176 protein-coding genes, 3 tRNA genes, 3 rRNA genes and 3 pseudogenes (1 of these 185 cut by a window edge) are annotated in these 184,813 nt (G+C 67.6%); 71 read left to right on the top strand and 114 right to left on the bottom strand.

Translation table 11 applies throughout. The features are described from left to right. Positions 1-147 precede the first annotated feature (147 nt). Positions 148-957, top strand: a pseudogene (locus J0J01_RS04970) (IS256 family transposase); the annotation flags it as partial. 3 nt (positions 958-960) lie between these two features. Next, positions 961-1,554, top strand: a complete 594-nt coding sequence (locus J0J01_RS04965; protein WP_365735977.1) for an alpha/beta hydrolase — start codon at positions 961-963, stop codon at positions 1,552-1,554. 105 nt (positions 1,555-1,659) lie between these two features. On the opposite strand, the gene J0J01_RS04960 is transcribed toward J0J01_RS04965, so the two are convergent. The 6 genes from J0J01_RS04960 to J0J01_RS04935 form a co-directional block, all read right to left on the bottom strand. Continuing rightward, a tRNA-Met gene (locus J0J01_RS04960) sits at positions 1,660-1,736 on the bottom strand. A 57-nt stretch (positions 1,737-1,793) separates the two neighbouring features. Continuing rightward, positions 1,794-1,908, bottom strand: a 5S ribosomal RNA gene (rrf, locus tag J0J01_RS04955). Between the two features lie 85 nt (positions 1,909-1,993). After that, positions 1,994-4,723: ribosomal RNA gene (locus J0J01_RS04950) — 23S ribosomal RNA — on the bottom strand. Between the two features lie 230 nt (positions 4,724-4,953). Further along, positions 4,954-5,029 (bottom strand) — tRNA-Ala (locus J0J01_RS04945). A 120-nt stretch (positions 5,030-5,149) separates the two neighbouring features. Then, positions 5,150-5,226 (bottom strand) — tRNA-Ile (locus tag J0J01_RS04940). Between the two features lie 126 nt (positions 5,227-5,352). Then, positions 5,353-6,841: ribosomal RNA gene (locus J0J01_RS04935) — 16S ribosomal RNA — on the bottom strand. Together the 16S, 23S and 5S rRNA genes with 3 tRNA genes alongside form the textbook arrangement of a ribosomal RNA operon. Positions 6,842-7,523: 682 nt before the next feature. On the opposite strand from J0J01_RS04935, the gene J0J01_RS04930 reads away from it, so the two are divergent. Continuing rightward, entirely contained in the window at positions 7,524-9,017 is a 1,494-nt protein-coding gene (locus J0J01_RS04930) for a peptidoglycan DD-metalloendopeptidase family protein (protein ID WP_296379098.1), read from the top strand. A 101-nt stretch (positions 9,018-9,118) separates the two neighbouring features. Here the strand turns inward: J0J01_RS04930 and J0J01_RS04925 are convergent, their stop codons facing one another. The 3 genes from J0J01_RS04925 to clpB all read right to left on the bottom strand — a co-directional run bounded on the left by J0J01_RS04925 (position 9,119) and on the right by clpB (position 13,836). Beyond that, on the bottom strand, positions 9,119-10,588 hold the full coding sequence (locus J0J01_RS04925) for a S8 family serine peptidase (RefSeq protein ID WP_296379097.1): 1,470 nt from the start codon (positions 10,586-10,588) through the stop codon (positions 9,119-9,121). Positions 10,589-10,868: 280 nt separating this feature from the next. Continuing rightward, positions 10,869-11,135 (bottom strand): hypothetical protein, encoded by a 267-nt coding sequence (locus J0J01_RS04920; RefSeq protein ID WP_296379096.1) that lies wholly within the window; start codon positions 11,133-11,135, stop codon positions 10,869-10,871. Positions 11,136-11,229: 94 nt separating this feature from the next. Next, on the bottom strand, positions 11,230-13,836 hold the full coding sequence (gene clpB, locus J0J01_RS04915) for an ATP-dependent chaperone ClpB (RefSeq protein ID WP_296379095.1): 2,607 nt from the start codon (positions 13,834-13,836) through the stop codon (positions 11,230-11,232). Positions 13,837-14,015: 179 nt separating this feature from the next. Between clpB and J0J01_RS04910 the strand changes: the two genes are divergently transcribed. Beyond that, on the top strand, positions 14,016-14,576 hold the full coding sequence (locus J0J01_RS04910; RefSeq protein WP_296379094.1) for a DUF4337 domain-containing protein: 561 nt from the start codon (positions 14,016-14,018) through the stop codon (positions 14,574-14,576). A gap of 120 nt (positions 14,577-14,696) precedes the next feature. Here J0J01_RS04910 and J0J01_RS04905 read toward each other — a convergent pair whose 3' ends face one another. The 8 genes from J0J01_RS04905 to J0J01_RS04870 form a co-directional block, all read right to left on the bottom strand. Further along, a complete protein-coding gene (locus J0J01_RS04905) occupies positions 14,697-15,380 on the bottom strand; it encodes a DUF4167 domain-containing protein (protein WP_296379093.1) in 684 nt (227 codons plus the stop codon). A 190-nt stretch (positions 15,381-15,570) separates the two neighbouring features. Next, positions 15,571-16,410 (bottom strand): peptide chain release factor N(5)-glutamine methyltransferase, encoded by an 840-nt coding sequence (prmC, locus tag J0J01_RS04900; RefSeq protein ID WP_296379102.1) that lies wholly within the window; start codon positions 16,408-16,410, stop codon positions 15,571-15,573. A 17-nt stretch (positions 16,411-16,427) separates the two neighbouring features. Further along, complete coding sequence (gene prfA, locus J0J01_RS04895) at positions 16,428-17,492, bottom strand: peptide chain release factor 1 (RefSeq protein ID WP_296379092.1); 1,065 nt, start codon at positions 17,490-17,492, stop codon at positions 16,428-16,430. Between the two features lie 4 nt (positions 17,493-17,496). After that, positions 17,497-18,729, bottom strand: coding sequence for a histidine--tRNA ligase (gene hisS / locus J0J01_RS04890; protein WP_296379101.1), 1,233 nt, complete (start codon positions 18,727-18,729; stop codon positions 17,497-17,499). Positions 18,730-18,784: 55 nt separating this feature from the next. Beyond that, entirely contained in the window at positions 18,785-19,903 is a 1,119-nt protein-coding gene (ispG, locus tag J0J01_RS04885; RefSeq protein WP_296379091.1) for a flavodoxin-dependent (E)-4-hydroxy-3-methylbut-2-enyl-diphosphate synthase, read from the bottom strand. Between the two features lie 52 nt (positions 19,904-19,955). Beyond that, complete coding sequence (locus tag J0J01_RS04880) at positions 19,956-20,897, bottom strand: helix-turn-helix domain-containing protein (RefSeq protein ID WP_296379090.1); 942 nt, start codon at positions 20,895-20,897, stop codon at positions 19,956-19,958. 144 nt (positions 20,898-21,041) lie between these two features. After that, complete coding sequence (ptsP, locus tag J0J01_RS04875) at positions 21,042-23,246, bottom strand: phosphoenolpyruvate--protein phosphotransferase (protein WP_296379089.1); 2,205 nt, start codon at positions 23,244-23,246, stop codon at positions 21,042-21,044. A gap of 278 nt (positions 23,247-23,524) precedes the next feature. Continuing rightward, positions 23,525-24,772, bottom strand: coding sequence for an aspartate kinase (locus tag J0J01_RS04870; RefSeq protein WP_296379088.1), 1,248 nt, complete (start codon positions 24,770-24,772; stop codon positions 23,525-23,527). A 58-nt stretch (positions 24,773-24,830) separates the two neighbouring features. On the opposite strand from J0J01_RS04870, the gene ubiG reads away from it, so the two are divergent. Together ubiG and J0J01_RS04860 are read left to right on the top strand one after the other, a co-directional pair. Continuing rightward, the gene (gene ubiG / locus J0J01_RS04865; RefSeq protein WP_296379087.1) at positions 24,831-25,595 is read left to right on the top strand and encodes a bifunctional 2-polyprenyl-6-hydroxyphenol methylase/3-demethylubiquinol 3-O-methyltransferase UbiG; all 765 of its coding nucleotides are present in this window, start codon (positions 24,831-24,833) and stop codon (positions 25,593-25,595) included. 40 nt (positions 25,596-25,635) lie between these two features. Further along, a complete protein-coding gene (locus J0J01_RS04860) occupies positions 25,636-26,454 on the top strand; it encodes a DMT family transporter (RefSeq protein WP_296379086.1) in 819 nt (272 codons plus the stop codon). 43 nt (positions 26,455-26,497) lie between these two features. Here J0J01_RS04860 and J0J01_RS04855 read toward each other — a convergent pair whose 3' ends face one another. Continuing rightward, entirely contained in the window at positions 26,498-26,974 is a 477-nt protein-coding gene (locus J0J01_RS04855; RefSeq protein ID WP_296379085.1) for a DUF1178 family protein, read from the bottom strand. A 139-nt stretch (positions 26,975-27,113) separates the two neighbouring features. On the opposite strand from J0J01_RS04855, the gene J0J01_RS04850 reads away from it, so the two are divergent. Continuing rightward, complete coding sequence (locus tag J0J01_RS04850; protein WP_296379084.1) at positions 27,114-27,554, top strand: class I SAM-dependent methyltransferase; 441 nt, start codon at positions 27,114-27,116, stop codon at positions 27,552-27,554. Positions 27,555-27,569: 15 nt separating this feature from the next. Here J0J01_RS04850 and J0J01_RS04845 read toward each other — a convergent pair whose 3' ends face one another. Genes J0J01_RS04845 through J0J01_RS04835 form a run of 3 tightly spaced genes read right to left on the bottom strand, consistent with a single transcriptional unit; the run spans position 27,570 to position 29,461 of the window. Beyond that, the gene (locus J0J01_RS04845; RefSeq protein ID WP_296379083.1) at positions 27,570-28,433 is read right to left on the bottom strand and encodes a carbon-nitrogen hydrolase family protein; all 864 of its coding nucleotides are present in this window, start codon (positions 28,431-28,433) and stop codon (positions 27,570-27,572) included. A gap of 14 nt (positions 28,434-28,447) precedes the next feature. Beyond that, on the bottom strand, positions 28,448-28,708 hold the full coding sequence (gene grxC, locus J0J01_RS04840; protein ID WP_296379081.1) for a glutaredoxin 3: 261 nt from the start codon (positions 28,706-28,708) through the stop codon (positions 28,448-28,450). A 24-nt stretch (positions 28,709-28,732) separates the two neighbouring features. Then, complete coding sequence (locus J0J01_RS04835; RefSeq protein ID WP_296379080.1) at positions 28,733-29,461, bottom strand: ComF family protein; 729 nt, start codon at positions 29,459-29,461, stop codon at positions 28,733-28,735. 82 nt (positions 29,462-29,543) lie between these two features. Between J0J01_RS04835 and J0J01_RS04830 the strand changes: the two genes are divergently transcribed. Then, on the top strand, positions 29,544-30,452 hold the full coding sequence (locus J0J01_RS04830; RefSeq protein ID WP_296379079.1) for a methyltransferase domain-containing protein: 909 nt from the start codon (positions 29,544-29,546) through the stop codon (positions 30,450-30,452). Next, a complete protein-coding gene (locus J0J01_RS04825) occupies positions 30,452-31,243 on the top strand; it encodes a hypothetical protein (RefSeq protein ID WP_296379078.1) in 792 nt (263 codons plus the stop codon). Before J0J01_RS04830 ends, J0J01_RS04825 begins: the two co-directional genes overlap by 1 nt. Positions 31,244-31,285: 42 nt before the next feature. Here the strand turns inward: J0J01_RS04825 and mutT are convergent, their stop codons facing one another. The 3 genes from mutT to J0J01_RS04810 all read right to left on the bottom strand — a co-directional run bounded on the left by mutT (position 31,286) and on the right by J0J01_RS04810 (position 34,046). Then, complete coding sequence (gene mutT / locus J0J01_RS04820; RefSeq protein WP_296379100.1) at positions 31,286-31,678, bottom strand: 8-oxo-dGTP diphosphatase MutT; 393 nt, start codon at positions 31,676-31,678, stop codon at positions 31,286-31,288. Positions 31,679-31,728: 50 nt separating this feature from the next. Next, entirely contained in the window at positions 31,729-32,970 is a 1,242-nt protein-coding gene (gene argJ / locus J0J01_RS04815) for a bifunctional glutamate N-acetyltransferase/amino-acid acetyltransferase ArgJ (RefSeq protein WP_296379077.1), read from the bottom strand. 83 nt (positions 32,971-33,053) lie between these two features. After that, complete coding sequence (locus tag J0J01_RS04810) at positions 33,054-34,046, bottom strand: peptidylprolyl isomerase (RefSeq protein ID WP_296379076.1); 993 nt, start codon at positions 34,044-34,046, stop codon at positions 33,054-33,056. Between the two features lie 254 nt (positions 34,047-34,300). Between J0J01_RS04810 and secA the strand changes: the two genes are divergently transcribed. The 6 genes from secA to J0J01_RS04780 all read left to right on the top strand — a co-directional run bounded on the left by secA (position 34,301) and on the right by J0J01_RS04780 (position 42,947). Continuing rightward, positions 34,301-37,060, top strand: coding sequence for a preprotein translocase subunit SecA (gene secA / locus J0J01_RS04805; protein ID WP_296379075.1), 2,760 nt, complete (start codon positions 34,301-34,303; stop codon positions 37,058-37,060). A 128-nt stretch (positions 37,061-37,188) separates the two neighbouring features. Continuing rightward, the gene (locus J0J01_RS04800) at positions 37,189-38,268 is read left to right on the top strand and encodes a PLP-dependent cysteine synthase family protein (RefSeq protein ID WP_296379074.1); all 1,080 of its coding nucleotides are present in this window, start codon (positions 37,189-37,191) and stop codon (positions 38,266-38,268) included. 111 nt (positions 38,269-38,379) lie between these two features. Further along, positions 38,380-40,512 (top strand): TonB-dependent receptor, encoded by a 2,133-nt coding sequence (locus J0J01_RS04795; RefSeq protein ID WP_296379073.1) that lies wholly within the window; start codon positions 38,380-38,382, stop codon positions 40,510-40,512. A gap of 26 nt (positions 40,513-40,538) precedes the next feature. Further along, positions 40,539-41,291, top strand: coding sequence for a tyrosine-protein phosphatase (locus tag J0J01_RS04790; RefSeq protein ID WP_296379072.1), 753 nt, complete (start codon positions 40,539-40,541; stop codon positions 41,289-41,291). 49 nt (positions 41,292-41,340) lie between these two features. Further along, positions 41,341-42,579: an epoxide hydrolase family protein gene (locus J0J01_RS04785; protein WP_296379071.1), complete on the top strand. Its 1,239-nt coding sequence runs from the start codon at positions 41,341-41,343 to the stop codon at positions 42,577-42,579. 128 nt (positions 42,580-42,707) lie between these two features. Next, positions 42,708-42,947, top strand: a complete 240-nt coding sequence (locus J0J01_RS04780; protein WP_296379070.1) for a hypothetical protein — start codon at positions 42,708-42,710, stop codon at positions 42,945-42,947. 53 nt (positions 42,948-43,000) lie between these two features. Here J0J01_RS04780 and J0J01_RS04775 read toward each other — a convergent pair. Then, positions 43,001-43,439: pseudogene (locus J0J01_RS04775) on the bottom strand (hypothetical protein); the annotation flags it as partial. Positions 43,440-43,490: 51 nt separating this feature from the next. Further along, a complete protein-coding gene (locus J0J01_RS04770) occupies positions 43,491-44,351 on the bottom strand; it encodes a MaoC family dehydratase N-terminal domain-containing protein (protein ID WP_296379069.1) in 861 nt (286 codons plus the stop codon). Positions 44,352-44,393: 42 nt separating this feature from the next. Between J0J01_RS04770 and J0J01_RS04765 the strand changes: the two genes are divergently transcribed. Continuing rightward, complete coding sequence (locus tag J0J01_RS04765) at positions 44,394-44,891, top strand: GNAT family N-acetyltransferase (RefSeq protein WP_296379068.1); 498 nt, start codon at positions 44,394-44,396, stop codon at positions 44,889-44,891. Here the strand turns inward: J0J01_RS04765 and J0J01_RS04760 are convergent. The 4 genes from J0J01_RS04760 to J0J01_RS04745 all read right to left on the bottom strand — a co-directional run bounded on the left by J0J01_RS04760 (position 44,809) and on the right by J0J01_RS04745 (position 49,420). Next, positions 44,809-45,192: an MmcQ/YjbR family DNA-binding protein gene (locus J0J01_RS04760; protein ID WP_296379067.1), complete on the bottom strand. Its 384-nt coding sequence runs from the start codon at positions 45,190-45,192 to the stop codon at positions 44,809-44,811. The genes J0J01_RS04765 and J0J01_RS04760 overlap by 83 nt on opposite strands. A 194-nt stretch (positions 45,193-45,386) precedes the next feature. Then, positions 45,387-46,277: a FecR domain-containing protein gene (locus J0J01_RS04755; protein ID WP_296379066.1), complete on the bottom strand. Its 891-nt coding sequence runs from the start codon at positions 46,275-46,277 to the stop codon at positions 45,387-45,389. A 10-nt stretch (positions 46,278-46,287) separates the two neighbouring features. Next, positions 46,288-47,601 carry a tetratricopeptide repeat protein gene (locus J0J01_RS04750; RefSeq protein WP_296379064.1) on the bottom strand — a complete coding sequence of 438 codons (1,314 nt, stop codon included), beginning with the start codon at positions 47,599-47,601 and terminating at the stop codon, positions 46,288-46,290. Beyond that, complete coding sequence (locus J0J01_RS04745) at positions 47,594-49,420, bottom strand: glycosyltransferase (protein ID WP_296379063.1); 1,827 nt, start codon at positions 49,418-49,420, stop codon at positions 47,594-47,596. The genes J0J01_RS04750 and J0J01_RS04745 overlap by 8 nt, the downstream gene beginning before the upstream one ends. Here J0J01_RS04745 and J0J01_RS04740 point away from each other — a divergent pair. Further along, positions 49,419-50,642 (top strand): nucleotide disphospho-sugar-binding domain-containing protein, encoded by a 1,224-nt coding sequence (locus tag J0J01_RS04740; RefSeq protein WP_296379062.1) that lies wholly within the window; start codon positions 49,419-49,421, stop codon positions 50,640-50,642. The two genes, J0J01_RS04745 and J0J01_RS04740, sit on opposite strands and share 2 nt — an antisense overlap. A 233-nt stretch (positions 50,643-50,875) precedes the next feature. Here J0J01_RS04740 and J0J01_RS04735 read toward each other — a convergent pair whose 3' ends face one another. Further along, positions 50,876-51,775: a TauD/TfdA family dioxygenase gene (locus tag J0J01_RS04735; RefSeq protein WP_296379061.1), complete on the bottom strand. Its 900-nt coding sequence runs from the start codon at positions 51,773-51,775 to the stop codon at positions 50,876-50,878. Positions 51,776-51,843: 68 nt separating this feature from the next. Between J0J01_RS04735 and J0J01_RS04730 the strand changes: the two genes are divergently transcribed. From J0J01_RS04730 to J0J01_RS04720, 3 genes are read left to right on the top strand one after another with little or no spacing between them, the layout of a single operon-like run. After that, positions 51,844-53,586, top strand: coding sequence for a DUF255 domain-containing protein (locus J0J01_RS04730; RefSeq protein WP_296379060.1), 1,743 nt, complete (start codon positions 51,844-51,846; stop codon positions 53,584-53,586). Between the two features lie 7 nt (positions 53,587-53,593). Next, entirely contained in the window at positions 53,594-54,238 is a 645-nt protein-coding gene (locus tag J0J01_RS04725) for a TIGR02466 family protein (protein ID WP_296379059.1), read from the top strand. Beyond that, positions 54,238-55,518: a tetratricopeptide repeat protein gene (locus tag J0J01_RS04720; RefSeq protein WP_296379058.1), complete on the top strand. Its 1,281-nt coding sequence runs from the start codon at positions 54,238-54,240 to the stop codon at positions 55,516-55,518. The genes J0J01_RS04725 and J0J01_RS04720 overlap by 1 nt, the downstream gene beginning before the upstream one ends. Here the strand turns inward: J0J01_RS04720 and J0J01_RS04715 are convergent. Genes J0J01_RS04715 through J0J01_RS04700 form a run of 4 tightly spaced genes read right to left on the bottom strand, consistent with a single transcriptional unit; the run spans position 55,515 to position 59,937 of the window. After that, entirely contained in the window at positions 55,515-56,519 is a 1,005-nt protein-coding gene (locus tag J0J01_RS04715; protein ID WP_296379057.1) for an LLM class flavin-dependent oxidoreductase, read from the bottom strand. The genes J0J01_RS04720 and J0J01_RS04715 overlap by 4 nt on opposite strands. Before the next feature lie 14 nt (positions 56,520-56,533). Then, positions 56,534-57,487 (bottom strand): acetyl-CoA carboxylase carboxyltransferase subunit alpha, encoded by a 954-nt coding sequence (locus tag J0J01_RS04710; RefSeq protein ID WP_296379056.1) that lies wholly within the window; start codon positions 57,485-57,487, stop codon positions 56,534-56,536. A 6-nt stretch (positions 57,488-57,493) separates the two neighbouring features. After that, positions 57,494-58,468, bottom strand: coding sequence for a site-specific tyrosine recombinase XerD (locus J0J01_RS04705; protein WP_296379055.1), 975 nt, complete (start codon positions 58,466-58,468; stop codon positions 57,494-57,496). Further along, positions 58,465-59,937 carry a hypothetical protein gene (locus tag J0J01_RS04700; RefSeq protein WP_296379054.1) on the bottom strand — a complete coding sequence of 491 codons (1,473 nt, stop codon included), beginning with the start codon at positions 59,935-59,937 and terminating at the stop codon, positions 58,465-58,467. Before J0J01_RS04700 ends, J0J01_RS04705 begins: the two co-directional genes overlap by 4 nt. A gap of 283 nt (positions 59,938-60,220) precedes the next feature. On the opposite strand from J0J01_RS04700, the gene J0J01_RS04695 reads away from it, so the two are divergent. Genes J0J01_RS04695 through J0J01_RS04680 form a run of 4 tightly spaced genes read left to right on the top strand, consistent with a single transcriptional unit; the run spans position 60,221 to position 63,909 of the window. Then, entirely contained in the window at positions 60,221-60,787 is a 567-nt protein-coding gene (locus tag J0J01_RS04695; protein WP_296379053.1) for a shikimate kinase, read from the top strand. Continuing rightward, on the top strand, positions 60,784-61,902 hold the full coding sequence (gene aroB, locus J0J01_RS04690) for a 3-dehydroquinate synthase (RefSeq protein ID WP_296379052.1): 1,119 nt from the start codon (positions 60,784-60,786) through the stop codon (positions 61,900-61,902). The genes J0J01_RS04695 and aroB overlap by 4 nt, the downstream gene beginning before the upstream one ends. 5 nt (positions 61,903-61,907) lie before the next feature. Further along, positions 61,908-63,212 carry an HlyC/CorC family transporter gene (locus J0J01_RS04685; RefSeq protein ID WP_296379051.1) on the top strand — a complete coding sequence of 435 codons (1,305 nt, stop codon included), beginning with the start codon at positions 61,908-61,910 and terminating at the stop codon, positions 63,210-63,212. A gap of 49 nt (positions 63,213-63,261) precedes the next feature. Next, positions 63,262-63,909, top strand: a complete 648-nt coding sequence (locus tag J0J01_RS04680) for a DUF2889 domain-containing protein (RefSeq protein WP_296379050.1) — start codon at positions 63,262-63,264, stop codon at positions 63,907-63,909. Between the two features lie 115 nt (positions 63,910-64,024). On the opposite strand, the gene J0J01_RS04675 is transcribed toward J0J01_RS04680, so the two are convergent. Further along, positions 64,025-64,300 (bottom strand): BolA family protein, encoded by a 276-nt coding sequence (locus J0J01_RS04675; protein ID WP_296379049.1) that lies wholly within the window; start codon positions 64,298-64,300, stop codon positions 64,025-64,027. 47 nt (positions 64,301-64,347) lie between these two features. Between J0J01_RS04675 and J0J01_RS04670 the strand changes: the two genes are divergently transcribed. The 4 genes from J0J01_RS04670 to J0J01_RS04655 all read left to right on the top strand — a co-directional run bounded on the left by J0J01_RS04670 (position 64,348) and on the right by J0J01_RS04655 (position 69,059). Next, complete coding sequence (locus J0J01_RS04670) at positions 64,348-64,920, top strand: J domain-containing protein (RefSeq protein WP_296379047.1); 573 nt, start codon at positions 64,348-64,350, stop codon at positions 64,918-64,920. 123 nt (positions 64,921-65,043) lie between these two features. After that, on the top strand, positions 65,044-66,048 hold the full coding sequence (gene cobS / locus J0J01_RS04665) for a cobaltochelatase subunit CobS (RefSeq protein WP_296379046.1): 1,005 nt from the start codon (positions 65,044-65,046) through the stop codon (positions 66,046-66,048). 10 nt (positions 66,049-66,058) lie between these two features. After that, complete coding sequence (cobT, locus tag J0J01_RS04660; protein ID WP_296379045.1) at positions 66,059-67,987, top strand: cobaltochelatase subunit CobT; 1,929 nt, start codon at positions 66,059-66,061, stop codon at positions 67,985-67,987. Positions 67,988-68,054: 67 nt separating this feature from the next. Continuing rightward, the gene (locus J0J01_RS04655; RefSeq protein WP_296379044.1) at positions 68,055-69,059 is read left to right on the top strand and encodes an esterase-like activity of phytase family protein; all 1,005 of its coding nucleotides are present in this window, start codon (positions 68,055-68,057) and stop codon (positions 69,057-69,059) included. A gap of 18 nt (positions 69,060-69,077) precedes the next feature. Here the strand turns inward: J0J01_RS04655 and rpmB are convergent, their stop codons facing one another. From rpmB to J0J01_RS04625, 6 genes are all read right to left on the bottom strand, one after another. Beyond that, the gene (gene rpmB, locus J0J01_RS04650; protein WP_296379043.1) at positions 69,078-69,383 is read right to left on the bottom strand and encodes a 50S ribosomal protein L28; all 306 of its coding nucleotides are present in this window, start codon (positions 69,381-69,383) and stop codon (positions 69,078-69,080) included. A 90-nt stretch (positions 69,384-69,473) separates the two neighbouring features. Next, positions 69,474-69,956, bottom strand: coding sequence for a YcgN family cysteine cluster protein (locus tag J0J01_RS04645; protein ID WP_296379042.1), 483 nt, complete (start codon positions 69,954-69,956; stop codon positions 69,474-69,476). Beyond that, positions 69,946-70,926, bottom strand: coding sequence for a methylmalonyl Co-A mutase-associated GTPase MeaB (meaB, locus tag J0J01_RS04640; RefSeq protein WP_296379041.1), 981 nt, complete (start codon positions 70,924-70,926; stop codon positions 69,946-69,948). Before meaB ends, J0J01_RS04645 begins: the two co-directional genes overlap by 11 nt. Positions 70,927-70,939: 13 nt before the next feature. Next, on the bottom strand, positions 70,940-72,100 hold the full coding sequence (locus J0J01_RS04635) for an MFS transporter (protein WP_296379040.1): 1,161 nt from the start codon (positions 72,098-72,100) through the stop codon (positions 70,940-70,942). Beyond that, positions 72,079-73,188: an MFS transporter gene (locus J0J01_RS04630; protein ID WP_296379039.1), complete on the bottom strand. Its 1,110-nt coding sequence runs from the start codon at positions 73,186-73,188 to the stop codon at positions 72,079-72,081. The genes J0J01_RS04635 and J0J01_RS04630 overlap by 22 nt, the downstream gene beginning before the upstream one ends. Before the next feature lie 37 nt (positions 73,189-73,225). Beyond that, positions 73,226-74,998: an ABC transporter ATP-binding protein/permease gene (locus J0J01_RS04625; protein ID WP_296379038.1), complete on the bottom strand. Its 1,773-nt coding sequence runs from the start codon at positions 74,996-74,998 to the stop codon at positions 73,226-73,228. 202 nt (positions 74,999-75,200) lie between these two features. Between J0J01_RS04625 and J0J01_RS04620 the strand changes: the two genes are divergently transcribed. Beyond that, complete coding sequence (locus J0J01_RS04620; RefSeq protein ID WP_296379037.1) at positions 75,201-75,995, top strand: DUF3108 domain-containing protein; 795 nt, start codon at positions 75,201-75,203, stop codon at positions 75,993-75,995. Positions 75,996-76,355: 360 nt separating this feature from the next. On the opposite strand, the gene J0J01_RS04615 is transcribed toward J0J01_RS04620, so the two are convergent. The 4 genes from J0J01_RS04615 to phaZ all read right to left on the bottom strand — a co-directional run bounded on the left by J0J01_RS04615 (position 76,356) and on the right by phaZ (position 82,384). After that, positions 76,356-78,068: an adenylate/guanylate cyclase domain-containing protein gene (locus J0J01_RS04615; protein ID WP_296379036.1), complete on the bottom strand. Its 1,713-nt coding sequence runs from the start codon at positions 78,066-78,068 to the stop codon at positions 76,356-76,358. Between the two features lie 7 nt (positions 78,069-78,075). Then, the gene (scpA, locus tag J0J01_RS04610) at positions 78,076-80,232 is read right to left on the bottom strand and encodes a methylmalonyl-CoA mutase (protein WP_296379035.1); all 2,157 of its coding nucleotides are present in this window, start codon (positions 80,230-80,232) and stop codon (positions 78,076-78,078) included. A 208-nt stretch (positions 80,233-80,440) separates the two neighbouring features. Further along, on the bottom strand, positions 80,441-81,169 hold the full coding sequence (locus J0J01_RS04605) for a tetratricopeptide repeat protein (protein WP_296379034.1): 729 nt from the start codon (positions 81,167-81,169) through the stop codon (positions 80,441-80,443). 6 nt (positions 81,170-81,175) lie between these two features. Next, entirely contained in the window at positions 81,176-82,384 is a 1,209-nt protein-coding gene (gene phaZ / locus J0J01_RS04600; protein WP_296379033.1) for a polyhydroxyalkanoate depolymerase, read from the bottom strand. Positions 82,385-82,425: 41 nt separating this feature from the next. On the opposite strand from phaZ, the gene J0J01_RS04595 reads away from it, so the two are divergent. The 6 genes from J0J01_RS04595 (at position 82,426) to J0J01_RS04570 (ending at position 87,319) form a co-directional block, all read left to right on the top strand. After that, complete coding sequence (locus tag J0J01_RS04595; protein WP_296379032.1) at positions 82,426-83,082, top strand: glutathione S-transferase family protein; 657 nt, start codon at positions 82,426-82,428, stop codon at positions 83,080-83,082. 156 nt (positions 83,083-83,238) lie between these two features. After that, complete coding sequence (locus J0J01_RS04590; RefSeq protein WP_296379031.1) at positions 83,239-83,790, top strand: chromate transporter; 552 nt, start codon at positions 83,239-83,241, stop codon at positions 83,788-83,790. Continuing rightward, the gene (locus tag J0J01_RS04585) at positions 83,787-84,314 is read left to right on the top strand and encodes a chromate transporter (RefSeq protein WP_296379030.1); all 528 of its coding nucleotides are present in this window, start codon (positions 83,787-83,789) and stop codon (positions 84,312-84,314) included. Before J0J01_RS04590 ends, J0J01_RS04585 begins: the two co-directional genes overlap by 4 nt. 31 nt (positions 84,315-84,345) lie before the next feature. Next, positions 84,346-85,329, top strand: coding sequence for a tripartite tricarboxylate transporter substrate-binding protein (locus J0J01_RS04580; RefSeq protein ID WP_296379029.1), 984 nt, complete (start codon positions 84,346-84,348; stop codon positions 85,327-85,329). A gap of 13 nt (positions 85,330-85,342) precedes the next feature. Beyond that, on the top strand, positions 85,343-86,359 hold the full coding sequence (locus J0J01_RS04575; RefSeq protein ID WP_296379028.1) for a D-cysteine desulfhydrase family protein: 1,017 nt from the start codon (positions 85,343-85,345) through the stop codon (positions 86,357-86,359). 12 nt (positions 86,360-86,371) lie between these two features. Beyond that, positions 86,372-87,319, top strand: a complete 948-nt coding sequence (locus J0J01_RS04570; RefSeq protein ID WP_296379027.1) for an alpha/beta hydrolase — start codon at positions 86,372-86,374, stop codon at positions 87,317-87,319. A 3-nt stretch (positions 87,320-87,322) separates the two neighbouring features. Here the strand turns inward: J0J01_RS04570 and J0J01_RS04565 are convergent, their stop codons facing one another. The 3 genes from J0J01_RS04565 to J0J01_RS04555 all read right to left on the bottom strand — a co-directional run bounded on the left by J0J01_RS04565 (position 87,323) and on the right by J0J01_RS04555 (position 91,633). After that, positions 87,323-89,113, bottom strand: coding sequence for an adenylate/guanylate cyclase domain-containing protein (locus J0J01_RS04565; protein ID WP_296379026.1), 1,791 nt, complete (start codon positions 89,111-89,113; stop codon positions 87,323-87,325). Between the two features lie 63 nt (positions 89,114-89,176). Next, entirely contained in the window at positions 89,177-91,015 is a 1,839-nt protein-coding gene (locus J0J01_RS04560) for an SIR2 family protein (protein ID WP_296379025.1), read from the bottom strand. A gap of 105 nt (positions 91,016-91,120) precedes the next feature. Then, positions 91,121-91,633, bottom strand: coding sequence for a superoxide dismutase family protein (locus J0J01_RS04555; RefSeq protein WP_296379024.1), 513 nt, complete (start codon positions 91,631-91,633; stop codon positions 91,121-91,123). Positions 91,634-91,715: 82 nt separating this feature from the next. Between J0J01_RS04555 and J0J01_RS04550 the strand changes: the two genes are divergently transcribed. Continuing rightward, positions 91,716-92,135, top strand: a complete 420-nt coding sequence (locus tag J0J01_RS04550; protein ID WP_296379023.1) for a RidA family protein — start codon at positions 91,716-91,718, stop codon at positions 92,133-92,135. Positions 92,136-92,207: 72 nt separating this feature from the next. Next, positions 92,208-93,902: an alpha-glucan family phosphorylase gene (gene glgP, locus J0J01_RS04545; protein ID WP_296379022.1), complete on the top strand. Its 1,695-nt coding sequence runs from the start codon at positions 92,208-92,210 to the stop codon at positions 93,900-93,902. On the opposite strand, the gene J0J01_RS04540 is transcribed toward glgP, so the two are convergent. The 14 genes and pseudogenes from J0J01_RS04540 to J0J01_RS04475 all read right to left on the bottom strand — a co-directional run bounded on the left by J0J01_RS04540 (position 93,894) and on the right by J0J01_RS04475 (position 107,439). Continuing rightward, on the bottom strand, positions 93,894-95,120 hold the full coding sequence (locus J0J01_RS04540; protein ID WP_296379021.1) for an adenylate/guanylate cyclase domain-containing protein: 1,227 nt from the start codon (positions 95,118-95,120) through the stop codon (positions 93,894-93,896). The genes glgP and J0J01_RS04540 overlap by 9 nt on opposite strands. Then, entirely contained in the window at positions 95,117-95,977 is an 861-nt protein-coding gene (locus J0J01_RS04535) for an SDR family oxidoreductase (protein ID WP_296379020.1), read from the bottom strand. Before J0J01_RS04535 ends, J0J01_RS04540 begins: the two co-directional genes overlap by 4 nt. After that, positions 95,974-96,360, bottom strand: a complete 387-nt coding sequence (locus tag J0J01_RS04530; RefSeq protein ID WP_296379019.1) for a DUF1232 domain-containing protein — start codon at positions 96,358-96,360, stop codon at positions 95,974-95,976. Before J0J01_RS04530 ends, J0J01_RS04535 begins: the two co-directional genes overlap by 4 nt. 2 nt (positions 96,361-96,362) lie before the next feature. Beyond that, positions 96,363-97,082, bottom strand: a pseudogene (locus J0J01_RS04525) (tripartite tricarboxylate transporter substrate-binding protein); the annotation flags it as partial. A 102-nt stretch (positions 97,083-97,184) separates the two neighbouring features. After that, on the bottom strand, positions 97,185-97,364 hold the full coding sequence (locus tag J0J01_RS04520; protein WP_296379018.1) for a hypothetical protein: 180 nt from the start codon (positions 97,362-97,364) through the stop codon (positions 97,185-97,187). Then, positions 97,361-97,990, bottom strand: a complete 630-nt coding sequence (locus J0J01_RS04515; RefSeq protein WP_296379017.1) for an ABC transporter permease subunit — start codon at positions 97,988-97,990, stop codon at positions 97,361-97,363. The genes J0J01_RS04520 and J0J01_RS04515 overlap by 4 nt, the downstream gene beginning before the upstream one ends. Further along, positions 97,987-99,627 carry a transporter substrate-binding domain-containing protein gene (locus J0J01_RS04510; protein ID WP_296379016.1) on the bottom strand — a complete coding sequence of 547 codons (1,641 nt, stop codon included), beginning with the start codon at positions 99,625-99,627 and terminating at the stop codon, positions 97,987-97,989. Before J0J01_RS04510 ends, J0J01_RS04515 begins: the two co-directional genes overlap by 4 nt. Continuing rightward, positions 99,624-100,319, bottom strand: coding sequence for a methyltransferase domain-containing protein (locus tag J0J01_RS04505; RefSeq protein ID WP_296379015.1), 696 nt, complete (start codon positions 100,317-100,319; stop codon positions 99,624-99,626). Before J0J01_RS04505 ends, J0J01_RS04510 begins: the two co-directional genes overlap by 4 nt. 25 nt (positions 100,320-100,344) lie before the next feature. Next, entirely contained in the window at positions 100,345-102,429 is a 2,085-nt protein-coding gene (locus J0J01_RS04500; protein WP_296379014.1) for an adenylate/guanylate cyclase domain-containing protein, read from the bottom strand. A 45-nt stretch (positions 102,430-102,474) separates the two neighbouring features. Beyond that, positions 102,475-103,875 (bottom strand): amidase, encoded by a 1,401-nt coding sequence (locus tag J0J01_RS04495; protein ID WP_296379013.1) that lies wholly within the window; start codon positions 103,873-103,875, stop codon positions 102,475-102,477. A gap of 115 nt (positions 103,876-103,990) precedes the next feature. Beyond that, positions 103,991-104,197, bottom strand: a complete 207-nt coding sequence (locus J0J01_RS04490) for a cold-shock protein (protein ID WP_296379011.1) — start codon at positions 104,195-104,197, stop codon at positions 103,991-103,993. A 191-nt stretch (positions 104,198-104,388) separates the two neighbouring features. Then, positions 104,389-105,900: an altronate dehydratase family protein gene (locus tag J0J01_RS04485; RefSeq protein WP_296379010.1), complete on the bottom strand. Its 1,512-nt coding sequence runs from the start codon at positions 105,898-105,900 to the stop codon at positions 104,389-104,391. 103 nt (positions 105,901-106,003) lie between these two features. Continuing rightward, on the bottom strand, positions 106,004-106,435 hold the full coding sequence (locus J0J01_RS04480; protein ID WP_296379009.1) for a YXWGXW repeat-containing protein: 432 nt from the start codon (positions 106,433-106,435) through the stop codon (positions 106,004-106,006). A 146-nt stretch (positions 106,436-106,581) separates the two neighbouring features. Beyond that, entirely contained in the window at positions 106,582-107,439 is an 858-nt protein-coding gene (locus J0J01_RS04475; RefSeq protein ID WP_296379008.1) for a DMT family transporter, read from the bottom strand. Positions 107,440-107,481: 42 nt separating this feature from the next. On the opposite strand from J0J01_RS04475, the gene J0J01_RS04470 reads away from it, so the two are divergent. Together J0J01_RS04470 and J0J01_RS04465 are read left to right on the top strand one after the other, a co-directional pair. Then, the gene (locus J0J01_RS04470) at positions 107,482-108,339 is read left to right on the top strand and encodes a branched-chain amino acid aminotransferase (protein ID WP_296379007.1); all 858 of its coding nucleotides are present in this window, start codon (positions 107,482-107,484) and stop codon (positions 108,337-108,339) included. A gap of 25 nt (positions 108,340-108,364) precedes the next feature. Beyond that, positions 108,365-108,688, top strand: a complete 324-nt coding sequence (locus tag J0J01_RS04465) for a hypothetical protein (RefSeq protein ID WP_365735927.1) — start codon at positions 108,365-108,367, stop codon at positions 108,686-108,688. Here J0J01_RS04465 and nadS read toward each other — a convergent pair. Then, positions 108,685-108,975, bottom strand: a complete 291-nt coding sequence (gene nadS / locus J0J01_RS04460) for a NadS family protein (protein ID WP_296379006.1) — start codon at positions 108,973-108,975, stop codon at positions 108,685-108,687. The two genes, J0J01_RS04465 and nadS, sit on opposite strands and share 4 nt — an antisense overlap. Position 108,976: 1 nt before the next feature. Further along, positions 108,977-109,288 (bottom strand): type II toxin-antitoxin system RelE/ParE family toxin, encoded by a 312-nt coding sequence (locus J0J01_RS04455; RefSeq protein ID WP_296379005.1) that lies wholly within the window; start codon positions 109,286-109,288, stop codon positions 108,977-108,979. 71 nt (positions 109,289-109,359) lie between these two features. Here J0J01_RS04455 and J0J01_RS04450 point away from each other — a divergent pair, with 71 nt between their 5' ends. Both J0J01_RS04450 and J0J01_RS04445 read left to right on the top strand, forming a co-directional pair. Next, positions 109,360-109,950: an NAD(P)H-dependent oxidoreductase gene (locus tag J0J01_RS04450; RefSeq protein ID WP_296379004.1), complete on the top strand. Its 591-nt coding sequence runs from the start codon at positions 109,360-109,362 to the stop codon at positions 109,948-109,950. Between the two features lie 110 nt (positions 109,951-110,060). Beyond that, entirely contained in the window at positions 110,061-110,270 is a 210-nt protein-coding gene (locus J0J01_RS04445) for a YMGG-like glycine zipper-containing protein (protein WP_296379003.1), read from the top strand. A gap of 291 nt (positions 110,271-110,561) precedes the next feature. On the opposite strand, the gene J0J01_RS04440 is transcribed toward J0J01_RS04445, so the two are convergent. Together J0J01_RS04440 and J0J01_RS04435 are read right to left on the bottom strand one after the other, a co-directional pair. After that, positions 110,562-111,287, bottom strand: a complete 726-nt coding sequence (locus J0J01_RS04440; RefSeq protein WP_296379002.1) for an SDR family oxidoreductase — start codon at positions 111,285-111,287, stop codon at positions 110,562-110,564. A gap of 55 nt (positions 111,288-111,342) precedes the next feature. Further along, complete coding sequence (locus J0J01_RS04435) at positions 111,343-112,233, bottom strand: sterol desaturase family protein (RefSeq protein WP_296379001.1); 891 nt, start codon at positions 112,231-112,233, stop codon at positions 111,343-111,345. A 153-nt stretch (positions 112,234-112,386) separates the two neighbouring features. Here J0J01_RS04435 and J0J01_RS04430 point away from each other — a divergent pair, with 153 nt between their 5' ends. Further along, positions 112,387-112,929 carry a TetR/AcrR family transcriptional regulator gene (locus J0J01_RS04430; RefSeq protein WP_296379000.1) on the top strand — a complete coding sequence of 181 codons (543 nt, stop codon included), beginning with the start codon at positions 112,387-112,389 and terminating at the stop codon, positions 112,927-112,929. A 61-nt stretch (positions 112,930-112,990) separates the two neighbouring features. After that, positions 112,991-114,595 (top strand): ABC transporter substrate-binding protein, encoded by a 1,605-nt coding sequence (locus J0J01_RS04425; protein WP_296378999.1) that lies wholly within the window; start codon positions 112,991-112,993, stop codon positions 114,593-114,595. Positions 114,596-114,665: 70 nt separating this feature from the next. Here J0J01_RS04425 and J0J01_RS04420 read toward each other — a convergent pair whose 3' ends face one another. The 13 genes from J0J01_RS04420 to J0J01_RS04360 form a co-directional block, all read right to left on the bottom strand. Next, positions 114,666-115,100 carry an OB-fold domain-containing protein gene (locus tag J0J01_RS04420; RefSeq protein ID WP_296378998.1) on the bottom strand — a complete coding sequence of 145 codons (435 nt, stop codon included), beginning with the start codon at positions 115,098-115,100 and terminating at the stop codon, positions 114,666-114,668. After that, a complete protein-coding gene (locus J0J01_RS04415; protein ID WP_296378997.1) occupies positions 115,097-116,278 on the bottom strand; it encodes an acetyl-CoA acetyltransferase in 1,182 nt (393 codons plus the stop codon). Before J0J01_RS04415 ends, J0J01_RS04420 begins: the two co-directional genes overlap by 4 nt. Further along, positions 116,275-117,471: an amidohydrolase family protein gene (locus J0J01_RS04410; RefSeq protein ID WP_296378996.1), complete on the bottom strand. Its 1,197-nt coding sequence runs from the start codon at positions 117,469-117,471 to the stop codon at positions 116,275-116,277. The genes J0J01_RS04415 and J0J01_RS04410 overlap by 4 nt, the downstream gene beginning before the upstream one ends. After that, the gene (locus tag J0J01_RS04405) at positions 117,468-117,950 is read right to left on the bottom strand and encodes a MarR family transcriptional regulator (RefSeq protein ID WP_296378995.1); all 483 of its coding nucleotides are present in this window, start codon (positions 117,948-117,950) and stop codon (positions 117,468-117,470) included. Before J0J01_RS04405 ends, J0J01_RS04410 begins: the two co-directional genes overlap by 4 nt. Positions 117,951-118,539: 589 nt before the next feature. Continuing rightward, the gene (locus J0J01_RS04400) at positions 118,540-119,724 is read right to left on the bottom strand and encodes an ABC transporter substrate-binding protein (RefSeq protein WP_296378994.1); all 1,185 of its coding nucleotides are present in this window, start codon (positions 119,722-119,724) and stop codon (positions 118,540-118,542) included. A gap of 11 nt (positions 119,725-119,735) precedes the next feature. Continuing rightward, positions 119,736-120,245, bottom strand: a complete 510-nt coding sequence (hpaR, locus tag J0J01_RS04395; protein WP_296378993.1) for a homoprotocatechuate degradation operon regulator HpaR — start codon at positions 120,243-120,245, stop codon at positions 119,736-119,738. Positions 120,246-120,254: 9 nt separating this feature from the next. Next, a complete protein-coding gene (locus J0J01_RS04390; RefSeq protein WP_296378992.1) occupies positions 120,255-121,439 on the bottom strand; it encodes a Rieske 2Fe-2S domain-containing protein in 1,185 nt (394 codons plus the stop codon). 9 nt (positions 121,440-121,448) lie between these two features. Further along, positions 121,449-122,639, bottom strand: coding sequence for an aromatic ring-hydroxylating dioxygenase subunit alpha (locus tag J0J01_RS04385; RefSeq protein ID WP_296378991.1), 1,191 nt, complete (start codon positions 122,637-122,639; stop codon positions 121,449-121,451). An 84-nt stretch (positions 122,640-122,723) separates the two neighbouring features. Further along, positions 122,724-124,958, bottom strand: coding sequence for a xanthine dehydrogenase family protein molybdopterin-binding subunit (locus J0J01_RS04380; RefSeq protein ID WP_296378990.1), 2,235 nt, complete (start codon positions 124,956-124,958; stop codon positions 122,724-122,726). Next, positions 124,955-125,545, bottom strand: coding sequence for an ureidoglycolate lyase (locus J0J01_RS04375; protein WP_296378989.1), 591 nt, complete (start codon positions 125,543-125,545; stop codon positions 124,955-124,957). Before J0J01_RS04375 ends, J0J01_RS04380 begins: the two co-directional genes overlap by 4 nt. Then, positions 125,542-126,168: an rRNA adenine N-6-methyltransferase family protein gene (locus J0J01_RS04370; protein WP_296378988.1), complete on the bottom strand. Its 627-nt coding sequence runs from the start codon at positions 126,166-126,168 to the stop codon at positions 125,542-125,544. Before J0J01_RS04370 ends, J0J01_RS04375 begins: the two co-directional genes overlap by 4 nt. Before the next feature lie 40 nt (positions 126,169-126,208). Next, positions 126,209-126,916 (bottom strand): hypothetical protein, encoded by a 708-nt coding sequence (locus J0J01_RS04365; protein ID WP_296378987.1) that lies wholly within the window; start codon positions 126,914-126,916, stop codon positions 126,209-126,211. Positions 126,917-126,950: 34 nt separating this feature from the next. After that, positions 126,951-128,552 (bottom strand): lysine--tRNA ligase, encoded by a 1,602-nt coding sequence (locus J0J01_RS04360; protein WP_296378986.1) that lies wholly within the window; start codon positions 128,550-128,552, stop codon positions 126,951-126,953. 106 nt (positions 128,553-128,658) lie between these two features. On the opposite strand from J0J01_RS04360, the gene J0J01_RS04355 reads away from it, so the two are divergent. After that, positions 128,659-129,735 carry a YbfB/YjiJ family MFS transporter gene (locus J0J01_RS04355; RefSeq protein ID WP_296378985.1) on the top strand — a complete coding sequence of 359 codons (1,077 nt, stop codon included), beginning with the start codon at positions 128,659-128,661 and terminating at the stop codon, positions 129,733-129,735. Here J0J01_RS04355 and J0J01_RS04350 read toward each other — a convergent pair. After that, positions 129,712-130,818 (bottom strand): FAD-dependent oxidoreductase, encoded by a 1,107-nt coding sequence (locus tag J0J01_RS04350; protein WP_296378984.1) that lies wholly within the window; start codon positions 130,816-130,818, stop codon positions 129,712-129,714. The two genes, J0J01_RS04355 and J0J01_RS04350, sit on opposite strands and share 24 nt — an antisense overlap. 154 nt (positions 130,819-130,972) lie before the next feature. Between J0J01_RS04350 and J0J01_RS04345 the strand changes: the two genes are divergently transcribed. The 4 genes from J0J01_RS04345 to J0J01_RS04330 all read left to right on the top strand — a co-directional run bounded on the left by J0J01_RS04345 (position 130,973) and on the right by J0J01_RS04330 (position 138,567). Then, on the top strand, positions 130,973-133,798 hold the full coding sequence (locus J0J01_RS04345; RefSeq protein ID WP_296378983.1) for an ATP-dependent DNA helicase: 2,826 nt from the start codon (positions 130,973-130,975) through the stop codon (positions 133,796-133,798). Between the two features lie 195 nt (positions 133,799-133,993). After that, entirely contained in the window at positions 133,994-135,292 is a 1,299-nt protein-coding gene (locus J0J01_RS04340; RefSeq protein WP_296378982.1) for a VWD domain-containing protein, read from the top strand. A 25-nt stretch (positions 135,293-135,317) separates the two neighbouring features. Then, complete coding sequence (locus J0J01_RS04335) at positions 135,318-138,392, top strand: DddA-like double-stranded DNA deaminase toxin (RefSeq protein ID WP_296378981.1); 3,075 nt, start codon at positions 135,318-135,320, stop codon at positions 138,390-138,392. A 1-nt stretch (position 138,393) separates the two neighbouring features. Then, a complete protein-coding gene (locus J0J01_RS04330; RefSeq protein ID WP_296378980.1) occupies positions 138,394-138,567 on the top strand; it encodes a hypothetical protein in 174 nt (57 codons plus the stop codon). Positions 138,568-138,648: 81 nt separating this feature from the next. On the opposite strand, the gene J0J01_RS04325 is transcribed toward J0J01_RS04330, so the two are convergent. Together J0J01_RS04325 and J0J01_RS04320 are read right to left on the bottom strand one after the other, a co-directional pair. Continuing rightward, on the bottom strand, positions 138,649-138,843 hold the full coding sequence (locus tag J0J01_RS04325) for a hypothetical protein (protein ID WP_296378979.1): 195 nt from the start codon (positions 138,841-138,843) through the stop codon (positions 138,649-138,651). Positions 138,844-139,231: 388 nt separating this feature from the next. Continuing rightward, the gene (locus J0J01_RS04320; RefSeq protein WP_296378978.1) at positions 139,232-140,281 is read right to left on the bottom strand and encodes an LLM class flavin-dependent oxidoreductase; all 1,050 of its coding nucleotides are present in this window, start codon (positions 140,279-140,281) and stop codon (positions 139,232-139,234) included. A 131-nt stretch (positions 140,282-140,412) separates the two neighbouring features. Between J0J01_RS04320 and J0J01_RS04315 the strand changes: the two genes are divergently transcribed. The 3 genes from J0J01_RS04315 (at position 140,413) to J0J01_RS04305 (ending at position 142,943) form a co-directional block, all read left to right on the top strand. Then, the gene (locus J0J01_RS04315) at positions 140,413-140,766 is read left to right on the top strand and encodes a hypothetical protein (RefSeq protein WP_296378977.1); all 354 of its coding nucleotides are present in this window, start codon (positions 140,413-140,415) and stop codon (positions 140,764-140,766) included. Between the two features lie 162 nt (positions 140,767-140,928). Then, positions 140,929-141,855 (top strand): tripartite tricarboxylate transporter substrate binding protein, encoded by a 927-nt coding sequence (locus J0J01_RS04310; protein WP_296378976.1) that lies wholly within the window; start codon positions 140,929-140,931, stop codon positions 141,853-141,855. Next, positions 141,852-142,943 (top strand): NAD-dependent epimerase/dehydratase family protein, encoded by a 1,092-nt coding sequence (locus J0J01_RS04305; RefSeq protein ID WP_296378975.1) that lies wholly within the window; start codon positions 141,852-141,854, stop codon positions 142,941-142,943. Before J0J01_RS04310 ends, J0J01_RS04305 begins: the two co-directional genes overlap by 4 nt. Before the next feature lie 361 nt (positions 142,944-143,304). On the opposite strand, the gene J0J01_RS04300 is transcribed toward J0J01_RS04305, so the two are convergent. Beyond that, entirely contained in the window at positions 143,305-143,529 is a 225-nt protein-coding gene (locus J0J01_RS04300; RefSeq protein WP_296378973.1) for a hypothetical protein, read from the bottom strand. Between the two features lie 123 nt (positions 143,530-143,652). Beyond that, positions 143,653-144,492 carry a LysR family transcriptional regulator gene (locus tag J0J01_RS04295; protein WP_296378972.1) on the bottom strand — a complete coding sequence of 280 codons (840 nt, stop codon included), beginning with the start codon at positions 144,490-144,492 and terminating at the stop codon, positions 143,653-143,655. Positions 144,493-144,562: 70 nt separating this feature from the next. Here J0J01_RS04295 and dapA point away from each other — a divergent pair, with 70 nt between their 5' ends. Further along, positions 144,563-145,435 carry a 4-hydroxy-tetrahydrodipicolinate synthase gene (gene dapA, locus J0J01_RS04290; protein WP_296378971.1) on the top strand — a complete coding sequence of 291 codons (873 nt, stop codon included), beginning with the start codon at positions 144,563-144,565 and terminating at the stop codon, positions 145,433-145,435. A 175-nt stretch (positions 145,436-145,610) separates the two neighbouring features. Here the strand turns inward: dapA and mscL are convergent, their stop codons facing one another. Together mscL and J0J01_RS04280 are read right to left on the bottom strand one after the other, a co-directional pair. Beyond that, entirely contained in the window at positions 145,611-146,033 is a 423-nt protein-coding gene (gene mscL / locus J0J01_RS04285; RefSeq protein WP_296378970.1) for a large conductance mechanosensitive channel protein MscL, read from the bottom strand. Between the two features lie 15 nt (positions 146,034-146,048). Further along, on the bottom strand, positions 146,049-146,987 hold the full coding sequence (locus J0J01_RS04280) for an AEC family transporter (RefSeq protein WP_296378969.1): 939 nt from the start codon (positions 146,985-146,987) through the stop codon (positions 146,049-146,051). Positions 146,988-147,124: 137 nt separating this feature from the next. Between J0J01_RS04280 and J0J01_RS04275 the strand changes: the two genes are divergently transcribed. From J0J01_RS04275 to J0J01_RS04260, 4 genes are all read left to right on the top strand, one after another. Next, a complete protein-coding gene (locus J0J01_RS04275; RefSeq protein ID WP_296378968.1) occupies positions 147,125-147,496 on the top strand; it encodes a hypothetical protein in 372 nt (123 codons plus the stop codon). 119 nt (positions 147,497-147,615) lie between these two features. After that, complete coding sequence (locus J0J01_RS04270; protein WP_296378967.1) at positions 147,616-148,479, top strand: sulfurtransferase; 864 nt, start codon at positions 147,616-147,618, stop codon at positions 148,477-148,479. Between the two features lie 25 nt (positions 148,480-148,504). Then, the gene (locus J0J01_RS04265) at positions 148,505-148,798 is read left to right on the top strand and encodes a DUF1330 domain-containing protein (RefSeq protein ID WP_296378966.1); all 294 of its coding nucleotides are present in this window, start codon (positions 148,505-148,507) and stop codon (positions 148,796-148,798) included. Continuing rightward, positions 148,782-149,837: a hypothetical protein gene (locus tag J0J01_RS04260; RefSeq protein WP_296378964.1), complete on the top strand. Its 1,056-nt coding sequence runs from the start codon at positions 148,782-148,784 to the stop codon at positions 149,835-149,837. Before J0J01_RS04265 ends, J0J01_RS04260 begins: the two co-directional genes overlap by 17 nt. Here J0J01_RS04260 and J0J01_RS04255 read toward each other — a convergent pair. The 3 genes from J0J01_RS04255 to groES form a co-directional block, all read right to left on the bottom strand. After that, a complete protein-coding gene (locus tag J0J01_RS04255) occupies positions 149,774-150,193 on the bottom strand; it encodes an NUDIX domain-containing protein (protein WP_296378963.1) in 420 nt (139 codons plus the stop codon). The two genes, J0J01_RS04260 and J0J01_RS04255, sit on opposite strands and share 64 nt — an antisense overlap. Before the next feature lie 157 nt (positions 150,194-150,350). After that, positions 150,351-151,991: a chaperonin GroEL gene (gene groL, locus J0J01_RS04250; protein WP_296378962.1), complete on the bottom strand. Its 1,641-nt coding sequence runs from the start codon at positions 151,989-151,991 to the stop codon at positions 150,351-150,353. Between the two features lie 53 nt (positions 151,992-152,044). After that, positions 152,045-152,362 carry a co-chaperone GroES gene (groES, locus tag J0J01_RS04245; protein ID WP_296378960.1) on the bottom strand — a complete coding sequence of 106 codons (318 nt, stop codon included), beginning with the start codon at positions 152,360-152,362 and terminating at the stop codon, positions 152,045-152,047. Positions 152,363-152,645: 283 nt separating this feature from the next. On the opposite strand from groES, the gene J0J01_RS04240 reads away from it, so the two are divergent. Further along, positions 152,646-152,912: an aspartate-semialdehyde dehydrogenase gene (locus J0J01_RS04240; protein ID WP_365735904.1), complete on the top strand. Its 267-nt coding sequence runs from the start codon at positions 152,646-152,648 to the stop codon at positions 152,910-152,912. Positions 152,913-153,020: 108 nt separating this feature from the next. Beyond that, positions 153,021-153,317: a hypothetical protein gene (locus J0J01_RS04235; protein ID WP_296378958.1), complete on the top strand. Its 297-nt coding sequence runs from the start codon at positions 153,021-153,023 to the stop codon at positions 153,315-153,317. Here J0J01_RS04235 and J0J01_RS04230 read toward each other — a convergent pair. From J0J01_RS04230 to J0J01_RS04215, 4 genes are all read right to left on the bottom strand, one after another. Further along, positions 153,275-153,949, bottom strand: coding sequence for a DUF1906 domain-containing protein (locus tag J0J01_RS04230; RefSeq protein WP_296378957.1), 675 nt, complete (start codon positions 153,947-153,949; stop codon positions 153,275-153,277). The genes J0J01_RS04235 and J0J01_RS04230 overlap by 43 nt on opposite strands. 101 nt (positions 153,950-154,050) lie before the next feature. Beyond that, on the bottom strand, positions 154,051-155,007 hold the full coding sequence (locus J0J01_RS04225) for a nitronate monooxygenase (protein WP_296378956.1): 957 nt from the start codon (positions 155,005-155,007) through the stop codon (positions 154,051-154,053). A 209-nt stretch (positions 155,008-155,216) separates the two neighbouring features. Beyond that, the gene (locus J0J01_RS04220) at positions 155,217-156,053 is read right to left on the bottom strand and encodes a DMT family transporter (RefSeq protein ID WP_296378955.1); all 837 of its coding nucleotides are present in this window, start codon (positions 156,051-156,053) and stop codon (positions 155,217-155,219) included. A gap of 99 nt (positions 156,054-156,152) precedes the next feature. Beyond that, positions 156,153-156,779, bottom strand: a complete 627-nt coding sequence (locus J0J01_RS04215; protein ID WP_296378954.1) for a glutathione S-transferase C-terminal domain-containing protein — start codon at positions 156,777-156,779, stop codon at positions 156,153-156,155. Between the two features lie 74 nt (positions 156,780-156,853). Here J0J01_RS04215 and J0J01_RS04210 point away from each other — a divergent pair, with 74 nt between their 5' ends. Both J0J01_RS04210 and J0J01_RS04205 read left to right on the top strand, forming a co-directional pair. Next, the gene (locus J0J01_RS04210) at positions 156,854-157,630 is read left to right on the top strand and encodes an aldolase/citrate lyase family protein (RefSeq protein WP_296378953.1); all 777 of its coding nucleotides are present in this window, start codon (positions 156,854-156,856) and stop codon (positions 157,628-157,630) included. A gap of 191 nt (positions 157,631-157,821) precedes the next feature. After that, positions 157,822-158,367, top strand: coding sequence for a VOC family protein (locus J0J01_RS04205; RefSeq protein ID WP_296378952.1), 546 nt, complete (start codon positions 157,822-157,824; stop codon positions 158,365-158,367). A gap of 36 nt (positions 158,368-158,403) precedes the next feature. On the opposite strand, the gene J0J01_RS04200 is transcribed toward J0J01_RS04205, so the two are convergent. Continuing rightward, on the bottom strand, positions 158,404-159,444 hold the full coding sequence (locus J0J01_RS04200; protein ID WP_296378951.1) for an aromatic ring-hydroxylating dioxygenase subunit alpha: 1,041 nt from the start codon (positions 159,442-159,444) through the stop codon (positions 158,404-158,406). Positions 159,445-159,569: 125 nt separating this feature from the next. After that, positions 159,570-160,445: a TauD/TfdA family dioxygenase gene (locus J0J01_RS04195; protein ID WP_296378950.1), complete on the bottom strand. Its 876-nt coding sequence runs from the start codon at positions 160,443-160,445 to the stop codon at positions 159,570-159,572. A 254-nt stretch (positions 160,446-160,699) separates the two neighbouring features. Between J0J01_RS04195 and J0J01_RS04190 the strand changes: the two genes are divergently transcribed. Then, positions 160,700-161,113 (top strand): VOC family protein, encoded by a 414-nt coding sequence (locus J0J01_RS04190; RefSeq protein ID WP_296378949.1) that lies wholly within the window; start codon positions 160,700-160,702, stop codon positions 161,111-161,113. A 411-nt stretch (positions 161,114-161,524) separates the two neighbouring features. Here the strand turns inward: J0J01_RS04190 and J0J01_RS04185 are convergent, their stop codons facing one another. The 3 genes from J0J01_RS04185 to J0J01_RS04175 form a co-directional block, all read right to left on the bottom strand. Next, the gene (locus J0J01_RS04185; RefSeq protein ID WP_296378948.1) at positions 161,525-161,716 is read right to left on the bottom strand and encodes a hypothetical protein; all 192 of its coding nucleotides are present in this window, start codon (positions 161,714-161,716) and stop codon (positions 161,525-161,527) included. Next, entirely contained in the window at positions 161,713-161,985 is a 273-nt protein-coding gene (locus tag J0J01_RS04180) for an AAA family ATPase (protein WP_296378947.1), read from the bottom strand. The genes J0J01_RS04185 and J0J01_RS04180 overlap by 4 nt, the downstream gene beginning before the upstream one ends. An 81-nt stretch (positions 161,986-162,066) precedes the next feature. Further along, positions 162,067-163,272, bottom strand: a complete 1,206-nt coding sequence (locus tag J0J01_RS04175) for a cytochrome P450 (protein ID WP_296378946.1) — start codon at positions 163,270-163,272, stop codon at positions 162,067-162,069. A gap of 135 nt (positions 163,273-163,407) precedes the next feature. Between J0J01_RS04175 and J0J01_RS04170 the strand changes: the two genes are divergently transcribed. The 3 genes from J0J01_RS04170 to J0J01_RS04160 are packed head-to-tail and all read left to right on the top strand — an operon-like array spanning position 163,408 to position 166,459. After that, on the top strand, positions 163,408-165,351 hold the full coding sequence (locus tag J0J01_RS04170) for a potassium transporter Kup (protein WP_296378945.1): 1,944 nt from the start codon (positions 163,408-163,410) through the stop codon (positions 165,349-165,351). Between the two features lie 14 nt (positions 165,352-165,365). Beyond that, complete coding sequence (locus J0J01_RS04165) at positions 165,366-166,061, top strand: alpha/beta hydrolase (protein ID WP_296378944.1); 696 nt, start codon at positions 165,366-165,368, stop codon at positions 166,059-166,061. Continuing rightward, complete coding sequence (locus tag J0J01_RS04160) at positions 166,058-166,459, top strand: GNAT family N-acetyltransferase (RefSeq protein WP_296378943.1); 402 nt, start codon at positions 166,058-166,060, stop codon at positions 166,457-166,459. The genes J0J01_RS04165 and J0J01_RS04160 overlap by 4 nt, the downstream gene beginning before the upstream one ends. A 6-nt stretch (positions 166,460-166,465) precedes the next feature. Here the strand turns inward: J0J01_RS04160 and J0J01_RS04155 are convergent, their stop codons facing one another. From J0J01_RS04155 to J0J01_RS04140, 4 genes are all read right to left on the bottom strand, one after another. Then, complete coding sequence (locus J0J01_RS04155) at positions 166,466-166,885, bottom strand: CHRD domain-containing protein (protein ID WP_296378942.1); 420 nt, start codon at positions 166,883-166,885, stop codon at positions 166,466-166,468. A gap of 84 nt (positions 166,886-166,969) precedes the next feature. Next, positions 166,970-168,508, bottom strand: a complete 1,539-nt coding sequence (locus tag J0J01_RS04150; RefSeq protein WP_296378941.1) for a hydantoinase/oxoprolinase family protein — start codon at positions 168,506-168,508, stop codon at positions 166,970-166,972. Next, a complete protein-coding gene (locus J0J01_RS04145) occupies positions 168,505-169,587 on the bottom strand; it encodes a DUF917 domain-containing protein (RefSeq protein ID WP_296378940.1) in 1,083 nt (360 codons plus the stop codon). The genes J0J01_RS04150 and J0J01_RS04145 overlap by 4 nt, the downstream gene beginning before the upstream one ends. After that, positions 169,584-170,663 carry a DUF917 domain-containing protein gene (locus J0J01_RS04140; protein WP_296378939.1) on the bottom strand — a complete coding sequence of 360 codons (1,080 nt, stop codon included), beginning with the start codon at positions 170,661-170,663 and terminating at the stop codon, positions 169,584-169,586. Before J0J01_RS04140 ends, J0J01_RS04145 begins: the two co-directional genes overlap by 4 nt. 42 nt (positions 170,664-170,705) lie before the next feature. Between J0J01_RS04140 and J0J01_RS04135 the strand changes: the two genes are divergently transcribed. After that, entirely contained in the window at positions 170,706-171,278 is a 573-nt protein-coding gene (locus J0J01_RS04135; protein ID WP_296378938.1) for an NAD(P)H-dependent oxidoreductase, read from the top strand. Then, positions 171,275-171,955: a class I SAM-dependent methyltransferase gene (locus J0J01_RS04130; protein ID WP_296378937.1), complete on the top strand. Its 681-nt coding sequence runs from the start codon at positions 171,275-171,277 to the stop codon at positions 171,953-171,955. Before J0J01_RS04135 ends, J0J01_RS04130 begins: the two co-directional genes overlap by 4 nt. Here the strand turns inward: J0J01_RS04130 and J0J01_RS04125 are convergent. Beyond that, positions 171,952-173,160: an FAD-dependent oxidoreductase gene (locus J0J01_RS04125; protein ID WP_296378936.1), complete on the bottom strand. Its 1,209-nt coding sequence runs from the start codon at positions 173,158-173,160 to the stop codon at positions 171,952-171,954. The genes J0J01_RS04130 and J0J01_RS04125 overlap by 4 nt on opposite strands. Continuing rightward, positions 173,157-173,828, bottom strand: coding sequence for an AroM family protein (locus J0J01_RS04120; protein ID WP_296378935.1), 672 nt, complete (start codon positions 173,826-173,828; stop codon positions 173,157-173,159). The genes J0J01_RS04125 and J0J01_RS04120 overlap by 4 nt, the downstream gene beginning before the upstream one ends. Before the next feature lie 35 nt (positions 173,829-173,863). On the opposite strand from J0J01_RS04120, the gene J0J01_RS04115 reads away from it, so the two are divergent. Together J0J01_RS04115 and J0J01_RS04110 are read left to right on the top strand one after the other, a co-directional pair. After that, on the top strand, positions 173,864-174,067 hold the full coding sequence (locus J0J01_RS04115) for a DUF433 domain-containing protein (protein WP_296378934.1): 204 nt from the start codon (positions 173,864-173,866) through the stop codon (positions 174,065-174,067). Continuing rightward, positions 174,067-174,303, top strand: a complete 237-nt coding sequence (locus tag J0J01_RS04110; RefSeq protein ID WP_296378933.1) for a hypothetical protein — start codon at positions 174,067-174,069, stop codon at positions 174,301-174,303. Before J0J01_RS04115 ends, J0J01_RS04110 begins: the two co-directional genes overlap by 1 nt. Here the strand turns inward: J0J01_RS04110 and J0J01_RS04105 are convergent. From J0J01_RS04105 to J0J01_RS04090, 4 genes are all read right to left on the bottom strand, one after another. Continuing rightward, positions 174,300-175,277, bottom strand: coding sequence for an ABC transporter ATP-binding protein (locus J0J01_RS04105; RefSeq protein WP_296378932.1), 978 nt, complete (start codon positions 175,275-175,277; stop codon positions 174,300-174,302). The genes J0J01_RS04110 and J0J01_RS04105 overlap by 4 nt on opposite strands. Positions 175,278-175,366: 89 nt before the next feature. Beyond that, entirely contained in the window at positions 175,367-176,410 is a 1,044-nt protein-coding gene (locus J0J01_RS04100; RefSeq protein ID WP_296378931.1) for a substrate-binding domain-containing protein, read from the bottom strand. 23 nt (positions 176,411-176,433) lie between these two features. Further along, a complete protein-coding gene (locus J0J01_RS04095) occupies positions 176,434-177,249 on the bottom strand; it encodes an ABC transporter permease (RefSeq protein ID WP_296378930.1) in 816 nt (271 codons plus the stop codon). Beyond that, entirely contained in the window at positions 177,246-178,121 is an 876-nt protein-coding gene (locus J0J01_RS04090) for an ABC transporter permease (protein ID WP_296378929.1), read from the bottom strand. Before J0J01_RS04090 ends, J0J01_RS04095 begins: the two co-directional genes overlap by 4 nt. Positions 178,122-178,146: 25 nt before the next feature. Between J0J01_RS04090 and J0J01_RS04085 the strand changes: the two genes are divergently transcribed. Beyond that, entirely contained in the window at positions 178,147-179,409 is a 1,263-nt protein-coding gene (locus J0J01_RS04085) for an MFS transporter (protein ID WP_296378928.1), read from the top strand. Between the two features lie 33 nt (positions 179,410-179,442). After that, positions 179,443-180,036, top strand: coding sequence for a hypothetical protein (locus J0J01_RS04080; protein WP_296378927.1), 594 nt, complete (start codon positions 179,443-179,445; stop codon positions 180,034-180,036). Here J0J01_RS04080 and soxB read toward each other — a convergent pair. Genes soxB through J0J01_RS04055 form a run of 5 tightly spaced genes read right to left on the bottom strand, consistent with a single transcriptional unit; the run spans position 180,033 to position 184,144 of the window. Continuing rightward, positions 180,033-181,739, bottom strand: coding sequence for a thiosulfohydrolase SoxB (gene soxB / locus J0J01_RS04075; protein WP_296378925.1), 1,707 nt, complete (start codon positions 181,737-181,739; stop codon positions 180,033-180,035). The genes J0J01_RS04080 and soxB overlap by 4 nt on opposite strands. A gap of 14 nt (positions 181,740-181,753) precedes the next feature. After that, on the bottom strand, positions 181,754-182,083 hold the full coding sequence (gene soxZ / locus J0J01_RS04070; RefSeq protein ID WP_296378924.1) for a thiosulfate oxidation carrier complex protein SoxZ: 330 nt from the start codon (positions 182,081-182,083) through the stop codon (positions 181,754-181,756). Between the two features lie 10 nt (positions 182,084-182,093). Beyond that, on the bottom strand, positions 182,094-182,546 hold the full coding sequence (gene soxY, locus J0J01_RS04065; protein ID WP_296378923.1) for a thiosulfate oxidation carrier protein SoxY: 453 nt from the start codon (positions 182,544-182,546) through the stop codon (positions 182,094-182,096). 20 nt (positions 182,547-182,566) lie between these two features. Then, complete coding sequence (soxA, locus tag J0J01_RS04060) at positions 182,567-183,763, bottom strand: sulfur oxidation c-type cytochrome SoxA (protein ID WP_296378922.1); 1,197 nt, start codon at positions 183,761-183,763, stop codon at positions 182,567-182,569. After that, positions 183,764-184,144 carry a cytochrome c family protein gene (locus J0J01_RS04055; protein WP_296378921.1) on the bottom strand — a complete coding sequence of 127 codons (381 nt, stop codon included), beginning with the start codon at positions 184,142-184,144 and terminating at the stop codon, positions 183,764-183,766. 72 nt (positions 184,145-184,216) lie between these two features. Between J0J01_RS04055 and J0J01_RS04050 the strand changes: the two genes are divergently transcribed. Continuing rightward, positions 184,217-184,813, top strand: the 5' portion of a protein-coding gene (locus J0J01_RS04050; RefSeq protein ID WP_296378920.1) for an alpha/beta fold hydrolase. Its footprint extends 276 nt past the window's final position; the window shows 597 of its 873 coding nt (coding positions 1-597); its start codon is at positions 184,217-184,219; its stop codon lies beyond the right edge, outside the window.

Genomic DNA, 184,813 nt, shown 5'->3' with positions numbered 1-184,813 from the left:
TCGATACCACCGGCACCGTGTCCCGATCCGTCTCCCGCAAGATCGATACGATCTGCTCTTCCGTGAACCTCGACTTCTTCATCCTGCCTCCTCGCGGAGGCCAGTCTCTCAACTAATCGATGGCCCGAAAACCCAGGGGCAGGTCATCAGGTAAGCCGGCTGTGTGAAGAGATTGATCAGCGGGTAAAGGCCTTCCTCGACCGACCGATCGAAGGCGACTGGCCATACCTGTGGATCGACGCGACCTACGTGAAGGTCCGCCAGGCCGGCCGCATCGTATCGGTCGCCGTGATCGTGGCGGTTGGCGTCAATGCCGATGGCCGGCGCGAGGTGCTCGGCATGGATATCGGCCCCTCCGAGGCCGAGACCTTCTGGACGACCTTCCTCAGGAAGCTCGCCCGGCGCGGCCTGCGTGGCGTGAAGCTGGTGGTCTCCGACGCCCACGAAGGCATCAAGGCGGCCGTCTCCAGGATCTTCACCGCCACCTGGCAGCGCTGCCGCGTCCACTTCATGCGTAACGCCCTGGCCCATGCCGGCAGAAGCGGCAGGCGCGTCGTCTCGGCCTTCATCGCAACAGCCTTCGCCCAGGACGATGCCGAGCAGGCCAAAGCCCAATGGCGCCGCGTCGCTGACCAGCTCAGGCCCAAGCTCCCCAAGCTCGCCGGCCTGATGGATCAGGCCGAGCCCGACGTGCTGGCCTACATGAGCTTCCCGCCCCAGCACCGCACCAAGCTGCACAGCACCAATCCGCTGGAACGATTGAATGGCGAGATCAAGCGCCGCACTGAGGTCGTTGGCATCTTCCCCAATGAGGCCGCCATAACCCGCCTCGTCGGCGCCATCCTCCTCGAACAGAACGACGAATGGGCCGTACAGCGCGCCCGCTACATCACGCTGGAAAGCATCGCCCCCGTCGGCGATGATCCCATCGTCGGCCTGCCCATCGCGGCTGGCTGATCGATCCGGCTCAAACCCCGAGATCGCCTGGTTGATCGACGATCAGCTACACCACGGTTTGGGACACGATCCTCTCAGGGGTGCGCGGTGGCGATTGCCTTTGCGGCACGCCATCCCGAAAAAGTCAGTCACCTGATCCTGCATGGCGGTTTTGCACTGGGGCCGCTCAAACGGACACCTGAAGAAACCGAGCGCACGCGGGCAATGATGCAGCTGATGAAGGCGGGTTGGGGTACAGACAATCCGGCTTTCCGTCAGATGTTTACGTCACTGTTCTTCCCGGAGGGAACGAAGGAGATCTTCGACAGCTTCAATGAGCTGCAGCGGGCCAGTATCTCATCGGAGAATGCGATCCGCTTTCGCGAAGTGGTAGGCAATATCGATGTTCGCGACTTGCTGTCGAAGCTGAAGATACCGACCCTCGTCACTCATTCGCGCGGAGATGCCATTGTGCCTTGGGAATACGGTCGCGCGATGGCCTCGGAAATTCCGGGTGCTCGCTTCGTAACCCTGCAGAGCAAGAATCACATTCTGCTCGATTCGGAGCCTGCCCACGAGCGACTGCTCGAAGAAGTACGCGAGTTCCTCAAAAGCTGAGAACCAACTCGTGCAATCGAGAGCTTCCGGTTCCGCCGCTGCAGCGCTGCGATGAGCCGCTGAGAAAACAAAAAGCCGTCCCCTTTCGAGGACGGCTTTTCAATTTGGTTGCGGGGGCAGGATTTGAACCTACGACCTTCAGGTTATGAGCCTGACGAGCTACCGGGCTGCTCCACCCCGCGTCGATTTCCTGCGCGCTGTTCGTCTGTCGTTCGTCGGAAGATCTTCGCGCTTGGAAGACCTGGCAGCGACCTACTCTCCCGTGCCTTAAGACACAGTACCATCGGCGCTGAGGGTTTTCACGGCCGAGTTCGGAATGGGATCGGGTGTACACCCCTCGCTACTGCCACCAGGTCGTCGAAGCGCAAAGATTGGAAGAGATCTGAAGTCCCGGGCACACAAAGCCGCGCCGCGGATGTCGACCGCTGCACGGAACGATGAAATCAAGCCGATCGAGCTATTAGTACCGCTAAGCTGAATGCATCGCTGCACTTGCACATGCGGCCTATCAACGTGGTGGTCTACCACGACTCTCAGCGAGACCTAGTTTCGAGGCGGGTTTCACGCTTAGATGCTTTCAGCGTTTATCCCTTCACTACATAGCTACCCGGCGCTGCGACTGGCGTCACAACCGGTACACCAGAGGTAAGTCCATCCCGGTCCTCTCGTACTAAGGACGGCTCCTCTCAAGTCTCGAACACCCACAGCAGATAGGGACCAAACTGTCTCACGACGTTTTGAACCCAACTCACGTACCACTTTAATCGGCGAACAGCCGAACCCTTGGGACCTGCTCCAGCCCCAGGATGTGATGAGTCGACATCGAGGTGCCAAACACCACCGTCGCTGTGGACGCTTGGGTGGTATCAGCCTGTTATCCCCGGCGTACCTTTTATCCGTTGAGCGATGGCCCACTCACGCGGAACCACCGGATCACTATGGCCGACTTTCGTCCCTGCTCGACTTGTCAGTCTCGCAGTCAGGCGGGCTTGTGCCATTGCACTCAGCAGCCGATTTCCGACCGGCCTGAGCCCACCATCGCGCGCCTCCGTTACTCTTTGGGAGGCGACCGCCCCAGTCAAACTACCCACCATGCAGGGTCCCGGACCGGGATAACCAGTCGCGGTTAGACATCAAAGATCAAAAGGGCGGTATTTCAAGGTTGCCTCCACTCGAGCTAGCGCCCGGGCTTCAAAGGCTCCCGCCTATCCTACACATCCAATCTCTAATGCCACTGCAAAGTTGTAGTAAAGGTGCACGGGGTCTTTCCGTCTAACTGCGGGTACCCCGCATCTTCACGGGGAATTCAATTTCGCCGAGCCCATGTTGGAGACAGCGGGGAAGTCGTTACGCCATTCGTGCAGGTCGGAACTTACCCGACAAGGAATTTCGCTACCTTAGGACCGTTATAGTTACGGCCGCCGTTTACCGGGGCTTCGATTCAAGGCGTGAACCTCTCCTCTTAACCTTCCGGCACCGGGCAGGCGTCAGACCCTATACTTCGCCTCACGGCTTAGCAGAGCCCTGTGTTTTTGTTAAACAGTCGCCACCCCCTAGTCTGTGCCCCTCTGGCGAGACCGCCAGAGGCCCCCTTATCCCGAAGTTACGGGGGTAAATTGCCTAGTTCCTTCAACATGGTTCCCTCAAGCGCCTTGGTATACTCTACCAGTCCACCTGTGTCGGTTTAGGGTACGGTCTATACGCTGGAGTTATTTCCTGGAACCCTTGGGCCGCCCGAGCATTCGCCAACGAGCTCGGGCCACATTTCGGATCCGTCACTTCCAGCAGGCCCACGAATATTGACGTGGTTCCCATCGGCTACGGCTGTCGCCCTCACCTTAGGGGCCGGCTAACCCTGCGCGGATTGACCTTGCGCAGGAACCCTTGGACTTACGGCGGAAGCGTCTCTCACGCTTCTTATCGCTACTCATGTCAGCATTCTCACTTCCGATACCTCCAGGCGCCCTCACGGGTCGCCCTTCACAGGCTTACGGAACGCTCCGCTACCACTCTTTCGAGTCCGCAGCTTCGGTGCATGGCTTTAGCCCCGATACATCTTCGGCGCAGGATTGCTTGATTAGACCAGTGAGCTATTACGCTTTCTTTAAAGGATGGCTGCTTCTAAGCCAACCTCCTGGTTGTTTTGGCCTTCCCACATCCTTTCCCACTTAGCCATGACTTGGGGACCTTAGCTGGCGGTCTGGGCTGTTTCCCTCTCGACGACGGACCTTAGCACCCGCCGTCTGTCTGCCGTGCTGTACTCATCGGTATTCGGAGTTTGGTTAGGTTTGGTAAGACTTTGGATCCCCCTAGCCCATCCAGTGCTCTACCCCCGATGGCAATCACACGACGCACTACCTAAATAGTTTTCGCGGAGAACCAGCTATTTCCGAGTTTGGTTGGCCTTTCACCCCTAATCACAGGTCATCCGATACCTTTGCAACGGTAACCGGTTCGGTCCTCCAGCGCGCGTTACCGCGCCTTCAACCTGCCCATGACTAGATCACCCGGTTTCGGGTCTACTCCGTGCAACTGGTCGCCCTATTCAGACTCGCTTTCGCTGCGCCTACACCTATCGGCTTAAGCTTGCTGCACAGAGTAAGTCGCTGACCCATTATACAAAAGGTACGCCGTCACCCTTGCGGGCTCCGACTGTTTGTAGGCGTTCGGTTTCAGGTCTTTTTCACTCCCCTTGTCGGGGTGCTTTTCACCTTTCCCTCACGGTACTTGTTCACTATCGGTCACTGAGGAGTACTTAGGCTTGGAGGGTGATCCCCCCGTGTTCAGACAGGATTTCACGTGTCCCGCCCTACTCGAGGATACGACCGCTTTCTACCCGTACGGGGCTATCACCCGCTATGGCCACTCTTTCCAGAGTGTTCCGGTTCTTACGATCGTATCACTGGCCTGGTCCGCGTTCGCTCGCCACTACTAGCGGAGTCTCTGTTGATGTCCTTTCCTCCAGGTACTGAGATGTTTCAGTTCCCTGGGTTCGCTTCGTCGACCTATGGATTCAGTCGCCGATCATCCTGATGGATGGGGTTTCCCCATTCGGATATCTCCGGATCAAAGTATGTTGGCAACTCCCCGGAGCTTTTCGCAGCCTACCACGTCCTTCATCGCCTCTCAGTGCCAAGGCATCCGCCAAACGCCCTTGTTGTGCTTGATCTCACAACTGTTTGTCAGCGAAGAATGATCTCTCGATCATGTCTTCGGCTCGTTCCGTGCAGGGGACGACCCCCACGACGAGAACGGCCTTGTGTTCTACTTACCCGTTCCTACCACTCCGCCTAGGCGACGGAGCGCGGAAATCTAGACTTCAGACCTCTCTTCCGATGAACGATGTCAAAGAACGATCCGATGCGGTTTGCATCGGGTGTCTCTGCACCTGTGTGATGGTGGTGGAGGCAGACGGGATCGAACCGACGACCTCCTGCTTGCAAAGCAGGCGCTCTCCCAACTGAGCTATGCCCCCGTTAGGCGGTGATCCGCGGTCTGCGCTTCGTCCGTTTGAACCGTTTTCACCGTTTTCGGCGAATTCACCGTTTTCGGTGCGGACCGGCCTCCCCGAAGGCAGAGCCGATCGCGCGAAAGGTGGTGGGCCAGGGAGGATTTGAACCTCCGACCTCACGCTTATCAAGCGCGCGCTCTAACCAGCTGAGCTACTAGCCCAATTCGGGCAGACGAAGCGAGAAACCATCACAGGAAAGGGATGCGTCGACGGCGGCGGTCGGGCTTGAGAAACCCGACTTCGATTTTTGTGTAAGTAAGACCCGAATTGCTTCGGACCTTCCTTAGAAAGGAGGTGATCCAGCCGCAGGTTCCCCTACGGCTACCTTGTTACGACTTCGCCCCAGTCATTGATCCTACCGTGGCTGGCTGCCTCCTTGCGGTTAGCGCACCATCTTCGGGTAGAACCAACTCCCATGGCGTGACGGGCGGTGTGTACAAGGCCCGGGAACGTATTCACCGAGGCATGCTGATCCTCGATTACTAGCGATTCCAACTTCATGCACTCGAGTTGCAGAGTGCAATCCGAACTGAGACGGCTTTTTAGGATCGGCTCCGGCTCGCGCCATCGCATCCCATTGTCACCGCCATTGTAGCACGTGTGTAGCCCAGCCCGTAAGGGCCATGAGGACTTGACGTCATCCCCACCTTCCTCCGGCTTGTCACCGGCAGTTTCTCCAAAGTGCCCAGCATAACCTGATGGCAACTGGAGACGAGGGTTGCGCTCGTTGCGGGACTTAACCCAACATCTCACGACACGAGCTGACGACAGCCATGCAGCACCTGTGTTGACTCCGGCCGAACCGAAGGGAGCGTCTCTGCTCCCGGCGAGTCACATGTCAAGGGCTGGTAAGGTTCTTCGCGTTGCGTCGAATTGAACCACATGCTCCACCGCTTGTGCGGGCCCCCGTCAATTCCTTTGAGTTTCAACCTTGCGGCCGTACTCCCCAGGCGGGGTGCTTAACGCGTTAGCTGCGACACTGACGAGCAAGCTCGCCAACGTCTAGCACCCATCGTTTACGGCGTGGACTACCAGGGTATCTAATCCTGTTTGCTCCCCACGCTTTCGCGTCTTAGCGTCAGTAACCGTCCAGATAGCCGCCTTCGCCACTGGTGTTCTTCCCAATCTCTACGTATTTCACCACTACACTGGGAATTCCACTATCCTCTCCGGTCCTCTAGTCATCCAGTATCAAGTGCATTTCTTGAGTTGAGCTCAAGGCTTTCACACCTGACTTGAATAACCGCCTACACGCGCTTTACGCCCAGTAATTCCGAACAACGCTAGCCCCCTTCGTCTTACCGCGGCTGCTGGCACGAAGTTAGCCGGGGCTTATTCTGCGGGTACCGTCATCATCGTCCCCGCCAAAAGAGCTTTACAACCCGAAGGCCTTCATCACTCACGCGGCATGGCTGGATCAGGGTTGCCCCCATTGTCCAATATTCCCCACTGCTGCCTCCCGTAGGAGTCTGGGCCGTGTCTCAGTCCCAGTGTGGCTGATCGTCCTCTCAGACCAGCTACCGATCGTCGCCTTGGTGAGCCATTACCTCACCAACTAGCTAATCGGACGCGGACTCATCTTTTGGCGATAAATCTTTATCCCGTAGGAACCATTCGGTATTAGCCCTAGTTTCCCAGGGTTATTCCGAACCAAAAGGCAGATATCCACGTGTTACTCACCCGTGCGCCACTCGTGTATTGCTACACGCGTTCGACTTGCATGTGTTAAGCCTGCCGCCAGCGTTCGTTCTGAGCCAGGATCAAACTCTCAAGTTTAACGTGCTCTCGACCTCTCCGAAGAGAAGCAAGAGCGCTTTGAGATCCCGTCACTAGATTACTATGCCCGGCCTTGCGGCCGAGCGTTCGAACTAGCGACGACGAAAACATCTGCAGCCAACCCGAAGGTCAGAGCTGACGTTCGCCGCCGCCGGCGTATCCCTTTCCTAACAGACGATGCATAGAACACACGACCGGGTGGTCGAGACCTTCAGCTTCCGGGCGTACCGTTTGGGTCGAAGAACCCCCCGTCACTCTTACGCCGTGACGTTTTCGGTACACCCCGTTCGCCGTGGGAGCCGCGCTTATATGGGTGACCCATCGGGGTGTCAAACGTAAATTTTCAAATCTCTTACGAAGTCCTAAGAGTCTGAAAAGGCACGTCAAACCTATTGTATTGTTGTCGCCGGCCAGCCTTTCCGGCATCAATATGTAGCGTCCCTGCCGTTGGGGATCGATTGTTGAGCAACGGCAGCAACCCAAGCTGAGGCCCGGCCCACCGGGCCCACATAGGTCAACGGTCATGACGGATTCCCCCCCTCCGTCGGGCCGGCCCGAAGGCGCCCAAACGGCGCTTTTCGTGCTGTTCCGGCCTGTCCTATTCGCGATTGGCGCCAGCGGCCTGGCCCTTGGCGCCCTGCTTCTGACACATCGCAACAGCCCATCGCCGCCGCCGGCGATCGTGGCCGAAACCGCCCTGCCGGACCCCGATCCGGCACCGCCGGTCAGCGCCGCCGACTTCAGGGGCGGCCTCGATCCGGCCGATTTCAAGGGCTTCCAGAGCGCCCAGCCGCCGACACAGCAGGCCCAGCCGTCGAGCGATCCCGAGCCGCCGGCCCCCGATCGCTACGAGCTCACCCTGCGCCTCGAGAAGGGCGACACGATCGACAAGATGCTGGCCGACATCGAGGTCCCCGAGACCGATCGCAAGGCCATCGTCGACGCCCTGCACGCGATCCTGAAGAAGCGCAAGATCGCGGTCGGCGAGGAAATCCAGCTCGAGATCCAGACCCTGCCGGGCCAATCCGATGCGCCGCGCGTGCTGTCGCTTTCGATCCGGCCCCAGCCGGAGCGCGAGTACATCGTCAAACGAAGCGACGACGGCAGCTACTCCGGCGAGGAGAAGACCTATCGCGTCAGCCCGCGCATCGTGCGCGTCGAAGGCGAGCGGCACGGCTCCCTCGAATCGAGCGGCATCGCCGGCGGTGCGCCCAGCCAGGCGATGGTCGAGTTCATCCGCGCGCTTTCCTACGACGTCGACTTCCAGCGCGAGCTGAAGGAAGGCCAGAAGTTCACCGTGCTGCTCGAGCAGCTCGTCACCAGCGACGGCAAGATCACGCATCCCGGCCGCCTGCTCGCGGGCGAGCTGCATCTCGGCAAGCGCTCGGTCACGGTGATCCGCTTCCGCCCGCAGAACGGCGCCGAGCAATTCTACAACCCCAAGGGCGAGAGCGTGGTGCGCTCCTTCCTGCGCACGCCGATGGATGCCTCGAAGGTGACGTCGCGCTTCGGCATGCGCGATCATCCGATCCTCGGCTACAGCGCGATGCATACCGGCGTCGATTTCGGCGCGCCGTCGGGCACGCCGATCCTCGCCGCCGGCGCCGGCAAGGTGATGATGGCGGGCTACAACGGCGGCTACGGCATCTTCGTGAAGCTCGAGCACACGCGCGATATTGGCACCGGCTATGGCCACATGTCCCGCCTCGGCCCCGGCATCAAGCCGGGCGTCGCGGTGCGCCAGGGCCAGGTGATCGGCTTCGTCGGCTCGACCGGCATGTCGACCGGCCCCCACCTGCACTACGAGTTCTATCGCGGCGGCCGGCCGGTCAATCCGCTGGCGCAGAAGTTCGCGATGCAGGCGTCGGTGGGCGGCAAGGACCTCGCGCGCTTCAAGGGACTGGCCGGCCAGTACGTGGCGCAGCTCAAGAACGCGCCGAAGGTCGCCAAGCCCGACGCGTTCGACGACAACCACGCGTCGAAGGTCGACGCGGGCAAGCGCGAGACCGCGAAGGAGGGCCGCCAGCCCAACGTCGCGGCGCGCTCCCGCATCGTACCCAAGAAGCACACCGACGCGACCATCGCGAGCGGCCCTGTGACGTCGGAGAAGCCCGCGGTGAAGCATAGGTCGAAGGTGACCGCGAGCCACACACGGCAACTCGCCAACGGCAGCTGAGTTGCCGGAGAGGCGCTACTCCAGGCGGCGCATCAGGTCTTCCGGGCTCGCTCATGAATCGTGATGCGGGCCTGGAGGCCCGCGGTCCCCGAAGAACATGATCAGGCCGGCATCGACGCGACCATCTGCTTGATATCCGGCCGAGTGCCGATGCGCTCCGTGGTGTTGCCGCGCTGCGGTGCGCCGGTGGCTCTCAGCAGGTTCCTCGCCTGGGCCGGCGTCAGCGGCGCGCGGCCCATCGCCTTGCGGATGCCCTGCACGGCAGCCAGGGCGCCGACGACCATCGGCGAGGCGCCCGAGGTACCGCCGAACGTCGCCGTGTAGCGCCTCTCCTCGGCGCCGCCCTGCAGGAAGCCATAGCCGCCGGCGACGACCTCCTCGCCCCAGCCCTGCGTGTCGACCGCGGCGCCGAAGTTGGAGAAACCCATGCGCGCGCGGTCGGGCCCGAAGGCGGTGCTGGGCGGCGCGCCGGCGCCGACGATGATCGAGCCGGAATCGCGCCGGGTGCGGTCGAATGGATTGACCCAGTCGCCGGGAAACGTGACGGGCCCCGAGCTCGGCCGGAGCGAGTAGATCGGGTCGTCGAGGTTTTCGCCGCCATTGGCACCGGCACTGACGACGATGATGCCCTGGCTCACCGCGTAGGCGACCGCGCGGTACGTGACGTCGATCCATTCGACCGGGATGTAACCCCTCTGGTCGTCGCGGAGGGTGAAGTTGAATCGCGGACCGGCCTGCTGCGTTTCCAGCAGCATGATGTCGCCGGGCCGCAGGCGCTTGGTCGCCGCGACGATCGCCTTGACCGGAGTGCTCTCGCCCGAATGCGAGATCGCCGCGACGCGCGCATTCGGTGCGATGCCGATCACGCCCATGCCGTTGTCGTCGCCCACGATCTCGCTCAGCACGGCGGTTCCGTGATCGCGCCACAGGGGATCGCTCAGCGCGGTCCCGCCGACCAGCCCGTCGACGCTGTGCTGCAGATCCTCATGATCGAAGCACCAGCCGCCCTCGATATCGATGATGCTGACGCCGTCGCCGCGGCCGCCCGGCTGGCTCCACGCCCAGCGCGCATCGACGCCGTCGGGCGATGCGTTCAGGTATCCCTGCATGGCGGAGAAATCGGGCGTCGCCGTGCCGGGCGCCGGCGGTGGGGCCGCGGGAAGCATCATGGCGTGGGCCCGGTTGCCCACGGCGGCCATCCGCGGTGGCGCCGCGGCCGGCAAGAGCGGCGGCGTGACATAGGCTGCCTCGACGAGGCGATGGGCGTTCAGCTCGGTCGCGAGATCCTCGATCTTCTCCTCCGGCGCGGTCACCAGCTGGTAGCGGCCGAGCTCGGCCGGCGGCGGCTGCGGCGTCGCGAATTCGCCGGCGACGGCGGCCAACCCCGGAGGCCGCGACGGCGGCATCAACAGCGTTTCCGTCAGCATCGGCGCGATGGTGGCGCTCGCCCTGGCGAGGATCTGCGCGATGTCACCGATGGCTTGCGCCGCGACCTCCCGGACATGCACGGCCGGCGCCATCAACCCCAGCGTGCTCGGGCTGGCCGCGGCTTCGCGCGCCGGCTCGGTCATGACGACAAGCTGCCGCTGCTGCCAAAAAGGAATATCCGTCCGCCCCCACGATGCCAGAACCGCCGGCGCCGCGAGGGGACGCTCCGGGCGGGCGGCGCGCTTCGCCGAAGCAGTCCGCTTGGTTGCGGCGGTGGGCTTCGCGGCGGACATGGGTTTCGCGGCGGACCTGGGTTTCGCCGTGGCTTTGCGCTTGGCTCCAGTGGATTTGCGCTTGGCTGCCGCTTTGCGTTTCGCCGCCATGATGCCCTCCCTCCGGGTCACGAAAGCGATAGCATATTCCCTAGGGTAAACCCATCGGCGGTTGCATGTAGGCAGCGGTGACGCCGGGCACATCCGTCAGCCTGGTCGCTACCTTCGCCGCCTCGTCGTCCGAGGCGACGGTTGCCTGGAAGTATCGCGCGAGATGGGGGTCATCGATGCCGGGCGCGACCGGTTCGAGTGTCAGGCCGAGCTCGTCGAGAGCCCGACGCAACGGCGCCGCCCCGCCAGCGTCCTTCGAAAAGCTGGCGGCTATGTCAGCGGCAAGTTGCACCATTACTTGCGCCATGATCGTCCCACGCATTGTGGCCGCAACGGCGTCCCTGCACAACGGAACGGGGCAGGCCTGACGGCCTGCCCCCTGTCCCGGTCAATCGTCCCGGTTAGTCGGCTGCCTCGCTCAGTACCTGCACGCCGCCGACGTTGAGCTCACCGTTCTCGACGGTGATCGCGACGCTGTCGCCGTCGCCGATCTTGCCCTCGAGCAGCATCGTCGCCAGCGGGTTCTGCAGGCTGCGCTGGATCACCCGCTTGAGCGGCCGTGCGCCGTAGACCGGATCGTAGCCGCGATTGGCCAGCCACTGCAGCGCCTTGCCGTCGAACTTCAGCTCGATCTTGCGATCGGCCAGCAGCTTGCGCAGGCGGCCGAGCTGGATCTCGACGATGTCGGTCATGTTCGCGCGGCTCAACCGGCTGAACAGCAGGACCTCATCGAGGCGGTTGAGGAACTCGGGCCGGAAGGCGCGGCGCACCTCTTCCATCACCTGCTCGCGCACGGTGTCGGCCGATTCGCCGTCCTTGAGCGCCGCCAGATGCGAGCTGCCGAGGTTCGAGGTCAGCACGATCAGCGTGTTCTTGAAGTCGACCGTGCGGCCCTGGCCGTCGGTCAGGCGACCGTCGTCGAGCACCTGCAACAGCACGTTGAACACGTCCGGGTGCGCCTTCTCGACCTCGTCGAACAGGATCACCTGGTAGGGACGCCGGCGCACCGCCTCGGTGAGGACGCCGCCCTCGTCGTAGCCGACATAGCCCGGAGGCGCGCCGATCAGGCGGCTGACGGCGTGCTTCTCCATGAACTCGCTCATGTCGACGCGCACCATCGCCTGGTCGTCGTCGAACAGGAATTCGGCGATCGCCTTGGTGAGCTCGGTCTTGCCGACGCCGGTCGGGCCCAGGAACAGGAACGAGCCGATCGGCCGGTTCGGGTCCTGCAACCCGGCGCGCGCGCGGCGCACCGCGTTGGCGACGGCACGGACCGCCTCGTCCTGGCCGACCACCCGCTTGCCGACCTGCTCCTCCATGCGGAGCAGCTTGGCCTTCTCGCCCTCGAGCATCTTGTCGACGGGCACGCCGGTCCAGCGCGACACGACGGCCGCGATGTCTTCCGGAGTGACCTCCTCCTTGACCCCCTTGCCGCCGGCCACCTCGTGGCTCTCGGCTTCCTTGAGCTTCTTCTCGAGGTCGGGGATCACGCCGTAGGCGAGCTCGCCGGCTTTCGCCAGCTCGCCCCTGCGCTGGGCGATGTCGAGCTCCGAGCGCGCCTTGTCGAGCTGCTCCTTGAGCTTCTGCGAATCGGCGAGCTTGTCCTTGGCCGACTTCCACGACGCGGTCAGCGCCGCCGACTTCTGCTCGAGCTCGCTCAGCTCCTTCTCGAGCCGCTCGAGGCGGTCGCGCGAGGCTTGGTCGGTCTCCTTCTTCAGCGCCTCGCGCTCGATCTTGAGCATAATGATGCGCCGGTCGAGCTCGTCCAGCTCCTCGGGCTTGCTGTCGACCTGCATGCGGATCCGGCTCGCGGCCTCGTCCATCAAGTCGATCGCCTTGTCCGGCAGGAAGCGGTCGGCGATGTAGCGGTTGGAGAGCGTCGCGGACGCCACGATCGCGGCATCGGCGATGCGCACGCCATGGTGGAGCTCGTACTTCTCCTTGAGGCCGCGCAGGATCGAGATCGTGTCCTCGACCGTCGGCTCGGCGACGAACACCGGCTGGAAGCGACGGGCGAGTGCTGCGTCCTTCTCGATGTGCTTGCGGTACTCGTCGAGCGTCGTGGCGCCCACGCAATGCAGCTCGCCGCGCGCCAGCGCGGGCTTCAGCATGTTGGAGGCATCCATCGCGCCGTCGGCCTTGCCGGCGCCGATCAGGGTGTGCAACTCGTCGATGAAGACGATGATGTCGCCCTCGGACGAGGCGATCTCGGAGAGCACTGCCTTGAGGCGCTCCTCGAACTCACCGCGGTACTTCGCGCCGGCGACCATCGCGCCGAGATCGAGCGCCATCAGCTTCTTGCCCTTCAGCGACTCCGGCACGTCGTCGTTGACGATGCGCAGCGCCAGGCCCTCGGCGATGGCAGTCTTGCCGACGCCGGGCTCGCCGATCAGCACGGGGTTGTTCTTGGTGCGGCGGCTCAGCACCTGGATGGTGCGGCGGATCTCCTCGTCGCGGCCGATCACCGGATCGAGCTTGCCGTCGCGCGCCGCCTGGGTGAGGTCGCGGGCGTACTTCTTGAGCGCCTCGTAGCTGCCCTCGGCACCTGCCGAATCGGCGGTGCGGCCCTTGCGCAGCTCGGCGATCGCCTTCTCCAGCGCCTGCGGCTTCACGCCGGCATCGCTCAGCGCCTTGGCGGCGTCGGTGCCCTTGGCGAGCAGCAGCGCCAGCAGCATGCGCTCGACGGTGACGAAGCTGTCGCCCGCCTTCTCGGCAATGGATTCGGCCTGGTCGAAGATGCGCGCCGTCTCCGGCGCCATGTAGATCTGGCCCGCGCCCTGGCCTTCGACCTTGGGCTGCTTGGCCAGCGTCGCCTCGACCGCGCGGTGGACGGCGCGGGAGTCGCCGCCTGCGGCGGAGATCAGGTTGGCCGCGAGGCCCTCCGGATCGTCCAGCAGGACCTTCAAAAGGTGGTCCGGAATGAAGCGCTGGTGCCCTTCGCGGAGCGCCAGCATTTGCGCGCTCTGAAGGAAGCCGCGCATGCGGTCCGTATATTTCTCCTGGTTCATCACTCAACCCTTTCTTCGGACGCCCCCAATCAACGGCAGGCGAAAGAGCGGACCCCTATCCGGGCATCCTGCGTTCGATATGGGGTGGGACGGCCCGGACGCAAGACCCGACGACGGGTATGGCTTTTCGATGTAACGAACGCGCGGTATGAACCGCTGCGAAACAGGGGAGTGTGGAAATGTCAGGCGGACACGGACACGTCGAAGGCGGCGACAAGAAAACCGCTTTGCTGGTCGCTATCCTGGCGGCGTTGCTTGCGATCTCGGAGCTGGGCGGCAAGAGCGCGCAGACCCATGCGCTGGCCGACCATATCGACGCCTCGAACCTGTGGTCGTTCTTCCAGGCCAAGACGATCCGGCAGACGACCATGCGGACGGCCGCCGACGCCGTCGAGGCGCAGTTCAAGGATGGCGGGCAGACGATGCCGCCCGGCCTGAAGAAGCAGGCCGAGACCTGGCGCACGACGGCGCAGCGCTACGAGACGGAGCCCGAGACCGGCGAGGGCCGCAAGGAACTGGCCGCCCGCGCCAAGGCCAAGGAGGCCGCGCGCGACAAGGCGATGTCGGCCTATCACATGTTCGAATACGGCTCGGCCGCGCTGCAGCTCGCGATCGTGCTGGCCGGCGCCGCAGCGCTCACCAGCGTCGTCTGGTTGACGATCATGTCGATCGGCCTGGGCGTGGTCGGGATGCTGTTCGGCGCGCTGGGCTTCCTCGCGCCGACGCTCATTCACCTGTAGCCCTCCTCCCCCGCCATGGGGGAGGCGTCGCCGTCATCGGCGACGGAGGGGTCATGACCCCATCGCCCGCGCAAGACGCGGGCACTTCCCCTTCGCGGACTCCGCAAAGGGGAAGAAAGCTTAGCCCCGGCGGCCCGCTCCGGCCGGCGCGAACTCGGGCACCTCGGGCTGCTCGTCGGCCGCCGGATCGGGGTTCGCCGGCGGACGGCCGCTTTGCAGGAAGGCGACCCCGCCGAGACCAGGGTCGCTGTCGCCCTGCTCCTCGCGGCCGCCACGGCCGCCACGATCTTCGCGGCCGCCACGCTCCTCACGGCCACCCCGGTCCTCGCGGCTGCCACGCTCCTCGCGGCCATCCTGGCGGATGTTCTGCTGCTGATGCTCTTCGGGAGCGTAGCCGTTGCTGCCGCCGGCCTGCTGCTCACCGTTGGGCTGGCCCTGCTGTTGCGGGTTGCCCTGCTGCGGCGGCTGGCCCTCTTCGCCATCGCCCCAACCCTGGTTGTTGCGCTGGACGAAGCCGCCCATGGTCTGGATCACGCGGTAGTAGTGATCGGCGTACTGCCAGTACGCCTCCGCCATGATGCGGTCGCCCGAGGCCGCGGCCTCGCGGGCGAGCGCCTGGTATTTGTCGAACACCTGGTGCGCATTGCCTCGCACGCGCACGTCGGGCCCGCTGCTGTCGAAGATCTGGTTGCGATTGGGCGGTCGGTTTGGATTGTGCTGGTGATGCTGCTTGTGATGCTGGTGACCACCGCCACCACCGCCATTGCGGCCGCCCCGCGACCGCTGCCGATTGTTTGGTCTCATTAACCTGGGCCAGTTACATGCCGGACGGGTTCTGTTTTGACTACCCTCTGCCCTCTCCCGGGCGCCGTCGCAGCTCAATGTTACGAGGGATATTTGGCCCGTGGCACACCGTATCCCGGGCCATGCCCCTTCCAAGGGGCCAACAAGAACGTAGTCGCATTCCTCTGGATTGCCAATAGTTTAATGCCTGTTAATTGCCGGCGGCGACGACCCTTTCGATGCCGCCCAGGTCCTTCCAGGGCGGCCGCGGCGCCAGGCCGGCAGCGGAGAAAAGTGCTGATATTTCAGAGACTTGCCCCTCCCCTCCTTCGACGACGAGAAAGCCGCCGGCTGTGACCAATTTCGGCCCCGCCGAAGCAATCTCGCGATAGGCCGCGAGCCCGTCCGCGCCGCCATCGAGCGCCAGCCGGGGCTCGAACTTCGCCACCTCCGGCATCAGCCGCTCGACCGCCGCGCTCTCGATGTAGGGCGGATTGGATACCACCAGGTCGAACGGCCCGCCGAGGGCGTCGATCCAGCCGGGCAGCCGCCAGTCGCCGGCAACCAGCGCCGTCCGGTCGTCGACGCCGAGGGCCCGCGCATTCTCCTCAGCCACCGCCATCGCCTGCGGCGAGGCCTCGAGCCCAACACCGCGCGCCTTCGGATACTCGTGCAGCAGGGTCAGCAGCAGGCAGCCCGAGCCGACGCCGAGATCGAGGATGCGCCAGGCGCGGTCGCGGTCGGGCATCAGCGATAGCACCGCCTCGATCACCGTCTCGCTGTCGGGGCGCGGCACCAGCACGGCCGGTGTGACCTTGAACGGCAGGCCCCAGAACTCGCGTTCGCCCACGATGTAGGCCATCGGCTCGCGCTGCACCCGCCGCGCCGTCAGCACGCGCACGGCCTCGACGATGGCGGCCGGCGCCGCGTCGGTGCCGCGGGCCACGAGCTGCTCGACGGTGAGCCGCGAGGCCTGCGCCAGCAGCAGCCGTGCCTCGAAACGGGCGTTGTCGATGCCGGCCGCGGTCAGCGCCACGGCCGTGTCGCGCAGCAGCGCGTCGTAGGCGATCAGGCGGCGAGCTCCGCCAGCCGCGACGCCTCGTCGTCGGCGATCAGGGCGTCGATGATCTCGTCCAGCCCGCGGCCCTCCATCACCTCGGCGAGGTTGTAGAGCGTGAGGTTGATGCGGTGGTCGGTGACCCGGCTCTGCGGGAAGTTGTAGGTGCGGATGCGCTCGCTGCGGTCGCCCGAGCCGACCTGGCCCTTGCGGTCGGCGGCGCGCGCGTCGTCGCGGCGCTGGCGCTCGGCGTCGTACAGGCGGGCGCGCAGGATCTTCATCGCCTTGGCCTTGTTCTTGTGCTGGCTCTTCTCGTCCTGCTGGCTGACCACGACGCCGGTCGGAAGATGGGTGATGCGCACCGCCGAATCGGTGGTGTTGACCGACTGGCCGCCCGGTCCCGAGGCGCGGAAGACGTCGATGCGCAGGTCCTTCTCGTCAATCTTGATGTCGAACTCCTCGGCCTCCGGCAGCACCGCCACCGTCGCCGCCGAGGTATGGATGCGGCCCGACGCCTCGGTCGCGGGCACGCGCTGCACGCGGTGCACGCCCGATTCGAACTTCAGCCGGGCGAACACGCCCTTGCCGCTCACCGTGGCGATCGCCTCCTTGTAGCCGCCGATGCCGGTGTCGGAGAGCTCCATGATCTCGAACTTCCAGCGGTGCTCGGCGGCGTAGCGCTGGTACATGCGGAACAGGTCCGATGCGAACAGCGCCGCCTCGTCGCCGCCGGTGCCGGCGCGGATTTCCAGGATGGCGTTCTTCTCGTCGGCCGCGTCCTTGGGCAGCAGCATGCGCTTCACGGCCTGCTCGAGGTCGGGCAGCCGCTTCTTGAGGTTGACGGCCTCTTCCTCCGCCATCGCGCGCATGTCGGGGTCGGCCGCCAGTGCCTCGGTGTCCTTCAGCTCCTGCTCGGCCTTGCGCCATTCGTTGACCGCGTCGACCAGCGGCCCGAGGTCGGAATACTCCTTGGACGCCGCCACGAACTTCTGGGAATCGAGGGCGCCGCCGGACAGCGCCGCCTGCAGCTCGGCGTGGCGCGCCACCACCTGGTCGAGTTTCTGAAGAAGAGACATTTTCCTAGGACTTAAGCGCTTCCGCGAGCTTGTCCAGCGCGACCTCGTGCTGCGCGCCGCTGTCGAGATCCTTCACCTGGGCCACGCCCTTGGCGAGCTCGTCGTCGCCCAGGATGATCGCGGCGCGAGCATTGAGCTTGTTGGCCCGCTGCATGCGCCGCTTCATGTTGCCGCGATAGTCCTGCTCGACCGCGATGCCGGCGCGGCGCAGCGTCCGCGCGATGCCCAGCGCCTTGGCCTCGGCCGCCGGGCCCAGCGGCGCGATCGCCACCGGCCGCGGCAGCGGCGCCGGCTCGTTGGCCAGCATGACCAGTCGCTCGATGCCGCCCGCCCAGCCGATGCCGGCGGTCGGCGGGCCGCCCAGCTCGGCGATCAGCCCGTCGTAGCGGCCGCCGCCCAGCACCGTGCCCTGGGCGCCGATGTGGGTGGTGACGAACTCGAACGCCGTGTGGGTGTAGTAGTCGAGCCCGCGCACCAAAGCCGGATCGATCTCGAACGGCACGCCGGCGGCGGCGAGGCCGTCCTGCACCTGCTTGAAGAAGTCGCGGCTCGCCTGGTTGAGGTGATCCGAAAAGGACGGCGCGTCGGCGTTGATCGCCTTGTCGCCCTCGTCCTTGCTGTCGAGGATGCGCAGCGGGTTGCGTTGCAGCCGGTCGCGCGAGTCCTCCGACAGTCTCGCGGTGTGCGCCGAATAATAGTCGACCAGCACCTTGCGGTAGGCCGTGCGGCTCTCGGGGTCGCCGAGCGAGTTGAGCTTCAGCACGCAGCGCCCGAGGATGCCCAGGCGATCGAGGATGTCGGCCGCGACCGAGATCACCTCGATGTCGGCGCCGGGCTCGGGCGCGCCCAGCACCTCGAGGTCGATCTGGTGGAATTGCCGCTGCCGGCCCTTCTGCGGCCGCTCGTAGCGGAACATCGGCCCCGCGGCGAACAGCTTCAGCGGCAGCTGTTGCGCCAGCTCGCCGTTGGAGACGAAGGCGCGGCAGATGCCGGCGGTGTATTCCGGCCGCAGCGTCAGCGATTCGCCGCCGCGATCCTGGAAGGTGTACATCTCCTTGGAGACGACGTCGGTCGTCTCGCCGATGCCGCGCGCGAACAGCTCGGTGAACTCGAAGATCGGCGTCGCCATCTCGCGATAACCGTAGAGGCGCGCGACCTCGCGGGCGGTGTCGATGACATGCGCGAAGCGCCGATACTCATCGGGGAGAAGGTCGTGCGTGCCCCGCACGGGTTGCATCTTGCTCACGGGAAATAGCCTTGAAGAGAGATCGTCAGAAGGAAGGGACCAACCGCTACTCGGCGGCGATCTTATGTCGCCCGGCCTCGATCTCCGCCGCCTTCCTCTCGATCAGCTCGACCAGGTGATCGACGATGCCAGCGTCCTTCAGCCGGTGGTGCGGCACGCCCGCGATGTAGACCTGGTGCGTGCCGTTGCCTCCGCCGGTGAAGCCGATGTCGGTCTCGCGCGCCTCGCCCGGACCGTTCACGACGCAGCCGATCACCGACACCGTCATCGGCGTGGTGATGTGGGCGACGCGCTTCTCCAGCGCCTCGACGGTCTTGATGACGTCGTACTGCTGGCGCGCGCAGGACGGGCAGGAGATGATGTTGACCCCGCGATGGCGCAGGTTGAGCGCCTTCAGCATCTCGAAGCCGACGCGCACCTCTTCCTCGGGCTCGGCCGAGAGCGAGACGCGGATGGTGTCGCCGATGCCGGCCCACAGAAGCGAGCCGATGCCGATCGAGGACTTCACCGTGCCGGTGCGCGTGCCGCCCGCCTCGGTGACGCCGACATGCAAGGGGTAGTCGCAGGCGTCGGCGAGCTGCTGGTAGGCCGCGACCGCGAGGAAGACGTCGGACGCCTTCACGCTGATCTTGAAGTCGTGGAAGTCGTGGTCCTGCAGGATGCGCGCATGATCGAGCGCGCTCTCGACCATCGCCTCCGGGCAGGGCTCGCCGTACTTCTCCAGCAGGTCCTTCTCCAGGGAGCCCGCATTGACGCCGATGCGCATCGAGACGCCATGGTCCTTGGCCGCCTTGATGACCTCGCGTACGCGGTCGGCGCTGCCGATGTTGCCGGGATTGATGCGCAGGCAAGCGGCGCCCGCGTCGGCCGCCTCGAGGGCGCGCTTATAGTGGAAATGGATATCGGCCACGATCGGCACGCGGCTCGCCTTGACGATCCTGTGCAGCGCGGCCGTCGAGTCCTCGTCGGGGCATGAGACGCGGATGATGTCGACGCCCGCCTCCTCGCAGCGCTTGATCTGCGCGATCGTGGCGTCGGCGTCGGCGGTCAGCGTGTTGGTCATGGTCTGCACGGTGATCGGCGCGCCGTCGCCGACCGGCACGGAGCCGACCATGACCCGCCGCGACTTGCGGCGCACGATATCGCGATAGGGGCGAATGCTCATGGCGCGGCAATCTACTCGCGGTGCCGCCGCTTATCCAGCTACCGAAAAATGGCTAGCGGGCGTCGATCAGACGGTAGGAGATACCCGCAGGAACGACGTAGCTTTCGCCGGCGCGGACATAGGTCTGCGTCAGGACGTCGCCGGCGGGACCGCGCAACTCGATCCAGCTGTTGGTGCGCGCAACCACCCTGGTGTCCGACGCCGCTGCCGGCGTCGCCAGCAGAACGGGCGGCGGCGCCGCGGCTTCCTGTTGCGGCGGCAGCGGCTGCACGGCCACTGCGTTCGGGGCGAGCGCCGCGCGGGGCGCCTCGACGACCGGCGCCTGCGCGGCCTGGGCCTGGCCGGGCGACGGCATCACGACCGGCGGCTGCGCCGGGGCCGAGCTGACGGCCGGCATCGGGTTGGCGGGCTTGGCCGCGGTCTCCTGTTTGGGCGCCGGCCACATCTCGTTGGCGGGCGGAACCGCCGGCGTCGGCGGCGGCGTGCGCGCGTCCTGGACCGGCGGCGCGGCAGGCTGGGCGGCGGGCGGTGTCGCGGCCTGCTCGATAGCAGGCGCGGCCGGCTGAGCGGCGGGCGGGGTCGCAGGCGCCTGGTTCGCGAGCAGGCGATCGGGCACCGGCGGCACCTTCTGGCTGACGACCGCCTCCTGGCGCGGCATGTACTGCCACACCGCGTAGCCGGCGCCGATCACCAGCAGCACCGTGAGCACGGCGAGGCCGACCGGCGCGCGCTTCTCGACGATCGGGAAATCGGCGGGCAGCGTGACCGGCCGCTCGATCGGCACCGGGCCGGAGAGCTGGTACGCGGTCATCACCTTGTCGGCATCGAGACCGAGGAAGTTGGCGTAGGCGCGCAGGAACGCCGGAATGTACGCAGCGCCCGGCAGCTGATCGAACCGGCCCTGTTCGATCGCCTCGAGATAGCGGCCGCGAATGCGAAGGCGCGCGGCGACGTCGTCGATGGAAAGATCACGCGCGGCGCGCTGATCCCTCAACAAACGACCGACTGCACGGCCCGGTGAAACGTCACGCTCCATGCTCCGCCAATCGACTTGGTCCGGCATGAGCCCCCTCTGATGCCAATAATCGTGTTTTAGCAGAGGCCTTTTGAAGGAGCAAAAGCGATTCGGTTTTAATTGCTAAATTTCGACCGCATGATCGGCTGCGAACAATCGCAGCGTCTCGCGCAAAGGCCGATCCGGCTGTGTCAAAACTGAGGCGAGGAATGCGCTCGCTTCGTTCAGATCAAGCGAACGAACCATGGCCTTCACCGGTCCGATTGCGCCTGGCACCATCGACAGCGTGCGCACGCCGACCGCCAGCAGCGCCAGCGCCTCGACCGGACGGCCCGCCATCTCGCCGCACACCGACAGGTCGACGCCGGCCGGCCGGGTCTTCTCAACCACAAAGTGTAGTAGCCGCAGCAGCGCGGGGGACAAGGAATCGTAGCGGCCGGACAAGCGCGTATTCCCGCGGTCGGCCGCGTACAAAAATTGCAACAAATCGTTGGTGCCGACCGAGATGAAGTCGACGTACGGCAGTAGACTGTCGAGCTGCCACGCCAGGGCCGGCACCTCGAACATCACGCCGACCCGCAGCCGCTCCGGCAGGGCGAGGCCGCGCCGCTTGGCGCGGTCAAGCTCGAGGTCGAGCAGCTTGCGTGCGCCCGTGAGCTCGGCGACCTCGGCGATCATCGGGAACATCACCGACAGGGGCCGGCCGTTGGCCGCCTGGATCAGCGCCCGCAACTGCCGGCGCAGCATCGCCGGCCGATCGAGGCCGATGCGGATCGCCCGCCAGCCCATCGCCGGGTTGTCGTCGCCGAAGGCGCCGACATAGGGCAGCACCTTGTCGCCGCCGACATCGAGGGTACGGAAGGTCACCGGCTTGCCGTCGGCGACATCGAGCACACGGCTGTAGAGCCAAGCCTGGGCATCGACGTCGGGAAACTCCGAACGCACCATGAACGGGATCTCGGTGCGATAGAGACCGACGCCGTCGGCGCCGGTTTCCTCGAGATGCTGCATGTCGATCAGGAGGCCCGCGTTCATCTGCAAGCCGACGCGCGCCTGGTCGCGCGTCGCCGAAGGGTACTCGCGCAGGGCGGCGTACTTGCGCTGGCGCTCGACGCGCGCCTCGATCGCGGCATCGATGGTCTGGACGATGTCCTCGGCCGGCCGCACCAGCACCTGGGCATGGTCGCCGTCGACGATGATCGGATCGCCCGGCTCGACGCGCGACAGCACGTCGGGCGCGCGGCCGACCACCGGGATGTCGAGCGCGCGCGCCACGATCGTGACATGGCTCATCGCCGAGCCTTCCTCGAGCACCAGCGCGCGCAGCCGGGTGCGGTCGTAGTCGAGCAGCTCGGCCGGGCCCATGTCGCGCGCGATCACGATCATGTCCTCGGGCAGGCTGCTGGGATCGAGCGCGGCGCGGCCGGTCAGGCGCAGCTGCACGCGGTTGGTGAGATCCTGCAGGTCGGAGAGCCGCTCGCGGATATAGGGATCGGTCGACTGGCCGAGCCGCGCGCGCACGTCGTCGAAGGCGCGCTGCACGGCGGCCTCGGCGGTGAGGCCCGAGGCGATCGCCTCGCGGACCCGCTCGATCCAGCCGCGGTCGTCGACGAACATGCGAAAGGTCTCGAGGATCTCGCGCTGCTCGCCCGACTGCATGTCGTGCGCCTCGAGCATGCGGTCGACGTCGTCGCGCACGGCGGAGAGCGCCTCGTCGAAGCGGATCTGCTCGGCGGCACTGTCCTCGGCCACCACCTTCTGGATGACGATGCGCGGCTCGTGCAGCACGGCGTGCCCGATCGCGACGCCGGGCGTGAGCTGCACGCCGTCGATGCGCAACGGCAGGAGGCCGAGGCCGTCGACCTGCTGCACCTCGTTGGGGCTGACGATGTGCTGCGCCGCGACCATCTCCGCCAGCACCATGGCGATGGTCTGCAGCGTCTCGATCTCTTCTTCGTCGTACTGGCGGCGGGTGCGGTTCTGCACGACCAGGACGCCGAGCACGCGGCCGGCGCGCACGATCGGCACGCCGGCAAGCGAGTGGTAGATCTCTTCACCCGTCTCCGGACGATAGGCGAATTGCGGATGGGCCTGTGCGTCATCGAGCGCCAGCGACCGCGCGTGGGCGGCGATGTCGCCGACCAGGCCCTCGCCGACCCGCAGCCGGGTGCGGTGCACAGCCGACGGATTCAGGCCCTGTGTCGCGAACAGCTCGAGCACCTCGCCGGCGCGCAGCAGGTAGATCGAGCACACCTCGGCCACCATCTCGTTGGCGACCAGGCGCACGACCTCGCCCAAGGTTTCCTCGGGCGTACCACCACGCGCCATCGTGTCCCGGAGCCGCTTGAGGAGCATTCGCGGTCCGGCCAGGGGAGTCCCTCTCTCCATGGTCAGACCGCGAGGTGCTTGAGTCGGATGACGACGAAGCTGCGGTCGATAATGCAGGCACAAACGCGCCAAGCCGCCGAGGGGCGGACTTTCTGGGCGGTCATATGTTGGCGCCGGCCGAGCATGGCCCGCTTATAGCAAGATGGGTGCCGAACGGGCTACCGGCTAATTCGCCACCCGCATGAGGGAACCTTATGAAAGGTAGGCTTATGCGAGGCTTACGCCGCGTCGAGTTCGTAGGCGGCGTGCAGTGCACGCACGGCAAGCTCGGTGTACTCGGCCGAGACCAGGACGCTCACCTTGATCTCCGAGGTCGAGATCACCTGGATGTTTATCCCCTTGGCGGCCAGGGTCTCGAACATCTTGAGGGCGACACCGGCATGGCTGCGCATGCCGACGCCGATCACCGAGATCTTGGCGACGTTGGTGTCGGCCTTGGCCTCGGCGAACTTCAGCTCCGTCTTGGCCTTCTCCAGCCGCTCGACCGCGCGGGCGAGATCGGCGCGCGGCACGGTGAAGGTGATGTCGGTCGAGCTGCCGTCGATCGACACGTTCTGCACGATCATGTCGACGTTGATGTTGGCCTCGGCCAGCGGGCCGAAGATCGCCGCCGCGACGCCCGGCCGGTCGGGCACGTGGGTGACCGTGATCTTGGCCTCGTCCTTGGCGAAGGCGATGCCGCTCACGACTGACTTCTCGAGCCCCTGGGCCATGATCTCTTCCTCGTCCACAACCAGCGTGCCGGGCAGATCGCTGCCCAGGGCCTCGTCGAACGACGACAGGACCTGCACGCGCACATGATGGTTCATCGCCAGCTCGACCGACCGCGTCTGCAGGACCTTGGAGCCCTGCGACGCCATCTCGAGCATCTCTTCGTAGGTGACCCGGTCGATCTTCTGCGCCTTCTCCACGATCCGGGGATCGGTCGTATAGACGCCGTCGACGTCGGTGTAGATGTCGCAGCGGTCGGCCTTGAGCGCCGCCGCCAGCGCCACCGCCGAGGTGTCCGAGCCGCCGCGGCCGAGCGTGGTGATGCGGCCGTCCGGCGCCACGCCCTGGAAACCCGGCACGATCGGCACCTCGCCTTCCTGCATGCGCCGCACCATGGCGCCGGTATCGATGTCCTGGATGCGCGCCTTGCCGAAAGCGGCGTCGGTCTTGATCGGGATCTGCCACGAGGTGTAGGAGCGCGAGTTGACGTCGAGCTGCTGCAGGGCGAGCGCCAGCAGTCCGATGGTGACCTGCTCGCCGGTCGCGACCACGACGTCGTATTCGCGCGCGTCATGCAGCGGCGCGATGTCGTTGACCCATTTGACCAGCTGGTTGGTGGCGCCCGACATGGCCGAGACAACGACGGCGACCTCGTTGCCGCGGTCAACCTCGCCTTTGACCTTGCGCGCCACGTTCTTGATGCGATCGGTGTCGCCGACCGAAGTGCCGCCGAATTTGAGAACGATGCGCGCCATGGACCTGCTCGAAAGCGGGGTATAGACACCGGGGGCGTATAGTGGGTCAAGGGCGACCATGGCTGAATCGGCGCATATCCCGACGGGTTCGACCGTCGATCTGGCGGAGATCGAGCGTTTCGCGCGCATCGCGGAGGAGTGGTGGGACCCGCGCGGCAAGTTCGCGCCATTGCATCGACTTAACCCGCTCCGCCTGGGCTTCATCCGCGACCGCGCCGCGGCGCATTGGCAGCGCGACGCCCTGTCGGGCGCGCCCCTGCAGGGCCTGTCCCTGCTCGATATCGGCTGCGGCGGCGGGCTGATCTGCGAGCCGATGGCGCGGCTGGGCGCCCGGGTGACCGGCATCGACGCCGCCGACCGCAACATCGCGACCGCCCGGCTGCACGCGGCCGGACAGGACCTCGCCATCGACTATCGCGAGGCCACGGCCGAGGCCCTGGCCGAGGCCGGGCAGCAGTTCGACGTCGTGCTGGCCCTCGAGATCGTCGAGCACGTGGCCGACGTCGATCTGTTCCTGCAGTCGGTCGGACGCCTCGCCAAGCCGGGCGGCCTGGTGTTCCTGTCGACGCTGAATCGTACCGCCAAGGCCTGGGCGCTGGCGATCGCCGGTGCCGAGTACGTGATGCGCTGGCTGCCGCGCGGCACCCACGACTGGCGCAAGTTCCTGAAGCCCTCCGAGGTCGTGCGTGGCCTGCGGCACGCCTATGTCGAGCCGCAGGAGATCGTCGGCGTGGTCTACAGCCCGCTCAGCCGCGACTGGTCGCTCAGCAAGCACGACCTCGACGTCAACTACATGCTGTACGGCAGCAAGGCCGGTGGCTGAGGCCGCCAAGTCATCGTCCATCCCGAAGGCAGCGGCATGGATGGCAGGGTGGCTCGCCTGCATCGTCGTGATGACGGTGGCGGGCCGCGAAGCGACGAGCCGCATCAGCGTCTTCCAGGTGATGGAGCTGCGCTCGCTGATGGGCATCGTGCTGCTCTATCCGCTGGTCCGCCGCGACGGCGGCTTCCGGACGATGAAGACGCCGAATCTCAAGCGCCATGTCCTGCGCAACATCGTCCATTTCGGCGCGCAATGCTGCTGGCTCCTGGCGCTCACTTTGATCCCGCTGGCCCAGGTGATCTCGATCGAGTTCACCATGCCGATCTGGACGGCGATCCTGGCGGTCGCCTTCCTCGGCGAGCGCATGGGTGTCTGGAAGAACACCGCCGTGGTGCTCGGCCTGGTCGGCGTCGTCGTCATCGTGCGGCCGTTCGGCGGCGAGGTCAGCAGCGGCCAGCTGATCGCCCTCGCGGCGGCGGTCGGCTACGCCATGTCGGTGACGCTGGTGAAGTCGCTGACCCGCACCGACCGCGTCATCGTCATCATGTTCTGGATGGTGATGATCCAGGCGGCGCTCGGCGTGATCCCGGCCATCGCCTTGTGGCAATGGCCGTCGGCCTCTGTCTGGGGCTGGCTGGTGGTGATCGGCTTCTGCGGCACCTACTCGCACTGGTGCCTGACGCAGGCGCTGCTGCATGCCGATGCGACGATCGTGGTGCCGATGGATTTCCTGCGCGTGCCGCTCGCCGCGCTGACCGGCTGGCTGGTCTATGCCGAGCGCATCGACCTGCTGACGGCCGCGGGTGCCGCGCTGATCCTCGGCGGCAACCTGCTCAACCTGAAAGGCGCGAAGCGCTAACGCTCATTCGGACCGCGGACCTGGAGGTCCGCGGTCCGAATGACTAATTGCCCCGGGGAATCCAGGGCAGGCGGCCGAACTCGATGCCTTCCTCGGCCAGCGCCTCGGCTTCCTCGTCGCTGGTCTCGCCGTAGATGCCGCGCTTGTCGCTCTCGCCGTAGTGAATCTTGCGGGCTTCCTCGGCGAACTTGTCGCCGACATGCTCGCAGTTCTTCTCGACCTCGGCCCGGACCTTCATCAGCGCCTCGCGCAGCTCCTTGGGCACCTTGCGCGCCAGTGCCGCCATCTGCTGCTGCTCCGGTGTCGGCGCAGGAGCGGGTGCCGGAGCCGGCGCCTCGACCTCCACTGCGTTGCCCTTCTTGCCGATGCGTGGCGCCATGATCGCGCGCGCCACCTTGGCGTCGCCGCACACGGCGCAGCCGACCAGGGATTTCTTCTCCTGGCGTTCGTAGGTCTTGCTGTCCTTGAACCAGCTTTCGAACTCGTGGCCCTTGGAGCAGCGCAGGCGGTATAGAATCATGAAACTACAAGCAATTCCGGCGTTGGCACTCCCGCGGAGGGAGTGCCAAGAATGATGGGGTTTCATGGCTGCTGATGCAAGAGGGGCGCCACTCCCCTGGATCGTCCAGTGGGCCGGCCTGGTCGCGCCGGAGGCAGCCGTGCTCGACCTCGCCGCAGGCCGCGGCCGTCATGCCCTGTTCTTCGCCGAGCGCGGCAACAAGGTGGTGGCCGTCGACCGCGACACCAGCCGCCTTCCCGTGCACGCCAACATCGAGCCTCTGATCGCCGACCTGGAAAATGGCAGCCCGTGGCCCCTCACTCGGCACTTTGGCGCGGCGGTCGTCACCAACTACCTGCATCGGCCGCTGATGCCGGCACTGCTCGACGCGATCGAGCCGGGCGGCGTGCTGCTCTACCAGACCTTCATGGAAGGCAACGAGCGCTTCGGGAAACCCAGCAAGCCCGATCATCTGCTGAAGGACGGCGAACTGCTCGAACTGGTGCGCGGCAAGTTCTCGGTGACGGCTTACGAAGCCCGCCTGATCAGCGACCCAATGGCGATGGTGCAACGGATCGCGGCCCGCAAATTTTCGTCGTGATCTTCTGGAGATGAGCTACTCGGCGGCCCTGGCGACCGGCTTGGCCAGCGCCGGCGGGGCGTATTTCCGGTCGTGCTGCAGCGACGGCACCATCTTGCGCGCCTCCTCGACCTTGGCGAGGTCGACATCGGCGATCACGAAGCCCGCATTCTCGCCGCCGGCGTCGGCGATCACCTCGCCCCACGGCGCAACCGCCACCGAATGGCCGTAGGTCTTGCGGCCCGAGCCCTTGTGCGTACCGACCTGGGCCGGCGCGAAGACGTAGCAGCCGGTCTCGATCGCGCGCGCCCGCATCAGCGTATGCCAGTGCGCCTTGCCGGTCGGCACCGTGAACGACGACGGGATCGACAGCATGGTCGCGCCGGCATGCGCCAGGTCGCGATAGAGATAGGGGAAGCGCAGGTCGTAGCAGATCGTCATGCCGAGCACGCCCCACGGCGTCTCGGCCAGCACCGAGCGCTCGCCCGGCTTGAAGGTCGACGATTCGCGGTAGCTCTCGCCGCCGGCGAGCTGGACGTCGAACATGTGGATCTTGTCGTAGCTCGCGACGATGCCGCCGTCGGAATCGATCAGGTAGGAGCGGTTGCGGATCTGCTCCTCGCCCGGCATGCGGACATGGATCGAGCCGAGCAGGAACCAGGCGCCGGTCTCGCGCGCCGCAGAGCGGCAGGCCGCGAGCATCGCGTGCTCTTCTTCCGTCTGTGCCTTGGCGAGCGTCTCGGCGCGGTTGGCGCCGATCAGGCCGGTGTTCTCCGGCGTCATGACGAAGTCGGCGCCGGCATCGCGCGCGCGTTTTGCCTCAGCGCGCACGAAGGCCACGTTCTCGGCCATCTCGTTGCTGACGTTGCTCTGGATCAGGCCAGCCTTGAACGCGGTCATGGGATGCCTCTTGGTCAGCCCGGCTGGGCGAGCAATGCGTCGAGCTTGCCGGCCTGCTCGAGGGCAGCGAGCTCGTCGGAGCCGCCGACATGCTGGCCGTTGATGAAGATCTGCGGCACGGTCGTGCGCCTGGAGCGCTCGCGCATCTCGCCGCGCTTACCTGCGTCTTCCATGACGTCGGTTTCCTCGTAGGCCGCGCCCTTCTTCTCCAGCAAGGCCTTGGCGCGGGCGCAGTAGCCGCACCACGGCGTGGTGTAGATCTCGATCTTGGCCATGCAGAAAACTCCTTGCCGCGATTATTACGCCGCGCGGACAGCCCGCGCCAGCGTCAGGACGTCAACGTGCCGCGCCCCGGCACGCAGCAGGACGAGCGTGCAGGCATCGACCGTGGCCCCGGTGGTCAGCACGTCATCGACCAGCAGAACGGCCTTGCCCTTGACCGATTCCCGCCAGCGCGGATGGAGCGCGAAGGCGGCGCGCACGTTGCGGCGGCGCTCCTCGGCCCGGAGCTTGCCCTGCGAGCCCGTCCAGCGGTCGCGCCGCAGCAGGTCGGGGACCAGCTCGGCCGTGCCGTGGCGCGCCACCGCCCGCGCCAGCAGGAGCGCCTGATTGTAGCGGCGGCTGAACAACCGCCGCCAATGCAAGGGCACCGGCGCGACCAGCTCGGCCTCGGCCAGCAGCTCGCTGCCGGCCCGCGCCATCCAGCGGCCGCAGGCGCGCGCCATGTCGGTCCGGTCGCCGTGCTTGAAGGGCAGCACCAGCCGCCGGCTCTCGTCGTCGTAGACCAGCGCTGCCCGCGCCTTGTGGAAGCGCGGTGGCCGCCGCAGGCAGGCGCCGCACTGCACATTGCCGTGCTCCACGGGGCCGACCGGCTCGGCGAACGGCGTGCCGCAACGGCTGCAGTGCGGCGCGGCGATGAAGGAGAAGGCCGGCCAGCAGGCCGCGCACAGCGCGCCGGGTTCGGCGACAATTTCGTTGCACCCCAGGCAGAGCGGCGGCAGGACCGCATCCAGTAGACGCAGCAGCATCGCTCGGATTGATGCAGTCAAATGCGTTGGCAAAAGGGCGATCCCCTACCCTTCACCGTCCTTTCGCCCTACATACGCAGGCGTGACGACCGACCCCCTGCTCGTCTTCGACCGCGGCACCTTGCGCCAGCGACGTGAGCGCGCCGCCCGCCGCTGGGACGACCATGCGTTCCTCAAGCGCGAGATCGCGACGCGCCTGGTCGAGCGGCTGGACGACGTGCGGCGCAGCTTCGGCACGGCGCTCGATCTCGGCTGCCACGGCGACGAGATCGCCACAGCACTCGGCGGCCGCGCGACTGTCCAGACATTGGTGCGCGCCGACCTGGGGCTCGGCTTCGCCCGCACCGCGCAAGGCCCGACCGTGGTCGCCGACGAGGAGGCGCTGCCCTTCGCGCCCCACTCGTTCGAGCTGGTGCTGAGCGCGATGGACCTGCACTGGGTCAACGACCTGCCCGGCACGCTGATCCAGATCGCACGCATCTTGAGGCCGGACGGACTCTTCCTGGCGGCGATGCTGGGTGGCGGCACCCTGTGGCAGTTGCGCCAGGCGCTGGCCGCGGCCGAGAGCGAGGTCGAAAGCGGGCTCAGCCCGCGGGTCTCGCCCTTCGCCGACCTGCGCGACGCGGCGGGCCTACTGCAGCGCGCGGGCTTCGCCCTGCCGGTGGCCGACTGCGAGACGATCGATGTCGAGTACGCGAATGCGCTCGCGCTGATGCGCGATCTGGGCGCCATGGGCGAGAGCAACCTGGTGGCCGAGCGCCGCCGCGGCTTCAGCCGGCGCGCCACGCTGCTGCGCGCCGCCGAGATCTACGGCGAGCGTTTCGCGCTGCCCTCGGGCCGGATCGCGGCGAGCTTCGAGGTCCTGTTCCTGCATGGCTGGGCGCCGCACGCCTCGCAGCCCAAGCCTCTGCGGCCCGGCAGCGCGGCACACCGGCTGGCCGAGGCGCTCGGCACGCGCGAGATCAGCACCGGCGAGAAGGCGGGACATTGATGCGGCTTTCCGTCGGCGAGATCCTGTCCGAGAGCTTCGGCTTCTTCTTTGCCCGCCTCGGGCTGTTCTTCCATCTCGTCACCATCCCGTGGATCCTGTCGCTGCTGCTGCGCATCGCCGTCTGGTCGGTGATCGAGCCCACCCTGATGTCGGGCCTGGTCGAGAAGGCGCTCGACGCCATCCCCGCCACCATGTTCGTGGTCGCCTGGATCCGCGTCGTGCTGCTCGGGCCCGAGCGCGTCGATCGTCTGCCGGGGCTCGGCTGGTCGACGCGCGAGACGGCGTTCGTCGGCCATCTCCTGCAGGTCGCCGGCATCACCTTCGTGCTGCTGGCGGCGATGTTGCTGGTGATCGGGCCGATCGACCCGATGACGCTGGGCCGCGGCGCGACCGATCCCGAGGCGGCGCGGCGCGAGGCGATGGCGACGCCGCTCGGCGCGGGCTTCATCGCCTCCTTCCTGCTGGCGCTCCGGGTGAGCTTCGGGCTCGCCGCCTCGGCGGTCGATCTGCCGTGGTCGCCGCGCCGCTCGTGGGCCTACGGCCGCGGCAACAGCTGGCCGATCATCGGTAGCCTGTTCCTGATCCTGCTGGTCAGCTCGGTGGCCAACGGCCTTGCCATCGCCATGTCTCTGGCGCTGACCCACCGGCTGGGCGCGGAGAGCGCCATCATGATCGTCACCTGGACAGTCTCGACCCTGGTCTCCTACGGCGGCACGGCGCTGCTGACGACGGCGCTGGCGGTGATCTTCCGCCGCCTCACAAAGTGGCGCGAGGGCGTGCCGCTGGCGTGAGTTCTTTCTCCTCCCCCTAGCTAGCGGGGGAGAGGAACATGATCAGAGCAAATCGCGCAGCAGGGCCACCAGAGGCACGTCGGCGGGCGGCATGGGATAGCGGCTGAGCTCGGCCGGCATCACCCACTTCAGCGCCTGGCCCTCGCGCGGCTGCGGCGTGCCGGCCCATTTGCGGCAGGCGAAGACCGGCATCAGCAAATGGAACTTCTCGTAGCCGTGGCTGGCGAAGGCGATCGGCGCCAGGCAGCTCGTCGCCGTCTCGATGCCGAGCTCCTCGTGCAGCTCGCGGACCAGCGCATGCTCGGGCGTCTCGCCGGCATCGACCTTGCCGCCGGGGAATTCCCAGAGGCCGGCCATCGACTTGCCTTCCGGCCGCTGGGCGATCAGCACGCGGCCGTCGGGATCGACCAGCGCCACCGCCGCGACCAGCACCATCGGCCGCTCGCCGAGCGGCGGCGGGCCGCCAGGACACTCGTCGGCGAAATTCAAGAACGGTAGCTGCCGTTGATGTCGATGTAGCCGTGGGTCAGGTCGCAGGTCCACACAGTGGCGCGGCCGCGGCCGATGCCGAGATCGATGTCGATCACGATGTCGCTGCCCTTGATGTGCTTGGCCACCGGCGCCTCGTCGTAGTTGGGCACGACCTGGCCGCCCTCGGTGATCTTCACGCCACCGATCGAGATCCTGAGCTTGTCGCGGTCGGCACGCTCGCCCGACTTGCCGACGGCCATGACGACGCGGCCCCAGTTGGCGTCCTCGCCGGCGATCGCCGTCTTGACCAGCGGCGAGTTGGCGACCGCCAGCCCGATCTTGCGCGCGGCACCGTTGGACGACGCGCCGCCGACATTGATGGTGACGAACTTGGTGGCGCCCTCGCCGTCGCGGGCCAGGAGCTGCGCCAGCTCGATCAGCACCTCGTCGAGCGCGCGCTTGAAATCGACCAGCACCGGATCGTCGGCCTCCTCGATCGGCGCATGGCGGGCGGCGCCGGTGGCGGCGAGCAGCAGGGTGTCGCTGGTCGAGGTGTCCCCGTCGACGGTGACGCAGTTCAGCGACTTGTCGGCGGCATCGGTGACCAGCTTCTGTAGCACGCCGCCCGGGATCTTGGCGTCGGTGAAGAGGAAGGCCAGCATCGTCGCCATGTCGGGCGCGATCATGCCCGAGCCCTTGAGGAAGCCGTTCAGGGTCACCGTGCGCTCGCCGATCTTGGCCTGCCGGGTGGCGAGCTTGGGAAAGGTGTCGGTGGTCATGATGGCGCCGGCGGCGGACGCCCAGTTGTCCTCGCGCGCGCCCTTCAAAAGCGCCGGCACCACGGCGGCGAGCTTCTCCCAGTCGAGCGGCTGGCCGATCACGCCGGTCGAGGCCATGAACACCTCGTTGCGCGGGCAGCCCATCGCCTGCGCCACCGCGCGCGTGCTCTCCTCGACCGCCTTGTCGCCCAGCTTGCCGGTGAAGGCGTTGGCGTTGCCGGCATTGACCAGGATGGCGCGCGCCTTGCCGCGCGGCAGGTTCTTCTTGCACCAGTCGACCGGCGCCGAGGAGCACTTCGACCGGGTCAGGACGCCCGCGATCGTCGCCCCGGGCGGCAGCACCGCCAGCATCACATCGTCGCGACCCTGGTAGCGCACGCCCGATGCGGCTGAGGCGAGCTTGACGCCCGCGATGCGCGGCAACGTCGGCGTCGTTTTGGGCGCAAGCGGCGATACGGCAGGCTTTACGGCGGCCATCGAGTTCCTTCCCCCCGGCCCACCGTCAATCCGATGTGGCCGAACGGCTGAGCCTACACCAGAAACCGCGCGAAAAGTGAGTGTTACTTCGGCGGGTTGGGAAGCGCCGGCGCCGGAATGCCCGAAGGCGTGGTCGGCGCCGCCGGCGCGGCCGGCTTCGCATCGACCTTGCTGCCGTCGATGTTGAACTTCTCGATCTTGGCAGTCGAGCGCAGCTGGTCGAAGAAGTGGCCGACCGCCTCGCGCCCCATCTCCTCGCGGATCTGCTCGGACAATTCCTCGAAGCTGGGCGGCGGCGCCTGGCGGCGGTCCTCGACCTTGATGACGTGGAAGCCGAACTGCGTCTTGACCGGCGTGTCGGAGAGCTCGCCCTTCTTGAGGTTGAAGGCGGCGTCGGAGAATTCCTTCACCATGTCGGTGCGCTTGAACCAGCCGAGGTCGCCGCCCTCGGCGCCCGACGCCTTGTCGGTCGACTTCTCGCGCGCCAGCTTGTCGAAGGCGGTGCCCTTCTTCAGCTCGGCCAGCAGGTCCTTCGCCTCCTGCTCGGTGGCGACCAGGATGTGGCGGGCATGCACCTCCTCCTCGGCCGGCATCGACTTCAGCTTCTCCTGGTAGCGCTCCTGCATCTTCTCAGGGGTGATGCGCTTGGAGACTTCCTTGGTAAGCCAGTAGTCCTGGATGACCTGTTCCTCGACGAAGACCATGCGCTTCTTGTAGGCGGGATCGGCGTCGGCCTTGTTCTTCTTGGCGTCGGCCACCACCAGCTTGGCGTTGATGATGCGCTCGAGCAGGGCGGGGAAGACGCTCTGCAGCGGTACGTTGCGGTACTGCGCCGGCAGCGCCTGCTGGGCGATCTCGAGCTCGGACAGATAGATCGACTGGCCGTTCACCGTGGCGACCACCGGGTCCTTGGGCTGCGGCTGGGCGGCCTGCGGCGGCTTCTGGGCCGGCGCCTGTGCCGCCGGCGGCTTGGCCGGCGGTTGGGCCGGAGACTGCTGGGCCTGGGCGAGGCCGCATACCGTGACGGCTGCGCAGACAAGGGAAACGACGCGCAGCAAACGCAGGCACGGCAACATTGGCGAACTCCGGCGACGATTCGATGACGGACGGGTTGAGTACTGGCGGCCCCACCCGGTTTACACACTTCGCCGCATCGAATGGCAACGAATTGTGCCAATTTTTCGTGAGACGACCGGTTCCGAACGCAGTTCGGAACTTTCCCGATAGCCGATTGGCGGCCGCTTGCGTTGACACTGCCGAACGCGCTCTCTATCTCTCACAGGTCGGCGGGCCGCGTGCCCGCCTAAGTTATTACAATATCGAGGTTTTCATGCTCGGCGCGCTCGCCCGCAGCTTGTTCGGGACGGCCAATGACCGGATCGTCAAAGGCTTCGACAAGCCGGTGGCGAAGATCAATGCGCTGGAGCCGGAGTTCGAGAAGCTCTCCGACGAGGCGCTGCGCGCCAAGACCACCGAGTTCCGCGAGCGGCTGGCCAAGGGCGAGACCCTGGACGACCTGCTGGTCGAGGCCTTCGCCACGGTGCGCGAGGGGGCCAAGCGGACGCTGGGCCAGCGTCATTTCGACGTCCAGCTCAAGGGCGGCATGGTGCTGCACCAGGGCAAGATCGCCGAGATGAAGACCGGCGAAGGCAAGACGCTGGTCGCCACCCTGGCGGTCTACCTCAATGCCCTGGAGGGCAAGGGCGTTCACGTCGTCACCGTGAACGACTACCTCGCCCGCCGCGACGCCGAGTGGATGGGCCGCGTCTATAGCTTCCTCGGGCTCACCGTCGGCGTGATCGTGCACGACCTCAGCGACGAGCAGCGCGCCGCCGCCTACCGCAGCGACGTCACCTACGGCACCAACAACGAGATCGGCTTCGACTATCTGCGCGACAACATGAAGTACCGCCAGGACGCCATGGTCCAGCGGCCCTTCAACTACGCGATCGTCGACGAGGTCGACTCGATCCTGATCGACGAGGCGCGGACGCCACTGATCATCTCCGGTCCGGCCGAGGATTCGTCGGAGCTGTACCGTCGTGCCGACACGGTGATCCCGCGCCTGACCAATGCCGCCTTCGAGAAGGACGAGAAGAACCGCACGGTGGTCTTCACCGAGGCCGGCATCGAGGAGGTCGAGGAGGTACTGCGCAGCGACGGCCTGCTGCCCGAGGGCCAGAGCCTCTACGCGCCGACCCAGGTGACCCTGCTGCACCACGTCACCCAGGCGCTGCGCGCCCACAAGCTGTTCCAGCGCGACGTCGACTACATCGTCAAGGACGGCCAGGTCGTCATCATCGACGAGTTCACCGGCCGCATGATGGCCGGCCGCCGCTATTCGGAAGGCCTGCACCAGGCGCTCGAGGCCAAGGAGAAGGTCGAGATCCAGCGCGAGAACCAGACGCTGGCCTCGATCACCTTCCAGAACCTGTTCCGCATGTACCCCAAGCTCGCGGGCATGACCGGCACGGCGATGACCGAGGCGGCCGAGTTCGCCGAGATCTACCGGCTCGAGGTGGTCGAGATCCCGACCAACGTCGCGGTCGCCCGCAACGACGCCGACGACGAGATCTACCGCACGCTCTCGGACAAGACGCGCGCCATCGTCAAGCTGATCAAGGAGTGCCAGGCGAAGAACCAGCCGATGCTGGTCGGCACCGTGTCGATCGAGAAGTCGGAGGCTTTGTCGGACGCGCTCAAGCAGGCTGGCATCCGGCACAGCGTTCTGAATGCCCGCTTCCACGAGCAGGAAGCCGAGATCGTCGCCCAGGCCGGCCGGCCGGGCACCATCACCATCGCCACCAACATGGCCGGCCGCGGCACCGACATCCAGCTCGGCGGCAACGTCGAGATGCTGGTGCGCCAGAGCGAGCCGGAGATCGCCGCGAAGTTCGCCGACGACGCCGAGCGCAAGGCCGAGATCGCGCGGGTCGAGGCCGAGATCCGCGCCGGCGTCGAGCGCGACCGCGAGGTCGTGCGCAAGGCGGGCGGCCTCTACGTGGTCGGCACCGAGCGACACGAGAGCCGGCGCATCGACAACCAGCTGCGCGGCCGCTCGGGCCGCCAGGGCGACCCGGGCGCGTCGAAGTTCTTCCTGTCGCTGGAAGACGACCTGATGCGCATCTTCGGCAACAACAAGGTGCTGGACTGGGTGCAGAAGAAGGGCATGGCCGACGACGAGGCGCTGACCCATCGCTGGCTCAACAAGGCGCTCGAGACGGCGCAGGGCAAGGTCGAGGCGCGCAACTTCGAGATCCGCAAGAACCTGCTGCGCTTCGACGACGTCATGAACAGCCAGCGCAAGGAGATCTACAAGGAGCGCATCGAGCTGATGGCGACCGAGGACGTCTCCGACGTCGTCGCCGGCATGCGCCGCGACGTGATCGACGGCATGGTGTCCCGCGCCATCCCCGAGAACGTCTACGCCGAGCAATGGAAGACCGTCGAGCTTCGCGACGACGTCCGCCGCGTGTTCGGCCTCGACCTGCCGGTCGAGGACTGGGCCAAGGAAGAGGGCATCGCCGAGGAAGGCATCAAGCAGCGCCTGAACGATGCCGCCGACCGGCTGTTCGCCCAGAAGGTCGCGCAGTACGGCCCCGACGTCTGGCGCCAGGTCGAGAAGCAGATCCTGATGCAGCTGTTCGACCAGGCCTGGAAGGACCACCTGCTGCATCTCGACCATCTGCGCCAGGGCATCGGCCTGCGCGCCTACGGCCAGAAGGATCCGCTGAACGAATACAAGCGCGAGGCCTTCAACCTGTTCAGCGACCTGTTGACCGGCCTGCGCGAGCAGACCGTCAACGTGCTGGCCAACGTGCAGTTGCAGATGCAGCCGCCGCCGATGGAGCCGCCGCCGCTGCAGATGCGCGAGATCCACGAGGATCCGGCGATGGCCGCGCTGCAGGCCGACGATCCGAACTTCGACCCGGCCGACCCGTCGGGCGGCGGCGTGGCGACGCTGCCGCGGCCGCGGACCAATCCCAAGGTCGATCCCAACGATCCCAACACCTGGGGCAAGGTCTCGCGCAACGCGCCCTGCCCCTGCGGCTCGGGCAAGAAGTTCAAGCACTGCCACGGCCGGGTCTGAAGCTCGCAGAAAATTACTCTGCCCGCGTCGTCGAAAGGGAAAAATCGGCGCCGCGGCGGTATGAACCGGCTCTAGGTTTCGCGACCGTCCTTGGCTAGCCTTCGGAACTCACCCGAAGGAGACGTGCCATGGCAGCCCCCAAGCTCAGGACCACCAACGGCCGCGGCCGTCTGTTCGACTCGGTGCTCGACACGATCGGCGACACGCCCTGCATCCGGGTCAACAATCTCGCGCCGAAGGGCGTGACGATCTACGTCAAGGCCGAGGCGTTCAATCCCGCCTCGTCGGTCAAGGATCGGCTGGCGGTCAACATCATCGAGGCGGCCGAGCGCGACGGCACGCTCAAGCCCGGCCAGACCGTGGTCGAGGCGACCAGCGGCAACACCGGCATCGGCCTCGCCATGGTGTGCGCCCAGAAGGGCTATCCCCTGGTCGTCACCATGGCCGACAGCTTCTCGATCGAGCGGCGCAAGCTGATGCGCATGCTGGGCGCCAAGGTCGTGCTGACGCCGCGCGCCCAGAAGGGCTTCGGCATGTACCAGAAGGCGGTCGATCTTGCGAAGGCGCATGGCTGGTTCCTCGCCCACCAGTTCGAGACCCCGGCCAACGCCGAGATCCACGAGGCGACGACGGCACGCGAGATCGTCGCCGACTTCAAGGGCCAGCGGCTCGACGTGTTCGTCACCGGCTACGGCACCGGCGGCACGCTGGCCGGCGTCGGCCGGGTGCTGCGCAAGGAGCGGCCGGAGACCAGGATCGTGCTGTGCGAGCCGGCCAATGCCCAGCTCATCGGCAGCGGCAAGGCGCAGGAGCGCACCGCCGACGGCTCGCCCGCCTGGAGCCATCCCGCCTTCGAGCCGCATCCGATCCAGGGCTGGACGCCGGACTTCATCCCGCTGGTGCTGCAGGAGGCGATCGACAAGAAGTTCTACGACGAGCGCGTCGCCATCCCCGGCCCAGAGGGCGTCAAGTGGGCGCGCGCGCTCGCGCAGAAGGAAGGAATCTTCTGCGGCATCTCCAGCGGCTCGACCTTCGCCGTGGCGATGAAGGAGGCCGAGAAGGCACCGCAAGGCTCGGTGATCCTCGCCATGCTGCCCGACACCGGCGAGCGCTACCTCACCACGCCGATGTTCGAAGGCGTCGCCGAGGACATGGACGAGGAGGAGAAGAAGATCTCCCAGTCCACACCCGGCTATCAGATGCCCTGATCCTCCAGCTCCCGCCGAGCCGTTAGCCGCAAGAATGCATTGCCGCGCGTTGACCAAGGCAATTGTTATACTATAACATTCCGTTTGTTGGCCGATCGGAGGAGACAAGCGATGCGACGTTGGCACCGGCAGACGATGGCGCTGTGTGCGGTGCTGGCGCCGGCGCCAGCCCTTGGCCAGTCGCCGCCGGCGCCCGCGTCGGGCACCGGCCAGGCGCTTCCCGGCATCACCGTCACCGGAACCCAGCTCGACGACGCGCGCGGCTCGATCCAGCCCAGCCTCGGCGCCTCGCGCTTCGACTTCACGCCCAGCGTCGTCGACACGGTGCCGCAGGGCAGCCAGGCGCCTATCAACCAGGTGCTGCTGCGCGCCCCCGGCGTGGCGCAGGACAGCTTCGGCCAGCTCCATGTGCGCGGCGACCACGGCAACCTGCAATACCGGCTGGACGGCGTGCAGCTGCCCGAGGGCCTGTCGCTGTTCAACAATGCACTGGCGACGCAGTACGCCCGCAAGATGTCGCTGATCACCGGCGCGCTGCCGGCGCAATACGGCTTTCGCACCGCCGGCGTGGTCGACATCGCGCTGAAGTCCGGCACGACCGATCCCGGCGCCGAGGCCTCGATGACCCTCGGCACCTATGACTGGCGGCAGCCGTCGGCCAGCTATGGCGGCCAGTCCGGCAAGATCGACTACTTCGTCACCGGCCAGTTCCGCCACAACGCCATCGGCATCGAGAACCCGACCTCGTCCGCCTGGCCGATCCACGACAGTACCGACCAGTGGCATGGCCTGGGCAAGGTCACCGGCATCATCGACGAGCAGACCCGCGTCAGCTTCATCGCCGGCGGCTCCAAGGCGCGCTTCCAGATCCCCAACAACCCCGGCCAGACACCGTCCTTCGCCGTCGCCGGCGCCACCGGCCTCAACAGCGCGCGGCTCGACCAGCGCCAGTTCGAGAGCAACTACTTCGGCATCCTGTCGCTGCAGAAGCACACCGGGGCGCTCGACTGGCAGCTCTCCGGCTTCGCGCGCTATTCGAGCCTCACCTACAAGCCCGATCCGTTCGGCGACCTGATGTTCAACGGCATCGCGCCGTGGGCGCGGCGCACCAACTTCGCGACCGGCGTGCAGGGCGACGGCAGCTGGAAGGCGTCGTCCAACCACACCGTGCGCGGCGGCTTCCTGGTGCAGCGCGAGCGCTCGACCGACCGCAGCGACGCCCAGGTCCTGCCGGTCGACGACACCGGCGCGCCGACCCAGGACCAGCCGATCGGCATCACCACCGGCGCCGACAATATCGGCTGGATGTACGGCCTCTACCTGCAGGACGAATGGAAGATCCTGCCGAGCGTGACCGCGAACTACGGCCTGCGCTTCGACCAGTACATCGGCATCGTCTCGGAGAACCAGCTCAGCCCGCGCATCAACGTGGTGTGGCAGGCCAACGACTGGCTGACCGTCCATGCCGGCTACTCCCGCTACTTCACGCCGCCGCCGCTCGCCCAGGTCAACAACGGCGCGATCGCCGCCACGCTCGGCACGACGGCGGCGCCCGCCCTCACCCGGAACGATCCGGTGCGCGCCGAGCGGGCGCACTATTTCGACGCCGGCTTCGAGGTGCAGCCGCTCGACGGGCTGAAGCTGGGCTTCGACGCCTACTACAAGTCCGCCACCAACCTGCTCGACGAAGGCCAGTTCGGCGCGCCGATCATCCTCACCTCCTTCAACTACGCCTCGGCGATCGTCAAAGGCGTCGAGCTCTCGACGAGCTACGACACCGGTCCGTGGTCGCTGTTCGGCAACCTCGCCTGGTCGGAAGCGCAGGGCACCAACATCAACTCGGCGCAGTTCAACTTCGCCGCCAACGAGCTGGCCTTCATCCAGAACAACTGGATCTTCCTCGACCACAACCAGAGCTGGACCGCCTCGGGGGGGGCGGCCTACACCTTCAACTACGGCTCGGACTGGGCGACGCGGCTGTCGGCCGACCTGATCTACGGCAACGGCCTGCGCAAGACGGTGGTCACGCCCAACGACCAGGCCAATCCGGCCTACGCCGTGCTCAACCTCTCGGCGGCGCAGAAGATTCCGGTCAAGGGCACGGCCGGCACGACCCTGCGGCTCGACCTGCTGAACGTGTTCGACGCCAGCTACCAGCTGCGCGACGGCTCGGGCGTCGGCGTCGGCGCGCCGCAGTTCGGCCTGCGGCGGACGTTTCTGGTCAGTTTGACGCAAAAATTCTGACGCCGAACCGTGCTAGACCTTCGGCCATGGACGGTTCCGATTTTCCCTTCGTGGTGCCGCTCGAGGGCGGCTCCAACTTCCGCGACCTCGGCGGACATCGCACCGCGGACGGCGCCATCGTGCGCCGCGGCGCGGTGTTCCGCTCGGCCCATCTCGGCGGCCTGACCGACACCGACCGTTCGGCGCTGGGCAGGCTCGGCGTCAGGACCATCGTCGACCTGCGCGGCGTCAGCGAGGCGGCCGAGACGCCGCACCTGATCGCGGGCCTTAGCTGCAAGGTGGTCGGCGCCCACATCGAGCCGCAGCTCGGCGAGAAGCTGCGCGGCGCCGTCGACAGCGGGACGGCGACGCCGTTCCTGGTGATGCAGTTCCTGACCGACCACTATCGCGACTACCCGCGCCGCTGCGCCCCGGGCTTTCGTACCCTGTTCACGACCTTGAGCGACGGCACGCACCGGCCGCTGGTCTTCCACTGCACCGCCGGCAAGGACCGCACCGGCTTCGCCTCGGCGCTGCTGCTCAGCCTGCTGGGCGTGCCTTGGGACGACGTGATGGAGGACTACCTCCGCACCAACGAGCTGTGGACCGGCCATGTCGGCCGCTATCCCGAGCTCGACCTCGACACCCGCGCCGCCATCATCGAGGCGCGCCGACCCTACCTCGAGGCTGCCTTCGACGTGGTGCGCGCCGACTACGGCTCGCCCGAAGCCTTCGCAGAGAAGGCGCTCGGCCTCGACGCCAAGGCCCGCGAGCGGCTGAAAGCGGACTTGCTGACTTAGCTGGGAGCGCGGCACTGGAGTGCCGCGGTCCCAGCGATAAGATGCTCGGATGCCCTACGACACGCCCGAGCCGTTCAAGGTCGACATCCCCGAACGCGCGCTGATCGATCTCGACGAGCGCCTGCGCCGCTGGCGGCCGACCGTGGCGATCGCCGACAACGGGACCTGGGCCGCCGGCACCGACCCCGAGTTCCTGGCCAGCCTGGTCGATTACTGGCGGCACGGTTACGACTGGCAGCGCTGCCAGGAGGCGATCAACCGCTGGCCCAACTACCTGGTCGATATCGGCCCGCAACGCCTGCACTTCGTCCGCGAGCCCGGCACCGAGGTCGAGGACGCCCCGCGGCCGATGCCGCTGGTCATCACCCACGGCTGGCCGGGCTCGATCGTCGAGTTCCTCGACATCATCGACGCCCTCGCCCATCCCGAGGACCACGGCGGCGATCCGCTCGACGCCTTCGACGTGATCGCGCCGTCGCTGCCGGGCTACGGCTTCTCCGGCCCGCCGATCCGCGACGACGGCACGCCCGGCCCGATCGGCCCGCGCGCCATCGCCGGCCTGTGGCACAGGCTGGTGCATGAGAAGCTCAACTATCGCCGGCCCTACGGCGCGCAGGGCGGCGACTGGGGCGCCGTGGTCTCGTCGTGGCTCGCCTTCGACCATCCCGTGAAAGGGGAGAAGGACGACTGGAAGTCGGGCGTCGCCGGCCTGCATCTCAACATGACCGGCCTGCGGCCGGGCATCGACCTCAAGACCGCCGATCTCAGCGCCGCCGAAAGGGAATGGCTCGCCGGCATGGGCCAGCTCGACGACAAGACCGCCTACCAGCGCATCCAGGCGACGCGGCCGCAGACGCTGGGCGTTGCGCTCGCCGATTCGCCGGTTGGGCTCGCAGCCTGGATCGTCGAGAAGTTCCGCGACTGGAGCGACTGCAAGGGCGATCCGCTCGACAGCTTCTCGATGGACACCCTGCTCGACAACATCATGATCTACTGGCTGACCGGCACGGCCGGCACCGCGACCTGGCTCTATCGCGGCGTGACGCAGCAGAAGCCGCGCGCGCTGCCGCCCGGCGGCAGGGTGCAGGTGCCGACGGCGTTCGCCGCCTTCCCGGCCGATATCGCGCCGGCGCCGCCCCGGGAATGGCTGGAGCGCATCTACGACCTGCGCCGCCACACCGTGATGGCCAAAGGCGGCCACTTCGCAGCCCTCGAGGAGCCGGAGCTGCTGGTCGCCGACATCCGCGACTTCTTCCGGCCGCTGCGCTTCGGCGCGGCCAACGACTGACGGGCAAAGCGCACACGGATCGCTCAACCAACTGTGAGCGGGACGCCCCATCCGGCGAGCGGCGGCGGGCGTAAGATCGCCCGTACGGGATCAGCTTCGATCCAGCCTTCTTAAGGGAGAACGCAGACATGACGAAGCAGACCATGATCGCCACGGCGATCTCGATCTTCGCGGCCAGCAGCTTCGTGGCGTCTTCGGCAAGCGCTCAGGTGAAGTGCGCCGGCACCAACGCCTGCAAGGGCCAGAGCGCCTGCAAGGGTGGCGCCAGCGCCTGCAAAGGCCAGAATGCCTGCAAAGGCCAGGGCTTCTCGGAGACCAAGGACGCGATCAGCTGCCAGAACCAGGGCGGCAAGCCCGTCACCCAGTAAGACCGGTATTCTTCGATCGATGCGGGCGTCCCGGTCCTCCCGTGACGCCCGTATCGGCGCTGGCGCGACCGGCAGAACGGATCGCCAGGCTCGCAGTTGGCCCGCACCTGCGCGACGTGCCGCCGGAAGGCCCGGCAGCGCTTGACTTGGCGCCGGTCCTCCTCGTCGAGCCGTCGGCTCCGGTAGTAGCGGCAGTACCATTGGAACCAGCCCGCGCGGATCGTCGGGATGGAGTCAGCCCTTGCGACGCCGTTCCGACAGCGGCTGGCTGGCATCGACGCCGAAGTAGTCGAGCTCAGGGTCCCGGTGCCGCGGCGCCAGCTTGGCTTTCGCGAACCAGCTCGCCGGGAATCCCTTGCGGCAATCGGTCATGTATTTGCCCCCGAACACGCCGAGCCGAAGCATCTCGGCCGGCGTGAGCTGCGGCTGGAAGTCCGGATCGAAGTCGCGGCCCACCGGCGCCGACAAGACATGGCGATCGCCGCGCTGCATCTTGTCGTTGACGATGACGACTTTCGTGCTGCGCGCCAGCCCGGCCAACGCTCAAGCCAGCGTCGCCGTTGCCTGCGCCGCGATCGTCCCCTTGGGCGTCACCGTCCACAGCTCGGCGCCTTTGCCGTCGGCGGTCGGCCGGCCGATCACGTCGAAGGGCGAGGTGTCGAACAGCGGCGCGCGGGCGCGCACGGCGATCGACTTCACCCTCCTGCCCGGCGTCGAATCGCGCAGCAGGTCGAAGATGCATTGCTGGGCGAACGGCCCGTGCACCACCAGTCCGGGATAGCCCTCGGTCTCCAGGCAATAGGTGCGGTCGTAGTGGATACGGTGCGGGTTGAAGGTGATCGCCGAGTAGCGGAACAGCATCACCGGGTTGGGCGTGATGGTGCGCCGCCACGGCACGTCGGCGGGCGCGGCCTCGCGCACCGGCACGCCGCTCTTCTGGCCGGCCTTGGGATCCTCGCGGAACACCGTGCTCGCCGCCTCGGTCATGGCGAGACCGCGCGGCGTGAAGAGGCGACGGGTCTGCGTCGTCACGATCAGGGTACCGGTGCTGCCCTCACGCAGCTGGATGTCGGTGAACTCGATCTCGCGCTTGAGCTTGTCGCCGACCCGGATGTCGCCCTCGAAAGTGAAGGTCGAGCCGGCATACATGCGCCGCGGCATCGGGATCTCGGGCAGCACGCCGCCGGTGAAGGCGGCGCCGTCGCGGCCGAGCTGCGCCGGCCGGGCGTAGGAATGCAGGAAGCAGAGATGCCAGCCCGGTGCGATCGGCTCGCCTTGCTCGGGCACCTTGTCCTTGCGGTCGAAGGTCGCGATCATCGCCTTCAGCGGCGCCTGGGTGACGGTGTCCTCGTCCTCGATCTTGGTGCCGAGCGTCTTGCGCAGCGGTTCGATGTCGATGGTCATGGCGCTTCCTCCGGAGATGACGCTAGCCTAGACAAAACGACGATGATCCGCGCGGCCCATCCTCACGAAATTCGCCTGTTGCCGCAGATCGAAAACGCGGCCGACGCGCGCTATGCACGGGTCGGGCTGAAGCGCGTCGTCGACATGCCTGCGCATTCGATCGCGTCGCTGGAACAGGGCCGGCGGCGGGGCCTGCTCTGGGTCGCGGCGTCGCCGCGCCGGCGCGTCGTCGGCTTCGCGCTGATGGAGATCAAGAGCGATATGGCCTGGATCGAGCAGCTCTCGGTGCTCGACCGATGGCAGGGCCGAGGCTTCGGCTCGGCGCTGATCGACCGCTGTGCCGAGACCGCCCGCGCGCGTGGCCACGCCACGCTCCACCTGACCACCTATCGCGGCGTTGCCTGGAACGAGCCTTTCTACCGGCGTCGCGGCTTCGCCGACGTCCCGCGCGGCGATTTCAGCCGGCCCCTGCGCGCCGCACTGCTGACCGAGACGAGCCACGGCCATCCGGTCTGGCGGCGCGCTTTGATGGCGCGCTGACGTTCTGCCACGCCATCGTGAGCGCGCTCTTCGCCGTCGTCGCATCGGCCGCCTTCAGCCGGACGTTGGTGGCGCCGCCCAGACCCCACTTGCCCTTGACCGGGACGAAGATCGCCGGTTCCGCCTCGATCAGCATGCGCTGCTGGTCGGGCGTCAGCTTCACCATGGCATGGTCCTTGTCGGGATAGCCCAGGGTCGCGAAGATCCGGCCGCCAGCACGGAAGTCCTTGGTGCCGTGATGCGAGCCTTCGATCGCGCCCTCCAGCAACAGCGCGAGCTTGGCAAAAGCGGCCGGCGTCATGCTACGGACGACAAAGAGCCCGATGGGACGCTTCAACCGCCCGGGCCGTGGCGCCGCGCACCAGCGCCGATTCGGCGAGCGCATCCAGCAGCAGGAAATCGTGGATGGCGCGTCTCGGCGCGGAAGATCCTGGCTTGGAGCGTGCCGGCGGGACCGACTGCGACCGGCTCGGGATGCGGATCGCGTGGCGCGGACTACGGATAGGATGGCGGCCGCACGCTCTGGATCTGGCTGTTCTGGGAGGAGGTCGCGCCGGGATTGCTGAAGATCGACGGGGATCCCAGCGGACCGGTCCCGGGGGGCCGTCCGGGGCGATTGGGCGGCAGGGTGCCGACGCTGTAGCCCGGCGGCAGTCCCGAGAAACCGCTCGCCGGTATGCTCCCCACTGCAACGCCGCCGTGCTGCCCGGGACCGCTGGTCTGCATTTGTGTGATCTGCGTCAAGGCCGCCGCGGCCAGCTTGAACGGAGGCGAGATCGGCTGATTGGCTGAGCCGATCACGACGGCTTCGCCGGGTCTGAGCGTCACCTGGCTGACGCCATTTCGGATCGTGACCGTTCCGAAGTGATTGATGACGAGCTCACCACCCTCCCGGCCCCGGAGATTCGGATCCGACGCGGCGAGGCTGGCCGGCACCGGAAGCAGCAGGGTGAAGATACCGCCCCGGATACCCAATATCGCTGACGGCGTCGTGACCGTTACCTCCGAGTTATGGCTGATCTGGCCACCGACGTAGCGCAGCACCCCCTTGAAGACGGATGCCCTCATCCTCCCGCTCTTGGCGTTCGGGTCGTAGACATATTCGTCGAGCACCAGCTCACTGTTGGGGCCGATGTTCACCGTCGACTGATCGGGAAACAGGATGTGACTCGATCCCGAAGCGGAGGTGCGAATCGTTTCCCTTACGACGACATCGGTGCCAACCACGAGCGTTCGCGCCGAGCCACCCGGCGGCGTGCCGGTGGTGTCCGGATTGACGGCACCCACCTTGGCGAAGCTCTGCGCCGCCGCCTGGGTCAACGGCGCAGCCGTCGACAGCAGCAGCGTCAGCAGTCTGGTGAAAAAGGATTGGCTACGCCATTCCATGAGAGCCCCTTCAGAACCGGACCGTAGGTCCGGACAGGATTGAAAGGTTGCTGAAGCCATAGTTTGGCAGCGACGAACTGACCTGGTCGTACTGGACGGTCGTCGACAGGCCGAAAGTGCGGGTTATCGGCATGTTGACGGTGACGCCGACGACCCATTCGAAATCGGCGTGACCGGCACGCGGGTCGATGAAGGGGTTCGGCGCATCGAAATCCGTCTTGATCAGACGGCCGAATGTCGTGATCGCCCAGCTCCGGGGGACCGACGCGAACGGCGGGGCAAACTCGTACGATGCAGCCGCTTCGACGAGCCATTGACCGAAGCTCTGGAAGTCGGTCGTGGCCTGGCCGCGCCGAAAGTAGGCGCGCCCATCCAGTCTCAGTTGCTCGTTGATCGCGTAACCCGACGACAGGCCGGCGGTAAACCAATTCCCCGTATCGAATTCGGAAAGTGTCGGCGCACTATTGGCGAATTCGACGCGCCGGTACTCGAAGCTGGGCTCGATCGCACTGCCCCAGGGCGCCGCTATGCCGAGCGAGATGCCGGCTCCCTTCGACGAAAGAAACTGGGCGCCGCCGACCCAGACATTGCCGCCAGCCACATAGGGCTTGATGGTCGCGTCGGCGAGCAAACCGGGCGGCAGGTGCAGGCGAGGCCCGACGCTTGCCTCGACCAGCCCGACATTGAGGTTGTTGAAGCGGAACTGCTGGGTAAGCGATCCGAAGACGCGGCTCTCCAGGACATCGCCAGGTCCGTTCTGCAGATCGTAGTCGTAGCTCAGCCCGACCAATCCGAACCAGTTCGCGTCGCTGTTGCCGCCGGGCGTCGGCGGCAGATTGAAAGTTTGGCCGTTGAATCGCGTGACGCCGCCGTCGGGCGAAAAGCTTGCGTTGCTTTGGTAGCGCAAACCGGTCTGGAGAAAGCCCGACAGCCGGCCGCGCCGCGACTGTGTGTCGGCGTCTGCGAGATAGGCCTCGATCTTCGCCCTGGTCGCCGTATTGACGTCGGGACTCGCCTGCGCCTCGGAGAGGTAACGCTTCGCGATGTCGTAGGCGCGCAGCCGGTAATAGAGGACTCCGAGCTCGAATTTCACCAGGGGCAAATTGGGATTGTAGAACAGAAGGCGCTCGAGCGCGCCGATCGCGGCCTCGTAGTCGCCGCGCTGTACCGCAACTTTCACGAAGTCGGCGGTGATCGCGTGGTTCGCCGGCTGCTGCATCATCCGGTCGTAAAGCCGCTGCTGCTCGGAGGCGGCGTCCTGAGCCGACGCCACGCCGACACAGGCCGACCAGAACGCCAAGGTGAACAGAAGGAATTTACGCATTCGAAGCCCGCTGGGGATACGTGCACTCATACATGTGCGTCATCCAACGCCTGACATCGTCGAATTCCATCTGAGCCGGGAAGAACAACTGCAAGTCATGCCGTTCGAACAGCCTGTCCACGAAGGAGCCGCGCGGTGGCGCCAGGAAATTGGGAACACCGGCGCGCAGCCAGGCATCCATGTGCAAATCGAGGAAATGCTTGCCGTCGAGTTCTGTCGACAAGGAATCGGCCTGGCTCGGATTGAACAGGCGGAGCACATCGAACCATGCTATCGGGCTCACCCATTCAACCGGCCGGCAGGCGCCGAGCAACCTGTTCGATACGATGGATTGCGTCAAGAGAGAAGCGCCCGCCCGCTCCCAATCGGCGACACTGTCCTCGAACGACGTCGAGTGTACAAGCGCGTCGGTCAGGACCGGATGGCCCGCGGGAAATTTGAGCGCGGCCGTGGAGATCACGTCGAACTCGGTCGGTCCGCCAAAGAACAAGTCTCCCGTCGGCAGCTCGGTTCTCAGCAGGACGACATCCGGATCGATCCACCAGCCGCCCAGGCGATGCAGCACGGCATGACGGAACAAGTCGGCATGAATCGCGAAGCGTCTTTGCTCGGGCAGGTAGCGCAACACGCGCTCGGAAGGCACGATATCGGCAGCGTTCTCGCGCACCAGCCAATCGGGCAATTCGGGGATGGGCTCGAACGCAAAAACTTCGACACGATGACCGCGATCCACGAAGCTTCGCAGACACAGAAGCTGGTAGGGTCCGATCGGCCCACCATGCCAGAACGTGCGCAGCGTCTGGGGAGCGACGGCGGCGCGCACCGGTCTCGCGCGGACGCCTGTGGGGCGCCCCGGCGGACGGGGTGAAACCGCAACCTGCCGAGCCGCTCGATGCCGTTCCACCAGAAGATCGAGGGCGTTCGGCGGAGTGATCTCCGTGCGCAGGCGCCAGCGGAGCTCTTCCAGGAGATTGCGCTCGCGAAACCAGACGGCAACGGATTCTGCGGACAGGCGCGCGTCTTCGGCGAACGTCATCCCGAATCGGCGGAACAAGCCGTCGAGAAAGCTGCCCTCGGGCGGTCCGAAATTCTTGGGAATCCGGACCCAGCGCCAGACCTCGTTCCAGAGATGAACAAAATCGCTGTTCGCGACCCGCTCGTCCAATTCCGCTCGCTGTCCGGGGTCGAACATGAGGGGAATTTCAGCGCTCAGGATCTCGTAGGCGCTCGACCGCGGCCGAACCACGTGGTCCAACGCATAGTCGTGCGCCAACCGGGTCACCAGCCTCGGCCCGATCGATATGCGCTTGCTGAGAGGCGCGCCGGGCCCGGCCTCGGGAATCAGCTTCCATGCTTCATCGATCGCCGCGTCGATGAACGGCGACGCGGCGGGAAATTTCATTACCGCGCCATTCACCAGATCGTCCGATTCGCGCGCGATATAGACCTTGCTGCCGGGCATCTTCTTGCCAACCAGCACGATGTCGAGGTCGGCATACCAGCCGCCGAATTGCTGGAGCGCCTGGTAGCGGAAAAGGTCGGAATGCAAGGCCGGCGAGCGGACACCGTCGGCGAAGGTGAACTGATGCACTTGCCCCGACAGGATCTCGCGCGCATCGATGAGCTCGACGCCCTCGGGAACCGCCAGGTCCTTGTTCGTCGCGTAGAGCAGCACGCGGGCGTCTCCCGCGACGAAACTGCGGAGCGACAGCTCTTCATAGGGACTGAGCGGCGGACCGGTCCAGAACAGGCGAACTTCCGGCCGCGGCGCCGCGCTACTCAGCAGGCTTCTATCTCCATCCCTGATGGGATAGTGCATGGAGGCCGCGCTTGTAAATCGCGAGAGTGTTTCGACGGTGACGACCGTACTTTTTGCCTGGGAGCTGGGTCGCGGCCTGGGCCATCTCATGAACATGCGCCGCATCTCGGCGCGTCTGAAACCTCACGGCTTCCGATTTGTCGCGGTCGCCAGGGACTCGACCGCCGCCGATCTGTTGGGAGAAGCCTTCAGCGAGATCATCGTTGCGCCCCGCTGGCCGATCGACTCCCGCCCGGCTTCGCAACGTTCGGCCCTGTCGTCCGCAACCTTGAACGATATCCTTTCAGGCATGGGCCTGGCGGACACCGGGGAGGTGCGGCGTCTTCTCCAGGCCTGGGATGAGATTTTCAAGCGGACCCAGCCGGACCTGGTGATCGCGGATTTTTCGCCGATGGCGGCGCTGGCGGCTCGCAGCCGCCTTCCGCTGGTGCATGTCGGCAATGGCTACACGTTGCCGCCGCACCAGATGAAACGGTTTCCGCCGCTCCACCGGTTCTCTCCCGCGGTCTGGAGCGAGGAACAAACGTTGGCCGCGGTCAATCAGGCGGCGCAGGCTTGCGGAAGGGTTCCGTTGGATCGCCTGCCGCAGCTTTTCTCCGGCGATGCCTGCCTGGTCCAGACCTTTCCCTTGCTCGATCCGTACGATACGCAGCGAACCGAGCCGCTGGACGGACCGATGTTCGATCGAGCGCCGGCGACGAGGGGTGCTGGCGCACAACAGATTTTCGCCTACCTGTCGAGCGGCTACGCGCTGCATCCTTCGCTTTTCGCGGCGCTGCGCCCGTTCGCGTCGCGCTTGCGCATCCACGCGCCGGGATTGCCCACGGCGCAGGTCGAGGAGCTTCGTCATGAAGGGGCTCAGATCGATGCCCAGCCGGCACCGCTCGCCGAAATCCTGCCTGCGACCCGTCTCATCGTGCACAACGGAGGACCGGGGGTTGCTGCCGAGGCGCTTGTCGCGGGCGTTCCGCAACTCGTGCTCAGCGCGCAAGTCGAACAGGATTTCAATGGACGAGCCTTGAAGAACGCCGGAGTGGCCGAGTTCTTGAGACTTCACGAACCGGGCGTCGAGATCTCGCCCGAGCTGATCGGCAGGATGTCGACGGACGATGCCCTGGTCGCGCGCGCTGCGAATCAGGCCGAATGGCATCGCGCCTATCTGGCGACCACGGATGCTCTCCGCACCTGCGAGCGTACCTGCCTGCACCTCCTGACGGGCTGAGGGTTGTGGAAAAGTATGCTCCAGCATCCCTCTTTTTGGGCAATGGAACGGCGCGCGCGGTGCTGATTGCTCGGCATTACGCGGCCTGGCATCGCTTCCATTGCCCATAATAGGTGGTTCGTCGCGAGAGGCGTATGAAGCTCACAAAGGAGCTTCTCATGAGCGCGTCGGCGCCACGAAAACGGTGGGATCGCCAGAAACGGCAAAAACGGGCGAAACCGGTCGCGGCCGGATCACTCCGCCGCGACCGCCAGGCCCATCTGCTCGCAGGTCGGCGCGACGTCGGAGACGGTGGCGCGGCGCATGTCGCGCTTGTAGCGCTGGTCGTCGAAATCCATGCCGCGATGCATGGTGCAGCGGTCGTCCCACATCACCAGGTCGTTGATGCGCCAGCGATGGCTGTAGACGAACTGCCGTTGCGTCGCGCGCTCGATCAGCTCCTTGAGCAGCGCCTCGGCGTCGGCCCTGGGCATGCCGCTGATCGTGCCGGCGTGGCTCGCGAGATAGAGGCTTATGCGGCCGCTGTCCTGCAGCCGGCGAACGAGCACCTGCGGCACCGGCTCGAAGGCCGTCTTCTCGGCCTCGTCGAAATCGGAGAAGCCGAGCTTGGCGCGCGAGGTCATCAGCGAATGCCAGGCGACCAGGCCCTCGAGCCTGCGCTTCATCCTATCGGGCAGCGCGTCGTAGGCGGCGCGCAGGTCGGCGAACTCGGTGTGGCCGCCGATCGGCGGGATCGAGCGGCCGTGCAGGATCGAGCAGTAGGCCGGCAGCCGCTTGAACGAGGAATCGGTGTGCCACAGCCGGTTGCCGAGCTGGTACAGCCGGATGCGGTCGTTCTCGGCCAGGATGTTGTTGTCGGCGTCGAGGTTGCCGACATCGGCCATCTGCTCGGGCAGCCGCATCTTGTGATCGGTGCGCAGCTTGAACACCGACGTCTCGAGCGGGCCGAAATGGCGGGCGAAGTCGAGATGGCTCTCGTCGCTGAAGGTCTGGTCGGGAAAGACCAGCACCGCATACTGGGTGAAGGCGGCCTTGACCGCGGCGACGTCGGTGGCGGAGAGCGGCCGGCCAAGATCGACGTCGCCGATCTCAGCGGCGAAAGAGGGTGTGACGGCATGGATGGAGATGGCCATGGGTTCCTCCCGATCCTGTGTTTGCCCGTGATTGGACCACCGAAGGGGTGCGGCGGCAAATGGCTTTCATGACACGCTTCCTCGGAGTCCTCGCGATTTTGCTGCTCGGCATCGGTGCGGTGCCCCACGCTCCTTGGGCGGCCCCGCTCGAGAACGCGGACGGCTTCTGGAGCGAGTGGAACGAGGCCACCTTCGCGCGCGCCCGAGCCGAGAAGAAGTTCGTGATCGTGTCGCTGCAAAGCTGGTGGTGCCCGTGGTGCCTGACCATGAACCGCGAGACCTGGGCCAACCCGATGGTGCGCGCCGAGCTCAGGGATCATTTCATCCCGGTCCATGTCGACCAGGACAGCCGGCCCGACATCTCGCAGCGCTACGAGCGCTGGGGCTGGCCGGCGACCATCATCTTCGGGCCGGACGGCACCGAGATCGTGAAGCTGCGCGGCTTCTACTCGCCGCAGTTCTTCATCCCGGTGCTGCGGGAGACGATCAAGGATCCCTTGCCGGTCGATTACGGCGAGCCCGGCGGGCCCGAGCGCGAGCGGACGCTGTCGACCGGCCTCACCGACGCGGCTCGCGCCGCCATCCTCGCCTTCCTGGGCAAGGCCTGGGACCCGGCCAATGGCGGCTGGGGCAAGAGCAAGCTGGTCGACGGCCCGACGCTCGGCTGGTTCCTCGACCGCGCCAAAGCGGGAGACGCCGAGGCCACGCCGCGGATCAAGCAGACGCTGACCCGGATGATCGCGCTGATCGACAAGGACTCCGGCGGCATCAGCCAGGTGACGCTGGCGCCCGACTGGTCCAAGCCGTCGCTCGAGTTCCCGATGTTTGCGCAGCAGGCCGGACTCGCCGCCTATGCGCGCGCCTCGGTACTGTTCGGCGATTCGGCCTATCGCAAGGCGGCAGACGACATCTACCGCTTCCTGAGGGACAAGCTCGCTGGTCCGAGCGGCGGCTTCCATGCCTCGATGGGCATGGCCGAAGGCCAGCCCGGCGTCGACAAGCGTCAATATGCGCGCGAGACCGGCCAGGCGATCCAGGGCCTCGCCGCGTATTACGACGCCACCGGCAACCAGGAGGCGCTGGCGCTCGCCATTGCGGGCACCGACTGGGCGCTGCGCGAGCGCGCGCTGAACGGCGGCGGCTTCCGCCACGCCGCGCAGGATGCGGCCGGACCGTACCTGGCCGATTCGGTCGAGATGGGTGCGGCGCTGCTGGCGCTGCATCGCTCGACCGGCAACGCCAAGTGGCTGCAGGCCGCGATCGCCGCCGGCGACTTCATCGCCGCGACCTTCGTCGATCCCAAGACCGGCGGCTTCTTCGTCTCGGCCTCGCCCGATGCCAAGCACCTGCCCAAGCCGATCAAGCAGCGCGAGGACAATGTCACAACCACGCGCTTCTTCACCCTGCTCGCCTTCTATGCCGGCAATGCGCGGTATCGCGAGATCGCCGAGGCCGGCATGGGCTATCTCGCCTCGCCCGCGGTCCTGGAGCAGGCGGCCTTCCTGCCCGACGTGCTGCTGGCCGAGGACGAGCTGCGCAACGAGCCGGTGCACGTCACCGTCGTCGGCGCCAAGGACGATCCGCGCAGCGCCGCGCTCTATGCCGCGGCACTCGCCTATCCGCTCGCCTACAAACGCGCCGAATGGTGGGACAAGCGCGAGGGCCGCCTCGCCAATCCCGACGTCGACTATCCGGACTTCCCGGACGGCCCGGCGGCCTTCGCCTGCACCCGCACCTTCTGCTCGCTGCCAGTGACCGACGCCGCGGCGATCCCCGCGCAACTCGACCGTCTGCAGCGGGCCATGAGATAATGGCCGCATGATCGAAAAGCAGGACGTCCAGGAACTCTTCCCGACCCCTCTCTGGATCGTCGACCTCAAGGCCGCCGAAGCCGCCCCGCTCAACGCCAAGCTCAAGGCGGAGATCGAGCGCCTCATCTCGCCGCGGCCCAAGGTGCCGGCGGGCAGCAACTGGCAGACGCCGCAGGACCTGCACAAGCGGCCGGCCTTCGCCGAGTTCGTCAAGCTGGTCGAGATGGCCGGCCGCGGCATCGCCCGTTTCCTGCAGGTCGACCACTATCCGATGGTGATCACCGGCTGCTGGGCCAACATCAATCCGCCCGGCGCCTATCACCCGACGCACCACCATCCGAACAACTACCTGAGCGGCGTTTATTACGTCGCCGTGCCGCCCAGCGGCTCGCGCATCCAGTTCCAGGATCCGCGGCCGTCGATGATCATGCCGCGGCCGCGGCAGTACACGCGGCTCACCGCCAACGGCGCCGACGCCCAGAGCAAGGAGGGCCGCCTGCTGATCTTCCCGGCCTGGGTCAAGCACAACGTGCCGGCCAATGACGGCGAGACCGAGCGCATCAGCATCTCCTTCAACTTGATGTTCAGCAACTTCACGGAGACGATGGCCTCTCCGATGTGGGACGCGACGGCGGGCAAGGAGAAGGCGTGATGCTGAAGGATCGCTACGGCAACGAGCTCGGCACTCAATCGGCCGCCGCGCGCGACGCCTACGTCCGCGGCGCCGACAGCCTGATGGCCGCGACGCCCGGCACCGACCACGCCTTCGCCGAGGCCGTCGCCGCCGACGAGGGCTTCGCGCTCGCCCACATCTCGCTGGCGCGCGCCAAGCAGCTGATGGGCCGCGGCCACGAGGCCAAGGTGCCGCGCGCGCGGGCGCTCGAGCTCGCGGCCGGCGCGAGCCCGCGCGAGCAGAGCCATATCGCGATCTTCGACAAGATCCTGACCGGCCACGGCGAGGCCGCGCTGGCGGCGATCAAGGAGCATCTCAAGACCTGGCCGCGCGACGCCATGGCCTTCGCGCCGGCGACCAGCGTGTTCGGCCTGATCGGCTTCTGCGGCCGGGTTGGCCGCGAGCAGGAACAGCTCGAGATGATCGCGCCGCTGGAGCAGCACTACGGCGACGACTGGTGGTACCGCACCCAGCTCGCCTTCGCCCAGATCGAGCTCGGCCAGTTTGCCGAAGGCGAGCGCAACATCGAAACGGCGCTGGCGGGCTTTCCGCGCAGCGCCCACGCCTCGCACATCCGCGGCCATCTGTTCTACGAGGTTGGCGAGCGCGAGGCCGGGTTGGCCTTTCTCAACGACTGGATGAAGGACTATCCGCGCGACGGCCTGATGCACTGCCACAACAGCTGGCACCAGGCGCTGTGGTCGCTCGAGACCGGCCGCATCGCCGACGCCTGGCGCATCTACAACGAATCGCTGCGGCCCGGCGCGGCGTGGGGTCCGCAGGTCAATGTCGCAACCGACTGCCCGGCCTTCCTGCTGCGCGCCGAGATGGCGGGCGAGCCGCGCAAGCCCGAGCTGTGGCGCGAGCTGGCGGAGTACTCGACCCAGTGGTTCGGCAAGCCGGGCCTGAGCTTCGTCGACATGCACACCGTGCTCGCCTACGCGATGGCCGGCGACGTCGACAAGCTCGCGCCCTTCACCGACAGTCCGCGCGGCAGCGCCGGCGACATGGTCCCGCCGATGGCGCGCGGCTTCAAAGCCTATGCGAACGGCGACTACAAGACCGCGGCGACCGAGATCGAGCCCCTGCTCGCCACGCACGAACGCCTCGGCGGCAGCCGCGCGCAACGCGATCTGCTGGAATACGTGGTCGCCTCGGCCAAGCTACGCGGCGGCGGGCGCGACGAGGCACGTTCGTTCATCGAGTATCGCCGGCCACGCAACGCCAAGGTCGGCGGCTTCCCGCTCGCCGGGCTCTAGAGGCCGAATGCCTCGGCGATCAGCTCGTAGGAGCGTTTGCGCTTGGCGAAGTCGAAGCAGATCGTCACCAGCATGATCTCCTCGACCTCGTAGCGCCGCGCATGATCCTCGATGCCGGCGCGCACCGTCCTGGGCGAGCCGGTGACCGCGCGGCGGCGCATCGCCGCCATGAAGGCCCGGGTCCGCGGATCCTTCTCCGCCGCCAGCGCCTCCTCGACCGGCGGAAACGGCCCGGGCTCGTTCTGGGTGCGCAACCGCATCGCCCACAGCTCGCGGCTCTTGGACAGGAGGTCCGCTTCCTCATCGGTCTCCGCGCACATGACTCCCATTGCCATCATCGCCTTCGGCTCGGGATGGAGCGCCGACGGCCGGAAGTGCGCGCGATAAGCGCGCGTGACGCCGTCGCCGCCGTCGGGATTGATGAAGTGGGCGAAGCAGAACGGCAGGCCGAAGTGCGCGGCGAGCGCTGCGCTGTCATCGCTCGAGCCGAGCAGCCAGACATCGGGCGCCGTACCGCCGACCGGCTGCGCGGTGATGCCGGTCGCAACGTGCTTGTCGGGCAGCGCGTCGTGCAGCCACGCCACCAGGTCGCGCACCTGCACCGGATAGTCGGACGGGTCGTTCCAGTTGGGCTTGCCGGCGGCCAGCACGCGCATGGTACGCTGGTCGCTGCCCGGCGCACGGCCGATGCCGAGATCGATGCGGCCGGGGAACAGCGTCTCCAGCATGCGGAAGTTCTCGGCGACCTTGAGCGCGCTGTAGTGCGGCAGCATCACGCCGCCCGAGCCGATCTTCATGCGCCCGGTGAGACCCGCGACCCGGGTGATCAGCACCTCGGGCGTCGAACCTGCGAGGGCCTCGCTGCTGTGATGCTCGGCCAGCCAATAACGGTGATAACCGAGGCGATCGCAGAGTTGCGCCAGCTCCAGCGTCTCGCGCACCGCGTCGGCGGGCGTGCCGCCCTTGCGAATCGGCGACTGGTCGAGAACGCTGAGACGCAACGCCGACAACGGGGCTAGAGCCCCTTCTTGCCCATGGCGAGGAACTTGTCCTGGCGCTGCCGGCGCAGCGTGTCGGAATCGAGGTTGCCGAGCTGCTCGAGCGCGCTGGACACGGCCTTGCCCACCGTATCGATCGTCTCGTCGGGCGCGCGATGGGCGCCGCCCATCGGCTCGGGGATGACCTCGTCGATCACGTCGAGGCGCTTGAGGTCCTGGGCGGTGACCTTCATCGCCTCGGCCGCCTCCTGCGCCTGGGCGTTGGAGCGCCACAGGATCGAGGCACAGCCCTCAGGCGTGATCACCGAATAGACCGCGTTCTCCAGCATGAACACCTTGTCGGCCGAGGCGATCGCCAGGGCGCCGCCCGAACCGCCCTCGCCGATCACCACGCTGACCAGCGGCACGCCGATCGCGAGGCAGGTGTCGATCGAGGTCGCGATCGCCTCCGCCTGGCCGCGCGCCTCGGCATCGAGGCCGGGATAGGCGCCCGGCGTGTCGACCAGGGTCAGCACCGGCAGCCTGAAGCGGTCGGCGAGCTTCATCAGCCGCTGCGCCTTGCGATAGCCCTCCGGCCGCGGCATGCCGAAATTGTGCTTGATGCGCGAATCGGTGTCGTCGCCCTTCTCCTGGCCGATCACCACGACGCTGCGGCCGCCGAGCCGCCCCAGCCCGCCGACGACGGCGAAGTCCTCGCCGAAGGCGCGGTCGCCGGCCAGCGGCTGGTAGTCGGCGATCAGCCGGTCGATGTAGCGCTGCGCATGCGGCCGCTCGACATGACGCGCCACCAGCACCCGCTGCCACGGCGTCAGCTTGGCATAGGTCTGGCGCAGCAGCTTCTGCACCTTGTCCTGCAGGCGCATCACCTCGTCGGCGATGTCGACATCGGCCGAGTTGGGAAGGTGCCGCAGCTCGGCAATCTTGCTTTCGAGCTCCGCGATCGGCTTCTCGAAATCGAGATACGTCGTCATGCGCGGCTAGCTCTCGCCCGGCTCCCGGGTTCTGTCAACCGGCCGCCGGCGGCGCTTGGCCAGCGGATGGTGGTCCTCGACCAGGGCGCGCAACTTCTCCGGCACGACGTGGGTGTAGATCTGTGTCGTCGCAATGTCGGCGTGGCCCAGCATCAATTGCACGCTGCGCAAGTCCGCGCCGGCCTCGAGCAGGTGGCTGGCGAAGGCATGGCGCAGCACGTGCGGCGAGACCCGCACCGGATCGATGCCCGCGGCCAGCGCCGCTTCCTTCAGGAGCTGCGCAAAGCGCTGGCGCGTCAGATGGCCTTCGCGGCCGCGCGACGGGAACAGGTGGCGCGACTTCTCGCCCTCGCCGAGCGAGGCTGCCCGTGTGCGCAGCCACTTGGCGATCGCCGCGCGCGCCGGATCCGAGAGCGGCACCTGGCGCTCCTTGTTGCCCTTGCCGCGCACCAGCAGCATGGTCGGATCGCGCTCGGCCGCCGCCACCGGCAGGCCGACCAGCTCCGACACGCGCAGGCCCGAGCCGTAGAGGATCTCCAGCAGGGTCTCCATGCGACCGCCGTCGCGGCCTCTGGGCTTGGTCTGGGCCTGCGCCGCCTCGATCAGGCGATCGACCTCGACGCGGGTCAGCACCTTGGGCAGCGGCCGGCCGAGCTTGGGCGAATCGAGCGTGCTCGCCGGATCGTCGTCGCGCATCCGCTCGGCCAGCAGGAAACGGTAGAACTGGCGCAGCACCGACAGCCGCCGCGCCACGGTGCGCGGCGTCATGCCGACATAGTCGAGCGCCTTCAGGTAGGCGCGCAGCGCCGCGGCATCGGCCATCACCGGCTTCTGCTTGCGCCGCGCCAGGAAGGTCTGCAGGTCGTCGAGGTCGCGCCCATAGGCTTCGAGCGTGTTGCGCGAGGCGCCGCGCTCAGCCTCGAGCATCTCGAGGAAGGCCTCGACCTCGCGGCTGCGCTCGACAGGTTGTCTTTTTTTCACAGGCCGGCGGCGATCGCGACTTCGATCGCGAACTGGCGGGCCGATTCATCCTCGCCGACGATGCGCAGGCTGCGCACGATGGTGCCGACCGCTGCGGGATGCAGCGACTCGAGCGGCAGCTCGCCCAGCGCCAATGCCGCCAACAGTGCCGTTTCGGCGCGGCGACGTCCCGACGCCGCGGCCTGCAAGGCCTGCAGCGTCGCGGCCGGTGGTGCAACCAGCCGCACGCCGGTTGGCTGCTCGGGCAGCGGCGTGGTGCCCGCCGGCACGTCGATGCCGGTGGCGCGGAACAGCTCGAGCAGCAGGTTGCCGCGCCACGGCGCGCGCGCGGGATCGTCGCGCCGAAGCACGCCGTACCAGCGGTTGACCGTCTCGACCGGCAGGCTGCGCGGATTGTCGATGCCGGCCACGGCGACCAGCGGCATCAGATGGTCGAGCGCTGCGATCGTCACCGGGTCGTTCTTGTTGAGCGCATTGTCGACCGCGAGCTTGACCCACGCTTCGGTCAGCTTCTTGTCGCCCAGGAGAAGGAATCCGCGGATCGCCTCCTGTGCCACGTTCGCGAATTGCGGCTGCGGCGACAGGCGCAGCAGCCCGGCTGCGGTGGCGCGCGCGATGGTCGGGAACAACGGGCTGTTGCGGGTCTCGGCATAGACCGCGGCGATCGACTGGACGATCTCGGGGCCTGTGGTTGCGTTGCTGACGGCCGCGACCAGCTGCGCCCGCCGCGCCATCGGTCCGGGCAAGGGGACGTTCTCGCGCACCGCCTGGACATAAAGGTCGCTGAGCCGCGTCGCCTCGATGATGGCGCCCGCCTCGCCGCGCTCGGCGACCTCGATCCGCGTCTGCAGCGGCAGCGCCTTGTTGGCGACCAGCGCGCGCATCATCGGCGGCTGGCTCGACTGCAGCGCCGACGCGGGCAGGCGCGCGCCCGACGCGCCGACCATCGCCAGGGCCGGGCCGTCGAGCACCGCGGTCGACACAGCGCCATCGGAGCCGCCCTGGCAGGCCGCCGTCGCGCGGCGGCCGAACGGCTCGGTCATCGGATGGCTGGCGGCGATGGCGCAGGCGCCGCCGCGCTCGCCGGCCATCATCAGGGCGTTGACGGTGGCGGCGGCGATCGCCGGATCCTCGTAGCCGCCGGCGGCGCGCACCATCTCGTTCAGGCTCTCGCCCTCGCCCATGGCCGCGAGCTTGTCGACCTTGCGCGCGAACAGGGCCGGCGGCGGGCCGCCGTCGCCCCCGGGCGTCACCAGCTCGCTGACCAGCACCTTGAACTGCAGGTCGCGCAGCGCGCGGCTGCGCGGCGCCGGGGACAGCGCCGACACCAGCCGCTTGGCCGTGGCGAGCGACGTGCCGTTCCAGGCGTCCGGCGGCATGCCGCCGGTGGCCGGACGCAGAAAGCCTGTGGGGAAGTCGTCGAACTGGGCCTGCGCCGCTGCCGGCACGGCGCCTGCAAAGAGCGCCAATACGAGCAGACTAGCGCGAGAAACGTTCATTGGGGACCGGCACCTCGAAATGCTTGATCGGGGGGCGCGGCTCGAAGACGGCCAGGGCCACCGCGCCGATGGCCACGACGCAGACCACGAGGATGATCAAGAAGGGCCCCAGACGGAAGGTCGGCAGCTGAGGTTTGGGACGGAACAGGGGCACGCGGCGCAAACTACCCGTCCTCCCTAAAGGCGGCAATCGCCGCCGGCCGGTCGCTTGAAACAGGCGACGGAATGGGCGACATGCAGAGACACTGACCTCATGGACTCCTCTTCCCCTCCTCTTTCAGTACCGCGGACCGTCGCCCTGGTCGGCCTGATGGGCGCCGGCAAGAGCGCCATCGGCAAGCGGCTGGCGCTCCGGCTCGGCCTGCCGTTCGTCGACGCCGACGACGAGATCGAGCGCGCGGCCGGCTGCTCGATCGCGGAGTTCTTCGAGCGCTTCGGCGAGACCGAGTTCCGCAACGGCGAGCGCCGCGTGATCTCCCGCCTGCTGGCCGGCCCGGCGCACGTCCTGTCGACCGGCGGCGGCGCCTACATGGATGCCGAGACGCGCGGGCTGATGCGCGCGCACGCCATCACCGTCTGGTTGCGTGCCGACCTCGACGTGCTCTACGACCGAGTGAAGAAGCGGACGCACCGGCCGCTGTTGCGCCAGGGCGATCCCCGGGAAATTCTCGAGCGCCTGATGAACCAGCGTTACCCCGTCTATGCCGAAGCCGATGTCGTGGTGGAATCGACCGCCCAACCTGCCGAAGTGACGACCGACCAGGTGCTGGAGGCGCTGCGCCGCCATCTCGAGCCGCAGGCGGCAGGAGCCGCGGCATGACCACCGTCTCCGTGAGCCTCGCCGGCCGCAGCTACGACATCCTGATCGGTCCCGGCCTGATCGATCGCGTCGGCGACCTTAGCGCCGGCCTGCTGCCGTCGCGGCGAGTCATAGTTGTGACCGACGAAACCGTCGCACCGCTCTACGGCGCGCGCGTCTACGAGGCCTTCAAGAAGGCCGGCATCGCGGCGACGCTCGCCATCCTGCCGGCCGGCGAAAGCAGCAAGGCGTTCGAATCGTTCGGCGAGCTGATGAACGCGCTGCTCGACCAGCGGCCCGACCGCAAGACGACGCTGGTAGCGCTGGGTGGCGGCGTGGTCGGCGATCTCACCGGCTTCGCCGCAGCTACCCTGCTGCGCGGTGTCGATTTCATCCAGATACCGACGACCCTGCTGGCGCAGGTCGATTCGTCGGTCGGCGGCAAGACCGGCATCAACACCCGCCACGGCAAGAACCTGATCGGCGCTTTCTACCAGCCGAAGCTGGTGCTGGCCGACACCGACGTGCTCGACACGTTGCCCAAGCGCGAGCTGCTGGCGGGCTACGCCGAGGTCGCCAAGTACGGCCTGATCGACGATCCCGATTTCTGGACCTGGTGCGAGACCAACGGCGCCGCCGTGCTGTCGGGCGATGCCGCCAAGCGCACCTATGCCATCGAGCAGAGCTGCCGCGCCAAGGCGCGCATCGTCGTCGCCGACGAACGCGAGACCACCGACCTGCGCGCGCTGCTCAATCTCGGCCACACTTTCGGTCATGCGCTGGAAGCCGAGACCGGCTTCGGCCCCGACCTGCTGCACGGCGAAGCCGTGGGGGCCGGCATGGCGATGGCCTTCGACCTCTCGGCCGCGCTCGGCCTCTGCCCCGCGCCGGATGCCGTCCGCGTGCGCAAACATCTGGCAGCGATCGGGCTGCCGGTGCGACTGCGCTCTATCGGCGGCGACAACTATCGTTCCTGGGACGCCGGAAAGCTGATCGAGCACATGCGCGGCGACAAGAAAGCCGAGGCAGGCAAGCTCACCTTCATCCTGGCGCGCGGCATCGGCAAAGCCTTCGTCAGCCGCGACGTCAAGGAAGCGGACCTGCATCGCCTCCTCGACCAGGCGATCGCCGCCTAGCCCCCATGGAACACGAAATCGCGCTTCATCTGCCGCTGTGGCTGGCGGGCCCGGCGGTGCTGCTGTGCCTGGCGCTCAGCGCCTACATGTCGGCCGCCGAGACGGCGATCACCGGCGCCTCGCCGCCGCGCATGCACCGCCTCGCCCAACAGGGCAACAAGCGCGCGGCGATGGTCAACCGCCTGCTCGAACGCAAGGACGAGGCGGTGAGCGCCGTGCTGCTGGGCAACAGCGTGATGAACATCCTGTCGGCGTCGCTGACCACGGCGGTGCTGACGGCGATCTTCGGCGCCGCCGGCGTGGTCTATGCGACGGTGATCGTCGGCATCCTGGTGGTGGTCTTCGCCGAGGTGATGCCCAAGACCTGGGCGCTGCTGCGGGCCGACCGCATGGCGCTGACCCTGGCACCGTCGATCCTGTTCAGCCTGTCGCTGCTCGGACCGGCGGCGCGCGCGGTCGCCTGGATCAGCCGTGTGTTCCTGCGGGCGATGGGCGTGCGCGTCGATCGCAAGCCCGACGCCGAGGAGCATGCCGAGCTGCTGCGCGGCGCCATCGAGATGCACGGCAGCGACCTCACCGACACCGACGCGCCGGCCGAGAAGGCGATGCTGCGCTCGGTGCTCGATCTCGGCGACCGCACGGTCGGCGACGTGATGACCCATCGCGGCAACGTCGTGCTGATCGACGCCGACGGCCCGCCCGATTCGATCGTGTCGCAGATGCTGGCGGCGCCCTACACCCGCATCCCGCTCTATCGCGGCGAGGCCGACAACGTGATCGGCGTCATGCACGCCAAGGACCTGTTCCGCGCCGTGCGCGCGGCCGGCGGACCGGCCGGAGTCAAGATCGACGACATCATGACGCCGCCCTGGTTCATCCCGGAATCGACGATCCTGTTCGACCAGCTCGAGGCGTTCCGCCAGCGCCACGAGCACTTCGCCATCGTGGTCGACGAGTACGGCGCGCTGCTCGGCATCGTCACGCTGGAAGACATCATCGAGGAGATCGTCGGCGACATCGAGGACGAGCACGACGCCATCCGCCGCGGCGTCATCCGGCGCGACGACGGCACCTTCGTCAGCCAGGGCGACGTGCCGATCCGCGACCTCAACCGCGAGTTCGGCTGGGAGCTGCCCGAGGACGTCGCCATCACCATCGCCGGCCTGGTGCTGCACGAGGCGCGCCGGATCCCGGAAGTCGGCCAGATGTATGCATTTTACGGCTTCAGGTTCGAAATTCTGAAGCGCGAGGGCACTCGCATCGCCGAGTTGCGCATTGTCCCCCCGGCCGCCATACAGGCCGCCAACTAGGGTCCGTCAGACGGCCCCCTGCTGAACCGATTTCCGAGAGGGTTTCACCATGCCGCTTTCGCCGCCGGTTGGGCGACAGCATCTGCACACGCGTAAGGTCACCTGCCAGGGTTTCTACCGCGACGACGGCCTGTTCGACATCGAGGGCCGGATCACCGACGAGAAGACCTACGAGCATGCCAACGAATGGCGCGGGCCGCTCAAGCCCGGCGACCATGTCCACGACATGTCGATCCGCCTGACGCTCGACCACCGCTTCACGATCGTCGATGTCGAGGCGGTGACCGACAGCTCGCCCTACCGCATCTGCGGCGACATCACGCCCAACTTCAAGAAGCTGATCGGGCTGCGGATCGGCGCCGGCTTCACCCGCGCGGTGCGCGAGCGGCTGGGCGGCGTGCATGGCTGCACCCACCTCGTCGAGCTGCTGGGCCCGGTGGCGACGACAGCCTTCCAGACCGCCGGCTCGCGCAAGGTGCAGGAGCTGCAGACGGCGCATCGCCTCAAGATCGGCAAGCCGCCTGCGCCGCACGATCCCGCCAAGCCGCAGCGCAGGCCGCACATGATCGACAACTGCCACGCCTGGGCCTCGGACGGCGCAGTGACGAAGCGCTGGGTGCCGCAGTTCTACACCGGCCCGGACGCCGAGGCGGTGCGGGACGCGGCAAAGGGCAAGGAAATCGAGCTCGACGGCTAAGTCATTCTCCTCTCCCCCGCTAGGGGGAGAGGTTGGGTGAGGGGGTTGCGCACGATCTTCGAAGCCCCCTCACCTAGCCTCTCCCCCTAGCGGGGGAGAGGAATATGAAGCGAGACTACTTGTCTTCGCCCGGCGTCAGGGTCGTCAGCGCGAGCGCGTGCAGGCCGGCGGCGAGCTCATCCTTCAGGGCCTCGTAGACCAAGCGCTGGCGGGCGACGCGGTTCTTGCCTTCGAAGGCGGCCGACACGATTTCGACACGGAAGTGCGATTCGCCGCCCTCGCGGTAGCCCGAATGGCCGCGATGGCGCGACGACTCGTCCTCGATATTGAGCCGTGTCGGCGCGAACCGCGTCCGAAGCTTGTTGTCAATCGCGTTTGCGACCGCGCCCATCGCTTGCCTCCCTTGCCCGCCCATTGCGTTGAACACATATTAATCCGATGTCGCGACGGCGAGCCAAACCTCTGACGACGGAAGGCGTGCAGACCTTCGAAAGGGTCTGCGAGGCGCCGGGCTGCCGACTGGCCGGCGCGTATCGTGCGCCGTTCGCGCGCGACAAGCTCGACCTGCATCGCTGGTTCTGTCTCGAGCACATCCGCGAATACAACAAGCGCTGGGACTACTTCGCGGGCCTTGACGCCGACGCGATCGAGCAACACATACGGGCCGACACCACCTGGCGTCGTCCAGTCTGGCCGCTCGGCGGCCGGCGGTCGAACGGGCCGCGCATCCATGACCCGCTCGACCTTAGCAACGAAGCCGGGCTGTTCGAGAAGCCGGCGCCCAAGATGGATGGCAGCGAGCAACTCACGCCGGCTGAACGCAACGCCATGGGGGTCCTTGAACTTTCATGGCCGCTGACCCGGGCGGTCGTGAAATCTCGTTACAAGGAACTGGTCAAGATCCACCATCCCGATGCCAATGGCGGCGACCGGGAGGCGGAAGAAAAGTTGAAGGAAATCAACGCCGCCTATTCCACCCTGCGGGCGTCGGAGCACCTGCCCGCGGAGTAGCCGCCGAGCAATTAGCCCTGTTCAGGGCAGCCACGGCAATTGGTCGCTTGCGGTGCACAAACCGGCCTGCGACTATAGCATGTGAGCCCGCAATTTGGCGGGCTTTGTATTGTAGGACACGTGATGGCTTCCACGACGACCGCGGCCCGGCAGAACGTTTCGGGCATGCCGGATATCAAGGTTTCCGCCCGCCAGCTGTTCGGCATCGACACCGACATGGAGGTTCCGGCCTTCTCCACCGCGACCGAGCACGTGCCGGCGATGGATGAAGCTTACCTCTTCGACCATGACACCACGATGGCGATCCTCGCCGGCTTCGCCTTCAACCGACGCGTCATGGTCCAGGGCTATCACGGCACCGGCAAGTCGACCCACATCGAGCAGGTCGCGGCGCGCCTCAACTGGCCCTGCCTGCGCGTCAACCTCGACAGCCACATTTCCCGTATCGACCTGATCGGCAAGGACGCGATCGTGCTGCGCGACGGCAAGCAGGTCACCGAGTTTCGTGAAGGCATCCTGCCGTGGGCGCTGCAGAACCCGACCGCGCTGGTGTTCGACGAGTACGACGCCGGCCGCGCCGACGTGATGTTCGTGATCCAGCGCGTGCTCGAGGTCGACGGCAAGCTCACCCTGCTCGACCAGAACAAGGTGATCCACCCGCATCCGTCGTTCCGCCTGTTCTCGACGGCCAACACCGTCGGCCTCGGCGACACGACCGGCCTCTATCACGGCACGCAGCAGATCAACCAGGGCCAGATGGACCGCTGGTCGATCGTGACGACGCTGAACTACCTGCCGCACGACCAGGAAGTGAACATCGTCGCCGCCAAGACGCCGACCTACGACACCGACGACGGTCGCAAGATCATCTCGGCGATGGTGGCGCTGGCCGACCTCACCCGCGCCGGCTTCATCGCCGGCGACATCTCGACCGTGATGTCGCCGCGTACGGTGATCACCTGGGCGGAGAACGCGCGCATCTTCGGCGGCGACATCGGCTTTGCCTTCCGGCTGACCTTCCTCAACAAGTGCGACGAGGTCGAGCGTTCGACGCTCGCCGAGTACTACCAGCGCTGCTTCGGCAGGGAGTTGCCGCCGTCCAGCGGCAAGGGCGGCAAGCTGCACTGACGAGGGCCTGATGGCCAAGGACACCACGCCGATCGAGGAGTTCCGTCGGGTCACCGCGACCACGATGCGGGCGATCTCGAAGAAGGACGTCAACGTCTCGTTCGTGCCCGACGGCGGCTCGCTGCTCGGGCAGGAAGCGCGCATCACCGTGCCCGCCCGCGACCTCCCCGTGGAGGACGTGAGCCGCGTGCGCGGCGAGGCCGATTCGATGGCGCTGAAGCTGCGCCATCACGATCGCAAGATGCACCTGCGCCGCGTGCCGCGCGGCGAGACCGCCCGGGCGATCTTCGAGGCGGTCGAGCAGGTCCGCGTCGAGGCGCTGGGCGCCCGCCGCATGGCCGGCGTCGCCGACAACCTTTCGGCCCTGTGGCGCCAGCGCTCCGACCAGCGCGGCCATGCCCGGGTCAAGAACAAGGACGATGCGCCGATCGCCGACGTGATCAGCCTGATCGCGCGCGAGCAGCTTCTGGGCGCGCAGCCGCCCGAGTCGGCCAAGGCGATGGTCGACATGTGGCGCGCCGACGTCGAAGCCGCCGCCGGCCGCGACTTCCAGAAGCTCAAGGAGACGCTCGGCAACCAGGACGCATTCGCGCGCGCCGCGCGCCAGCTGATCCGCGACCTCAAGCTCGGCGACGAATCGTCGGACCTGCAGGACGAGGACCAGGAGGACAGTCAGGACCAGGAGAACGCCGACGGCCAGTCGAACGAGACCGGCGACGACCAGAGCGATTCCAGCGAGAGCCAGGGCTACGGCGCCCAGGGCGAGGAAACCGAGGACGCGTCGGAGCAGGAAGACGCCTCGGAGACCACCGCCGACCAGGCCCAGACCGAGATGCAGATGGGCTCGGGCGACGAGGAGGAGCCGGGCCGCGCCGAGCGTCCGTGGCTGCCGCCGGGAGCGCTCAGCAACGAGCCGCTCGGCCAGCAGTACCATCCCTACACGCAGAAGTTCGACGAGATCGTCGACGCCGACCAGCTGTGCGACGCCGAGGAGCTCGGCCGCCTGCGCAACCATCTCGACCAGCAGCTCAACCATCTGCAGGGCGTGATCGGCAAGCTCGCCAACCGCCTGCAGCGCCGGCTGATGGCGCAGCAGAACCGCTCCTGGGAGTTCGACCTCGACGAGGGCATGCTCGATGCGGCGCGGCTGACGCGCATCGTCACCAACCCCATGCATTCGCTGTCCTACAAGGTCGAGAAGGACACCAACTTCCGCGACACCGTGGTGTCGCTGCTGATCGACAATTCGGGCTCGATGCGCGGCCGGCCGATCACGGTGGCGGCGATGAGCGCCGACATCCTGGCCCGCACGCTCGAGCGCTGCGGCGTCAAGGTCGAGATCCTGGGCTTCACCACCCGCGCCTGGAAGGGTGGCCAGAGTCGCGAGCAGTGGCTCGCCGCCGGCAAGCCGGCCAACCCGGGCCGCCTCAACGACCTGCGCCACATCATCTACAAGCCGGCCGACGCGCCGTGGCGACGCGCCCGCAAGAACCTCGGCCTGATGCTGCGCGAGGGCATCCTCAAGGAGAACATCGACGGCGAGGCGCTGTTGTGGGCGCACAACCGCCTGCTGCCGCGCACCGAAGAGCGCAAGATCATGATGGTGATCTCCGACGGCGCGCCGGTCGACGATTCGACGCTGTCGGTCAACCCCGGCAACTACCTGGAACGCCACCTGCGCGACGTCATCGACTGGATCGAGACGCGCTCGCCGGTCGAGCTGATCGCCATCGGCATCGGCCACGACGTCACGCGCTATTACCGCCGCGCCGTCACCATCGTCGACGCCGACCAGCTCGGCGGCACGATGATGGAGCAGCTCGCCTCGCTGTTCGACGAGGAGGACCAGAAGGACGCCCGCGCCGCGCGCGAGACCCGCCGGATGGCCCGCAACATCGCCAAGGCGACGAAATCGGGCGGCGGCAAGCGCGCCGCCTAGCTTCGCCTCACCTCGCCCTCGCTGCGCTCGCTCCTCAGGATGAGGGAGTGTGCTAGAAGGGCGCACGATGCGCCCTTTTCTCCGCTCCTTTCTCGGTCTCTGCCTGCTCGCCGCGGCCTGTGCCGGCGCGCCGCCTGCCACGCCGGTCGGCGCCCAGCCGCTGCCGCTCGAGATCCGCTCCCAGCCGCTGACGCTGAAGCTCGACGAGCCGTCGCTCACGCGGATCGGCAAGCTGATCTGGCGCGGCGGCATCTCGATGACGGCCAATTCGCCGAACTTCGGCGGCTGGTCGGACCTGCAGGTCTCGCCCGACGGCCGCACGCTCTGGAGCATCTCCGACGTCGGCAGCTGGCTCACCGCCACCATCGACTATGACGCCGACCGCAACCTGGCGGGCCTCAGCCACGGCACTATCGGCTCGCTGCGCGGCCTCGACGGCCGGCCGCTGACCGACAAGATCGCCTCCGACGCCGAGGGCATGGCGCTCCTGCCCGACGGCTCGTGGCTGGTTTCGTTCGAGCGGCGCCACCGGATCTGGCGCTATCCGACGCTCGACGGCACGCCGACGGAGATCGACCTGCCGGCCGACTTCCGGCGGCAGCCGGAGAATGGCGGCATCGAGGCGCTGACGGCGACCGCCGACGGCACGGTGATCGCGATCAGCGAGGAATATTCGGTGACTCCCGGCGAGCTGGTCGGCTGGATCGGCAAGCCGGGCGCCGATGGCCGCTACGGCTGGCAGACCTTCCGCTACGCCAAGCTGCCGGACTTCAACCCGACGGCGATCCGGCCGCTGCCGGACGGCGGCTTCGTGCTGCTGGAGCGCGCCTTCGACATGGCGCGCGGCGTGCGCATCCGCATCCTCCAGGTCGACGCGGCGGCCGTCCAGCCCAGCGCGCTGGTCACGCCGCGCGAGCTGGCGCGGCTGGCGTCACCGCTGGCGGTCGACAATCTGGAAGGGATCGCGGCCACCAGGGGCCCGCGCGGCGAGACGCTGCTGTGGCTGATCTCGGACGACAACTTCAACGCGCTGCAGCGCAACTTGCTGCTGCTGTTCGAGCTGGAGAAGTAAGCCAAAAAGAAAGGCCGCTTACGCGGCCTTCTTGGCATCCTTCCTGGCCTTGGCCGAGGAGACCCGGCGCTTCAGCGACATCATCTCGGGGCTGAGCTTGCTGTCGTTGGTGCCGAGCAGGTAGGCGTCGATGCCGCCATTGTGCTCGATCGTCTTGATGCCGCGCGGGGTCAGCCGCAGGCGGACCGAATGGCCCAGCGCATCCGACAGGACCGAGGCGACCTGCAGGTTCGACATGAACCGGCGCCGGGTCTTGTTGTTGGCGTGGCTGACATTGTTGCCGTACTGGACGGACTTGCCCGACAGGGCGCAACGACGAGGCATGGCAATCCCGATAAAAACGATCCCGCCAGAGGCGGGAGAGGCGGCTTTTTAAGGGCCGGAACCTACCCCGTCAAGCGAACCAGTTCGCGATTACGCGAACCAATCTACGATTCGCTCAGTAATATCCTCGACTTGGTCCTCCGGGATCACCCGTCCGCGGGCCGAGATTCCCGCGGCGTGCACGGTTTCCGGGTCGCCGGAGACCAGGGGGTGCCACCAGTAGAGGTCCTGCTTGAAGTGGATCAGCCGGTAGGCACAGGTCTTGGGGAGCCAGTCCATCTTTTCCACCACACTTGGGGTGAGCTGGATGCAGTCCGGCACGATCTTCTTGCGGTTCCTGTAGTCCTTGCAGCGGGCGGTCCTGGGGTCGAGCAGCTTGCAGCAGGTGTCGGTCTGGGCGAGCTCCCCGGTGCCCTCGTATTCGAGCTTGTTGACGCAGCACATGCCGCAGCCGTCGCAGAGCGATTCCCACTCCTGCCTGGTCATCTGGGCGAGCGTCTTGCGCTTCCAGAAGGGCTCCTGCTGGGCAGCGGCGGCCCGCCGGGCGCGCCGGACGAAGGACTTAGCGGCCATGGAAGGCTTCTAGCATACGCCGCGCCGCCGCGGCGGGTGTGGATTTCCCGGACTCGACCTCGCGCTCGAGGCCGGCGACCAGGCGCCTCACCTCCGGGTGCTTGCGCAGCTCGGCCAGCAGGGTCTCGCCAACCTCGTTCCACATCCAGGCGCGGGCCTGCTCGGCGCGGCGGCGGGCGATGCCCTGGGCGCCGACGGCCTCGCGGAAGCGGCCGATGGTGGCCCAGATCTCGGCCACGCCGTCGCCCGCAAGGGCCGAGCAGGTCGTCACCTCGGGCGTCCAGTTCGCGGTCGGCGAGCGCAACAGGCGCAGCGCATGCTGATAGTCGGCGGCCGAGCGCCGGGCCATCGCCTTGAGGTCGCCGTCGGCCTTGTTGACCACGATCAGGTCGGCGAGCTCGATCACGCCGCGCTTGATGCCCTGCAAATCGTCGCCGCCCGCCGGCAGCAGCAGCACGATGAACATGTCGACCATGTCGGCCACCGCGGTCTCCGACTGGCCGACGCCCACGGTCTCGACGATCACCGTGTCGAAGCCCGCCGCCTCGACCAGCAGCATCGCCTCGCGCGTGCGCCGGGCGACGCCGCCCAGCGTCGTGCCGGCGGGCGACGGGCGGATGAAAGCCGCAGGATGGCGCGACAGCTCCTCCATGCGGGTCTTGTCGCCCAGGATCGAGCCGCCGCCGCGCTTGGACGACGGGTCGATCGCCAGCACCGCCAGCGAGTGGCCGCGCTCGATCAGCGACAGGCCGAAGCGCTCGATGAAGGTCGACTTGCCCACGCCCGGCACGCCGGTGATGCCGAGCCGCACCGACTTGCCCCCCTTCTGGCCGGTATGCGGCAGCAGCGCCGCCAAGAGCGCGTCGGCACGCTCGCGATGGTCGGCGCGCGTCGATTCGATCAAGGTGATGGCTTGGGCGAGCGCGCGGCGGTCGCCGGCGAGCAAGGGCTTGAGCAGAGGATCGCTCATCGCTTCCGCCATATCAGCCGGGGCGGCGCAAGGCCAGCAAGGCGCCGACACCGGCGATGACATAGAACGCCGCCAGCGACAGGCCGAAGCCCGGCTTGCCGACGGTATCGAGCGCGGTGCCGGCGATCGGCGGGCCGATCATGCCGCCGAAGGTATAGACGGTAGTGAGCGCGGCATTGGCGCGGGCGATGTCGTCGCCCTTGAAGCGCTGGCCGAGCAGGGTCAGCCCGACGCTGTAGATCGCGAAGGAGATACCGCCCCACAGCAGCAGCAGGACGAGGATCGCGCGGCCGTGCGGGTCGATCAGCGACAGCGAGCCCGCCAGCGCCGCGCTGCCCAGCGCACAGCCGGCCAGCACCAGGCGGCGATCGGCATGGTCGGCCAGCCAGCCGATCGGCCATTGCAGGGCGATGTTGCCGATCACGAAGGCCGACAGCCACAGCACGCCGGTCTCCGCCGGCACACCCGACGCGAGGCCGTAGATCGGCAGGAAGCTGAAGGCCGCCTGCTCGCCCAACCCGCTCGCCGCGGCGCCGATCAGCAGCGCCGGCACCAGCAGGAAGACGCGGCGGAAGCCACCCTCTTCGGCCGACGCGATGGCCGGGGCGCTGTTCGCGCTCGGCAGCAGCGGCAGCGCGACCAAGAGCGCCATCGCGGCGCAGGCGAGGAACGGGTGCGGGCCGTAGACGCCCACCGCCTGCAGCGCGATCGGCCCGATCGCCATGCCGCAGGCCATCAACGCGGCATAGATGGCGACGGCGCGGCCGCGGCGTTGCTCGTCGACCACCAGATTGATCCAGATCTCGCTCACCACCCAGGGCACGCCGCCGACCATGCCGAGCGTGAAGCTGAGGACGAACCACAGCGCGAGGTTCTCGGTGTAGGCGAAGCTGACGGCCAGCAGGGCGCTGGCGAGCAGCGCGGCGCAGACCAGCTTCACCGCACCGAGCCGAGCCGCGAGCTTCGGCACCTGGGGCGCGGTGAGGATCATGCCGATGCCCCACACCGCCTCGACCAGGCCGATGGTGACGTTGTCGATGCCGCGATGCTCGAGCGCCAGCGGCACCAGCGGCATCGCCGCGCCGGCCTGCACGCCGTAGCCGAAGCAGGAGAGATAGACCGGCAGCAGGCGCCGCCACGGCGCCGCTCCGCTTACGCTCGCGTGCGTCGCCATGCGATCAGCGCGGCGAGGCCGGCGGCGACGTAGAAGACCGCCAGCGAGCCGCCGAGGCCCGGCGAGCCGAAAATGTCCATCGCGCCGCCGGCGGTCGGCCGGCCGACCAGGCCGCCGACGACGTAGATCAGGCTGAACGCAGTGTTGGCGCGGGCGATGTCGCCGCCGCGGAAGCGCTGGCCGAGCAGCGCCAGGCCGACCGGATAGATCGAGAACGACACGCCGCCCCACAGCATGACCACGCCGACCGTGCCGGCCCAGTGCGCCGGGATCAGCGCCAGGCCGATCACCAGCACGGCGCTGACCAGCGCGCAGCCCGCAAGCACGAGCCGGCGGTCGGCATGGTCGGCCAGCCAGCCGATCGGCCATTGCAGGATGACGTTGCCCATCACGAAGGCCGACAGCCACAGCGCCCCGGTGTCGGCCGGGACGCCGGCGTTGACGGCATAGACCGGCAGGAAACTGAAGGCGACCTGCTCGCCCAGACCGCAGGCGAAGGCGGCGAACATCGCGAGCGGCGCGCCCACCACGACGGCGGCAAAGCCGCTCTCGCGATCGACCCGGATGCGCGGCGCGGTGTGCCACGACGGCAGCAGCGGCACCGCGACCAGTAGCGACAGCGCCGCGCCGGTGAGGAACGGCACCGGCCCGTAGACGCCGACCACCTGCAGCACCAGCGGCCCCAGCGCCATGCCGAGCGCCATCATGCCGGCATAGATGCCCATGATGCGGCCGCGCTGCTTCTCCTCGACGACGACGTTCATCCAGATCTCGCTCACCACCCACGGCACGCCGCCGATGATGCCGTGCAGGAAGGTCAGGATGCCCCAGGCCAGCGGCCCCGAGGTGACGGTGTAGCTGGCGTTCAGGATGGCGCCGATCACCACCGCGCCGATGATCGCCTGCACCGCGCCGAAGCGCGCGGCGAGCGCCGGGATACGGGTGCCGAACGACAGCATGCCGATCGCCCAGGCCGCCGAGACCAGCCCGATGGTGAGCTTGTCGTGGCCCTGCTGCTCGAGCGCCAGCGGCACCAGCGGCATGCCGACGCCGGCCTGCAGCCCGATCGCGGCGCAAGCGGCGAACACCGGGAGCAGCGTTCGCCGCGGCGCGGCTATTGCGGGATTACTCGGCGACACGGAGGTGTCCTTCGGCGCGGAAGGACGGCGGCTCCGTCATCTCGACCTTGCTTTCGGCTTCGGCGGCGGCTTCCTGCTGGCGCCGCCACATGTCGGCATAGAGCCCGTTGCGGGCGAGCAGCTCGCCGTGGCGGCCGCGCTCGGCGACGCGGCCGCGGTCGAGCACGACGATCTCGTCGGCATTGACGATGGTCGACAGACGATGGGCGATCACCACCGTGGTGCGGCCGCGGCTGACCTCTTCGAGCGAGCGTTGGATCTCCTGCTCGGTGCGCGTGTCGAGCGCGCTGGTCGCTTCGTCGAACAACAGGATGTGCGGGTTCTTGAGAATGGTGCGGGCGATCGCCACCCGCTGCTTCTCGCCCCCGGAGAGCTTCAGGCCGCGCTCGCCGACCGTCGTATCGTAGCCCTGTGGCAGGGCCATGACGAAGTCGTGGATGCGGGCGAGCCGGGCCGCCGCCTCGACCTCCTCGCGGGTGCAGTCGGGATGGCCGTAGCAGATGTTGTAGTAGATGGTGTCGTTGAACAGCACGGTGTCCTGCGGCACCACGCCGATCGCCGCCCGCAGGCTCGCCTGGGTGACGTCGCGGATGTCCTGGCCGTCGATCCGCACGCTGCCCGCCGCCACGTCGTAGAAGCGGAACAGGATGCGCGACACGGTCGACTTGCCGGCGCCGCTCGAGCCCACGATGGCGACGGTGTCGCCCGGCGCCACGCGGAAGCTCACGTCGTGCAGGATCGGCCGCGCCTTCTCGTAGTGGAAGTCGACATGATCGAACACTATTTCGCCGCCGACGACTCTTATTGCGGGCGCACCGCGCTTGTCGGCGATCTCGGCGGGGACACCGAGCAGGCCGAACATCTTCTCCATGTTGACCAGCGCGTTGCGGATCTCGCGGTAGGCGAAGCCCAGCATGTTGAGCGGCATGTAGAGCTGGATCAGGAAGGTGTTCACCGCCACGAAGTCGCCGAGCGTCATGGTGCCTCGCGCGACGCCATGGCCCGCCATCACCATCACCGAGACCAGGCCGAGCGAGATGATCGCGCCCTGACCGATATTGAGCAGCGACAGGGTGCGGCTGGAGCGGATGGCGGCGATCTCGTAGCGGCGGCGGCCGACGTCGTAGCGCCGCGCCTCGTGCGCCTCGTTGCCGAAGTACTTCACCGTCTCGTAGTTCAACAGGCTGTCGATCGCCTTGGCGTTGGCCTCGGTGTCGGCATCGTTCATGCGGCGCACGAACTTGATGCGCCATTCCGACAGCACGACCGAGAACACGATGTAGGCCGCGACCACCCCCAGCGTGATCGCCGTGAACCGCCAGTCGTAGAGGTTCCACAGGATCACGCCCACCAGGACGATCTCGAACAGGGTCGGCAAGATGTTGAAGGTGGTGAAGCGGATGAGGAACTCCATCCCCTGGGTGCCGCGTTCTATGACCCGGCTCAGGCCGCCGGTCTGGCGCTCCAGGTGGTAACGGAGGCTCAGCGCATGGAGATGATGGAACACGTCGAGCGCGAGGTTGCGGATCGCCCGCTGCGCGACCGGCGCGAACACCGCGTCCCGCACCTCGCCGAAGGCCTGAGCCAGCACCCGGGCGAAGCCGTAGGCCACGATCAGCGCGACCGGCACCGCCACGACCTGGGCCTTCTCGCCCAGCCCATCGACGGCGTGCTTGTAGAGGATCGGCACGTAGACGTTGGTGATCTTGGCCAGGACAAGCAGCACCAGCCCGGCGACCACGCGGACGCGCAGGTTCAATTCGTCCTTTGGCCACAAATGGCGGCCAAGGATCGACAGCACCGCCCACGAACGATCGAGGCTGATGCTGGGTGGGCGTTCAGTGGCCGGGGATGACATGGGTCGGGCTGGCCTTTGGGGCTCTGGCGTCGGGTGGCGTCGGGGGCGTCGGCCTTCTATCGTGCCCGTCGGGCAGAGGTAAGTCCCTGTGGAGCGGCATTTCATGAGTTTTCGTAGGGCCTTCGTCGGTGTGGCCTTGTGCTGCGCTGCACCCAATGCGGCCGCCGCGCAGGCCACGCGCCAGATCGAGGGGGCCTACGAGATCACCTTCGCGGGCTTCAGCGGCTTTCGCATCGACTTCACCGCGAAGTACACAGCCGACCGCTACGAGTTCGAGAGCCGCGTCTTCAAGGAGGGGCTGCTGAAGGCGATCACCCTTCACTACGAGGGCCGCAACAAGGCGTGGGGCGGCTTCCAGCCCGGCCGCGCCCAGCCCGACGGCGGTTCCCTCGCGCTGGTGATCAGCGGCGACACCCGCACCTGGCTCGCCCAGTACGGCCCGGCCGGCATGACGAGCGAGACGCACAATCCGGCCTGGAAGCCGGAGCCGCAGAAGGCGATCCCCGAGGACAAGCGCCTGCCCTCGCTCGATCCGCTCACCGCCGCGATCTCGGTCGGTGCGGCGGGCGACGCCGCCTGCGACCGCACCGTGCCGTCGAACGACGGCAAGCGGCGCATCGACATCATCCTGAAGAAAGTCGCCATCGAATCGCCGCAGGCCGCCGGCGTGCCCGAGGCCAAGGGCGACCTGCTGGTGTGCGACATCTACACCAAGCGGGTGGCCGGCGAGTTCCACGACGCGCCGCAGGAGGCGGAGACCGAGCGCGAGCGGCCGATGCGGCTGTGGCTCGCCCGCATGGACGACACGCCGTTCCGCTATCCCGTCAAGCTCCAGGCGCGCACCTTCTTCGGCACCATCAGCGGCCGCACGCTCTACTTCCGCGAGACGATGAAGTAGAGGCTCCGACCGCCATCGACTGCCAGCCATGGTGGCAGCCATCCGTTGCACGCCTGCCGTCGTTTTAGGCGATTCCTGCCATCCGGCCCGCACCCCCGCCCCCGCCACCGCACGCGGAAAAATCCGGCGGGGCGAGGGAGGCGAGAAGGTTTTGGGACGCGAGGCAGGCATCATCATGCGCGCCACACGGCAGCATCGCGCGCCGAACACCTATTAAGGGCAATGGCCGCGATTTTTTGGCCCGGAAATCAGGGTTCGAATCGCCGTCCATTGCCTGTAATGAGATTTCGATTCGAGCGTTTATCCACAGGTCTTGCGCCATGTTCGTCCGCGACACAAACGCAGTACCGATGCCGCCGCTCACGCCGGTAGGCCCGCCTCCCTCAGGGCAGCTGCCATCCGTTCGCCCGTCTCGACCGAACGGACCGGAAAGGCCTCACCGACATGCGAGGCCCGGAAGCCGGGTTGCGTCGCGAGCAATTCCTCGACGGCCCACTTCGCCTCAGCGTCACGCCCGGCACCGACGGCATTCATGATGTAGGCTGACAGGGTGTGGGCGTTCTTCATGGACTGCAGCGATTTCAGGACGATGTCGCAACCCTCTTCGTAACGGCCGAGAGCGAACCAGGCGAACGATATCCCGTTCCAGGCGCGCACTCGCAGATGATCGAGGGGGCTCAACCTGAGCATCCGCTCGAAGCTTTCGATCGATTGCCGGGGCTGGTCGCTCATCAACGCGACCCAGCCGCGCGAGTCCCAGGCGGCGGCGAGGTTCGGGTTGAGGGCGACAGCCCGCTCCGTCATTGCCATTCCGCGGTCGTACTGGCGGCCCAGATAGGTCAGGACATGGCCCGCCCGCGCCAGCGCGAAGGCATCGTCTCCCCCTGTCCGCGCCGCCCGGTCGGCCAGCCGCAACGCCTCGGCCCGCTCTTCGGCCGCGAGCGGCACGCCGCGCGCCGCTTGCTCGAACATCAGGGTCACGGCAGCCATGGCGTAAGCCGCACCATAGTCGGGATCCCGCTCCGCGGCCCGGACGAAGAAGTCACGCGCCGGCTGGAACTGTCCTTTGTAGACCAGCGCCATGCCGCGCATGAAGAGGTCGTGGCTGTCCAGCCGCTCGGTCGGCTTGCGCATCGCCCGCTCGATCTCGGCCTTCTCGACCTCCGGCGCGATCAGGCTGACGACGCTGCTCGTGACCTGGTCCTGCAGGCCAAACACGTCCTCCAGCGCGCCGTCGAACCGGTCAGCCCAAAGATGCCGGTTGGTGCCGGCCTCGATGAGCTGGCCCGTGATGCGGACACGGTTGCCTGCCTTGCGCACGCTGCCTTCGAGAACGTACCGCACGCCGAGCTCCCGTCCGACCTGCTTGATGTCGACGGCCTTGCCCTTGTAGGCGAAGCTCGAGTTGCGGGCGATTACGAACAGCGATTTGAAGCGCGATAGCGCGGTGATGATGTCCTCGACCATGCCGTCGGCGAAGTACTCCTGGTCGGGATCGCCGCTCATGTTCTGGAAGGGCAGCACGGCGATCGACGGGTTGTCCGGAAGCGGCAACGGCATTGCCGTCTCCGCGCCGGCCGGGCGAAGCGCGTAGATTCGGACGGGCCGCGTGATGTTCTTGACCTGCTGCTCGCCGCGATCCTCGAAGGAAGCGTCGATCTTGCCTTCGACCTCCTCGTGGATCTTGCCCGAAATCAGGATGCCGCCCGGCTCGCACAAGGCTTCCAGCCGAGCCGCGACGTTCACGCCCTCGCCGTAGACGTCGCCATCTTCCGCCACGATCACGTCGCCGAGATTGAGTCCGACGCGCAACCGAAGCGCTCCCTGGTCGCGGCTGAGGTCGCCCTGCAGCGCCATCGCACTGCGGAGCGCCGCGAGCGGGCTGGCGAATTCGGCGAGAAAGCCGTCCCCGGTGGTCTTGATCAGCCGGCCCTGGTGTTCGGCGAGGCGCGGCTCGACGATCTCGCGGCGCAGGCGCCCGACCGCGGCATAGGTTCCTTCCTCGTCGCGCTCCATGAGCGCGGAGAAACCCACGACATCCGCCGCAAGGATGGCCGCGAGACGCCGCTGCATCGGCGCGCTATGCCGCGCGCTTCTGGTCGCGCTGACGCAGGAAGGCGAGGATCTCGGCCGCCGCCGCCGGGATGTTGGTGCCGGGGCCGTAGATCGCGGCGACGCCGGCCTTCTTCAGGAAGTCGTAGTCCTGGGCCGGCACGACGCCGCCGACCACGACCATCACGTCGTCGCCGCCCTGCTTCTTGAGCTCGTCGATGAGCTGCGGCACCAGCGTCTTGTGGCCGGCCGCCTGGCTCGACACGCCGATCACGTGCACGTCGTTCTCGATCGCGGCGCGCGCGGCTTCGGCCGGAGTCTGGAACAGCGGGCCGATATCGACGTCGAAGCCGAGATCGGCAAAGGCCGTCGCAATCACCTTGGCGCCGCGGTCGTGGCCGTCCTGGCCCATCTTTACGACCATCAGACGCGGCCGGCGGCCCTCTTCCTCGGCGAAGGCCGCGATATCGGTGCGGATGCGCGCCAGCCCCTCGTCGCCTTCCCATTCGCCGGCATAGACGCCGGAGATCGAGCGGATGGTCGCCTGGTAGCGGCCATAGACGCCCTCCAGCGCCGACGAGATCTCGCCCACCGTCGCGCGCGCCCGCGTCGCCTCGATCGACAGCGCGAGCAGGTTGCCGGTGCCGTTGCGCGCCGCCTCGCCCAGCGCCTTCAGCGCCGCGACGCACTTGCCCTCGTCGCGGCTGGCGCGGATCTTCTGCAGGCGAGCCACCTGCGAATCGCGCACCATGTCGTTGTCGACCTCGAGGATCTCGATCGGCGGCTCTTCCTTGAGCTGGAACTTGTTGACGCCGACCACGATCTCCTCGCCGCGATCGATGCGCGCCTGCTTGCGGGCGGCCGCCTCCTCGATGCGCATCTTGGGCATGCCGGCCTCGACCGCCTTGGTCATGCCGCCCAGCGCCTCGACCTCGCCGATCAGCTTGCGCGCCTCGGCGATCAGGCTCGCCGTCAGCGATTCGACATAGTAGCTGCCAGCCAGCGGATCGACGACCTTGGTGACGCCGGTCTCGTGCTGGAGGATGAGCTGGGTGTTGCGGGCGACGCGGGCCGACTGCACGGTCGGCAGCGCGATCGCCTCGTCGAAGCTGTTGGTGTGCAGCGACTGCGTGCCGCCGAGCACCGCCGCCAACGCCTCGTAGGCGGTGCGGACGATGTTGTTGTACGGGTCCTTCTCGGTCAGCGACACGCCCGAGGTCTGGCAGTGCGTGCGCAGCGACAGCGAATCGGCCTTCTTGGGCTCGAACGGCTTGATCAGCTCGGCCCACAGGAAGCGCGCGGCGCGGAGCTTCGCCACCTCCATGAAGAAGTTCATGCCGATGCAGAAGAAGAACGACAGTCGCGGCGCGAAGGCGTCGATGTCGAGCCCCTTGGCCTTGGCCGCGCGCACGTATTCGAGCCCGTCGGCCAGCGTGAAGGCGAGCTCCTGGACCAGCGTCGCGCCCGCCTCCTGCATGTGATAGCCGGAGATCGAGATCGAGTTGAACTTCGGCATGTGCCTGGCCGTGTGCTCGATGATGTCGGCCACGATGCGCATGCTGGGTCCGGGCGGATAGATGTAGGTGTTCCGGACCATGAACTCCTTGAGGATGTCGTTCTGGATCGTGCCGCCCAGCTTGTCCTGCGGCACGCCCTGCTCCTCCGCGGCCACGATGTAGCCGGCCAGCACCGGCAGCACCGCGCCGTTCATGGTCATCGACACGGTCATCTTGTCGAGCGGGATGCCGTCGAACAGGATCTTCATGTCCTCGACCGAATCGATCGCCACGCCGGCCTTGCCGACGTCGCCGACGACGCGCGGATGATCGCTGTCGTAGCCGCGATGGGTGGCGAGATCGAAGGCCACCGACAGGCCCATCTGGCCGGCCGCGAGGTTGGCCCGGTAGAACTTGTTGCTCTCCTCCGCGGTCGAGAAGCCCGCATACTGGCGCACCGTCCAGGGCCGGCCGGCATACATCGTGGCCTTGGGCCCGCGGGTGAAGGGCGGGAAGCCCGGCAGCGTACCTGTGGTCTCCAGGTTCTCGAGGTCGGCTGCCGTGTAGATCGGCTTGACCACGATGCCTTCGGGCGTCGTCCAGTCGAGCGACGACAACGGCTTGTCGCGCAGCTCCTTGGCGGCGAGCTTCTCCCAGTCGGCCAGGGTCTTCTTCGGAAAATCAACCATGGCTCAATCTAACATACCTGCTGTGGGGGCGAAAAAGCCGCTTAGGGCACATTCCGCCCGGCCGGAATGTGCCCTGCGAAACCAGAGCATTCGGCTCGAAATTCGGTGTCATCCCGAGCGTAGCGAGGGATCTATGCGGATCAGTATAGATCCCTCGCTACGCTCGGGATGACACCGTCATCGCGATTCAACCTCAGCCGATTCCGCCTCAGCGCCTGCGAAACCGGCCGTAGAGCTTGTCCAGCCGGGCGAACTCCTCGGCGTCCAATTCGCGCGCCGCCTGAAACTGGCCCTCGGCGTCGGCCTGCTGGCCCTTGGCCTCAAGCACCATCGCCCACAGGTAACGCAGCGACGGGTCGTTCGGGGAATCGCCGACGATGCCCGTGATATCGCGCTCGGCATCGTCGATCCTGCCGAGTTGCAGATGGACCAGAGTCCGCCAAGCCTGCGCCTCGACATGCTGCGGATCGAGATCCAGCGCCTTGTCGCAATCGGCCTTGGCCTCCTGCGCCTTGCCAGTGATGGCGTACACCGAGCAGCGGTCGGCCCAGCCGCCCGCCTCGCGTGGATCGAGGCGGATCGCGACGTCGTAGTCGGGCAGCGCCTTGTCGTAGGCGGCGGTATTGAACCAGGCCGCGCCGCGATTGCGGTAGGCGTCGGTGAACTTCGGGTCGAGCTTGATCGCCTGGTCGTAATCCCGGATCGCCCGCTCGCTCTGGCCGCGGCGCAGGAAGGAGTTGCCGCGGTTGGCATAGGCGATCGCCAGGTTCTCGTTGTCGCCGCCGAGCTGGATCACCGCGCTGCAGGCCTTCTCCTGGTTGGCAGGCTCGACAGTGCCCTGGGCGTTGACGCAAGTGTGATGGTCGGGCGTCAGCACCTGCGCCGAGGCAGGGGCGAGCATCAGCGCAATCGCCGCAAGAGACAGCCGAAGGATCATGGCGGCCTATTCGTTGGCCAGGATGGTATTCCGAACCAGCGGATAAATCTGCCCCGCCCAGCGCCGGCCGGCGAACACGCCGTAATGGCCGACACCGGCCTGCATGTAGTGCTTCTTGCGGTAGGGCCTGAGGCTCGAGCAGAGGTCGTGCGCCGCCACGGTCTGGCCGATGGCGCAGATGTCGTCGCGCTCACCCTCGACGGTGAACAAAGCGGTACGCCGGATCGCCTTGGGATCGACCCTGCGGCCCTTCCATTCGAGCTCGCCCTTGGCCAGCCGCCATTCCTGGAACACGCGCTGCACGGTCTCGAGATAGAACTCCGCCGTCATGTCGAGCACGGCGAAGTACTCGTCGTAGAACTCCTTGATGATCCTGGCCTGCGCCTCGTCGCCCTTGGCCAGCGCCTTGTAGAGGTCCATCTGCGCCTTGATGTGGCGCTCGGCATTCATGCTCATGAACGCCGTGAGCTGCAGGAAACCGGGATAGACCCGCCGCATCGCCCCGGGATAGCGCCACGGCACGCGGCTGATCAGCATGCGCTCGAACCATTCGATCGGCTTGCCGGTGGCGAGCTCGTTGACCTTGGTCGGATTGACGCGCGTGTCGATCGGCCCGGCCATCAGGGTGAGGCTGAGCGGCTGCGCGCGGTTGTCGTCCTCCGCCATGATCGCCGCCGCCGCCAGCGCCTGCACGCAGGGCTGGCACACCGCCACGAGGTGCGCCGACCCCAGCGTCTCGAGGAAGGTGATCAGGTGCTCGATGTACTCGTCGAAGCCGAAGCGGCCGTGCCAGATGCCGACATCGCGCGCATTGGCCCAGTCGGTAATGTAGACGTCATGCTCCGGCAACATCACCCGCACCGTGTCGCGCAGCAGGGTCGCGAAGTGGCCGCTGAGCGGCGACACCAGCAGCACCTTGGGCTGGGGGGCCGCCCCCTCCTTGGCGAAGCGCAGCAGGGTGCCGAACGGGGTCGCCAGCACCTCCTCCTCGACCACCGGGACCATCCGGTTGCCGCTTTTGACCTCGGTGATGCCGAAGGCCGGCCGGCGGTGGCTGAGCGCCGCCCGGCTCAGCATCTCACACAGCGCGCTCGCCGCACGCCAGCGCTCGGGGCTGGCCGCGCCGCCCAGGGCGAAACCGCGCCCTGCCACGGCCGAGACCGCCCGTAGAGGCAGCATCAAGTCGGCGGTCGTCTGGTACAGGGCATACAGCATGAAGTGGACGTCGCCGGCTCGGAAATTGCATCCTCGGGAGCATGGCCGAGGCTTCACTCACCGTCAGTAGCAAGAACTATTCCTCTTGGTCACTGCGCGGCTGGCTGCTGTGCAAAATGTCGGGCCTCGCCTTCGACGAGAAGCTCGCGCCGCTCGACGATCCCGCCACCTGCGCCGAGCTCCTGTTGCTGTCGCCGTCGTTCCTGGTGCCGTGCCTGGACCATGGCGCGGTGAAGGTCTGGGACACGCTGGCGATCGCCGAGTATCTCAACGAGATCAGGCCGGACGCGGAGCTGTGGCCGGCCGACGCCGCGGCGCGCTCGCACTGCCGCGCGGTGTGCGGCGAGATGCATTCGGGCTTCGCCAACCTGCGCTCGGCGCTGCCGATGAACCTCAAGGCGACGCATCCCGGCTTCAAGGTGTGGGCGGGCGCCCAGGCCGACATCGAACGCGTCACGGCGATCTGGCGCGACTGCCTGAAGCGCTATGGCGGGCCCTACCTGTTCGGCGCCCGGCCGACCGTCGCCGACGCGATGTACGCGCCGGTCTGCACGCGCTTTGCGACCTACGACGTCAAGCTCGACAGCGCCTCCGCCGGCTATCGCGACCTGATCCTGCGCTGGCCGCCGATGGCAGAATGGCATCAGGCGGCGACGGCGGAACCCGAGGAAGTCGAGGAGCTCGACGTCGAGTTCTAGCGCCGGGCGCGCGCCACTCCAGTGGCGCGTCATGGGCTGGAAAAGCATGAAAAGCCACTAGAGTGGCGCGCCCCAGCGCAAGACGCGGCCGATATAGCGGGCCGCGAAATCGCGTATTGGACCTGGCGGGGCCGAGGCGCTTAGCTCGGCTCTGTCATGGCCACGACTCAAACCGAAGAGGCGCCGACCACCTTCGGCCTGTTCAAGGGCTTCCTGATCCTGGGACTGACCGGCTTCGGCGGCGTGCTGCCGCTCGCCCGTCACATGGTGGTCGAGCAGCGCCGCTGGCTCACTGGCGCGGAGTTCATCGAGCTGCTGAGCCTGTGCCAGTTCCTGCCGGGCGGCAACATCGTGAACCTGTCGGTCGCGATCGGTCTGCACTTCCGCGGCATCCCCGGCGCCGCGGCGGCGCTGTTCGGCCTGATCGCCGCGCCGACGACCGTCGTGCTGGGGTTGGGCGTGATCTACGGGCGCTACAGTCATGACCCGCACGTCGTGCACATGTTCGCCGGCCTCGCCGCGGCGGCCGCCGGCCTGCTGGTCTCGATGGCGGTGAAGCTCGCGCTGCCGCTGCGCCGCAAGCCGCTCGGCATCGCGATCGCGGCCGCGATCTTCGTCGCCGTCGCCGGCCTGCACCTGCCGCTGGTGCCGACCATGCTGGTGGCAGCGCCGGTCAGCATCTTCCTGATGATGACGCTGCGCGGATGAGCGAGACGCTCGCGGCGCTGGCGCTGATCTTCATGCAGTGCTCGCTGGTCGCCTTCGGCGGCGGCAACTCCGCCTTGCCCGAGATGCATCGCCAGGTAGTCGACGTGCAGCACTGGATGAGCAGCGCCGACTTCGCCGCCCTCTATGCGCTGGCACAAGCCGCACCCGGGCCGAACCTGATGGTGGGGCCGCTGATCGGCTGGCAGGTCGCGGGCCTCGCCGGCATGCTGGTGACGACCGTCGCGCTCTTCGGCCCGTCGTCGCTCCTCACCATCCTCGCGCTGCACCTCTGGCGGCGCTTCAAGGATCAGCCGTGGCGCGCCGTGGTGCAGGCTGGCCTGGCGCCGGTCTCGATCGGGCTGGTCGCGGCGAGCGCCACCATCATCGTCCGCGCCGTCGATCACGAGTGGATCTTCGTCGCGATCACGGCGGTGAGCGCGGGCGCGCTGCTGCGCTTCAGGATCCATCCGCTGTGGATCCTGGCGATGGGCGCAGCGGTCGGCTGGACCGGGTTCGGCCAATAGCGCAAACTTCGCGGACAACCCGGAGGAAACAATGAAACTCTCGCGCCGCGGCACGCTTGCCGGGCTGGGCTCCCTCTCGCTCGCGACAACTTCACTTGCGACGGGCACCCGCGCCCAGGCCTTCCCGAGCAAGCCGCTCACTTTGATCGTGCCCTTTCCCGCCGGTGGCCCCGCCGACATCTTCGGCCGCAACCTGGCGCAGGGCATGTCGGCGCAGCTCGGCAAGCCGGTGGTGGTCGAGAACAAGAGCGGCGCGGCCGGCGTCACCGGCATGGACTTCGTCGCCAAGGCCGGCGACCCGCATGTCATGGGCATCGGCAGCGCCTCGGCCGGCTCGATCATGCAGAGCCTGATGCCCAAGATGCCGTACGATCCCGAGCGCGAGCTCGTGCCGGTCATCCTGGTGGTCAAGGTGCAGGAGATCCTGGTGGTCAACGCCAAGACCGGCGTCACCGACTTCAAGGGCCTGCTCGAGCGCCTCAAGGCCGAGCCCGGCAAGTGGACCTGCGGCTCGGCCGGCACCGGCGGCATCACCCATCTCGCCATCGAGCTGTTCAAGCGCGAGACCGGCACCGACATCCTGCACGTGCCGTATCGCGGCGCCGCACCCGCGACCAACGACCTGGTCGCCGGCACGATCGCCAGCACCATCCTCGACGTGCCCGTCCTGCTGCCGCACATCCGCTCGGGCGCGCTGAAGGCGCTGGCGGTGACGTCCGACGTGCGCTCGCCCTTGCTGCCCGACCTGCCGACCATGCGCGAGCTCGGCTATCCGCGGGTCAACTCCGACAACTGGTACGGGCTGTTCGCGCCCGGCAGCGCGACGCTGGCCGACCGCCAGCGCCTGTTCGATGCGGCCGCCGCCACCCTGAAGACCAAGGAAGTGATCGACGCCTTCACTGCGGTCGGCGGCATCACCGGCGGCGGCTCGACCGAGGACTTCGCCCGCTTCCGCCGCGCGGAGGTCGCCAAGTGGGCCGAGGTGATCAGGCTCGCCAATGTGAAACTCGAGTGAGGGTGAAGCTCGAGTGCGCGAGGGCATAGCCCGCCTGCAGGCCGACCTCGCGCGCTTCCCGCGGCTCGGGCTGGCGCACCTGCCGACGCCGCTGGAGCCGATGAAGCGGCTGTCGGGGTATCTCGGCGGGCCGCGGCTGTGGGTCAAGCGCGAGGACTGCACGGGGCAGGGCTTGGGTGGCAACAAGCTGCGCAAGCTCGACTACGTGCTGCACGAGGCTTTGGCAGCCGGCGCCGATACGCTGGTCTCGGGCGGCGTCGTGCAATCCAACAGCCAGCGCCAGGTTGCCGCCGCGGCGGCGAAGCTCGGCCTCGCCTGCCATCTCGCCGTCTATCATGGCCGGCTGACACCGCCGTCGCCCGACTACGACAAGACCGGCAACGCCCTGCTCAACCGGCTGTTCGGCGCCCATCTGCACGACGTGCCGTGGAACGGCGACCGCAACGGCGCGATCCACGCCCTGGCCGAGCGCCTCAGCGCCGAGGGCCGCACGCCGTTCATCGTGCCCTATGGCGTGTCGAATGCGATGGGGGCGATCGGCTATGCCTCGACCGCGCTCGAGATCGCGCAGCAATCGGCGGCGCTCGGCTTCGCGCCTGATGCGATCGTGCATTGCACCGGCAGCGCCGGCACGCAGGCCGGGCTGGTGGTCGGTTCCGCCTGCCTGCCCGACACCCGCGTGGTCGGCATCGATATCGACGCCGAGCCCGAGCGCGTGCGGGCCGACGTGGTCGCCTATGCCCGCGCCGCCGCCGACCGGCTCGACCGGCCGTTCGACGAGTCCGCCGTCGAGGTCGTCGCCGGCCATGCCGGTCCCGCCTACGGCGTGCCGCACGCCGCCACCGTCGAGGCGATCCGGCTCGGCGCGGCGCTCGAGGCCCTGGTGCTCGACCCGGTCTATTCTGGCAAGGGGCTGGCCGGCCTGATCGCGCTGATCCGCGAGGGGCGGTGGACAAGCGGCCAGGACATCGTCTTCATCCACACCGGCGGCGCGCCGGCGTTGTTTGCGTACCGTCACCTGTTCGACTGAGCGGAGACCGACATGCTCGATGGCGAAGCCCGACTGCTGCTCGACCTGATGGAGCAGGCCGTCAAGGACGGGCGCCCCAAGCTGCACACCCTGCCCCACGCCCAGGGCCGCGCCTCCATCGACAAGATGTCGGAAGACAGCGAGGCCGCACCGCCCGAGGTCGCCGCGACCAGTGACGGCACGATCGACGTGCCGGGCGGCCGCATCGGCTACCGCCGCTACCGGCCGCTTGGCGTGGAGGGCACGACACTGCCGACGCTGATCTACTATCACGGCGGCGGCTGGGTGATCGGCACCATCGAGACGCACGATTCGACCTGCCGGAGGCTCGCCAACAAGAGCCGCTGCCAGGTGATCTCGATCGGCTATCGCCTCGCGCCCGAGCATCCTTTCCCGACGCCGACCGACGACGCGCTGGCCGCCTTCCGGCACATCCGCGACAACGCCGCGTCGTTCGAGGCCGATCCGGCGCGCCTCGCGGTCGGCGGCGATTCGGCGGGCGGCAACATCTCGGCCGTGATCTGCCAGGCCTGCAAGCAGGCTGGCGAGGCGATGCCCGCGTTCCAGATGCTGATCTATCCCGCGACCGATGCGCGCCGCCAGACCGAGTCGCATCGCCTGTTCTCCGACGGCTATTTCCTCACGCAGGAACTGATCGACTGGTTCTGGAAGGCCTACACGCCGGACGGCGCGGACCTCGCCGACCTGCGCCTGTCGCCGCTGCTGGCGGCCGATGTGAGCGGCCTGCCGCCGGCCTTCGTGCTGACCGCGGGCTTCGACCCGCTGCGCGACGAGGGCCGCGCCTATGCCGACCGCCTGATCGATGCCGGCGTGAAGACGACCTACGTCAACTATCCCGGCACCATCCACGGCTTCTTCTCGCTGACGCGCTTCCTGAAGCAGGGGCTCAAGGCCAACGACGAGGCGGCCGCCGTGCTGGCCGCGCATTTCGGCACCTGAGCGTCAGGTTCTCGCCAGGACCCTCACGAATTTGACCGGCTCGGCGAAACCCTTGAGCGACACGCTCTCGACGCGCGCGGGCACGCCGTCGAGCAGCGGATTCACGGCCGGGTCCTCGGCGACGGCGCGGCTTAGCACGACGTCGCCGCCCGCGCTCTGGCCCTGCAGGCGGGCCGCCATGTTCACGGTCGAGCCGAAATAGTCGAGCCGCTCGTTCAGGCTGACGATCACGCTCCCGCCGACATGAACGCCGATCTTGAGCACCAGCTCGCGATCGCCGGCGCCGTGGGCGCGGTTGAAGCCGGCAATACGCGCCTGCATGGCGAGCGCCGCCTTCACCGCGTCGGCCGGATCGCCGAACGAGGCCATCACCGCGTCGCCGATCGTCTTGACTACGGCCCCGTCATGGTCGCGCACGATCGCGGCGAGGAAGGCGAAGTGGTCGCGCACGGTGTTGAAGGCCGCGGCATCGCCGATCCGCTCGTAGAGCGCGGTCGAGCCGCGGAGGTCGGTGAACAGCAGCGCCACCTGCCCGACCGCCGCCTCGTCGCCCGGCCGAAGCGTCGCCTCGGCGAACAGGTCGCGAAAGGCCTGCAGCGACACGACCTCCGGCGCGGTCAGCGCCTCGCGCGTCCAGGTGCGGTCCTCGACCAGCGCCGCGAGCTCGAAACCCGCCTCGTTGGCGAAGGCGATCCGGCCCGGCCGGTCCGCCGGCATCGTCTCGACGCCCAGCGCCGTCACGCGCACGCCGGGAAAGGCGCCGCCCACGTGATCGACATCCACCGCCACGCCGGGATGCAGGGTGCGCAGGCGGTAGCGGCCCGGGGCCAGGTCGATCTCGATCGGGCGCTTCTCGCCCGGCGCCAGCAGGACCTGTACCGGCACGTGCGGCGTCGCCATCGGGCCGCTGAGGCAATAGCCGCCGGCCATCAGCGGCCGGATCGCCGGCGCCGGCGAGAACGACAGCTCGACATTGCGCTCGAAGTCGCGGTCGTAGTCGATGTTGCACGACGGGCAGTGCGCGCCGCGCGGCAGCTCGGCCAGGGCCGCGACGCTCAGCTTGGGCGCGCGGCAGTTGTCGCACAGCAGGTCCCATTTCATGGTCAGCAGGCCCGCGCGCACCGCGGCGAGGCAGGCCTCGATCGCCGCACGCGGCGTCACGCCGAACGCGCGCGCCAGCGGCTTGGGCCGCAGCTGCGCGAGATCGCTCGCCATGCCGGTCAGCACATGGTCGGTCAGAAGCTGGCCGAGGCCGTTGCCGTAGGGGCTGCGGTCGATCTCGGCCGCGAGCGCCGCCGCGCGCTCGCGGGCGCCGGCCGGCAGCTCGGGCGGGGCCAGGTCGAACATCGTCGCGCGCTCGCCCTTCGCGAAGGCGGCGGCCTGCAGCATGCGCCGCTCGATCGCCTCGCCGGCCTGCCGCGCCAGGCGCGAGCCGAACAGGCGCCCGACCAGGGTCAGCGGCTCCCATTCGAGGGTGTAGTTGACCTTGCTGCGACGGCCCTCGGGCACGATCTCGAACACCGGCCCGAAGCGGCGGAACGGCCCCTGGGTGAAGACGCGGCTCTGGCGGAAGTAGCGGTTGAGGATCCACTCGTAGGGCTTCTCCTCCCAGGCGAGCGTATAGCCCGCCGCCTTGCCCCGGCCGGTGCGCAGCACCGTGCCATTGGGCTGCGGCGTCTCCTCGAGCTTGTAGGCCGGCAAGCCCATCGCCTCGTTGAAGCGATTGGTGTCGGCCAGCACCGGCCACAACCGGTCCGCCGGCAGGTCGAAGTGCCAGGTGAGCGTGCGCCGCATGTCAGAGATACTGTAGCGCCGCCAGCACGGATGTCTCGCGCCGGATCACAGCCCGGTGATGAACTAGAGGGTCCGACGGCCAAATACCGCAACACGTTGAGGGTGGACTTCGACGATCATCCCTGGAAACACCGGCAACTGGCTAATGCTGTTCCGGTGCTGGGTGGGCAACGGGTAGGCCGTCACCTCGACATTTTCCTCGACGATGTTGTAGGCGTGGAGAACCGCTTCGACCGACCACGAATGCGGCACGGACATCGCGTACTCTTCCCAGCGTCCGTGTCCATCGGCGATGCGGACCAACACGCGGGTCAGGCGCGACGTCAGAATCCCCGCAACATCGAGTCGGCCCTGGGCAACGGCCGCCCAGGCTCCGCGATCGACAATGAAAATCTCGATCTTCCGCAAGGAAGGTTTGGCACGTTCCGGTGACTGCGCAAGGAAGTCCCGAATGCCTGCCAGTTGGGCGGCGAGGCGGTAAACGGGTGAATCATTGACGCCGCCGCCCGCGCCAAGCACTCCCATGACGACTTCACGCCTCTTGCCTTTGGCCTCGATATGTCGAAGGGCCGACGCCGTCGCCTTTGAGACGATCTCCAGGCTCCGGACGCCCGACGAATTTCCTTGGGAGTCACGGGCACCGACAAACAGGACCGCCGAATTGCGAGCTCGCGAGGCCGGCTCGAAAAGCCAGCCTTCGTTGCGTGTTTTGGAACCGATCGGGATCGGATCGACGTCGTCGTTCCACAAATCCGGGTGCTCGTCGTGATAATTTCGAACCATCGGCCCGTACTCCGGCAGTGGCGGGGCACTGCTGTTGTCGAGGCCCACGTTCAGCACGACACAGGCTCCTGGCGATGGCGCCGGGAGTCGAGAAAACGACAATGTCACTGTCGCCTTCGTGGCCTGCTTCCTGGCGACCGAGTAGACCAGCGAGGAGAGTACGTGGCTCGACGCCTCCTTCGCGCCGGAGAGGTTCTGCCCCTCTCGATGGATGCGATTCAAAGCACCCGGCAAATCGGTGTGGGACTCGCCATACACGATCGGCGTTATCCCGAGCCGGACAGCGAGAAACTCTGGATCCGCCTTCTCGAGATCCTTCGCGGTAAAGAGCGCGTAGTGAGGCATCGCACTCGGACCCAGGCTGAAAAGCGACTCAGCGATCAAGTTGACGAAGTAACTCTCCGTGAGGCCACTGCCGACGAAAAGCAACGACCGGCGACGGAACACCTCGGAGAACGCCCGCCGGAACACATTGCTGCCGTTGATCGCCTGCTGATACTGCTGATGGCCGATGACGATCTCGTTCAGCAGCGCATCGGCCATCTCGGTAGCCGGAGACGAGGTTTGTCGAGGTGCAACCCCCGCCACGTGGCCTTGAATGTACCAGATGGTCGGTGGCTGGATCAGATCCAGCCCGCGCACCACCTGCGTGCAATCATGCGGTGATCGTCCCATGATTTGAACGCCTCGTCCTCGATTGCTCGGGGCAGCGGGGAGGAGATCGTCGTAGTTCGAAGTGATGATGAGAGGCCAGTATCCGCGGGCAAGTGCCGTGGCCTGTGGCGGCAGCTCCTTGCTGCCTGGCGACCGCAATGCCTCGCAAAGAATGTCCTGCTGTTCATCCGGCTGTCGAAGCCTGAGCCAGGTCGCCAGCCGATCCGCAACTCTGTTCAGCAGTTCAGGATTTGGGGTCGGTCCGGGTTTCAGATCCTTCAGGATCTCCGGACCTGCGCGGAGCGATTGAGCGAGTGATGCAATGAATGCCGACCAACCCCGGCAGTAGGGCATGCTGATGCCCGAGCCGACGAATGGTACCAATCGCCCGGCGTCATAAGCAGTATGAAGGCTGGAAATGACCTCGTCGAGTGGCCTCACCACCTCGCATGTTTTCTGCGCCAACTGTATCCCCCGCGACGGGGAAGCTCTTCGCTACCCCTCGTCAGAGGTTCCCAAACCGAAAGATAAAGGCAAGAGAAATGATCGCATGGGTAGTGTGGCGGTCACTCACTCGGCGATGACGGCGCAGGCGATCCGGTCGCCGGCATTGCCGGTCGGGTCGGTCTTGTAGTCGTCGACGCCGGCATGGACGATGATCGCCGAGCCGTCGGCGTCGAACACCGAATTGGGCTGGCCCTTGACCAGCGAGATCGCGGGATTGGCGATCTCGACCACCAGCTCGCCGCTGGCCGGGACATAGAGGTTGGGCATATCGCCGGCATGCGGGCCGTCGGCCGCCGCCATGCCGTGCTTCTTGGCGCCCGGGTTGAAGTGCCCACCGGCGCTGGCGAAGGGCGGCTCGCACTTGCCGACGGCATGGACATGGAACGCATGCTCGCCGGCGGGAATGCCCTTCAGCGACAGCTTGAGCAGCACGCCGTGCGGCGTCTGGGTCAGGTTGACGGTGCCGACATCCTTGCCGCTGGCGTCCTTGAGGGACGCCTTTGCAGTCTGGGCGTAGGCGGAAAACGAGGCCGCGCAGGCAATGCCCAGCACCGCGAAGAATCGGCTGAAATGCATTGTTCCTCCCGTAGAGTATGCTGGCAGCCTAGTCGAAAGCGTCGCGCCGCGCGACAGAGCGTCCGAACAGGGAGAGTGGATCATGAGCCCGTCCGACATCGGTTACACGCCCATCCTGCCGGAAGGCTGGCAGCGCCCGCGCGGCTTCTCGCATGGCGTCGTCGCCAACGGCACCAGGAGCGTGCGCATCGCCGGCCAGATCGGGCGCGAGCCCGGGCAGGCGCACATCCCGGCAGGCACCGATGCCGGCGTGCAATGGCGCGTGGCCCTCACCAATCTCGTCACCGTCCTGAAATCGGCCGGCGGGCAGCCGACGCATCTGGTGGCGCTGCGCGCCTATGTCACCAGCATCGCAGAGTTCAACGAGGCGGGTCCGGCGATCGGCGCGGCCTGGGGCAGCACGCTCGGGCGTCATTTTCCGGCCATGACGCTGGTGCAGGTCTCGGCCCTGATCGACCCCAATGCCAAGGTCGAGATCGAGGGAGAAGCGATCCTGCCCTGAAAAGGTTGCAACTTGTCCGTGGGGGGTCGGCGTTATTGGTCTCATAGCCGCGACCAAGAAGGACAAGCGTAAATGTCACCACTGGATCCGTTTCTGGCCCACAGCCGGATCGCCTACCTCACCATGGAGATCGCGCTGGACCCGCTGATCCGCACCTACGCGGGCGGGCTCGGCGTGCTGGCGGGCGACACCGCCCGTTCCTGCGCCGATCTGCGATTGCCCATCGTGTTCGTCACTTTGGCGAGCCGCCAGGGTTACCTGCGCCAGGAACTGGGCCCCGACGGCATCCAGATCGACCATCCCGATCCGTGGGACCTCGAGGGCCGCACCATCCCGCTCGATGCCGCAGTCGCCGTGCGCATCGAGGGGCGCTCGGTGTGGATCCGCCCGTGGCTGCACATCCACACCTCGTCGCTGGGCGGCGCGGTGCCGACGATCTTCCTCGACACGCACCTCGCGGCCAACGAGCCCGAGGACCGCGTCATCACCGACCGGCTCTATGGCGGCGATTCGACGCTGCGGCTGAAGCAGGAGGTGATCCTGGGCGTCGGCGGCGAGCGCATCCTGCGCGCGCTGGGTTTCGAGATCGAGACCTATCACCTGAACGAGGGCCATGCCGCCCTGCTGCCGCTCGCCCTGCTGCGCCGCTATCCGCGCAATTCGGTGCGGCCGTCGGAGGGACCGTTGTCCTACGACCTCGACCCGGTGCGCGAATGCTGCGTGTTCACCACCCACACGCCGGTCGAGGCCGGGCACGACCGCTTCCCCTACGAGCTGGTGAAGCAGGTGATGGGCGAGTTCTTCGAACTCGACCAGCTTCGCCATCTCGCCGGGCGCGACGTGCTCAACATGACGCGGCTGGCGCTCAATCTCAGCGACTGGGTCAACGGCGTCGCGGTGCGCCACGCCGAGACGACGCGCAAGATGTTCCCGGGCTATCGCATCCACGCCATCACCAACGGCGTGCATGCGCCGACCTGGACCCATCCGCGGTTCGGCGAGCTGTTCCAGCAGGTGGCGCCGGAATGGACGCACGATCACGACATGCTGATCCGCGCCGACCGACTGCCCGACGACAAGGTCTGGGCGGCGCACGAGGAGGCGAAGGCGGCGCTGATCGACGAGACGCGGCGGCGCGTCGGCATCAGCCTGCGCAGCGACCAGCCGATCCTCGCCTTCGCCCGCCGCATGACCGGCTACAAGCGGCCCGACCTGCTGTTCAGCGACCTCGAGCGGCTGCGCGCCATCGCGGCCAAGCATCCGTTCCAGATCGTGATGGCCGGCAAGGCCCATCCCCACGACCGCGACGGCAAGGCGATGATCAAGCTGATCCATGCCCATGCCCGCGCGCTCGCCAAGCACGTGCCGATTGCCTTCCTGCCAGCCTACGACATGAACGTCGCCAAGCTGCTGGTCTCGGGCGCCGACGTCTGGCTCAACACGCCGGTGCCGCCGATGGAGGCCTCGGGCACCAGCGGCATGAAGGCGGCGCTGAACGGCCTGCCCAACCTGTCGGTGCTCGACGGCTGGTGGTCGGAGGCGTGCGAGGAAGGCGTCACCGGCTGGTCGATCGGCGACGACGGCAGCCCCGCCGCCGATCACGCCACCAATCTCTACGACAAGCTCGAGACCGCGGTGCTGCCGACCTGGTACAACGACCGGCCGCGCTGGATCTGGCTGATGAAACAGTGCATCGCCCGTATCGGCAGCCGCTTCCACAGCCAGCGCATGATGCGCCGCTACGCCGCCGAGGCCTATCTACGCTGAGCGACGGCCGGCGATGTGCCAGACCTCGGTGTAGCCCGCGCCCTTGACCATGATCGGGAGCTGCGGCCGGCAATCGAACTCGTCCTTGATCAGCTCGAAGGTGCCGCGGGTGATCTGGATGGTACCGCTCTGGCCGTGCGATTCCATGCGGCTGGCGAGGTTCACCGCCTCGCCCCACAGGTCGTAGATGAACTTCTTGCGGCCGATCACGCCGGCCACCACCGGCCCCGAGTTGATGCCGATACGGAAGGCGAGCCGCCGGCCGCCGAAGGTCCGCGAGTCGATCGCCGCCTGCATGTCGAGGGCGAGGCTGGCGAGCGCGCTGGCATGGTCAGGCCGCTCCACCGGCACGCCCGCGGCAACCATGTAGCAGTCGCCGATGGTCTTGATCTTCTCGACGCCGTAGCGGTCGACCAGGCCGTCGAAGCAGTGGAAGACCTCGTTCAGCAGCTCGACCAGGCGGAGCGGCGTCATCGCCGCCGCCATCGGCGTGAAGTTCACAACGTCGGCGAACAGGATGCTGGCCGCCGGATGATGCGTGGCGATGGTGCGCTGCTCGCGCTTCAGCGTCTCCGAGACGTCCCTGGGCAGGATGTTGAGCAGCAGGCTCTCCGACCGCTCCTGGAAGAAATTGCGCTGGCGGACGAAGTAGTAGAGCAGGCCGAAGATGATGCTGGTCACCGCCCCGATGTTGAGCACGAAGAACCAGGTGACGAACGCTTCGGGCAGGCCCGGCGGCGCGAGCCAGGGCTGCAGCAGCGCGCCGGCGACCAGCAGGACGAGGAAGCCGACGATCCACAGCATGGTCTGCCGCAGCTCCTCGAGCAGCAGCGAGCAGAGCGGACAGAGCGTGGCCCAGATGATCACCATGCTCGACGGGCCGAAGCCGCCCAGCGCCAGCATCACCAGCCAGGGCAGCAGCAGGATGATCAGGAGCTGGCTGAAGCGGTAGAGACCGATGTTGCGCGTCCAGGCGAACAGCGCGGTGTTGAGCGGCGTGAACAGCGTGTAGAAGGCCGGGATGGCGGCCGCCAGCGGCACGCCGGCGACGAAGTAGATGGCGCTCCACAGCGCGGTGAGCGGCAGCGTGCCGACGCACAGGGCGACCGCCACCTGCTTCTGCAGCGCCGTCTCCGGACTGTCGCGCGGATCGGCCCCGACCTGCCCCGCCCAGTCGAGCAGGGTGCCGGCGGCGCGCGACAGGCCGGCTTGTTTCATTCCAGGACCTTGGGCGTGCGATAGAGCGGAAAGCCGTTGAACGGCGTCGAACGGTCGTGGTCGGGCACTTCGTAGAAGTTGGACTTGGCGTTGTTGTGCAGACCGCCGTCGACGCGCAGCGAGATGCCGGTGACGTAGGCCGCCGCCGGGCTCAGCAGATAGACGATGGCGCCGGCGATCTCCGATTCGGTGCCGTGGCGCTTCAGCGGCACCTTGCCTTTCACGTTGCGCAGCACGTCGTGCGCGCGCTCGGGATAGCGGTCGAGGCCGGACGAGGCGATGAAGCCCGGGATCACCGAGTTCACCCGCACGCCCGAATGGGCCCATTCGACTGAAGCGGTCAGGGTGATGTTGGCCTGGCCCGCACGCGCCGCGCCGTTGTGGCCCATGCCGGGCATGCCGAGCTCGAAATCGGCGCCGACATTGACGATCGCGCCGCCGTTGGCCTCCATCCAGCGCAGGTAGACTTCCTTGGACATCAGGAAGGTCGCGGTCATGTTGTTGCGGATCACCGCGTTCCAGCCGTTGAGCGAGATGTCCTTGAGCGGCGCTGGGAACTGGCCGCCGGCATTGTTGACCAGCCCGTCGATCCGGCCGCCCCACTCCAGCACGCCGTCGACCGCCGCCTTCACCTCGGCTTCCTCGCGCAGGTCGGCGGCGAAGGTGAAGGTGTCGGGGTCGCCCAGCTCCTCCTTCACCTGCGCGAGCTTCTCGGGCGTGCGCCCGACCAGGGCGAGACGCGCGCCCAGTGCCTTGAGCTCGTGCGCGGTGCAGCGGCCAATGCCGGATCCGCCGCCGGTGACGACGATGGTCTGCCTAGCGAACAGGCCGGGCTTGAAGATGGAGTTGTAGGTCATCGGAGGAAGGATATCAGGTCAGGCCACAGCCATCGAACGGCCAGGGCGAGCACGATCGCCCAGACGAGCAGGATCGCCGCCGCGCCGGCGTAGCTCGGCGACAGGGCCCGGCGCTCCGCTTCGGCACGGAACTCGGCCATCAGGCCGGGCGGGATCAGCCGGACCACCAGCAGGATGCCGAGCGGCACGATGATCAGGTCGTCGAGATAGCCCAGGACCGGGATGACGTCGGGAATGAGATCGATGGGGCTCAGCGCATAGGCGGCGGCAGCGGCGGCGATCAGCTTGGCGAGCCAGGGGACGCGCGGGTCGTGGGCGGCGATCCAGATCGCCACGACGTCGCGCTTGACTGCGCGCGCCCACTGCCGGACGCGCGCCAGCATCGCTACTCGACCTTGATGTTGGCGGCCTTCACGACCTCGGCCCACTCGGCCATCTCGGCGCGCAGGAAGGTCGCGAGCTCGGCCGGCGTCGAGCCGATCGCCTCGGCGCCGAGATCGGCGAACTTCGCCCTGATGTCGTCCATGCGCATGACCCTGGCGACCTCGGCATGCAGGCGTTCGAGCACCGCAGGCGGCGTGCCGGTGAGCGCGAGCAGCGCGTTCCATTCGGAGATCTCGCAATCCTCGACGCCGGCTTCGGCCAGGGTCGGCACGTCGGGCGCGGCGGGCGAGCGCTGCGGGCTGGTGACGGCGAGCGACCGCACGCGGCCGGCGCGGGCCTGCGGCAGCGCCGCCGACATGTTGCCGAAGTAGAACGGCACGTGGCCCGCGGCGACGTCGGCCACAGCCGGGCCGCCGCCCTTGTAGGGCACGTGGCCGATATCGGTGCCGGTGCGCAGCTTGAACAGCTCGGCGGCGAGGTGCTGGGCGCTGCCGTTGCCCGACGAGGCGTAGAACAGCTTGCCCGGCTGCGCCTTGGCCATCGCCACCAGCTCGGCGACGGTCTTGGCCGGATGCGACGGCGTGATCACCATCAGCTCGGGCACCGTCACCAGCAGCGAGATCGGCGCGAAGTCGTCCGGCGTCCGGAACGGCATCTTGGGCAGCAGCGACGGGTTCACCGCGTGGGCGAAGGCGCCGATCAGCAAGGTGTGGCCGTCGGGGGGCTGCCTTCGCCACCGCGTCGTCGCCGATCACGCCGCCGGCGCCGGGCCGGTTGTCGATCACGACGGTCTCGCCGAAGGCGTCCTGCAGCTTGGGCGCGATCAGGCGCGCCGTGGTGTCGGCGGCGTGATCGGCGAATAGGGCACGACCAGCTTGATCGGCCTGCTCGGGAAGCTCTGGGCCCGGACGTATTGCGAAGCGATGTGCGGCGCGGCGAGCGACAGCGTCGCGCCCAGCAAAAGGCCGCGACGGGACGGCAGGGTCTCCATGGAACGCCTCACGCAAGTCGAACGATACGCCTGCCGAGCTCGCGCTGCAGCCAGCGCATCAGGGCGAGCCCGAGCTGCAGGGGCACGCCGAACAGCACGATGCCGACGGCGAACACCATCAGCCGGTCGCCCAGGGTCGGCAACAGGGCGGCCTCTCGCACCATCACCGAGATGCCCTCGGGCACGCCGATCGCGGCGGCGGCGCCCGACGCCATCACGATCACGAAGAAGGCGCGGGTGATGTTGGGCAGGAAGAGCAGCGCCCCGAGATGGGAGCCGCGATCCCACTGGCGCAGCGCCTCGACGCCGGCGTCGGCGGTGTAGGCGGCGGCGTACGGCACCAGCGACACCGCCACGGTCATCATGCCGGACATCTGGAGCTTGACGCCGAACACGGTGACGTCGCGCAGCACGTTGAACAGGAAGAACATCACCACGAAGGTCGGCGCCGCGCGCATCAGCGAGATCACGACGGCGGAGACGGCGATGGCGAGCCGCCCGCCGTAGAAGCGCATCGCCGCGAACGGCGCGCCGACCACCAGCCCGAGCAGCAGCGCGATGATCGAGATCTCGAAGTTGGTCACCATGCCGGTGAGCAGCGCCGGCACGTACTCGGCCCAGATGTCGGAGAGCTTCATGCCGGCACCTGCCGGCCTTCGAGCCAGGCGCGCAGCCAGCCGCAGGCCCAGACGACGATCATGACCACGACGGTGTAGAAAATCAGGACGATGCAGTAGATCGTCGCGCGGCCGCTCGAGAACGAGCTGACGTCGGTCAGCGCGCCCAGGAGTTCCGGCGCGCCGATGAAGCTCGCGGCCGGCGTGCCCTTGGCGGCGTTGATCAGGAAGGCCACGATCGAGGTCGCCGACCGGCGGAGCGCGTGCACGAACAGGGTCATGCCCTTCTCGCCGCCCTCGTGGTGCAGGCTGATCACCGCCTCCGACACGGCCTGGCCGGCATTGCTGCCGTTGGTCAGGCCGAGCGCCAGGATCGACGCGCCGAGCGCCACGGCTGCCGAATAGGGCAGCAGCGCATGGGCGAAGGCCGCGGCGATCACCAGGGTCAGCACGATCGGCGACGACTGCAGCGTCATGGTGACCAGCCAGGCGAGCCGGCGCAGCGGTTTGAAGTCGGAGCCCAGCGAGAAGCCGAAGAGGATCGAGAAGGCGAAGGTCGCGACCAGCGCGCCCGCGATCAGGATCAGCGAGTTGGCGACGCCATTGAGGAACAGCGAGTAGGCCGACTGTGTCTTGAGCATCGGCAGGGTGATGTCGATGCCCAGCCGCTTCTCGACCCAGTCCTCGAACGCCGTGACCGAGGCGGCGAACGGCGTCGGCTTGAGCTCGAGGTTGAGCGCCGGCAGGACGCAGGCGTCGTTGCCGCTGCCGTCGGCGGTGTTGCAGTCGGGCCGCTGCCAGATGCGCTGCTGGTCCTCGAGGAAGACCGTGCGGATGCGGTGCTTGAGGGCGATCTGCAGGAACGTGCCGTCGCGATGGTAGATCTGGCTCAACAGGTCGAGCGCGCGGGCGAGCTTGTCGCTGCCGGTCTTCGTCACGCCCATGCCCCATGGCACCTGGGCGAAGCCGAACTTCGGCTCGAAGCGCTCGGCGAAGGCCCGATCGGTGAAATAGAAGGCGAAGAAGCTGTCGTCCTGCGCGGCGAGCGTGCAGGTCTCGTCCTTCAGCCGGTCCGGCAGCACGCCCGCCTCGTCGAACAGCATGAGGCGGGTATTGTGCGAGACCATCTGGGCGTTCGACACGTTGCCCACGGTGACGCAGATCGTGCGGGTGGCGAGGTCGTTCCAGTCGCCGATCCGGAGCGCCTTGGGTCCGACCACTACCGTCTCCGACTGGTAGTAGTGCGGCCGGATGAAGCGGAGCTGGCCGTCGCGCTGCGTCGTGTGTCCCATGGTCGCGAGGATCAGGTCGATGCGATCCTCGCCGAGCAGCGGGATGCGCGTGGCGGCATTGACGCGCACGAAGTCCGTTTCGACGCCGAAGCGCTCGGCGAGCGCGCGGGCGATGTCGGGCTCGAAGCCGACATGGATGCCGCCTTCGCGCACGCCGAACAGCGGATAGTAATCGCGCACGCCGACCCGCAGGCGCTTGCCGCACAGGATCTTCTCGAGCCGGTCGGACGGCTGGGCGCATTGCTGCCGCGCTTCGGTGAGCAGCGCCTCCAGCGCCTCGTCCGGCGTCTCGGCGCGCGCCGCAGCCAGCGGCGCCAGCAGCGCCGCAACAGCCAGCAGCAGGCGCGCCAGGACCCGCAGCCTCATGCCGGCGCGCCGAGCTCGACGATGTGGATCTCGCCGAAGGTGTACGGGCCGAAGCTGTGGAGCGACTGCCCTTTCGCCGCCTGCACGATGCTCGGCGTCATCAGCGCGAGCTTCTCCTCCGGCACGTAGACCAGGATCGAGAGGCGCACATCGAACGACAGGCCGTTCGCGTGAGCCGCCTCGCGCGACTGGTCGAGACCGATGTAGGAGTTGTGGGTCATCAGCGCCCGCCCGCCGGGCACGAGGTGCGTCCGCAGGGCGGCGATGAAGGCGTCGACCAGCAGCCGTCCGTCGTAACCGCCGGCGCTCCAGTTGGGCGGGCGGCCCGAGATCGGCACCTGCGGATGGGGCGAGTTCGGCAGGTTGGCGACGATCAGGTCGAAGCGCCGCCCGGCCACCGGCAGCCACATGTCGCCGAGATGGAACTCCGCATTATCGTGGCCGAGGTCGGCGAGAAGATTGATGCCGGCCTCGATGGCCTCCTGCTCGATGTCGATGCCGCAGACCGAGGCGGCGCCGAGCGAGCCGAGAACGGCGAGCACCACGCCGCTGCCCGAGCCGATCTCGAGCACGTTCCTGCCCCGGACCCTGTCCGGCTCGTCCCGCAGCGCCTGGATCAGCGCCGACGTGTATTCGCTGGGGCGCAGCGCCTTTATGGGGCCACGCAACACCATCTCAGATCCGTCGTTCATCCCCCTCCCCGTCGGCCCTCCCCGCTCATCCCGCCGTCAGGCGTTCTATCATGACCTGCGCCACCGGATCGTCCGGAAACTCGCAGAGCACCGCGCGATAACCCGCCATCGCGCAGGCATTGTCGCGCTGCAACAGGGCGGCGTGCGCGACCCGCGTCAGCTCGGCCAGCCGCAGCGCCTGCGGGCTCGGCTCGAGCTCCGGTCCGGCGCCGTACGCCCCCAGCAACTCGTAGATCGGCACCAGACCGCGGCGACCCTTGACCGTCACTTCGGCGATCGGCCGCACGCAGAGGAACTCGCCGGCCTCGCGGAAGGTGGCGTGGCTGATGCAAATGGTGGTGCGGAACTCCTTGTTCACACCCTCCAGCCGCGCTGCGACGTTCACGCCGTCGCCCAGCACGGTGTAGCTCATGCGCTCGCGCGAGCCGATGTTGCCGACCAGCACGGCGTCGCAATGGATGCCGATGCGCACGCGCAGCGGCTCGGCGCCCTCGGCCTCCCATTGCGCGTTCAGCTCGTCCATGCCGCGCTGGACACGCAGCGCCGCGACGCAGGCGCGGAAGGCATGGTCCTCGAGCAGCGCCGGCGCGCCCCAGAACGCCATGACGCCGTCGCCCATGAACTTGTCGATCGTGCCGTGCTCCTGGTTGATCGAGCGGATCACCAGGTCGAGGTGCTGCGATACGCGCTTCAGCAGCAGCTGGGTCGGGATGCGCTCCGACAGGCTGGAGAAATCCTGCAGGTCGGAGAACAGCACGGTGAGGAAGCGGCTGTGGCCGCCGAGCTGGGTCTTGGCGTCGGTCGTCAGCAGCTCCTTGACCAGGCCGACCGGCACGAACGAGGCGAACGACTTCACCGCCGAGTCGAGCGTGTCGATGGCGCGCGCCAGCACGTCGATCTCGCGCACCTTGGAGCGCACCAGCGGCAGGGGCTCGCCGCCGTTCAGCTCCTGGATCTGCGTGACCTTGGCGGCCAGCCGCTCGAGCGGCGCCGACAGCATGCCCGACAGGAAGTAGATGACGGTGAGCGCGAGCGCCGTCGCGCCGATGCCGACCGCGAGCAGCAGCCGGTTGTTCTTGTCGTAGGCGCCGGTGAAGTCGGACACCGGCGTGACGATGAAGAGCTGCCAGCGCTTGCCGAAATCGGGCGGCAGGGTCGAGAGGCTCGCGAAATACTCGCGCCCACCATAGGTGAAGCCGTAGAGGTTGCCGCCGCCGTTGCGCGGATGAGCGCCGTAGGCGAGCGCCGGCAGCTCGTTCTGGAGATCGCTGATGTGGCGCAGGTCGACCTTGCCCTTGTCGGCGGTGTAGGTCTTGGAGAGATCGGACGCAGCCAGCACGCGGCCGTCCTGGTCGAGCACGTAGCTCAGCGTGTTGGGGCTGACCTTGTGCTCGGCGATGTATTCCGACAGGCCGTCGAGCGTGATGTCGATGGCGACCACGCCCCTCACCTCGCCCTCCTTGGTGAACGGCTGGGCGACGGTGAAGCCGATCAGGCCGAGCGTGGCGAAGACGTCGGGATCGGTGATGTAGAGCCCGTTCGCCTCGACCGTCGCGCGGTACCACATGCGGTTGCGCGGATCGTAGGAGGTCGGCGCCTCCTGCTTGCCGAGGCCGCGGCCCTGGGCGTCGAGGAAGACGTTGTGGTCGACCGCGCTGCCGCCGCTGGGATACTCCAGCCAATGGTAGGAGAACCGCGTGCCGGCCGGCACCTGCTTGCCGAACAGCGCCGCCTCGGGCGAGAGGCGGCGGGCCTGGCGGAACTGGCCGTCATTCAGGCCGACATAGGCGGAGACGATCCTCGGGCTGTGCTGCAGGATCGTCTCGAAATACTTCATCGAGCCGTTGTCGGTGTAGAACTCGCTCTGCTGGTCACCGAGCGACGCGGCGACGCGGACCATCGATTTGATCGGGTCGAAGATCTCGCGGACGCTGTCGATCGCCTCCAGCCGGAAGCGCTCGACCAGCTCCTGGCCCTTGACCCGGGCGATGCGGTCGCTGGCGACGTAATTGACGACGATGATGACGGCGAGCACCGGGACGGTCAGCAGGCCGAACAGCGTCAGGATGCTCGGCTTCAGCCGCAGACTTGGCCTGAAAGTTTGGGTCATCCGACCGTCGCTGCTCCCCAGCCGGCATGGTACAGCAGGCGTGAATCAGGCGTCCAGCGGCGGTCGCCGGGAGTGCCAATCGGTCGCTTGCTGGAAGGCATAGCCGGCGGCGAGGATTCCGGCCTCGTCGAAAGCCTTTGATACAATCTGGAAGCCCACCGGCACGCCGTCCGCGGTCATGCCGCCCGGCAGGGTGAGGGTCGGATGGCCGCTCATGTCGAACGGCGCGGTGAACCGCAACCGTGCGGCGACGGCGTCAGGGTCGCGCCCGGCCGCCGCCAGCCCCTGCAGCGACCAGGTCGCCTTGGGCATCACCGGCATCAGCAGCAGGTCGACCGAGGCGAGCAGCTTGTTGAGCGCGCCGGTGATCGCCATGCGGCGGACCTGCCGATGCGCCATCTCCAGGCCCGACAGCCGGCGGCCGGCATCGATCAGGCCGGCCAGCACCGGGCCGTACTCGGCGGCGCGCGATGGGTAGGTCTTGTCGTGCGCGATGGCGCATTCGACGGCGCACAGCGGCACCCAGTCGCGCGCCGAGTCGTCGAACCCGGCCGGCAGGGCGACGTCGAGCAGGGTCGCGCCGGCCTTGGCGAACGCTTGCGCGGCGCCATCGAGCGCGCGCCGTCCATCCGCGTCGAGATCGGTCAGCTTGACCGGCAGACCGATGCGCTTGCCGGCGACACCCTCGGCGATGGTCGCGACATAGTCGGGCACCGGCAGCGGCGCGGCCGTCGGGTCGCGCTCGTCGGCGCCGGCGATCGCGCCCAGCACGATCGCGCAGTCGAGCGCGCTGCGGCACATCGGGCCGATATGATCGAGCGAATCGGCGAGCGGGAAGACGCCGGCGCGACTCACCCTGCCCCAGGTCGGCTTCAGGCCGGTGAGCCCGTTCATCGTGCTGGGGAAGCGGATCGAGCCGCCGGTGTCGGAGCCGAGCGAGGCGAAGCACAAGCCGGCCGCGGTGGCGACGCCGGAGCCCGACGACGACGCGCCGGTCCAGTAGTTGGCGTTCCACGGATTGACCGGCGGCACGACGCTCGGGTGATGCGCGCCGAACGCGCCCTCGGTCATCTGCAGCTTGCCCAGGATCACCGCGCCCTTGGCACGCAGCCGCGCCACTACCGTGGCGTCCTGCGCCGGCAGGTAGGTGCGATGGATCAGCATGCCGGCGGCGGTCGCCACGCCCGCGGTCTCGCACAGATCCTTCACCGCGATCGGCACGCCGTGCAGCGGGCCGCGCGAGCTGCCGGCCGCGGTCTCGGCATCGCGCGCCGCCGCCTCGGTCAGCGCGTGGTCGGGCGTCAGGGTAGCGTAGCTCTTGAGCTCGGGATCGAGGCGGTCGATGCGCTCGAGCAACGCGCGGGTGGCATCGACGGAGGAGAGCTGGCGGGCCTTGAGACGCTTGGCGACCTCGTCGAGGCCGAGATAGTGCAGATCGGCGGACATGCGGCCATGTTGACTTGGCCGTGTTGACTTGGCGAGGCTGACTTGGCGAGACCGCAAAAGAAAGCGGCGGCATGGCCGAGCCATACCGCCGTTCATTCGAGATGCCCGAATTTTGTTAGTCGGCTGACTTGAGATTGACAGCCGCCGAGCGTCCGCGTTCGGTCGCGATCTCGTAGCTGATCTTCTGGCCCTCGTTCAGGCCGTTCATGCCTGAGCGCTCCACGGCGCTGATGTGAACGAAGACGTCCTTGCCGCCTTCCTGCGGTTGAATGAAACCGAATCCCTTGGTGGCGTTGAACCACTTCACAGTACCAGTTGGCATCTTGACCGTCTCCTTAGACTAGTACGAGCAACAACGCCAACGGCGGTGCGCTCGCTGCATCGACCGCGACAACTCTCGGAATTTTGGGAAGGCAGGGGGCTGGGCCGCCGAGGCCGGGCCAAGTTCGCAAGTCGTAGGGCCGCACCGGGGTACAACGTCCGGCGCGGTCCAAGGTTGCAGACGATTCGCAACTACATGGTCGCACCGATCTTCCAGGGCTCGAATTCGTCGTCGCCGATGCCGAGGGCCTCGGACTTGGTCTTCTGGCCGGAGGCTGTTTTCACAATCAGTTCAAAGATCTTGCGGCCGCTTTCCTGGATCGTCTCCTCGCCGTCGACGATCGCGCCGCAGTTGATGTCCATGTCGTCGGTCATGCGGCGGTAGAGGGCGCTGTTCGTGGCGAGCTTGAGCGACGGGATCGGTTTGCAGCCGAACACCGAGCCGCGGCCGGTGGTGAAGCACAGGACGTTGGCGCCACCCGCGACCTGGCCGGTCGCCGATACCGGGTCGTAGCCCGGCGAATCCATGTAGACGAAGCCCTTGGCGGTGATCGGCTGGGCGTATTCGTAGACATCGACCAGGTTGGTCGTGCCGCCCTTCGCAACTGCACCCAAGGACTTCTCGAGGATGGTCGTCAGGCCGCCCGCCTTGTTGCCGGGCGACGGATTGTTGTTCATCTCACCGCCAGTGCGGGCGCAGTGGTCCTCCCACCACTTGATGCGCGTGACGATCTTCTCGCCGACCTCGCGGCTCACCGCGCGGCGCGTCAGCAGGTGCTCGGCGCCATAGATCTCCGGCGTCTCCGACAGCACGGCCGTGCCGCCGTGGCGGACCAGCAGGTCGACCGCGGCGCCCAGCGCCGGATTGGCCGAGATGCCCGAGTAGCCGTCCGAGCCGCCGCATTGCAGCGCGAGGATCAGGTCGCTCACCGGCAGCGGCTCGCGCTTCACGTTGTTGGCTTCGGGCAGCAGCTCCTTCAGGAAACCGACGGCGCGCATCACGGTCTTCGACACGCCGCCCTCGTCCTGGATCGCCATCGGGATCAGCTTGGGGCCTTCCTTCAAGCCCTCGGCATCCATCAGGCCGGAAATCTGGTTGGTCTCGCAGCCCAGCCCCAGCACCACCACGGCCGCCATGTTGGGATGGCGCGTGTAGCCCGCGAGCGTGCGGCGCAGCACGTCCATCTCCAGGCCCGACGCCGCCATGCCGCAGCCGCCGCCGTGGGTGAGCGGCACCACGCCATCGATGTTGGGATACTCGGCCAGCAACGGCTCGAGCTTGGCGGCGATCATGCGGCTGGTCGCGGCCGAGCAGTTCACCGTGGTGACGATGCCGATGTAGTTGCGCGTGGCGCTGCGGCCGTCGGCGCGGCGATAGCCCATGAAGGTCGCCGGCGGATTGACGAAGTCGGTCGGATGGGCGTCGGCGCAGAACGCATAGTCGCGCTCGAAGTCGCCCATGACGCAGTTGTGGGTGTGGATGTGCGTGCCGGGCGCGAGGTCATCGGTCGCGAAGCCAATGATCTGGTTGTACTTGCGCAGCGGCTCGCCGTTCTTCACGGCGCGGGTCAGGATCTTGTGGCCCGGCGGCACGCGGGTGAGCGCCGCGACGTCGCCCTCGACCTTGGTGTTGGGCAGGATGTCCATGCGCGCCACGACGACGTTGTCGTTGGGATGCAGACGGATGGTGAGCGGTGCGGGCATTGTCCTGTTTCCTTCCCTTGCCCGCGCAGTCTAGCACACCGAGGACGCGCAAAAAGAAAGCGGGACGCCCGCGGCGCCCCGCTTCCCTTACGCGACTATTCGATTAGCGGCGATACGGGTTGTCCGGCCGACGGTCGTACGTGTTGGGGACGCCATCGTGATCGCGGTCACCCCACGCCTGGTTACGCTCGGCGCAATCGGGGATGCCGTTGCGGTCCCAGCGGCCGGCCACATGGTGCCAGCCGTTCGGGCCGTGCTCCCAGCGGTCGTTGGTCCAGCGGTAGCCCGGACGCTCCGCCATCCAGCGGCCCGACGTCCAGGCGTAGCGGCCGCCGTCATAGCGATAGTAGCCCGGCGCCCAGACGTAGCCGGCGCGCGGCGCCGGGATCACCTCGTAGATCGGCGCCGGGGGCGGCGTGCCGATCTGGATGGTGAGGCTCTGCGCGGCCGCCGGCGCCATTATCGCCGGAGCGATCAGCGCCGACATGGACACGGCGGCGGCAGCCAGAACGGTAAGCAGAGGACGTTTCATCATGACTTACCTCCTTGAGGAGCCTCTTGAGAGGGGGGTAGGGCGGTCTTGAGGTTCCGCTTCGTGCAGGGAATTACGCGGCGCCCCCCCAAGGCGTGCCCTGCCGAAAAAGGTATTTGCGCCGTGGCCGTGCCCAGATTCCGCCACGCTCAGAGGGGCAGAAGCAGAACGATCACACCGGCCACACTGACCGCGATGCCGAGCAGGCCCATGAGCGGCAGCCGCTCGCGCAGTATCAGCAGACTCAGTACGACGGCAATCAGCGGGAACAGCGCCACCAGCGGCGCGACCAGCGCGATCGAGCCCAAGCCCAGCGCGGCATAAAGAAGGAAGGTCGCCGCGCCGTTGAACACGCCGACGAGCGTGAACCACATCACGCCGCGGCGGTCCGCCGGCCCGACCCGCCAGGCGCGCCGGCCGGCGATCACCAGGATCATGAAGGTCGAGGTCGTATAGCCGATCGCCGCGGCCGCCATCGGCTCATGCCACAGCGCGAGCGCCGTCTTGATCGCGGGTTGGATCGCACCGCGGATCAGCGCCGCCGAGAGCGGCAGCGCCAGCACCCACATCGGCCATTGCCGTCCGCCGGTGCCGCCCCGCAGCGCGAGCAATGCAACGCCCATCACCACCAGCGCGAGGCCTGCAAGTTGCCCCGCGCCGGGCCGCTCGCCGAGGAACAGGATCGCGCCCAGCACCGCGAAGGCCGGCGCGACATTGCCGACCGCCGAGGCCACCGCCGGGCCCAGCGCCTCGTTGGAGCGCACCGACAGCATCGACACGGCGACCGGAAAAATCAGCCCGACGCCCGCGAAGATCAGCGCGGCCTCGAGGTTCAACTGGCGGAAATCGACGAAGATGACCGCGAAAATCCACGCCAATACCGCCGAGCCGCCGATGCTGTAGATCGGTGAGCGCCACGACGGCACGGTGCGCAGGCCAAATTGGATGAGGACCTGCCCCCAAGCAAAACAGGCCGCCGCGGCCAGCGCGAGGGCTGCCGCGCTCATGGGAATCTGCTATTTCCGCCCGCTTCCGAGACCGAGGACGAAATGGACACGCTCACCTACTGGAACGGCACGTGGCATGAGGGCAACCCCGCGATCCTGGGCCCGCGCGATCACGCCTTCTGGCTGGGCTCGATGGTATTCGACGGCGGCCGCGCCTTCGAGGGCTGCGGTCCCGATCTCGACCTCCATGCGGAACGAGTCGTGCGCTCGGCCAAGGCGCTGGGCCTGAAGCCGACCCGGACGGCGAAGGAGATCCTCGAGCTGATGCACGAGGGCGTGCGCCGCTTCGGCCCCAAGGCCGAGCTCTATGTGCGGCCGATGTTCTGGGCGACCAAGGGCGGCGCGGGCCCGATCTCGGTCGATCCGGAGTCGACGCAGTTCCTGCTCTGCGTCTATCACTCGCCGATGCGCGCCGGCACGCCGCTGACGCTCGGCCTCTGCCGCACCATCCGCCGGCCGACGCCGGAGAGCGCGCCGACCATGGCGAAGGCGTCGTGCCTCTATCCCAACTCCTCGCGCGGCGTCGCCGAGATGCTGGAGCGCGGCTTCAACAACGGCGTGGTGCTCGATTCGGCGGGCAACGTGGCGGAGACCTGCAGCTCCAACATCTTCCTCGCCAAGGACGGCGTGGTGGCGACGCCGGTGCCCAACGGCAGCTTCCTCGCCGGCATCACGCGCAACCGCACGGTCAGCCTGCTGCGCAACGCCGGCTTCCGCGTCGACGAGCGCACGGTGTCGACCGCCGACCTCGACGATGCCGACGAGCTCTTCACCACCGGCAATGCCGGCAAGGTCCAGCCGGTCAGCCGCTACGAAAGCCGCGACCTGCAACCCGGCCCGATCGCCCGCCAGGCGCACGAGCTTTACATGACCTGGTCGCGCACCCAGCGGGTAGTCTGATGCCCGAGGGACCGACCGTGACCCTGTGGCGTCCGGTCGGACCAAGGAGCTGGCGCTGATCGAGCAGAGCGGCATGCGCGCGTTTCCGCCGCGCCTGCCGGAGCAGCCGATCTTCTATCCAGTGACGACCGAAGCCTACGCCATCAAGATCGCGCGCGACTGGAACGTGCCGGCGAGCGGCTCGGGCTTTGTCACGCGCTTCGAGGTCCGCAAGGAATTCCTCGATCGCTACCAGGTCCAGACTGCCGGTGGCCGCCTGTACCAGGAATATTGGATCCCGGCCGAGGAGCTTTCGGCCTTCAATGCCGCCATCGTCGGCGAGATCGAGGTGACGGCGAGCTTTCCTTAGCGGTGGAGCGACTTCAGCGCCACCTCGGGAGCGGCCGCAACGATCATCAGCAGAGCGGCGGCGGGACCGGTCGGCGTGCAGCGCTGTTGCTCCCAGTTCTGGAGCGTCCTGACGCTGACCCTCATCAATCGCGCAAATTCACTCTGTGACAGGCCGATTCGCTCCCTCACGCCCTTAGCGTCGGGCGGAGCGACACGGAACTGACGCGATGGACGCACCTTGCCCTTCGAAATGGCAGCCGCCTCCTTGAGGCTCGTCACCAGCTCGGCGAACAGCTTCTTGTCCATCTCACAGCTCCTTCACCAACTTTCTCAGCATCGCAGTCTCCGCGTCCGTGAGCGTGTCTTTGCGCGCCTTGGGATAGGCCAGCAGCATCAGGACTTGGCCGTTCTGCTTGACCCAATAGTAGATCACGCGAATGCCGCCACTCTTGCCGCGTCCCTGTACCGACCACCGCAACTTCCGAATGCCGCCACCACCGCGGACAAGATCGCCTCTTTCCGGATCGATCGCGAGGAAGGCCTGGAGCGTTGCGTATTCGTTGTCGGATAGCAGCGCCACGATCTGACGCGTGAAAGTCGCGGTCTCGATGAACAGCACGCCAGATACTATACGCTAAGAGCGTATAGTTCAAATCGGAACCGAACCGAAGACCACGCGTTTGCCGAAAGATGCGCATCCAGGTCGTCCACTGCCATCCGCTGACCTCGAGCTACGACCACGCCCTGTACCAGGCGATCGTCGAGACGCTGCGCCGAAACGGGCATGACGTCGTCGCGACCGACCTCTATCGCGAGGGCTTCCAGCCGGCGATGACCGAGCGCGAGCGGCAGACCTACATGCAGGAGGACTACGACCGCAGCGCGGTTGCCGGCTACTGCGAGACGCTGAAGTCGGTCGAGGGCCTGATCCTGTGCTTTCCGCACTGGTGGTTCTCGATGCCGGCCATGCTCAAGGGCTGGGTCGACCGCGTCTGGGCGCCGGGCATCGCCTTCGACTACGACCCGAAGGACAGGCACCTGACCCCGGCGCTGCACAACATCAAGCTGTTCGGCGTGGTGACCTGCTACGGCTCGCCGTGGTGGATCGTCACCCTGTTTGCCGGCAATGCCGGCAAGAAGGTGCTGATGCGCGGGATGAAGCCGCTCTGCGCCAGGGACGTCAGCACTTTCTATATGGCGCACTACGACATGGACCATTCGACCGATGCCAGCCGCCACGCCTTTTTGGAGAGGGTGCGGCGCCGTGTGGCGCATATCTAGATTCGGCCACAAGTTCGACACACCCGCGCGCCCCTTTCCCGTCTCAATGTGACTCGTACAGCTCCCATGAGAGGGGCTGCCCCTCTAGTCAGCCCAAAGGGAAAGAGAAAATGCGCAACTTCGTCGTCTTCGCCGCTATCCTCCTCACCGCCACCGCCTGCGGCGATACCTGGGGCCAGCGCGCCGTCACTGGCGGCGGCATCGGTGCAGGCTCGGGCGCGGTGATCGGCGCCGTGACCGGCATGGGCCCGCTGACCGGCGCCCTGATCGGCGGCGCGGTCGGCGCCGGCGCCGGCGCTGCGACGACGCCGCGGCGTTGAACTAGCGTCTGCAGCGTTCGGTCACCATCCTTCTCGTCGCTCTCGCCGCCGCGGCGCCGGCCTTCGCGGTCGACCCGCCGTCGACCGCGGCGGCAACCAACCCAGCCGCGCCCTCGACCGACGGGTTCCGTTCGCCAACGACGTGCTGCCGACGCTGCGCTCCCATCTCGACCACGTGAAGAAGCTGTAGGCCTCGGCCAGCAAGGGCTGACCCCTGTCATCCCGAGGCCGAAGGCCGAGGGATCTTTCGGATTCTGGAAAGATCCCTCGCTTGCGCTCGGGATGACAGATTTACCAGGTCTCCTTCCACGGCCGCAGGTCCATCTCGAAGGTCCAGGCGCTGCGCGGCTGGCGGTGGAGCTGCCAGTAGGTCTCGGCGATGTGGTCGGGGTTGAGGATGGCGTCAGGCCCGGCGTTGTAGCGCTCGGGGAAATTGGCCTTGATCCATTCGGTGTCGATCGCGCCGTCGATGATGACGTGCGCGACATGGATGTTCTGCGGCCCCAGCTCGCGCGCCATCGACTGCGCCAGCGCCCGCACCGCATGCTTGCCGCCGGCGAAGGCCGAGAAGCCGCGGCCGCCACGCACCGAGGCGGTGGCACCGGTGAACAGCATGGTGCCCTGCCCGCGCGGCACCATGACCTTGGCCGCCTCGCGCGCGGTCAGGAAGCCCGCGAAGGCGGTCATCTCCCAGACCTTGCGATAAACGCGGGCCGTGGTGTCGCGGATGTCGAAGCGGACATTGCCGCCAATGTTGAAGACGAAAACCTCGATACAGCCGATCTCGGTCTCGATCTCCCGGAACAGCTTCGTCACCTGCTCCTCGTCACGCGCGTCGGAGCCGAAGGGGTGGACCTTGCCGCCCGCGCTGGTGATCTCGGCCACCAGATGCTGCAGCTTGTCGACATGGCGGCGCGTGACCACGGCGGTGTAGCCCTCGCGCGCGAAGCGACGGGCGATCGCACCGCCCGTCGCATCCCCTGCGCCGATCACGACGCAGACCTTGTCTTTCGGCATCGACGGTCTCCTTCGCCCGCACTGTGGGCGGGCGAAGGAGACCGCTCAAAGGAGATTAAGTCATGGCTGCCCGAGTGACGCCGGCGCGCAGCTCGTTCGTGGTCAGGCCCTTGCCGTCGGGCCGCCAACCCGGCGGGCCGAACAGGAACATCCAGGCCTCGCCGAGCGAGCGAGCGCCCGCGAGGTCCTTGGCCAGGCCGATCCACGGGTCGACATTGATGCGCAGCGGATTGTAGGTGGTGACCGGCGTCACCAGCCCGTATTGGCACGGCGCGTCGTCACGCTCGGCGATGTAGGTGCCGAAGAGCCGGTCGAACACGATCAGCACGCCGCCATAGTTGGCGTCGAGGTACTCGGGATTGCGCGCGTGGTGGACGCGATGGGCCGACGGGGTGTTCAGCACGACCTCCAGCCAGCCGAGCTTCGGGATCCAGTCGGCATGGATCCAGAACTGGTAGAGCAGGTTGAGCTGCAACGCGACCAGCACGGTCGTCGGCTCGAAGCCCAGGAACGCGAGCGGCGCGAAGAAGAGGTTGGCGGCGGTGAACTTGCCCAGCCAGCCCAGCCGGTAGGCGGCCGACAGGGTGAAGCGGTTGGGCGAGTGATGCACCGAATGGGCGTTCCAGAACCAGCGCACGGTGTGGCTGGCGCGATGGAACCAGTAGTAGACGAACTCAAGGCCGATGAAGAGCAGCAGCACGCCGCCGACCGTGTCGACCGACAGCGTGAACAGGCGATGGTCGTAGAACCAGAAGAACACCGGCGCGGCCAGGCCGAACGGCGCGAAGGCGAGCAGCTTGCGCACCGCGACATCGCCGAGCGACGTCGCCCACTCCTTCCAGTCGTAGCCTTCGACGCGCGTGCGGCTCTGCCACAGGCCCTCGATCAGGGCGGTGCCCAGCACCAGTGGAAACAGCACCATGTAGAGCTTGGCGAGGGAATCCATGGAGGCCTCCATAACGCTTGCGTCCGACGAATATATGAGTATTACTCATATTCTCGTACTCGCTTTCGGACGAGCGGAGGCAGCGTGGCGATGCATTCCCAAGCTGTTGGAATCAAAAGACGAATCCCCCGGCAAGGCCGCGCCGAGGAGACCGTGGCGGCGATCCTCGAGGCCTCGGCTCAGCTTTTGGAGGCGGGCGGGCTGGCGGCTTTCACGACCAACGCCGTGGCCGAGCGCGCGGGCGTCAGCATCGGCACGCTCTACCAGTACTTCGCCGACAAGCAGGCGCTCTTGCGCGCCATCGCCGAGCGCGAACTGAAGACCACGCTCGCGGCGGTCGCGACGGCATTGCGCGGCGATCCGCAGGCCTCGGTCGAGGCGCGCGTGCGGGCGACGGTGCGCGCGATCATCAACGCCTTCGCCGGCCGCCAGCGCGCCCGCAAGGCGATCGTGCAGGCAGTGCTGCTGCAAGGCAATGCGATGGAGATGCTGGCGCCGATGACCGCTTTCATGGCGACGCAAACCGGCGCTCCGCACGGTTTCGCCCGGCTCGGACCCGAGCAGCGCTTCGTGCTGTCGCGCGCGCTGATCGGTGCCATCCGCGCCGCGGTGCTGGAGGAGCAGCCGTTCTTCAAGAGCAGGAGCTTCGAGGACGAGCTGGTGCGGCTGGTGATGGCCTATCTCGACGCAATCTGACCCGGCGCCATCGGACAGTCATCGATCGCCGCTAGCCTGACCTCCTTCGCAGGAGGAAGCGATGTTGTTGTCCCGCCGCCTCGCGCTCGGCGTCGCCGGCGCCGCCGCCTTGCCCCGCTTCGCGATCGGCCAGGCCGACAACCGCCCGAGCCTCACCATCGCGGTCCAGAGGATCACCACCTCCAACACGCTCGAGCCGATGCGCGAGCAGTCCAATGTCGGGCAGCGCATCTTCTACACCTTCGCCGAGACCCTGACCGACCATGCCTGGACCGGCGACCTGTCGCTCAAGCCCGGCCTCGCCGAGAGCTTCAGGCGCATCGACGACCGCACGCTGGAACTCAAGCTCCGCCAGAACGTCCGCTTCCACAACGGCGACCGCATGACCGCCGAGGACGTGGCCTTCAGCTTCGGGCCGGAGCGCATGTGGACCGGCAGCCCGGTCGACACGCGCGGCATGTGGACCAACACCGCGCCCGGCCTGACCGGCAAGGTGCCGCCGCCCGAGGCGCCGAAGATCGCGATGGCCGCCTACCCCGCCTTCGAGCGCATGGAGATCGTCGACAGCTACACCGTGCGCTTCGTCAACAAGGTGCCCGACGCGACGCTGGAGGGCCGGCTGACCCGCAATACCGGCGTGGTCTTCTCGCAGCGCGGCTTTGCCGAGGCGCCGACCTGGCTCGACTGGGCGCGCAAGCCGGTCGGCACCGGGCCCTATCGTATCGTCGAGTACAAGCCGGACGTCGAGCTGGTCATGGAGGCGTTCGACGCGTACTGGGGCAGCCGGCCGCCGATCAAGCGGCTGCGCTTCGTCGAGGTGCCCGAGGTCGCGGCGCGGGTGAACGGCCTGCGCGCCGGCGATTTCGACTTCGCCTGCGACATGCCGCCGGACCAGATCGCCTCGATCGAGTCCAATCCGAAGCTGGAGGTGGTCGGCGGGCCGATCATGAACATCCGCCTCACCATCTTCGACAAGCACCATCCGGTGCTGAAGGATGCACGGGTGCGGCAGGCGATGACCCATGCGGTCGACCGCCAGGCGATCGTCGATGCGCTGTGGGCCGGCCGCACCAAGGTGCCGAAGGGCCTGCAGTGGGATTTCTTCGGGCCGATGCTGCTCGCCGACTGGGCGCCGCCGGCCTACGACCCGTCGCTGGCGCGCCGGCTGCTCAAGGAGGCGGGCTACGACGGTGCGCCTGTGCCCTACCAGATGCTGAACAACTACTACACCAACCAGGTGCAGACAGCGCAGGTCATGGTCGAGCAGTGGAAGACGGTCGGCCTCAACGTCGCGATCGAGATGAAGGAGAACTGGGGCCAGATCCTCGGGCGCTTCCCCGGCCGCGGCATCTGCGAGAACTCGAACTCGTCATGGTTCAACGATCCGGTGGCCTCGCTCTCGGCCTACACGCCGGGCGGCCAGACCTGGGAGGCCGGCCAGTGGGAGAACGACGAGATGCCCAAGCTGATGGCGGCACTGCAGGACAGCACCGACATCGGCAAGCGCCGCGACACCTTCCGGCGCATGTTGATCGTCACCGAGCGCGAGGATCCCGTCTACAACGTGATCCACCAGAACGCGACCTTCACCGCCAAGCGCCGCGACTACAAATGGCGTCCGGCCCAGTCGTTCGTGGTCGATTTCCGCGCATCCAATTGGGGCTGACCATGGATCCCTCGCTACGCTCGGGATGACACGGTTTTTTGTCATCCCGAGCGCAGCGAGGGATCTATTCTCAAACCACCTTCCACTGCACCAAAGTGAACGGCGGCTGCGCGTCGTCGTGCGGCTCGAACACGGCCTGCACCTCGGCGCCGATCGTCACCTCCTGCTGGGGATCGCCCAGCAGATTGCCGAGCATGCGGACGTTGCCGGCGTCCGGCAGCTCGACCAGCACGACGATATAGGGACCATGGCCCTTGAGCGCCGGATGCACCGGATGCCACGGCCGCTCCCAGCTGTAGATGCGGCCCTTGCCCGACACCGTGTGCCAGTCTGTTTCGAACGACAGGCACTCGTGGCAGATCCACTCCGGCCCCCAGCGGAAGGTGCCGCATTTGGTGCAGCGCTGGACCTTGAGCTCGCCGCGCCGCGTGCCCGCCCAGTATGGCTGGTCGACGCCGTCATTCTCCGCCACCGGCGACGGCAATCCCTTCGGCAGGTAGCTCATAGCGTCGCCTCCGAGCCCAGGATCATGCTCGATACCGGCGTCACCATCGGGCCGGAGATCACCATCGACACGTCGACGTCCTTGACCTGCGACGTCGACTGCCCGCGCAACTGGCGCACCGCCTCGATCTGCAGCTCGAGCCCGTGCATGTAGCATTCGGCAAGGTTGCCGCCCGAGGTGTTGAGCGGCAGCTTGCCCTTGGGCGCCATCAGGTTCTCCGGCGTGAGGAAGTCGTTCGCCTCCTCCGCCTTGAAGAAGTCGTGCTCGACCAGGCTCATCAGCACGCCGCCGGTGAAGTTCTCGTAGGACTGCACCACGTCGACGTCCGACGGCTTCACCTTGGCCATGCCGTAGAGCTGCGGCGCCACCGTGGTGAAGCTCGAGGTCGCATAGAGCGGCGCATTGTGGACGCGCGCACCGTTGCGATGCTCGGAACCCTGCGACGAGCCCAGCAGGTAGGCGGGCTTGTGCTTGAAGTCCTTCGCCTGCTCGGCCGGCACGATGATCAATGCCGCCGCGCCGTCATTCTCCTGGCAGCAGTCGAACAGCCGCCACGGCTCGACGATCCAGCGTGAGCTGTCGTAGGCCTCCTCGGTGAGCGGCTTGCCGTGCATCACCGCGCGTGCATTGGCCTGCGCATGGTGATACGAGGCCAGCGCGATCGCCCGCTGCGCCGAGGGCGCGATCTTGTTCTCGTGCAGGAAGCGCATCGCCCGCATGGCGTAGCGCTGCGCCGGCGACATCACGCCGTACGGCGCGTTGAACGCCGGCTCGCCCGACGCGGTGCCGCCCGGCGGCGCGGCACCGAAGCGCTGGAACTGTCCCTGCGCCAGCGCGCGGAACACCACCACGCAGTCGGCCATGCCGCAGGCCACAGCGGCGGCTGCATTGCCGACGGCGGCCGAGCCTCCGCCGCCGCCGCCGCCCCAGTTCATGTTGGAGAAGCGCAGCGCCGGCAGGCCCAGCGCGGCGGCGAGCCGCGACGGATCGTTGCGGTCGTTGGAGTAGGAGGCGAAGCCGTCGATCCGGCGCGGATCGATGCCGGCATCCTCGCAGGCGGCGAGGATCGCCATCAGCGCCAGCTTGAACTCCGAGTGCGGCGCCTTGCCGTGCCGCCAGTAGGTCGTTTCGCCGACGCCCGCGACCGCGACCTTGCCGCGGAGACTCCGTTCGCTCATTGGCGATACTTCGCCGGCACGTCGATCCCGAGGAAGCGCGCGCAGTTGAGGCCGAGGATATTGGCGCGCGTGGCGTCAGAGACCTGACCCATGGTCCGCTCGATCGCCTGCGCCGAATGCGGCCAGGTGCCTTCGTGGTGCGGGTAATCGTTCGCCCACATGAAGTTGCCGGTGAGGTTATGGCTCTCGCACAAGTCGAGGCCGGCCCTGTCTTCCTGGAAGGAGGAGAAGCCATGCATGCGGTAGTACTCGCTGGGCAGGTGCTTGAGCTTGGGCCGCACCCAGAAGTGATGCTTCTTGTAGGCCTCGTCCATCGCGTCGAGCAGCCACGGCACCCAGCCGATGCCGGCCTCGATGGTGGCGAAGCGCAGCGTCGGGAAGCGTTCGAGCACACCCGAGGCGCAGAGGTTGGCCACCGGCTCGATGGTCGGCGACAGCGAATGCGAGACGTAGTTCACCACCGCGCCGCCATTGCCGCGCGCCGCCCGCGGATCGCGGCCGGTCGAGACGTGGAAGGTGATCGGCAGGTTGGCGTCGGTGATCGCCGCCCACAGCGGATCGAAGTGCGGCAGATTGTAGTTCACGTGGCCGCTGTCATGCGCGCCCCAGATCGGCTTGCACGGCAGCGTCAGGCACTTGAAGCCGAGCTTGGCCAGCCGCTGCACCTCGGCGATCGAGCCTTCGAGATCGGCGGTGGCGAGCGCACCGGCCGGGATCATGCGGTCCTGGTGATTGCCGAACTGCTCCCACGCCCACGTATTCCAGACCGCGCATTGCGCCATGGCGAATTGCGGATCGGGAGTCGCCCACATCGCGAGGCCCTTGTTGGGGAAGATCAGCTCGACATCGATGCCGTCGAGATCGTGGTCGGCGAGCCGGCCGAGCGGATCGGCGCCCGCCTTGTTGCGCGCCATGTCCTCGCCTTCCAGCGTCGAAAGCCGCAGGCGGTCGGGGCGATGGCCCTCGCTCACCCGCCATTGCACGCCGTCCTTGTCGGTGATGACCCGCGGCAGGCGCTCCTTGTACCTGGCGTCGATGCGCTCGACCCAGAGATTGGCCGGCTCGTTGGCGTGGCCGTCGGCCGACACCATGAAGTACTTTTTCGCCGCATCGGGGCGGGCGCTGCGCGGCCAGTGGGCGCCGGGCGATTCGAGACGCCAGCGGTTCGGCTCGTTCACGACGATCTGGTTCATCGCTTCCTCCGTTTCGGTGAGTCTTCACTCGCAATTGGGGCCGCTTGCTGCGGCTCTTCGAGTTCACGTTCGAGGGTTTCGAGCACCCTCTCACAGATGTCGAGATCGGCGGCCGGCACGGCAGCCATCAATCGAGTCTGCAGACCGTTGCCGATGCGCGCCGCGCGCACGGCCAGCTCGCGGCCGGCGCGAGTGAGATAAAGGCCGCGGGCACGGCGGTCATTCTCGTCCTCACGGCGCTCGATGAAGCCGCGTCGCTCCAGGCTGTCGAGCAGACGCACCAGCGACGGGCCCTCGATCGACATCGCGGTCGCCAGCTCCTTCTGACGGACGCCGTCGCCCAGCGCGCGAAGATAGATCAGCGGCCGCCATGTCGCCTCGGTCAGGCCGATCAGGCGCATCTCCGCGTCGACGGCCTGCCGCAGCCGCCGCGACAGGCGCGCGACGAGGAGGCCGAATTCGGTATGCCGGTCGGGCATGCCGAAAAGATAGGACGCTAATCATCTATCTGGCAAGCCTAGCCGAGGGCCGGACCCATAAGGGTGTCCACAAACGTCCACCCCCCTTGGACTGCCAACCTTTTGGCAAACAAACGTTTTCGGCCGAAAGTCCACGTTTCCGGAGACTTCCCCCTCAAAAGACTCCTCTCCCTTCTTGCTTGCTGCCGCCGGCTGCCACTTCCGTGGCAGGGCTTGGGTGCCGGCACGCCAAGGTTTTCGGCCCTTCCTGCCACCCTGCCCGCACGCCCCCGCTGCCTCCGCGCAAAACTGCACCGGCCGGTGTCCGCCGCCGCGGAGGGGTAGCGGAAGCTGCGCAAACAGCGCCAACTCCCCCTGGCACTCGTCAAAGATGCGGCAGGCAGGTCCGGCAAGCATCGCTGCGCCCTCGGCCTCGGGATGAACGTCGGGAGTCTGCCAGCTCGTCGCGCAAACGCCTATTTTGGGCAATGGCCGCGATTTTTCAGCAAAGGAATCAGGGAGGGAGTCGCGATCCATTGCCCAGAATGAGCCTCGCCGAGGCGGGTTATCCACAGCTTTCCGCCTCGTCGCGCCGGATACCCGTCCGAACCTATTCCGCCGCGATCGGCGGTCCGGTCGGAACGAGATGCTTGCCGTCGAAGGTCAGCATCTGCAGCTTCTTGAAAAGATTGTAGTTGGCGGGCGTGGTGCCGACGGTGATGCCGGGCCGCAGCATCGGCACCGAGAGGTCGCTCAGGCTCGCGGCCTTGTCCATCACGCATTTGCGGCTGACCGCCCGGCCGCAGCGCTTCAGCACCTCGACCATCAGCGCGCCCTCGTAGTAGGCGGTGACGTTCAGCCCGTCGAACTTGTCGCCGGCGGGATAGTACTTGTCCATCCAGGCAACATAGGCCTGCACGCCGGGATCGGACTGCATGTCGGGATCGGACGGGTCGACAGCGACCGCCGAGGACACCGCGCCGGTTGAGGCGTCGAGTCCGGCCGGCACATAGGTGCGGGTGATCGAGGCGGCAGGGAAGGCAACCAAGGGCAACGGCTTCCATCCGAGATCCTGGGCCTTGCGCAGCGCCTGCACCGTCTGCTTCTGGGTCGCCACGATCACCAGCACGTCGGCGCCACTGCCGCGCAATGCGATGACCTGCGATTCGACGGTCGGATCGGTCACCTCGAAGCTCTGCTCGCCGACCATCATGTCCTTGGCTCGCGCGCCCAGTCCTTCTTTCAGGCCCGCGAGATACTCCTTACCGAAATCGTCGTTCTGGTAGAGGATCGCGACCTTGCCGTTGGGCCGAACCGACAGGATGTGCTTGGCGAAGGCGTGCACCTCGGTGTCGTAGTTCGGCAGGCCCGACAGCGACCACGGAAAGTTCTTGGGATCGTTGAACTTGGAGACGCCGCTCTGCAGCCAGAGCTGCGGCACCTTGCGGTCGTTGAGGTACTTGCGCACCGACAGGTTGGTCGCCGAGCCGACCGGCGCATGCAGGGCGAACACACCGTCGGCTTCGACGAGCCTGCGCACCTGCTCCACGGTCTTGGGCGGGCTGAAGCCGTCGTCGGCGGTCACCAGCGTGATCTTGCGGCCGTCGACCCCGCCCTGCTCGTTGATCATGGCGAAATAGGCGAGCGAGGCGCGGCCGAAGGTCGAGTAGGCCGACAGCGGGCCGCTATAGGGCGCCGTCTGGCCGAGCTTGATCTCGGTGTCGCTGATACCGGGGTCGAGCTTGCCCTGGGCGCCCGCCGGCACCGCCGAAAGCAGGACCGCAAGCCATGCCATGCCTCTGGCTATCATCGCCGTCTCTCCCTGCCTTGTCGTTTTTCGGCCTTCGCCGGAGCGGCGAGCGCCCGCTCGAGCTCGTCGAGCAGCGCCAGGAGCTGATCGACGCGCTCGCGGCCGAAGCGGCCGGCGATGTCGCGATGGATACGGTCGAGGAACGGCGCGACTCCTGTCACCATCGCCGTACCCTTCGGCGACAGCGACAGCAGGCTGCGGCGCGAATCGCCATCGTCCGGACGCCGTCTGAGATGGCCCGAGGCCTCGAGGTCCTTGAGAATGCGCGACAGACTCGGTGCCAGCAAATAGCTGCGTTGCGCCAACCGAGCGGCGTCCATCTCGCCGTCGAGATGGAGCACGCGGATCACGCGCCATTGCTGCTCGGTGATGCCGCCCTTGCGATGATGCGGGCGGAAATAGGCCATCACCGCCTCGCGCGCACGCAGCAGCGCGATCGGCAGCGACCGCCGGTCGTCCATGATGCGCGGGCGCGGGAACTCCGAGACGGACCGCCGGTCGGCCATGGCGCGTCGTCAGGCGTCGACCAGGAAGTTGCCGGCCTCGAAGACGATCGGCGGCGCCTCCGGGTCGAAGCACACGCCGATCGGGTCCTCGCCGCGGGCGACAGCGTTGACCTGGGTGTTCAGCATGCGGCGAAGCAGCAGGACGCCCTTGTCGCTGGTCGCAAGATGCTCGTCGGAATGGAAGGTGATGGTGCCCTGGCCGACCTGCGCCTCCCAGTCGCCCGGGGACTCGCGGCGCTCCTGCTCCGTCATGTCGATCCAGCGTTTGCGGTTGGTCGCGGCGCCCAGCCCCTTGGGCAGGAACACGCCCTTCTCGCGCACTCGGCCGGCGGTGTAGATGCGGTAGTGCGTGTCGTCGATCGGCAAGGTCCAGCCCAGGCTCTCGACCCGGCCATATCCGCCGACGAACGGATTGGGCACGACGCGCAGGGTCGGCAGCGCGACCTCGGTGGTCCGCTCCATGCGCTTGCCGCCGGCGACCATGCGCGTCGAGAAGGCCTTCACGCCGCGCGGCGTGTAGTCCCATTTGACCTTGGGCATCTGGTTCATGACTTCGGTGAACTGCGTGCCGCTGAAGTTCCCGTGCAAGATCGGCACGTGATAGGTATCGAGCACATTTTCGAAATGTTGCAGCCAGTTGCACGGCGCTATGGCGCCGCCGCCGCTGCCGATCGAGGTATCGTCGGCGTCGATGAACTCGCCGTCGTCGAGCGATTCCAGGCACTCGTAGCGCGGCAGCACGGGCCTTTTCTCCGGCGGGCCCATATAGGCGAAGATCAGACCGTAGAGCTCCTGCACCGGATACCACGGTTGGCGTACGCGATCGCGCAGCCGGCCGCCGTCGGGTTCGCAGGGCTGCTCCAGGCAGCGGCCTTCGATGTCGAACAGCCAGCCGTGATAGCAGCAGCGGATGCCGCGCTCCTCGACCTTGCCGTAGTACAGCGTCGTGCCGCGATGGCAGCAGCGCGCCTGGACAAGTCCGGGGCGGCCTTGGCCATCGCGGAACAGCACGAGATCCTCGCCGAGCACCCGGACCTCGCGCGGCGTGCTGGTGGCGTGCGAGACCAGGCCGACCGGGTGCCAGTAGCGCCGCATCAGCTCGCCCATCGGCGTGCCGCGCCCCACCTCGGTCAATGCGGCGATGTAGGTCGAGGGTTTGACTTCATATCCTGTGCCGGTGTCGAGAGTTGCCATAGCGACCTCCTATTCCGCCGCCTGCCGCTCGCGGCTCGCCGAAAAGACCACCGGCGCGGCGTGCTCGTCGAAGCTCACGCCGACCGGATCGTCGCCCTTGGCCAGCCGGTCGAGCTGCTGGCGCAGCAATTGACGAACCAGCGCCACGCCGCGGTCGGTCTCGGTCAGATGCTCGTCGGAATGGAAGGTGATCGCGCCCTGCCCGGTCTGGGCCTCGAAGTCGCCGGGAAACGCACGGTGCTCCTCGGGCGTGAGCTGTTCCCACAGCTTGCCGCCCTGGCGCGAACGCATGCGGCGCAGCTCGCCCTTCTCGCGCACCCGGCCGGCGACATAGATGCGGAAATGCGTGTCGTCGATCGGCAGTGTCCAGCCGATCGATTCGACCCTTCCGAACAGGCTGGCGCCCGCCACGCCGGCACGCGGGTTGGGCACGACGCGCAGGGTCGGCATCGCCACCTCGGCCGAGCCGCGCATCGTGCCGCCGTCGGGCAGCCGGCGCTTCGACCACGAACGGACACCGAGCGGCGTACGCTCGAAATGAACCTCATCGGGGAGGCGCGCCATCATCTCGGAGAATTGCGACCCGCTGTGCGTGCCGTGCAGCACGACGACGTGATAGGGATCGACGACGTTCTCGAAATGCTGCAGCCAGTTGCAGGGCACGATCTGCGGACCGCCGCTGCCGATGCTGGAATCGTCCGAATCGATGAACTCGCCCGGATCGAGCGATTCGAGGCATTCGTAGCGCGGCAGGACCGGCTTCTTCGCCGGCGGGCCCATGTAGGCGAAGATCAGGCCATACAGCTCGCGCACCGGATACCACGGCTGCCGCACGCGATCGCGCAGCCTGCCGCCGTCGGGCTCGCACGGCTGCTCGAGGCAGTGGCCCTCCGCGTCGAACAGCCAGCCGTGATAGCAGCAGCGGATGCCGCGCTCCTCGACCTTGCCGTAATAGAGAGTCGTGCCGCGATGGCAGCATCGCGCCCCGACGAGGCCGGGCCGGCCGGACTTGTCGCGGAACAGCACGAGATCCTCGCCCAGCACCCGCACTTCGCGCGGCGTCGCCGTCGCATGCGACGCCAGGCCTACCGGATGCCAGTAGCGCCGCATCAGCTCGCCCATCGGCGTGCCGCGGCCGACCTCGGCGAGCGACGCCAAATAGCTGGAGGGCTTGCTGCCGTAGCCGGTGCCTACGTCCATCGTCTCTTCCCGCACGGTCTTATTGTTAACATGTTAAGCGTTGGCCGCTCGACCGTCAACGGCGACGGCCGGTTCCTCGCAAGGTCAGGATTGCGCGGCGCGGATCGCCCGCCACACCCGTTCGGGCGTGCACGGCATCTCGACGTGCGACACGCCGTATTCGGCGAGCGCATCGACCACGGCGTTCACGATCACCCCCAGCGCCGGGGTGATGCCGCCCTCGCCGCCGCCGCGGAAGCCCAGCGGATGCGTCGTCGAAGGCACTTCCGACAGTGCCGTCACGAAACTCGGGAAATCGTCGGCATGCGGCATGGCGTAGTCCATGAAGGAGCCGGTCACGAGTTGCCCGTTGTCGTAGACAACATGTTCCATCAGCGCCTGGCCGGCGCCCTGGGCGATGCCGCCATGGGTCTGGCCGTGCAGGATCAGCGGGTTCACGGCGCGGCCGACATCGTCGACCGTGGTGTAGCGGTCGATCCGCACCACGCCGGTGTCGGGATCGATCTCGACCTCGCAGACATGCCAGCCATAGGGATAGGAGCCGACCCGGCTGTTGACGTCTCCGGCATCGGAGATCGATCCGTGCTTCGCGGCGAGCTCGACCAGGCCGACGCTGCGGTCGGTGCCCTTCACCGTGAAGCGGCCGTCGGCGAAAGCGATGTCGGCTTCGCTCGCCTCGAGCTGCTCGGCCGCGAGCCTGGTGCCCTTGGCGATGATGCCCCGCGAGGCTTTATCGATCGTCGTGCCGGCCTGCCGCATCGACCGGCCCGAATGCGAGCCACCGCCGACGCTCACCCGATCGCTGTCGCTGGTCTCGATGATGACGTCGCCAGCCGGGATGCCGAGCCATTCCTCGACCAGTTGCGCGAAGCTCGTCGCATGCCCCTGCCCCGACGACAAAGTGCCGATCACGACCTCGACGGTACCGTCGCCGCGCACCGTCACCTCGGCGCGCTCCAGCGGCGCACCGCTCTGCGATTCGACATAGCCGCCGAGCCCGAGACCGCGCTTCAACCCGCGCGCCGCCGACTGCTTCTGCCGCTCGGCGTAGCCGTTCCAGTCAGCGAGCTGCAGCGCATGATCGAGCGTGCCGACATAGTCGCCGCTGTCGTAGGTGATGCCGAAGGCGTTGCGATGCGGCAGCGTGGTGATGAGATTGCGGCGGCGCAGCTCGACGCGATCCATGCCGATCTCGCGCGCCGCCATGTCGATCAGCCGCTCGATCACGAACATGGTCTCGGGCCGGCCGGCGCTGCGATAGGGCGCGGTGCAGACGGTGTTGCTGAGCACCGCCCGCGCCCGCGCCACGGCGGGCATGCGGTACAGGCTGGTCATGAGCTGCGTGCCCTTGGTCAGCGGGATGTACGACGCGGTGTAGGCGCCGACATTGCTGGTGTTGGTCGAATGCAGGCCGTGGAACTGCCCGTCCGACGACAGCGCCAGCTCGACCTCGACCGTGAGGTCGCGGCCGGCATAGTCGCTGAGGAAGGCCTCGCCGCGCTCGCAGTTCCATTTGACCGGCCGGCCGATCTTCTTCGCTGCCCAGGCGACCAGCACGAACTCGGGATAGAGATAGTTGCGGGTGCCGAAATTGCCGCCGACCTCTTTCGCGATGACGCGCACCATCTCGGGCTCGATCCCGAGGATGATGGCGAGCTCCTTCTTCGGGCGCACTACCGCGCCGCCGCCGGCATGGAGTGTGTATCGCCCGCTCGCCGGATCGTAGACGCCGAGGGCCGCGCGCGGCTCCATCGGTACGCCGGTGACGCGCTGCACATGCGTCTCCAGCCGCACCACGTGCTCGGCCTCGGCAAAGCCCGCGCGAGTCGCCGGCGGATTGCCGACGCGCGCATCGACCGCGATGTCGGAGATCGGCTTCAGCGGCTCGTAGACGACCTCGATCGCCTCTGCGGCGTCCTTCGCCTCAGCCACCGTCTCGGCGACGATGAACGCTACCGCCTCGCCGACGTGGCGGACCGTCTCGGTGGCCAGGATCATCGGCCGCTCGAGCAGCAGCTCGGAGCCGTCGAGATTGTAGAGCGCGATGTCAGGCGGGCTCATCGCCGTCGGGATGTGGGGGACCGGCCTCAGCCCGTCGGTTGCCACGTCGGCACCGGTCAGAATCAGCAGAACGCCCGGCATCTTCGCGGCGCGCGCGGTGTCGATCGACACGATGCGGGCATGCGGATGCGGCGAGCGCAAGACGACGCTGCGCGCCTGGTTGGGCAAGGTGAAATCGTCGGAGTAGCAGCCGTGGCCGGTGAGCAGGCGCGCATCTTCCAGCCGACGCAGCTCGGCGCCGATACCGCGCTTGCTCACCGCGCGAGCGAAGCGGGCAGCGGCACGTTCAGCATCAGGCCGAGCTCGCTCCTGAGATCGCAGCTCACGCGGCCATGCACCTTGCCCTGCTTGTCGAAGTAGCGGCCGATCTCGGCGGTCGGGAACGGACCCTCGTGCCAGATGTCGGGATGGAGATAGATGCCGAAGCTGCCGTCGGACCAGAAGGCGACGAACTTCTCAGGCGCCGGATCATCGCCCGGCGGCCCGGCGGGCACGACGAACGGCTGCCCGTCGACCGGCCAGAAGAACTGGCCGCCGTCGGGATGGTAGTTGCAATGCCAGAGATGGACGTGGCCCGGCGCGTCGCGATAGCCCAGCACATAGTCGCCGCCGACCGCCGCGTTGACGCCGCGCAACTCGTTGCCCTTCCAGGCACAGGCGAAGACGCCCTCGGTCGTGCCGCCCTCGTCGCCGGTGCCGGGATCGAGCGGGCGATGGCCCTTCACCGGCCACGGCACGATCCGCACCTTGTGCGTCTTGGGATCGCGCACGATCTCGCCGAAGCCCTTCAGGCTCTCATCCGTCGCGCGCACCAGCGGTACGTCGACCAGTCGAAACTCAGTCATTGCCCGCGAGAATAGCGCCAAATTCCCATCGGCGGGAAATTCCGCCATTCGCGCCCGACGAAGGTCGCTTCGAGCGCCGGCATCACTCGCGGATCGACCGGCGGCCGCAGACCGTAGGTGTACTGGATGATGGAGCCGCCCGCCGGCATGACGGCGAAGGCGTCGGCATAGCAGCGCGTGGCCGCGGCTGAAGGTATCGCGCGCATCGGTAACCCGCTGATGACGACGCGTGCCGAGGCAACCTCCTCGCGCGCCAGCGTCCGGCTGAGCGCGAGAGCGTCGCCCTGCAGCACCTGCAAACCGGGGAAGCGCTGCTCCAGCGACCGGCAGAGCTCGAGGTCCTGCTCCACCGCAACGATGTGCGGGACGGGGCAACCGAGGTCGACCAGCGCCTGGGTCACGGCACCGGTGCCCGCGCCGAGCTCGAGGACAGGGCCGCCGCCCGGAGTCGCCGCGTCGAGCGCCGCGCGGGCGAGTCGGCGCGCCGTCCAGGGGCTGCTGGGAAAGGGCAAGCCGACCCCCATGGGATCGCGCAGCCAGCCACGCAGGAACGGCAGAGGCCCGGTCTGCCTGACATCCCTCAACAGGGTCGAAACCAAGGTTTGCCGTTCGCCGAAATTCACGGTCGTTAACGCCCCGGGTTGCGCTGAAGCCGCAGGGTTTCTACGGATTGGGATACGGCCGGTTCCCGACGTCAAGTGCTCGGAGCGGAACCGTTTCCCCGACCCCGCCGTCGAGAACCAGGTCGTCCCAGGCCTCCAGCAGCCACAGGGCCTCGACCTGCCAGCGCAGGATCGGCCGGTCCCACCAGCGTTCGATCAGCGCGGCCAGGGCTGCCGCCTCACGGAAATCGAGGTCGTCGGTGAGGTTGTGCAGTCCGACGAGGTAGAGCCCGGTCTCGCGGCGGGCCAGCAGGCGCTGGATGCGCGCCAGCAGATTCTCGCCATCGCGCTTCTCGGGATAGACCCGCAGATAGAGCCGGCCGTGGTTGACGGTGCCGGAGAACAGGCCGCGCAGCTCGACGGTGATCGGCCCGATGCCCGCCAGCGCATACCGCTGCGCCCCGTCGAGCGTCACCGGCGCGCCGCAGAGCGTGGCGTGCAGCTTGCCGCGCCGGCGTGTGACGATGTCCCAGGCGATCTTGTGCGCGAAGGGCATCGTACGTAGCTCGGGTTCGAGCAGATGGTCGACGTCCGGCACCGGCAGCGCGAGCGACACCGCCTTGCCGTGCCGGCCCATCGCATAGTCCTTGCCCGGCGCGCTCGCGATCACCCGGGGATGATGCGGCGCGACCAGCGGCAGATGCGCGAGGCGGTAGCTCTGGTCGAGCGCGAAGCCCTCGCCCGCGGCGAACGGTGTGCGGCTCGCCACATAGCCGAGCTCGTCGTCGCCGCAGAGCAGGATGTCAGGCAGCTTTGCCGAGATCTTCGCCGGCCAGCGCGCGCTCGATCAGCTTCACCACGTTGTCACGGCCGTAGAGCTTGATGAAGGCGCCCATGCGCGGGCCCTGCTTGCTGCCGAGCAGGACCTCGTAGAGCGTCTGAAACCACTGGCGCAGCTCTTCCTTGGCGAAGTGCCGCTTGCCCGCCTCGTACACTTCGTTCTGGATGAACTCGGCGCTTTCGCTGTCCGGGATCTTGCGCAAGGCGTCGGCGAGGTCCTGCAATGCCGCGCGCTCCGTGTCGGTGGGCAGGCGGAACTGCTTCGTGCTCTTGACGAAGTCCTGGTAGTAGGCGACCGCGCCCTTCAGGAGCTGGTCGAGATACGGCGCGTTCTGCGGCGTCGCGCCCGGCACGTAGCGGCGCAGGTACTGCCACAGCACGTCCTTGTCGTCGGTGTGCGCGACGCTCGCGAGATTGAGCAGCATGCCGAAGCTGACGCCGCCCGAATGGTGATCGACCGGGTCGCCGTCGTGGATGTGCCACGCCGGATTGTCGGGCTGCTTCGCCGGCTCGTCGCCCGGCAGCCGCTCGACCGCCGAGAGATAGTCGTCGATCGCGCGCGGGATCACGTCGAAGTAAAGCCGCTTCGCCCGCCGCGGCGCCTGGAACATGTAATAGGCAAGCGACTCGGGCGGCGCGTAGCGCAGCCACTCCTCGACCGAGAGCCCGTTGCCCTTGGACTTGGAGATCTTCTTGCCCTGGTCGTCAAGGAACAGCTCGTAGTTGAAGCCCTCCGGCGGCCGGCCGCCCAGGATCTTCACGATCTTCGCCGAGAGCTCGGCCGACGGGATCAGGTCCTTGCCGTACATCTCGTAGTCGACCGCCAAGGCGAACCAGCGGCCGGCCCAATCGGCCTTCCACTGCAGCTTGACGTTGCCGCCGGTGACCGGCGTCTCGGTCAAGGTGCCGTCCTCGTCGCGATAGACGATGGTGCCGGCCTCGACGTCGGTCTGGATCACCGGGACCTGCAGCACGCGGCCGGTCTTGGGCGAGACCGGCAGGAAGATCGAGTAGGTCGCCTGCCGCTCGGCGCCGAGCGTCGGCAGCATCACCGCCTGGACCTCGTTGTAGTGCTGCAGCATGGCGAGCAGCATCTTGTCGAAGCGGCCCGACTTGTACCAATCGGTCGCCGACTGGAACTCGTACTCGAAGCCGAAGGAATCGAGGAACGCGCGCAGCCGCGCGTTGTTGGCCGCGCCGAACGACGGATGCTCGTTGCTGAACGGATCGGGGACCGCGGTCAGCGGCTTGCCGAGATGCTGCGCCAGCATCTCCTTGTTCGGCACGTTGTCCGGCACCTTGCGCAGACCGTCCATGTCGTCGGAGAAGCAGAACAGCCGGGTCGGGATGTCGCTCAGCCGCTGGAAGGCCTGGCGCACCATGGTCGTACGCACGACCTCGCCGAAGGTGCCGATATGCGGCAGGCCCGACGGCCCGTAGCCGGTCTCGAACAGCACGTAACCTTTGGCCGGCGCTTTGCCACCACAACGGGCGACCAGCTTGCGGGCTTCTTCGAACGGCCACGCGCGCGCGGCCTCGGCCAGGGAACGATCGATCTGCGACATGGAACGCCCTAACTAGGGCATTTGCGCCGCCAACGCCACCCGACCAAACTGCGCGGCAACCATGAAGAAAAGTCCCCTCTCCGTGGCCATTGGCGGATTACTCGCCATGGCGGCGGGCATCGGCGTCGGCCGTTTCGTCTACACCCCCATCCTGCCGCCAATGGTCGAGGCGCTGGGCCTCAGCAAGAGCGAGGCCGGCCTGATCGCTTCGGCCAATTTCGTCGGCTACTTCCTGGGCGCCGTGCTGGCGACGGTGATGCCGGGTTCGCGCCGGGCCTGGCTGATCGCGGCCCTGGCGCTCAATGCGCTGGCGCTGGCAGCGATGGGCCTGACCGCAGAGTTGCCGGCCTTCCTGGTGCTGCGGCTGCTGGCGGGCCTGGCCAGCGCCTTCTCGCTGATCTTCGCTTCGGCGCTGGTGCTCGACCGGCTGGCCGCAGCGGGACGCGGACGGCTGAGCGCCGTGCATTTCGCCGGCGTCGGCATCGGCATCGCGGTCTCGGCCGCGGTCGTGGCGGTGCTGCACGACTGGCGCAGCATGTGGTTCGCCAGCGCCGCCCTGTCGCTCGCCGCCGGCCTCGCCGTCCGGACCCTGGTGCCGCGAGATTCGGGTGGCCCGGCGTTGGCGGCAGCGGGCAAACGCCAGCACCTGCCGCGCGGCTTCGTGCCTCTGGCGATCGCCTACGGCCTGTTCGGCTTCGGCTACATCATCACCGCGACCTTCATCGTCGCCATGGTGCGCGGCTCGGCCGAGATCGCGAGCCTCGAGCCCTACATCTGGGTGATGTTCGGCCTCAGCGCCGCGCCGTCGGTCGCGCTGTGGACGGCGCTCGCCGGCCGCTGGGGCATCCGCCGCTCTTTCGCCATCGCCGCCTTCGTCGAGGCTTTCGGCGTGGCGCTGTCGGCGCTGTGGCTGACCCCGGCGACGGTGATCGCGGCCTCCGTGGTGGTCGGCGGCAGCTTCATGGGCCTCACCTCGCTCGGCCTGCTCGCGGCGCGCGAGGGCGAGGGCGATCCGCGCGGCCGCATCGCCCTGGTGACGGCGGTGTTCAGCGCCGGCCAGATCCTGGGGCCGGCCTTCGCGGGCTATCTCTACGACCACACGGGCAGCCTCGCCGGCCCGTCCTGGGCGGCCGCGGCGGCACTGGTCGGCGCCGGCCTGCTAACGTTTCGCCAGAAACGCTAGCGCCTCCTTCGCCGCGCGATGGCCCGAGGCATTGGCGCCGGCGACGCCGCCCGCCGGATCGGTCGCCTCGCCGGCGAACAGTACGCGCTCGTGGTGCGGCGCCGCCAGCGCCAGGCGCGGCAGCAGCAGCCCCTCGGCCCAGGCGCCGCGCGCGAAGGGATCGAGCCCCCAGCGCGTAGAGGCGGCGCGCAGAAAGGCCGACCGCACCTCCTTGCCGAACAGCTCGGCCAGCGCCGTGACCGCGCCCGATACCGCCGCCGACGCGCCGCCCGCCTCGAGCTGGCGCGCCTCCTCGCCGCGATAGAACAGGATCGCCGCCTCCCGCCCGCCCGGCCGCAGCAGCGCCTCGACCACGGTCTGCTTCGGGGTCCAGGCGAGGATGCGGGTGTCGTCGGGCGCATCGAGCACGCGGCGCGAGAAGGTCACGCACACCTTGTCGGCCTGCGCCATCGGCAGCGAGGCGATCGCCGCCAGCCGCTCGCCGCGCAGGGGCGGCGCGAAGCCCATGCCGCCGGCCGCCAGCACGCCGACCGGCACGGTGACGATCGCTGCCCGGGCCAGCACGTCGCCCAGAGGCGTCACCAGCTTGACCAGCGGCCCGGTCGAATCGATGCGGATCACGCGGGTGTTGAGCCGCACCGGCAGCTTGCCGTCGGTGACCGGCAGCCGGGCGAGCGGCGCGAACGGCACGCGGCGCAGCGCCTCGGCCAGCGCCAGCTTCTCCAGCGGATCGCTGGGCTTGAGCACTGCGCTCGGATCGATGCCGGGCGCCTCCTTGCGCAGGGCGTGCAGGAGGCGGCCGATCTCCTCGGCCTGCTTGGCGAAGCGCTGGTAGTCCGCGTGGCTGATCTCCTTGCCGTCGATCATCAGCGACATGCCGACCGGCAGCGGCCGGGTCGGCGCGCCGTGGTCGAAGGCGATGCCGGGCGTGGTGTCGGTGTAGATCCGGCCGCCGGTGCGCTCGCGCGCCTCCAGCACCACCACGCTCTGGCGCGCGCCGATCAGGGTCTGGGCGGCGGCGAAACCCGCGATGCCGGCACCGACCACCGCGACGTCGAGATCGGCCGCGCGCGCCGGCTGCACGAAGGGGGCGGCGAGCGCCCCAGCAAGGACGGCTCTCCTGCTGGGAGCGCGCCACTCCCGTGGCGCATCACGATCATGAGCGCCACTGGAGTGGCGCGCTCCCAGCAAATGCGAAGGCCTCATTACCACCCGATTGTATGCTATCGAGGCGGCGATGTGGTCCTCCCTCCTCGCCACGACACGCGGGGCGCTATGGCTGAGCGCGGACGGTGAGATCGAGCGCCTGAGCGGCGCCGAGGCGGCGCAGCGCGCAGGCGCCAGCGTCCCGCTGGTGGTGCACGCGCCGGCGACCGCGGCGCGGCTGGGGCTCGACGATCTGCGCGCCCGCGACCTGCTCGAACTCTACGCCTTCGTGCGGCCGGCGACGTTCTGCCTGCCGACGCCGCGCGGGCTCGCCGCGGCGATGGACGTCGATCCTTCCGACGAACTCGCTGCCCTGCCGCAGATCGCAAAAGCCCTGATCGACGAGCTCGAGGACATGGCGGCGCTCGCCTCGCCCGAGATGAAGGACACCGCGCTTGCCATGGCGCGCGGCAACTGGAGCTGGGCGGCCGACGTGCTGAAGGCGCTCGGCCTCGAGCAGGCGACGAAGAGGCCGCGGCCAGGCGCCGGCCTCGACGTCTGGAAGAGCCTGCCGGTGTGGGAGGAGCCGCCGCCGGCGACGCCGCCCGGCTCGATGCCGGTCGAGCCGCGCGAGGCGCGGCTGCGGCTGGCGCAGCTCGTCTCGTCCGGTCCCGGCCTGCCCGAGTTGCGGCCGACGCAAAGCGACTATGCCTCGGCCGCGTCGGAGGCCTTCGCGCCGCGCGAGGAAGAAGACAAGCCCAAGGTCGTGCTGGTCGAGGCCGGCACCGGCGTCGGCAAGACGCTGGGCTATGTCGCACCTGCAAGTCTCTGGGCGGAGAAGAACGGCGCGCCGGTATGGATCGCGACCTACACCCGCAACCTGCAGCGCCAGATCGACAACGAGCTCGACCGGCTGCACCGCGACAGTGCCGAGAAGCGCCGCCGCGTGGTGATCCGCAAGGGCCGCGAGAACTATCTCTGCCTGCTGAACTTCCAGGAGGCGGTGATGCGCACCGGCCTCGTCCCCGAGAACGCCGTCGGTTTGGGCCTGCTCGCGCGCTGGGCGCTCGCGTCGCGGGACGGCGACATGATCGGCGGCGATCTGCCGGCGTGGCTGCTCGACCTGTTGGGCCGCGGCCGCATCGGGCGGCTCGCCGACCGGCGCGGCGAGTGCATCTATTCGGCGTGCGATCACTACCGCAAGTGCTTCGTCGAGCGCACCATCCGCCGCGCGCGGCAGGCCGACATCGTGATCGCCAACCATGCGCTGGTGATGGTGCAGGCGGCGATGGGCGGGCTCGACGACGCGACGCGGCCCACCCGCTACGTGTTCGACGAGGGCCATCATCTGTTCGACGCCGCCGACGGCGCGTTCGGCGCGCATCTCAGCGGCGTCGAATGCTCCGACCTGCGGCGCTGGATTCTAGGTTCGGAAGGGCGCCGAGGGAGTCGGGCCCGCGGACTCGAGCGGCGGGTGCAGGATCTGCTGGGCGAGGACCAGGAGGCGCAGGCGGCGCTGCGCCGCCTGCTCGAAACAAGCCGCCGCCTGCCCTCGCCCAATTGGCAGACGCGGCTCGCGGACGGCACGGTGATGGGGCCGGCCGAGGAGTTCCTCGCGCTGGTGCGCGTCCAGGTGCGGGCGCGCGCCACGGGCGAGGACCAGGGCTTCGGCATGGAATGCGACATCCGCCCGCTCAATCCCGGGCTGATCGAGGCGGCGGACCAGCTCGCCGCGCTGTTCGAGCAGATGGTGCAACCGGTGCGGCGGCTGAAGCAGGCGCTGAAGCAGAAGCTCGAGACCGATGCCGACACGCTCGACAGCGGCCAGCGCGGCCGCATCGAGGGCGTGGCGCGCTCGCTCACCAACCGCTGCGAGCTGACGCTCGAGGCGTGGCGGGCGATGCTGCGCGGCCTGCACAGCGACGCCGATCCCGCCTTCGTCGACTGGTTCGCGATCGAGCGCGTCCAGAACCGCGAGCACGATGTCGGCATGTTCCGGCACTATCTCGACCCGACCGAGCCGTTCGTGAACAGCGTGATCAAGCCGGCGCACGGCGCGGTGATCACCTCGGCGACGTTACGCGACGCGGGCGTCCCCAACGCCGCCAACGACGACCCCGAGCCTTCATCCTCTTCCGGACCGCGAGCATCCGGCTCGCTCATGAGCAAGAGCGAGCCGGAGGCTCGCGGTCCGGAAGACAAGACCCCGCCGGCCGCCTGGTACGCCGCCGAAGCCCGCACCGGCACCCGCCACCTCCTCGCCCCGGCGATGCGCGCGGCGATGGCCTCGCCGTTCGACTACGCGTCAGCCACGCGCATCCTGATCGTGAAGGACGTGCCACGCGACGACACCGACCAGGTGGCGGCGGCCTATCGCGAGCTGTTCAAGGCGAGTGGCGGCGGCGCACTCGGCCTGTTCACGGCGATCGGCCGGCTGCGCGCCGTGCACCAGCGCATCGCGCCGGCGCTGGAGGAGGCCAACCTCCCGCTCTACGCCCAGCATGTCGGCGGCATGGACGCGGCGACCCTGGTCGACATCTTCCGCGCCGAGGAGCATTCCTGCCTGCTCGGTACCGACGCTGTGCGCGACGGCGTCGACGTTCCCGGCCGCAGCCTGCGCCTGATCGTGTTCGACCGCGTGCCCTGGCCCCGCCCCGACATCCTCCACCGCGCCCGCAAGGCGGCGTGGAAGGCGGCCGGTGCCGGTGCCAACGCCTACGACGACATGCTCGCGCGCCTGCGGCTCAAGCAGGCGTACGGGAGGCTGATCCGCCGCGCCGATGACCGCGGCGTGTTCGTGATGCTGGACTCGCGCCTGCCGTCACGGCTGCTGAGCGCGTTTCCGGCGGGCGTGACCGTCGAACGCACCGGACTTGCCCAAGCGGTCGAGCGGATCCGGGCCTTCATCCTGGATTGACGGCCGCCGAATTCACTTGCTGTGCATGCGTCGGTGGAACGCCTTGGGTCGTCGGAGGGCATGTCGAGATCCGGCAATTCCCGGGCAAGGCGTCAACGCGTAACAAGCGCAACAAATCTAAACACGACAAGCGGGCGCCGGCTGCTATCGTTTTGGTTGTAGGTTCGATCGGGCGTCAGACACGAGAGCGCTGACATGATGCGAATCATCTCTGCCAAGTGGTGGCGTTATCTTCTTGGCCTGCTGATCGCCGCAGGATTAGCCGGCTATGTCCTGGATCGCGGTGTCGGCGGACCACCTCCTGCGCCGGTGGTGGCCGGGCCGCCGGGCCCGGTGCCGGTCGCAGGCGGCGGCAACGCCAAGATTCCGACGGAGATCACCGACGAGGACGACGGCCATGCGCACGGCGATGTGCACGTCCGCACCGTCGACGGCGCCTTCTACGACCTGCAGCTGATCGGCGAGTTCGTCGCGCTCAAGTCCGAGCGCGACGACTTCCAGATCCAGCTGCGCATGGGTCCCTGGGGCGGCTCGTCCAAGACCATCAGCACCAACATCGCCGTCGCCCTCAACGTCGCCGGCGATCGCGTCGCCGTCTATGTCCGGCAGCCGTCGGCGCTCAGGGTCAACGGACGGCCCGTCGCCTCGCTCGAGCAGCCGATGCATCTGCCGAACGGCGGCACGGTCGGCCTGTCGGGCCAGCGCATCACCGTGACCTGGCCCGACGATTCGGTGGCCCGCATCGACCTGCGCGGCGACTACCTCGACCTATCGGTGATCCCGGACCGCGCGCGGGCGGGCACGCTGCGCGGCCTGTTCGGCAATTTCGACGGCAATGCCGCGAACGACCTGGTCGCCCGTGGCGGCTCCTCCGAGGGGCTGCCGCGCGACGGCGAGGAGGCGTCGACACGGAACTTCTATCGCCGGTTCGGCGACAGCTGGCGGGTCAGCCAGGCTGAATCGCTGTTCGACTACGGCCCGGGCGAGACCACCGCCACCTGGACCGATCTCAAGTTCCCGTACCAGATCGTCTCGGTCGCGAGCTTCGACGGCACGGCGCGCCAGAAAGCCGAAGAGGCCTGCAAGGCCGCCGGCGTCAGCGATCCGCGACTGCTGCGCAATTGCGTGCTCGACCTCGCCGCCACCGGCCATCAGCCGTTCATCCAGAGCGCCCTGCAGGCGCAACAGGACAGCCTGCTGCAGGAAGGCTTCGGCTGCCGCGGCCTGCGAAGCGGCGGCTCGCGCTGCACCTACTACCGGCCGTCGCTGGAGGACGCGCGCGCCGGCGAGAAGTTCCACATCACCGTCGAGACCATGCAGAGCGACGCCAAGCGCGTCGAGGAATTCGACTGCGACCCGGTCGACGCCCAGCAGCGGGCGGCCTGCAAGTTCAAGACGCGCGGCCGCGTCTTCGAAGGCAGCAACACGGTCGAGCGCTACGTCGCCAGCAACGGCCAGATGCAGGAACTCAAGGGGACGATGCAGAAGAGATAGGCCGCGGGCCGCGGAGAGGTCGAGCATGACGCACGCATCGCAAGCATCGGATCGGACGCGGCTTGACGGCCTCGCGAACCGGGGCGCGAGACTCCTGCTGCTCATCCTCGGGCTGTTGCTCGGCTCGGCGGTCGCGCACGCCCAGAACGTCCGCGACGTCAGCGGCCCGTGGAGGATGGTCGACGATCCGTCCGGCAGGACGCTCGTCCTGTCGCAGAGCGGCGCGGCGGTGACCGGCCGGGCGTTGCGTCCGGACCAATCGCTGAGCTTCGAGGTGTCGGGCACCGTCGACGCCGCCGGCGCGATCGCCTGGTCGACCTTCTTCGACCGCAGCGAGGCGGCGGACGACAAGAAGATCACCGACGCGCTGTGGTCGGCGGCGGCCGGGGCCAACGCAGCGGGCGGCCATGGCAACGCCGTGCAGGCCAGCATGACCGGCAGCTACGACCTCACCACCGGCGACCTCAGCGGCCAGCGCACCATCCCCAAGGTCGGCCACGACGGCGACAAGTTCACCAAGGTCTCGTTCAGCACCGTCGCGTTCCGGCTGCGGCGCGTGCCGCAATTCCGGCTGAAGAACTTCCAGATGATGGAGAACGGCGTCGTGGTCGACAGCACGCCGCCGCCCTTCATGCCGTTCTGGATGGTCGATCACCAGGGCCACTTCGTCGTCAAGTTCGACAAGAGCTGGGTCGGCGGCAACACCAACACCAACGTCGACGTGATGTTCTACGAATGGAACGCAGATGCCGGCAGGAAGGGCAACTGGGACCGCGTCGCCGACCTCAAGCGTCCCGACATCGCGGTCGTCGACGACACCGGCTGGGTCGAATTGCGGCTCGACGACCGGTTTCCCGGCTGGGCGGAGCGCACCGACGGCAAGTTCCGCGTCAACCTCGATCTCACCGCCCAGGGTCAGACGGTGAAGGGCCCGCCACTGACCGTGACGGACATCACCGCGGCCTTCAACAAGACGCTGAACGATCGCGCGCTCGACCTGTTCGGCCTGACCTACGACCAGTGGCAGGCGGTCTATGCCAAGAGCCCGGGCACCGCGAAGGCCTATCTATGGCGGCAGGTCTATCGCCGCTCGCTGGGGTTCAATCCCAGCGTCGATGTCGTCAACCTCAACAAGTCCGACACGCCGTCGATCGTCAACCTCCGGATCAACGCGCTGTTCGGCTCGCAGCCCCAGCGGACCTTCACCACCGTGCCGGTGCGGCTCGGCTTCTTCCTGGACAGCAAGGCATCCGACGTGCCGGCGGGCGAGACGCGCCATCTCGAGATCGAGCCGTTCGCGCTCGCCGGCAACACCGAGGACAAGGTCAAGCTGATCGACGATCTCGTCGCCTTCGAGATCGATCCCGATCCGGACGATCCCAACCAGTCGCAGAAGACCCGCATCGAGGTGAACAAGGCCCTGCGCGCCAAGCTGCGCCTGGCGGTCGAGACGCCGCTCTACCGGCTTGGCCAGTCGCTGCGCGCCAACGCGTCGGCCGCCGGCCTCAAGCTCGATGCGCCGGCCAACGATCCGATGGACTACCAGAAGGCGGTCGACCTCGTGTCCGGCGCCGGTCTTCATGACCGGGAAATCAAGCAGGTCCTGGCCGATTGGGACGCCTTCCTGGCGCTGCGCAAGAAGCTCACCGACCGGGTCAACCAGTGGGGCGACACCGGCCTCGCCGAGCTCGAGCAGAAGATCGGCAACTACAACGGCTGGACCATCACGTTCGGCGAGCCGCCGCGTACCGACAGCGTGCTGGTCCGGCCGGACGGCAACCAGGGCGGCTACGCGGTGTGCGGGAACCTCGAGCTGACCAACTCGACCTGGGCGATCGGCTTCAGCGCCGTCGGCGGCTTCTTCGGCGTCGACTCCTCGCACATGATGGAGAGCGCAGGCGCGGGCGGCCTGAGCTCGGGCGGCCAGCCTGCCCTGCCGCGCGAACGGCTGCTGCGCCAACCCGGCACCGACGTCTGGTACATGCAGGGCGAGCCGCTGCAGATCGTGCCGCGCGCCGACTTCAGGGATCTCGGCCGGACCATGACCCGGGGACAAATGACGACGCCTGACGGCATGCGCGGGGCGGTTGGCAGCCCCCGCGCCCGCCCGGGCGGCGCACCGATCGGCTGGGGTGACGAAACGATGGCCCGCAGCCTGGCGCCGGGCGGCGACTCGCGTGCCGCCGACGGGCTTGCCGAGGCGGCGCAGCACGCCGAAGGGCAGGCCGCAATGTGGCTGCGCAACAACTGGCGTGCCGGCAACCGGATTCCCCAGATCTGGGTCGACATGAACAACAGCTACATCTGCTTTGACTGCTTCAATTACCTCGAATTGCTGCTCCCACCCGGAGCGCGGATGACCGTGCGCTTCCAGAATATCGGCGAGACCGTCAGGAGAGGCCCCCAGCTCACCGAGGCCAATGGCTACAGGATCGTGGTCGACGGGAAATCCGGCCTGTCCTGGATCGAGAAGACGTTCGAGGGTGTCGAAGGCCAGCGCGAGTTTCCGGCAGAGCCGACGCCGAGGGTGCTGTCGCCCAGCGGCGCGAGCCCGCCCCTCGTGGCCGACGTCAACGATCCCCTATTGTCGGACGAAGCTTTCGTCAGCCGCGTGCGCAGGCTGAACCCCAACATCAGGATGACCGATCAGGAGATCGTGGCGCGCCGCAATCAAGGCCAGGTCTTCGACACGACGAGCGGAGGCTTCCGCGCGGCCACCGCGCAGGAGCGCGCCAATCAGCGCGCATTGCTGCAGATGGGCGGCAACCAGCGCGTGATGGATCTCTACCGCGCCCGCGCCGACGCTGCGCAAGCCAAGGCGGACGCAGCGGCCCTGCTGATCCAGGGCATCAACGACATGCTGAAGCAACTCGGCCAGCGCCGCGGGGAGAAGCTGACCGTGGTGCTTTACTGCGACGCCTCGCTCAAGAGCCTGCGCATCCAGGTCGTGCCGAAATTCACCACCGAGGCGGGCGAAGAGGTGCCGATTCCCCTGCCCGACACCACGCAGAAGGAAATGCTCAAGACCTGGTACCAGTACTCCAATCACACCTTCACAGAAGGACCGCTGCCGGATTGGCTAAACAAGAAGGCAGACTAGCGTGCACCGCGCGGGGTGCCAGGAATACCGGTTCTGGCAGATCGGCGTGGTGACCTCGTTCTGGCGCCTCGACCTCACGCTGGCCTACACCGATACCACCATCGAGGCCGACGGCTGCGGCTTCACCCGCGCCTGCGAGGGCCGCTTCTTCGCCGCGATCACCAAGGTGTTCTGAGCGCGGGCGCTGGAGCGCACGGGCGTTGTTGTTGCAGCAGGCATATTCCGTTCGGCTGATTCCAGCCGAACGGAATATGCTCTAGCGGTACTGGTTGTAGACCTTCTGCCGCTGCGCCTCGACGTTGGTCGAGCTCGAGCCGTTGTTGGAGGTCGCGGTCGAGGCGGTGGCGTTGCTGCCGTAGCGGGCGCTGTAGGAATCGGTCGGGCCGTAGCCCTGGTCACCGCAGGCGGCGAGGACGGACGCGAGGCCGAGCGCGAGAGCGATCTTGTGCATTGGAGGCTCCCGGTTGCTCCGTCGTGTAACGGCAGAGCCCGGAGGGTGTTCCCGACGCTGTGGATAAGGGTTGTTCTTCGATGTCCATTATGGGCAATGGACCGGCTTTCGACCCCCCTCTTTGCTGAGGATTCGTCGCATCCATTGCCCATATTAGGAGTCGCGTGCGGGAGAGAGCAGTGTGGCGCGCATGACGATGCCCGCCTTCCGTCACCGCGCCCACCACAGGAAAAAACATCCCTCCCGCGGAGGGGGTGTCCGGGATTCCTGGACTGAGGAGGCTCCGATGCCGATGCCATCGGCGTTTCCCCCGTCCTACGCGTGGGACGGTTTGGGACGGGGTCGCTTCTCGCGCCACAGAAGGCGCTTCTCGCGCCTCAGAAGGCGCTTACTTGAACGCCGGGATTACCCGTTCGCAGAGCAGGCGCAGCGCCGTCATCACCCGCTCGTGCGGGATCAGGCTGCCGGGGTTGAGCTCGGCCAGGATTCCGTCGAGGCCCAGCGTCTCCTTGACCTCGCGCAGCCGGTCGATCACCTGCTCGGGCGTGCCGACGATCATGCGCTCGCGCAGCACCTCGTCGTACTCGATCGACTGCATCTTGGCGGCGCGCTCGCCGCGCTTCTCGATCGCGCGGGCGCTCGCGAGGTTGGCGGTCTCGGCGAGCCGGCTGCCGATGGTGCGCAGCAGGTGGAGGATGCTCTCCCGGGGCTCCTCGCGCGCCGCCTCCTCGGTGTGCGCGACATAGACCGGCACGCGCAGAAACACCCCGCCCTTGCCGGGATGGCCCGCCGCCTGCCACGCCGCGCGATAGGTCTTCACCAGCGGCGACAGTTCCGAGAGGTTGCCGGTGCGCGCGGCGACGAAGATCGGATGGCCGAGCACGGCCGCTTCCTCGTAGGTGTCGGGGCTCGCGGCGGCGATCCGGATCTCGGGCCACGGCCGGCTCACCGGCTTGGGCGACAGCCGCACGTTCTCGTAGGCGAAGTACTTGCCGTTGTGGCTGAAGCGCTCCTCGGTGAAGGCGCGCTTGACGATCGCCAGGGTCTCGGCGAAGCGCTCGCGGCTCTCGCCGTAGTCGACGCCGTAGGTCTTGTATGTATGGGCAAAGCCCGAGCGGCCGACGCCGAAGATCAGCCGGCCTTGCGCGAGATGGTCGATGGTCGCCACCTCCTCAGCCAGCCTGAGCGGGTGGCAGAGCGGCAGCACCTGCACCGCCGTGCCGATCTTCATGGTCTTGGTGCGCGCGGCGATCGCGGCGGCGAGGATCAGCGGCGAGGCGAGCACCGAGCGCTCGGGATTGAAATGCAGCTCGGCGAGCCACATCGCGTCGAGGCCCAGCCGCTCGGCTTCGTCGACCTGGGCGAACGAGTCGGCGAAGGCCGAGGCATCGGACGCGCCCGGCAGCCGCTGAAACTCGTGGAACATGCCGAATTCCATGCGCGAACCTTAGCCCCCTTTCGGCGCGCCGTCACACCCATGGCGAGTGCAGGGGTTGCGCAGCCTTATCGGTAGACATCGCTCTGCGGTGCGCCGGATGATTTTTTCGAGGGTCGGGGGAGATCAAGCGAATGAGTCGTCCTGCGGTAGCGGCGGCCTTTTCCATTCTCGTGGCGTGGCTGGTGGCAGGACCGGCGGTCGCCGACACCCAGAGCTGTGCCGACTTCCGCGAGGCCGTGCAGAAGGGCATGAAGGGCGTGATCCTGGTCGACCTGAAGATGAAGTGGATGGAGCCCTACAGCGACCGCACCAACCGCATCCACGTCGATTTCTACTTCTTCGACACCGCCATGAACCCGGCCTCCAGGCTGAGCGGCGAGGCCGAGTACAAAGTGCCCTTCGCCGCCATGGAAGGCCACGTCCAGAAGATCACCGACGCGGCGCTGCAACAGATCGACCCGAAGATGACGACTCTGGCTCATTGAGGGCTGGTTCACTGAGGGCTGGTTCATCGAGCCTGTAGCCAACTGCCTCCCGTGCGCTAAAGTGCATGACGAATGAAAAACAGGAGGCAACGTCTGGCAATGGCAAGAGTTCGAGTCCCGCTTTCCCGCCGCCGCGCGCTTGTGCTGGCGGCCGCTCCGTTCTTGGCGTCCGGTATCGCCCGCGCAGCCGACGACTGGCCCAACAGGCCGGTGCGATACATCAACGTCTTCCCGCCCGGCGGGCCGACCGACACGCTCTCCCGCATCGTCTGCGCCGAGCTCGCCGAGCTGACCGGCCAGCAGTTCGTGGTCGAGAACAAGGCCGGGTCGGGCGGCAATGTCGGCACCGATGCGATCGCCCATTCGGCGCCCGACGGCTACACGATCGGGCTCTACACCATCGCCTCGCAGTCGATCGCGCCGACGCTCTACGCCAAGCTCGCCTTCGACGTGCAGAAGGACTTCACCGCCGTCGCCATGCTGTGGTCGGTGCCCAACATGCTGATGGTACGCCTCGACCTGCCGATCAAGACCGTGCCGGAGCTGATCGCCGCCGCCAGGGCTCAGCCCGGCAAGCTCTCCTTCGCCTCGTCCGGCGCCGGCACGACGCCGCACATCACCGGCGAGATGTTCAAGCAGATGACCGGCGTCAGCCTGCTGCACGTGCCCTACAAGGGCAGCGCGCCGGCCTACCAGGACCTGCTCGCAGGCCAGGTCGACATGATGTGGGACAACATCCCCGGCCCGCTCGGCCTGATGCGCGGCGGCAAGATGCGCGGCGTGGCGGTGACCTCGAAGGAGCGCCATCCCGCGGCGCCCGACATCCCGACCATGGCCGAGACCATCCCGGGCTTCGAGATCACCTCGTGGGGCGGCCTCTGCGGCCCGGCCGGCCTGCCGCCGGCGATGGTCGAGAAGCTGTCCGCGCTCTCCAGGAAGGCGCTCGAGAGCCCGAAGGTGAAGACCGCCTTCGAGCAGCAGGGCGCGACCTCGTTCTGGATGAACCCGAAGGACACGGCGGCCTATCGCCTGGCTGACGAGAAGAAGCTCGCGCCGGTGATCAAGTCGTCCGGCGCCAAGGTCGAGTGACACCCAAGACCGTCCTGGTCGCCGGTGCGACCGGCCTGGTCGGCTATGCCTGCCTGAAGCACTTCGCGGCGGAGGAGGGCTGCGACGTGATCGCGCTGTCGCGGCGCAAGCCGGACGAGACCTATGGCGCGCGCTGGTATCCGCTCGACCTGGCGGATGCCGCCGCGTGCGCGGCCCTCGCGCCGCACCTCGCAGGCGTCACGCACCTCGTCTACGCGGCGCTCTACGAGCAGCCGGGTCTGGTCGCGGGCTGGCGCGAGGACGAGCAGATCCGCCTCAACGAGGCGATGCTGCGCAACCTGTTCGAGCCGCTCGAAGCAGCCGCCCCTCAGCTCCGGCACGTGGCGCTATTGCAGGGCACCAAGGCCTATGGCGTGCATGTCCGGCCGCTCGCCGTGCCGGCGCGCGAGAACCGCTCGGAGATGCACGAGCAGCCGAACTTCTACTGGAACCAGGAACGCTTCGTTCGCGAACGGCAGCGCGGCAAGGGCTGGCGCTGGTCGATCCTGCGGCCGGTGCTGATCGTGGGCGATTCGGTCGGCAGCGCGATGAACGTCATCCCCGCGCTCGGCGTCTATGCGGCGATGATGCGGCGTTCGGCCAAGACCGCGCTCGACTATCCCGGCGGCGTCGGCCGCGTGGCGCAGGCGGTCGATGCCGACCTGCTGGCGCGCGCCATCGCCTGGTCGGGCGAAGCAGACAAAGCGGCGAACGAGATCTTCAACGTCACCAACGGCGATGTCTTCGTCTGGCCGAACGTCTGGCCGGCGATCGCCCGGGCTTTCGGCATGGCAGCGGGCGCGCACGTGCCGCTGGCGCTCGACCGGGAGATCCGGCCGCGCGAGGCGGAGTGGGCCGAGATCCGCCGCGAACACGGTTTGGTCTCGGGCACGCTCAAGGACTTCGTCGGGTTGTCGTTCGAATACGCCGACTACACCATGGGCCACGGTCGCACCCAGCCGGGGCCGCCGGCGCTGGTCTCGACCATCAAGCTGATGCAGGCCGGCTTCACCGAGGTGATGGATACCGAGGCGATGTTCGCCAAGGCGATCGCCGAGATGCAGGCCAAGAAGCTGTTGCCGCGATAGCCGGAAATGTCCGGCGGCGCGGTGCAGGGGGAGATGCACCGGCCGCCGGCCCCGTCGCCTTGCAGGTTGCGGAAAGGCGACTATGGGAACTCGAGATACGCAAGCAACTCGGCCGGCGGCGCGATGCGGGGAGGAGGAAACCACGCGTGACGCGCGAGGGCCGCCGGCCCGGCGCCATCTGTCACGCTCGACGGCACCGACAACACAACGCACTGATTCGCGGGTTGTTACGTGGCCCTTTCTTGGCCACGCGGGGTGTGGCGGCGGCGCAACAGTCCGGCAAATGGAACGGGCCCGGGCGCGCTCCGAAGAGCGCTGCACCGGGCCCGCACGACGCCCCCTCAGGCGCTTTGAAACTCGTCTATTTCTTGCCGCCGAAGCTGTCGGAGATGGTCTTGAAGCCGGCCTGGGTCTGCTTGCCGTACTCGCCGATCTGCGCGTTGCGGTCGACCCACTGCTGGGCGGAGGCCGGCACCCTGTAGCCGAGGATCTCCTCCGGCAGCTGGATATGCACGCCCGACGTCAGGCCAAAATAGATAAGACCCAGGACACCGAGCTTGACCATCCACCCGACCAGGAACCGCATGCGAGGTCTCCACAAACCCGCGCCGAACATAATTGTTTCACGCGCGATACCGCCAGCATCGCTTCGTATCATTTGTCGTCCGTGGCCCGTCGATATCGGACCAGGATCGGACAAGGGCGGCGGTCACGCGCTGAGGAACGAAGCGCGCACATGCTCGGCGAGGTCGCGCGCCGCGAGGCCGGTGCCGGCCGGCAGATAGAGGTTGATGCGGAACTCCGGCAGCGCCGGCAGGCGGGCGTGGCGGCCCAGGATCTCGAAGCGCTCGGGCACTGAGGAGCGCAGCAACGGCGCCACCGCGAGCCCGGCCTCGATCGCGGCATGCACCGGCTCGAGGCGGCTCACCTCGCAAACCGCACGCCAGTCGCGTCGCGCCTTGCCCAGCGCCTCGATCGCTACGGGACGGAACACGCAGGTCGGCGCCCCGAGCGACACCGGCAGCGGATCCTTGAGATGGGCATCGCCCCCCGGCACGCCGACCCAGACCAGCCGGTCGGTGCGCAGGGTCTCGCCGTGGCGGCCGCAGTCGGTCTCGGTGGTGAGCGCGAGGTCGACGCCGCCCGAGCGCAGCTGCTGGCGCACGACCTTGGAATCCTCGCACACCAGGCTGACCCGCACGCGCGGCTGGGCGCGGGCGAAGCGGCGCAGGATGGCGGGCACGAAGCTGCCGATGATGTCGTAGGGCACGCCGAAGCGCACCTCCCCCTCGAACTCCGGCCGGCGCATGCTCGACAGCAGCTCCTCGCTCTGGATCACCAGGCGCTGCGCCTGGGCGAGCAGCCGCTCGCCGGCCGGCGCCAGCACCAGCCGGCGGCCGACCCGCTCGAACAGCCGGCAGTCGAGCAGCTCCTCCAGCCGCTTGATCTGCTGGCTGGCCGCCGCCTGGCTCATGTTGAGGCCCGCCGCCGCGGGCGTGACGCCGCCGCTGTCGACGACGGCCAAAAAAGTGCGCAGCAGATCGATCATAAGGAAAACCGAACGGTTTTATTCAAAACATTCGATATTCTTATATCCCGAGAGCGCGCATCCTGTCTTCATGCGCAATACCCTCTGGCTGCCCCTGATCACGCCGTTCAAGGACGGCGCCGTCGACCTCGCGAGCTACGAGCGCCTGGTCGCCCACTACGTGTCGCTCGGCGTCGATGCCCTGTTCCCGCTGGGCACGACCGGCGAGCAGCCGGCGCTCGACGACGCCGAGACCGAGGCGCTGATCGAGCGCACGCTCGCCGTGGCCGGCACGGTGCCGGTCTATGTCGGCGTCGGCGGCAATGCCACGGCCAAGGTGGTGAAGGCGCTGAAGCGGCTCGAGCGCCTGCCCTTCAAGGGCATCGTCTCGGTCTGCCCCTACTACAACCGGCCGAGCCAGGACGGCCTGATCGCGCACTTCAAGGCGATCGCCGCGGCGACCGACCGCGAGATCTTCATTTACAATATCCCCTATCGCACGGCGGTGAACCTCTCCAACGACTCGCTGCTCGAGCTCGCCGAGGTGCCCAACATCGTGGGCGTCAAGGACAGCTGCGGCATCCTCGCCCAGTCGCTCGACCTGCTGGCGCGCAAGCCCAAGGGCTTCTCGGTGCTGACCGGCGAGGACGCGCTCTACTTCACCATGCTGGCCAACGGCGCCAACGGCGGCATCCTCGCCGCAAGCCACCTCCAGACCGGACGCTTCCTTGAGGTCGGCCGCCGCTTCGCCGCCAACGACATCGACGGCGCGCGCGCCGCCTGGGCGCCGATCGCGCAGCAGGTGCCGCTGCTGTTCGCCGAAGCCAACCCGATGCCGATCAAGTACCTGCTGTGGCGACAGGGCCTGATCGCCTCGCCCGAATGCCGCCTGCCGCTGACGAAGATCTCAGACGCGCTGGCGCGCCGGCTCGACGGCCTGCAGGACGATCGCCTGGCCGCGTGATCGAGCCGCGCGGCTTCCTGTGGTTCCATACCCGCCTCCCGTCCGGACAAGCGCGCGGCGCCGGCCATGACCAGGTGGTGCGCGGGGTCGATGCCGAGCCGCCCAATCCGGGCGCTGGGATTTCGCGAGGTCGCCAGCGCGGCCATCCACGATGGCCGCAAGACCGTGCGCTACCTCAGGCGCGCGCTTTGAGGAGATCGCGGATCTCGGCCAGCAGCTCCTCTTCCTTCGACGGCGGCTTGGGCGGCGGCGGGGCGTCCTGCGCCTTCGCGAACAGCGTGTTCATGCCCCTGATCACGATGAACATCACCCAGGCGATGATGATGAAATTCACCGTCACGGTGAGGAACTGGCCGTAGCCCAGGGTGGCGCCAGCCTTCTTCGCCGCGTCGTAGGTCGTCGCCTGCGACGACGCCGAGGTGAGGCCGACGAAGTAGTTGCTGAAATCGAGGCCGCCGAAGATGCGGCCGATGACCGGCATGATCACGTCGGTGACCAGCGAATCGACGATCTTGCCGAAAGCCGCGCCGATGATCACGCCGATCGCGAGATCGACGACGTTGCCGCGCAACGCGAATTTCTTGAATTCCTGGAGCATCGTTCTCTCCCTCTTTCAGGTCACGCGAAGCCAGACCAGCAAAGCAGATACCGTCACCACGGAAAAGGCGGTCGAGAGCAGGACCGAGGCGGTATTCTGCTCGACCTGCACGTCGAACTGCTTGGCCAGCACGAAGGCGTTGGCCGCCGTCGGCAAGGATGCCATCACCAGCGCCACCTGCCCCGGGACCGATTTGAGGTCGATGAAGAACGGCAGCACGGCCGCCGCCAGCAGGGGCTGCAGCAGCAGCTTGATCACGGTCGCGAGCCCCGTCTCGGCGAGGCCGCTGCGCAGCGACTTATCCGACAGGAACAGGCCGATCGCGAACAGCGCGCAGGGCGAGGCGGCGGCGCCCAGCAGATCCAGCCATTTCTCGACCGGCGTCGGCAGCGGCAGCACCAGGCTGGAATAGACGATGCCGGCGGCAATCGATACCGGCAGCGGATTGCGCGCCACGTTCCAGGCGGCGTTCAGGAAGGTCAGGATCGGGCTGTGGCCCGCCGCCAGCTCGAGCTCGATCAGCATGACGCCGAACACCATCGAGATGATCGAGGTCACGATCACCGCCAGCATCGCCGGCGGCAGGCCCTGCTCGCCGAATGCCGCCAGGCAGAGCGGCACCCCCATGTAACCGACATTGCCCCATGAGGCCGCGATGCCCTGCAGGCTCATGCGGGCGAGCCCGCCCTTCACCGCCAGCCGGGTCGACAACATGCCGACGCCGAAGGTCGCCAGCACCACGACACTGAAGCCCATCATCGGCATCGGATCGAGGACCGCATGGACCGGGGTGCGCGCCAGGGTGCCGAAGAACAGGACCGGCAGGGCGAAGTAGCTCACGAAGGCATTCAGCGCCGCGGTCGCCTCGCCACCCAGGATGCGCCAGCGCCCGGCTAGGTAGCCGGCCAGGATCACCCCGAAAATCGGCAGGGCGACGTTGAAGATGGCCTGCATTAGGAGTGCATCTGGTGGCCGGAGGTCTCGTCCATTTGAAACATTAAGAATTTGACATAAATACCCACAATATAATAATATTTTCTTCTAATCGAGGCCGCATCGCCCCCCTCCCGCCAGCGGCCCAGGAGAAGATCATGCGTCTGTTGCTCGCCTCCGTCGCGACCCTCGCTGCGGTCGCGCTCGCCGTTCCGGCCTTCGCCCAGGAAGCGGCGCCTGCCACGACCCCGACCCCGATGACGACCGCCAAGCCGAAGCCCGGCACCGCGGCCTATTGCAATACGCTGAAGAGCTCGACCTCCAAGTCGTCGTGCCTGAAGCGCGTGCATGCCTCGGCCAAGTCGACGAAGGCCCCGGCCACGACCACGCACAAGAAGGCCAAGAAGCTCGAGGCGCCGAAGTCGACCGACACCTCGGCCCAGCTGACGCCGCCGGCCGCCTCGCCGTCGTCGGCCCAGAGCCCGCCGCAGACGATCAACGTTCCGCCGCTGCCTCAAAAGACGATTTAGCGCGGGCGCAGCCCGCGCTGGCGGGCGGCAGGCGCTGTAACCAGCGCCGAGAGCCCGCACGGTGCCAATAGAGCGACATTCGCGATAGTCTTCGCTCCCCCAAACCAAGGGAGAGCGACGTGACGGACTCCGCAGCGCTGATTTCGACCGAAGAGCTGGCGCGCCGCATGGGCGCCCCCGGCCTTCGCCTTTTCGACTGCACGACCTATCTCCGCCCGCGGCCCGAGGGCGGCTACAACGCCGAGAGCGGACGCGCCAACTACGACAAGGGCCACATCCCCGGCGCCGCCTTTCTCGATCTCGGCGCCGAGCTCTCCGACCCGCACTCGAAGCTCCGCTTCACCCTGCCGCCGCTCGACGAGTTGACCAAGGCGTTCGCCGCCAAGGGCATCGGCCATGGCACCTTCGTCGTGCTCTACAGCCACGCCACGCCGACATGGGCGACGCGCATCTGGTGGATGCTGCGCGCCATCGGCTTCGACGATGCCGCGATCCTCGATGGCGGGCTCGACAAGTGGAAGGCGGAGAGCCGGCCATTATCGACCGAGCTCACGATCTATCCCGCCGCCACACTTTCCTTGCGCGGCCGGCCGCAGATCTTCGTCGACAAGAACGACATCAAGGCCGCGATCGGCAAGACCGACACCTTGACCCTGAATGCGCTGAGCCACGAGCAGCACAAAGGCAGCGGCGGCGTGGTCTATGGCCGGGCGGGCCGCATCGCCGGCTCGTCCTGCGTGCCGGCGGCGAGCCTGTTCGGTCCGGACAAGACCCTGAAGCCGATCGCCGAGCTGCGACAGGCCTTCGAGGGCGTCGGCGCCGCGCCCGACAAGCGCGTGCTGGTCTATTGCGGCGGCGGCATCGCGGCGAGCCTCGATGCGTTTGTGCTCACCGCGATTCTCGGCCACAAGAACGTCGCGATCTACGACAACTCCATGCAGGAATGGTCGAACGACCCGAGCCTGCCGATGGAAGTTGGATGAGGGGGAACCGGCTGAGGAGGAATCGATGGCTGCCTATATCATCGTCGAGGTCGAGACGACCGACGAGGCGCTGATGACCGAGTACCGCAAGCACACACCGGGCGCGGTCGCCAAGTTCGGCGGCAGGTTCATCGTGCGCGGCGGCAAGACCCGTACGCTCGAGGGCGGCTGGACGCCGCCACGAATCGTGGTGCTGGAGTTCCCGACCTACGAGAAGGCCGAGGCGTTCTATGACTCCGACCACTACAAGCCGATCCTCGCGATGCGGCTGAAGGCCGGCAAGTCGAAGGCGATCATCGTCGATGGCCACGCTGGCTGAGCTGGCGGCCTACAAGGCCGTCGGCACGCTCTACAACGCGCTGATGACCGCGCTGGTGCTGGGTCTGGTGACCCGGCGCGGCGAGGAGATCGCGCGCGACTACGTGTTCCGCCACTTCCGCCGCCAGCATCTCGAGAAGTTCCTGCCCGGCCTGCAGAAGCTCGGGTTGGCCGACCAGCCACCGGCGCCGGCCTGCGCGCTCTATCACTATCATTCCAACGCGCTGGGCGGCGTGAAGACCGGCTATCTGCGCGAGAGCGACCGCAAAGCCTGGGTGCGCTATCCGCCGCCGCGCTGGATCTGGAAAGGCACCGCGATCGCCGCCGTGCCGCATGCGGTGTCGGCGGCGATGCTGCACGGCTGGCACGGCCACAACAGCCAGTCGCTCGGCAAGCCGAACCTGGGCTTCGTCTGCACCGGCATGACGGTCGACGGCCGGCCCGGCCTCGAAGGCTACTACTACGAATACGACCGCCCGCTCGAGGAGCACGAGCGCGTGCGCTTCGCCTACGACGAAGAGATGCCGCGAGTCGATTGGGCGGCACAGCCCAGGCTCGAGACCGCGAGCTGGCCGGAGGAACGGCGGCTCAAGACCTTCCGCGCCTATGCCGTCGAGTATCTGCGCACCATGTTGCCGACCCTGCAGGAACAGCTCGGCGCCGACGGCGCACGGCAGGAGCTCGGCCGCGTCGCCCGCCTGGTCGGGCTGCAGTTCCACGAGGAGACCGCGCGCGACATGGACCTGCCGACCGACGTCGAGCGCGGCGACGCCGAGAGCTCCCGCGACTTCGCGCGCTGGCTCGGCAACGTGCTGCGCGCCCAGGGCGAAGATGTCGAGGTCGCCGGCGGCGAGGTTCGCATGCAGGGCTGGCGCGCCGTGCGCGAGCTTGCGCTCTCCGATCCGCTGAAAGCCTTCGATGCCTGGAACGAACTGTGGCTCGGCGCCGCCGCGGCGCACGACCGCTTCCTGACGGTTCAGACCACCCGTTCGCTCGGCGAGCGCGGCTGGTCGATCGCCTGGCGTATCGCGGCGAGATAGCCCTTCGGCAACGGATGCCCGTCGATCGTCTCGCCTATTTCGGCGAGTGCGATCCAGCGCGTGTCCCGATGCTCATGGCTCAGCACGACGTCGCGGCCGCCCAGCAGCCGGCAGACATAGGCGACGATGCGCACGAAGCGCTGCGGCAGCACCTCGAACAGATGCTCATCGACCTGCGCGCCGACCTCGACCACGAGCCCCGCCTCCTCGCGCACCTCGCGCCCCAGCGCCGTGCGATGGTCCTCGCCCGGATCGGGCCGGCCGCCCGGCAGGTCCCATTCGCCGCGCTCGTTCAGCAGCAGCAGGACGCGGCCGTCGTCGATCAGCACGCCTTTGATGGAGAGGGGGTAGTTCAAAGCCCGTCCGTCGCCCGCCCCCTCCCTGCCTCCCCCGTCAGACGGGGGAGGTGCCCGAAGGGCGGAGGGGATGGGCAACGGTGACGATGTCGAAGACAAAAGAAAAGGCCGGGGATCGCTCCCCGGCCTTTCCGATCTTCTCTGGAGACGCGTGGACTTAGAAGTCCATGCCGCCCATGCCACCGTCGCCGCCCGGCGGCATCATCGGGGCCTTCTTCTCCGGCTTCTCGGCGACCATCGCCTCGGTCGTCACCAGCAGGCCGGCCACCGAAGCGGCGTCCTGCAGCGCGGTGCGCACGACCTTGACGGGGTCGATGATGCCGGTCTTCACCATGTCGACATAGTCGCCCTTCTGGGCGTCGAAGCCGAAGTTGGCGTCCTTCTGGTCGAGCATCTTGCCCGCAACCACCGCGCCGTCGAAGCCGGCGTTCTCGGCGATCTGACGGACCGGCGACTGCAGCGCGCGACGCACGATCTCGACGCCGACCTTCTGGTCGTCGTTGCTGGTGCGCAGCTTCTCGAGCGCGCGCACGGCGTACAGCAGAGCCGCGCCGCCGCCGGCGACCACGCCCTCTTCCACCGCCGCCTTGGTGGCGTGCATGGCGTCGTCAACGCGGTCCTTCTTCTCCTTGACCTCGACCTCGGTCGCGCCGCCCACCTTGATGATGGCAACGCCGCCCGCGAGCTTGGCCAGGCGCTCCTGGAGCTTCTCGCGGTCGTAGTCCGAGGTGGTCTCCTCGATCTGCGCCTTGATCTGGGCGATCCGGCCCTCGAGATCGACCTTCTTGCCGGCGCCGTCGACGATCGTGGTGTTCTCCTTCTCGACGATGACCTTCTTGGCCTTGCCGAGCATGTCGAGCGTCACGTTCTCGAGCTTGATGCCGAGATCCTCGGAGATCAGCTGACCGCCGGTCAGGATCGCCATGTCCTCGAGCATCGCCTTGCGGCGATCGCCGAAGCCCGGCGCCTTGACGGCGGCGATCTTGAGGCCGCCGCGCAGCTTGTTGACGACCAGGGTGGCCAGCGCCTCGCCCTCGACGTCCTCGGCCACGATCAGCAGCGGCTTGCCCGACTGCACGACCGCCTCGAGCACCGGCAGCATCGCCTGCAGGCCCGAGAGCTTCTTCTCGAACAGCAGGATGTACGGGCTCTCGAGCTCGGCGATCATCTTGTCGGCGTTGGTGATGAAGTACGGCGAGAGATAGCCGCGGTCGAACTGCATGCCCTCGACGACGTCCAGCTCGGTGTCGAGGCTCTTGGCCTCCTCGACCGTGATGACGCCCTCGTTGCCGACCTTCTTCATCGCCTCGGCGATCATCTTGCCGATCGACTTGTCGCCGTTGGCCGAGATGGTGCCGACCTGCGCGACCTCGTCGGTGCCGGTGATCTTCTTGGCGCGGGCCTTGATGTCGTTCACCGCCGCCTCGACCGCCAGGTCGATGCCGCGCTTGAGGTCCATCGGGTTCATGCCGGCCGCGACCGACTTCACGCCCTCGCGCACGATCGCCTGGGCGAGCACGGTCGCCGTCGTCGTGCCGTCGCCGGCGATGTCGTTGGTCTTCGAGGCCACTTCGCGCACCATCTGGGCGCCCATGTTCTCGAACTTGTCGGCGAGCTCGATCTCCTTGGCGACGGTGACGCCGTCCTTGGTGATGCGCGGTGCGCCGAAGCTCTTGTCGAGCACGACGTTGCGGCCCTTCGGACCCAGCGTCACCTTCACCGCGTCGGCGAGAATGTCGACGCCGCGCAGCATGCGCTGGCGGGCATCGCCGCTAAAGCGGACTTCTTTCGCTGCCATTGTTCAATCCCTCTCGGATGTCTGTTGGTTTGGATGGTGTCTTGCGGAAGCGCTCAGGCGGCCTTCTTGGAAGCCGCGGCGGAACCCTCGAGGATTCCCATGATGTCGCTTTCCTTCATGATCAGGTACTCGGTGCCGTCGAGCTTGATCTCGGTGCCGGACCACTTGCCGAACAGGATGCGGTCGCCGGCCTTGACGTCGAGAGCGACGAGCTTGCCGTTCTCATCGCGGGCGCCCGGACCAACGGCAACGATCTCGCCTTCCATCGGCTTTTCCTTGGCCGTGTCCGGGATGATGATGCCGCCCTTGGTCTTCTCTTCCTCCGCGACGCGCTTGACCACGACGCGGTCGTGAAGCGGACGGAACTTCATGCTGTTGCCTCCATATCCCCTGGTTATCAGAAGCCTGTCAGCACTCTCCAACGGTGAGTGCCAAAGGCGCACGGGATTTAGGGGTGTGGAAAGGTCCCGTCAAGGCGAGCGCGACTAGGTTCCGCCATCTCGTCGTGCAGTGCAGCAAAAGCGCGTGACGCCGGGCTTGGCAGCAATCCCCAGTGACTGCTGCTAAGTCTTTGATGTGGAACGAATTTTGCTGATTTCCCGTTAAGGGCGCGTGACTATTCCCGAACGCGTTCGGAGTCAAGGAGCGACTTTGATGGACCGTAGTTTCGTGGCGCAGCTCAAGGACTACCGCATCACGACCGCCGAGATCCTCTACTGGATGCCCGATCACCGGCACGTCCTGCAGAGCTACGTCTGGCAAAATCTCGACCTCGCCCCCCGCTTCCCGAATCTCACGAAGTTCCTCGATTTCTGGGACAGGAACCTCGACGGCAAGCTGCACCGCGTCCGCGTGGCCAGTGCGCAGCTGATCAAGCCGGCGGAATTCGGTTTCGCCTCGGGGCTCTATCACCTGCATTGACCGGCGGCGGCCGGCAGTCGCCGCTGCCGGCATGAATCGGAGAGACGCACTCGTCCTCCTGCACGCAAGGCGCCGCTCTTCTCCGGCTACGGCAACACCTCCTCGCGCGTGCCGTCGGCGCTGTTCGCCGAGCAGAGCGGCGCGACGCTGGAAGAGGTCGCCTACAAGGATGCGGTGCCGGCGATCCAGGACCTGATCGGCGGGCGCATCCAGGTCACCTTCCCCGACATCGTGATCGGCGAGGATCGGCATCACGCCGCCGCCGCGCGACTGGGACATCGCCAAGTCCGACGCGTTCGTGAAGCGCGAGCGCGTGCTGTGGACCCGCTACATCAAGCTCGCGAAGATCGAGCCCCAGTAATTCAGGACAGCGAGAACTGCCCGAAATCCGCCGCCCGCGCATAGTCGCGATCGACCGCGAGCTGGCCGTTGCAGATCCGCATCCCCGGCAGCACCTGCAGCAGGTCGGCCTTGTCGGCATAGTCGGCGTGGCCGATCCATCCGGTCCGGCCCGACAGCCAGGTCAGGTCGACGAGGCCGCGGTTCTTCAGGGTCTCGCAGACCAGGCCGGAGCCATAGACGCCGACGCGATACTTGACCGGCGCGGCGGCCAGCGCGTCCCTGATCGCGGTGAAGTAGGGCAGCGCCCGATTGGTGACGCCGTCGAGCAGCATGTCGGTATCGACGGGGAAGTAGATCGCCGATCCGGCGGGCTGGCCGATCCGCTCGGCCTGGAGCAGCGCCGCCGCCGCGTCGCGGGGCCCCTGCGCAGCGACATAGTGGGCCGGCTTGGCGCCCGGCACGCCCTCGAAGACGACGGCCAGGCTCAGCCCCGCCGCGACCAGCGCCGTGGCTTCCGCCTTCGACAGCCCGCTGACCGAATCGGGGCGGTAGCAGCGGACGACGAAATCGAAATGATCGCCGGCGATCTGGCTGGCGAAGGGCGCGCAGATGGCATCGGTGTCGAGCCCTGCTGCCGCGATGATGGCGTCACCCGGAGAGTCCGGAATGTCATGGAGAAGCTCATCACGAGCCATGGTGTTCTCCTGCCGCTTGAGCGATGCGACATTTCCCGCGGCAGGGCTCCGGGATCAACGGCGGGAGCCGTGAAATGAGCGTGAAAAATCCGCGCTTTGTTTCAGCGCGGCCCCGGCGGCGTAACGCACGCCTTCGCTTGGCCATACTCGGCCGCGGTGCGCTCGACCAGCTCGGCGACCGACGGGACGTCGGCGACGCCCGAGACCGAATGGCCGGCGCTCCAGATGTCCTTCCAGCGCTTGCTGTTGGGGCGGTCGCGTTCGGCGGCGTCGATATCCTTGGCGATGTCGATCGCGCCGCGCTCGGGCAGAGCATCGGGATCGAGGCCGGCGGCGGCGATCGACGGCCGCAGCATGTTGGTCTCGAGCCCGGTGAAGGCGCGCGTGAGCTTGACGTCGTCGAGCCGGCTCGCCACCAGCATCTGCTTGTACTCCGGCTTGGCGAGGCTCTCCTGCGTGGCGATGAACCGCGTGCCCATGTAGGCGAGATCGCAGCCCAGCAGCTCGGCCGCGGCGATCGCCTGGCCGTCGGCCATGCCGCCTGCCATGACGACGATGCCGTCCCAGAACTGGCGCACCGCGCGGACGAAGGCGAAGGGATTGGCCCAGCCGGTCTGGCCGCCGGCGCCCGCGGTCAGCAGCACCAGCCCGTCGACGCCGGCCGCGACCGCCTTCTCGGCATGGCGCACCGAAGCCACGTCGGCCAGCACCAGGCAGCCGGCGTCCTTGAGAGGCTTCATCACCGGCTCGGGCGAGCCGACGCTGGTGATCACCATCTCAGGGCCTGCGCGCTGCACGGCGGCAAGGTCGTCGGCCAGACGCGGATTGGAGCGATGGACGATGAGGTTGGGACAGAACGGCGCGGCCCCTTCGGTCGCGACCTTGATCTCGGCGAGCCAGGCGTCGAGCGCCGAGAGCGTGCGGCAGTTGGCGGTCGGGAAGGAGCCGATGACGCCGGCGCGGCAGGCCGCGATGACCAGCGCCGGCCCGGACACGAGGAACATCGGCGCCGCGATCAGCGGCAGCCTGAGACGATTGCGAATGGAGACGGGCAACATCGCCCGATCTTAGAGCGGGATGAGTTGAGTCCGACTCAGAATTCCTCCCTGCGCGTAGCGCGGGGAGGTGTCGGCGTCATACGCCGATGGAGGGGTCATGGGCCGCAATCACGCGGCCCCCTAAGACCCCTCCGCCCCCGATCGCGGGGGCACCTCCCCTTGGCGGACTCCGCCAAGGGGAGGAACTTGAAGAGTCGTCCGGCCCTAGCTCAGCGCCAGAAAGCGAGCAGCGCGATCCCGAGCACGACCATCGTCGCGGCGGTAATGCGGCGGAGGCCGAAGCCCTCCTTCAGCACTACGGTGCCGATCACCGCGCCGAAGATCACGCTGGTCTCGCGCAGTGCCGTGATCGGCCCGAGCGGCAGGCTGCGGGCCGCCGCGAGATAGGCGAGGAAGCCCACGACCGACAGCACGCCCGCCAGCAGCCCGGTGGCGGCGTGCCGGCGGGCATAGTCGACGAACTGGGCGCGCCGCGTCAGCAGCGCGAAGCCCACCATGACCACGCCGTTCACGATCTCGAGCCAGGCCTGGAAGCCGAGCACCGTGCCGCCGCTGCGCACCCCCATCCCGGCGAGGAAGCTGTAGGCCGCGACGCTCGCCCCGGTGGCCAGCGCAAAGCCCACGGCGGCGCGATTCGCCCCGGCGCCGACCGACAGCGCCATGATGCCGAGCGAGATCAGCGCCACCGCCGCGATCTGGCCGGCGCCGAGCGCCTCGCCGATCGCCAGGAAGGCCGCGATCGTGGTCAGCACCGGCGCCAGGCCGCGGGCCAGCGGGTAGACCACGCTCAGGTCGCCGATGCCGTACGAGCGGATCAGCAGCGCGTAGTAGGCGAACTGCACGAGCGCGGTCAGCGCCAGCCATTTCCAGCCAGCCGCCGCCGGCCAGTCGACGAAGGGCAGCGCGGCAAGGCCGAGCCCCAGGCCGACGACGCGGATCGCGACCATGGTCATGGTGCGGTCGCCGGCCGACTTCATCATCGCGTTCCACACGGAATTCGCGATCGCCGACAGAATCACCAGGCCATAAAGAACCGCCGCAGACATCGCCTCCGATTGAGGGAGACGGGTCTGCGGCGGTCAATGTCGTTCGCGGCGCGAAGCCGCCCCACGAACGTCCGTCGTGGGGCGAGCCGCAGCGCGGGGTCAGACGGCGCCGGTCAAGCCTTCCTGCTCGACGGTGCGCTTGACGGCCGGGCGGGCCTTCATTCGCTCGTAGTGGGCGGCGACGTTCTTGGGCAGCGGCATCTTCATGCGGCCGGCCGCCCAGAAGGTGACGTAGAACAGCGCGGCGTCGGCGACCGAGAACTTGCCGGCGACGTACTCCTTGCCGTCGAGCGCCTTGTCCATGATGGCGAGGCCCTTCTCCATGATCTCCTTGCCGCGCGCCTTGACCGTGTCGTGGTCGGCCTCGGTCGGCGCGTAGTTGCCCGGGCGGAACATGCGGCTGAAGCCCTGCATGTGCATGGTCGAGACGACGTAGTCCATCGCCTCGAGCGCCCGCGCCTCGGCGTCGGCGTCGGCCGGCAGCAGGTTCTTGTCGGGGTTCTTGCGGGCGAGCCAGGTGGCGATCGCCGGGAACTCGGTCAGCACCGAGCCGTCGTCCTTTTGCAGGGTCGGCACCTTCGACTTCGGATTGAGCTTCACGAAGTCCGGGCCGTACTGCTCCTGCTTGGCGCCGTCGATCTTCTGCAGGTCGTACGGCTTGCCGATCTCCTCGAGCAGAACATGGATGCCGATCGAGCAGGCGCCGGGCATGTAATAGAGCTTCATGGCAGTCTCCCTTTGAGAGTGTCGTGCAGGACGGCGAACGCTAGCATCAGCATGGCGAACGGGGGAACAGCGCAATGACATCACAGACTTTGCGGTCTCTGATCGGTAACCAGCGAACGAAGGTCGGGACGTTCCTGTTCGAGTTCGCGACGCCCGGGATCGGCCAGATCCTGAAGGCCGCCGGCGCCGATTATGCCGTGCTGGACATGGAACATACCGGCTTCGGCTTCGACACGGTGCGCCAGGTGGTGCGCTACTGCCAGGCGGCCGGGCTGCCGCTGATCGTGCGCGTGCCTTCACAACAACGTCATCACATCTCGCGCGCGCTCGATGCCGGCGCCGAGGGCGTGATGGTGCCGATCGTGTCGTCGGTGGCCCAGGCCAAGGCGGTGCTCGACGCCGCCAAGTACTGGCCCGACGGCACGCGCGGCGTGGCGCTCGGCCTCGCCCACGAGCGCTTCGCGATGCGGAGCGAGCCCCTGCTCGACCGCTTCGCCGAACAGAACGAGCGCACCGTGATCATCCTGCAGGTCGAGGACCCGCGCGGCGCCGATGCCGCCGACGAGATCGCCGCCCTGCCCGGCGTCGATGCGCTGTGGCTCGGCCACAACGATCTCTCGGTGGCGATGAGCAAGCCCGGCGCCTTCGGCGACCCGCAGTTCCTGAAGCACGAGCAGGCTACGATCGCGGCGGCGAAGAAGCACGGCAAGTCGGCCGGCCGGCTCGGCGTCGATGCGCGGCAATGCGCGGAGTTCGTGACGCTCGGCTACGACTTCGTCGCCATCGCGGGCGACGTCTGGCTGCTGCAACAGGCCTTCGCCGCCGGCGTGGCGACCGTGCGGAAAGACTAATCTTCATTCCCCTCCCCCGTCAGACCGGGGAGGCCGGGAGGGGGAGAGCCCCAAAACACATATCGATCATTTCAGATCATGATCTGAAACCGGCAAGAGCGGCCGCGTCGCCCTCCCCCTCCGTCGCGGCCACCTCCCCCGTATGACGAGGGAGGAGTGTGTTAGACTACCAATCAGGAGGAACCCCGGCCATGACCAGCGTCCTCAGCGAGTTGCCCTTCCGACTTCACCACAATGCCTATGTCTGCGCCGACCAGGAGCGGACGCGGCACTTCTATGAGGACATCGTGGGATTGCCGCTGGTGGCGACGTGGATCGAGCAGGGCCAATCGCCCGACTTTCCCGGCCGGGAGATTTCCTTCGCCCACACCTTTTTCGCCATCGGCGACGGAGGCGCGCTCGCCTTCTTCCAGTTCGCCGATCCCGACGTCGCGGCGAAATTCAAGGCCCGGCAGCAGCCGTTCTACGTGCACATCGCCCTGGCGGTCAGCGAGACGACCCTGAACGAGATCAAGCGGCGCCTCACCGCCGAGAACATTGCCGTCCGCGAACGCGACCACGGCTATTGCAAGTCGATCTACGCGTCAGATCCCGACGGATTGATGGTGGAGTTCACCGCCGACCCGGACAATGCGACGGAGATCGACGCCTGGCAGCGTGCCACCGCGCATGACTCGCTGAAACGGTGGATGGCCGGCGACCGGACCGTCAACAACAGCTTCCGTTCCCACGAGTGAAGCGGAGCCCTCGCCATTTGAATGGGGAGGATCGGCCTATTCTGCTGCCAGCGCTCCACGCTCCTGCTCTATCAGTCGCTCGATGAAGCGCCGCATGACCACGCGATTGGTGTCCGACACGATGTTGACCAGCCCCGGCTCGCCCAGCTCGCTGAGCCGTGACTGCTGCGCCTCCACCATCTCCTTGTCCTCGACGAAGGTCGGCGCGATCTCGCGATAGAGCTGCTCCGTCGCCTCGGGCTCGTTCTGGCGATAGCCGTTGGCGCAGGACCAGAAATAGAAGCACGAGGTCTCGGTCTCCGGCGTCAAGCCGTGGAACAGGCGGAACTGGAAGCCGCCTTCACGCTTGCCCTCGTAGGCGCCGGTCCCGACGTCGGCAGCGCCGGTCCATTGCAGGATCGAGCTGGGGGCGACCCATTCGAACTCCTGCCAGCGATCGACCCGCCCCTGGAACCCCGCCGCTTTCACGTAGCTCGGCGGCGGCACGGAGTTGCGCATCCAGCGCGTGAACTTGATGCCGGTCGGGGTGTGCTCGGTCTTCATCTCGGCATGGACATGCGCCGCCGGATTGCCGCCCACGGTCCGGGCGTGCAGATAGCCGAGATGCGTCAGGTCCATGAGATTGTCGACCATCAGCATGTAGTTGGCCTTGATGGGATAGCAGTCGTGCTTGTTGGGCCAGCGGGCCTTGTCGTCATGGTAGGGGAAATCGACGATGTGGCTCGCGTCGGCGCGGGCCGGCTCGCCCATCCAGATCCAGAGGAACTGGTTCTTCTCCGCCAGCGGGTAGCTCCGCACCCGCGCGCTGTCGGGAATGTTGCCCTGCCCCGGTATCGCGACGCACTTGCCGCTGCTGTCGAAGGTGAGGCCGTGATAGCCGCATTGCAGGCCAGCCGGCACGACCTCGCCGTGCGACAGCGGCGCCGCGCGGTGGCAACAGCGATCGACGAGCGCGGCGGCTCGCCCCTCGCCGTCCCGGAACAGAACGACCGGCTCGTTGCAGATGCGGCGAGCCAACGGCTTCTGCCCGAGCTCATCCGCCCAGGCGGCAATGTACCAAGCGTCGCGGATGAACATCGTGACCTCCCGGAGGTGGACGACAGAAGCACGCCCGTGTTTACGCCCGCGGCCGGGACTGTACGCCGGCGCCCGGCTTGGCGGTAGGGCGCGCGCTAGGCCGTGGCGCCCTGCATGAGGCGGACCTAGGCCGAGGCCGGCAGCGGCAGGTCGAGCGTCGTGGTGCGGCGCAGCTCGCGGCGATGGGTCTTGTCGTCGAACGGCCGGGCGCGATGCATCGTGCAGCGATTGTCCCAGATCACGAAATCATGCGGCCGCCAGACGTGGCGATAGATGAATTGCGGCTGCGTGGCATGGTCGATCAGGTCGCGCAGGAGCAGCCGGCCCTCCGGCACCTGCCAGTCGACGACATGGGCGGCGTGCGAGGCGAGATAGAGCGCGCGGCGGCCGGAGCGCGGGATGGTGCGCACCAGCGGATGGACGGCTCCCTTCAGCTTGCTCTGCTCGTCCTCGTTGAAGTCGAAGCCGAGCACATGACGCGAATAGACGATGGAATGATAAACGCGCAGCTCCTCGATCGAGGCGCGGGTTTCCGCGTCGAGCGCATCGTAGGCGGCGCGCATGTCGGCGAACTCCGTATCGGCCCGCACCGGCGGGACCACCCGCGCCGACAGCATCGAGTAGCGGCCCGGCGGATCGACGAACGATGCATCGGTGTGCCACAGGCGGTTGGCGACCGAGGAGGCGCGCATGCGGTTGCTCGCGTCCCGGATCTTGCCGTCCCGGTCGACGTTGGAAACGTCGGCCAGCGCCTCGTTGCCGAACCGGTTGTTGCCGATCGCCGAGGAGGACGTACGGGCATGCAGCGTGCCGTCGAAACGTCGAGCGAAGTCGAGCTGCTCTTCGTTGGTGAAGTCCTGATCGCGGAACACCAGCACGGCGTACCTGTCCATGCCGGCGCGGATCGCCTCCAGCGAGTCGCGATCATGCACCTGGCGCAGGTCGATCGCGCCGACTTCGCCAGCGAATACGGGCGTGAGCGGCGTGATGGTGACGGTCATGAGGTGCTCCCTTCTGGAGAACGGGTGGATCATCCTGATCGAAGTCCGCACGGCGACCAACACGGATTTTTGTCGGGCGAAGGTCCGCCGCGCATAGGAGGGGGTGCGAAGCCGCGAAATGGGAAGGAGTTGCCGAAGGGGAACGCGGCGTGGACTCATGCCGGAGCCCGCCACCCGCTCCTGTGCCCGAAGATGCCATCTTTCTGCGATGTTGCGCTACTCTTCGCGGGACCTTTGTCGAGAGAGAACGCTCCATGCTGGATCATGTCTCACTGGGTGTCACCGATATCGACCGTGGTCGCCGTTTCTACGATGCTGTTTTGCGACCCCTTGGCCTCGTGCGCATCGTTGATTTCGGCGAAAGCCGTGGTTCCGACTATGGCGCCGCACCGGGGTCGCCCGGCGTCGAATTCACCATCACCCACGAAGCCGAGGTGAGGACGCCGATTCCCGGCGCGCACATCTGCTTCCTCGCTCCCGACCGCGCCGCGGTTGACGCTTTTCACGTGGCAGCGCTCGCGTCCGGGGGGCGCGACGACGGCGCGCCCGGGCTTCGGCCGCAATATCACGCCGACTACTACGGCGCTTTCGTGTTGGATCCCGACGGTCATCGCATCGAGGCGGTTTGTCATGCGCCGACCCGTCCAACGATCGTCGCTACGGGCTGACGCCAAGCGTGCTGGTCGCGCCCGCGCGGCGATATCGCACAAAATCGTACGATGGCGCGCCCGAAGAGAGTCGAACGCCCGACCTTCTGATTCGTAGTCGGATGTTCTGCGGGCCCATCCCGGCTCGCGCGCCTTGCGCTGCAGGCGGTAGGCCGTCCGAGGCGAGACACCGATCGCCTTGCCGACCGCCTCCGCGCTCAGGCCCTGTCGCAGGAGGGCGGCGGCGCGGCGCGGCGCAGCGCAGCACTTTCCCCCTGTGCCATTGCCACTGCGCGAATCCGTCGGGCCCGGTGCAGAGCTGCGCCTCGATGGCAGCAAGTGCCGAACCGGTCTGATGGCGCGCCTTCTCCAGCCGCAGCTCGAAGCGCGCGCCGTCGGCCGGCGGCCAGTCGCGCGGACGGCGCGGCGCCATCACCACGTCCATGGCATCGGCGCGCCGGCTGGTGCCGCGCAGGGCGCCCTCGCGGTTGGCGTGGTGGAGACCATGACGATCGCCCGCCCGACGCGCTTCTGCAGGCCGAGGAAATAGCGGAGCTCCTGCCGGCGCTCGGTGTCGCGCTGGAAGACGCGGCCGGTCAGGCTGGACAGGCTGTCGACGATCACCAGGTCGACGTCCCCCAGCTTTCGACCAGGCGCCGGAGCCCCCTCAAGGTCGACAGGTCGAGACGCGCCGCCCCCGGCTCGGCCGCGAGCCACATCCGGAGCGCCGGCGGCGGCGGCCCGAACAGGCGCAGCCGGCCGGCCACCGCCTGCGGGCTCATCTCGCCGTCGAGGTAGAGCACGTTGTGCGGCCGGGGAGCGGTCCAGCCGAGGAAGCTGCCGCCGCCGGCTGCGGCCAGCGCGAGCCCGAGCGCCAGGAAGCTCTTGCCCACCCCGCCGGCCCGTAGATCAGCGCGGCGGTGTCCGGCGCCGCTGCCAGCCGGCGTGTCAGCGCGTGGCAGCCGGCAGTTGGCTCAGGCGCGGAGGATCACCGGCAGCGAGCGGATGCCGCGGATGAAGTTCGAGTAGAGCCGCACCGGCTCGCCGAGGATCTCGGGGCGGAGGTTCCGCTTCAGGATCTCGCGCCACAGGATCTGGAGCTGCAGCTCGGCCAGGCGGTCGCCGACGCAGCGATGGATGCCGGCGCCGAACGACAGGTGCTGGCGCACCCGAGGCCGGTCGATGCGGAAAGCCTCGGGATCTTCCATCACGCTCTCGTCGCGATTGCCCGAGACGTACCACATCACCACCTTGTCGCCCTTCCGGATGGTCTTGCCGGCGAGCTCGGTGTCGCGCGTCGCGGTGCGCCGCATGTGGATGACCGGCGTCTGCCAGCGGATCATCTCGCAGACCGCCGACGGCAGCAGCGCCTCGCTGGCCTCGAGCCTGGCGCGTTCCGCGGGGTAGGCCGCGAAGGCGAGCAGCGCGCCGGTCATCGAGTTGCGCGTGGTGTCGTTGCCGCCGACGATCAGCAGCGCGAAGTTGCCGATGAACTCGTTGAGCGGCATGTCCCGCGTGGCGTCGGAATGCGCCATCATCGAGATCAGGTCGAACTTGGGCGGCGCCGCGGTGCGCTCCTTCCACAGCTCGGCCATCGTCGCGGCCATCGTCCTGAGCTCGGCCATGCGCTCGGCGTTGCTCTTCACCACCGCGTCCTCGGCATCGACGTTGGCGATCGCGACGTCCGACCAATGGGTAAGGCGGCGCCGCTCCGAGAACGGGAAGTCGAACAGCGTCGCCAGCATCATCGCGGTGAGCTCGGTCGAGACCTTGTCGACCCAGTCGAATTCCTGGTTGCGCGGCAGGCCGTCGAGCAGGGCCGCGGTGCGCTGCTCGATGGTCGCCGTCAGGTTGGCGAGGTTGGACGGCGCCACGATCGGCGCCACCGTCCTGCGCTGGGCGGTGTGGCGCGGCGGGTCCATGCGGATGAAGTTGGGCAGCTCCTCGCCCGCGGGCTGGTCGGTAAGCTGGATGCCGCCGTTCGCCGAGGCCGAGGAATAGGTTGCGGGGTCGAGCTCGACCTTCAGGATGTCGGCATGGCGGGTCACCGACCAGTAGGGCCCGTACGGGCTCTCCGGATGGCGGTGGACCGGGTCCTCGGCGCGCAGCCGCGCGAAGTGCGGCCGCCAGCTATCCTCGCGGTAAAGCCTTGGATCGCCGACATCTGCGTGCTCGGTCATGCCCTCCAGCCCGCCCGCAGGGGACGTGCGAGTCAAGCGCTTTCGTCGCAACGGCCCTGCGATTGGCGCGTTGACAGGCCGGAGGGGTGGGCGCAAACCGTCGCCCCGCCGCCCCCTCTGGGCGGCGTTTCACCTATGGCCCCTGACGATACCCGTCCGTCGCCCCTTTCAGCCGTAACCCTGCCTCATGGCGGCGGCGCAGCGGGCCAAACACCCGCCAAGGCGGCCGCGGCGGCGTTGGTCGTGGGCGCGCTGGGCGTGGTGTTCGGCGACATCGGCACCAGTCCGCTCTACACCTTGCGCGAGGTCTTCACCCACGGCTCGGGTATGACCCCGACGCCGCGGCACGTGCTGGGCGTGCTGTCGATCCTGTTCTGGGCGGTGACGCTCACCGTGACGGTGAAATACGTCACCCTGATCATGCGCGCTGACAACAAGGGCGAGGGCGGCGTGCTGGCGCTGGCGACGCTCGCCACCCAGGGCCTCAACGGCCGCGGCCGCACCGTCCGGCGCTGGATCACGCTGTTCGCGGTGATCGGTCTCGCCTTGTTCTACGGCGACGCCATGATCACGCCAGCGATGACGATCATGTCCGCCGTCGAGGGCCTGCAGGCCGTGGCGCCCGGGCTCGACAATTACATGGTGCCGATGTCGCTCCTGATCCTGGTCGGGCTGTTCATGCTGCAGTCCCGCGGCACCGCCGATGTCGGCCGGCTGTTCGGGCCGGTGATGCTGGTATGGTTCCTGGTGCTGGGCGTGCTCGGCGCCTGGCAGATCGCCAAGCACCCGCAGGTGCTGGTGGCGCTCAACCCGATGTACGGCATCACCCTGATCGCCGACCGCGGCATCTACATCTTCCTCGCCTTCGGCTCGATCGTGCTGGCGGTCACCGGCGCCGAGGCGCTCTATGCCGACATGGGCCATTTCGGCCGCAAGCCGATTCGCCTCGCCTGGCTCGGCATCGTGCTGCCCGGCCTGATGCTGAACTATTTCGGCCAGGGCGCGCTGATCATCGAGGACCCCACGGTGGTGAAGCAGGTCTTCTTCGAGCTGGTGCCGCAGGAGATGACGCTGGCGCTGGTCGTGCTCTCGACCCTCGCCGCGGTGATCGCCTCGCAGGCGGTGATCTCGGGCGTGTTCTCGCTGACCCGCCAGGCGATCCAGCTCGGCTACCTGCCGCGCATGGCGATCCTGCACACCTCGGAGACCGAGATCGGCCAGATCTACCTGCCGCGCGTGAACTGGCTGCTGATGGGCGCGATCGTGGCCCTCGTCGTGGGCTTCGGCTCGTCCGACCGGCTGGCCGGCGCCTACGGCCTCGCCGTCACCGGCGCCATGCTGGTCGATGCCGCGCTGGCATTGGCGGTGGCGATCCTGGTGTGGAAGTGGAAGTGGCCGGTGGCGGTCGCCGTATTCGGCTTCCTGGCGATCCCGGATGCCGCCTTCTTCATCGCCAACGCGCTCAAGATCCCGGAGGGCGGCTGGCTGCCCCTGCTGGTGGCGGCGCTGGTGTTCTTCACCATCACGACCTGGCGGCGCGGCCGCGAGCTGGTGACCGCCGACCTCGCCGAGGGCGCGCTGCCGCTGCCGAAGTTCCTCGAGCGCATGGAGCGCGCGCCCGATCGCGTCGCCGGCACCGCGGTGTTCCTGACCGCCGACGCCTCCTCGACGCCGCCGGCCTTCCTGCACAACCTCAAGCACAACAAGATCCTGCACGAACGGATCATCATCATGCAGGTCGACACCATGGACGTGCCGCGGGTGCCCGAGGTCAAGCGGGTCACGGTCGAGCGGCTGGGCAAGGGCTTCTATTCGGTGGTCGCGCGCTACGGCTTCATGGAGCAGCCCGACGTGCCGGCGGCCTTGCGCGCCTGCCGGCCGCATGGCATCGCCTATGACGAGATGGAGACCAGCTTCTTCCTCGGCCGCGAGACCCTGGTGCCGGCGAGCCGTTCCAAGCTCGGCCGGTGGCGGCGCGACTTCTTCATCTCGCTCAGCCACAGCGCCTCGGCGACCAAGGCCTTCTTCCGCATCCCGCCCAACCGCGCGATCGAGCTCGGCAACCAGATCCAGGTTTGATGCCGCAAACCCTGATGCCTCAACCACTCGTCCTGCTGCCGGGCCTGCTCAACACGCGCCGTCTCTACGAACGCCAGATCGCCGACCTGGCCGACCTGGCCGAGCCGATCGTGCCCGAGCTGTGGCACCACGATTCGATCGGCGCCATGGCCGAGGCCACGCTGAAGGCCGCGCCCGAGCGTTTCGCGCTCGCGGGCTTCTCCATGGGCGGCTACGTCTCCTTCGAGATCCTGCGGCGGGCGCCTGAGCGCGTGACGCGGCTCGCGCTGATGGACACCCAGGCGACACCCGACACGCCCGAGGCGACGGCGCGCCGCAAGGGCTTCATCGAGCAGACCAGGCTCGGCCGCTTCCACGGCGTGCAGCCGTCGCTGCTGCCGCAGATCGTGCATCGCGAGCATCTCGACGACCAGTCGATCATCCAGCCAATCGTCGAGATGGCGGCCGAGGTCGGCGCCGACGGCTTCTGCCGCTCGCAGGCCGCGATGATCGCCAGGGTCGACAGCCGGCCGCTGCTGGTCGAGATCAAGCAGCCGACCCTGGTGCTGGTCGGCCGCCAGGACATCGCGACGCCGCTGGCGCGCGCCCAGGAAATGGCTGCCGACATCGGCCATTCTCAGCTGGTGGTGATCGACAAATGCGGACACATGGCGCCGCTGGAGAAGCCGGCCGAGGTCTCGGCCGCGCTCAGGAGATGGCTCACGCAATGACGATCGCCTACGCCACCGAGGACTATCTCGGCGCCGACGACTATATCGACGTGGTGAGGAAGTCGGGCCTCAACCGGCCGGTCGAGGACCGCGGCCGGGTCGAGCGGTACCTCAAGCACAGCAACCTGTTCGTGACGGCGCGCGAGGACGGCAGACTGATCGGCTTCGCCCGCTCGCTGACCGACTTCTGCTTCTGCTGTTACCTGTCGGACCTCGCGGTCGACCGCGCCTTCCAGGGCAAGGGCATCGGCAAGCGCCTGATCGAGGAGACGCGCAAGGCCGCCGGCGGCGCGCAGACGACCACGCTGCTGCTGTCCGCGCCGACCGCCATGACCTTCTACCAGGGCATCAAGATGCCCCACGCCGACAACTGCTTCCTGTATCGGCGCGAAAAATAGCGACGGCTACTTCTTGGTCACCTGACCGCGAATCTCGCCGCCCTTGTTCTTTTCCGTGTGAATGTTGAAGTACCACTTGCCGGCCCGCAGATCGGCGGCCTGCGCGTCGGTCAGGGTCGCCTCCCCCTTGAGGGTCGCCGGCGCCATGTCCTTCACCGGCACGGCAACGCCGGCATTGGCCTTGGCGTCAGCCGGACCATGGAAGTGCGCCATCGTCGCTGGGCCGCTCAGGTCCTTGTAGCTCACGGTGTAGGTGAGCTTCTTGCTCGCCGTGTCATAGGTCGCAGTCAGCGCGCCCGAGCCCTTGCTGTCGACGGCCGGCACCTCGCTGGCACCCTTGAGATCGGCGGTGTAGGTCTCGGTCGCGGCGAACGCGGCCGGGGTAAGCGCAAGCAACGCTGCAGCGGTCAGTAATGTCGTCCTCATGACGCAGTCCTCCTGGTTGTTTGCAGCGCAGGAGAGTCGCCAAAGCGGCGCGATCCGCCAAAACACATTCTCTTGAGGGGGGAATCAGCCGGCGGCGACATCTCCGACAACGCGGACGCGGACGCGGACTGAATTTCCCGGCAGGTAGGCGAGCGGCATGTCCTCGCTCTCGATGGTGGTGAGCGAGGCGCGCGCCGCCCCCGCCGCGACGGCGCGGTCGTTGGCGATGCCCTGCGCCGCGGCCAGTGCATCGGTGCGGCTCAGGTCCTTGAAGATCTGGTCGCATTCGCCCGAGACCTGGGCGATGGCGGCGCCGACGGCATTGGCGCAATCGCCGTGCTCGACATGGACCACCCGAGAGACGCCGGGCAGCTTCTCCGGGATCAGGAAGGCGCCGCCGCCGACCGCGATCAGCGGCACGTCGCCCGCCTCGGTCTTCATGCGATCGATCGCCTCCTCGGCCAGGCGCGCGGCTTCGTCGAACACCTTTTTGCAGGTCGCGGCGTCGAGATGCGCGACCTTCTTCCTGTCGCCGAGGTTCAGCACGCCGGACGCGACGGCGACGTCGGTCGTGGTGAGCTGCCGACCGCCGAAGGCAATGCCCTCCTTCAGCAGGCGATAGCCGACCGAGACCGGGCCGACCTTGAGCGGATCGAGCTGCACGTGGCTGCCGCCGCCGAGACCGATCGACAGCAGGTCGGGCATGCGGAACAGGGTGCGCACGCCGCCGACCTTCACGACGGAATTGGCTTCGCGCGGAAAACCGTGCTTGAGCTGGCCGACGTCGGCCGTGGTGCCGCCGACGTCGATCACCATGGCGTCGGCAAGCCCGGACAGATAGGCCGCCCCGCGCATCGAGTTGGTCGCGCCGGAGGCGAAGCTGTAGACCGGCAGGCGCCGCGCCTGGCCCGCCTCGGCGACGGTGCCGTCGTTCTGGGTGATGAACAGCGGCGCGGCGATGCCGGAATCGGCGATCGCCGTCTCGAAGGCCGCGATGGTGTCGCGGGCAAGGTCGGCCAGCGCGGCGTTGAGCAGGCCGGCATTCTCGCGCTCGAGCAGACCGATGCGGCCGAGATCGGACGAGCAGGTGATGACGGCGTCGGGAATCACCGCGGCCACCAGCTCGGCGGCGCGGCGCTCGTGGCCGGGATCGAGCGGCGAGAAGATCGCGGAGATGGCGACGGACCTGAGGCCCGCGGCCTTCATCTCCTGCACGGCCCCGGTCACCGCCGCCTCGTCGAGCGGCATGAACAGCCGGCCGTCGTATTCGTGGCCGCCCTCGACCATCCAGACGCCGCCGCGGACCAGCGCCGCGAGGTCCTCCGGCCAGTCGCAGAACGGCGGCAGCGAGGCCGAGGCCGGCATGCCGAGCCGCAGCGCCGCGACCTTGGTGAGGCTGCGCCGCTGGACCACGGCATTGATGAAATGCGTGGTGCCGATCATCACGCCGTCGATCTTCTTGCCGGCCAGCACGCCGGTCGAACCGAGGCTCTTCAGCGAGTCGAGGATGCCGGTGGTGACGTCCTCGCTGGTCGGCGCCTTGACGGCGCGCACCACCTTGCCTTCTTCGATCAAAACGGCGTCGGTGTTGGTGCCGCCCACGTCGATGCCGATGCGTCTCATGACGAAAACACGCTCCTGAAATCGAGGTCGTAGCCGAAGGCGCGCGGGCCGACATGCTCGAGGCCCTTAGCGGTGAGGAAGATGGGGGTCGGCGGCAGCGCGATCACGGTGACGCGCTGGCCGTAGCGGATCGTCTCGCTGCCCACCGCCTCGCCCGAAGCCGTATCGAGCACGCAGATCAGGTCGGGCGTCATGGCGAGCGGCTCGCCGTCGCGATGGGCGACGATCCATTCGTTCTGGAAGTTGATGGCGAGCTGCGAGCCGCGGAAGTCGTCGATCCCATCAAATCGGGCAATGCCGCGCAAAAAACCTTCGGTGGCGCGGCGCGCCACGTCGATCACCTTGCCCGTGTAAAGCAGCTTGCCCGGCTCGACCGAGAGGATCGCCGCAACCGGATCGGTGTGCTCGCGCTGCGCCTTGCGCACCGCGGTGCCCAGCGCGATCGCCTTGGTCGTGGTGCCATGGATGCCCCATTGCTTGACCTCGGCACCGGTGCGCGGCGGCTGGCAGGTGGCGGCGACCGAGCCGTATTCGACGCAGATCTTGCGGCCGATGCGCTCGGCCCATTTCCAGTTCGGCACCTTGTGCACGATGCTCTCGAAGCCGCGCACGTCGACCAGGCTGACCGGATCGCCGCTGAGGCCGCCGACCGCGACCGAGGTCATCTGCAGCTCGGGGTACGCGCGGCCCATGGTGTCGCTGTCGACCACCGGCAGATTGAGATGGGCGGCCGCCATGAACGGCCGCACACCGTTGGCGCCGCCGATCTCCATGCTCATCAGCGCGGCGAAACGCCGGCCGAGATGGCGCTCCATCACGGTCACGGCCTTGGCGAGCGTCAGGCTGTCGGTCAGCCGCTCCTGCCCGACCAGCGGCGCGCCCATGTTGGCGACCGTGCCGACCCAGTCGTCGTCGGCAAGATCGGCCGCGTCCATCAGCTCGACCCGATGCCCGTCCTTATAGAGCATGCGCATGTTGAGCAGCGGCAGGTACGGATTACCGCCACCGCCAGTCCCCAGGATCCAGGCGCCGACGGCAAGCGATTCGATGTCGTCGAGGGAGAGTTGCCGACGCTTCATGCGAACACGCTCTTGAACTCGATGTCGTAGCCGAAGGCGCGCGGCCCGACATGCTGCAGGCCCTTCGCGCTCAGGAACACCGGCGGCGGCGGCAGCGCGATCACCGTCACCCGCTGGCCGTAGCGGATGGTCTCGGTGCCGACCGCCTCGCCCGAGATCGAATCGAGCACGCAGATCAGGTCGGGCGACATGGCGACCGGCTTGCCGTCGAGCCAGGCGACGATCCATTCGTTCTGGAAATTGATCTCCATCGCGGCGCCGCGGAACGCGTCCATGCCGTCGAACCGGGTGCGCCCGCGCAAAAAACCTTCGGTGGCGCGGCGCTCGACGTCGGTCACCTTGCCGCGATAGAGCACCTTGCCGGGCTCGACCGAAAGGATCGCCGCGATCGGATCCTCATGCTTGCGCTGCGCCTCGCGCACCGCGGCGCCGATCGCGATCGCCTTGGTCGTGGTGCCGTGGATGCCCCACTTCTTGACCTCGGCGCCGGTGCGCGGCGCCTTGCAGGTCGAGGCGATCGAGCCGTACTCGACGCAGATCTTGCGGCTGACCCGCTCCATCCATTTCCAGGTCGGCACGCTCTCGACCACCGATTCGAGGCCGCGCACATCGACGGTGGTCAGCGGACAGGGCTTGAGATCGCCGACCGCGACCGAGGTCATCTGCGCCTCGGGATAGGCGCGGCCCATCATGTCTGAATCGATCACCGGACGTTTCAGGTGCGCCGCCGCCATGAGCGGCTGGATCGAGTTCCCGCCGCCGATCTCCAGCGACATGATTCCGCGGAAACGCACGCGGACGTGCTCCTCCATCAGCGCCACGGCGCGCGCTATCGTACGGCTGTCGGTCAGCCGCTCCTGCCCGACCAGCGGCGCGCCCATGTTGGACACGGCGCCGACCCAGTCGTCGTCGGCCAAGTCTGCAGACGACATGAGCTGAACCCGATCACCCTCCTTGTAGAGGGCGCGCATGTTCAGGAGCCCGAGATAGGGGCTGCCGCCGCCCCCGGTGCCCAGCACCCAGGCGCCGACCGCCAGCGATTCGATGTCCTCCAGGGTGATGTCACGCAGAGCCATGGTTTGCTATGTAGCCGTCTGTCCTCAAGGAGAGCAAAGGCAATGTCCGAGCCAACCATCAACCTCGTCGCGTTCTGCGGAAGCCTGCGCAAAGCCTCGTTCAACCGCCTGGCGCTGCAGGCCTTCATCGAGCGCCTGCCGCAGGGCGTGAAGGTCGAGACCATCGAGATCGGCGACTGGCCGCTCTACAACGCCGACATCCAGGCACAGGGCTTCCCGGCTCAGGTGCAGGCCGCGCAGCAGAAGACGCTGGCCGCCGACGGCATCGTCTTTGCATCGCCGGAATACAACTACTCGGTCTCGGGCGTGCTGAAGAACGCCATCGACTGGCTGTCGCGCCTGACGCCGCAGCCCTTCGCCGGCAAGCCGATGGCCCAGTTCGGCGCCTCGGGCGGCCCGCTCGGCACGGCCCGCGCGCAATATCACCTGCGCCAGATGATGATTTTTCTCGACGGCCGGATGGTCAACAAGCCGGAGGTCATGATCGGCGCGGCGCCGAGCAAATTCGCCGACGGCAAGTTCACCGACGAGGTGGGCGCCAAGCTGCTGACCGATCTCGGCGCGGCGCTGGTGCTGTCGGTACGCCAGCACCGGGCCCACGCGCACGTGAAGTGACCCAGAACATCTACGACAACGCCGGCTTCTTCGCCGGCTACGCGCAGCTCCGGCGCTCCGTCGATGGCCTCGACGGCGCGCCGGAATGGCCGACGCTGAAATCGATGTTGCCCGACCTGACGGGCAAACGGGTGGTCGATCTCGGCTGCGGCTTCGGCTGGTTCTGTCGTTGGGCGCGCGGCGCCGGCGCGGCCGAGGTGCTGGGCCTCGACGTCTCGGCCAACATGCTGACGCGCGCGCGCGAAACGACATCCGATCCCGCAATCGCCTATCGCCAGGCCGATCTCGAGACGCTCGAGTTGCCGCCCGCGTCGTTCGATCTGGCCTACAGCTCGCTCACCCTGCACTACCTCGAGCAGCTCGGCCGCCTGTTCGCAGCGGTACATCGGGGCCTGGCGCCGGGTGGCCGCTTCGTCTTCTCTGCCGAGCATCCGCTCTACACCGAGACCGGGCCGGACTATCTCGACGAGGGCCCGCGCGCCACCGACTGGCTGGCCAAGGGCGTGGTCAAGCAGCACCGCACGCTCGCGACCACTCTCAACCTGCTGATCGCCGCCGGCTTCAGCGTGCAGCGGGTCGAAGAATGGGGGCCGACGCGCGAGGAGATCGCGGCCCATCCGGAGTGGAAGATCGACCATCGGCGGCCGTCCTTCCTGCTGGTGTCGGCGACGCGCTAGGCGGGCGTCGTGTGGACGTGCTCGGGCCGCACGCCCATGGCGATGAGGCGGGCCGGAACGCGGCGCAGGAACGGCAGCCACTGCATCAGGCGCAGGACGAACGGCACATGCAGCGCTCCGCCTGACGCGAGTGTCGGCGCGATGATGCGGTTCTGCACGAAGACCTGGGCGGCCTGTGTGGCGCGCGCGGCGAACAGCCGTCGCGCCTGGACGGCGGCGAGGTCGGCGTCGGTCGCCCGCCCCTCGCGCAAGGGTACGGCCAGGATGTTCGCCGCCGCGACCGCGTCCTGGATGGCGATATTGATGCCGACCCCGCCGACCGGAGACATGGTGTGCGCGGCATCGCCGATGCACAGCACGCCGGGCCTCCACCATGTCTCCAGCCGGTCGACGCCGACGGTGAGCAGCTTGAGGTCATCCATCGAGCCGAGCTCGCCGAGACGACCGGCGAAGGCCGGCACCAGCCGCCCGATCGTCGCCCGCACCCCCGCAAGGCCCGCTGCGCGCACCTTTCCGGCACCGCCCTTGGGAATGACATAGGCGCATTGCCAGTAATCGCCGCGGTCGAGCATCACCAGGATGCTGCCGACATCGAAGCGGCCCATGACCTCGCCGGGATCGCCGGCCTGCCGGCTGAGGCGGAACCACAGCACGTCGATCGGCGCGCCGAGGTCGAGCACCTTGAGGCCGGTTGCCTCGCGCACCGTCGAATGCCGGCCGTCGGCGCCGACCACCAGATCGGCGCGAATCTCCTCGGACTGGCCGTCGATCGTGGCGCGCACGCCCGCGACCTTGCCGCTTTCCTCGATCAGGCCGTGCGCCTCGGCGTGCATCAGGAGCGTGAAGCCGGGATAGGCCTTGCCGTGCCGTGCCAGGAAATCGAGGAAGTCCCATTGCGGCATCATGGCGATGTAGGGCGCGGGCACAGGCAGGTGGGTGAGATCGGCGATCTCCACCCTCTCGCCGCCGAAGTAACCCGCGAAGCGATGGATCTTGTGGTGCGGTAGCCGCAGGAATTCTTCGAGCAGGCCGAGTTCCTGCATCACCGTGAGCGTCGAGGGATGAACGGTGTCGCCGCGGAAATCGCGCAGGAAATCGCCGTGCTTCTCCAGCACCATGACGCTCACGCCCGACCGCGCCAGCAGGAACCCCAGCATCATGCCCGCGGGCCCACCGCCCACGATGCAGCACTGGGTCCGGATCATTCGAGTATCTCGCGCAGCACGCGGCCGGTGGCGGTGATGGCGAGCAGCGCCGGCACGCCGAGGGCAGGCTTCACCTGCTCCTTGGTCGCGGGCGTGTAGCTCATGCAGTCCATCGCCACGAGGTCGGGTTTCCGCGCCGCCAGCCGCCGTGCCGCGGCATCGGCCTCGCGCGCATCGGCGCTGGGCGCCAGCGCCTCGGCGAACACCTCCAGCCCCGGCCGCGCCCATTTCGACGCAAGCTTCTCGCTCTGCTCGGCGAGCGGGATCAGCAGCCCGAGCCGGCCGCGCGGCAGAAGCCCTGTCGCCAACCCGTTCAGCACCCGTGACGGGAACAGCACCCCCTCGTCGCCCTCCATCGGCGGAAACTCGCCGGTGCAGGCATAGACGATCGCGTCGCAGCCGTCGGCCCTGAGCTTCGCGAAGGTCTGCGGCGAGCGGGCGATCACCGCCTTCTTGGAGATCTTTACGTCGCGCCTGCCGCGCAGGCGGGTATAGAGCGTGTCGCCGCCGTTCTCCGGCTTCGCCGTATCGACCTCGGCGTCGCTCAGGCCATCGAGCGCACCCCGCAGCAGCACCTTGGTGCCAGCCGGCGCGTGCTGAGCGAAGAGATCGGCGATGTCGTCGCGCGGCGCCTGGCCGATGGTGATGATCCCGAGGGTGCGAGGCATGGCAGGATCATACCAGACAGGAGTACGCTGTCGTCATGTTCGACCGCATCACCTTCGATCCCGAGATCATGGGTGGGCGCGCCTGCATCCGCGGCATGCGCATCCCGGTGTACGTGATTGTGTCGCAAATCGCGCATGGCGCGGATTTTGAGGAGGTACTTCGGGAATATCCCGCCTTGGAGCGCGAGGATATCCATCAGGCACTCGCATATGCCTCTGAGTTGGTTCGAGGAGCGTGATGCAATCGAAAACCATCAAGAGCCTCGAGAGCAGTGACGGCAAGCGGCGCGCGGTGATCGTCGAAAGACCCGACGGCACGTTCCAAATGATTGAAGAGTATTGGCGTCGAAACGAGTTCGATGGCCGTTTGATTTACGAAGGGTGGTTGCCTCTCTCGCGCCATGCGTCATTTTTCGAGACAGTGGAGATCGCCGAACGCGAGGCGAGCGCGCGCTTTCACTGGCTTCGCGACTAAGCGTCCAGCGCCACGACGTCGGTATCGTTCCAGGCGAGGCCGACCGGATCGCCCGGTCCGCGCGGGCTGCGCTCGCCGGCATGGGTCTCGCGGGCGAGCCAGGTGCGGCCGCCGGCCTGCACCCGGTATAACGTCGCGCCGCCCAGGAAGTTGGCGGTCTCGATCGTGCCGGAAACCCGCGCCTCCGCCGGCGTCACGAGGCGGATCTTCTCTGGGCGCAGCGCGCGTCCCTGGCCGCCTTCCTCCAGCAGGTTGATCTCGCCGATGAAGTCGGCGACGAAGCGGGTGCGCGGGCGCTCGTAGATCTCGGTCGGCGCGCCGACCTGCTCGACCTTGCCATGGTTCATCACGGCAATGCGGTCGCTCATCGCCAGCGCCTCTTCCTGGTCGTGGGTGACGAACACCAGGGTGACGCCGAGCCGCCGCTGCAGCTCCTTCAGCTCGAACTGCATCTGCTGGCGCAGCTTGCGGTCGAGCGCGCCGAGCGGCTCGTCGCACAAGAGCACGCGCGGCTCGATGACGAGCGCGCGGGCGAGCGCCACGCGCTGCTGCTGGCCGCCGGAGAGCTGGCTGGGGCGGCGATCCTCCAGGCCGGTCAGCGCGACCTGGGCGAGCGCGGCCGCGACGCGGCGCTCGATGTCGGCCTTCGGCACGTCACGCATGCGCAAGCCGAAGGCCACGTTCTGCGCCACCGTGCGGTGCGGGAACAGCGCGTAGGACTGGAACACCATGCCCATGTCGCGGCGGTGCACCGGCACGTCGGTGATGTCCTGGCCGCCGACATGGACACGGCCCGAGTCCGGCATCTCGAAGCCCGCGATCATGCGCAAGGAGGTGGTCTTGCCGCAGCCCGAGGGGCCGAGCAGCGAGAAGAACTCGCCGGCCGCGATGTCGAGCGTGACCCCGTCGACGGCAACGACCTTGCCGTCGAATGTCTTGGTCACGTTCTCCAGTTTGATGGTCGCGGATGTCATGCCCTGTCATCCCGAAGCCGCTGGCCGAGGGATCTTTCCTGTTGCTCCAAAGATCCCTCGCTTCGCTCGGGATGACAGCCTGCGGACATCTAACCCTTCAGGATCTTGGTGACGCGGGCGTCGATATCGTCCTTGCGGGCGTTGTACCACTTCCAGTCGGGCTGGATCAGCGTCGCGACCTTCTCCGGCCTGGTCAGCAGCTTGGCGTCGTACTTGGCGTCGAGCTTCACCTTCTTGTTGGCCGGCGAATACCACACGCCCTCGGCCAGCAGCTTCTGCACGTCGGGCCGCAGCATGTAGTCGATGTAGGCGTAGGCCAGCTCCTTGACCTTGCTGCCCGGCGGCACGTTCAGCACCTGCTCGAGCGCCATCACGCCCTCGCTGGGGCTGGCGAAGTCGACCGGCTGGTTCTGGCCCTCGTAGCGGTAGACGCCGGAATCGTGGATCACGCCCTCCGACACCTCGCCGCTCAGCAGCATCTTCTCCATCTGGCCGGTGAAATCGACTAGCTTGATCGGCTTGAGCTGCTCGAGCGCCTTGTAGGCGGCGTCGAGGTCCTGCAGGCCCTTGCCGTAGACCTTGCCCAGCATCATCAGGTGGCACTGGCCGAGGCTGTTGACCGGGATCAGGTAGCCTCCGCGCGCGCCGGCGAGCTTGGGATCGGCCAGATCCTTCCACGACTTGGGCGGCGTCAGGCCCTTGTCGGTGCGATAGCCCAGCCCGATCGCCGAGGTGAAGATGGCGACGCCGACGATCTTGTCGCTCACCGACCAGGGATGGACGTCGGCGACGTTGGGCACTTCCTTGGTGGTGAACTTGTCCATCACCAGCCCCTCGGTCAGAGCGCTCCACTGCTCGTTGGAGTTGGTGTGGAAGACGTCGTAGAGCGGATCGTTCTTGGCGCTGGCCTGCAGCTTGGGCATGAACGGGAAGGCCTGGTCGGCCGACACCGTGCACTTGAACTCCTTCTCGAAGACCGGCAGCACCGTTGCCTTCATAATGTCGCCCCACTTGCCGCCCCAGGTGGTGATCTTGAGGGTCTTGGTCTGGGCGTGAGAAATTGCGGGCGTGCCGACAGTCGCTGCGGCCGCCAGGCTGGCGCCGGTACGAAGCATGGAACGACGTGAGATCATGGGAACCCCTCCTGCTTTCTTGATCACAGCTTAACGTAGGCCTTGAGGCCGATCAGCCTTTCCAGCGCCAGCACCACCGACAGCGCCAGCAAGATCGAGACCATCGAGGCCGCGGCGATCGCGCCGTCGAGGTCGAACTTCATGTAGTTGAACAGCACCACCGGCAGGGTTTCATTCTTGGGCATCACCAGGAACAGCGACACCGGGAATTGGTCGAACGAGACGATGAAGGCGAACACCCCGCCCGCGAACACGCCGGGCCGGATCAGCGGCAAGGTGACCTCGAAGAAGACGCGAGTTGGGCTGGCGCCCAGCGCGGCCGCGGCTTCCTCGATGCGATGGTCGAAATTGTGCAGCACCGCCAGGGTGGTGCGCAGAACGTATGGCACGGCGACCAGGGTGTGCGCCATGATCAGGCCCCACACCGGCCGGCCGATGCCGGCCAGCAGGTAGGACTGGAACAGCGCCAGGCCGGTCAGGATGGCCGGCAGCATCAAGGGCGACATGAAGAACGCCGTGAGGAAGGTCCGCCCGGGCAGCCGGCCGCGCGCCAGGGCCAGCGCACAGGCGCCGCCGATCACGACCGACAGCACGAGCACGCAGAGCGCCACCCACAGCGACAGGGCGAGCGCGTTCATGAAGTCGCTGCCGGCGAAGAATTTCTGGAACCAGCGCAGGCTGACGCCGACCGGCGGGAAGGAGATGTACGGCGTCGGGTTCAGCGCGAACACGACGACGATGGCGATCGGCGCCAGCAGGAACGCGACCAGCAGGAGATTGAGGGCCAGATAGGCGGCGCTGCCGGCGTCGAACGGCCTCCGCTTCGGCGCCGCGCTCATGCCAGTTGCTCGCCCGACAGCTGGGCCAGGATGCGGTTATAGGCGATCACGATCACCAGGCAGACCGCCAGCAGGATGACGCCCAGCGCGCCGGCGAAGTTGGGATTGAAGCTGGTGCCGACCTGCTGGGCGATCAGCATCGGCAGGGTCAGCACGTCGGTGCCGCCCATCAGCGACGGCGTGACGTAGGCGCTGATCGCCAGCGCGAACACCAGCAGCGAGCCCGCCAGGATGCCGGGCAGGCTGAGCGGCAACGTGACCTCGACGAAGGCGCGCAAGCGGCCGGCGCCGAGGCTGCGGGCGGCCTGCTCCAGCCGCTCGTCGATGCGGCCGATCACGCCGATCAAGGTCAGCACCATGAACGGCACGTAGATATGGACCAGCGCAACCACCGTGCCGAACTCGTTGTACATCAGCGGCAAGGGCTTCTGGATCAGGCCGAGCCCGATCAGGGTAGTGTTGATGACGCCCTTGTCCTGCAGGATGGTCATCCAGGCGAAGGTGCGCACCACGATGCCGGTCAGCAGCGGCGCGATCACCGCCATCAGCGCCAGCGCATGGCCGAGCCGCGACTGCATGCGCGCCATCCAGTGCGCCAGCGGATAGCCGATCAGCAGCGAGACCACGGTCGTCACCAGGCCGATGCGCAAGGTCGCCCAGAGCGAATCGTGGAAGATGCCGGCGGTGTCGAAGATGAAGCGCTCGTAGTGGCGCGTCGTCAGGAAGGCGTTGGGATTGGTCACCGGATTGCCGGAGTAGACCGACATCACCGCCATCACGCCGAACGGCAGCACGAAGAACAGCACGAACAGCAGGACGGCGGGAGCGATCAGCCAGGCGATCGGCGACGGACGATGGGAAACGACAGTCATAGGTTCCGCATCGTGGCGCAGGTCGATGCTTCGGTCCACGCCGAAGGACATCGCGGTCGCTCCGTGGTACGAGCGCCGCGACATGGCATCGAAATTGCCGCTGCTCGTGCTGCTGATCGCCGTCACCTGCCTCAGCCAGTTCTATCGAGTCTCCAATTCCGTGATCGCGCCCGAGCTGGCGCGCGACTTGCACTTGAGCGCTCGCCAGATCGGCTGGGCCGGCAGCGCCTTCTTCTTCGCGCTGTTCGCGGTGCAGCTCCCGGTCGGGCTGTGGTTCGACCGTTTCGGGGCGCGGCGCACGGTCTCGGCGGTATCGCTGCTCGCGGTCGTCGGCGCGGTCTGGATCGCGCATGCGGCCAACGCCGCCGACCTGATCACCGGCCGCATCATCGTCGGCGTGGGCTGCGACGCCTCGTTCATGTCGGTGGTCTTCCTGTGCGCCCGCTGGTTCAGCGCCCGTGAGCTGTCGACGGCGCTGAGCTGGGTGTTCGCCGCCTCGAACCTCGGCACGCTTGCCGGCGCCACGCCGCTCGCCTGGGTCGCTGCCGAGATCGGTTGGCGGAACGGCTTCCTCGGACTGGCCGCGCTCACCCTGCTGGTAGCGGTGCTGTTCTACGCCGTCGTGCGTGACCGGCCGCCCGGCTCGACCCTGCCGACCACGCACAAGGAGCCGCTGGGCGACGTGTTCCGCGGCCTGTGGCAGGTCTGGCGGACCAAGGGCCTGCTGCCGCTGCTCTCCATGCATTTCTTCGCCTACGCCACCATGCTGACGGTGCTCGGCGTGTGGGGCGGGCCGTATCTCTACGACGTGCATAAGCTCGACGGCATGCAGCGCGGCAACGTGCTGCTGGCGATGGGGCTGGCTCAGACCATCGGCATCCTGTGCTACGGCCCGATGGACCGCATCCTGCACTCGCGCAAGCAGGCGGTGATCCTCGGCACCTACGTGACGGCGGCGCTGCTGCTGGCGCTGGCGGCGATCGCCAAGCCGTCGCTGCCGGTAGCGGTCGTGCTGCTGGTCGCGATCTGCTTCTGCTGCGCCTTCGGCACGGTGATCGTGGCGCAGGGCCGCACGCTGTTCCCCGACCGCCTCGGCGGCCGCGCGGTGACGACGGTGAACATGGCGCAGTGCCTCGGGCTGACCGTCCTGCCCGCCGTCACCGGCTACATCGTCGAAGGCTTCGGCGCGAGCGACCTTGCCTACCGGCTGGTGTTCGCCACCCTGGCCGGCGGGCTGGTGCTGGGCTCGCTCGCCTACTTCCGAGCACCGGACAACGCATCGGGTTGATTGCTACACTTCTGCCCGGCTTGGGGGGAGACGATGTCGTTCAGTCGATGGATTGCGATCGTGACGCTAACGCTGCTGCCGACGATGGGATTCGCCCAGGCGCCGCAGTCACAGATCGTGCCGGCGCCGGCCTTCCATGCCGCGACCAAGGTGACATTTCCCGACCGGATCGCCGATGCGAGCCGGACCCGCTCGATCGACTACGGCAAGAGCTACAACGAGCCGAGGCTCGGCCAGTCGTGGCACTACCAGGTGCCCCAGACCCTGTCGGCCTCGATCTATCTCTACACGCTCGGCCAGACCGCCATTCCGAACGGCGCGACCGCGGCCGCCGTGCTGCAGCAGTTCCAGCAATCCCAGGGCGAGCTCAGCCAGTCCGGCAAGTACGAACGGGTCGCCGTGCTGAAAGGACCGGCCGACTGCGTCGTCGGCAGCATGACGTTTCGCTGCGTCGTCGAGACAGGCACGGTCGTGTCGACGCGCTCGGCCGACAAGCTGCAGCTGCTGGTGACCGGCTTCCGCAACCACTTCCTCAAGGTCAGGCTCGACTGGCACCAGAACTCGCCGCAGGGCGACGCCGCAGCCGAGCGATTCTTGCAGGCGCTGGCCTCGCAGGTATTGCGTTAGCTGTCGTTCACAAGGCCGGCAGGGTCGGCCACGACAACCTTGACGTGGCGGTTGGGCTCCAGCCGCACCGTCTGCACGCGCTCGATGTGCCTGGCGACGAGGTCGTAGATCGGCGGGCCTTCGGTGCCTTCGTTGATCGAGGCCCAGCCGCTGACCACGTACTTCTTCGCCGGATCGATCTTCTCGCCGGTGCGCAGCAGGACCATGTCGGAGATGCGCTGGCCGATCGGCTTGTCGACCGTCAGCGTGTAGGCGAGGCCGCCGGCGCGCACCATGTCGCCGCCCTGCTGGTAGTAGGGATCGGGATTGAACAGGTTGTCGGCCACGTCCTCGAGCACCTGCTTGAGGTACTCGCCGGTCATCTCGCTGCGATAGGCCGCGGGATAGGTGATGGCGGTCTGATTGTAGAGATCGTCGCCGGTGATCGCCTGATCGGGCAGCAGGCTCGCGCCCCAGCGGAAGCCGGGCGACAGCGCGATCTCGGCGTCGCGCCCGGCGAGCAGCGCCTGGCAGATCAGGTCGTCGAAGGTGCCGCTGACGTTGCCGCGGCGGTAGAGCAGCGATTCGGTGCGGCCCAGCACCTTGGCGAGCTGGTCGCCATACGGCTCGCGCGCTTCGAGGATCAGCGCCGTGAGCTCGGGATCGGGCTCGATCACCTCGGACAGCACGGGGATCAGCCGGAACTCGTACGCCGCGATGCGGCGGTCGCGCACGTCGAGGTCGAGCCGCGCCAGGAACTTGCCGTGGCTGCCGGCCGCGACCAGCAGCGTGTCGCCGACCTTGACCGGCATCGGCAGCGCATCGTGGGTGTGGCCGGTCAGGATGACGTCGATGCCCTTGACGCGCGAGGCGAGCTTGCGGTCGACGTCGAAGCCGTTGTGGCTCAGCAGTACCACCAGGTCGACTTTGTCGTTGCGCAGCCTCTCGACGTTGGCGGCGAGCTTGTCCTCGTCGATGCCGAACGACCAATCCGGGATCAGGTAGCGCGGGTTGGCAACCGGCGTGTAGGGAAAGGCCTGGCCGATCACGCCGATGCGCAGGCCGCCGCGCTCGAACACCGCCGAAGGCTGGAACACCGGGTCGCCCCAGGTCGCCTCCTTCACGTTGCCGGCGAGGAACGGGAACTCGAGCTGCTTGACCAGCTCCTCGACCCGCCTGGCGCCGTAGGTGAACTCCCAATGCGCGGTCATGGCGTCGGGTTTCAGCGCATTCATGATGCGCACCATGTCGGCGCCCCTGGTCTGCAGCGCAGTGTAGCTGCCCTGCCAGGTGTCGCCGCCATCGAGCAGCAGCACCTTGTCGCCGCGCTCGGCGCGGATCGCCTTGATCAGGGTGGCCATGCGGTCGAGCCCGCCGATCCGGCCGTAGGTGCGCGCCAGCGCCTCGAAGTCGGTGCAGGCCAGCGCATGGGCGTCGACGCTGCCGCGGCCGATCTTGTAGGCGTCGAGCAGCTTCTCGCCGACGAGATGCGGCGGCAGCCCGCGATCCGCGCCGACGCCGACATTGACCGACGGCTCGCGGAAATAGAGCGGCATCAGCTGCGCGTGCAGGTCGGTGAAGTTGAGCAGGGTGACCTGCCCGGTCGCCTTGAAGCGCAGCAGGTCGCCTTGCGTCGGCGCGCTCCTCTGCCCGACCGCTGCGCGGCCGCCCAGCATGGCGGTCGCGGCTGCGACCTGCAGCAGCGCGCGGCGGCCGAGTGTCATGGCCACCCCCCCGACTACGCGACCTCGATCTTGCTCTCGGCGCTCCAGCTCTGCTTGTCGTCGTCGGTCCAGGTGAACTTGAGCGTGCCCGACTCCTCGACCTTGAGGAAGAAGGCAAGGTACGGATTCGCCGAGACCGCCGGCTCGAGCTTGGCGTTGAGCACCGGCTTGCCGTTGTAGGTCACGACCAGCGAATTCACGATCAGCCGCGGCACCAGCTTGCCGTCGGCGTCCTTCCGTTGGCCGGTCTCCATCGGATGGGTGATCAGCGTCTTGATCTCGATCACCTCGCCCTTCTTGGCCGAGGCGGGAACGCGCAGGCGCGGCTTGATGTCGTCAGCCATGTCTTCCTCCTCAGCCGCCGCAGCCGCCGATGGTGACCTTGATCTCGCGGCTCGCCGTGAACAGCGCGCCATCGTTCATCTCGGCCACCGCGACCAGCTTCTGGGTCTGCTGCAGGCGCACCCGCAGCGCGATCTCTGCCTTGCCGCTCAGCGGCGTGAACTCGAACACCGAGACGCCCGGGTTGGGATTGCCGTCGGCGGCGATGTAGATCGCCTTGACGTACGACGTGTCGTTCATCGGGCTGTCGACCGACACGGTGAGCGGCACCGCGTTGCCGTTCTCGGCGATCTCCGGCGCCTTCAGGGTCACCTTGCCGTCCTTCGGCGCGCCCTTGGCGAGCGCGGCCAGCCAGTCCTTGGCCTGGTCGGCAGTGGCGAAGGCGTTGCGCGCCACCAGGGTGCCGGCCAAAGCCATCAAAGGGGCCGCCAGGGCCGTTCGTCGTGTCACTCTGGAAGCGATCATCGTTCCCCTTGTCCTGCTCATCAGTGCCGGATGTTCGGCGCGGTCAGTTTCAGCCCTTCGTTCATCTTGCGCAGATAAAGCTCCAGCTCGCCATATTCAACGGCGTCGGGCGGAAGCTCGTTGGCGCGCACCTGGACGTTGCACCACTGGAAGCGCTTGCGGATGTCCCAGATCTCGTTGCGGCTGGTGCGCCACAGCGGGAAATGGTCGAACTGGCCCTTGGGCTCGCCCAGCCACTGGCCGCGGATCCACTTGTTGGCCGCCTGGCCGTGGCAGTCGGTGCAGGAGAAATCGAACTGGCCGAGCTTGAGGTCGGCGAGCTTCACGCCGCGCTCGTAGGCCGCCTTGGCGTCGGGCGACGACAGATCGACCTTGATCGCCTCGCCGTTGGCCAGGCTGTGCAGATAGACCGACATGTCGGTGTTCTCTTTCGACTGCATCAGCCAGTCCTTGCCGGCCGCGGCCTTGGCATGGCGGGTGATGAACTCCTCGGCGCCCAGGACCTTCTTCAGACGCGGCTCCCACTTGGGCATCTCGACCGCCCAGCGCTTGAACGTCGTCTCGGGCGTGGCGTGGCAGGAGATGCAGTTCTGCTTGAACAGCGCCGCGCCCGCGTCGATGCGCTCGGCCGCCGGATTGACGAAAGGATCGAGCGCGTCGCGGTCCTCGACCGGCTGCGGCCGCTTCTCCGGATCGTCGAGCGGGTTGGCGAACCTGGCCGGCGTCTTCAGCGTCTTCAGGAAGGCGACGATGTCCTTGATCTCGGCCTCGCTGTAGAAGCCGTGCTTGCCCCACGGCGGCATCACCGACTTCGCGTTGTGGACCCGCGCATCGAAGACGTAGTTGAACAGCCACTGGTCGGTGCGGCCGGCCGTGCCGATCTCCGACAGGTCGGGCCCGACATTGCCCGGCGTCTCCTGCGTCTTCGGCCCCATGACGTGGCAGGCGAGGCACCCGCCGCCGCGATTGCGGTCGAAGGCGAGCTTCTCGCCCTTGGCCGGATCGCCGGTGACCTCCTTGACGACGGCCTCGGCGCCGTGCGTCGGCGTCGCGGTCGGGTTGGCGAGCGTGTTGTAGGTGTCCCAGCGCGTCTTGTTCCAGCCGGGATAGCGCTGCCAGGGCGACGGTGCCGCCGAACCTTCCAGAGCCAGCGGCGCTTCCGCCGCGGCGGGCGCGGCCAGCATCGCGATTGCGAGAGCCGAGAGGACAAGACGCATCTACTGCGTCGCCTTCTTGAGGTAGGCGATCATGTCCTGCTGCTGGGCATCCTGTTTCAGCCCGATATAAACCATCTTGGTCCCCGGCACCTTGCCCTTGGGATCCTTGAGATAGTCGGCGAGCGTCTTGTCGTCCCAGACGATGCCCGACGTCTTCATGGCGTCGGAGGACTGATAGCCGCCCTCGCTGCCGGCCTTGCGGCCGAGCAGGCCATGCAGGTTGGGCCCGACCGTGCTGGCGCCGCCCTTTTCAACGGTGTGACAGGCCTTGCACTGCTGGTTGAACAGCCGTTCACCCCGCGCCTCATTGCCTTCCGCCCAGGCCGGCGCCGCAATCATCGCGGCAGCAACCCACAGAGTGGCTGCAAACGTTCCTTTCATGACCAATTTCCTACTGTGTGAGGGGGGAGAATGCTGACGTTTCGCCCCAATTCAAGTGGTAGATTGTCGTCCATGCGCAAGCTTTTTTACCTGGCTGTCTTCGGGGCCCTGCAGCTCCTCGCCGCCGGTGCAACGGCGGCGCGCGCCGAGCCCGTGCAGATCAAGCCGAGCCTGCTCAGGCTCAACGGCAATCTGGAGGTGCCACCGGGCAAGACGGCGAGCGACGGTGTGGTCATCATCGTGCACGGCACGCTCTCCTGGTACGGCCAGGAGACCATCGCGGCGCTGCAGAAGAACCTCAAGTCGCACGGCGTCGGCTCGCTCGCCATCACCCTGTCGCTCGGCGTCGACGATCGTCACCGCGCGCGCGCCTGCGACGTCGTGCACGACTATGCCCTGGCCGGCGCCAAGCGCGAGGTCGGCCTCTGGATCGAATGGCTGAAGGGCCAGAGGGCCAGGCACGTCGACCTGCTCGGCTTCTCGCGCGGCGGCGCGCAGGTCGCGGCCTTCGCGCCGGAGTTCCAGTTCCCCGACGTGCGCAAGATCGTGCTGCTGGCGCCCGCCTTCGCGACCTCGCTCGAGCAGGCCGAGATCTACAAGCGCGCCTTCGGCCACGATCTCGCGCCCGAGATCGCGGAGGCCCGCAAGAATCCGCTGGCCAGGCGCACC

This window comes from Reyranella sp. (assembly GCF_017305915.1).
Taxonomy (GTDB): domain Bacteria; phylum Pseudomonadota; class Alphaproteobacteria; order Reyranellales; family Reyranellaceae; genus Reyranella.
Note: the sequence above shows the minus strand (reverse complement) of the source record. Positions and strands in the feature narration are given on the sequence as shown.

Bases quoted from the DNA above. Each gene is read 5' to 3' on its own strand.
- J0J01_RS04210 (WP_296378953.1), top strand. From the start codon at position 156,854: ATGACATCACAGACTTTGCGGTCTCTGATCGGTAACCAGCGAACGAAG.
- J0J01_RS04800 (WP_296379074.1), top strand. From the start codon at position 37,189: ATGGCAGCCCCCAAGCTCAGGACCACCAACGGCCGCGGCCGTCTGTTC.
- J0J01_RS04125 (WP_296378936.1), bottom strand. From the start codon at position 173,160: ATGATCCGGACCCAGTGCTGCATCGTGGGCGGTGGGCCCGCGGGCATG.
- J0J01_RS04680 (WP_296379050.1), top strand. From the start codon at position 63,262: ATGCCGCTTTCGCCGCCGGTTGGGCGACAGCATCTGCACACGCGTAAG.
- J0J01_RS04920 (WP_296379096.1), bottom strand. From the start codon at position 11,135: ATGGCGCAAGTAATGGTGCAACTTGCCGCTGACATAGCCGCCAGCTTT.
- J0J01_RS04760 (WP_296379067.1), bottom strand. From the start codon at position 45,192: ATGACGCCGGCCGCTTTTGCCAAGCTCGCGCTGTTGCTGGAGGGCGCG.
- J0J01_RS04855 (WP_296379085.1), bottom strand. From the start codon at position 26,974: ATGATTCTATACCGCCTGCGCTGCTCCAAGGGCCACGAGTTCGAAAGC.
- J0J01_RS04295 (WP_296378972.1), bottom strand. From the start codon at position 144,492: ATGATCGATCTGCTGCGCACTTTTTTGGCCGTCGTCGACAGCGGCGGC.
- J0J01_RS04810 (WP_296379076.1), bottom strand. From the start codon at position 34,046: ATGTTGCCGTGCCTGCGTTTGCTGCGCGTCGTTTCCCTTGTCTGCGCA.
- J0J01_RS04225 (WP_296378956.1), bottom strand. From the start codon at position 155,007: ATGTTGCCCGTCTCCATTCGCAATCGTCTCAGGCTGCCGCTGATCGCG.
- J0J01_RS04635 (WP_296379040.1), bottom strand. From the start codon at position 72,100: ATGGCGACGCACGCGAGCGTAAGCGGAGCGGCGCCGTGGCGGCGCCTG.
- J0J01_RS04730 (WP_296379060.1), top strand. From the start codon at position 51,844: ATGACACGCTTCCTCGGAGTCCTCGCGATTTTGCTGCTCGGCATCGGT.
- J0J01_RS04540 (WP_296379021.1), bottom strand. From the start codon at position 95,120: ATGAAACAAGCCGGCCTGTCGCGCGCCGCCGGCACCCTGCTCGACTGG.
- J0J01_RS04835 (WP_296379080.1), bottom strand. From the start codon at position 29,461: ATGCTGCTGCGTCTACTGGATGCGGTCCTGCCGCCGCTCTGCCTGGGG.
- J0J01_RS04415 (WP_296378997.1), bottom strand. From the start codon at position 116,278: ATGAGCGAACGGAGTCTCCGCGGCAAGGTCGCGGTCGCGGGCGTCGGC.
- J0J01_RS04155 (WP_296378942.1), bottom strand. From the start codon at position 166,885: ATGAGGACGACATTACTGACCGCTGCAGCGTTGCTTGCGCTTACCCCG.
- J0J01_RS04055 (WP_296378921.1), bottom strand. From the start codon at position 184,144: ATGAAAGGAACGTTTGCAGCCACTCTGTGGGTTGCTGCCGCGATGATT.
- mscL (WP_296378970.1), bottom strand. From the start codon at position 146,033: ATGCTCCAGGAATTCAAGAAATTCGCGTTGCGCGGCAACGTCGTCGAT.
- J0J01_RS04485 (WP_296379010.1), bottom strand. From the start codon at position 105,900: ATGCCCGCACCGCTCACCATCCGTCTGCATCCCAACGACAACGTCGTC.
- J0J01_RS04450 (WP_296379004.1), top strand. From the start codon at position 109,360: ATGCGCATCCAGGTCGTCCACTGCCATCCGCTGACCTCGAGCTACGAC.
- phaZ (WP_296379033.1), bottom strand. From the start codon at position 82,384: ATGCTGTATGCCCTGTACCAGACGACCGCCGACTTGATGCTGCCTCTA.
- J0J01_RS04435 (WP_296379001.1), bottom strand. From the start codon at position 112,233: ATGGATTCCCTCGCCAAGCTCTACATGGTGCTGTTTCCACTGGTGCTG.
- aroB (WP_296379052.1), top strand. From the start codon at position 60,784: ATGACCACCGTCTCCGTGAGCCTCGCCGGCCGCAGCTACGACATCCTG.
- ptsP (WP_296379089.1), bottom strand. From the start codon at position 23,246: ATGGCGCGTGGTGGTACGCCCGAGGAAACCTTGGGCGAGGTCGTGCGC.
- J0J01_RS04720 (WP_296379058.1), top strand. From the start codon at position 54,238: ATGCTGAAGGATCGCTACGGCAACGAGCTCGGCACTCAATCGGCCGCC.
- J0J01_RS04735 (WP_296379061.1), bottom strand. From the start codon at position 51,775: ATGGCCATCTCCATCCATGCCGTCACACCCTCTTTCGCCGCTGAGATC.
- J0J01_RS04585 (WP_296379030.1), top strand. From the start codon at position 83,787: ATGAGCGAGACGCTCGCGGCGCTGGCGCTGATCTTCATGCAGTGCTCG.
- J0J01_RS04445 (WP_296379003.1), top strand. From the start codon at position 110,061: ATGCGCAACTTCGTCGTCTTCGCCGCTATCCTCCTCACCGCCACCGCC.
- J0J01_RS04710 (WP_296379056.1), bottom strand. From the start codon at position 57,487: ATGACGACGTATCTCGATTTCGAGAAGCCGATCGCGGAGCTCGAAAGC.
- J0J01_RS04750 (WP_296379064.1), bottom strand. From the start codon at position 47,601: ATGCGTAAATTCCTTCTGTTCACCTTGGCGTTCTGGTCGGCCTGTGTC.
- J0J01_RS04345 (WP_296378983.1), top strand. From the start codon at position 130,973: ATGTGGTCCTCCCTCCTCGCCACGACACGCGGGGCGCTATGGCTGAGC.
- J0J01_RS04550 (WP_296379023.1), top strand. From the start codon at position 91,716: ATGAGCCCGTCCGACATCGGTTACACGCCCATCCTGCCGGAAGGCTGG.
- J0J01_RS04925 (WP_296379097.1), bottom strand. From the start codon at position 10,588: ATGACCGAGCCGGCGCGCGAAGCCGCGGCCAGCCCGAGCACGCTGGGG.
- J0J01_RS04500 (WP_296379014.1), bottom strand. From the start codon at position 102,429: ATGACCCAAACTTTCAGGCCAAGTCTGCGGCTGAAGCCGAGCATCCTG.
- J0J01_RS04095 (WP_296378930.1), bottom strand. From the start codon at position 177,249: ATGAGCGCGGCGCCGAAGCGGAGGCCGTTCGACGCCGGCAGCGCCGCC.
- J0J01_RS04870 (WP_296379088.1), bottom strand. From the start codon at position 24,772: ATGGCGCGCATCGTTCTCAAATTCGGCGGCACTTCGGTCGGCGACACC.
- J0J01_RS04425 (WP_296378999.1), top strand. From the start codon at position 112,991: ATGTTGTTGTCCCGCCGCCTCGCGCTCGGCGTCGCCGGCGCCGCCGCC.
- J0J01_RS04385 (WP_296378991.1), bottom strand. From the start codon at position 122,639: ATGGACGTAGGCACCGGCTACGGCAGCAAGCCCTCCAGCTATTTGGCG.
- J0J01_RS04320 (WP_296378978.1), bottom strand. From the start codon at position 140,281: ATGGAATTCGGCATGTTCCACGAGTTTCAGCGGCTGCCGGGCGCGTCC.
- argJ (WP_296379077.1), bottom strand. From the start codon at position 32,970: ATGGCCGCCGTAAAGCCTGCCGTATCGCCGCTTGCGCCCAAAACGACG.
- J0J01_RS04410 (WP_296378996.1), bottom strand. From the start codon at position 117,471: ATGAACCAGATCGTCGTGAACGAGCCGAACCGCTGGCGTCTCGAATCG.
- ubiG (WP_296379087.1), top strand. From the start codon at position 24,831: ATGGCTGAATCGGCGCATATCCCGACGGGTTCGACCGTCGATCTGGCG.
- J0J01_RS04825 (WP_296379078.1), top strand. From the start codon at position 30,452: ATGCGGCTTTCCGTCGGCGAGATCCTGTCCGAGAGCTTCGGCTTCTTC.
- soxB (WP_296378925.1), bottom strand. From the start codon at position 181,739: ATGACACTCGGCCGCCGCGCGCTGCTGCAGGTCGCAGCCGCGACCGCC.
- J0J01_RS04790 (WP_296379072.1), top strand. From the start codon at position 40,539: ATGGACGGTTCCGATTTTCCCTTCGTGGTGCCGCTCGAGGGCGGCTCC.
- J0J01_RS04505 (WP_296379015.1), bottom strand. From the start codon at position 100,319: ATGAACGACGGATCTGAGATGGTGTTGCGTGGCCCCATAAAGGCGCTG.
- J0J01_RS04845 (WP_296379083.1), bottom strand. From the start codon at position 28,433: ATGACCGCGTTCAAGGCTGGCCTGATCCAGAGCAACGTCAGCAACGAG.
- soxA (WP_296378922.1), bottom strand. From the start codon at position 183,763: ATGCGTCTTGTCCTCTCGGCTCTCGCAATCGCGATGCTGGCCGCGCCC.
- mutT (WP_296379100.1), bottom strand. From the start codon at position 31,678: ATGGTGCTGGTCGCGGCGGTGGCGCTGGTCGATCCCGACGGCCGCGTG.
- J0J01_RS04910 (WP_296379094.1), top strand. From the start codon at position 14,016: ATGTCAGGCGGACACGGACACGTCGAAGGCGGCGACAAGAAAACCGCT.
- J0J01_RS04135 (WP_296378938.1), top strand. From the start codon at position 170,706: ATGTCCGAGCCAACCATCAACCTCGTCGCGTTCTGCGGAAGCCTGCGC.
- glgP (WP_296379022.1), top strand. From the start codon at position 92,208: ATGTCACCACTGGATCCGTTTCTGGCCCACAGCCGGATCGCCTACCTC.
- J0J01_RS04510 (WP_296379016.1), bottom strand. From the start codon at position 99,627: ATGAGGCTGCGGGTCCTGGCGCGCCTGCTGCTGGCTGTTGCGGCGCTG.
- J0J01_RS04595 (WP_296379032.1), top strand. From the start codon at position 82,426: ATGGCCGAGGCTTCACTCACCGTCAGTAGCAAGAACTATTCCTCTTGG.
- J0J01_RS04480 (WP_296379009.1), bottom strand. From the start codon at position 106,435: ATGATGAAACGTCCTCTGCTTACCGTTCTGGCTGCCGCCGCCGTGTCC.
- J0J01_RS04405 (WP_296378995.1), bottom strand. From the start codon at position 117,950: ATGCCCGACCGGCATACCGAATTCGGCCTCCTCGTCGCGCGCCTGTCG.
- J0J01_RS04655 (WP_296379044.1), top strand. From the start codon at position 68,055: ATGCGCCCTTTTCTCCGCTCCTTTCTCGGTCTCTGCCTGCTCGCCGCG.
- J0J01_RS04160 (WP_296378943.1), top strand. From the start codon at position 166,058: ATGACGATCGCCTACGCCACCGAGGACTATCTCGGCGCCGACGACTAT.
- J0J01_RS04325 (WP_296378979.1), bottom strand. From the start codon at position 138,843: ATGCACAAGATCGCTCTCGCGCTCGGCCTCGCGTCCGTCCTCGCCGCC.
- J0J01_RS04100 (WP_296378931.1), bottom strand. From the start codon at position 176,410: ATGATCTCACGTCGTTCCATGCTTCGTACCGGCGCCAGCCTGGCGGCC.
- J0J01_RS04170 (WP_296378945.1), top strand. From the start codon at position 163,408: ATGGCCCCTGACGATACCCGTCCGTCGCCCCTTTCAGCCGTAACCCTG.
- J0J01_RS04570 (WP_296379027.1), top strand. From the start codon at position 86,372: ATGCTCGATGGCGAAGCCCGACTGCTGCTCGACCTGATGGAGCAGGCC.
- J0J01_RS04335 (WP_296378981.1), top strand. From the start codon at position 135,318: ATGACGCACGCATCGCAAGCATCGGATCGGACGCGGCTTGACGGCCTC.
- J0J01_RS04645 (WP_296379042.1), bottom strand. From the start codon at position 69,956: ATGGCCGCTAAGTCCTTCGTCCGGCGCGCCCGGCGGGCCGCCGCTGCC.
- J0J01_RS04110 (WP_296378933.1), top strand. From the start codon at position 174,067: ATGCAATCGAAAACCATCAAGAGCCTCGAGAGCAGTGACGGCAAGCGG.
- hisS (WP_296379101.1), bottom strand. From the start codon at position 18,729: ATGCAACCCGTGCGGGGCACGCACGACCTTCTCCCCGATGAGTATCGG.
- J0J01_RS04590 (WP_296379031.1), top strand. From the start codon at position 83,239: ATGGCCACGACTCAAACCGAAGAGGCGCCGACCACCTTCGGCCTGTTC.
- J0J01_RS04375 (WP_296378989.1), bottom strand. From the start codon at position 125,545: ATGACTGAGTTTCGACTGGTCGACGTACCGCTGGTGCGCGCGACGGAT.
- J0J01_RS04105 (WP_296378932.1), bottom strand. From the start codon at position 175,277: ATGACATCCGCGACCATCAAACTGGAGAACGTGACCAAGACATTCGAC.
- J0J01_RS04300 (WP_296378973.1), bottom strand. From the start codon at position 143,529: ATGCGGTTCCTGGTCGGGTGGATGGTCAAGCTCGGTGTCCTGGGTCTT.
- J0J01_RS04765 (WP_296379068.1), top strand. From the start codon at position 44,394: ATGATCCGCGCGGCCCATCCTCACGAAATTCGCCTGTTGCCGCAGATC.
- groL (WP_296378962.1), bottom strand. From the start codon at position 151,991: ATGGCAGCGAAAGAAGTCCGCTTTAGCGGCGATGCCCGCCAGCGCATG.
- J0J01_RS04780 (WP_296379070.1), top strand. From the start codon at position 42,708: ATGACGAAGCAGACCATGATCGCCACGGCGATCTCGATCTTCGCGGCC.
- J0J01_RS04085 (WP_296378928.1), top strand. From the start codon at position 178,147: ATGCTTCGGTCCACGCCGAAGGACATCGCGGTCGCTCCGTGGTACGAG.
- J0J01_RS04360 (WP_296378986.1), bottom strand. From the start codon at position 128,552: ATGTCGCAGATCGATCGTTCCCTGGCCGAGGCCGCGCGCGCGTGGCCG.
- grxC (WP_296379081.1), bottom strand. From the start codon at position 28,708: ATGGCCAAGATCGAGATCTACACCACGCCGTGGTGCGGCTACTGCGCC.
- J0J01_RS04400 (WP_296378994.1), bottom strand. From the start codon at position 119,724: ATGGCATGGCTTGCGGTCCTGCTTTCGGCGGTGCCGGCGGGCGCCCAG.
- J0J01_RS04495 (WP_296379013.1), bottom strand. From the start codon at position 103,875: ATGTCCGCCGATCTGCACTATCTCGGCCTCGACGAGGTCGCCAAGCGT.
- J0J01_RS04205 (WP_296378952.1), top strand. From the start codon at position 157,822: ATGACCAGCGTCCTCAGCGAGTTGCCCTTCCGACTTCACCACAATGCC.
- J0J01_RS04555 (WP_296379024.1), bottom strand. From the start codon at position 91,633: ATGCATTTCAGCCGATTCTTCGCGGTGCTGGGCATTGCCTGCGCGGCC.
- J0J01_RS04340 (WP_296378982.1), top strand. From the start codon at position 133,994: ATGATGCGAATCATCTCTGCCAAGTGGTGGCGTTATCTTCTTGGCCTG.
- rpmB (WP_296379043.1), bottom strand. From the start codon at position 69,383: ATGCCTCGTCGTTGCGCCCTGTCGGGCAAGTCCGTCCAGTACGGCAAC.
- J0J01_RS04120 (WP_296378935.1), bottom strand. From the start codon at position 173,828: ATGCCTCGCACCCTCGGGATCATCACCATCGGCCAGGCGCCGCGCGAC.
- J0J01_RS04200 (WP_296378951.1), bottom strand. From the start codon at position 159,444: ATGTTCATCCGCGACGCTTGGTACATTGCCGCCTGGGCGGATGAGCTC.
- J0J01_RS04440 (WP_296379002.1), bottom strand. From the start codon at position 111,287: ATGCCGAAAGACAAGGTCTGCGTCGTGATCGGCGCAGGGGATGCGACG.
- J0J01_RS04620 (WP_296379037.1), top strand. From the start codon at position 75,201: ATGAGTTTTCGTAGGGCCTTCGTCGGTGTGGCCTTGTGCTGCGCTGCA.
- meaB (WP_296379041.1), bottom strand. From the start codon at position 70,926: ATGAGCGATCCTCTGCTCAAGCCCTTGCTCGCCGGCGACCGCCGCGCG.
- J0J01_RS04580 (WP_296379029.1), top strand. From the start codon at position 84,346: ATGAAACTCTCGCGCCGCGGCACGCTTGCCGGGCTGGGCTCCCTCTCG.
- J0J01_RS04315 (WP_296378977.1), top strand. From the start codon at position 140,413: ATGAGTCGTCCTGCGGTAGCGGCGGCCTTTTCCATTCTCGTGGCGTGG.
- soxY (WP_296378923.1), bottom strand. From the start codon at position 182,546: ATGATCGCTTCCAGAGTGACACGACGAACGGCCCTGGCGGCCCCTTTG.
- J0J01_RS04150 (WP_296378941.1), bottom strand. From the start codon at position 168,508: ATGAGACGCATCGGCATCGACGTGGGCGGCACCAACACCGACGCCGTT.
- J0J01_RS04265 (WP_296378966.1), top strand. From the start codon at position 148,505: ATGGCTGCCTATATCATCGTCGAGGTCGAGACGACCGACGAGGCGCTG.
- J0J01_RS04280 (WP_296378969.1), bottom strand. From the start codon at position 146,987: ATGCAGGCCATCTTCAACGTCGCCCTGCCGATTTTCGGGGTGATCCTG.
- scpA (WP_296379035.1), bottom strand. From the start codon at position 80,232: ATGGTTGATTTTCCGAAGAAGACCCTGGCCGACTGGGAGAAGCTCGCC.
- J0J01_RS04515 (WP_296379017.1), bottom strand. From the start codon at position 97,990: ATGAAGCTCTCCGACATCTGGGCCGAGTACGTGCCGGCGCTGCTCACC.
- J0J01_RS04675 (WP_296379049.1), bottom strand. From the start codon at position 64,300: ATGGGCGCGGTCGCAAACGCGATTGACAACAAGCTTCGGACGCGGTTC.
- J0J01_RS04745 (WP_296379063.1), bottom strand. From the start codon at position 49,420: ATGCACTATCCCATCAGGGATGGAGATAGAAGCCTGCTGAGTAGCGCG.
- J0J01_RS04420 (WP_296378998.1), bottom strand. From the start codon at position 115,100: ATGAGCTACCTGCCGAAGGGATTGCCGTCGCCGGTGGCGGAGAATGAC.
- groES (WP_296378960.1), bottom strand. From the start codon at position 152,362: ATGAAGTTCCGTCCGCTTCACGACCGCGTCGTGGTCAAGCGCGTCGCG.
- J0J01_RS04220 (WP_296378955.1), bottom strand. From the start codon at position 156,053: ATGTCTGCGGCGGTTCTTTATGGCCTGGTGATTCTGTCGGCGATCGCG.
- J0J01_RS04670 (WP_296379047.1), top strand. From the start codon at position 64,348: ATGTCGCGACGGCGAGCCAAACCTCTGACGACGGAAGGCGTGCAGACC.
- dapA (WP_296378971.1), top strand. From the start codon at position 144,563: ATGCGCAATACCCTCTGGCTGCCCCTGATCACGCCGTTCAAGGACGGC.
- J0J01_RS04195 (WP_296378950.1), bottom strand. From the start codon at position 160,445: ATGACCGTCACCATCACGCCGCTCACGCCCGTATTCGCTGGCGAAGTC.
- J0J01_RS04490 (WP_296379011.1), bottom strand. From the start codon at position 104,197: ATGCCAACTGGTACTGTGAAGTGGTTCAACGCCACCAAGGGATTCGGT.
- J0J01_RS04115 (WP_296378934.1), top strand. From the start codon at position 173,864: ATGTTCGACCGCATCACCTTCGATCCCGAGATCATGGGTGGGCGCGCC.
- J0J01_RS04355 (WP_296378985.1), top strand. From the start codon at position 128,659: ATGGCGGCGGGCATCGGCGTCGGCCGTTTCGTCTACACCCCCATCCTG.
- J0J01_RS04390 (WP_296378992.1), bottom strand. From the start codon at position 121,439: ATGGCAACTCTCGACACCGGCACAGGATATGAAGTCAAACCCTCGACC.
- J0J01_RS04685 (WP_296379051.1), top strand. From the start codon at position 61,908: ATGGAACACGAAATCGCGCTTCATCTGCCGCTGTGGCTGGCGGGCCCG.
- secA (WP_296379075.1), top strand. From the start codon at position 34,301: ATGCTCGGCGCGCTCGCCCGCAGCTTGTTCGGGACGGCCAATGACCGG.
- J0J01_RS04175 (WP_296378946.1), bottom strand. From the start codon at position 163,272: ATGACCGAGCACGCAGATGTCGGCGATCCAAGGCTTTACCGCGAGGAT.
- J0J01_RS04795 (WP_296379073.1), top strand. From the start codon at position 38,380: ATGCGACGTTGGCACCGGCAGACGATGGCGCTGTGTGCGGTGCTGGCG.
- J0J01_RS04785 (WP_296379071.1), top strand. From the start codon at position 41,341: ATGCCCTACGACACGCCCGAGCCGTTCAAGGTCGACATCCCCGAACGC.
- J0J01_RS04860 (WP_296379086.1), top strand. From the start codon at position 25,636: ATGGCAGGGTGGCTCGCCTGCATCGTCGTGATGACGGTGGCGGGCCGC.
- J0J01_RS04275 (WP_296378968.1), top strand. From the start codon at position 147,125: ATGCGTCTGTTGCTCGCCTCCGTCGCGACCCTCGCTGCGGTCGCGCTC.
- J0J01_RS04470 (WP_296379007.1), top strand. From the start codon at position 107,482: ATGGACACGCTCACCTACTGGAACGGCACGTGGCATGAGGGCAACCCC.
- J0J01_RS04230 (WP_296378957.1), bottom strand. From the start codon at position 153,949: ATGGCTCGTGATGAGCTTCTCCATGACATTCCGGACTCTCCGGGTGAC.
- cobT (WP_296379045.1), top strand. From the start codon at position 66,059: ATGGCCAAGGACACCACGCCGATCGAGGAGTTCCGTCGGGTCACCGCG.
- J0J01_RS04725 (WP_296379059.1), top strand. From the start codon at position 53,594: ATGATCGAAAAGCAGGACGTCCAGGAACTCTTCCCGACCCCTCTCTGG.
- nadS (WP_296379006.1), bottom strand. From the start codon at position 108,975: ATGGACAAGAAGCTGTTCGCCGAGCTGGTGACGAGCCTCAAGGAGGCG.
- J0J01_RS04215 (WP_296378954.1), bottom strand. From the start codon at position 156,779: ATGAAGCTCTATTACATGCCCGGCGCCTGCTCGATCGGCATCCATGTT.
- J0J01_RS04565 (WP_296379026.1), bottom strand. From the start codon at position 89,113: ATGCGGCGCACGCTCACCTGGCACTTCGACCTGCCGGCGGACCGGTTG.
- J0J01_RS04165 (WP_296378944.1), top strand. From the start codon at position 165,366: ATGCCTCAACCACTCGTCCTGCTGCCGGGCCTGCTCAACACGCGCCGT.
- hpaR (WP_296378993.1), bottom strand. From the start codon at position 120,245: ATGGCCGACCGGCGGTCCGTCTCGGAGTTCCCGCGCCCGCGCATCATG.
- J0J01_RS04535 (WP_296379020.1), bottom strand. From the start codon at position 95,977: ATGACCTACAACTCCATCTTCAAGCCCGGCCTGTTCGCTAGGCAGACC.
- J0J01_RS04190 (WP_296378949.1), top strand. From the start codon at position 160,700: ATGCTGGATCATGTCTCACTGGGTGTCACCGATATCGACCGTGGTCGC.
- J0J01_RS04740 (WP_296379062.1), top strand. From the start codon at position 49,419: ATGGAGGCCGCGCTTGTAAATCGCGAGAGTGTTTCGACGGTGACGACC.
- J0J01_RS04695 (WP_296379053.1), top strand. From the start codon at position 60,221: ATGGACTCCTCTTCCCCTCCTCTTTCAGTACCGCGGACCGTCGCCCTG.
- clpB (WP_296379095.1), bottom strand. From the start codon at position 13,836: ATGAACCAGGAGAAATATACGGACCGCATGCGCGGCTTCCTTCAGAGC.
- J0J01_RS04755 (WP_296379066.1), bottom strand. From the start codon at position 46,277: ATGGAATGGCGTAGCCAATCCTTTTTCACCAGACTGCTGACGCTGCTG.
- J0J01_RS04260 (WP_296378964.1), top strand. From the start codon at position 148,782: ATGGCCACGCTGGCTGAGCTGGCGGCCTACAAGGCCGTCGGCACGCTC.
- J0J01_RS04090 (WP_296378929.1), bottom strand. From the start codon at position 178,121: ATGACTGTCGTTTCCCATCGTCCGTCGCCGATCGCCTGGCTGATCGCT.
- J0J01_RS04475 (WP_296379008.1), bottom strand. From the start codon at position 107,439: ATGAGCGCGGCAGCCCTCGCGCTGGCCGCGGCGGCCTGTTTTGCTTGG.
- prfA (WP_296379092.1), bottom strand. From the start codon at position 17,492: ATGTCTCTTCTTCAGAAACTCGACCAGGTGGTGGCGCGCCACGCCGAG.
- cobS (WP_296379046.1), top strand. From the start codon at position 65,044: ATGGCTTCCACGACGACCGCGGCCCGGCAGAACGTTTCGGGCATGCCG.
- J0J01_RS04140 (WP_296378939.1), bottom strand. From the start codon at position 170,663: ATGGCTCTGCGTGACATCACCCTGGAGGACATCGAATCGCTGGCGGTC.
- J0J01_RS04080 (WP_296378927.1), top strand. From the start codon at position 179,443: ATGTCGTTCAGTCGATGGATTGCGATCGTGACGCTAACGCTGCTGCCG.
- soxZ (WP_296378924.1), bottom strand. From the start codon at position 182,083: ATGGCTGACGACATCAAGCCGCGCCTGCGCGTTCCCGCCTCGGCCAAG.
- J0J01_RS04530 (WP_296379019.1), bottom strand. From the start codon at position 96,360: ATGCTGGCGCGCGTCCGGCAGTGGGCGCGCGCAGTCAAGCGCGACGTC.
- J0J01_RS04605 (WP_296379034.1), bottom strand. From the start codon at position 81,169: ATGATCCTTCGGCTGTCTCTTGCGGCGATTGCGCTGATGCTCGCCCCT.
- J0J01_RS04240 (WP_365735904.1), top strand. From the start codon at position 152,646: ATGGACCGTAGTTTCGTGGCGCAGCTCAAGGACTACCGCATCACGACC.
- J0J01_RS04145 (WP_296378940.1), bottom strand. From the start codon at position 169,587: ATGAAGCGTCGGCAACTCTCCCTCGACGACATCGAATCGCTTGCCGTC.
- J0J01_RS04615 (WP_296379036.1), bottom strand. From the start codon at position 78,068: ATGCAGCGGCGTCTCGCGGCCATCCTTGCGGCGGATGTCGTGGGTTTC.
- J0J01_RS04905 (WP_296379093.1), bottom strand. From the start codon at position 15,380: ATGAGACCAAACAATCGGCAGCGGTCGCGGGGCGGCCGCAATGGCGGT.
- ispG (WP_296379091.1), bottom strand. From the start codon at position 19,903: ATGAGCATTCGCCCCTATCGCGATATCGTGCGCCGCAAGTCGCGGCGG.
- J0J01_RS04770 (WP_296379069.1), bottom strand. From the start codon at position 44,351: ATGACCATCGACATCGAACCGCTGCGCAAGACGCTCGGCACCAAGATC.